The sequence below is a fragment of the Acinetobacter sp. CAU_H_78 genome (assembly GCF_058599365.1).
Genome location: NZ_CM178652.1, coordinates 1,783,148 through 2,013,833 on the forward strand (window position 1 = coordinate 1,783,148; position 230,686 = coordinate 2,013,833).

Sequence of the window (230,686 nt, forward strand, 5' to 3'; positions counted from 1 at the left end):
GTTTGGTGAACCTAAACCAATCACTGTTTTACACATGATGATGGTTGGTTTGTTCGCTTCAGCTTTTGCTTCTACAGTGGCTTGACGGATTGCATCAGCATCATGACCGTCAACTTTAATCACTTGCCAGCCATAAGACTTGAAGCGTTGCTCTGTATCGTCAGAGAACCAGCCTTCAACTTCACCGTCAATCGAAATGCCGTTGTCGTCATAGTAAGCAATCAGCTTGCCCAGACCTAAAGTACCTGCCAAAGAACATGCTTCGTGAGAAACACCTTCCATCAAACAGCCATCGCCCAGGAAGCAGTAAGTGTAGTGATCAACAACTTTAATATCGTCTTTGTTGAATTGCGCTGCTAAAGTTTTTTCAGCCAGTGCGAAACCAACAGCATTTGCGATACCTTGGCCTAAAGGACCAGTAGTTGTTTCAATACCTGGTGCATAGCCCAATTCTGGGTGACCCGGAGTTTTAGAATGAAGTTGACGGAATGCTTTAAGATCTTCAATTGAAAGATCATAGCCCGTTAAATGAAGAAGTGCGTATTGAAGCATAGAGCCATGGCCATTCGACAATACGAAACGGTCACGGTTAGCCCAATTCGGATTTGTTGGGTTATGGTTTAAGAATTCGCGCCAAACCACATCAGCGATATCTGCCATCCCCATTGGAGCACCTGGATGTCCTGAGTTTGCTTTTTGCACAGCATCCATTGCCAATACACGAATTGCGTTTGCAATACGACGTTCATTAAGCGGGGTTGTCATAAATCAGCGTCCAAATAAATTCAGAAGAAATAGGAAATGATGAAAAGACTTTCAAAACTGCCGTCTATTGTCTTAAAAAAACAGCGAGGGGTAAAGACTAGCCTACAATATTTATCAATTTATTGATCTTGTATTTACCTATCGGATAAATATTCTGCACTTTTAAGGTGCATTGATTGACTAGAGTTTAAGTTAGATTCTAATAAGATGATAAATCTGGAATTATTCTTAACTATTTTTTATAAATTAAACTTTCACAATATGTTGAATTCCTTTTCAGGAGACATCCATATAAGGATCAAAACAGAAGATCCAGATTTAAATAAGTGATCTTTTCCAGGCTATAAAAATGTATATGTGAATATCTATTGTCTGCCCAAGATCCTCAGACATAAAAGATAAAGATTAAAGTTAAATCAGGCTAATCGATACCAAGAAAATCATTGTCCTCGGCAATCTTTAGGTAAATAACGCTGACTGATATCGCTCGAAGAACAACTGCCGCTATAGACATCAAAAGCAATGGATTTCCCACGAATAGCCGTATCTACCCCATCCTGCCGTAGCTTAAATTCAATCCGACAAGCGGCATTGATCACGACTTTTTCAATATATTGGGTTCCGCTGCCAATTTGACGGCCTGCATCACAATGGCCATCAGAGGCAATAAATTGAGTTCGATAGCTACCCGCTTGCTCAAAAACCTCCGCTAGTTGGCTTCGCACTACATAACTGTGATAACTCATGCCTGCTACTGTCGCCAGAATGGCAATAATTGTGAGTACAATCATGACTTCAATCAAGGTAAACGCCTTTTGATACATGCTTTTCCATCTCCGTACAGTCTTTTAAACAAGTCCATACCAAAAGATTTCGCCACTTCCTGACAGGCGGTTTCTGAAGACTTGAAACTACTATGCAGAATCGGACTATTTGCAGCAAGGCTGTCTGTCGTACGATCAATACCCCCTTCTTAATTTATTAATAGAATGATCACTTTCCTTGATATTTTAGGCACTTTAATTTTTATATTTTTCTTAGTATTTAGTTATGCAAATTTGTTTAGAAATATCACTGCTTAATAAGCGTCCTTTATCAATTCACAGACTATTTATTAAGTTTATTAAATGAATCCGCCCTGCTGTTTAATTAGGCATATCAGTTTTTTTAATTCCAATAATCAAATAAAAGCACAATAATTTGAAACAATTTCGTGCAATTTTGTCGAGTTGCGCTAGTCCTAGAGCACAAGTCGATGTAACATATCGGGTCTTTAAATTTAACTGTGATAGGACTATGCGCGAGTACGCTGTATTTACTTCGGAATCTGTAAGCGAAGGCCATCCAGATAAAATGGCTGACCAAATCAGTGATGCTATCTTGGATGCAATCTTAAAAGAAGACCCATATGCACGGGTTGCTTGTGAAACGCTTGTAAAAACAGGTGCGGTTGTACTTGCCGGTGAAATCACAACAACTGCGAACATCGATTTTGAAGCGGTTGTCCGCCATACCGTTAACAGTATTGGTTATCATCATTCTGACCTAGGTTTTGATGGTTCGACTTGTGCGATCATCAACATGATCGGTAAGCAGTCTCCTGAAATTGCTCAGGGTGTAGACCGTCAGAAACCTGAAGATCAAGGTGCCGGCGACCAGGGCTTGATGTTTGGTTATGCCAGCCGTGAAACTGATGTACTCATGCCTGCGCCAATTTCTTATGCGCACCGCTTAATGGAAAAACAGGCTGAATTACGCCGTAATGGTACATTGCCTTGGTTACGTCCAGATGCAAAAAGCCAGGTGACTTTCGCTTATGAAAATGGCGTGCCTGTTCGCCTAGATGCTGTTGTGCTTTCGACTCAACACGATCCTGAAATTTCACAAGCTCATTTAAAAGAAGCTGTGATTGAAGAAATTGTGAAGAAAATCATTCCTGCCGACATGTTCCATGCAGATACCAAATTCCACATCAACCCGACCGGGATGTTTGTGATCGGTGGCCCTGTAGGTGACTGTGGTCTGACTGGCCGTAAAATCATTGTAGATACTTACGGCGGTATGGCACGTCACGGTGGTGGTGCATTCTCTGGTAAAGATCCATCAAAAGTTGACCGTTCTGCTGCTTATGCAGGCCGTTATGTTGCGAAAAACATTGTCGCTGCGGGTCTTGCAGACAAATGTGAAATTCAGGTGTCTTATGCGATTGGTGTTGCTGAACCAACTTCAATTTCAATCAATACTTTCAATACAGGCAAAGTGTCTGATGAATTGATCGTTCAATTGGTTCGTGAGCATTTTGACCTGCGTCCATACGGTATTACCCGTATGTTAAACCTGATCCAGCCAATGTATAAACAGACTGCGGCTTATGGTCACTTTGGTCGTGAAGGTTCAGATACTGCATTTACTTGGGAAAAAACTGACAAAGTCGAAGCACTTAAAGCATCTGCTGGTCTATAAGTTTTCAAGTTTTAAAAGCTCGCTTTATGCGGGCTTTTTTTATGGCTTCTACTTTTAGCCTGATAAAAATTGATGATGAAATAGTTGTGTTTTGTTACATCTAAAACTATATCTTAAAGTGAATAACCTCACTCTTTATAAGCAGTGAGAAGCAATCTACATAAGGTTTGTAAGAAAATACATTCAAATAATCAGACGATTTATATTTGGCGAAAATTGTATAAGCCTTTATAAAAATTACATTTAGTGAACAAATTCTGATCTAATTATTAGCATAAATTCAAATAAATACTCGCTAGACTGTTTTCGACCTTACAACTACAAAGGATATGACACGATGAATAAATTACTTGTTGCTTTGGGTTTAGTTGCTACCGTAACACTGGTGGGTTGTAATAAAGAGAAACAGCCTGAAACTGGCGCGACTACAGGTGAGCATTTAGAAAATGCTGCTACTCAAGCCGGCCATGATATGGAAGATGCCACTCATGAGGCTTCTCAAGAAACTGACCAAGCCATGGATAATGCGGCAGCAAATGCTTCCCGTGCCGCTGATGAAGCTGCAGCTGCGACTTCTCGAGCAGCCGATGCCACTGCTGAAGCCGCTAAAAATGCGACTGCTGCAACTGCGGGTGCTATTGAAGAAGGTGCAGGTAAAGTACGCGAGAAAGCTGAAAATTAATTTTTAAAGCTTTCAATCTTTAAAAGCCTGCTTTGCAGGCTTTTAAACTTTTTATACGTTTCACTATTAGACGGGCGATTGTTCTATTTAAGCTGATATCTTCTGAAATAATCATGACCTTATATCATTTAAAGTCATAATTATTATCAGTTATCAGGATGTTTAATTGACTCTTAGAAGCTCTAGATCAACCCATTTTAGTGAGAAATTGCGTAATATACGCGACTTTATTTTTAAAGCTTGATCTCCCATGTCTGTTATTGCTGTGTCTTCCCAGCGATCGAATCTCTCGGTCTGGGTGGCTTTTATTCTGCTTGTATTAGGAACTGTCGGTGCCTATCACATCGTAGGCCTGAACCAGGCTCTATTATTTCTGGTGGGTGGTGCACTGGGTATGACCTTGTATCATGCCTCGTTTGGTTTCACCTCCAGCTGGCGCATCTTTATTAAAGAACGTCGTGGTCGTGGCTTACGTGCCCAAATGATCATGCTGGGTCTTGCTGTATTGCTATTTTTCCCTGCTTTAGGCGCAGGTGAACTGTTTGGTAATCCAGTTCAAGGCTTTGTCAGTCCGGTTTCACTGTCTGTGGTGATCGGGGCATTTATTTTCGGGATTGGCATGCAACTCGGTGGCGGTTGTGCATCAGGCACACTTTATACTGTGGGTGGTGGTAGTGCCCGTATGCTGGTAACCCTGTTCTTCTTCTGTGCTGGCTCACTGATTGCGACTTCGCATATTGACTGGTGGTTTAACCTACCCCATTTCGCACCCATCTCCATTGTAGAAAGTTTTGGTGTTATTCCTGCACTTGTTTTGAGCTTTGTCGTTTTTGCTGTTATTGCTACTGCAACTATCTTTTTTGAAAAGAAACGTCATGGCAATTTAGAAGTTGAACCTCAAAGCCAGCATCAGGGCTGGAAACGCTTTTTGCGTGGTCCATGGCCATTAATCTGGGGCGGAATCATTTTAACCCTGCTTAACTTTGCTACTTTGGCGCTGGCTGGTCGTCCATGGGGGGTTACTTCTGCCCTTGCTGTCTGGGCCGCGAAATCTGCAAGTTTTGTTGGAATTGATGTAGCCTCTTGGGCGTATTGGCAGCAACCAGCAAATGCCAAAGCCTTATCTGAATCGCTCTGGTTCGATATTACGTCTATGATGAACTTTGGCATCATGCTTGGTGCATTATTGGCCGCCAGTCTGGCAGGTAAATTTGCTCCGAACTTCAATATTCCAAAACGTTCATTGGTTGCTGCAGTTATTGGCGGTTTGATGCTTGGCTACGGCGCTCGTCTGGCTTATGGCTGTAATATCGGTGCCTATTTTAGTGGTATTGCTTCAGGCAGCGTACATGGCTGGTTATGGCTGGTCTTCGCATTCCTTGGAAATGGGCTTGGGGTAAAACTTCGTCCAATTTTCTTCCCCGGTGAGAAACCTCAACCAGAAAAACTGACTGGCTGCTAAATAAAAAAGCCCATCTTTGCGATGGGCTTTTTTTATAGCTTAATACTTACAATGCAGCTTTTAAGTTACAGCCATAATTCATGGTCTGTTGCACTTGGCGATAAGTGGTATAACGATCCAGAATAAAAGTATAGAACTGATCGCTAGATGCAAAATTGGATTTCAGGTCTTCATTCTCGGCTTTAGGTAATTGAATCTCGTCGACCAGATTCAGATTATAATGTCCCAAGCGATACATCTCGGTAAAATAACCATTCATCATGTCACAATAGGCTACTTTACTGGATTTTAGCGCAGTCCGGCTAACAGGATGCTGATTCAAGGTTTGCAGGTTATTCACATCCAAAGGCAGCTGATGAGAAAAGGCAATACTTTCTACTTTTTTAAATTGCTGAAAGTCTTGTGCCAACTTACTGTTTAGATCATCAAAACGTTGCTGTAATTCCTGTGCACTTTTAACCTGATATTTACCTGGATCTACTGCTACTTTCTGTTGCTCTGCTGAACATGCGGCCAATCCAGTTACCATAGCTAATGATGCCAGCCATACCTTCATATCTATACACTCGATCTAAATATTAGCTTTCATTATGCCTTAAACTTGGGCGAAGATTTTATTTAAAGTACTTTCTCATTCATATAACGCCAATAGCGTTTAGGTACATACTGGATATGTAGTTTCATATTTTGTCGTGCCTGAATATTCACGCTTTTAAAATAATCTTTCCAAAGCTGATCATAAAGTACTTCTTCATCATCCAGTTCAATACTAAAAGACTGACTATGTCCAATCCGGATTTGTGGATCAACCATTTCTGCATTCATCTCTATGTGGTGCACATCATTTAAATCGTAATAGATGCCGTACTGGCGCTGCTCATCATAAATTAGCCAACGCTGATCTTGGTAACGTTCCTTAAAATGCCGGGAAATAATCGGCAGTACATTAAAATCCGGTTTGACCAGACTGAGAAACAATCCATCTTTGGCTTTTTTGAAGCGGACAAAAGCTTCCATACGATGCTTTTCGCGCCCGACCTGTTTGCACCATTGTGACATTCCGATGACTGCATGATGGCCATAATCTTTATCAACCGGCCGCTGGTTTTGAAATATATAGACTGCAAAATCAAACAGGTTCTGAAATGCCTGTTCTTTTTCAGAAAGAAAAGCATAATAAAAGGCTTTTAAACTGCTGGATGATACTTTCTGTTTTAGGCCTTGCCAGACCCGCTGCCCATGACTTTCATTCGAAGCCACATGAATAAAATCATCGAATAAGCCATTTTGTGCTTGCGGATTGGCAGTCACTTTGACATCAAACTCTTTAAATTCAAAAGCCCGAAATACACAGCTTAATAAACCGGTCATGGTGCCATCAAAACAGTAGTGTGCCATCAGAAACCGAATCCCAGTTGAGGTGACAATTGTTGCTGATATTTGGATTGACCAGCTTGTAAAATCTGCTGGCGAATCTGCTGGGATTGCTGCTCCTTTTTAAATTTTGGTGTATCTGCACAGCGAATAAAATGCTGCGCTCGGTTATACGCCACGCCCATCCTTTTCAGTTGGTCGATATGAATCTGACCAAAACGGCGTGCCTGTACAATCTTTTTGGCAGAACGTACTCCAATGCCCGGCACGCGTAAAATTATTTTGTAGTCGGCTCGGTTAATATCAACCGGGAAGGCCTCAGGATGACGTAAAGCCCAGCTCAGCTTTGGATCAATATCTAGGTCCAGATTTGGATGCTGGTCATCCACAATTTCATCCGCTGAAAATCCATAAAAACGCATCAGCCAGTCAGACTGATATAGACGATTTTCTCTTAATAAGGGTGGCGCTGAGCCGATTGCGGGTAAGGCTTTTTCTTCGGGGTTAATCGGAATATAGCCAGAAAAATACACGCGTTTCAGCTTAAATTCCTTGTAGTGCCGATCAGCCATTAAAATAATATCTTTGTCTGTCTCACTATGCGCACCGACCACCATTTGCGTGGTCTGCCCTGCGGGAACAAATTTGGGAACGGATTTGATGATCTTACGTTCATCTTTCAACTGGATTAGGCGATCCCGCACAATTCCCAGATCTTTTTGCACTTCAGTATGGGTTTTCTCTGGGGCAAACTTTTGCAAGCCTGCTTCGGTCGGCATTTCCAGATTGATACTCATCCGGTCAACGTATAAACCTGCTTCAGTAATGATCTCCTGCGATGCTCCTGGAATGGTTTTGAGATGAATATAACCATTAAAATTTTCTTCAAGACGCAGCTTTTTCACCACCTGCAACATCCGCTCCATGGTGTAATCTGCTGATTTAAAAATTCCCGAACTTAAAAACAGCCCTTCAATATAATTACGGCGATAAAAATTCATGGTCAGATCGACCACTTCCTGTACGGTAAATGCAGCACGTTTTACGTCATTGGAACGACGAGAGATACAATAGGCACAGTCAAAAATACAGACATTAGAAAACAGTATTTTCAGCAATGAGACACAGCGACCATCTTCGGTATAGCTATGACAGATTCCATTTCCGGTATTGCCCAAGCCTTTGTCTTTATTTTTACGGTTACTGCCACTCGATGAACAGGACACATCATATTTGGCGGCATCAGCTAAAATTTGTAGTTTTTCTCGGATACGATCAGACATGATTTCAGCAAGTTGTTGGCTAAAAACCTATTATAAATTTTCCCCGTGATGCACTATAGCTTTCCTGTCTTTGTAGCGACATTTCATGTCGTAAGAAATGTAATTGAACCGTTATCCATACAGCATTATTTCAAAATAAAATAACCAATATGATTTGCTTAATTCTGCGGCTATAGGCAAAGTAGATAGAGTAACAGGGAGCAAATCTATGTCTTTATTAGAAAAACTTGGAATAAAACATCCTATTTTTTTGGCCCCTATGGCAGGCGTTTCGACACCTGAACTGGCAGCGGAAGTTTCAAATCAAGGTGGTCTGGGTTCGCTCGGCTTAGGAGCCAGCAGCGTAGAATCTGCGCGCCAGCAGATTTTAAAAACTCAGGAACTTACAGATTGCCCATTTCAGGTTAACTTTTTCTGTCATGACAGCCAGCCTCTTGATGAAAACGTAGCTCAAGCCTGGATTGACCAGTTTAAAGATAAATTTGCTGAATACGGAATTAATCCACCCACTCAATTGAACTGTATTTACCCAAGTTTTAAAGACAATGATGACTTCCTGAATCTGGTTCTGGAAACCAGACCATGTGCGGTCAGCTTTCATTTTGGCATTCCCCTTCCGCATCAGATTCAGGCTCTAAAAGATGCAGGTATTCTGACGATGGTATCTGCCACCAATTTTGCTGAGGCCAAAGCCATTCAAGAGACAGGGATTGATATCATCATTGCTCAAGGCATTGAGGCTGGAGGTCACCGGGGTATCTTTAGCACCAAGTTTGATGCCTCAGTCAAAACCTCTAATCTGGTCAAGTTGATGAAACAGCATTTTTCACTGCCGGTGGTTGCTGCAGGCGGAATCATGAATGGTGAACAAGCCCGTCAGATGATGGACTTTGGCGCTGAAGCAGTACAATTGGGTACAGCATTTGTTCAATGCAAATCTTCCAATGCCAATGATGCCTATCGTAAAGCGCTACTGTCCAAGCCGCTGACTCAGGTTAGTGCCAGCATTTCCGGCCGTCCAGCGCGTGGCATCATTAATCACTGGCACATAGATATAGACACGCCTAATCGTCTGGATGTTCCTGCCTATCCCTATACTTATGATCTGGCCAAGCAGTTACATGCAGCAGCGTCCAAACATGGTGATCAGGGTTATGGCGCATTTTGGGCAGGCTCAAATGTGGCGCAAATTCGTGAGATGGAAGCCTCTGATTTAATTAACCAGTTAGTACTGGAAATGAAACAGAAATAAAAAAAAATTTATTTTTAAAATAAAAAACCTCTCCAAAGAGAGGTTTTTTATATCGATTCTTTAACGCGTCATACGATGCCAAGCATCTTTGATCGCAAATTTTGCTTCTTCCCAATTCAAACGGGATTCACCTTTTACCTGTTCCCATTTAGTTCGTAGTTCAGGTTCGGCATGTTCAAAGTCAGTCTGACGGTCATATAGTGGACGGTTTTCATAACCCACTCGATAAGCACCACGATAGTCACGATCATAGTCTAGATCGCTGTAAGTAGTACGTGATTCGGTATAATACGGACGGTTGGTATGCTCAGTTCTCCAGTAATCATCCTCCTGCTTAATCGTGTCCGGATGCTGATAATTATCTGCTTCTGGATGATTTTCTGGATGCTCGTAGTTATCCGTCTGTTTTGGATGATCAGGTGAAGCAATATCATTCCCTGCAATACCGCCTACAACACCGCCAATAATACCGCCTACTACTGCCCCTGGAGGGCCACCTACCAGACCGGCAGTTGCTCCAACTGCTGCCCCGCCTAAAGTACCTGCACTGGTAGCAAGTACATTATCCTCGCCTTCATTCATATCTGGCACACGAGGATTATCTTTTTGAGGTGAATTCAAATCTGGTCGAGCACTGGCATCTGTTGCTTCTTGATTTAATGCGTCACTACGTTCCTCTGGTAATTCAGTCGAGGTTTTATTGCCAAAGTCTGTAACTGGACGATTGGTATTTGTCATTATAGATCTCCCTTGATCATGAGAATGAACAAGATTGAATAAACATCTTGCCATGCTAGAAATTCAGCTTAGAGCAATTTCACGTAACCAATGTCCATATCCTGTCCAGTTTCAGTGAACTTAATATGCGGCTATGTTCACTACAGGCTTTAATATAACGGAAGCATATAAAATTTTAGCTACAAGATAAAAAAGGTACTGTATTTACTACAATACCTTTTAGAAGAACTAGGAAATCTCTCTTTTATTTGGTTTCTAACAGATTCACCTGATCTACTTGTACATCGCTCATGATATGGCCATGTTCCAGTAATCCATTAAAATAGTTTTCCACCACTTTATATTGATCGGCGGTGTTTTCTACCTGATACATATTTTGACGGAATTCATTACTCGAACGTAGTCCTTTGGTATACCAGGCAATATGCTTACGCGAAATACGGCAACCTGAATATTCACCATAAAACTCATAAAGTTCGGATAAATGCCCTAGTAGCACATCTTTCACTTCAGCAATACTTGGCGCAGCCAGATGCTCTCCGGTTTTTAAATAATGTGCAATTTCACGAAAAATCCAGGGACGGCCTTGTGCTGCACGGCCGATCATAATGGCATCTGCACCTGTATAGTCCAGTACATATTTGGCTTTCTCAGGACTATCAATATCTCCGTTCGCAATCACGGGAATATTCAACATCCCTTTCACTTCCTTGATTAAGGAGTAACGTGCCGTATTGAGGTACATGTCTTCACGAGTACGGCCATGTAATGCCAGCGCTGCAATCCCCGCGTCTTCAGCACGTTTTGCAACTCGCAGAATATTTTCATGACCGTTGAGATAGCCCAAACGGGTTTTTAAAGTAACAGGAACATCAACTGCAGCAACAACTGCATCTAAAATACGTGCAACCAGATCTTCATCCTTTAACAAGGCAGAACCGGCTAGCTTATTACAGACTTTCTTTGCTGGGCATCCCATATTGATATCAACAATTTGTGCCCCATTTGCAACCTGATAGCGTGCTGCCTCAGCTAAGTCATGTGGATCAGAACCAGCAATCTGCGCTGAGATTGGTGCCAGCTCACCATCAAAATTTGCCCGATATAAGCTCTTTTTGCTCATGCGCAAGGTCTTGTCAGAAGTCATCATTTCACTGACCGCATGACCTGCACCGAAGTACTTGCATAAGGTTCTAAATGGACGATCGGTGACACCTGCCATGGGAGCGACAATCAAATTATTTGACAGTTGATAGGGACCAATATACATATAAATTCATCACTTTTCTGATGGGCATAGTATACTGCATCTGCCTTGTTCACTCATCTTTTCAATTTATTTACGACACCATGAACAAATATTTTGCTCAAGCTTTTTCTCTTAAGTCCGTATCCATACTTGCTTTATCTATTAGCCTTGTAGGGTGTGGCAATGGTTCATGGTGGTCAAATGATGAACCGACTCTTGAAGTTGAACATATTCGCAAGGCCATTCCAAGTCGTGTCAGCCAGCGTGAATCCTGGGCACAAGATATTTATGACATCACTGATCAGCTCGGTATTCCACAAACCAAAGAGAATATCTGTTCAATCGTGGCAGTTGTCGATCAGGAATCTAACTTTAATGCAGACCCGGTAGTTCCTGGTCTTGGTGAAAAAGCAGTTAAAGAAGTTCAGGAACGTCTGGAAGAAAAATTCAAAGATAAACTTGGTGAAAGTATCGGTGCAACAGTTGCAGGATATTTCCAGGATGTACTGAAAAACCATCCAAGTCCAGAAGACAATTATCTCAGTCAGATGCGCCAGGTCAAAACCGAACGTCAATTAGATGAACTTTATCGTGAAATCTTTGATTACATGGCCAAACATTATCATGTAAGTGCACTGACAGGGGCTGCCAAACTGTTTGGACAAAATATTGGCGAAAAAATGAATCCGATTACAACTTTGGGTTCCATGCAGGTACATATCAGCTATGCCAAGGAATATAAACGTCAAGGTGGCAGTATTGCTGATTTGCGTAGTGACCTGTATAGCCAGTACGGCGGACTCTATTACGGGATTCATCGATTGATGATGTACCCTGCGGATTATGAAAAACCAATTTATCGCTTTGCTGATTATAACTCCGGGATGTATTCCAGCCGTAATGCAGCGTTCCAGAGCATGTTAAATAATTTAACCGATGCCGAATTGAGTCTAGATGGCGATTTACTACTTTATACTAAAGATGGCGCGATTCGCTCACAAAAGAGTCAATCTGAACGAGAGCTCATCAGCGTTTTTGCAAAAAATAATTTTATTATTACTGAACGTCAGATTCGGGCGGATCTAAAAAAAGAAAAAGTTAAAGATTTTGAAGATACCATGACTTATCGTGGTATCAGTAAACTTTATCAAGAAAACACCGGTAAAGAGCCAATTTATGCAATGATGCCAGAAGTTGTGATCTCAGGCCCAAAATTGAGTCGTGAGTATAATACTAACTGGTTTGCCAGCCGTGTCGATGGTCGTTATCAAACATGCATGCGCCGCATCAAAAATATAAAACTCTAGCCTTATTTGATTTTGATGGAACCCTGTATCCTTATGACAGTTTTACAGGGTTCATTTTCTATGCCTTAAAGAAAAGGCAGATTTTAAAACGTGGCATTCGTATTCTGCCTTGGATTCAGGCTTACTATCTTAAGCTCTATCCTGCTCATGCAATGCGCCCAAAGCTGTATTACACCATGTTCAAAAATAGTCATGCGCATGAAATTCAGCAGCTTGCCGAAGAATATGCACAGCAGCTTGTTTTAAGATTAAATCCTAAGCTATTAAAGCAACTTAGACAACATCAGCAACTCGGGCATCAAGTCGTTCTCGTTTCTGCTTCACTGGATTTATATTTAAAACCGGTTTGTACTTATTTAGGCATTGACCTGATTTGTAGTGAAGTAGAAATTCTGACAGGCAAAATGACAGGTTTATACAACACACCTGATTGTAGTAAGGATCAGAAGAAAAGTAGAATCCTGGAAAAATATAATTTAGAAGATTATGCTGAAATTTATGCTTATGGAAATAGCGAAGAAGATGAGGCAATGTTAAGCCTTGCACAGTATGCTTATCTGGAAGGTCGAGATAAAGTACTTCCACTACTTGAAATGAATTTATCTGAGTCTGAGCTTAAAATAATTAATTAAACTGAGAATAATAAAAAACCGCTATGAACAGCGGTTTTTTATTGAAATCTATCTTACTTCTTAAACGGAAATGCATATTTCACAATACGTTTAATTACGCTGCCATACTGTTTTACCAAACTGGCATTGTTATAGTTCAGACCATATTTTTTACATACTGCTTCTACTTTTGGCGCCATTTGACGGTAACGGCGTGCAGGCACATCTGGATATAAGTGATGTTCAATCTGATGGCTTAAATGTCCAGTCAAAATATGAAACGCTTCAGAACCAGTCAAGTTTGAAGAACCACGAATCTGGCGCATATACCAGTGACCACGACTTTCATTTTCCATCACAGCTTTCGGAAACACTTCTACATCTTTGGTAAAGTGACCACAGAAAATAATACTAAAAGTCCAGATATTACGAAGGCCATTTGCCACCAGGTTACCTGTCAATACCGGTAATGCTGCAGGACCTGCAATCAATGGAAAGAATACATAATCTTTGAATAATTGCTTGCCAATTTTACGCTGCATTGGCTTCCATTCTTCAAGGGTTTGCTCTTTGGTTTTACGGCCTTTGAAGTATTTACCCAGTTCAAGGTTTTGAATGGCCACGCCCCACTGGAATAACAAGCAAAATGGAATACTGTAAATTGGCTGTAATAAATAGCCTGGTTTCCAGCGTTGCTCAGGGAACAAACGCAACAAGCCATAACCAATATCGTCATCCATGCCTTTAATGTTGGTATAGGTATGATGCTTGAAGTTATGGGTTTGACGCCAGTTGTCTGAAGTTCCGACAATATCCCACTCGTAGGTTTGGCCATTGAGCTTCGGATCATTCATCCAGTCATATTGACCGTGCATGACATTATGACCCAATTCCATATTTTCCATGATTTTGGCAAAGCCTAATAAGCCTGTACCCAACAACCATGCTGGCGGGAACCAGCCTGCGAATAATAAGGCACGACCTGCAATCGATGAATAACGGATACTCGAATATACGCGACGGATATATTTGGCATCTTTTTCACCTAAATCATCCAGCACTTCCTGTTTGATGGCATCAAGCTCACGTGCAAGTTCATCTAGCTCAGACTGGGTCAGTTCACGGTTTTTAGGATTTTTAAAATACTGTAATTTTACTGGCATATTCATAGGATAAAACTCGCTTATAAGTCGATGACAAGGTCAGTCTGCGCTGAGTTAACACAAATTTTTAAAAGATTACCTGGCTCGGTATTTTGTGCGCCATTGACCAGATTCTTGGTTGAACCTTCCGCTTTATTACAGGCACATTTATTACAGATGCCCATACGACAGCCATGGGTCGGTCGGATATTCTGCTGTTCCAGGCTTACCAGAATTGACTGGCCTTTTGGAATCGTGACGATTTTTTTCGATTGAGTCAGGGTTACATTGACAAAACCGGTATCAGCTTCATCACTCAGACTCATGCTGAAAGCTTCACTTTTGAACAGTTTTGCTGAAGCAAACAGCCGTTCTGCAGTCGCAACAAAACCTGATGGTCCACATGCATAGACTGTGCTGTGTTCCAATGCTTGCAATTGATCTAGATAAGATTCATCAAGACGCGGCGCAGCCGGTTGTTCCTGAGTTGCAAATACCTGATAAGAAAAGTTTGAAAACTTTTGTGCCAGCTCTTCAAAACGCGCAATGAAAGCAGCATCCTGGTTTTTCTTAACCCAGTACCATAAAGTTACTGGTGCAACCAGTTCAGCTTTATCTTTTAAAGCTTCCAGCATACTCAGCATTGGGGTGATACCACTACCCGCAGCAAGCAAAAGCAATGGGCTGTCCTGTTCTGGCAAAGTCATGTCACCGAAAGGCTGACCGAATTCAATGATATCGCCGACTTCAGCCTGTTCAGCAAACCAGGTAGTAACTTTACCCGCATTCACTTTTTTAACCGTCAATAAAATATGCTGCTGATCAATACGGGTCAGACTATAGCTACGTTCATAACGAATGCCGTTCACCACCACAAATACAGGATGATGCTGGCCCGCCTGACCGAACTGGAATAAATGATTGACACGAATCGTCAGGCTCAGCATATCCTGCGCAGCATGTTCTTTGCGCACAATCTTGCCTAAGGGCTGATTCATTGACCATAAAGGATTTAATTTCTGCATCCAGAAATTAATCGCATATGGATCAATCACACTCTCTTTCAGCGTATTTAATGGCGTTTTAAGCTTTTCGAGTACAGGCATCGTTTTAGACATCACCTTGGATTTTTAATTATTATACACTTGTATATATATTTGTATATACATTTGTATTGTTTCTAATCATTTCACAAGCTGGACTGCCTTCGTTATAATGTGTTAATGCCTTTTACTAATCACCTCATGAATGAGCCTTCAATGAAAATAAGCAGTGACGCGTCTTTACCATCGAAAAGCATTGATGAGCCCATTATTGTCCGTAGTGTGGGCCGTAAAGCGACCATTACCAAGGAAGAACTGTTCCAGGCTGCTTTAAACCTGATCGGACCACAAAAAAGTATTTCATCTTTAAGCTTGCGTGAAGTTGCTCGTGAGGCTGGAATTGCTCCGAACAGTTTTTATCGTCATTTTAAAGATATCGATGAACTGGCGATTGAGCTGATTGATCGTGCTGGGATTGTGCTGCGTCAGATTCTCAATGAATCCCGCCTAAAAGCATCGAAACAGAACAGTATTATCCGTAGTTCTGTCGAAGTCTTTATTGCCCAGCTGGATGCTGATGAAGGTAATTTAAGTCTGTTATTACGTGAAGGTTATACCGGTTCAAAATCCTATAAACAGGCAGTCGAACGCCAACTGAATTATTTCCAGCAGGAGCTTCAGGAAGACCTGATCCGTCTGGAACGACTAAATAATAAAAAATTATTTCATCCTGAGATTGCGGCCAGAGCGATTACCCAACTGGTATTTAATATGGGTGCCAATGTGATCGATATGGCACCTGAAGACCGTAAGGAAATTGCGGAACAAACCATGATCATGATTCGCATGATTCTGGAAGGTGCCCGTCATCTGGATCAGTCTCAGATCCGTTAAACCAGCTAAAAAAAGACTCTTAGTGAGTCTTTTTTATTACCAAGATTAAAGCTTATTCAATCTGGCTTTAACATGGTTTGCCGTCATTTCCGGATGCTCTAGTGGAAACATATGTCCGCCCTGCACCACCGAATAATGAATTTGGTAAACCTTATGCATGCCTTGTGGTAAACCTTGCTGATAAAACTGGCTGCGCTCTGCTGTGATTAAATGTATCGGAACCTGGGGTGGTTTTCTTGGTGTACGCCACCACCAGGCCGGTACAGTCCGGAAAATTTCTGCCTCAATCTGTTTAGGAATGGCTAGAGTTACTCCTTCACGCTCTTGATCAGGTACAATCCCGCTTTCAATATAATCCTGAAAACATTGTTCATCAAAATGCTTAAACAGACGATTCGATCTCAGCGCTGCAACGGCGTCCTGTTTAGATGGCCAGTAATCCTTACGTTTTAGGGTAATACCTGCTGGAGTGAAGCGGTCAATACTTTTTAAGTTGAACTTTTTCACGACTTCAAACAATGCACTATTTTTCCCAATTACGAAAGGTGGATCCATGATCACCAGTTTGGAAAATAAATCCGGACGTTGATAGGCTGCCATTAAAGTTACCAAACCACCAAATGAATGTCCCAGCCCAATCACCTTTTGATCCGGAGATTGCTGCTGGATATCCTGTATCACTTCATTTACTAGATAACGCCAGTCTTTGGTAATTGGATAGGCTGGATTCATCCCGATCAGCGGAATCGCCTTGACCTGATATTCGTCCTGAAAATAATTTAAAAACTTGCGATAGCTTGCCGATGGAATGCCATTGGCATGAGTAAAATGCAAAACCTGTTTCATTATTTTCTTTGATCATTTCTTTATAAAGCCTGAAAGAAGCTTAATATTGAAATGCAAAATTCTACAGAACCAAATTCACCAATCTATGACCTTTAAGTCACTCCTGGCCTACATCGGCATATGGTTCATTATTTTTTAGAAATAGTCAGGTTTTGCATTGGTAAAAAAGTGGCTCCACAACTGGCTTTATCTCCAGCAATGATTACAGCCCTGCCTTTGATTATTGTAGATAAATCACTAGCAATGGCTGTCACGGTAGTTTGACACTTGGGACAGTAATGCTTCATGCCATTCAGATGCACCGCCATTCCGTTAATTAAAAAAGAGTTCTCACATTCAGAGACCATACCGCCATGGCTGGTTTTCGCGCCAATAGTGATCAATGCTTTGGACATGGTATTTATTTCTTATTCTTAGGTGGGCTGATTCTAAACAATACAGAAAATATCAGCTAGCACGGCCCGACCAAGCACTCCATGAAGCTTTAAATTTCAGCCATAATAAAAGCAGCCCGAAAGCTGCTTTTATAATTCATTAGACTTATGGTTTAACCACGACCATTACCTGAATCGCTTCAGGTGTTACGGATAAACCTTCTAACAAACTCAAACCTTCTTTCTGCAATTTCTGTAAACGTGCGATTTCATCTTCACGGATACTTGGGTTGAACTGTTTCAGGTAAGTTAGACGGTCAATTTCATACTGCCATTTATTTCCATACACTTCTTTAGCCTGCTGCTTGAAGTTTGGCAATGCTGAACGAGCCAGTTCCAATGCTTGTTGATAACGTGCTTCAATTACTTCACGCCGTGCTTTCACTACCTGACGGCAGCTATTGCCATCTAAATGATGTAGATAAGGTTTCAGGATTTCAGGCGCAATCTTCTGAGACAGATCCTGACCTTTTTCACTGAGTAATACACGGATCAGTTGCTGTGGCAAGCTTGACGGTAAGTTCAGTGCTTTTGGTGCAACCACATCAACCTTGAACCACACTTCCATCAATACAGAACCTTGTGGTAATGCTGCAGATTTTAAGACTGCAACATTGGTACTACCAAAGCCTTGAGTATTGATCATTTCCATCACACTTTCAGTGAGTGGATGTTCTAGAGTTAGATATTGAGCATCTTCACGGATCTGAGCCTGATCACGATAGAAGGTGGCTGTCATACCCTCTTCATCCAGGGTTAAACCTTGTACCTGCATCTGATCCGTTGGCTTGATGATCACGGTACCATTGCTTTGTTCATCAAAATCGATATTGGTCGATGCCATGAAACGCTTCATGAACATTGGCAAGGTGGTATTGTCATCATAGTCTTCAAGTGCATTGACAATTTCCTGTGCCACGACGGGGCGGCAAGAATTGTACTCAAGCAGACGGTCACGACCTTCCTGCAATTCAGCTTCAAGCGCTTCACGTTGCACACTGACTTCTTCCAGCAGATCTTCAAATTCCTGACCTTTATCTGCCAGCAAGCAATCTTTCAGGGCAATAATAAAGTTTTCTTGCAGCGTTTGCGCCGTTGGAGAAATGTTGCTGAAAATATTCAACGCTTCGTTATACCAGCGGAACATACGTTCTTGCGCAGTACCCACCAGATAAGGCACATGAATCTGAATACGGTTTTCCTGACCAATACGATCCAGACGACCAATACGCTGTTCCAGTACATCCGGATTGGCTGGCAAGTCAAACAGAATCAAGTCAGATGCAAACTGGAAGTTACGGCCTTCTGAACCGATTTCAGAGCACAATAAAATCTGTGCACCATAAGATTCTTCAGCAAAATAAGCCGCTGCCTGGTCACGTTCCAGCAGGCTCATACCTTCATGGAACATGGCAGTACGGATACCTGCATGCAGACGTAATACATTTTCCAGTGCTTCAACCACTGGACCACTACGTGCAATCAGCAATACTTTTTTATGCTTCAGATCAGTACGTAGCTTTTCCATCAACCACATTACACGCGGATCGGTTTCCATCCACGAGCCATCAAGTTGAGATTCTTCCGGCCACATCTGTTCACGTAGTTTGCCATCTTTAGACCAGTTTTCTGGTGCTGGCAAAGGCGCTGGCTGACAGTCACGGCCAGGGAAGCCCTGAATTGCTTCACGTGTATTACGGAACAGGATACGACCCGTACCATGACGGTCTAGCAATTCATGAATCGCACGGAAACGTTGCTCCGGAGTATCTTCAATCGCATGACCAAGCAGGCTTTCAATCGCAGTAAAATGCTCTGCTTCCAGTGGAAGGTCTGACATCAGTACTTCAGCGATTTTAGCAGTATGCTGATACTGCTCTTCTTCATCCAGGAAACGGTCCAATGAACTGAAACGTTGTGGATCAAGCAGACGCAAACGCGCAAAGTGAGATTCCACACCGAGCTGTTCAGGTGTTGCAGTCAATAACAATACGCCCGGTGTTTTCTCTGCCAGTTCTTCAACCAGATCATAACGGTCATTGCCGCCTTCTTCCTCAGACCACATCAGGTGATGCGCTTCATCGACCACCAACAGGTCAAAGCCCGCCTCAATCGCCTGTTCGCGTAGATCTTCGTGATCCACCATCAAGTCTACAGAAGCGATAATACGCTGTTCAGTCAGGAATGGATTTAGATCAGGATCATGCTCTTTAATCGATGCAGTACGCGCCAGATCAAATAGGGAGAATTCAAGATTGAAACGACGGCGCATCTCAATCATCCACTGATATTGCAGTGAATCCGGAACCAAGATCAGGATACGTTCAGAACGGCCAGTTTTAAGTTGCTGATGAATGATCAGACCAGCTTCAATGGTTTTACCCAAGCCAACTTCATCCGCCAGTAAAACACGCGGTGCAAAACGCTGACCGACTTCATGTGCGATATACAACTGGTGTGGAATCAGACCTACACGCGAACCGACCAAGCCACGCAATGGACTGGTTTGCATATTAGCTTGCATCAGCAAGGCTTCAATACGCAGGTCATACCATTCTTTATAGTCAATCTGGCTGGCCAGTAAACGGTCTAAAGGTTTAGACAACTGAATCGTTGCGCCTACACGGGTTTCATTTAAAGCTTTACGTTCTTCTGTGCCATCTTCAAGAGTACGAACCACGTGATAACGCACCACGCCATTTCGGTCTTCAACTGACTCAACGGTCCAGATCGTACCTTCCTGATCTTGCAGCTCGTCATTTGCATTAAATACGATACGAGATAAGGGTGCGTTACTGCGAGCATAGACGCGAGTTTCATCGCTTTTTGGGAATAAAATGCTGACCGATCGCTCATCAACATCAATGAGAACCCCTAAACCGAGTTCTGTTTCAGTATCTGATAACCAACGTTGACCAATAGCAAATTGCTGCAATTTTTCCACCTTTATCTTAAGTACAAGATTATGAATATCAGGCTCAATCACGAAACGTCATTTGAGCAAAATTTCACACCTTCAAGCAATGTATTTTGACATAAAGCCCACTAAAAAGTGAGCATAATTCACGTCGATTAAACAAGTATTTCCTAGAATTCAGCCGGACAATTAAATTCAACTAACTGTTGTGTTTTAGGATGATAAAAACTTAAACGCTCGGCATGTAAGCATAGACGCTGACTAAGCTGTTGCTGCTCTGGCGTTGCATACAAGGTATCGCCAATAATCGGATGCCCGAGATATTGCATATGTACACGGAGCTGATGTGAACGACCGGTAATCGGAGTCAGTTTCACCCGAGTCACAGCTTGCCCCTGAATTTCAAAATGTTCGATGGCCTGCCATTCTGTAATTGCCGGCTTATTATGATTCGGTTCAGCAATATGCAGTGGTGGACGGCTTGGATCATAAATGACAGGCACATCAACTGTACCCTTGCCTTCTAATGTTCCAGCCACGATGGCTTGATAGGTTTTATCGGTTTGGCGTTCCTGAAACTGGCGAGAAATGTTTTTTTGCCCTTCACGGCTTAAGGCAAATACTAAAATACCGGAAGTGTCTCGATCCAGACGGTGGATCAGCAATGTTTTAGGTTCTAATTTGATGAGGCGATTGATTAGGCAATCTTGTAAATCTTCTGTTTTACCGGGCACTGTGAGTAAGCCTGCAGGCTTATGGATGACCATAAAATCTTCATCACGATGTATCAGATGTTCGGTTAGAAAATTACTCAAAGTTCAATCCCACGCTGATCGCGAAAAACAAGGCGGCCATAATAGAAAGCTTGAGTGATAATTACAATGCGCATTTATGTAAATGGCGATGAAATTTCCGATTATTTTAAGAAAATTACTCAATTACCGATTATTGACGTGCAGATTGCATTACAAAGCTCGCTAGATCATGTAATGACAAGTGTTCCAGCACATCTTCATAACGCAGATCAGCACCATGCGCACGCCATGTGCCAACCAGACTGACTACTGCTACAGAGTCCAGTCCATACTGCTTTAAATCAGCATAAGGATCAATTTCCAGCGCATCTATATTCAGCTGTTCAGCTACTGCCAACATGATGCCTTTAGTTGACAATACATATTCTGACGGCGCACTTAAGTTCCATAATCGGGTCAGACTATAGCTGTTCATATGATGCAAAGCTTGTGCCGATATATTCTCAATCCACTGGATATGCTGTTCCTGACTAGGCATCAAAATTGCATCATTAATTATGCAAATTTGTTCTGTCACACTTTGCAGATGTGGCAAGATCTGTTTCAGCATCGGTGTGATTTGTCCGGCAAAAATCAGTTGTGGATGAGTTGAAGCATATTCTCCAAGTTGCTGCATACCCTGCATTAAATCATCGCCATATAGGTCGACAATGGGAATATCAAGTGCTTTAGCTTTATTGCTGATCTGAATCAGATTATTCATCAGCTCAGTCTCTTGAATCCCGGTCTGCATTCTTAAATTATGCAGCCCAACCAAGACCAAGACTGAATCTGTAGCAGCAAGCTGCCATTTGGCTTGAGATGGAGCAATTTGAATTTTTCTGGGCATTGTATAGAGCATGGGAGTTTTATCTATTTAGCTTATTGCAAAAGTTCATTATGCTAGCTTAGATTAATAGGAATGATAAGTTTCAAATGGCTTTGTTGCATAAATATGTAAGCATCTGATTTAAATAAATTTAATTTTGGATCAAAAAATAATCAAAACTTTTAAAATCATATAGTTATGAAATATTTGTGCAACAAAGCCTTTTCCAATTACTAACACCTAATTTTGTAGTGCCAAAAACTTCTCAATCGCCTGCTGAGCAATCGCAGCATCTTGGAAAGACTTCACGCCAGAAACACCCATCGCACCAACTAACTGCCCTTGATACAGAATCGGCTCACCACCTTCCAACATACCCGAGAAAGTATCCATGGTCAGAAAGCCCATTTGCCCACCTTTGATAATATCTTCAAACAGCTTGGATGGACGGTGACTAATGGCAGAACAACGTGCTTTTTCCAGACACAGGTTTGCTGTCATCGGTGAAGCCCCATCCATACGCTTCATTGCCAGCAAATTACCAGTTTCATCAACGACAGCAATACTGACATTAAAGCCATTTTCTAGCGCATATTCATAGGCCTGATTTAATAAAAACTCAGCATCGCTTAAGGTCAAATAATGTTTAGTTTGCATCCGTCTTTTCCATTTTCAAAATCTGTATAAAAAAGCCCGAACGAATTCGGGCTTATGTTCCCTCTCCTTTTAGGAGAGGGTTAGGAAGGATTTAAAACTTAAGCTTTCATTTCAGCAAAAGTTTCTTTAGCCGCCTGGATCGTGAATTCAATATCTTCATCACTATGCGCAGCTGAAATAAACCCTGCTTCAAATGCAGATGGAGCCAGGTTCACACCACGACTTAACATGCCATGAAAGAATTTTTTGAAGGCTTCAACATCACACTTCAGCATTGAATCAAAGCTAGTGATGTCTTCCTGATCCGTGAAGTACAGGCCAAACATACCGCCCACTTGCTGGGTCTTGAATGGAATACCTGCTTCATCCGCAGCTGCCTGTAAACCTGCAAGAAGTTTTTCAAGTTGTGCAGTCAATTTTTCATAAAAACCTGGTTCACGCAGATGTTTAAACATCTCGATACCAGCACGCATCGCCAGTGGGTTACCAGACAAAGTACCTGCCTGATACACGTTACCTAATGGCGCGATGCATTCCATTACTTCTCGTTTACCACCAAAAGCACCAACTGGCAGACCTGCACCAATGATTTTACCTAAAGTAGTTAAATCAGGAGTCACGCCATAATGTGCCTGAGCACCACCCAGACCGACACGGAAACCGGTCATCACTTCATCAATAATGAATACTGAACCATGTTCATCACAGACATCACGTATCGCTTGCAGGAAACCATCAATCGGTTTCACCAGATTCATATTCCCTGCTACTGGCTCAACAATCACACCCGCAATTTCAGAGCCAAACTTGGCAAAGCATTCTTTTAAAGTGGCAATGTCGTTATAAGGAAGAGTTAATGTATGTTTGGCAAAATCAGCAGGTACACCCGCAGAAGTCGCTTCACCTTCACCTTTAGTTAACAGGCCAGAACCTGCTTTTACCAGCAGCGAGTCAGAGTGCCCATGATAACAACCTTCAAATTTTACGATCTTATCACGGCCAGTATAACCTCGCGCCAAGCGAATCGCAGTCATCGTTGCTTCAGTACCGGAATTGGTCATACGCACCAATTCAATAGATGGCATGATGTCGCAAATGATATCCGCCAAAGTGGTTTCATGCACGGTTGGTGCACCAAAGCTTAAACCATCTACTGCTGCATCTTGCACCGCTTTAATGATCGCAGGATGCGCATGACCCAGAATCATTGGCCCCCATGAACCGACATAGTCCACATAGCGCTTGCCATCGACATCGTACAGATAAGCACCTTGGGCTTTCTCGATAAAGATAGGCGTACCACCCACGCCATTGAAGGCACGTACAGGTGAGTTAACACCACCCGGAATATGTTTATTGGCTTGTTTAAATAGTTGTTCTTGCTTTGGAGATAAACTCATGAGAATCACTCAACTCAAAAATACAATAAGAAATAAAAATTAAGCTTGTTCAGCAAATAGTTCCGACCAGTCATATACACGTTGACCGACAGTCGACATTGAGCGACCTAAGACATCACTAATGACTGCACAAAGATCTGCACCGGCTTCAATAACTTCTCTACCGTTTTCAACCGTCAAACCACCAATGGCACAGATTGGCACATTCAATTTTTCTTTAGCCAGCTTCAATGTTTCTAAACCAATATTACCTGCTTCTGGCTTGGTATCAGTCGCATAGATCGCGCCAAAGGCCACATAATTAGCCCCATCAGCAATGGCTTGTTCAGCAAGCTCAAGTGAATTATTACAACTGCGGCCAATCAATACATTTTTGGGCAAACGTTCAACAGCTTCCTGGATTGAACCATCATCCTGACCCAAATGCACGCCTACACCATATTTTACTGCAGTTCCCAAATCGTCATTAATCACAAATGGAACTTTGTACTGTTCGCACATTTGTTTCATATATTCGATTTCGTAAGCCTGATCTTCTTTCGCTACTTTTTTACGACGATACTGAAGTACCGCAACTTCATAAGTCGCCATTGCACCTTCAAGTTTTGCTAGGAGAAGTTCAATAGGATCATCATTGGTAATTAAATACAAACCGCGCATGACTGCCGCCATTCAAAATACATACGCTATTATAGGCATAAATGGGCGAGTTTCCCCATCCTAAACACTGAATAATACCCGATTCAGGTATTAGATTATTATTTGTACTTTTTATACAGGTGATTGATCAATATCCCTATTTTCAGTGATAGGCGGCTACGAGAATTTACGTTTTAATGGTTTTATAACAATAATGATAAAGTGTTAATGCTTACGCCCTCCGACAAACGCTTTTAGGATTTTGCAGATAACTTAGTGGAGAAGTTGCAAAATTCTGAAAGCGATTTTTTTATGTCCGGATGTTACGATTCCTGTTTATAAAATTGCTGAAATACCATTAATCACAAAACTTAAAGAAAACTTCAAAATACCCAATTTCAGGGATAGGTCTACATGCATTAAAGGATTTAAATAAGTTCGAACACAACAAATAAATAGAAAAGCAAAAGCTGTGTTTTATCTACCAGATCCTTTCTAGCTTTGGGTAAACCGTTTATGGGGAGACGTGTCAAAGCTAGAAAGGATCGACCCATCTAAGCAGAACCGACCATCTCATCTTTCAAACTTGCTTCATTCATCTCGTGAATATTTTCTAAATCATTCAGATAAATTAAAAATAATGCACTGCACATCTTTCTATTTTTTTAAATATAAAAAAAGCCCGGAGAAGGTCGCTCCAGGCTTGGAAAACTGATTTATTCAGTGAATTATACTCTTTGATAAAATACTGAATAAGCAATAAAACAATTAATAGAATAATAACTCTACACTTGCAAGTGTTTTTATCGTTTTTATTGCAATACTTAAGCATAAATCCGATAAAACGTCATAAGCCCTAACTTGGAATTTTGTCGTGCTTACGATCAACTAGACTCAGGTTACCACGTAATACATCGGCAAACATACGCCAGTCTGAAATAAAACTGTATAGCGGCTGTTTAAAGCTGGCCGGTTTATTCTTTTCAAAAATGAAATGACCAATCCAGGCACAGGCATAACCTGAGAGTAGTCCATAGGCTAGATATTTGGCTTTACGCTGATGAAGGGCTTTGCTAAAAAAATATAAACCGATACTGCTGCCTGCGACATGCAAACGGCGGCTCATGATATGGCGATGCTCAGTCAGATAAAACCGGTAAAATTCATGATAGTCACGAATCGGCATTTGTGGAGAAGTCAGTTCTGCAATCTCATTGCTCGGCTGCACCTGTGCATTCATTATCATCATCCTGATCTTTTTTCTTCACCTTAGCGCATAATTTAGGCAATTAAAAGTACCTTTATTTTCATGCAATTCTGTTCCTGAAGTTGGCTTAGATATTGAATTGTCATGATTTCAGTAGAAACCGGCGAATGAAATCAACATTTTAATTTTTCCATTTCCATTTTTTTCAATCGGTCAAGTCTTACATCAGATTGGTTTTTCGTTACAATCAGCCGCTCAAAAGTCTAAAAAATTCTTCCGTTTCATATCGGAATTTCATGCAAGCGAATAAAAATTCAATTTATTTTTTAATATTTTTCAATAAATTGAATAGACAGGATGATTATCATGGTTGAAGTTGAACTCAAGTTCCAGATTCCCGCGGCACGCCGTACTGCCCTGCTTAAGGCACTTGATCCCAAGAAATCTCAACAGATCCAGCTTCAAGCCAAATACTATGATACTGCAGACCGTCAACTGGCCCAACATGGAATTGCCCTACGTCAGCGATTAGAAGGCAGTCGTTGGGTTCAGACGTTAAAAGCGGCAGGCAAAAGCCACATTGAACGTTTCGAGCATAATCATGATCTGGGTGAATTAGAACAGTCGCCTGAGCTGGACCTGAGTATTTACAACCCGTCTACTGAAGCGCAAGCCTTACTTAATCGCGCTTTAGGTGATCAGTTTGACCAGCTGCAATTGCAGTTTGAAACCGATATTGCCCGTACCTTGCGCGTGATTGAATATGAAAACACATCAATCGAAGTCAGCCTGGATATCGGCTGCATTCGCACGCCTCATGCTGAACAGGAAGTGCATGAAGTTGAATTCGAGTTAAAGCATGGCTCAATTCAGGATTTACTCGCCTTTAGTTTTGAATGGGTCAAAAAATATCAGCTGTGGCTGGATGTACGTAGTAAAGCAGAAATAGGGAATCTGTTAGCAACTAATCAGAACGTGAGTCCCGCTACTTTTGCCAAAGAATTCCAGATCAGTAAAAAAGATAGTGCGGGTAAAAACCTGTGTCATCTGGTGGCCCAGCAAATGCAGCATCTATTGCCCAATATTGCGGCAATCTCCGCGCAATTGGCAGAGCAGGAACATATTGATCAGGCACAACAGGCCTTGGATCATCTCTATCTGACCTTACTTTTGTTTAAAGATTGGCATACCCAGGTTTCAGACAAATGGGCTCATCAGCTGCCTGCCTTTAAACAGCAGTTTGAACATCTGCAACATTTACAGCATATGCAGAACACTCTGGCTGGCTTCCTGCAAAATCCTACGACCGCAGAGAACCTGACTAAAGATATCCTTTATGCCAAAGAGAAGCTGGGCAATCTGGTGAAATCCACCCAGAATGTGCATCACTATCTGGAATTGCTGATCTTCAGCTTAAGTACAGATGAAGCTAAGCCGCTGGAATTAAAATCTGCAGCGCAAACTACCCTGCAGCAACAATACAAAGTTTTGCAGGAACAGATGAACCAGACTGATATTACCAATTTTGAGAGTCTGGATCTGCTGTCCATTCGCATTCAGGAATTAAAATTCAGCTTCCCGATTTTGACCACAATTTATGATGTCAAAAACCTGCAAAAATACAGCAAGGCGTTAAATGATGCACAGCAGGCAGCAAATGAATATCAGACACTAGCCTCTTCTGCAGCTTATATTCAACAGACCGAACTGGAAGCCAGCGACTGGTTTGTGCTGGGTTGGTTGACCGCAAAACAGGAAGTTTATGCACAAAAATTACTGGAAGCGACAGAACAGTTTCTGGTCAGCCGCAAATTCCTTAAATAAGTATTTAACTGACTTTCAAAGCACGCTACGGCGTGCTTTTTTGTTGCACAAGCACATCACAATACTTTTGTTGTTTGGTCTATATTGGTTGTTATGAGCTTTATCGAGAAGGAATGGCCCGATGGCAGAAATCGAACTCAAATTCCAGATTCCGCAAAGTATACGTCACCAATTCGAACAAGATTTTCAGCAGTACGGGCCGACTCGACATCATTTATGTGCCAAATACTTTGATACTTCCGATCAGCAGTTACAGCAGCACAAAATTGCACTCCGGCAGCGTCTGGAAGATCAGCAATGGTTTCAGACCTTAAAAGCACCGAGCCAGCATCAGTTTGAACGCTTTGAGCTGGAAGAAAGACTGGATACCGCACCAGACAACTGTGATTTAAAAGCTTATGCCAAGCATAAACAGGCTCGGAAGATTCTAAAACAGGCCCTTCACACCCTAGGTACACCTCTGACTCTACAATTTGAAACTGATGTAGAGCGAGATCTCTGGATTGAAGATTACCGAGGAAGTCAGATTGAAATTGCACTGGATAGAGGTGAGATTCGTTCTAAGGGCCAAACCTTGGATATTTATGAAGTTGAATTTGAGCTCAAAAGTGGCAAACTTGATGACTTAATTGATTTTGTTAAACCCTGGATTCAACGTTATCAGTTATGGTTGGATGTACGCAGCAAATCTGAACGTGGTTATGCTCTGCTGAATAATAAAACTGATCTTCCGGTCCAGCATCAGACAACCTTAGAGCTCGCAGCTAAAGACGATATTCATCATATCTTGCAAAAAATTATCACCAACTGTCTGACTCATCTGTTTCCTAATGCGACAGCGATTGCGCTAGAGAATTACAACAGTGACCATGTGCATCAGGCCCGCGTCGCTATCCGGCGTTTACGCAGTGCCTTAAAAATTTTCCAGCCCTATCATCAGGATTTGCCAGAGGAATGGCAGGATCAGTTACGAAATATTTTCCAGCAATTGGGTTCTACCCGGGATCGCGATGCTTTGGCTGAAAGTCTGCTTCTTCAGCTAGAAGCTGCGGGTTCACCAGTATTGCAGTTACCTCCTGCCCAACAGGATCAGGCAGATATTAGCCAATTATTCAGAGAGCCCGCCACGATGGAGCTAATACTGGAGCTGCTACGTTTTAGTCAGGATCAGAGTAAAAACCAGCAAAAGTCCTCACATAAAATCCTGTGTAAAGGACTCAGCAAACTGCATCAGAAAGTCTGTGCAGATGCAGAAAACTATCAGGAACTGGATATTGAATCGCGCCACCGAACCCGCAAGCGGGTTAAGCGCTTGCGTTATAATGTAGAATTTCTGCAAAGCCTGTTTCCTGAAAAGGAAGTCAAAAGATATCTGAAAGCGCTAAAACCCTTACAGGAAACTTTGGGTCACTATAATGACCTGTTTGTCGCAGAAAGCCTGTATAGACCTTATGCCAAAAAACACTCCAAGGCATGGTTTGTCATCGGATGGCTTACTGCAGAACAGCAGCACCTGTCAGGACAGGCCGCTAAGCAATTACAGAAATTTTCTCACACTAAACCATTCTGGTAAGAGATAAATAGGCAAAATTGCTCTAGCGATATTTGCCGTACACTTTCCAGGTATTGTTATCGGCTAATGGATCACTATAGCTATCGCTGCGCTGCTTACGCGGCTTGTCACGGGCATCGACCAGTTCAAAATGTGGTTCGATACTGAGGACGATGCCATTCACATAGAATCGAGTCCGGGTGTATTCACTTTGACCATGCTGGAACACATAAGTACGCAAATCTACAAATTCACGATGTGCCACCAAGGCCGCCGTCTCATCACTGTCTAGCCAGCGTTGCATGGCCTGAATCTGTTCCGGTTCAAATTGCCCACATTTTTCAATCAGGCTGGCAATGCCTCGAAAAGTTTTGGATTCTTTGGCGCGGGTTTTATTAATCCGGATGCGGTCTACATGAAAATAGAATAAAGGCAAATTCAAATGACTTGGCAAATGAATCGCATCTAGGACTTCATCTTCCATAAAAGGCTGAAACAGATCCTGTGCCCTTTCAATCAGACCCAGCCATTGCTTGTAATATTCTTCGACCTGCGACTTGGTGCCATAATAAATTGGCAATCCTTCAACATTAGCCAGATTTGCCGGTGGCCAGATATTCTGGCGCAATAAGGCAATATCACTTTTCAGACTCTGTACAGCAATTGCATCTTGCATGAGATTCACATTTATATTGCTTAGGCTATTTTTAGATTAAGGCAAAGGTTTAGTTTCTGCAAGGCTTTGCCTATAATTAGTGATTAAGATTTTATTATCAGGAAAAATTCATGGTTCAAAAGATTGAAGCAACCGATGTAACCGAAGAAGAAGCGTTAAATGCTGCATTCTTTGAACGTGCTGATGAATTTATTAAACAGGCCAACGAATTTAGCCGTGTAGAAAAAGGCTCTCAGGAAAACCCGGCAGAAAAACGTGGTCAAGTCAGCGCCGCAATGCTGTTTGGTACTGCCCGCTTTAATACTTGGGTCGCTGCCAACAATTTCAAAGATGGTAACGAGATGCGCGACGCTAAAGATCAGGTCATGTCTTATATCTTGCAGCAATTTCAGATGATGCTGGAAGATAACTATGATGAATACTGTGAGCAGTTTGAAAACTATTTACGTTTCCGTCGTAATGAAGAGTTTCATGCCAACAAGCATCAACACGACCACGATCATTAATAAAAGCCCTACGGGGCTTTTTTTAAATCTTTGATTTTTAATTTGACTTTAATGCTGCATTTATCCTATAAAAAATGAATAAAAATTAAACGACGATCAAAAATATCATGCAGCAACTGCCCTTTCCGATTATAGATCCGCATATTCATCAGTGGGATCCTTATACCACACCGCATGCCGCAGCCTCAGCCGTAAAATTATTTGGCAAACATCCCAAACTGCTGGACAAGATGGTACGGCTGATCAAGCCCAAAGCAGTGATTGATACCATTGGCCTTACCGAACATCTGACCGCGCCTTATCTACCGGAAAACTATAAACGTGACATCGGTCATTATCAGGTGGAGCAGATTGTTCATATAGAAGCAAGCTGGCATGAACATAAAGGCACGGGCGTGGTTAATGAAACCAGGTTTATTGCCGGGCTGCCTTTTGCTGAACAGAATATTCAGCTAGGCGGCATTGTGGCTACAGCTGACCCTCGTCAAAAAAACTTTAAACAGCTACTGCAATTACATCAGGAAGTTTCGCCGAAACTACGCGGTATTCGTAAAATGGCATCGTTCCATGCCGATAAAGGCATTCATGCCTGGACCGATGAACCGCATTTATACTGCAACAAGAAATTTCTGAAAGGATTTGAAGAATTAGCCAAAGCCAATTTAAGTTTTGATGCCTGGGTTTATTCTACCCAAATTTCTGATGTGGCCCATCTGGCCAAAACATTTCCTGAAACGCCGATTGTGCTGGATCACTTGGGCACACCTGCCGGCATCTTTGGTAAAGCCGGTAAAGCGACAGGACAAACAGCACAGCAGCGAGACTATATTTTTCAGACCTGGAAAGAAGACCTAGCTGAACTGGCAAAATGCCCGAATGTGTATAGCAAAATCTCCGGCCTGTTTATGCCTGTACTCGGTCATCGTTTTCATTTAGAGCGAAAACTGGCTAAAAAAGATGAACTAATTCAACTCGCGACTTCGCTAATCCAGCATGCCCTACAATGCTTCGGTAAAGATCGCATCATGTTTGCTTCTAATTTCCCGATGGATCGTGTCAGCACAGATCTGGTCACCATCATTGATACCTTTAGCGATATTGTGCAGAGCTATGACGAACATGCTGTAAAGCCGGTTTTTTATGAAAATGCGAAACGCTTTTATCGTTTATAAAACTCTAATTAAGTAAAACTGAGTCAACAAATCGATTAAAATTTTTCATGCTCATAGATACGCGGAAACGTCATCCGTAACTAGTTGAGGCAGGATCACATCATAAGAGGATTGTTTCTACAATAATTTATTTCGTGAAGGTGGTGGACGAGTTTTGCGGATGACAAATGTTTTTGACTACTTTTGCTGAAACAAAAGTAGCCATATAGATATCTAAACACTTATTCAAAATGAAAAGATACCGTCATAGACTTATAAAAAATTACGGAATTTATTTCACTTCTTTCCCATACTGATCCGCCATGACTTCGACCAATTGATCCGGTTTAACATATTTTTTGATAACGGCATCGACATCTGCCTTGGTCAGCTTGGCAATCGCCTGATCACGTTTTTCCCGATAAATCAGATTGCGATCCTTTTCCAGTTGTGGAATCAGCATGCTATGAATACGGCGATCATCTTCCAGTGCAGTGACGCGCTGTTTCAAAATCGTGGCTTTCGCTGCTTCAACTTCCTGCTCGGTTACCCCTTTGGCCAGAAGCTCATTCAATACCTTATGCACAGCTTGAGACACTTGTGCTGATCGGCCAGGCGTATAATTTGCCTGAATGCCTAATGCGCCTGAGTCAATCCATTCATCATACTGAGCATTGGCACTGAAGCCATAAACCAGCGCATTTTTCTCACGCAGCTCCTGTGCTAAACGTGAAGACAACTGAGAATCACCCAGAATATGCCGGAAGACCAGCATGGCTGGCAAATCTACATGTTCTGCACCGACAGGGAATGTCATGACAGCCTGATAATGACCGAACTCACGCTGTTCAGATAACGCATGGATTTTCTGTGCCGGATAAACTGTATATTGACCACTTAAGCGCTCATAAGGCTGCTTTGCTTTCCAGCTCGCAAAGTTATTTTTAAGTACTTTGCTCACGGACTTCGGATTAAATTCCCCGGTCACTGCGATCTGGGCATGATGCGTATTAAAGAACTGCTGATATAACGCTACGACCTGTTCACGAGTAGCAGCTTGAATTTGTTTTTTCGCCAGTTCAGGTTCAAAATGATAGCGAAGATCACCCGGCTGATAAATCTCAGTCGCGCGAGACATGGTCAGGCCTGCTACCATATTGGGCTCAGTATAAGGACGGTCTAACGCAGACAGGCTTTGGCCTTTAATCAGGTCAAACTGACTCTGCTCAAAGGCCGGTTTATTGAGCACATCCAGCACATACTGGAAAAATTCTTCAAACTTCTCTTTTTTGGCACTGATCTGAATGCTCATGCCATTTTCAGAGGAACTGGCCGTTGCTGAACCACCAGACTCAATAATTTTATCGGCAATCTGTTGCAAGCTCTGAGTTTCAGAAGAACGTAGCAATAAGTAAGCTGTCAGATCCAGAATCTCACCTTTATTGAACAAACTTTGTGCCGTACCAAAATTAAGCGCAATAGTGGCATAAACTTTGTCATCCTGAGTCTGGGTCGGGAATAAAGCGTATTTAATGCCATTCTTCAGTTTGCCACGTTGAATCTGTTTGTCCTTGGCCTGTAAATATTGCTTGGACTGCGCCACATACTGCTTTACTTCTGCCTGATAGACACTGACATTTTTCAGCGGTTCTGCTGCTTCAGCCTGCTGATCCAGAGTTTGAGCCGACACTTCAGTCTGGGTCAACTCCTGTGCTTTTTTCTGATCTTCTGGTGTTGGCAAGATATTGCCAGAAATACGATATTCCGGCTTAAAGAATGCCTTATACACCTGATTGACCTGATTGACATCCAGCTTTTCTATGGCTTGCAGATCTTTAAAATACTGGCTCCAGTCACCTGAATAAGCCACTACATATTCACTCAAACGCGAACCTAAAGCGGTTGCGCTGTTTTTAACATTGTCCGCCTGGTTTCGGGTCAGACTTTTAGCCCGGTTTAATTCGGTTTCGTTAAATGGCTGGCTCTGCTCTACACCCTGAATCAAACCCTGCTCAACCTGCTTGACTTGATGGTTTGGTGCATAGATAGCACCCATAAACACCAGATTAAAATCTTTATCCAGCCAGGTCATAGACTGCACTGTAGTGGTCTTACCCGTCTCGACCAGACTCTGATACAGGTGTCCGCTAGGTTGCAAGGTATATAAAATTGGAGACATGGCCAATGTGGTTTTAATACTTTCTTCTGACTGGTTCAGATAAATATTAAATTTGGCCAGATCACTACCCTTTTGCACGGTAAATTCACGCTGTTTGATCTGTTCAGGTTTTAGCGCAGGCACTTTAACCGCTTCAGGCACTTTGCGGGACTGGATCGGACTGAAATGGGTATCAATCTGCTTCAGCACTTCTGCCTTATTAAATTTGCCTGAAATAATCATGAGGGCATTATTCGGTGCATACCAGTGACGATAAAACTGGTTCAGCTCCTGCATCTTGATCGATTGCAGTTCGTTCAAATCGCCAATCGGTAAGCGTCCCAGATACTGATTGCCATAAGCTGATTTAAACACCTGATCCATCAGTACGGAAAATGGCTGATCCAGACGGATTTCACGCTCACGCTTCACGATATCAATTTCAGTCGGTACATACTTTTCTTGCAGGACCAGCTTGTCCATGCGTTCTGCTTCAAGGAAAATCACTTCATTGACCGCAGTCTGCTCAGGACGAATCACATTGGTATATTTGGTTGAGTAATAGTCAGTACTAGCATTGGTCATTAAGGTATATTGATCCAGACGGCGCTGAAACTCATCTCCCTTCACATTTTCCGTGCCTTTAAACGCCAGATGTTCAAGCAGATGCGCCAGGCCCCCTTTGCCTTGCGGATCATTCAGTGAACCGGTCAGATAAACCGTATTCATAAACACTTTATTTTCTTTCACGTTGGGCGCAAGAATAATTCTTAAGCCATTTTCCAGTCGATATTCTTCGATATTCTGTTCTGTTTTCACCAATACCGGCTGTGCAAAACTGGCCGCTGTCCAGCCAGATAATAAAATCGCCAAGCTTAAACGTTTAAAGCGTATTTGCATTGTTCATCCAAATTTTTAAGTGTGAATTTTTATTTACAGTCACTCTGATCTTAGAGAAAAGTCTTTATTATGAGAAGCCAAATAAAATACCGCGCAATTTCACGGTATTTTATTGAGCATATTAATTAAATATAAAGTTCGGCCAGCATAAACAGTTTGGCATAACCTGAAATCTCAATGCGGCCTTGTTCTTTTAATGCGCAATACAATACACCGCCACGCTGAGAGGCCTGATAAGCCACCAGTTCAGTTTTATTTAATTTCTCCGCCCAGATCGGTGCAATCCCGGTATGAATTGAACCCGTTACCGGATCCTCATTAATCCCGTTACTCGGTGCAAAATAACGTGATATACAATCATATTGGGTATCGCCAGCGGTAATCGCGACATCCAGTAATGGACCCGCCGCTGTAATCGCGGTTCTTTTTCCATTCAGCTGCTTCAGCAATTCAATATTGGGTTGCTCTTCTAATACATCTTGCACTGATTCATATTCAATAATATAACCTTGCGTATTCAGATAAACGTTTTTAAAAGGTTTCGTCAGGGCCTGTCTTAAAGCTTCCGGATAATCTCTGATAAGTTCAGGCTGACGGATCGGGAAATTCATCCGGATTTTGCCATCCTCATCCTGGCGTACTGTAAAAATACCCAGATCTTTGACATGAAAATAAATGGTTTTTGCAGAGCTAAAGTCCTTGAATAATACAAAGCTGCTGGCCAATGTGGCATGTCCACAAAAATCCACTTCCTTGGTCGGTGTAAACCAGCGAATTTCATAATTTTCTGCATCCAGCACTTTGACAAAAGCAGTCTCAGACAGATTATTTTCCAAGGCAATATTCTGCATCAGGTGATCATCCAGCCAAGCATCCTGCACGATGACTGCAGCAGGATTTCCCTTAAATAGAGCCGTCGTAAAAGCATCCACCTGGTACATTTTCATTTTCTTTACTCCTGTATGTAGGTGTTTAGTTTAAAAGCTTTTTTCCAGAAGGGGAATTTTATATGCTGTAAATCAAATGATTTATTTTTCTCCCTTTTCACTCATTAAGGTTCTTTATGAACAATTCACATATTCAAACTGTACCTTTAGAAAAAGCCTATCGCCTGATTACACACGGTCCAACAGTACTGGTGTCTGCCAATGATGGACAAGACACTGATGTCATGGCCGCTGCCTGGGCATGTGCACTCGAATTCAGTCCAGCAAAAGTCACCGTAGTGCTGGATAAAAGCACCAAGACCCGAAAAATAATTGAAAATTCTGGCTACTTTGCCCTGCAGATTCCAACCCTCAAACAGCTGGAAATGGTCTATAGCCTGGGAACATTGAGTCTGTACAATGCCCCAAACAAACTGGAGCAGTCTGGTGTGCAGTTATTCAAATTCGCAGATCAAGAGATTCGGGTTGTAGAGGGTTGTGCCGCATGGATTTTATGTGAGCTGATTTCCGAGCCACATAACCAGCAGACCCATGATCTGTTTATTGGTAAGGTCATTGCCGCTTATGCTGATGACCGGGTGTTCCGTGATGGACACTGGTACTATCATGAAGTCAGCGATGAATGGAAAAGTATTCATCATGTCGCCGGCGGCCACTTCTATACCATTGGCGAAGCTGTCGCAGTCAAAGATGCAGAATAAATAACTGATCTTTTTAAACAAATCATATAAAAAATTCTTGCAAACAGGCAGCTTTGACCACAGTCAGACTGCCTGAATTTATGCTACTTTATCCATAATATCTGTTTGGTCTGATGTCTTATGATGCCGTTTAAAATCCACTGTATTGATGTCAAAAACTCATTACAAAATTATATCTGGTTACTTGAACATACACCGACGCATCAGGTCGCGGTCATTGATCCCACTGAAGCTGTGCTAGTTCAAGATTATTGTACCGAACATGGGCTTGAGCTGAGTCAGATCTGGCTCACCCACTGGCATAAAGACCATATCGGGGGCGTTCCGGATTTAATTCAAAAGCAATCATTACCGGTATATGGCCCAAAAGCTGAGCTGGAAAAAGTTCCGTTTATTAACCATCCACTTGAACATGACGACCAGTTCAGTTTTCATGGTGTTGAGGTACAGATTATTGCCGTACCGGGACATACCCTAGGCCATATCGTGTATTTCCTGGATGCCATTGATGTACTGTTCTGTGGCGATACCCTGTTTGCCATGGGCTGTGGGCGGGTATTTGAAGGCACTTATCAGCAGATGTACCACTCTCTGACTCGTCTGGCTGCCTTACCGCCACGTACCCAGGTTTATTGCACGCATGAATATACGCTGTCGAATGCACAGTTTGCCAAACATGTAGAACCGGATAATCCAGCAATTCTGGAGCGTTTCGAACAGGTTGAGCGTATGCGCATGCTTGGACAATGCACCTTACCCAGTACTATTGCAGCAGAACTGGAAACCAATCCTTTTTTACGCGCAGACAGTGTCGAAGAGTTTCAACATTTACGCGTGATGAAAGACTCGTTTTAAACTATAGCTGCTTAGAGCAGCTGATGCTTCTGAGCATAGTCATCCAGTTCTTGCTGGGTGACCACTCGTACCGCATTCATTTCATCAATCCTGACCAGCAATAATCCACCCAAAGCAGGTTGATAACGGCGCGCACTGCCAAATGGCGTATAAGCCACCTTGGACTGTACCGAAAAATCCAGCCAGTCTTCATGACCCAGCATCACAGCAACAGGCTCCTGCCCTTGCTGCTGCATAAGTTCAATTTGCTGTTTGACGTACTGTTCAATATTTAATTCAGTCATCATTAATCTTATTTAAATTACATCAATTTCAGTATAAAGGATTGAGCCTAACACCATGACCTGAATACTCTGAGACTTTACTGGATTGTATATTTTTAAGCCTTACTCAAACTCTAAAACTTTAAACCACGCTAATTCCTAATTTAAAATGAATAACAAATAAACAATTATTGATTTAAATATTTGAATATTAATAACTATTCAAAAAATTATTTAGGCTTAAAATTAAAATATTTAGTTACAACATCTTGAAAATAATAAAAAACATAGACTTAGATTAAAAACCCTATATTTCGTCTATATTATCTTGTTCATTAAATCCGCAAATTCAATTAAATTAATTTAAATAAGGGTATTTGCCCTTTAAAACGAAAATTCTCACCCTTATCTATGATTTAACTGATGAAGGAGTTATCTCGTGAAAAAAGTGGTTAAAGCAAAAAACGTTCTCGCATTTAGACTTTGGTTAGAAAAATTGGGGTATTCGGTTCGCACCCTGGCAGACAATCGTGGTTTTAGTTTCAGTTTTAAAAAAGAATATGGTCTGGTGACCTGCGATCTTTCAGGTAATGCATTGGCCATGCAGCTGGGTGAGGAGTTTGAAGATCATCTGAAAGCTTAAATTTAATTAATCAATGCATTCATGATTTACCCTTTTATTTGAGTAAAATTCTCTTATTCCTATAATCAGCCCATTTCGATGGGCTTTTTTTCGTTTATAAAATTTCAGGCAAAAAAAAACAAGGCATCAACCTTGTCTCTTTTGATGGTGGGGACGGAGAGACTCGAACTCTCACACCTCGCGGCGCTGGAACCTAAATCCAGTGCGTCTACCAATTTCGCCACGTCCCCATCAGGGTACCAACTTAGTGTTGGACTTTTTCAAACTTTGGCAGAGGATCAAGGATTCGAACCTTGACGAACGGTTTTGGAGACCGTCATGCTACCATTACACCAATCCTCTATTAGCCATTTTACTCAATCTCTTAAGTAAATTGGTGGGGACGGAGAGACTCGAACTCTCACACCTCGCGGCGCTGGAACCTAAATCCAGTGCGTCTACCAATTTCGCCACGTCCCCGATGGCTGTGTATATTATAGAGATAGCAGGTCATTGACAAGTGATTTTACAAGCAATCACTGCCTATTCCGCTATAAATTAAACAGTTAATGCAATTTTTTTATTTTTTATAAGATTTAACAAGAAAACTCGGCCTTATGAGGTTTCTTTGCTACTGCTTTGAACTTAATCTCTAAGCTTGTCTAGCTCAGTCTCAGCAGATCAGACCTCTAGAACCTCACTTATCTTGATCGAGCATGTTGTTTAAACAATAAATGAATCCAATACAAAGAATAAAAAGCCGAGCCAATAAAAATGTCGCACTAAATTTCAGGCAAAAAAAAACAAGGCATTAACCTTGTTTCTTCATATATGGTGGGGATAGAGAGACTCGAACTCTCACGCCCAGAAGGCGCTGCGACCTGAACACAGTGCGTCTACCAATTCCGCCATATCCCCGTGGCTGTGTATATTATAGCGATCGCATCTGCTTGACAAGCGATTCTATGATCAACTCGGCATTTTTATATCAAAAATTAATCAGTTAATTCTTTGATGATTAAATACTGGCTTATTTCTAATGAAACTGCTTAATTTCATTTCTCCAATTTAAAAAATCAAGTTATTTGAAAGAGTGCTGAATATTAATTTTAATGATGTTTGGATTAGCCAATTGATTGGGCATTTTAAAAGACTTCTCTCTTCCCCCTTCACTGATACTTAGTTGGAGTATTTAAAATCTACCCATCGAAAGTAAGCGAATAATAAGGATGGAATTAAAAGATGGCTTAACCTTAAATTTCAGGCAAAAAAAAACAAGGCATCAACCTTGTCTCTTTTGATGGTGGGGACGGAGAGACTCGAACTCTCACACCTCGCGGCGCTGGAACCTAAATCCAGTGCGTCTACCAATTTCGCCACGTCCCCATCAGGGTACCAACTTAGTGTTGGACTTTTTCAAACTTTGGCAGAGGATCAAGGATTCGAACCTTGACGAACGGTTTTGGAGACCGTCATGCTACCATTACACCAATCCTCTATTAGCCATTTTACTCAATCTCTTAAGTAAATTGGTGGGGACGGAGAGACTCGAACTCTCACACCTCGCGGCGCTGGAACCTAAATCCAGTGCGTCTACCAATTTCGCCACGTCCCCGATGGCTGTGTATACTATAGGGATCAATTTCACCTGACAAGCTCTTTTTAAGAAAAAACCACTCGTTTGATTAAATAAAAAACAATATACAATTTATTGTATTTTTCTCATGCAATTTCAGTAAGTAAGGCCTGTTTTACGGCTTTGAAATCAGACAATCTATCCTGTGAGTGCTTTCGAAGCATATTTTGTAACAGGCTTTGCAAAGCTTGATATTGTGCAGGAAGCTCAGGTTTAAAATGCTGACAATGCAATAATGCCCAATCTTGATAATCTGTCGCTTCTAAACGTTGCCCTGTAAGCCACTCATAAAAAATGATACCCAGCGCATAAACTTCGCTCTGTAGCGACTTGGCTTGCCCTTGGAACAATTCGGGCGCCATATAACGAGGCGTTGCGTTCATTGCTTGGCTGGTAGTGTTGAGGGGCTGCACCTGCTCAAAATCAATCAAACAAACCCGATTCTGATAAAGGACAAAATGCTCTCGTTTGAGATCAGCATGCAGATACCCGAGTTCTTGTAAACTTATCAACGGTTCTAATGCTCGTAGCATATGCTGTCGAATTTCTTGAATTGGGAATAATAACTTGGGACATACATCAAAATGTGCTGGCGCATCAGTCAAAATCAAAGCCTGATTAAAAGATTCATTTCCAATCTGAAAAGGCTTTCGAATAATTTGATGCGGAAGCAAGAAAGTCCGCCCTTCTTGCTCACCATAAGCTTCATAAAAATCCAGCTCATGACTTAAGCCAGTCTGGGCATGCTGAGAAATAGCCGTTGAATCCAGATTCTGGGTTTTTAACCAAAGTGCTGACCCGGTCTCAGGATTAACTTGTAAATGATAAAGACGGCGACCAAAACCCAGACTTCGGGCTTTGGTCTTAAGCTGGAAATTAAGCTGATGCAGATTAGCGAGGTTAAGTAACAATGTATTCCTGCTTGGCATCTGGAGCATGCTGGTAATTTAGCAGTTCCAGACAATGCTGAATAGTTTTACCTACCCGCTCCTGAGTTTCGATCAGAGAGATTTTTGGCCAGGTCGCCCGCTCACCTTCACGCTGCAACACCTTGAATAAATGCGGACGAGGATTTTGCAGCATATAGCTATAATGACGCAGGCTATATTTACCGACGATATTGACATCACCATAATAGCGCTGATCCACTACGCCATAACCATGATCCAGCAAACGGCGGACTGGCGGCAAACTGCCCGCATGCTCACGGGCAAAATCCATAATCCCTTTGGTAAATACTACACTCTGACGGCGTACAATGCGTTTCGGCCAGCTTAAAGTCCCTTTACGGAAGCGTGAAATATCATCCTGCATAAAAGGCACAATGTGCGGATTGGCCTGACTGGCAATGGTGTAATTGATATTGTATAGCCGCGCCATTTTCTCCTGCGGGAAATCACTACGGACACTGCCATCTACCCAGCGTGTTGCGCCCATATAAGGCGTATATTGACCATCATGACGTTTACTGGTGAGACGTACTGGCGGGAAGAGAATTGGCACAGCACAAGAAGCCAATACTGCACTCCAGACCAGTACATCTGGAGAGGTATAGGCATTCATGATCCGGGCATCTTGCGCCGCATCATAAGGTGCGACTGCAATATTGATATGCAGACCCGAAGTTTTTAGTGCTTCTTCAAAGGTCATATCTCCCAAGTTTTCGATCAGGAATTTTTTCAGGTATTTGACATCCGCCAGACCACCATTACCCTTCATTAATTCACTCATGGTACGGAAATGAAAAGCTTCATGGAAAAAGTTATGGCCTTTTAAAATATCTACATACTGCGCGGGTTTGGAGACGCCCAACATCGCGGTCATAATTGCACCAGCACTGGAACCCGACATCACTCGAGGTAACAGATCCTGTTCCATTAGCGCCTTACATACACCGGTATGAAATAAGCCGAGTGTTGCACCGCCCGAGAACATTAAAGCTGGCTGACCATAAGCCCGTTGGCAGTGCTCAAAATATTCAATTTTTTCTTCTAGAGTCAGACAGGTACATTGTGCAGAAGCAATATAAGCCAGGCCCAGACTGACTTCTTCCACATAATCTTCAATAATTTTTTTAGTGCCGACATAAGTGACGGTAAACAATAAAGGATGGGCAATATTGGCAATATCGTAACTCAGTCCTTCACGCAGGATATACATCAGGTCACGAGTACGTTTCTGCTGACGGTAACGTCTTAATTTCCCCAGTCGATGCGCAATCACTTCGGCATCAAAATACGGTGAACTATTATCCAGTTTCCATTCTTGTGCCCCAGATTCTTCATCGATCTTTAAGGCAATATATTTCCATTCTTCGTAAGTTTCAGCCTGTTGCAATTGCTGCTTCAGCTTTTTAATACGATAGGCCTGATGTGGATTGATATCCTGAGTAAAATCTTTAAACAGCATCTGCCCTCTTCCCTATATTGTAATTTTCAGACATCCTGCAGCTATGAACAAAAAACAGGCATCTATTTTCTTTGTACTACAATAACGAAAATTCATCACTTTAAGCAAATTATCACACTTTCCAGACTTTGACTGTGAATTTTACAGTGATAGTATTCTAGCCATAATTGTAAATGTACTGCTCAAATCATGGCGAAAATTGATTTACCTGACAATATCTTAAATGCTCTTTCTACTGTTCTTCTCCAGCTCCAGCAAAGCCTGCCTGAATTAAAACAAAGTCCTGATTTTTCTGCTTATGCCTATAAATGGCAGGCTGGAGAACTCAAACCCATTCACCAGCTTAAACAGATTGAACTGGCAGATTTAAAAGGCATTGAGCGACAAAAAGAAAAAGTCATTCAAAATACTTTGCAGTTTCTAAAAGGATTACCTGCCAATGATGTTTTACTGACTGGCTCTCGCGGTACAGGAAAATCTTCGATTGTGCGTGCCTTGTTGACTGAATATGCAGATCAGGGCTTACGTCTGATCGAAATTGAACGTGATGATTTATCAAATCTTCCACAAATTCAGCAACTGATCGCCGGTCGTCCGGAAAAGTTTATTGTCTATTGTGATGACCTGGCCTTCAATGCGGAAGATGAAAACTATCGCAGTCTGAAAAGTGTGCTAGATGGCTCATTACAATCCGGTTCAAGTAATTTTGTGATCTATGCGACCAGTAACCGTCGTCATCTATTACCGGAATTCATGCATGAAAATACCCCGGTGACCAAAGTAGATGTACCGCAATATACCGAGTTGCATCCACAGGAAGCGATTGAAGAGAAAATTTCCCTGTCGGATCGTTTTGGTTTATGGCTGTCGTTCTACCCAATGGATCAAAACCTGTATCTGGAAATCGTTGAGCATTATTTGAAAAAGGCAGATATGCAACTTACAGCTGAAGCCCGTGCTGAAGCATTACGCTGGTGTCAGGCACGTGGCCAACGCTCAGGCCGTGCAGCCTATCAGTTCTCTAAACACTGGATTGGTTCACAGCAATTAAATTCTCTGTAAACTCTTTCCCAAATAAAAAAGCTCCTTGATGGAGCTTTTTTATGAAATCAGTTCTTATTTTTTATTGCCAATAATCGTAGACCACAGTAGGTCATCCAGCTCACTGCCATTGAAATAGACAGTTGCTTTTAAGGATTCAGGCTGATTCTGTTTGACCTCAATCACCTGATCATAACTATCAGTAATTTTAAGCACACCCTCTTTTGGCAGATGCTTATAATTATTCAACACCGTTTCGTCCATCTTGAATGGTGTAGTCGTATTAAAATCAAAACTATAACGGTAATCCGCCAGATTTGGCTGACCAATAATGCTGCCGCTGCTGGTTAAGGTACGAATACCATTACTGCCACTACCATAGTCATCTACAAGGCTATAGTTATAATTACGCACTAACAGATATTCCTTGCTCAGCTCATCATACTCAGCGCCAGATTTACCCGCATTCTTGTCTTCCGCTACACGCTGAAATTCCAGACGGTCAATTTTATAGCTTTCCAATGCACCTAGATTGTTTTTGCTTTTGGTATGAACAATCGTACCTGAAATCAGATAATCATCTTTTAGATTAAAATCAACATTGGAACCATAACGTACATTGCTAAAGGTCAAGGTCGTAGTATCACCGTTGACCGTCTGGGTAATGGTTGAATCTTTGCGATAGGTTTTATCCAGAACAATACAGTTATTTTTATCGGTTTTTAATTTAAAGGTTTTCACTGCACCATTGGTATTCACCTCCGAACAGATCAGATTTGGATATTTGATGCTGTTCACACCCAGATTATAAATCTTGATAATACGGCCCGTGCGTCCATAAGGATAATCCGCAAACACATCACCAATCATATGACCTAACGCAACGTTATAGTCCGTATCATTACTGGTGCTATTGTTAATTTTATCGCGGATTTTATCGATGATATCGCGACCCTCAAAAGGAATAAATTCTTCTGAAAGTTCAGGAGAAATACTCTCCTCTGGAACATTTGGCGGTGTGGTCACTGTAGGATTATCTGAACTACCTCCACTGCCACCACATGCGGTAAGCAAGCCTGAAACCAAAACCAGCCCAAAGAATAATATCTGCTTTTTCATAAAATTTTATTCCCTAGAATTTCTTTGCATTTTTATTCAATGAGAATGAAAGATGGGCGTATTAAAATCACACAATACAAACCCAATAACTGTCGATGATATTTTTTCTGGACAGTATTTCTTACACTCTGATCGTGCTTTATCTTTTAATAAATCAGGGATTAACTCTGTAATTTTAATGTATATTTCAAACAACAATGATCATAAGAAAATAAGATGTTACTTTTAGAGCTAGGTCTTATTAGCTCTCATAACTAACTCTTAGAAATCAACCTATATAACGGTTATTTTCTTTGCAACAATACTTATAAAATTTGTAACCATTCGGTTAAAAAGTCGAAAAGTTATCTTTTGAATAGCTGGGTTTAAAGAAGAACTTAGATTGCTTCTAGACAAGTAAACTTTGAATAAAACCTAAAAAAATAAGAATAAAAGGAAATTAATTACTTCTATTTATTGTGGGAAAAACTTGGCAGCTCATGGCTGAATATTCTCAGGCACCCCCTTAAAAATATTAAAAATCAAAAATATTTAAATAGACTTTTTCCAGCGCTTGTACTCAAACATATTTTTATCTGCTTGCCACTGTGCCTCAACCAGGCCAGTCGTTGGATGACGCATCGCCATACCAAATGCAGCTTCAATTTTTGCTTCGGCAAAGGCTTCAATTAAACGATCAAGTAAACGCTCAGCTCCCGCTTTATCATTTTCTATGCTCAGGATTACGAATTCATCACCACCAATACGCGCCACAATATCATTGCTACGTACATTTTCCTGAAGGACTTGTGCAGTATGTTGAATTAATTGATCGCCTTCCTTGTGTCCCAGACTATCATTCACCTTTTTCAGGTCATTCAAGTCTATAAATAAGATCGCAGCAGGATGACCGTACTGTTTGCAACGTTCTTCTTCTGCCTGTAGCAGTTTCTCCCAGGCACGACGGTTATATAACCCAGTCAATTCATCTTTACTGGCTTGTTGCTGTAGCAGTTCTTGCTGACGGATTTGCTCGTTCTGACGCAACTCAGCTTGTAAGATTGAGCTCAAAAGCTTGCTAAATAACTCGACCATCGCCAGATCCTGAATGATGGCATCTGACTTGGCTTCAGGATCAACTGCACATAATGTTCCAAATAGACTGCCATCTTCTTTAAAAAGGGGTTGACCAATATAAGATTTGATGCAGAAATGCTGGTTAATTGGCGCAGTCGCATATAAAGGAATTTCTTCAGAGCGAGGCGCGATTCTTGGTCCTTTGCCTGTGACCATATGACAGCAGAAAGAATTGGCCCATTCAAATACCTGACCTGGCTGGACAGCATAGCCATGATCTTCGCTTTGCAGCACAATCCAGTCATTGTCTTCTACCCGGGTGATCATCCATAAATTAAAGCCAAAATGCTGATGCAGATATTTTAAAACTGCCTGTCCCGCATCCTGAAAACCTTTAAAACTGATATTATCCATCCAAAATAGTCTCTGCATCATTCCGCATATAATAGAGTGGGATTTCTATATTATTAAACTATTTTACGGTATCTATAAGAAAACACTTACTGTGGCAGAGTTAAAATAATTAATTTATTAATATTATTTGTTGAATATTTCTACTCCACAAAAACAATCCAATAAAAAAAGAGGCTTAAGGCCCCTTTTCTTCATCATGAATCTTTTAATCAAGCTTCGGCTGGATTCGTCAATTCTGTCATTGGCCAACGTGGAGTTGTGGTTACAGCCAAGCCATCTTGCTGTCCGGCTTTTAGACGTTGATAACCCGCAAAGGCAATCATTGCACCATTATCGGTACACAGTGCAGGTTCTGCATAGTACACGGTGGCTTTGATTTTCGCCAAGTCTGCTTCTAGGCGTTCACGTAAACGCTTATTGGCACTTACACCACCAGCAATCACCAAACGTTTTAAGCCAGTCTGCTTCAATGCCTTCACTGATTTTTTCACTAAAGTATCGACAATAGCTTCCTGGAAGCTCGCAGCGATATCAGCATCACGTCTTTCTTCACCGAGTTTCTTCATTTGAACAGAAACTGCAGTTTTTAAACCACTAAATGAAAACTCCAAACCTTGATGTAGCATTGGACGTGGGAAAGCAAAGGCATTCGGGTCGCCCTGCTCGGCCAGTCTGGAAATATTTGGACCGCCCGGATATGGCAAACCCATCATTTTCGCAACTTTGTCAAACGCTTCACCCGCCGCATCATCAATCGACTCACCGAGTAATTCATACTGCCCAATGCCATAAGCAGCCATGAGCTGTGAGTGACCACCAGACACCAGTAATGCCACAAATGGAAATTCCGGTGGCGTTTTAGAAAGTAATGGCGCCAGCATATGACCTTCCATATGGTGCACACCAATTGCCGGTTTATTTAAGGCAAAGGCCAAAGTCCGACCAAACAGTGCACCCGTCATTAATGCGCCCATCAGGCCCGGACCACGGGTATAGGCCACCGCATCAATTTCTGATTTTTTGATACCACTTTGTTCAAGCAGTTCATTCAGTAAGGGAATGAGTTTACGCACATGGTCGCGCGAAGCCAGTTCTGGTACGACGCCGCCATATTCAGCATGCAGTTTAATCTGGCTGTACAGCACCTGTCCGCGCAAACCCAACTCGCTGTCATACAGCGCAAGTCCTGTTTCATCACACGACGTTTCCAAGCCTAAAACGATCATTAAACTGCCTATAACCTGTATCAAATCTATTGCAGCAACTATTATAGACTTGTGATATGAGATGTAAATGAGTAAAATACTGACCTTCACTTGTGATCGAGGGCAATTCGGCCCTGATCTTATCCATAACTTAATGAGGATTCTTCATGCCACAAGTTAAATTGAAAGAAGGCGAACCAGTAGACGTAGCTATCCGTCGTTTCAAACGTTCATGCGAAAAAGCGGGTGTTCTTGCTGACGTTCGTAAACGTGAATTCTACGAAAAACCAACTCAAGAACGTAAACGTAAAAAAGCTGCTGCTGTTAAACGCTACCAAAAGAAATTGGCGCGTGAATCAGTACGTACTACTCGCCTTTACTAAGATTAATTTGTGATTGACTGCTTGGAATAAATAATGACTACTTTAAAAAACCAGATTACTGACGTATTGAAAGCCACCATGCGTGCCAAAGATATGTCAAAGTTGACGGTCATTCGTAGTCTGCAAGCAGCAATTAAGCAAATCGAAGTCGATGAGCGTAAAGAACTTGACGACGCTCAAGTTCTTGCGGTCATTGAAAAGCAAATTAAACAACGTAAAGAATCGATCAAAGCCTTTGAAGGCGCTGGTCGAGATGATTTAGCTAGTAAGGAACAAGCCGAAGTTGAGGTTCTCTCTCAATTTCTACCAGAAGCTATGACTGAGGAAGAACTTGATTCCCTGATTGCGCAAACAATTGAAGCGCAACAAGCTACTAGCATGAAAGATATGGGTAAGGTGATGAATTCTCTGCGTCCGCTCATAGCCGGGCGCGCCGATCCTGCACAAGTTTCAGCAAAAATTAAAGCAAAACTTGCTTAATTCCCCCATTCTATTTCAAATCTAAATCTGCGTTGAACTGCCTCCATTCCGGACAGTTCTCAGCATTTTCTTATTTATTCTTACTGTAAATTACAATCCACATTATAACGTTTCAGCAACTGCATCTCTTTTGAAGATTTTACCTGCAGTATGACATCCTGTTTGCCTACATTTTGATACTGACGATCTAGATAAGCCCGGTTCTGGTCTGCCGCCTTATACAAACGATCCACATAACGCTGCACAATCGCACAAAACTGCTGATTCTGTGATGCGCTAAAACCTTGCTGCTGCGGATTTAAACCTTTTAAAAACTGGCGTGATTCTTTTTGATAATCAGCATTAATCTGCTCAACGGACTGCACGTATTCTGCCGCACTAGCCGCCAATACATTTCCGCCACACCCCAATATCCATAAACCCAATAATATTTTTTTCATAAAATAATTAAAATAGACAACTTAGCTTTGTCCGGATTGTAGCGTGATTTAGTGAACTTCGGCTATATCTACTGAAGCTAAAAATCATTAGAAAAATAGACTTAAATTTTAAACTGTCGCGTTTGCTGCATCTGTTTTAAACGTTGGCCAATGGTTGCTGACAGAGATTGGTTGCTTTTACTAATGCGTTGAGCATGTATTAAGGATTTAATCGCAGTTTCTTCATAGCCTGACCAGTACTCTACTTCTGCACGATAGCGCAAGACATTGGCGGCTTTTATTGATGAATCAGGTGCTGCATTCGCTGCCAGTTGCATTAATCTCCAACCACTAACATCACGGGTATTGCTATTTAAAAAGCGCTGCACAATCGTTCTGGCCTGATCAGGCTGTTTGGCACGAATCAGGGTTTCAGCATATTTATAATTTAAAGCACGGTTTTCCGGCATAATCCGTGCGGCTGAACTAATGCTTTTTAGCGCATTATCCAGCTGATTTTGCCCCAGATAAATATCAGTTTGAAATAACACCTGCAAAGGATGCATTTTATTGTGCTTTTTGGCTTGATCCAGTGCGGTTTGTGCCGCCTGAAAATCTCCCTGCTGAAGTTGATAAGCCGTTAAAGCCAGCTGACCAGGAAAATCATTGCGTTGCACCATTAAGTTGAGCTGCTGTTCAGTGGTCTGACGTGACAGCACCCGCGTATACCATTTAATGATTTCAAAATCCTGATCATTTAAATTACGCTTAACCGCAGGCAACTGATTGGCACGCAAACGCGCTTCACTCATACGCTCAGTAGTTAAGGGATGCGTCAGCCAGAAATCTGGCATAAAGCTTAAACGGCTAGTGGAACGATGCATCACCTCAAAGAAATCCGCCATACTATGTGGACTGTATCCAGCAGCATACATATATTGCATCCCGATTCGGTCCGCCTCACGTTCCTGATTACGGCTATAAGTTAATTGCTGATCCAGTAGTGCTGCCTGAGAACCCATCATCACTGCTGCACCGGCATCACCATCTGCCTGTGAAGCGACTAATGCACCCACCAGAATCCCTGCTAGGGCCAACAGTCCTTGTCCTTTAAAGGTTTCTTGCGAACGACTGTAATGACGTTGTGTGACATGTGCAATTTCATGTGCCATCACCCCCGCCACTTCATCTGTATTTCGGGCAGAATTAATCAGACCCGCATTCAGGGCAAATAACCCACCAGGTACTGCAAAAGCATTAATTTGCGGGTCATTGATTACCATTAAACCAATCGGTTGCTGTAACTTGGTCTGACTGAGAATGTGGGAAAATACGGAAAGTAACTGATCTTCAAGCCATGGATCTTGAATCACAGGCATTTGTTTCTGGACTTGACGATAGACCTTTTCACCGATCATTTGTTCTTTTTGCTGGTCGATCAACCCGACGCCCGCACCAATATCCGGTACAGAAAATTGTGCAGTAGGCTGATTAAAATAATCGCTATCACTATGTCCTGCCGCTGCACACAGACTTAACCCGCACGCCAATAACAAACGTTTCAATGAAAAATCTCTAAAATTCAGTTTCAACCTGTCTCGAATATAGCATCGAAAAATGAGCATAGATGCAGGAAAATGTTATTTAATATTACTTAGATGAACCAATCACTTGAGGATTCACCACATAGCGTGGCACCCGCCCTTCAAGTGCATCGACCAGATTCTGATAAGCCAGCTCAGCCATTTTTCGACGTGTCGCCACTGTGGCCGAACCGACATGGGGCAAGGTAATGACATTATCCAGCTCAAATAATTCTGATTCTTTTAAAGGCTCTTTCTCATAAACATCCAGACCCGCAGCAAAGATTTGGTTGGCTTTTAAGGCTTTGATCAAAGCCTTCTCATCAATCACAGGCCCACGGGAGATATTCACCAGCACCGCATGTGGCTGCATTTGTGCAAGTTGTTCCGCTCCAATCAAAGCTTTTGATTCAGCATTTAAATCCACGGTAACCACTACGAAATCTGAGCGCTGCAAAAGCTCATTCAGTGAGCAATACTGTGCACTGAGCCCTTGAGCCAATTCCGGTTTTTCATGGCGATTATGGTACAGGATATTCATATTGAAACCGTAAAACCCACGGCGTGCAACTGCTGTCCCAATATGCCCTAGCCCGATTATCCCCAGCGTTTTTCCAAAAATATCCATACCAAATTGTGCTTCACGTGTCGTGCGGTGCCATTGTCCCTGTTTGGTCCAGTGATCCAGATAAGCCACTTTGCGTGCAGCTGCCATTAACAGCGTAAATCCCAGATCTGCCGTGGTTTCAGTCAGGACATGTGGAGTATTGGTCAGATAGATATTTTTTTCATTCAGATAATCCACTTCATAGTTGTCATACCCTACACTGACACTAGAAATGATTTTAAGTCGGGTTGCTGGTGCCAGATTATCGCGATTGAGCAGTCGGCCTGCCCCAATCATGCCATCGGCATCGCGCACATGTTCCAACAACTGCTCATGCACATTGCCCAGTTTCGGTTGTAAGGTCACTACGTTAAAATTTTGTTCGAGTTTTTTCTGGACATCCTGATCGATCTGGCTAAATACAATCACCTTTTGTTTCATATGTCCCTATTCCAAATTAAGATTATTCTGAGTTCGCTGGCCTGTTTTGCATAAACTGCCATAAGCGTTTTTTAAGTATGGGCTGATCCAGCATTTCCTGTAAAGATGCCAGTTGAATCATTTTATTAAGTGTCACATGCGGAATAGAGCCAAGGGAAATGATATTTTTTTCCAGGCTCATCATGTCCAGAAAACCCTGAATATAAGCTTCAACACCCCGACCATCTTGCAGGTTCACCCAAGGAAATGGCCAGTTTAGTTCATAAAATTCACTTTGCAGAGCACGCTGGATGTTGGCCCATAAATGCTGGGTTTGCTCGGTCATTTCTGTGGCATCGATGACAATCGTGCAATGTTCCAAGCTTAAAGCCTGCAAGTTGAATGGCGGAATATACAGAATTTCCCGCTGTTCCTGAGATGCAACAACTGCTGGCGCTTCACTTTTAACCTCAGCTTTTGTTTCAACAATGACAGGTTCAGGCGCGACTAAAGGAGCTTTTGCTACGGGAGCAATCTGAGTCGGTTGTGGCAGGATGATTTCGCTATACAATTCTGCTGGGGCTTGATCACGCCAGATCGAAACCTGATGCTGCTGACATACGTCGCCCTTGGGAATCCAGATATCGATTCCTAATGTTGCCAGTATGTCACGCTGATGCCCAATCATCTTTTCTTCATCACCTATTTCAGGTCGAACATTTTAACGGGATTCGCTTTTCTTTGCCGAACTATTTCCAAGCTTTTCACTCTCTATCTTGAGTCATTTTAACTCAGAATAGAAATCAATTTATAAGATTACTTTTTTCTACTGCAAGTTGGCTTATAGATCAGTTCTTGAAAACTGGAGTTAAATACATCTTATTAATTTAAAAATACTAGATAATCATCAAGCTGTTTTTCTTAAGCATTTGCTGGGTAATTTCATTGGATTCAAAACCCAAGCGCCAGTACAGAAGTTCCATTACATCCAGCTCATCCTGGGTCATGATCCGGTCGCTCCAAAGGCAAACCTCTGCAATTCCTAACATGCTCAAACGATCACGCAATAACAATCCGGCAATATCATTTAAAATCTCGGCCAAATCAATCGGCTCATCTGAGATTTCACTATACAGCTCAAGTTCTCGTGGGCTAAGAATACGATTTAAAATCTTTTCCCTAACCTCCAGCTGATTATCACTATTAATCTGCTGCACATGCAGCAAGGCATCAATCAGACGTACAATCTGTGGTTTGACCTCATCTAAAGACGTCGGTGTATGCATCGGCAACAGATTCAGCTCATACTTCACCCGCTCTAGCAATAAGGCATCCAGCAAACCGATTTCACCATCTTCCTGAATAATCCTTGCCAGCTTCATTAAAAACTGTCGCGCTACCGTAGTAGGCATTCCACCAATATTTTTACAGGCTTGCTGGAAAATCGAGATATGTACCCGTCCATCCAGATTTAATAATGAATCAATAATCGCACGACTGACTTCTGCCTCAGTCGGAATAAACTCACGATATTGCCGGATCATCAAAATCGCAATCATGACCTCACGTGAACCGGTCGAGGTTTGCAAAGCACGTTCAATCAACTCCGGACGCGGCATATTAGCACGTAGTTCAGGATTCAATGGCTTGATGGCATCTTTAATGGCGAAGCTAATTGGAGACAAACGCAATAAAGGCAAAGGCTGTGGGGATTCCCAGACTGCTGTGCTTTCAGGCACGACATCTTCGAGTGAACGGAACAGACTAAACAAAGGCTGGTTTTTTAATTTCTTCAGATTTTCAAGCTGCAGATCCTGAATCAAAGCAGGATTTAATTCATAAATACGCTGATTAATATTCGGATGAATATTCAACCAGTTCTGTGGACTTAAAGAATTAGCAAAACACATATGCGAAATGGATTCGGCATATTCACTATAAATCTGTGAACCTGAATGATGCACATGAATGCGCAATAAAGTCTGAATATTGGCATCATTCTGAATCAGACGGCGAGTTTTCTGGTCATTTTTATAGGTACGTCCGCCCAATGAAATATATTTAATAAAACGTGTAATCAAAATACCCAAGCTGCCAATCAACCAGATGACTGCTCCGATTGAGACATAGAAGGTTTCAAACTTGTTTTCTCGAGGCACATCATTGCGATAAAACCCCAACTTTGCAATCTTGCTGCCCCATTGGCTAAAGGTAGTCAGACTACTATATAGAATTTTCAGGCGGGTATTTTTAGCTGTTTCACCAGATAGAATCTTGTTAAATTCATGACTGAGCAAGCCATAAAGTTCAATTTCATCAAGGGTTTGTAATGCACCCCAAGTCAGAATAATAGCAGTATCACGTGGACTAAAACCCGCTGTTAATGCATTGACCCCCACTTCATTCGGCAGGACATACATAGCTGGCGGTTCAATCAGGAACGTATCTGCCAGTTGAGTATTGATCCGTAGTGCAGCACTTTCTTCCGGAATACTTTCCATTTGGTTCAGTCGACGCGCGCCCATTTGCTGGGCTAAAGAATAGCCGCCGGCACGAAACGTATAAAATTCATAGATGACCGAAATAATCATCAAGAACAAAACCAGTGCAACCAGATAAGGACTAAGGACATGCCACCATATCGACTGACTAGGATCAGCATAGAAAACAAACAGGCCAACAACTGTATTGATAATCAGAACTGTTAATAGTATCGCAATCAGACAAAAGCTGGCCGGCAATAGCATATTCTTGTTTTTGACCAAAGCATATCCTACGCTTTTCAATCTACCACCCTAACTGATCTGGTCTTTCCTTGGGCTCATCATAAAACAAAAAAGCGGGAAATTCCCGCTTTTTCATCATGATTTTAATTGCTTAGACTTCGCGCACACCGGTCAGGTCAACTGATGCTGCATCAATATTCACATCAATAAACTTGTCGCCTTTTTTGGCGCCATCACTGCGTTTTTGCTCTAATTGATCAAGGTATTCAGCATTGATTCCACCTGCCACATACACCCCATCGAATACAGAACAGTCAAATTCACGCAAATGAGGAACTTTCTTGGTACGCACTGCATCTTTTAAGTCTTCCAGATCCTGAAAAATCAGACGGTCAGCACCAATGATTTCACGGATTTCTTCTACACTACGTTCAGATGCAATCAGCTCAGATTTGGCTGGCATATCAATACCATACACGTTTGGATATTTCACCATAGGTGCCGCAGAAGCAAAGAACACTTTTTTCGCACCGGCATCACGTGCCATCTGAATAATTTCATTACAGGTTGTACCACGAACAATCGAGTCATCAACCAGTAGAACGTTTTTGCCCTGGAACTCAAGCTCAACCGGGTTCAGTTTTTGACGTACTGATTTTTTACGCAGTTGCTGACCTGGCATAATGAAGGTACGACCGATATAACGGTTTTTCATGAAACCTTCACGGAATTTCACGCCTAGCATATTGGCTAATTCTAATGCCGAAGTACGTGAAGTATCCGGAATTGGAATCACCACATCGATGTCGTGCTCATCACCCCACTCGCGCAGGATTTTTTGTGCCAGTTTCTCACCCATTTTCAGGCGGGCTTTATATACAGAGATCCCATCAATGGTTGCATCTGGACGGGCAAAGTACACATATTCAAAAATACATGGACGGTATTCTGGATTCGCTGCACATTGCTGGGTAAAGAAGTTACCGTCATAATCAATGAAAACTGCTTCACCTGGTTCGATATCACGTTCAACCTTGAAGCCTAGTGCCGTAATCGCTACAGATTCAGAAGCAATGATATATTCCATACCATTTTCTGTTTCGCGCGAACCGTAAATTAATGGACGGATACCATTTGGATCACGGAAGCCTACCAGACCTTGACCGGTAATCATCGCAACAACGGCATAACCACCTTTACAACGCTCATGTACACGCGTTACAGCCTGGAAAATATCTTCAGATGTTGGTACCAGCTTGCCACGTTTTTGTAATTCGTGCGCCAGTACGTTTAGTAGCACTTCTGAATCTGAATCAGTATTCATGTGACGCAGATCAGTTTTGAACAGGTCATCATGAATTTCTTCAGCATTGGTCAGGTTACCGTTATGCGCCAGCGTAATCCCATAAGGTGAGTTTACGTAGAATGGTTGCGCTTCGGCACTGCTTGAAGTACCCGCCGTTGGGTAACGCACATGGCCAATACCATAATTACCCTGTAAAGCACGCATATGACGGGTATGGAATACATCACGTACCATACCGACATCTTTACGCAGGAACAGGCGGCCTTCCTGACAAGTCACAATCCCAGCTGCATCTTGTCCACGATGTTGTAACATCGTTAATGCATCAAACAACATTTGGTTAACAGGTGATTTACCAGCTATACCAACTACTCCACACATAGCAACCTCGCAGACAAGCTAGGATTAATAAAAAGGATTATTCGTTGACGCATCTGAACTCTTGGCTTTGGATGCCGGTTCAGATGAGGAATCTGAAGGTTTCTGTGCCCCTTCAGACTTGATATGTTGCAGGGCGCCATTTGCGGCTTCTTTGGAGAGCTCTGTTGCCCAAGGCGCATATGGCAATAAAACCTGTATAAATTTAGACTGCTTCCAGTGCGGCGAACTTTCAACCCAAGGGCCAATACCCTGCATGGTAATCAGGACAATCAGCAAACCTTTCAGGCTGCCGAAAACACCGCCCGCAAGACGATTCAGCGGACCAAGTTTCAGGGTTTTTAAAATGCGGTTGAGCAGAAAGGTGACAATCCAGGTGAGTACCACAATCATTAGAACGATAAAGGCAAAGGCTGCAATCTTCTGTACCACTGGATCTGTACTGAGAGCAACCATTGAGGGCGCAAGTAGTGTTGAATATTTCGCCGCAATAATCAAGGCAAAAATCCATCCCACTAAGTTCGCAAAGGCTTTAATAAATCCTTGGCGCAAACCGTTGAGCCCTCCAATGAGCAAGATAATCAGTAGAAAGATATCAATGGCATTCATAGGATTTAAAGCGCGGCTACACAGTCTTTAACCAGTTCCGGCCCAGTATATATGAGGCCACTATAGACTTGTACAAGGCTTGCACCAGCTTTTTTCTTGGCCAGCGCATCCGCACCTGAAAGAATACCACCCACACCAATCAATGGAATTTGTCCCTTTAATTCCTCTGCAAATGCAGCCAGACATGCCGTGCTTTTCTCAAAGACTGGCGCACCGGATAAACCGCCCGCTTCTTCTGCATGCTCCAGACCTTCCACACCTTCACGTGACAATGTGGTATTGGTCACGATCAGACCATCAATCTTGTATTGCAATAACTGCTTGGCAATAAAGGCAATATCTTCAGCTTCAAGATCCGGTGCAACTTTTAATACCAGAGGAACGTAATGCTGATGTTCCTGAGCCAGTTCCAGCTGACGATTCTTCAGCGTTTCCAGCAATTCAGTCAGTGCATCGCCACTTTGTAAACTGCGCAGGTTCTTGGTATTTGGAGAAGAAATATTAACGGTGATATAGGAAGCATAATTATAGACTTTTTCTAAACAAATAAGGTAATCATCTACTGCTTTTTCTACCGGAGTATCAGCGTTTTTACCGATATTGATTCCCAGTACACCTTTAAATTTTGCAGCTTTAACGTTTTCAATCAGTTTGTCCACACCATCATTATTAAAACCCATACGGTTAATAATCGCTTTGGCTTTCGGAAGACGGAATAAACGTGGATGAGGATTACCAGGTTGCGGGCGTGGAGTAATAGTACCAATTTCAATAAAACCAAAGCCTTGACTGGCCAAGGCATCAATATAGGCACCATTTTTATCTAACCCTGCTGCAAGACCGACCGGATTAGGAAATTCGATTCCCATACAGGTCACAGGTTTCACAGCAACATTTTGACGCATCATGCCCATTTTATGGGATGATTTTAATAGTGATAGTGTCAGCTCATGTGCACGCTCTGGTGCTAAAGAAAACAACAAAGGACGGGCTAGAGAATACAACATATCTAGAAAAGTCTACTGCTTTTTAAGTCGGCATATTATAGGCATAGGCTGACAAAAAAACCATGCTTTGCAAATCTTTATTTTTACCAGTTATTGCACAGTCGCTGTTAATTTAATCTGCCCTGCTTCATTATTTAGTTCCATTTTCTCGATACTTAGCCCCATCTGCGCCAGCTGCGTCAGGAAGTTGGCCAGCACAGAATAATTTTCGTGAGACAGCATCAACTGAATTTTTCCATCCATTTGCTGTGATGCGACCGACAGCCCTTGTTGCTGGGCAACGCGCTGCACTTTTTCTGCTGCATCTAATTGCAAGTCTCCTGCCGGCTTCATAGTAACCGCATTGCTTTGCATCCAGACCAGCGTATCTTTTAGATCATTTAAACGTTTCTGCTGGGTATCTGCTGCCTGATGCATTGCCCAGAGTGCACTCGAGACAGCGGCAACCAGTACAAAAATCGTGGTAAAGATCACCAGAATGCGTTCACGTGCTGACAAGCGATCCAGATAATCGGTCAATTTTTCAATTTGCAGATCCATGCGGTTCTGTAAGGTTTCAATGGCTTTCATTATTGTATTTTCACCAGTCCTACGGCGCCTGTTCCATTCGCCTGTATATTCCCCAATTCTACTTTAAAGCCCTGCTGCCCCAGCTGCTTGGTCAAAGTATTTAGACTTTCAGATGAATTAGACTGTAACTGCAGACTCAATCCAGACGGATCATAATTGACGCGCTGTGCCACAATCTGGTTTTGCATCAACACCGGCCCGACTCGGCTAATGAGCTGCAAAGCCTGAGTGTCTGCAGTTTGACTTTGACGAAGCTGGGCTTCGAACTGGCTTTTAATATTCTGCTCAGTGACCGGATAATTTTGTCCGAACCAGTATTTAAACTGGTCAATCGCCTGCATCGCAGTGGTATTGGCGACTTTTTTATATTGGTACCAGCGCACCGCATCGTAAGTGAACTGCAATACCAGAATCCCAAGAAAAACCGCCGCACAGGCTTTCCAGTAACCAGAAACAGTATGATCCGATTTACCCTTTGGCAGGATATTAAATGGATGCTGTTGCGGTTTTTTTAGCATTGGCAACGTATATTGGAACGAGTTTAATTGTTCACGTGTTGCCACAGCTTCCAGACTACTCATTTGTTCAGGGCTGAGATTGCTGACCTGATATTCCAGATCTTTGGGCTGAAAATCCAGATAAAGGCTCAAGTCATCCACTGACTGGCCAATATATTCAGCTTCACGTACCAGCAGATGCCCACCAATTTGTGCAATAACGCGCTGCTGTGCATGTTCAGGCACTGGCAAAACCAGAAAGTCTGGCAATAAAGCAGCGACTTTAACAGGAATCAAATTAAGGGCATGTTGCAAAGTTTCAACTGTAGAATTTGCAATCCCCATGATACTGATCTGGTCAGGCTGCTGAAAATGATGCAGCACTTTCATAGTATCGACAGGCAGTACTACATATTCTTCTAACAGATATTTGATGCCATCATTGCCCATTTTCTTATATTGGCTCTTAGGCAAGGTCTGCTGCAAAATCTGCACATGACGACTTGGAAAAAAGACCGTCGCCTCTTCACCATGATAGGCCTGAATATCCTGAATCAACTGCTCGAGTGTCGCAGCAGCGTTCCAGAATTCCCCCTTTGACCATTGCCAAACCCCATTGGCTTCCGGCATCCATAAATACAACATCGATTGTGTTCTACCGTTTTAATTGGTTTTTTATACTGTTGGAATAAAGCTATTAACTTGTGTTGATAGACCTGGTGCAATCACAGCCTGATCATAAATACGTGCTTCTGACAAATGAAACGGATGAAAAGACTCTGTCAGCAGAATAGAGGCAATATGCGCCACAACATTCATATGACAAACCACCGCAATGGACTCATACGGCAACTGCGACAACCATTCAACTGCAACTTTGGCATCATCATCAGGCTTGATCGTATTACAGATCACCACAGGCACATCTTTAAAATAATGCTGTAGGTGCGCCAGAGTTTCCTGCGCACGCAATAAAGGACTGACCACAAATACTTCCGGTTTAATGATGTCCTTTAAATACTGCGCTGTCTGTTCCGCCTGTTGATGCCCGCGCTCCGTTAGGGGACGTTTGCTATCATTCCCATTCACTGGTGGCGCGGCTTCGCCATGTCGCACTAAAGTCAGTTGCATCTTATTTCCCTATTTATTTGGTCGCTACGATCATCAGTCAGCATCATAATCATAGCGCTTCCTGTGTTATAGATCAGACTTGATGATGTGGCAAGACAAATTCGACATCACTGCGATGACCATTTTTCATCAAGGATAAAGCGATCGTCAGCGGCGGTGCTCCTTCAAAGATCACTTCATACAAAGCAGTTGTAATCGGCATATACACATCCAGCTCTTCTGAACGCGCTTTTACCTGCACAATCGTGTTAATCCCTTCCGCAGTCTGCCCCAGTTCAGTCGTTGCCTGTTCTAAGGTTTTACCCTTACCTAATGCATAACCGACCTGATAGTTACGACTCAGCGGACTATTACAAGTCGCAAATAGATCACCTACACCTGAAAGCCCCAGGAAAGTCAGCGGGTTTGCACCCAGCTTGACTGCAAATCGGCTCATTTCAGCTAGCGCACGGGTTAGAATCATACTCTTGGTATTTTCACCGACATTATAGGCAGCCGCCATTCCCATCGCGACCGCATAAATATTTTTCAGTGCACCACCGAGTTCTACACCATGTACATCATCACTGGCAAAGACACGAAATAACGCACTATGGAGTGCCTGTTGCACTGCATAACGTACCAGTTCAGATTTACTGGCAATCACCGTACCTGCCGGCTGACCTGCGACAATTTCCTTGGCCAGGTTTGGACCAGACAGCACACCATAAGGCACTTCCGGTAATTCTTCACGAATGATGTCACTCATAAAGCTGAAGGTATTGGCTTCAATCCCTTTTGTCAGGGAAATCACCGCTTGAGATGTGATAAAAGGCTTGATCTGCTGCAACACATCACGGAAAGAATGGCTTGGAATCGCGACTAGAATAATATCGCGATCACGAACAGCCTTCTCCAGATCGGACACAGCAAGCAGATTTTCTTCCAGCTTAAAATCCGGTAGATAGCGTTTATTGATATGTGTTGCATTAATATCTTCAGCTACTTCCGGATCACGAATCCAGATCATGGTATCGCAGCCATTTCGAACCGCGGTATTGGCCATCGCAGTACCAAAACTACCACCGCCTAAAACTGTAATTCTTAAAGCCGTATTCTGGTTGACCGCCACCGGTTCAATCAAATCGGTAAAATTTAATTCTGACATCTTATTTTCTAATATCCTGTGTCTTGAAATGCCTTAGTTTTGATTCCAATAACTTACATAATTCTGGGTCTGGATTTCAGCACGTGGTGCAATCGCTTTTGCCGCCGTACCGATATAGATAATGCCAGAAACCAGATCATCTTTACCAATACCGAGCGACTGCTTGAAAAATTTTGATTCTACCACTGCGCCACTACGCCACATGGTTGAAAAACCTTGAGCCTGTAAAGACAGCAGGAAGTTTTGGATAGCAGCACCTGAACTCAGAATCTGTTCAAAATGTGGCACTTTAGGATGATCCTGCAAACGGGTTAATGCCAGTACCAGCAAAGGTGCACGAAAGGGATGATTCTTGACCCGTTCAATCTGGGCTGATTCAGTTTGACCCAGATCTATCAGTGCTTGCGATAATAGTTCGCCAAACGCTTCTCGTTGTGCATCCGGGATGATCACAAAAGTGGTAGGTTTTAGCCGGTGATGATCTGGTGCTGTCAAAGCAGCTTTAAATGCCAATTCTAACTGTTCGGCATTCGGCGCAGGTGCCAGCAAATGTCCTATTGATTGACGTTGGTGAATATTTTGATGAACGATGTCGACCACAGATTCCGTCATTGCTTTATAGATCTATAACTTAAAAACTACGGTCAAGATTAGCATATTCCACTAGCAATACTCTAGAAACTTGCAATGACCTTTACCTTGAAAATATTTAAGGAAGATTACAATATTTTCCGTGGAATCAATAAAATGTCTCTTTCATTCACTTTTCTCTCATAGAGCAACATCAAAAATTGCCAAACTTATACAACAGCTCCTAATTCTGTGCTTTTTACTGTGTTTCAATATTCCCAGTTCTGTTTTCAAGCGAGATTTTATGATGAAAAAAACAATTGCGATCAGCGGATTAGCAGCTTCAGCTCTACTTTTAACTGCCTGTGCATCTAACCCGACTTCAGTAGCGGTTCAAAAGGAAAATAATCAGTTTGAAGTAACAGGATTAGGTAAAAACCAGTTGACCTCTAAAAATAATGCAGTAAATGCGGCCAGCAAAACCTGTGGCTCTAAAGCTACTGCGATTATTCTGGATGAAAAAACTTCTTATGATGGCGCACTAAAAGGTGTAGTCGATGAACAGACTGGACAAATGATTCAGGCTGCTGCGACTGTATTAGGCAATATTGCCGGCACCAATACCGGATTGAACCAGAATGATGATTATCAGACTGTTTTAACGTTCCGCTGTGAAGCCAAATAAGTTTCAATATATACAGTAATAAAAAACCGCTCTTTAAGAGCGGTTTTTTTGCGGTTTAGATTAGCAATAGCCTTCTAAACGGGTCAGCGGTAATTTCTGTCCAATCGCTTTTTCAATCTCTGGCAGATAGAAGGCATCATCTTCAGCCAGGAAACTGATACTTACACCACGCGTTCCCGCACGACCAGTACGACCAATACGGTGTACATAATCATCTGACTGTTCAGGCAAAGTAAAGTTAATCACATGAGATACGCCGTCTACATGGATACCACGACCTGCAACGTCTGTCGCAATCATGATGTTATGTTTACCATTTTTGAACTGGTCTAACATTTTCAGGCGTTTGTCTTGGGCAATTTCACCTGACAGCATTACCACCTTATAACCATCACGTTTTAAATGATCATAGAGCTTACGCACCTGATCACGACGGTTAGCGAAAATCATGACCTTTTCAATCGGCTCATCACGCAGAATGTCTTGCAGCAATTTATATTTATCTGCCTTCGCGACCATATACACACGCTGTTCAACGTCGGCATTAGTTTTCTTTTCCGGCTCAATTTCAACAGTCACCGGTTCAAATAACCATTGTTGTGCCAGATTCAACACATCATAGCTAAAGGTTGCAGAGAACATCAGCGTCTGACGCTGCTCTTTGCGTGGCGAGAAACGCACGATACGTTTTACTGATGGAATAAAGCCCATATCCAGTAAACGGTCGGCTTCATCAATCACCAAGAATTCGATCTGATCCAGCCAGACTTCTTTTTGCTCGACAAAATCAATCAGACGCCCTGGAGTAGCCACCATGATATCCACTGGCGCTTTATCCAATTGAGCTTTCTGCTTGTCAAAATCCACTCCACCCAGAAGTGTTACCACACTCAGGTCAGTAAACTTGGTCAGCTCATGTGCATCGCTTTCAATCTGTAATGCCAGCTCACGAGTCGGTGCCAGAATCAAAGCACGCGGTTCACCACGATAACGCTGTTCTTTTACCGGATTATTCAGCAAATCATTAATCACGCTAATCAGGAATGCGGCAGTTTTACCCGTACCCGTTTGTGCACGACCAATAGCATCATGTCCTGCCAAGGTGAATTTTAAAACCTTCTGCTGAATCGGCGTCATGGAAGTAAAGCCTAAAGCATCAATTGCCTTTTTCAGTTGGGGATGTAAATTTAAGGTTTCAAAACCAGATGACATAAAGCGCTGCTCTAATTTGATAATCACTAAGATGGAATAGTATAAACAAAAAACGCCCCAATTTATATTGGGGCGTTTATTAGCTTAATCCGAAGATTAGTCTAATGGTTGAACTTCTTCAGCTTGAAAGCCTTTTTGGCCTTTAACTACACTGAATTCAACACGTTGGCCGTCACGAAGTGAACGGTGGCCTTCGCCTTGAATAGCACGGAAATGAACGAATACGTCATCACCGCCGTTGCGTTGAATAAAGCCGAAGCCTTTAGTGTCGTTGAACCATTTAACTACGCCTTGTTCACGAGCAGCTGTCATAAGTTAATCCTCATTGATACTAAAAAAAGGACCACCCGGTGTTGCAAACAGCAGAGCAAACAAGTTTGAAAATATTATTTTTAAGCTTGTAATCATTCTGTAAAACTATTAACAAAATCCCGGTTACATCCATTGTGTATAGGGCGAAAAACAATCAATTTGTTTATCTAAAATCCTAAATACGCAACGAGCTTAACATGGGTTTATGACAATTAATAGATATTTTTTAGCTTTGTTCCTTTTGATTTAGTTATTTTTTTCACAAAATATATCAGAAAAATTATATATATTATTTCATGTAACTTTTTAGCCAAATAGTTGGGTTTTGGCATCCTATTTGCTAATATTTATAGCCTTTTTTGCGATATGAATAAAAACGGAAATGAGTGATAACCACGGTCAAGCGCATATTATTGATGCCATGGGTAAACCCTGTCCGATGCCGCTCCTGATGTTAAAGCGTGCATTAAAAGCAGATCAGGGCAAAACATTCTTGCTAAAGTCATCAGATCCACATAGTCAAACTGATGTTACACGGTATTGCCAAATGCATCAGTTAAAATGCGAATCTCAACAGATTTCTGCAACTGAGTATCACTACCTGATTGAATCTTAAAAATTTTCAATTAAACTGGATGCTCTCCATACTCGTATAAAAGTTTACATTTCTCTACCCAAATATCCATTATTTGAGGAGAGTTTGGATTAAGATAAAACCTAGTTAAGGGTTAAATCCCCCGCACTTCAAGGAGAACACATGAGTGACAGCCGCAATCAATTGATGCCCCTGTCATTATCGGCGCCAGGTGTCAATCTTGGTGCTTATATTAGCACTGTCAATCAAATTCCTATTTTAACGGCTGAACAAGAAAAAGAGTTAGCTGAACGCTATTACTACGACCAGGACCTGGACGCAGCAAAAATGCTGGTCATGTCTCATTTGCGTTTCGTGGTACATATTGCACGTAGTTATGCAGGTTATGGTCTGCCTCAAGGTGACCTGATTCAGGAAGGCAACCTTGGCTTGATGAAAGCCGTTAAACGTTTTGACCCGAGTATGGGCGTACGTCTGGTGTCATTTGCGGTGCATTGGATCAAAGCTGAAATTCATGAATATGTAATTCGTAACTGGCGTATTGTCAAAATTGCGACCACTAAAGCACAACGTAAACTGTTCTTCAATTTACGAAGCCTGAAAAAGTCTTCTAAAAAGTTAACGCTTGAAGAAGCTCAGTCGATTGCCAATGACCTGAATGTAACACCAGAACAGGTACTGGAAATGGAAGGCCGATTGACGGCTTATGATGCAGCATTTGAAGCATCAGGTGACGATGATGATGAAAATTCAACTCACGTTGCTCCAGCGCTATATCTGGAAGACAACCGTTATGATCCGGCACGTCTGATTGAAAATGAAGACTATGAGGAACAAAGCACCTCTGCCCTACATGAAGCGATGGAACAGCTAGATGACCGTTCCCGTAATATTTTGCAGCGTCGCTGGCTGGATGATGAAAAGTCAACCTTGCATGAACTGGCAGCTGAATATAATGTTTCCGCCGAACGTATTCGTCAGCTTGAAAAGAATGCAATGGAAAAAATCAAAGTAGCAATGTCTTCAAACTGATGAGTTGAATTTACCTCCTGCTCATCTTTGAAAAAGCCTTCATATATGAAGGCTTTTTTGTCTTTTAATGCCGTGTTTCAGCCTGGGCTTTTATGCTAAGGTTAAGTGCAAACTTTATTGGGAAGATCAATTCAAATGTGGGTTGCGATTTCAGCACTGAATCTTGCGCTTGCAGTCATGCTCGGCGCATTTGGTGCCCATGGTTTAAAGACTCGAGCGACTGAAGCACAGTTGACCTGGTGGCAAACGGCCACAGATTATTTCTTTTACCATGCTCTTGGCTTACTTATTCTAGCAGTCATCAGCCGTGTGATTCCTGAATTGCCAATTAAATGGAGTTTTCTCCTAATTCAGGCGGGGATTTTCCTGTTCTGTGGCTCACTCTATGTCATGGCACTGGGTCTGCCGCGCGGTTTAGGTGCAATTACGCCAATTGGTGGTGCCTTAATGATTGCTGGCTGGTTAATTCTGGCTTGGAATGCCGTAAAATACCTCAAATAGGTCTGATGCTTTAATCAATAATCATGGAGGGTTGCCAAGATGTTGGTGTATATCAATGGCGAACAACAAGAAACTCAATGCAAGAATCTGCTGGAACTGGTTCAAAGTCTGGCGCTTGAGGGTAAGCGCTTTGCAGTTGAGGTCAATGAAATGATTATTTCTAAAAGCAGATTGGGTGAAACGCCCATTTGCGAAGCGGACAAAATAGAAATTATTCACGCAGTCGGTGGCGGCTAATAACACTTGGAACAATTATGCAAGATTTATTACAGATCGGTTCACGCCAATTCCAGTCTCGTCTTTTAGTAGGCACAGGCAAATATAAAGATTTAAATGAAACAGATCAGGCCATTCAGGCCAGCGGTGCAGAAATTGTAACGGTTGCTATTCGCCGGGTGAATATTGGCCAGCATCCGGACCAACCGAACCTGCTTTCAGTGGTTCCACCAGAAAAATACACCATTTTGCCAAATACTGCGGGCTGTTTTGATGCCAATAGTGCAGTACGCACCTGTATGCTGGCACGTGAACTCTTGGATGGTCATAACCTGGTAAAACTGGAAGTTCTGGGTGATGAAAAGACCCTTTATCCAAATATTACCGAAACCTTGAAAGCAGCGCGTACCCTGATTGATGACGGTTTTGAAATCATGGTCTATACCTCAGATGATCCGATCGTGGCACAAGAACTGGAAAGTATGGGCTGCGTAGCAATCATGCCTTTGGGCAGCCTGATCGGTTCTGGTCTGGGGATTCTGAATCCGCATACCATTTCGATCATTAAAGAAAATGCCAAAGTGCCTGTGCTGGTTGATGCGGGTGTCGGTACTGCCAGTGATGCAGCAATTGCCATGGAACTGGGCTGTGACGGCGTACTGATGAATACGGCGATTGCAGCAGCACAAAATCCGGTCTTGATGGCCTCTGCGATGCGTAAGGCGGTTGAAGCAGGTCGTGAAGCATTCCTGGCCGGCCGTATGCCACGCAAACGCATGGCGAATGCCAGCTCACCTGAAACCGGTTATTTCTTTAAATAATAATCGAGGCTAGAGGCCCAAAAAATTATTTAAATCATGTCGATCTGTTCAGGAGTTTCCAGCAAACTCCTGAACTTTTAAATTTAGATACCAAAGTTAAATTTGAAGATAATATTAAAAGTTCACGTCTTGGTTTGGATTATTTCAAATAGAAAGTTCATATCTAATAGTTGAATTTATAAAAAAGCTTTAAAGTTCACCATAAATATCTATCCAATATTCAAAGAGATGACTTAACCTATTTTGTTAAACTTATCACTCAGCTTTGATCATCAATAAAATTATAAATAAAAGGAATTTAAGCCGATGCTTCATCAGATCAAACTGTCTTTCCTATTTAGTACCCTGCTGTGTATAGCATTTACACAAAGTGCATGTGCAACACCTCAGACAGGCAGTTCTCTAAAATCAAGCTATCAATCTTTTGTTCCGAAAAACTGGAAAATTTTAGAAAAAGCGCAAGGCGATTTAAATCAGGACGGTCAAGCAGATCTCGCGCTGATTATTGAAGATACTAATCCCGAAAACCTTGTTGCAAATGCAGGTGTAGGCAATCATGTTCTGAATACCAACAAACGAAAACTTTTGATTTTATTCAAGCAAGAAAATGGTTATCAGCTTGTAGCTAGTAATACTACTTTGCCAAGCGAAGGTGATGTTGAATCACCTTGTCTCGCTGATCCACTTGGTGAATCCGAAGCCTTAAGCATTCAAAAAGGTGTACTTCGGGTTCATTTACATTACTGGCTAAGCTGTGGTTCATGGTATGTCACCAATCATACTTATACCTTTCGATACCAAGATAATGCTTTTAAATTGATTGGCTATGACGTAGATGATTTTCACCGTGCCTCGGGTGATAGTACAGCACGGAGTATTAACTTTTTAACAGGTAAGGTAAAAACTACAACAGAGGAAAATGAATTTGCAGAACAGACGCAACCTGCCAAAGTTCAATGGTCCATCTTAAAACACCGCTACGCACTGAAACTTGAACAGGTTCAATTTAATCAGTCACAAGAGTTCAAATAAAATTAAATATTACAAACTCTTTCAAACTGAGAATTACAGCTTAAAGTGCTTCTAAAATTCGAATCTTTACGCTCGCAACCGCACCTTTAGTGGCTTTAGCATGTTGCTGCATATTTACACTATGCATGTGGGTTTCCAGATGCTGAATACTTTCCCATTTTTCAAACATCATGATTGAAAAAGGCACTTTGGTCTGTAATCGGCTCTCAATCTCTGGATGATCAATATAAACATCATAAAGATGACAGCCTGGCTCTTGTAATACCTGTGTGCGGATGTTGTTAAATGAATCCAGCACTGTTTTCATATCTTGTTCCGAATGACAGATGATTTCAGCAATAACGGTTAGCATGGTCATATCTCCTGATTAAGCAAAAATTTGAGTTAAATGTTCACGATACTGTGCGATATACGCTTCAACTTCAGGGGCTTTAATTACATCATTCACAATAAATGTCGGTAAAGCCTGCATCCCCAGGAATTGGTTGGCTTTATGAAAAGGTAGGTAAACGCCATCTACACCCACGCCATGAAAAAACTGCTCGGTATCCGTAAACGCATCCATGGGTGCATTCCAGGTAAGAGATAACATATAGTTTTTATCGTGAATCAGGCCACCTGAGCCATATTTTTTTGAAGCATCTGAACGTGAGCGACCATCATTTGCATACAGGCTGCCATGCCCTTCGGTAAAAACATCATCAATATACTTTTTTACTGGCCACGGCGCACCCATCCACCAGCCTGGCATTTGGTAAATGACCGTATCTGCCCAGAGGTATTTTTCCACTTCTGCTTTTGCATCATATTCACTATCAGCACGAGTCACCTGAACCTGATACCCCAGCTTTGTTAATACTTCTTGTGCCAGTTCGGCCAAAGTATCATTTAACTGACCATTCGAATGGGCAAAAGCTTTAGCACCATTAATTAATAAAATATTTTTCATAGGAAGAACCTGAAACCAAAAATTTATGCAGGCACTATATAGACTCTGCTTATTGCTAAAAAGTAGTAAATCTGCAAATCATTATTGACTAAATATCAATAATCACTTTGAAAGCAATAAAAAAAAGCGCCCTATGGCGCTTTTTCAAAATTTTGAGATTAAGGAATCAAACCTTCATCACGCATTGCAATCTGTACAGACTGACGTTCTGCAACCTTATTGCGGATATGAATAATATTTTTATATGAACTCAGATCATGTTCAATCTGGTTCGACCAGTTGGTCAGAACAAACAGGTAAGCATCTGCCGGACCGAAATTATCATCGACCAGATAATCATTGTCCGATTCACCAATGGCCTTATCGATATAACTCAATAAACGGTCAATTTCTGCATAGGCTTTTTCTTTGGCTTCATCTGATAATTTTCCAGTGAAGAATACAGCATAAGCATCATGCAGTTCTGAGTTGAGATAACCTAACCACTCCAACACTTTGGCACGTCCCATGCCAGAAGGTGGAATCAGATCTTGTTTTGGATCGTGTTGAGCAAGAAACGGTAAAATTGCAACATTTTCTGTAAGAATTAAACCCGGATTAATTTCTAATGCTGGTACATAACCCTTTGGGTTAATTTCGTAATAATCTGCACCTTTTTCTGTTTTATGGGTTTTTAAGTCAACACGTTCCAAATCAAAATCGACATTAATTTCATTTAAAATAATATGAGCTGCCAAAGAGCACGCGCCTGGCGAATAGTAAAGCTTCATTTCTGATCCTTGTTATACACTTCTCAATGTTTTAAATCGCTTCTGACAAACTTTCAAGTGATCAAACCTGTAAATTGCAAAAAAGCGTAACTGTCATTCAGCACAGTTACATATCCAATATTGAGGAATTTACAGGCTTTTGCAAGTCAATCTTGTGTAGATTTTTATCTGTATCTGTTTAAGATACGCAGGTTCTCAAAATTTAGATGATATTTCGTGATTAACCTGAAAAAAGAAGAATGGTTTTCCAATATCCGGACTGATGTACTGGCAGGTCTGGTGGTTGGACTGGCCCTGATTCCTGAATCTATTGCCTTTTCTGCGATTGCAGGTGTCGATCCGCAAGTCGGCTTATATGCCTCTTTCTGTATTGCCGTGTCCATTGCCTTTTTCGGTGGTCGTCCTGCTATGATTTCTGCGGCGACTGGTGCAATGGCACTATTGATGATTACGCTGGTCAAGGATCATGGATTGCAATATCTGCTTGCAGCTACGATTTTGACTGGAATCATTCAGGTGATTGCTGGCTTTTTTAAAGTTGCCAAACTGATGCGTTTTGTGTCGCAGGCTGTGGTGTATGGTTTCTTGAATGCCCTCGCGATCCTGATTTTTGTGGCACAAATCCCGGAAATTAACCGGATGGACAGTACGGGTTATCTATTCATTGCAGTAGGTTTGGTAATCATCTATCTGTTTCCTTATATCCCGAAAATCGGTAAAGCCATTCCATCACCTCTGATCTGTATCATCGTGCTAAGTGCACTTGCGTTATTGCTTGGTGCGGATATACGCACCGTGAGCGATCTGGGACAGTTTCCAGATACCTTACCCGTCTTTCTTCTTCCAGAAATTCCACTAAATCTGGAAACTTTGCAGATTATCCTGCCTTATTCCTTTACTTTAGCCACTGTAGGTCTGCTTGAAAGTATGATGACGACTACAGTGATTGATGAAGTTACTGGAACTGAAGGTGATCGACATCAGGAATGTCGTGGTCAGGGTATGGCCAATATTGTCAGCGGTTTTATGGGCGGAATGGCCGGTTGTGCCATGATTGGTCAGTCGATTATCAATGTCTCTTCAGGTGCACGTACCCGTTTATCCACTCTAGTGGCTGGGGTGTTTTTACTATGTCTGGTGGTCTTCCTGAAAGACTGGCTGGCTTATATTCCTATGGCAGCACTGGTAGCCATTATGATTATGGTATCATTTACCACCTTCCAGTGGGGTGCAATCAAACAGTTTGGCAAGCATCCGCTAGAATTTAATACCGTGATGATTGCTGTGATAATTGTCGTGCTTGCTACTCATAATCTGGCGCTCGGTGTATTTGTCGGTGTATTGCTCTCTGCTCTGTTCTTTATTAATAAGCTGGAAAGAACTGTACATATATCGACTTATTTGCATAAGCCTAATTCACGTAGCTATATAATTTCTGGACAGATCTTTTTCAGCAGTACAGAAAAGTTCTACCAGTTCTTTGATTTTAAAGAAAAACTGGATCATGTTGAGCTGGATCTGACGCATGCACATATCTGGGATGTGACTTCAGTAAATATGCTCAATAACGTCATCCAGAAGTTTAAAGCCCAAGGCATAGACGTGACTGTGATTGGTTTAAATGAAGCCAGTAGCACTTTAATCGACCGTTTTAGTACCTGATCAAGCTTGATCTATAAAAGAGCCAACTGGCTCTTTTATTTTGTCTGAGATATCTGGCTCGATTTTTATGGAGAAATACCGAGAAAAGTTTGACTTGCACCGCTCAGGACTTAAAATACCGCATTCTGAATTTTTAGATTTGCCAAAATTATGTCGAACGATCAATTAGACCAGCAAGTCGTGGAGCTGGACAATTTAAGCGAGCACCGTGAAATTGTGACGTTTATGCGCCGCTCAGCGCCATTAAATACCTCTCAACGTACTGCGCTTGAACAATATGGTCACTTAATTTTGGAATATCCGGTAGGTGATTTGCGTCAGTATTTTGAACATCCTGAACGTCCGCTGACTGTAGAAATCGGTTTTGGTATGGGCCGCTCTCTGGTACTCATGGCTAAAGCGAATCCAGAGCGTAACTTTGTCGGAATCGAAGTGCATGTACCGGGTATTGCGCAGTGCGTGTATGAAGCAGGTATGGCTGGCGTGACGAACTTACGTGTATTGGATGCTGATGCGATTCAGGTACTTCGTGAAATGCCAGACAATAGCATCAACACCGTTCAGCTGTATTTCCCTGATCCATGGCAGAAAAAACGTCACTTTAAACGCCGTTTTGTATCTCATGACCGCATGCCATTGGTTGAGCAAAAACTGGAACTTGGCGGTACTTTCCATGCTGCAACAGACTGGGAACCGTATGCTGAGTGGATGCTGGAAGTTCTAGAAGAACGTCCACGTTTAGAAAACCTGGCAGGTAAAGGCAACAGCTACCCTCGCCCTGAATGGCGCCCACAGACCAAATTTGAACGTCGCGGAATCGAAGCTGGCCACAAGATTAATGACTTTATCTTTAAGAAAATTTCTTAATATCTATAAGTCTAAAAAGCGCTGATTATTCAGCGCTTTTTTTATTAGGTCTGATGGCGTTCTAAAATCTGCTGACTGAATAATTTATATACATCTGCCAAGTCTTGTCGCTGAGACTGCTCTAGCATCTGCTGATGCATATTCAGAATATTCTGATCACCACGCATCGCAGGTCCAGTCTGCCCCTGGCGTGGATCATTTTGCGTCGCTTTATGGGCTGTTTCCAGAATCAATGGATAAAGCAGGCTAAAGTCTACCTGCTGTGCATCTACTACCTGCTTGGCCATGTCATAACAGTAGTTGCTAAAATTGCAGGCAAACACCGCAGCTAGATGCAAGCTCAAACGTTGTTCTGAACTATATTGATAAACTCGTTTACTTAGGCTATTTGCTAAATGAATTAGAATTTTTTGATCTTCTGGATCAGATGCTTCAATAAATAAAGGCGTATTTTCCCAGTCAATTTCACGTTCCAGACTAAAGGTTTGTAATGGATAAAAGACGCCAGACTTTGCATGTACATCTGCTAGAACATTCAGGTGAGTACTGCCCGAAGTATGGACAATCAGTACATCTTGCGAGTAAGGATGGACTTGTTTGATGACATTAGCAATTGATTGATCACTCACGGCAATGATCATCAAATCTATAGACTGATTCAGATTTTCAGGTTGAGCGATGGCTTGCGCTTTAAATTGATCAGCCAGTTGCTGTGCTTTATCCAGAGTCCGGCTGTAGATCTGTACAATCTCATATTGTGCTGACAATGCACGGGCAAGATGATAAGCCACTCGCCCTGCCCCAATGATACTAATCCGCATTCATCAATATTCCTGAACCATTGCGCACAGCATGCCAATAAAAAAAGGATGAATCAATTCATCCTTTTGCTTTTGAATCAGTTTTAGAATTTACGTAAGGTCAGAATCTGTTCACTGCGACCGAAAGGCCCGTGAATATCATGCAGCACACCACTGGTGAGGCCAATCCCATCTTCACCATACTGTTGCACCACTTCCAGCCCCAGCCATTCACCTTGCGGCAGACGGTACATATGAATCTGTAAATCCAGATTTGGAAATCCCCAGCCCGCATTTGGATCCTGACGCGGCACAATGCCATTGGCGGTATCTACCATACCAAGTAAACGACTAAAATCTGTAGTCGGTTGTCCTTCTACCATATCCAATGAATTTCTAAGCCAGACAATGCCTTTGCCTGCACGATGGTCGGCATGTGCACGGGTTTCAATACTTTGAATATAACCACCCGGCCAGCAACTCATACCCTCCCAAACCGGTAAAGAATCAGGGTTTTCAATCGGAAAATCTTCAATACCTGCAATGGTCCGGCTATCCGAAGTCAGCATCCTCCAGGCACGAGCAACGATACAGGTTTTTCCATTGGCACACATTTCCGCCTCAATCAGTTCAATAGTTTTGCCAGGACGGATCATGCGTGTAGTAATAGAAAATTCACCAAATGCAATCAGCCCAAAAATATCCAGTCCAACCCGGCCAATGCGCATTTCTGATCTAAGCTGAAACTGTTCTAGTTCAACACATAGAATACCGGTTGCTGGCGCCATGTGCTGTTCATGAGGATTCCACGCACCCTGAGCATGAATATTGGAACGATAATAGGCAGTAGTACTGCCATCTGTATGCTGCTCGCGCTGGATCAAACTATAATATGCTGACATTCTTCTTAAACTTCCTTGATTATTCTCTTAAACTTTAAAATTCATATAAAGTTTCATGATCTTTATTTTCTAAGTAAAAAACCATAATAATTCATGATTTGACTATAAATTTTGCGCTGTTTAAATCCGACTTTTGTTAAAAGTTCATTTGAATCTTCCGCTGAAATCAGAAAAAAGTCCTGCTGCAATCTGGCCAGCATATTTTCGCTTTGCTGCACACTAAGTCCGGTTTGCTGTGCCATTTTTTGCATCACCTTTAATTCATTCTCACCTTCTGGCTGCATCAGATCATAGGTCAATGCGATCCGGCCAGCTTTAAGGCTCTGATAGATAGCCTGAAAAAAATCAGATTTCTGAGGTTCAGGAATAAAATGGGCGACTAAAATAGCAAGTGCAGCATCGAAAGTATCCTGCTGATCCAGTTCCTGAGTGGTGCACTTTATAAACTGAACTCGTTGTTCAGCTCCAATAGAAGCCAGATGCTTCCTTGCCTGCTCAATCATTGCAGCGGAAGGATCAATCGCAGTAAATGTCCAGTTTGGATGCTGCTGCAATAAATAAGATAGCTCATAACCAGTTCCACAACCGACTACTAAAATATGTGCAGTTTCTTGAAGTTCAATGCTGAGTATTGCTTCAATCTGCTGATGCACCAGTTCATAGCCAGGAATCAGTTTACGGATATGATCATCATAACTTGCGACCACCACTTCACTGTGAAAGTTTTTTGCCATCTGTTTACTCTGATTTATATAGAAATAGATTTTTATCTATTTAAAGAAATTGCTAAATACATGACCTCAATTTGCAAGATGGATTCTTCTTCCATTGTGCAGGTGCTTCGTTACTTTGACTGGGCAAAGTAACCAAACCCCTCTGTTTCATTGATATGGCATCCTTGCCATACAATGAAACGGCGACATCCATGCCGCCAGGTCATCTGATCAAATACTATTTAAACTTAGCTTTAATTAATTTAAGCAATCTCTTTTAAATTTAATTCTTCACGCATAAATTCACGCAACTTGAACTTCTGTGCCTTACCTGAAGCTGTCATCGGGAATTCATGGAAGAAACGCACATAACGCGGCACTTTGTTATGCGAGATATGCTCGGCACAATACTGGCGAATGGCTTCTTCGGTACATGGGTCATTTTCATGCAAGATGATGCAAGCACAAAGCTCTTCACCATATTTATGGTCTGGCACGCCAATCACCTGCACATCCGACACCGCTGGATGGGTATAAAGGAAATCTTCAATTTCTTTCGGGAACAGGTTTTCACCGCCACGAATCACCACATCCTTGATACGACCCTTGATTTTGACAAAGCCTTCATCATCCATTTCAGCAATATCACCGGTATGCATCCAGCGCGCAGCATCAATGACTTCCTGCGTCTTGTCCTGGTCCTCCCAGTAACCCAGCATCACGGAATAACCACGCACACAGAGTTCACCCAATTGACCGCGCGGCACCACCTTGCCATTTTCATCGACAATTTTAACTTCCAGATGCGGATGGACACGGCCAACTGTACTGACACGACGCTCAACACTGTCTTCTGTTGAACTTTGTGCACTTACCGGTGCTGTTTCAGTCATGCCATAACAGATGGTAATTTCGGACATATGCATCCGCTCAATCACGCGCTGCATAATTTCCTGCGGACACGGGCTACCCGCCATAATGCCGGTACGCAGGCTCGTCAGATCAAACTCATCAAACTGTTCATGTTCCAGCACAGCAATAAACATGGTCGGTACGCCATAAGCTGCCGTACATTTTTCTTGTTGAATGGCTTTTAGGGTTTCCAGCGGATTAAATACGGCAGACGGATAAATCATGGCTGAACCATGGGTAATACAGGCCAGATTGCCCATTACCATGCCAAAGCAGTGGAATAGTGGAACAGAAATACAGACACGGTCTTCTGGACTTAAGTGAATCGCCTCACCCACGAAGTAACCATTATTTAAAATATTGTTATGGGTCAGCATCGTACCCTTAGGGTTACCTGTGGTGCCTGACGTAAACTGGATATTGATGGTTTCATCGAACTGCAAATCAGTGGAGATCTGTTGCAGCTGTTCCAGTTCTTGAGCACTTGGTGTAGGCATTAAATCCTGAAAACGATGAATGCCCGTATGCTGCTGCTCATCAATTTTAATGACATGCTTTAAATGTGGGAGACGCTCTGCATTCAGTAATTTATTTTCAGCCTGTTTTAATTCAGGCGCAATTTTGGTCAGGATTTCCTGATAGTCCGTGGTTTTAAACTGCGATGCAATGACCAGTCCCTTACAGGACACTTTATTCAGGACATATTCCAGCTCATTGCTTTTATAGGCCGGATTCAGGTTAACCAGAATAATGCCTGCCTTGAAAGCTGCGAACTGGGTAATAGTCCATTCCACACAGTTCGGCGACCAGATCGCCAGACGGTCACCTTTTTGCATACCCAATTTCAGCAGCTGACAGGCAAAGGCATTGACCTGATCCTGTAGCTGCCGATAACTCAGGCGTATGTTCTGATGCATACTGACAACTGCATCGCGATCTGCATATTGTTCGCAAGCCTGATCAAATTTTTCACCAATCGTCATGCCCAATAAAGGCTGGCTACTGGTTCCATAGGCATAGCTTAACCGTACTTGTGTCATTGAATCGATCTCCTTGATTCTTTGTAATTCTGATTTTCAACTTTACTAATTGTTTTATGACCACGACGACCTTGTCTATGTGCCTGTTTTTGTGCGTCTATGCTGCTGAATTTCCCTCCTGTCGATGTACTGCGTTAACACAAAAATCGGCAATCTGTTTGACAAAGTGATCCTTGTAGTTCTGATCAAACATCACATTACGGGACGGATTCAAAGGTTCAATCACGACAAAGGTCATGGCACCCACCACGCCCAAAGCTGCCGTATTTAAATCTTCAAACTCGAACTCTCCATTCACCTTTCCTTCGGCCAGGATTTCCTTAATGCTTTGTTTAAGCAGCTGTTTACTGCGAAAACGCTCATGTTCCATTTCCGGATCAACCGGTTCAAACATAAGTGAATACGCCAACTGGGGGCTATTCATGGCACGTTTCACAAAAGTTGTAACAGATTTTTGCAATTTCAGTTTTGGCGACAAATCCGACCCGGCAATGGAAACAAGAATTCCAACTTCGTGCTGAATCGCTGCCGACAAAACCTCAATCAAAATCTGGCTTTTGTTTTCAAAATATCGATATACCAGCCCTGTAGAAACGCCTGCGCGTTCTGCAATCGCCTGAATCGACGCCTCTTTAAAGCCCCCTTGAGTAATCAGTTCACGAGCAGACTGTAAAATCGACAAACGATTTTGTTCCATTCGTTCCTGCATCAGTGATGATCTTTTATAACTCATAATCTTATTCTCAACCAGATAAAATGAATTGTAAATCATTTTGTGAATATAGGTTCACTTTTTTAATTTTTCGTTGTATGTTAAAAAAACAAGCACAACAAAAATGCTTTTGGACACAACAAATATAATCTCAGGATGGATGAAGAATGAATTTACAAAGCTTAGATTTCGGTTTGGATGAAACTCTTATTGCGCTTCGTGATTCAGTGGCCGCATTTTGCGCCAAGGAAATTGCCCCAATTGCCCAGCAAGTTGACCGTGACAATGAATTCCCGGCTCACCTCTGGAAAAAATTTGGTGATATGGGCCTACTTGGTTTAACGGTCAGTGAGGAATATGGCGGTACCAATCTGGGGTATCTGGCCCATATTATTGCCATGCAAGAAATTTCCCGTGCTTCAGCATCCATTGGTTTGTCCTATGGCGCCCATTCTAACCTATGTGTAAACCAAATTAAGCGAAATGGTAATGAAGAACAAAAACAGCGTTACCTGCCAAAACTGATTTCTGGCGAATATGTCGGTGCATTAGCAATGTCTGAGCCGAATGCCGGATCAGATGTGGTCAGCATGAAACTGAAAGCTGAAGATAAAGGCGATCATTATCTACTCAACGGCTCCAAGATGTGGATCACTAATGGTGGTGATGCCGATGTACTCGTCGTCTATGCTAAAACCGATTTACAAGCTGGCGCCAAAGGCATGACTGCCTTTTTGGTTGAGAAAAATATGCCAGGTTTTAGCCACGGCACCCATTTGGACAAACTGGGTATGCGCGGTTCCAATACCTATCCCCTGTTTTTTGACAATGTCGAAGTTCCGAAAGAAAACGTGCTTGGCGGTGTCGGCAATGGGACTAAAGTTCTGATGAGCGGTCTGGACTATGAACGTGCGGTTCTCAGTGCTGGTCCATTAGGCATTATGGATGCCTGCATGGATACTGTGATCCCTTATATTCATGACCGTAAACAGTTTGGTCAGGCACTGGGTGAATTCCAGTTAATGCAAGGCAAAATTGCTGACATGTACTCTACCTGGCTGGCATGTAAGGCCCTGGTGTATGCCGTTGGTGCTGAATGTGACAAGGCTGATCATAGCCGTAGCCTGCGTAAAGACGCTGCCAGTGCCATTTTATATGCCGCTGAAAAAGCGACCTGGATGGCAGGCGAAACTATTCAGACCCTAGGTGGTAACGGTTATATCAATGAATTTGCTGCAGGCCGTTTATGGCGCGATGCCAAACTCTATGAAATTGGCGCCGGTACTTCCGAAATCCGCCGCATGCTCATTGGCCGTGAGCTCTTCAACGAAACAGCCTAAACATTAACACTTAGAATAAGACAAGGATGTTCGTCATGAATCAGTTACAGAGCAAAATCAATATACGTAGTGAAGAGTTTAAGACCAACCAGGCTGCCATGCTGCAACTGGTGGATGATCTTAAACAGAAAGTAGAAAAAATTGCCTTGGGTGGCGGAGAAAATGCCCGCCAGAAACATCTGGATCGCGGCAAATTACTGCCGCGTGAACGGATCAATCATTTAATTGATCCAGGCACGGCTTTTCTGGAAATCGGTCAACTGGCTGCCTATCAGGTTTATCAGGATGATGTTCCTGCAGCAGGTGTGGTCGCAGGTGTGGGCCAAGTGAATGGTGTGACCTGCATGATCGTGGCCAATGATGCCACAGTCAAAGGCGGTACTTATTATCCACTTACGGTGAAAAAGCATTTACGTGCCCAGGAAATTGCCGAACAGAATCATTTGCCCTGTATTTATCTGGTCGATTCTGGCGGTGCTTATCTGCCTTTACAGGATGAAGTATTCCCGGATCGTGATCACTTTGGCCGTATCTTTTACAATCAGGCACGTATGTCGAGTCTAGGTATTGCCCAGATTGCTGTAGTGATGGGTAGCTGTACAGCCGGTGGTGCTTATGTGCCAGCGATGTCAGATGAAACCATTATTGTGCGCAATCAGGGTACTATTTTCCTTGGCGGCCCTCCTCTGGTGAAAGCAGCTACTGGTGAAGTAGTTTCCAGTGAAGATCTAGGCGGTGGTGATGTACATACCCGTTTATCTGGGGTTGCCGATCATCTGGCAGAAAATGATGAACACGCAATTGCCATTGCCCGCAACATTGTGGCGAACCTGAACAAAAAGCCAAACAAGACCGCAGATGAAATCGAAGCACCGCGTTTTGACAGTTCAGAACTGTACGGCATTGTGCCAAGCGATGCACGTAAACCGTTTGATATCCGTGAAGTGATTGCGCGTATTGTCGATGGCTCACGTTTTGATGAATTCAAGGCACGTTTCGGTACTACCCTGGTCACTGGCTTTGCCAAGCTCTATGGAATGCCAGTCGGGATTATTGCCAACAATGGAATTTTATTCTCTGAGTCTGCACAAAAAGGCGCGCATTTTATTGAATTATGTACCCAGCGCAATATTCCGCTGATCTTCCTGCAAAACATTACCGGCTTTATGGTGGGTCGTCAGTATGAAAATGAAGGTATTGCCAAAAATGGTGCCAAGCTGGTGATGGCCGTCGCGACAGCCAATGTGCCTAAACTGACTCTGGTGATTGGCGGTTCTTTTGGTGCCGGTAACTATGGCATGTGTGGCCGTGCTTACTCACCACGCTTCATGTGGACCTGGCCAAACTCACGTATTTCGGTGATGGGCGGTGAACAGGCCTCTAGCGTATTGTCGACTTTGAAACGCGATCAGATTGAGCAAAAAGGTGGGGCTTGGTCAGCTGAAGAAGAAGACCAGTTTAAACAGCCGATTCGTGATCAATACGAGCGCCAAGGCCATCCTTATTATGCTTCTGCGCGTCTATGGGATGACGGTGTCATTGACCCAGCGCAATCGCGTGAAGTCCTGGCCCTAAGTCTGGCTGCAGCGATGAATGCACCAATTCAGCCAACCAAATTCGGCGTGTTCCGCATGTAAGAGGCGACAAAAATGGACTATCAATTTTTACAGCTCGAGCAGCAGAATCAGGTGGCAACTGTCTGGATTAATCGTGCTGAACTGCACAATGCGTTTAACACCCAAGTCATTGAAGAGTTACATGCCTGCTTCCAGTCTTTAAATCAGCGTGATGATGTACGTGTAGTGATTCTGGCAGGCCGAGGTAAAAGCTTTTCTGCGGGTGCGGATCTGAACTGGATGAAACAGGCCGGTCAGGCCTCACAGGCAGACAATGAAGCTGATGCCCTAAAACTGGCAAAAATGCTGCAAAGTCTGGCGACATTAAAACAACCGACGATTGCCCGTGTCCATGGAATTGCTTTTGGCGGCGGTATGGGTCTGGCATCCGCTTGTGATATCTGTATCGCCAGCACCGATGCCAAGTTTGCTACATCGGAAGTACGTTTAGGATTGGCTCCTTCAACTATTAGCCCTTATGTGATTCGTGCAATTGGCGCCCGTCAAGCGTCACGCTATTTCCTGACTGCTGAGCGAATCTCAGCTGAACAGGCGAAAACCATTGGTCTGGCACATGAAGTGACTGCACCAGAACAGCTCGACAGTAAAATTGATGAGATTGTGGAAGCACTCTTACTCGGTGGACCAGCAGCGCAAAACGCTTCAAAACAGCTGATTCAACTGGTCGATCAGCAGGTTCTGACTGAAGATTTGCTGCTTAAAACCGCACAGCATATTGCCCATGTTCGCCAGGGAGATGAGGCGAAAAATGGACTGAATGCATTTTTAAACAAACAAAGCCCGGCCTGGATCAAGACCACGGCATAACAACAAGAAGGATCGTAGGATGTTTGAAAAGATTTTAATTGCCAACCGTGGTGAAATTGCCTGTCGTGTAATTCGTACAGCGAAAAAGTTAGGCATCGCTACTGTTGCCGTATATTCCGATGCCGATGCACAGGCACAGCATGTGAAACTGGCAGATGAAGCCATCCATATTGGTGAATCGCCTGCTGCACAAAGTTATTTACAGATTGAACGTATTATTCAGGCAGCTAAAACTACCGGTGCTCAGGCCATTCATCCAGGTTATGGTTTCCTGTCTGAAAATGACCAGTTTGCTCTGGCCTGTCAGGATAACAACATTGTCTTTATTGGTCCGCCAGTGGATGCAATCTTAGCAATGGGTCTGAAAGCGACCTCTAAAGCCTTAATGGAAAAAGCCGGTGTACCGTTAACCCCAGGCTATCATGGTACCAATCAGGATGCCGATTTCCTGAAACAACAAGCCGATAGTATCGGCTATCCAGTACTGATCAAGGCTAGTGCCGGCGGTGGCGGTAAAGGCATGCGTCTGGTTGAACGTAGTGAAGATTTCCTCAGTTCACTCGCTTCCTGTAAAAGCGAAGCACGTTCCAGCTTCGGCAATGAAGATGTGCTGATTGAACGTTATGTGGTGCAACCACGTCATATTGAAGTTCAGGTCTTTGGTGATACACATAGCAATTATGTGCATCTGTTTGAACGTGATTGCTCCGTGCAGCGTCGTCACCAGAAAGTTCTGGAAGAAGCACCTGCACCAAAAATGCCTGAAGATAAACTTGAGGCGATGCGCCAAGCCGCAATTGATGCTGCACGTGCAGTAAATTATGTTGGTGCCGGTACAGTCGAGTTCATCGTTGAACAAGACGGTACTGCTTACTTCATGGAAATGAATACCCGTCTACAGGTTGAGCATCCGGTCACTGAAATGATCACCGGTCAGGATCTGGTGGAATGGCAGTTACGTGTCGCATTTGGTGAGCCTTTACCGAAACAGCAACATGAATTACAGATACACGGTCATGCACTCGAAGCCCGTGTTTATGCCGAAGAACCAGAAAAAGGCTTTATTCCTGCTATTGGTCAGATCAGCTACCTGCATTATCCGGAGCAAAATGACCATGTGCGCGTTGATAGTGGCATTGTCGAAGGCGATGAAATCAGCACCTATTATGATCCGATGATTGCCAAACTGATTGTTTGGGGCAAAAACCGTGAAGCTGCTTTAACCCAGATGCATCATGCCTTGGGTCAGTTTCATGTCGATGGTCTTGGCAATAACATCGCTTTTCTTGATCGCTTAGTATTATGTGATTCATTTAAAAATGCCCATCTCGATACTGGCCTGATTCAACGTGAAGAAGAGTTTCTACTCAAACCATCTGCTGATATCAGTGCAGAATTAGTGGTCACTGCAGCCTTGGTTGAGCTGTTATCTCGTATGGCTCAAAACCCGACTAGCAATAATCCAGTTTGGCAACAAAAGGCATTTTGGCGTCTGAATCAGCAAAATAGCTACACAATTAAATTGCAATGTAATGACATTTTACGTGTGGTGAGCTTTAAAGCGCTAGAAAATAGCTTCCTGGCAAATTATGAAGGCCAGACACTCACCATCCAGGGTGAACTGCTCGATCAACACCTACTCCAGTTAAATCTTGCAGGTCAGCAGCAGAAACTCGCATTTAGCCAGACTGAGCATGGCATTACCCTGTTCCAGAATGGTCAAAGCTACAAGTTCAATTATTTGAAAAATGACTTTAATAGCCAGGATGAACAAGCCACTGAAAACAATCTGACTGCGCCAATGCCTGGCGTGATTACTCAGGTTCTAGTCACGGCAAATGACAAAGTAAAAAAAGACGATGTACTGCTGACTTTGGAAGCAATGAAGATCGAATATACCATTCGCGCTCCGCATGATGGCATTATCGCAAACTCATACTTCCAGAAAGGTGATCAGGTTAAAGCGGGTGATGAACTGGTAGAGTTTCAGCCGCTAACGGAGGAAGTTGCATGACAGATTTCGTTAAAATCGTAGAAGTCGGGCCACGTGATGGCCTGCAAAATGAAAAAACACCTTTAACGCTAGACGACCGTAAAAACCTGATTCTCGACCTGATGAAAACAGGTTTGCAAGCGATTGAGGTCGGTTCCTGTGTTTCAGCCAAATGGGTCCCACAGATGGCAGATAGCGACGCGCTATTTGCCAGCTTGCCTAAAGATCCGAATATTCAGTTCAGTTTGCTGACGCCAAACATGAAAGGTTTTGAATCAGCGCTGGCTGTGGGTTGTAAAGAAGTTGCGGTATTTACCGCAGCTTCTGAAAGCTTTACTCGTAAGAACATCAACTGCTCGATTGATGAAAGCTTTGAGAAGTTTGCAGATGTGATGGCCGCTGCCAAAGCTAATGATGTAAGGGTTCGTGGCTATGTCTCTTGTATGGTGGACTGCCCTTATGAAGGTGCAATTGATCCGAAGCAGGTCGTAAAAGTTACGCAGCGTCTACTAGATATGGGCTGCTATGAAGTGTCATTAGGTGAAACCATTGGTACGGCAACTCCGGATCGCGTGAAGAACGTCTGGGATGCTTGTCTTTCAGAAATTGATAATAAAGTGCTGGCTGGCCATTTTCATAATACCTATGGTATGGCCATCGCTAATATTTACCAGTCATTGTTGCAAGGGATTCGGGTATTTGACTCCTCTATTGCCGGTCTCGGTGGCTGTCCTTATGCCAAAGGCGCTTCCGGCAATGTTTCAACTGAAGACCTGTATTACCTGCTTTCCAAGATGGGCTTTGAAACCGGTATTCAGCTGGATGCCCTGATGCAGGCCAGCCGTAATATCAGTGAGGTTCTACAACGCAATAATCCCTCCAATTATGCCAATGCCTATTGGCAAAAAGCCTGTGCTTAAAAACTTGAAATAGCCGGACACTCTATAAGTCCTCATGGATAGAAATCAGCAGATCTTTAGATAACAGAGATCTGCAAGAGAAGAATAAATCGAGGTAAAAATGTCAAATAAAGTGTATGACAGTGCAAAAGCCGCTTTAGACGGTGTGGTCCAGGATGGACATACCCTTGCGGTAGGCGGTTTTGGTCTATGTGGTATCCCAGAAGCCCTCATTGCAGCTTTAAAAGAAACCGGTGCCAAAAATCTGACCTGTATTTCTAATAATGCCGGTGTCGATGGCTTTGGCTTGGGTCTATTGCTGCAGACCAAACAGATCAAAAAAATGATTTCTTCTTATGTCGGTGAGAACAAGGAATTTGAACGCCAATACTTAAGCGGTGAACTCGAAGTAGAATTGACTCCACAAGGCACGTTAGCGGAAAAATTACGTGCCGGTGGTGCAGGTATTCCCGCTTTCTATACCGCGACTGGTGTCGGTACCGTCATTGCTGAAGGTAAAGATGTCCGCGAATTCAATGGCAAGTCTTATATTCTGGAAGAATCCTTAACTGCTGATGTGGCTTTAGTCAAAGCCTACAAGGCCGATAAAGCCGGTAACCTGATTTTCCGTAAAACTGCCCAGAACTTCAATCCGGTCTGTGCCATGGCTGGCAAAGTGACCGTTGCTGAAGTCGAAGAAATTGTCGAGATCGGTGCCCTTGATCCAGATGAAATTCACCTTCCAGGCATTTATGTGAACCGGATTGTACTCAATACCCAACCGGAAAAACGGATTGAACAGATGACTTTAAAGGCGGAGGCTTGATCATGGCTTGGACACGTAATGAAATGGCGCAGCGCGCCGCACAGGAACTTGAAGATGGTTTCTATGTCAATCTGGGTATTGGTCTGCCAACCTTAGTCGCCAACTATATTCCAGAGAATATTAATGTCTGGCTACAGTCTGAGAATGGTCTGTTGGGTATTGGAGAATTTCCAACAGCCGATACTGTGGATGCAGACCTGATCAATGCTGGCAAACAGACGGTAACTGCCCGCAAAGGTGCTTCTTTCTTTTCCAGTGCTGACTCCTTTGCCATGATCCGTGGCGGTCATGTCAATATCGCCATTCTGGGGGCTATGGAAGTCTCAGAAAATGGTGATCTAGCCAACTGGATGATTCCAGGCAAGAAAGTCAAAGGCATGGGTGGTGCCATGGATCTGGTCGCAGGTGTGCAAAAAGTTGTGGTGCTGATGGAACACTGCGCTAAAGATGGTACGCCTAAAATTGTCTCACAATGTAGTCTTCCGCTTACTGGCCAGGCCGTAGTGAACCGGATTATTACTGACTTAGGTGTATTGGATGTCACACCTGAAGGTATTCAACTTGTAGAACTGGCACCCGATGTCAGTTTTGATGAAATTCAGAAAGTCACCGGCGTACCTTTACTCCGTAAAGCAGCCTGATTTTTCCCAACCCTTAAAATGAAAATTTTTAAGGGTTTCTTTTTGGCTGAAGAAAGCCACTTCTTAATAACAAATGCAGAATAAATGGATTTTAATCATGCAAACTCAACAAAATATCTTGCAGCGCTTTGCCATGCGCGTCAGCGACTGGTCTGAAAAATGGTTTCCGGACTCTTATATCTTTGCCCTACTCGGTGTCATCATCGTTGCGATTGCCGCGATTGGCATTGGTGCGCCGGCACAAGACGTCGCGATTTCATTTGGTGACGGATTCTGGAGTCTGATTCCCTTTACCTTACAGATGTGTATGCTGATCGTGGTGGGTTATGTAGTTTCGGTTTCCAAACCGATGCAATTATTGATTCAGAAAATGGCGCGCATTCCTCATTCTGGACGTGGAGCCATCGTTCTCGTCGCCACTGTTAGTCTACTGATTTCCCTGATTAACTGGGCGATGAGTACAGTGCTAACTGCACTTCTGGTGATCGCACTGGCACAGCGTAAAGAACTGAACATGGATTACCGTGCGGCTGCCGCAGCAGCGATTATCGGGATGGGTGCAACCTGGGCACTCGGCATCAGTTCTTCAGCAGCGCAATTACAGGCCAACAAATCCAGCCTGCCAGAACCTCTGTATAATCTGACCGGTGTGATTCCATTTACTGAAACGATTTTCCTGCCGCAATCCATGATCATGACAGCAGTCTTGATCATCGCTTCGATTGCCATTGCCTACTGGTCTGCGCCCAAAGGCAATCATATTAAAACCATTGATCACTTCCCGATCCAGATTGAAGAAGAAAAGACTGAAACCGTGACCCATAAACGTCCGGGTGACTGGCTTGAAAACTCGCCAATCTTAAGTATTCTGATTGTGATTCTGGGTCTGGTCTGGATGTTTAACGAGTTTTCCAAAAGCAATCCTATTCTGGCAATCTCCAGCTTAAACACCTATAACTTTATCTTTCTGATTTTGGGTGTAGCCCTGCATGGTACACCGCGTAATTTTCTCAATGCTGTGTCCAAAGCTGTGCCGGCTATTTCAGGGGTGCTGATCCAGTTCCCGCTTTATGGCAGTATTGCCTTTATGATGACCAATGCCCTGAATTCTGCTGATCTTTCCCTGTCGCACTATATCGCCGAGTTTTTCGTGTCAATTGCATCCCAGGAAACCTTTGCCATCGTTATGGGAATTTATTCAGCGATTTTAGGCTTTTTCATTCCTTCTGGTGGAGGAAAATGGATTATTGAAGCACCTTATGTGATGCAGGCCGCACATGATCTGAAAGTACATCTGGGCTGGTCTGTCCAGATATATAATGCAGCCGAAGCCTTACCCAATCTGATTAATCCTTTCTTTATGCTCCCTATGCTAGGAATCTTGAAATTAAAGGCCAAAGATGTAATTGGCTTTACAGTGACACAACTGGTCTTTCATCTTCCGTTGGTACTGTTCTTGCTCTGGTTCCTGGGAAGAACCCTGACTTATACCCCACCTGTCTTCTCTTAATTCAGGACAAATAAAAAAAGGACGAATCATTCGTCCTTTTTTTATGATAAAAGATGATTTAGCTGGCTTTCTTCTCAACCACGCCTTCATTATCTACAGTATGGATACGACCGTCTTCGGTACTCATAACTTCAAAAGTTACACGGCGGTTTTGATACTGCCCGTTCGAAGTCGCATTTGGTTGAGCAGGCTGATTCGCCGCCATACCTACAGGTTGTAATTGTGCCGGATTCACCCCTTTCTGTACCAGATAATTTACAATGGCTTGGGCACGTTTTAAAGACAGTTCCTGATTTTGAGTGCTGCTGCCTTCCGTATCAGTATGGCCCATCACGGTTAGACGTACATCTTTGGCATATTGTAATAAAGCTGCGGTCTGATCCAACAAGCTTTTATTCACTTCAGGAATTTCGGTAGAACCTGTCGCGAAATGAATAATTTGCAGGTTTAAGGCAGTTGCAACATCTAGCGCCTCAATATTCTCCATCTGAAGTTCATCTAAAGCTTTTTTAGCCTCAGTATTGGCTGTATTGATCGCCTCATCCATATCAACCGGTTTTTGGGTCACGACTTCTACATTTTTAGCCAGACCACGAATCTGACCTGCCAAACGCTGTGCATCTGCACTGTTCGCTGCCTGCACAGATACCTGATTACCTGCCCAAGTCAAAGTCACATTCGACATGCCTTGCAGTAATTTCAATACGGATGGAATCGTATCCTGATCAATAAATTCAGAATGGTAATTCTCATTGGCTACTGCACCACAGCCAATACTGTAATTAAAGATCTGCTTAATTTCATTTTGCAGAATTTGCATATATTTTGGATCATTCATCTGTACCTGACAGTTGACGATTTCACCCTGACTACCGGTACTGATTTTGAGAATTGCAGGGTTCGTTGCAGCAGCTTCACTCACCGCCTGAGCATTTCGCAATTCATCCGGATCATCATCACGCAGGCATCCACGGAAGAAGAATAAGATAATCGCCGCAATAATCACGAGGAGAATAAATGGCCAGAACACCACTGCTTTTTTCTCTTCAGTCAGTACCGGCTCTGCCTCCGGTTCAGAAGCCAGACCTGATGCGCGGTTCAGGTTTTGTCCTGCAAGCGGAGATACGCCTAAAGATGCCAGTATAGGACCAGCCCAGACTGGAAGTGACCGTTGAATCGAGTCTGCATGGGTATCTAACAAATGGCCTACTGCTTCAGCAGTGGGTGCACCCGCTTCTGCCTGCAAGAAATTCATGGTTGGAACAATTGCCCGGTTCAGGGTCTGTTCAATTTCATCTTGAGGCGCAGTTGAATCTAACTGAGTCAAGAATTGTTGTTTTAGGGTCGGATTATTATTAAATAATTCATCAATCTTGGGATTAAGTTGCTGACCTAAACTTTCAATCCAGGCCGGTCTTGCACGAAGAATACTTAACAATACAGGATAGAATTGGGCTAAGGCCTGATCCTTGGCAAATAGATGTTCAGTTTCACCTTGCAGCACAATGGCGGTCACATCACTCTTTAAACGTTCAATTAAATCTGTATTCATCAAGATCACCATTATTCTGATTTATAATGTTTAATATTTAATCAGTGTAGCGATCCACCCTCTTTGGAATGTTAATAATTGTACTGATATCATAAAGTTTCACTGTTTATGTAGGGCTAACTTTTCTAGTATTTTATTTAAGATATAAAAAAGTCAGCCGAAGCTGACTTTTTGTAAACGCGAAATGTAAGTGTTATGCGGCAATAAAAGTTTGCAGCACTTTACCTTTCACTTTTTGATTGAGTAGTGGTGTATTTTTACCTTGAGAAACGATCGTTTCTTTGCTTAATGTCCATTCTTGTTCTGGATCAACCAGTACCCAGCCTGCTTCCGCTTTCCAACGCTCAAACATACTGGCGACTTTCGCAGGAGCAACTGTGACTTTCTCCACCCATTCCAACGGCGTAAAGAAGCCTTCATTCACCAGCTGGATACCGAACGGTACATAGGTGTCAAACGCGGTAAAGCCAGGCTGTGTTTCCGCAAAGGGTGCCATTTTGGCAGAGCTGCTCAGGGGTTCATGATGGGTACAGATCGCATCAATCACACCAGATTTCACACCTTGACGCAGTAATTCTTTGTCAGATTCAGAACGTAATGGTGGACGTACGTGTGCAAGAGAGTTAAAGCCATCAATCAGATGGTCAGTCAGATGCAATTGGTGCATAGCGACATCACAAGTTACTGGCAAGCCTTTTTCTTTAGCAATACGGATCAGTTCTACTGATGCACCACAAGATAACAAGCCAAAATGAGCGCGTACTTTAGTCGCTTCAATCATGAGCAGGTATTTGGCAATTGCTACAGTTTCAGCTAGTGCCGGAATCATTGGCAAGCCCTGACGTGAAGCAATAAAGCCTTCATGCACACAACCATCTTTGGCAATTTGCGGCTCTTCTGCATAGAACACTACAGTCAGATCCAAACCCGCTGCATATTCAAGTGTACGTAATACCACATCATCATTGGCAAACGGCGCACTGGCATTAGAAACCGCAGTACAACCGCCTTTTTTTAAACCAGCCATATTGGCCGGTTGCTGACCTTGCAAACCTTGGGTTTGCGCACCGATCACCTGTAAATAAATACCGCCATCCAGCATGGCTTTTTCAACCAGACCATGAATCAGCGCACCATTATCCTGCACAATCGGTTTGGAATCTGGCGGGGTAAAGACATGCAGAATCCCGTTTTCACGTGCAGCCTTACCTTCAGACTTTAAAGTTCCGTGTTGCTGCTGGCCCGGTTCTCGTAAACGTGCACACAGGTCCACCATGGTTGGCATCAGCCATTTGCCCTGTCCATCAATGGTCTCAGATACGTTAGCAGTCTCTGCAACACGTTTACCATTTTCCAGATAAACCGTTTCGACTGAATCAGTGTTTTGGATTGGGTCAAGAACACGGACATTTTCAATTTTTACAATAGTCATGACTTATTCCTTATACCGCAATCGCTTCAATCAAACCCTGTTCCTGTAACTGCCCCTGCATCGCCAGTGCCAGTACCGCCATACGTACAGCAATCCCGTTAGTGACCTGTTTCAGAATCACGGATTGTGGACCGTCTGCAATGCTGGAATCAATTTCCACACCGCGGTTCATTGGTCCTGGATGCATCACGATACAATCCGGCTTGGCTAGGGCAAGACGTTCTTTATTCAGGCCATACATTTTGTAGAATTCAGCCTGAGAAGACAGCGCTGGCGAATCAATACGCTCGTTTTGAATACGCAAGGTAATGATCACATCACAGTCTTTGATGCCATCTTCCATATTATTGAACAGGCGTACATCTTCACTGTAGTCATCAAAACCGTATGGCAACAACGTATTCGGTGCAATCACGCGAATATCTTTACAACCTAAGGTTTGCAGTGCCGCCACATCTGAACGTGCTACACGCGAATGCTTGATATCACCAATTATGGCAATCGACATATCTTCAAATTTTTTGTTAGTCTCGCGGCGAATAGTCAGCATATCCAGCATCGCTTGAGTTGGATGGGCATGACGACCATCCCCTGCATTAATAATAGCGACATTCGGACAAACATCTTTGGCAATAAAGTGTGCTGCACCTGAAGATGAATGACGTACTACGAAGATATCTGCCGCCATGGCTTCAAGATTCCACAAGGTATCACGTAAAGTTTCACCTTTAGAGGTACTTGAACGGGCAATATCGATATTCAGGACGTTGGCAGACAGACGTTTGGCCGCTGCTTCAAATGTAGTACGCGTTCGGGTAGAATTTTCAAAAAATAGGTTCATCACCGTTTTGCCTTCGAGCAAATTATTGGTGATCAGCTGATTTTGGTCATTAAAAAAGGACAACGCAGTGTCCAGTATTTTTGTAAGAGTTTCTTTAGAAAGACCTTCGATGGTCAGGAAATGTTTAAGATTACCTGCTTTGTTGAGTTGAATCTGGCTCGGTGTATGCAATGCCGCCAAGTGCATGAGAGATTCCTTATACGTTAAGTCAACGTATTATACAGAGATTAGCGAATCTTTATAGTTGATAAAGAGCTCGGTTGTACAAAAACCATCTCGGTAATAAGAATGGAAATTTAAATTCCCATGTATTTTTTCAATAAGATAATTTAACCTGTTTATCTACATGCTTGTTTTTTCATTTAAACATGAGTGCTTCAGTCTGGAGCATCCACACCCAATCCCCCAATTAGCGCAATGCGCCAATATAATGATGTGAAACCTGTGCGCGGTAGATATCTTCTTCGCTTGGTTCCACAGAAATCAGTTCCTTTTCCGCCTGTTCTTCAGCCTGCAGTTCTGAAAATGACGATAAATCTAGAGTGGTTTTTAAGCGGTTGACCAGATGTAAAAGCTCAGGATCTTCAGTCTGCTCTGCCAGCCCAATCACATGCTTTGCATAGTGGATATTTTCTGCAAGATACATGGCATCAATTACTCGCCCAGTTACTCGTCTTAAACGTGCATAAATCAAGGTAGCGATTGAAAATGCCTCATTCCTGCGTAATTGAAGATCCAACATCTAAGCCCCTCCGAAATAATAATTAAGAATAAAGATGAAGCTGTAATGATTCCCCTCAGCATTACAGCTTCATTGATATTAGATAGAGCAATAAACGTACCAAAATTAATAAATAAGTTATGTGAGTTATAAATTGATATGAATGAAAACTGATCTACCCCTGAGCAATATTAGGTCAGCGTCTTTTTTGTTTTAGATTCGATCTTCGTCTGGCTAATCAATTCTTAGTCTCGATCACTTGACATAAGTGACCCAATTTTAGCTTTTACTTTTAGAGTAATGCTGATGCCATGAGGTGCATATGAACAACCCTGCATCAGATCCATCACATCAATAACCCGATTATTTATTTTTTTAAATCACACATACAACATGGTCGCACTTGAAGAGCTAGCATTGTGAATTAGTTTAATATTCATCAGATATCCATCTGTAAAATAAAAGATTTAATCAAAAATCCCCCCTATTGGTATTGTGTAATCTTAGCTATTTCATAAATTTTCAGTTTGCTTTTTAAGTTAATATTTAGCACTTTTTAGGATGAGTAAAACTAGGCTGTATATGCTCGATTTTAAAAAATTTCCAAAGCTTTAACAGGCAAAATACGCTAAACTGAACGCAGTTTTTTATTTATTCTTTTCCGGTCTCTCTATTTTATGAATACCTCTTCACGTTTAAGCAATTATTGGGTCACCTGTGCCGATGGTCTGGAAACCTTATTAGAAGAAGAAATCAAAGGTTTAGGTGTTCAGGATATTGAACGTTTCCCAGGTCGTCTGACCTTCAAAGGCACGCTTGAAAATGCTTACCGCATCTGTATGTGGTCTCGTCTGGCTTCTCGTGTCCTGATGCCAATTCATACGCATGAAATCGAATTCTCCCACGATGCGCGTGATGTTGCAGAAGAGCTTTATGAAGGTGCGATGAGCTTCGACTGGTCACTGATTTTTGCACCACAAAGCACCTTTGCAATTCGTCTGCACGTTGAACGTGATATTAAGGTCAACACCCAGTTTGCGACTCTACGTGCCAAAGATGGCGTCGTCGATTCCTTTATGGAAGCTGTGGGCAAGCGCCCAAGTATTGATACCAAACAGCCAGAAATTACTATGTACATTCTGGCTGGTAAAAAAGAACACACTTATTGTTTAGATTTATCCGGTGATTCTCTGCATAAACGTGGCTATCGCCGCTTTATGACTGAAGCACCAATCAAGGAAAACCTAGCGGCTGCGATCCTGCAAAAAGGCGGCCTGAAAGACATCAACCCAGATATTGTAGTTGACCCAATGTGTGGTTCAGGGACGTTTATTATTGAATCACTAATGATTCTGACTGACCGTGCCCCAGGTCTAGTGCGTCGTTTCGGATTTAATGGCTGGAATGGTCATGATCATGAATTATGGATGGGTATTAAAGCTGAAGCGGCTGAACGTCATAAAGCTGCGCTAGAAAACCCATTACCCAAATTCTATGCCTTTGATGCCGACTGGGAAGCGGTGAAAGCCACTAAACAGAACATTATTGCGGCAGGTTTTGAATCAGCCCTCGATCAGATCAAGATCGAAGAGCGTACTTTGAATGACTGGCCAGATTTCCAGGCTGAAGGCAAGAAAGTGTTCTTCGTCACCAACCCACCGTACGGTGAGCGCCTTGGTGATAAGGCATCTAACCGTGCCTTGTATCTGGGTCTGTCTAATCTGCTGCAAAAGAATTTCCCGAATCAGAAAGCGGCAGTCATTGCTGCTCAGGTGGAACAGGCCGATGTCTTGGCGTTCAATGATCCACAAATTCTGCGTTTGATGAACGGTAAACTGCCGATCTATATCCGTTTTGGTACAGTAAAACCGGCAGCAGTCACACGTCCTTTCCTGGAAAGCTGGCAGCCGCAACAATTCGAGCCGATCGAAGGTGCAATGGAATTTGCCAACCGTCTGACCAAGAATATGCAAACCCTGAAAAAATGGGCGGTAAAAGAAAATATTCACTGCCTGCGTTTGTATGATGCTGACCTACCAGACTTTAACGTAGCAGTCGACCTGTACGGCGAACGTCTGCATGTTCAGGAATATGCACCACCGAAAAAAATCGATCCTGAAAAAGCCAAAAAACGTTTCAATTTGGCTCTACAGGCGATTCGTGCCGTGACCGGTTTGGGCCGTGATGCGATCTTTATCAAGACCCGTGCCCGTCAGGAAGGTAAAAACCAGTACACCAAACAAAGTACCGCGTCTAAGCGTTTTATCGTGCAGGAAGGTCAAGCCAAGATTCTGGTGAACTTAACGGATTATCTAGATACCGGGTTGTTCCTGGATCACCGTCAGATGCGTCTGCGTATTGCCAAAGAAGCCAAAGGTAAACACTTCCTGAATCTGTACAGCTATACCTCTACTGCTAGCCTGCATGCAGCTTTAGGTGGTGCTGCGAGTACCACCAGCGTGGATTTGTCTAATACTTATTTGAACTGGTCAAAAGAGAACTTTGTTCTAAATGGCCTGACTGTAGACCATGCCGATCAGCAACATCAGTTCTTCGCCTCTGACTGTTTTGAATGGCTGAAAGAAGGTCATGAACAATATGACCTGATCTTTATCGATCCGCCGACATTCTCTAACTCGAAAAAATTCTACGGGACTTTCGACGTTCAGCGTGACCATGTGTCTTTGCTGAAGCGTGCCATGAACCGTTTAACCACTGACGGCACTTTGTATTTTTCGAACAACTATCGTGGTTTCGAAATGGATGAAATGATTGAAGGTTTATATGACGTAGAAGAAATCACGCATGAAACCATTGGTCCAGACTTCAAGCGTAATCAAAAAATTCACCGTGCCTGGAAAATTACCCATCCAAAAATGTAAGGTGTGAATATAAGATAACAAAAAACCCAGCCTAGGCTGGGTTTTTTGTTGCGAGGAGAACTTGTATTAGCTGAGTTTCATTTTTTCAAAGACCAGTTCGCTGCTTTCACCACGAACGACGATGGTATCACCAGGACCAAACTCACCTGCTAGGATGCTTTGTGCCAAGCCATTTTCAATACGTTGCTGGATCGCACGTTTTAATGGACGCGCACCATACAACGGATCAAAGCCAGCTTCGATTAACTGATCGAAAGCACTGTCATCCACAGACAGACGCATATCGCGTTCTGCCAGACGTTGACGCAAGCGGTTCAACTGAATATCGGCAATACCACGGATCTGGTCTTTTTCCAGTGCATGGAACACCACCAGCTCGTCAATACGGTTGATAAACTCTGGACGGAAATGTTCCGATACCGCATTCATCACCACTGTACGGACTTCTTCACGAGTTGCTTTATCACCCAGCTCACGGACATCTTGTGAACCCAGGTTCGAAGTCATCACAATCACGGTATTTTTAAAATCCACCACACGGCCTTGTGAGTCGGTCAGACGACCATCGTCCAGCACTTGCAGCAGAATGTTAAATACATCCGGATGCGCTTTTTCGACCTCATCAAATAACACTACGCTATATGGTTTACGGCGCACCGCTTCAGTCAGCACACCACCTTCTTCATAACCGACATAGCCCGGAGGCGCACCGACCAAGCGGCTCACCGAATGTTTTTCCATAAATTCGGACATGTCGATTCGGATCATGGCATCGTCACTATCGAATAGGAAGTTCGCCAAGGCTTTGGTCAATTCTGTTTTACCCACACCTGTTGGACCTAAGAACAGGAATGAACCACTTGGACGGTTTGGATCTGACAAGCCAGCACGTGAACGACGTACAGCATTAGATACAGCCACTACGGCTTCTTCCTGACCAACAACACGGTTATGCAGGAAGTCTTCCATATGCAGCAGTTTGTCACGCTCACCTTGCAGCATTTTCGCTACAGGAATACCGGTCGCAGCACTGACTACTTCAGCGATCTCGTTGTCAGTGACTTTGTCACGTAGCAGTTTTGGTGCTTCACTTTCTTCAGCCGCTTCAATACGTTCCAACTGTTTTTGCAGTTCAGGAATCACACCGTATTGATAACGTGCTGCTTCAGCTAGATCACCTTCACGCTGGGCTTTTTCCAGCGCAATGCGAGCCTGATCCAGTTTCACCTGAATATCTTTGTTGCCTGCTACCAGCGCTTTATCGGCACGCCAGATTTCTTCCAATTCGCTGTACTCTTTCTCTACAGTGGCAATCTGCTCTTCCAGGTGTTTCACTTCACCTTGTGCACCAGAGTCTGCATCTTTTTTCACAGCTTCAAGCTGCATCTTCAGCTGAATCAGACGACGTTCGAGTTTATCCAGCGCTTCAGGTTTAGAATCCAGCTCCATTTTGATACGAGATGCTGCTTCATCAATCAGGTCAATGGCTTTATCCGGCAATTGACGATCTGTGATGTAACGATGCGACATTTTCGCCGCAGCAATGATTGCAGAATCCAGAATCTGCACACCATGGTGAGTCGCATAACGGTCTTTCAGACCACGCAGAATCGCAATGGTATCTTCCACGCTTGGCTCATCCACCAGCACTTTCTGGAAACGACGCTCTAAAGCTGCATCTTTTTCAATGTATTGACGATATTCATCCAGAGTCGTTGCACCGACACAGCGTAGTTCACCACGTGCCAATGCTGGTTTCAGCATGTTACCCGCATCCATGGCACCATCGCCTTTACCGGCACCCACCAGTGTATGCAGCTCGTCAATGAACAGGATAATTTCGCCTTCATGTTTAGCCAGATCTTTCAGAACGGCTTTTAGACGTTCCTCGAACTCACCACGATATTTAGCGCCTGCTAGCAAAGAACCAAGGTCCAGAGATAAGACACGTTTGCCTTTCAGTCCTTCTGGAACTTCACCATTGACAATACGTTGTGCTAGACCTTCGACAATCGCAGTTTTACCGACACCCGGTTCACCGATCAGTACCGGGTTGTTTTTGGTACGGCGTGACAGCACCTGAATCGTACGACGGATTTCATCATCACGACCAATCACCGGGTCCAGTTTGCCTGCCATGGCACGTTCAGTTAAATCAATCGTATATTTATTCAGTGAGTCCCGTTGATCTTCATGATTATTGCTCATGACTTTTTCATCGCCTCGAATTTGATTAATAACCTGTCGTAAATTTTCAGTTTTTACGCCAATACTATTTAATAAGGTTTTGGTGGCACCCGTTTCTGCAAGTGCCAGTAATACCCAGTCAGTGGACAGGAACTCATCTCCTGCTTTCTGTGCATAACTGTCCGCAAGATGCAGGGCTTTGGCTGCTTCCTGACTGATATTGATATCGGCAGAGGGATTGCCGAGCGTAGCTACATTATTTAGCACAGTTTGTACTTTGCTTTGCAGTTCACGCAGGTTCGCTCCAGCCTGTTGCAGCAAGCTCACATTCGATGCTTCTTCCATCAAGGTGGACAAGATGTGAATCCCTTCAATGGCAGCATGATCTTTGCTCATTGCCAGAGATTGCGCATCGGAAAGGGTTTGCTGTAAGCGATTGGTAAATTTCTCAAAACGCATTCTTGTTATTCCTCACAACAAATTTTCTACTTGATGGATATATGGGTGCTGTAAATAAAATTTCAAATAATTTTTTATATATTTTTCAAAACTTTAATTAAATAAAAGACAGAGTTATCAGTATTAATATTGGTATTCAATGAAAATATTTCAAGTGAGCGAAAGTAGAATTTTTAAAGTGAAGATCAATAATGAATATCTGATTTAATTTACTCTGCTATTTTTCGGATGGGTAGAAAATAGAGAAAGACCTTTAGTGCGGTTGCAAGCGTCCTAGTAATCGCAATACTGCACTCAAACCATGTTCTGTTTGTATCAAGGATCTTGGCGTTTGCTCATCCAAAAGCTTGTTAGGCGAATTGATAAACTGGCGCATCCAGCTCAAGTCTCCACCATTCAGACCAAATAATGCTTGATAGATATTGATTAAAGTTATTGCTCTTTTACCTGCGGTAGTATCTGGTTCTAATTCTTTTTGATTTATGATTGACGATAATTCTGCTTCAGATAGATCCAGAACTAATGCAAGCTCAGATTCTTGCAATTGCAAATGCTCAGCTAAGTTGAATATTGCTATAGCTAATACTTGGGATTTAGAAATATCCGTTTCATTATTCATTTTTGTCAAATTCTATTGATGAATCTTGTTTTGATTATGCTGCCTTTATCCTTTTCTTGCTATGTTGTTTATCATTAAATTTGATCCTTTATTGATACAAAAATGCCCTCACTTGAAGGGCATTTAAAGAGAACACTTGAACAATTATGGTGCCGGATTGGGTTGCTGACGGTGAATGGCTTCAATGCCCTGCAGGACTTCTTCAGAAAGATTCACGTCAAACGCCTGAATGTTTTCCTTGAGCTGATCCAAGTTGGTCGCACCAATAATAGTACTGGTCACGAAGAACTGCTGTTTAATGAAAGCCAGTGACAACTGGGTTAAGGTCAGGCCATGCTGCTCAGCCAGTTGTGCATACTGCTCGACGGCCCACTCGCTTTCCGGATTGCTATAACGGCTAAAACGTGAAAATAAAGTCACACGTGCATTGGCTGGACGTGCACCATTTCGGAACTTACCAGTCAGATAACCAAATGCCAATGGAGAATAAGCCAGCAAACCTACACCTTCATATTTGGCAATTTCCGACATACCAATTTCATAAGTGCGATTCAGCAAGCTATACGGATTTTGTACACTAACAAATTTAGACAATCCCAGTTTCTCTGCCAGATGCAGGAACTTCATGGTGCCCCAAGGTGTTTCATTGGACAGGCCAATATAACGAATACGACCTTTCTTAATTTCGTCATGCAAAGCAGTCAGGGTTTCTTCCAGATTCGTGACAGCACGATCATCTGCAGCTTCTGCATTGCCATAACCCAGCTTGCCAAAGAAATTGGTCGCACGCTGTGGCCAATGCAATTGGTACAGATCGATATAATCAGTTTGCAAACGTGACAATGAATTATCAATTGCTGATGCAATCTCATCTGCCACAAATCGGGTCTGACCATCACGGATATGGCTACCACCTTGTGACGGACCGGCAATTTTCGAAGCTAAAAACAGTTTGTCACGACCACCACGTGAAGCAATCCAGTTACCAATAATGCGTTCAGTTGCACCTTGAGTTTCCGGCTTGGGTGGCACCGGATACATTTCTGCGGTATCCCAGAAATATAAACCTTGATCCAGGGCATAGTCTAATTGCTGAAAAGCCTCTTCCTGAGTATTCTGCTCACCAAAAGTCATGGTGCCCAAACAGATTTCTGGCAATAAGATTCCCGTATCCGCCAATGGTCTGAATTGCATAAAAATATCCTTTAAGTTTATCTGTTATTTATCAAGAGCAAGTCTGCTATAGCCTATCGGAATTATAAGGCGGACTTAAATCATCTTTTCTAACAAGCTTGTGCCAATTTGTTATGTTCTGAATCAGGCTGAAATTTTTAAACAGGAATAAAAAAAGCAAACCCGAAGATTTGCTTTTTATCACGCTTTTGACTTATTCGTCCTCGAACTCGCCAGCAGCTACTACTTCAGGTTCTTCCAGCGATGCATCAAAAATCAGAATCGCCTTACCATCGGTTTCAATCATACCCTGTTCTTCTAGCGTTTTTAGAACACGACCGACCATTTCACGTGAACACCCAACAATACGGCCAATTTCCTGACGGGTAATACGGATTTGACGACCATTTGGCAAGATCATCGCTTCTGGCTGAGATGACAGGTCAATCAGACAACGTGCAATACGACCAGACACATCGATAAATGCCAGGTCAGTCACTTTACGTGTGGTATTTTTCAGACGGCGAACCAGCTGGGCAAAAACTGCATAGCTAAGGTCTGGATATTGTTTGCTAATTTCATGAAAGTTTTCATAGGTAATTTCAGCAATTTCACAGACATCACGAGTACGCACTTCTGCAGTACGCTGTGGATTTGCTTCGAAAAGACCCATTTCCCCAAAGAAGTCTCCCGCATTTAAATAAGCTACCACAATCTCACGTTCATCATCTTCACGAAGAATGATAGATACAGACCCCTTCAGAATTAAATACAGCGATTTAGATTCTGATCCTGCATCCACGATCGTGGTACGTTTTGGATAGCGATTGATATATGCACGTTTTAATAACGCTTTCACTGATTCAGGTAGTTGCCCCGGCGAAAGTGCGTCTGTGCTTAATTGTGAAAAGTTTGAAGTCATGCTTACAGTTCCGAATATGGATAATTTATAGATCGCACAAGACCTAATGTGAACTTGTCACACAGTGGGATTGAAATTCCTTATCAACCCAATTTATGTTAGTGTACAGTTACTTCGTAAATTTATAGCTTTTTTTAGGTAGTTGCAATGCAAACGAGTGTTCATTGGCTAGAGAATGTTGCTTTTGAAGCAAAAACTCAAAGTGGTCACAGTATCATCATGGATGGTTCACCTGAATATGGCGGTGAAAACCGTGGTCCTCGCCCAATGGAACTGATTTTAACCGGTCTGGGTGGTTGTGCTTCTTTTGACATTGTGACGATTTTAAAGAAAGCACGTCAGGAAATTACTGATGTTCACTGTGAATTAAAAGCAGAACGCGCCGATACAATTCCTGCGGTATTTACCAAAATCCATCTACACTTTGTGGTCAGCGGTAAAGGCATCAAAGAGAAACAAGTCGCTAAAGCGGTAGAGCTTTCTGCTGAGAAATACTGCTCTGCCAGCAAAATGCTGTCCGACGGTGGTGTCGAGATTACTCACGATTTTGAAATTATAGAAGTAGAATGATCCGCTAATTTCATTAAAAAAGCAGTCTTCGTGGCTGCTTTTTTTATGTCATTTTTTGAGTGAAATACTGCTGACCATCTTCAAAAATCACCAGATTTTCAGGCCATCTTAAAGCCCCGAGATGATGGGCAAACTCAGCCTGTTGCTGACGATCGCGATAACGCCTACCCACTGAATAGTCGACACAAAATACATTCTGCTGCTGACCAAACCATTGCAGGGCATCAATGTGCTTAAACAGACCGGATTTTTCTTCGGTGGTTTTAAAGTTTCGCCAATAATGGCCAATCACCACAGGTATCGTATCTGTATAACACTCCCACCATGGTAAACGGTCAATCATGCGCCAGCGCCCCCCTGCATAGACTGGTCGTCGCGCAATTTTTTCTGCGCCTGAGCTTAAGGTACGAATCGGATTTTGCATCTGGTCGCGTAACTCTTTCTCAGCGATATATTTTAATAAGGGAATGCTAGCTGTTGGATCCTTGAACTGCCCCTGATATTGCTGCTGTTCACTCTGAATATATTCATCAAAGCCCAAGGTCTGCAACTCAAGCTCATTTTTCAGGACAAAATGATCATAAGCCTGTCTGATTGAATTAAAAGGAACAGATTTCAATTGTTGAATTGCCTGCGTATCCCAACAGGCATGCACAATTCTTAAATGAGGTGCATCTAGTGCCAAAGGCAGGCTGTTTAGAAATTCCAGAATCCATGCACGATCCTGACTTGAAGCCTGAACTGAATCAAAAGTTTTGAGATCATCCTGATGCGGTGAACCAAAAAACCAGCCATTGCCTTCCCGTAGCGTATCGGTTAACAAGTTGATTTCATGATTACCCACAATGCATTGCGCATTGCCATTTTCTATTAAATTTTTGACCTGTCTAATGACAGCGATACTGTCTGGTCCACGATCACACAGATCTCCGACAAAAATCAGTTTACGCTGTTCAGGATGACGACCTTGCAGATCGTAGCCCAATACTTCTAATAATTGTTGTAGCGCATCAATCTCACCATGAATATCGCCAACAATATCCACCGGACCATCGAAAGTCTGTCGTATGAATATCTGATTACTCATGGCTCTACCCTACCCAGGTCAACAAAACCTTTTTTTAATATAGCGTTTATACTTTAAATCAATATAACAATTTCAGAATTATTTTTTAATCATTTCGATTATTCAATCAAATAACGATAGATCAGAAACTTAACTGAAATCTCATTTCTTCATTTCTTATCTAAATGTATATCTAAAAACAATAAAAAACCGGCGCCTAAGCACCGGTTTTATTCACTTTACGAGCTTTAAAGCTAGTACAGCCTGATTAAGCGTTTAGTGATTCAATGATTTGGTTCAATGTAGCACTTGGACGCATTACAGCATTTACTTTTGCAGGATCAACTGCATAGTAACCACCGATATCTACAGATTGGCCTTGAACTGCATTCAATTCGCTCACGATCTTCTCTTCATTTTCAGCAAGAGATTGAGCGATCGGTGCAAATTTCGCTTTCAATTCTGCATCTTCGTCTTGCGCTACAAGTTCTTCAGCCCAGAATTTAGCCAGGTAGAAGTGGCTGCCACGGTTGTCTAGCTCGCCAGTACGACGTGATGGAGACTTGTCATTGTCAAGCAATTTACCAGTCGCAGCATCCAGTGTTTTCGCAAGCAGTTTCGCACGTGCATTGTTTTCTTTAATGCCCATTTCTTCCAGAGAAACAGCCAATGCCAAGAACTCACCTAGAGAATCCCAACGTAAGTGGTTTTCTTCTACCAATTGTTGTACGTGTTTAGGTGCAGAACCACCCGCACCAGTTTCGTACATACCGCCACCTGCCATTAAAGGCACGATAGACAACATTTTCGCAGAAGTACCAAGCTCCATAATTGGGAACAAGTCTGTGAGGTAGTCACGTAAGATGTTACCTGTTACAGAAATGGTATCTAGACCGCGAGCAACACGTTCAAGTGTGTAACGCATTGCACGTACTTGAGACATGATTTGGATGTCTAAGCCGTCAGTGTCATGATCTTTCAAGTATTTTTCAACTTTCTTGATCAATTCATTTTCGTGTGGACGGTATGGGTCTAACCAGAAGATTGCTGGCATGCCAGAGTTACGTGCACGAGTCACAGCCAGTTTCACCCAGTCGCGGATCGGTGCGTCTTTCACCTGGCACATACGCCAGATATCGCCTTCTTCCACATTTTGAGACATCAACACTTCACCTGTTTCAAGGTCAGTGATGTTCGCAACACCCGCTTCTGGAATTTCGAAAGTCTTGTCGTGAGAACCGTATTCTTCAGCTTTTTGAGCCATCAGACCAACGTTAGGAACTGTACCCATAGTACGTGGATCGAAGTTACCATTCCATTTACAGAAGTTGATCATTTCCTGATAAATACGTGCGAATGTAGATTCAGGCATAACTGCTTTACAGTCGTAAGGTTTACCATCAGCACCCCACATTTTACCGCCAGTACGGATCATTGCAGGCATAGAAGCATCTACAATCACGTCGTTTGGAGAATGGAAGTTAGTAATACCTTTTGCAGAATCAACCATCGCAAGTGCTGGACGGTGTTCTTGGCATGCATGAAGATCTTCAATGATTTCTTCACGTAAAGAAGTCGGTAAAGATTCGATTTTTTCGTAAAGACCAGCCATACCGTTGTTTACGTTAATGCCGAGCTCGTCGAATAATTTACCGTGTTTCTCAAACGCATCTTTGTAGTAAATACGCACACAGTGACCGAATACGATCGGGTGTGATACTTTCATCATGGTCGCTTTAACGTGTAAAGAGAACAGGATGCCAGCTTCTTTACAATCTTCTAATTCTTTTTCATAGAAGTCGCAAAGTGCCTTTTTGCTCATGAACATTGAGTCGATGATTTCGCCGTCTTGAAGCGCAACTTTTGGCTTAAGAACGATAGTTTCACCAGACTTAGTGATCAGTTCCATTTTCACATTACGTGCACGGTCTAAAGTCATAGACTTTTCGCCATGGTAGAAGTCGCCTTCTTGCATGTGAGAAACGTGAGTTTGTGACCAAGGTTTCCATTCACCCATAGAATGTGGGTGTTTTTTCGCGTAGTTTTTCACTGCTGTCGGCGCACGACGGTCAGAGTTACCTTCACGAAGTACTGGGTTCACTGCTGAACCTAGGCACTTGCTATAACGCGCTTTAATTGCTTTTTCTTCTTCAGTAGTCGGGTTTTCTGGATAGTCAGGCAGTGCATAGCCCTTAGACTGAAGTTCTTTAATACATGACGTCAACTGAGCAACAGATGCACTAATATTAGGGAGTTTAATGATATTAGTATCTGGATCTTGGGTAAGACGACCTAATTCTGCCAGGTTATCTGAAACTTTCTGCTCATCGCTTAGATAGTCTGCGAATTCTGCAAGTACGCGTGCGGCTACAGAGATGTCTGTCTTAACAATCTCAACGCCCGCCGGCTTAGTAAAGGTCTCAATGATCGGCAGTAGAGAGTAAGTCGCCAATAATGGCGCCTCGTCGGTCAGTGTGTAAATAATTGTTGACTTTCCACCAGCCATATATAGCCCCTTGCTTTGGATTGAGTTTCTGATCATCAGGCTTTTGGCCTAATTTCAGCGAACCGGTTACTTAAATAAACTTTGAAAGTAGTGGTGCTGGTTGCACCTCAGTCAAAGGAATATCAATACATATTCAACTTTGCCTGAAAAATTCGTAAAAATTGTCAGCGTGATTCACCGACAGCAGTATTCTACGTGAAAATGAACCTTTTTTCGAATCGGCACATTGCCAAACCATGCGATTTGTGCATTAGAGGGTTAATTCTCAGATTTTGCTTAATTTTACCAAAAATTATAATTTAAGCATTATAATTCAATTACTTAAATTAAAAATCAGACAAATTTACCTATAAACTTAATGTGTGCTTAATTCGGTTTTTAGCCATCAATTTTTATCTACATGTTGGGTATCATGAAAATAAATTATCAATGGCCGTAATTTCCATAAGTATGGGTTAAAAAGCGAATTGAAACAGATCTGCTCTTTCCTATCGAAATTTATGATCTGCACCTGATAAATTGATAGTTGATCCTAAAGGCTTAAGACAACCTAAATAATAATCACCTTTCTACTCTTTCTTCAGTTTAAATTATGTGCATTTTTTTAATCGAACTAATAAGGCGCAAGAAGAGACTTGAGGTAATTTAAACCTTGGATGGCTTAAATAGCCTATAAACAATGTAAATTATTTTTTAATTCAAAATAGTTTCAGGATGACTCATAAAGAATCATCCTAGAACAATTTACTCTACTCAAATTTAAAAATGAAAATATTTAAGAGTTTTGAGTCATTTAAAATGAAAAAGGATATTCAATAATAACCCGAAGCTCATCAATATCATTATATCGATAGCCTTTAGTCGCTCGGTGGGTAGCTTGTCGCAATTTAATATCCATACCTTTAGCAAAACCCGAAGCAACCTTATAAGCTAATTGAATGTTACGTTCCCAATGCTTATTGTCTTTGCTAGGGTCGTAAATAAATCTTCGAGTATAAAAAGTATTGTCACTATTACTATTGTCTACATCCCAACCATAAATATACCGCCCCATTAGGCTTAGGCCGGGCAATCCATAAGTGCTCAGATCTGTTTCATATTTAAGCTGGAGTGATTTTTCATTTGCTTCAGAAAAACTGGCAAACTGCGCTGCATTTAAAATTGAAATATTACCGCCAATTGTGGAGTATCCTACCCAGTCAAAAGGTTCATTGCCAAATACCTGTTGATATCCCAGAGAAATAGTATGTTGATCTATCTGATATCCCACTAATCCAGACACAATATTTGCTTCAATATTACCTGCAACTTTTTTGCCCGTATCTTTATTACTATATCCGGCAAAGGCTGCTTTAAATTTATGGTTATTCTCAAGAGCATGCTGGAAATTTGCACCTAGAAAGAATTGTGTCCAAACATCTTCTAATTCAGAAGCATAAGCAGTTACGGAGGTGTTTGGTAATTTATAGGTTCCACCAGCAAAACTAACACTATCAGCTTTAATACCTGCAGCTGGGCCATAATCTGTGGTAAAAAAGTTTAAATCCTTTGTGGAATCTACCGGATTCATACTATAAAAATAACCGGCATTTAATTCTAAATGATCTATAGATGTATTCTGTAAAGTTACACCTGTACTCACAGATGGGAGTAATCGAGATGTATTGGTCGCTAATACTGGTACATTGGGAAATTGATTACCATAGGTCAATACAGTGTCTTTATATTTGACTTTTAAGGCACCTCCAACTTCTCCATTAAAGCTTTTAGTCTTACCAGTTACAGGATCAAATTCTATTAAATTCGTACCAGTCTTAAGTTCATCACTGTATAGTTTTATAGCTGCCATGCCATACGCATCAAATCCTATTTGCAAGGCGGTATCAGTATAACCAGACGTATACCTTGCCATGACACCATGCGCCCATTCACTACGATAGCCTTCTCTATCTTCTTCTGCTAACTGTGTGTTTGCGCCCGAAGGATTTGAAGCTCCATTTCTAAAATCACGATAAAAATAAAAATTGCGGTTGACTACATCAAATTGACCGTCTTCAAATAGTTCATTTGCCAATAACTCAGGTGATAAAGGCATAAGTGTCCCTACCACTAGTGAAAATTTCACAAGAGTATTCATTACATTCATCCTTAAATGTTTCTTAATTTATTATTGAGATTATGGTTATCTAGGCTAAGCAGATAAATTCATACTTAACTCATTCCAAGCATTTGTCTATATAGACCTCTATGGGTTTTAGAAGCGGGCAACCTAGTTAAATAAAGTTCCCCGCCTTCTGATTATGTATGTCTTATCTTTCAGATACGATCCCGGGTCATTTCACCATTGACCAGTCTTAACAGATTTAGTGGATTCTCATCTCTCAATGCCTCCGGCAACAAACTTTGCGGATAGTTCTGGTAGCAGACCGGACGAAGATAACGATCAATGGCCAAAGTTCCTACAGAGGTACCACGTGAATCGGAAGTGGCTGGATAAGGCCCACCATGTACCATGGCATCACAGACTTCTACCCCAGTCGGATACCCATTTAACAACAAACGGCCAGCCTTTTCTTCTAATACCGGTACTACTTCCGCGAATTCTTCCAGATCCTGATCTTCTGCAATCAGTGAGGCTGTTAACTGTCCATTCATACTGCTGAGTGCCTGAAGTAACTGTGCCTTGTCTTCCACTTCAATTACGATGGTGGTTGGGCCAAAGATTTCTTCCTGCAGTAACTGATTTCCTGCAAGTAGTAGCTCCACATCCGCTTTGAACAGCTGAGGTAATGCCTGGTTTCCTTGCTGTTCCTGACCTGCCAAATGTTGAATCCCTGCATGCTCGGCTAAATGAGACAGACCTGATGTATAGCTTTTTAAAGTACCTGCATTGAGCATGGTCTGAGCTGGCTTGTTCGCCATGATTACACTGAGCTGCTCGATCAGTTGGGTATATTCAGGCGATTTAATTCCGAGAATCAATCCAGGATTGGTACAGAACTGACCACAACCGAGGACTACTGAATCCGCTAACTCCTGAGCAATCTGATCACCACGGTTTTTTAAGGCTTCTGGTAACATCAGCATTGGATTGATACTGCTCATTTCTGCAAAGACTGGAATAGGCTGCGGACGGGCTGCTGCCATATCGCATAGTGCACGGCCACCTTTCAGAGAACCGGTAAATCCTACAGCCTGAATCAGGGGATGTTTGACCAGTAAGGCACCGACTGCATTGCCATAGATCATATTAAATACACCCTTAGGCATGCCAGTCTTTTCAACGGCACGTTCAATGGCTTGAGCCACATAGTCTGCTGTGGCCATATGACCGCTATGCGCTTTAACTACTACTGAACAACCTGCTGCTAATGCAGAAGCGGTATCACCTCCGGCAGTGGAGAAAGCTAAAGGAAAGTTACTTGCCCCAAAAACGGCAACAGGACCTACACCAATTTTGACCTGACGTAAGTCTGGTCGTGGTAAAGGTTGACGGTCTGGCAGTGCGGTATCAATTCTTGCACCCAGGAAATCACCGCGACGTAATACTTTCGCGAACAGGCGCATTTGCCCGCTGGTACGGCCGCGTTCACCTTGCAGACGAGCAATAGGTAAAGCTGTTTCCAGGGAAATGGTATTTAAAAACTCTTCACCGAGTGCATCCAGTTCATCTGCGATGGTTTCTAGAAAAACAGCACGCTGTTCAGGAGAAGTATGGCGATAGGTTTTAAATGCAGCATGGGCAGCTTCTACTGCACGGTTGACTTCCTGTTCGGTGGCCTGATGGAAATCGAAATCCAGTGCCTCACCTGTGGTGGCATTCAGGCTTTTAAGGATTTTATCACCTTCTGCACTACGACTACCTGCTATAAAGTTGTGTCCAAAATTCATATCTAAGATCCTTAAAGAGTTATAACTGAGCCAATTGGTAATTCAGGTTGAGTTGGTGCCAATCTATTAACTAAGGGTTGTCCAAATTCTTTCATTTCAATTTCAAATTCATCACCAATTTCAGCTTTCATACCGTCTGCAAAAGACAGTGTGGCTGTTCCGAAATAATGAATATGAACATCCCCTGGTTTGAGGAACTGTTGGTATTTAAAATGGTGATATTCAAGATTACTCAGGCTATGACACATATTGTCTTCACCTGAAAGAAACTCTTTTTCCCAAATCACTTCCCCATTACGTTTTAAACGACTCTTACCTACCAGGTGCTTAGGCAGATCGCCTGTTCTTAATTCCGGACCATAACTGCAGAACCGTAATTTTGAATGCGCAAGATATAAATAGTTACGGCGCTCCATAATATGGTCTGAGTATTCATTGCCTAGTGCAAAACCGAGACGGTACGGTTTTAAATCTGGACCGATTACATATAAACCGGCTATTTCTGGCTCTTCACCCCCATCCTCGGCAAAAGGAGGCAGTGGTAATTCTGTACCAGGACGTACAACGATTGAGCCATCTCCTTTATAGAACCATTCTGGTTGTGCACCTACCTGACCTGCTTCAGGTTTACCTTTTTCTACTCCCCACTGGAACATGCGCATGGTATCCGTCATAGACGCTGGATCATTCAGATTCTGTTGATGCATTTTGTCGCGCGTAGATGCTGATCCTAAATGTGTTAAACCTGTTCCTGATATAAAACAGTGCGCAGCATCAGGATGATCTAAAGGAGGCAATACTTTGTGATTATTTAATAGCTCGACATAGTCATAACGTTGTTCTGCAAAACCCAATGCTTCAACTTGTTTTTCGAGTGACAGACCTTTTTCAATAGCTAAGAGTGCAAGCTCACGAACTGTAGTTATTTCCTTAACCTTTAGTACCTGATTGTTTTCTACGATACCTATCGCACGTTGATTAGAATGATCTTCAAACTGAATAATATTCATGCTGCTATCCTTTAGCATTTTCATTAATGTTCATTGTTTTAGATTTCTTGGTTTCAAATTTTGCATAGACGAAATATGTCAAAATCAAACCAAAAATCATGACTATTGTTAGAAAGTACAAACCTGAAGCCATATTGCCGGTATATTGTTTTAATAAACCGATACCAAACGGGCCGATATAACCACCTAGGTTTCCAACAGAGTTAATAAGAGCAATCCCTGCTGCTGCACTGGCACCTGTCAAGAAGCGCCCAGGAAGTGTCCAGAACACAGCCGTGGTTGAAAATAGAGCGAACGCTACAACAGAAAGTGCAATGAGCTGCATTACAGGCGAAGTCAACCAAGCGCTAAAGAACATGCCACAGGCGCCTAAGGCATATAGGAAGCTAAGATGTCCATAACGGTCATTTAATTTATCTGTACTGCGAGGGATAATAAGCAGACCAATGATCCCGAAGATATAAGGGATACTAGAGAGAAAGCCAACTTGTAGATCTGAACCACCACTAAATTGCTTAATAATGGTAGGTAACCAGAGGTTTAGACCATAAATACTTAAAGTGACCGGTAAATAATATAAAGCCAGAGTTAGTACACGTTTATCTTTTAAAGCATGAAGCGGATTTCCATGACGTGTTTGATCATATTCAGCTTCATCTTTAACTAATTCATTTTTAAGCCAGTTCTTTTGTTCATTACTCAGCCATTTTACAGCACTGATATTGTCTGGAAGATAAAGTAAGGTAGGTAAAGACAGTAATACTGCTGGTAAACCGACCATCACAAACAACCACTGCCAGCCATGCATATTGGCGATCCCGTCCATCCCCAATAATGCACCTGCTAAAGGCCCTGCTACCATCATGGCAATCGGTTGTGACAGGATAAACATCCCCATAATTTTTCCACGATGACGCACCGGATACCATTGGGTAATCAGATACAATACTCCTGGGAAGAAACCTGCTTCAGCCACACCCAGTAAAAATCTGAGAATATAAAAACTGTGTGGCCCTTGAATAAGTGCCATGGCCATGGTGATTAAACCCCATGTAAGCAGAATTCGTGCGAACCACTTTCTGGCACCAAATTTGTCTAATAATAAATTACTCGGCACCTCGAATAGAAAATAACCAATAAAGAATAAGCCTGCACCTAATCCATAAGCCGCATCACCTATTCCTACATCAGCACCCATATGTAAATGGGCAAAACCGACTGCAGCACGATCAATATAAGCAACTAAATATAAGATCACTAAAGCGGGTATTAACTTAAATGTTACCTTCCTAATGACATCCTTCTCGAAATCCATCTTCGACTCCATATTTCCATTTTTAGTTTTAGCTTCATGCTTAGGGAGAAATCTGTAAGGACAAAATATAGTATTACTATTTAAGTTGTAAACCCTTTTAAAACTATTTTTTTTGTTGTATTTTAATTTTAATATTTTAAATAGTAATACTATATAGGGATATAGCGATGTCTAACAAAAAGCCTTTTCGTTCGGCAGCATGGTTTGGGACCACTGATAAAAATGGATTTATGTATCGTAGCTGGATGAAAAATCAAGGAATTCCTGATCACGAGTTTGATGGCCGACCAATCATTGGCATCTGTAATACCTGGTCAGAACTGACTCCTTGTAATGCCCATTTTCGTAAAATAGCTGAACATGTAAAAAAAGGTATTTTAGAGGCTGGAGGCTATCCGGTTGAGTTTCCAGTTTTCTCAAATGGGGAATCAAATTTGCGTCCAACTGCCATGTTAACTCGCAATCTGGCGAGTATGGATGTTGAAGAGGCAATTCGCGGTAATCCTATCGACGGCGTTGTCCTGCTAACAGGTTGTGATAAAACGACTCCAGCATTGCTTATGGGTGCTGCTAGTTGTGATGTTCCTGCAATTGTAGTGACCGGTGGCCCCATGTTAAATGGCAAGCATAAAGGTAAAGACATTGGCGCCGGTACGATTGTCTGGCAAATGCATGAAGAATTAAAAGCCGGAAAAATTGATCTAAATGAGTTTTTATCTGCGGAAGCTGGTATGTCACGTTCCGCAGGAACCTGTAATACCATGGGTACTGCTTCTACTATGGCCTGTATGGCAGAGGCATTAGGCACGTCTTTACCACATAATGCTGCAATCCCAGCAGTGGATTCTCGTCGTTATGTATTAGCGCATTTGTCTGGCATGCGCATTGTAGATATGGTGAAAGAAGACCTTCGTCTTTCTAAAATTTTAACTAAAGAAGCCTTTGAGAATGCTATTAAGGTTAATGCGGCAATTGGTGGTTCAACCAATGCTGTTATTCACTTGAAAGCGATTGCTGGCCGTATCGGGGTTGATCTGGAGCTGGATGACTGGAATCGTGTAGGTCGTGGTATGCCAACAATTGTTGATTTACAGCCCTCAGGCCGCTTCCTGATGGAAGAATTTTATTATAGTGGTGGCCTACCAGCAGTATTACGTCGTATGGGCGAAAGTAATCTGCTCCCACATCCAGATGCATTAACTGTTAATGGTCAGAGTATTTGGGAAAACTGTGAAAACTCGCCTATCTATAATGATGAAGTGATCCGTCAAATTGATAATCCACTTCGTAATGATGGTGGCATGTGTATTCTTAAAGGCAATTTGGCGCCAAAAGGTGCTGTATTAAAACCCTCTGCGGCCTCTCCTGAATTAATGAAACATCGTGGACGTGCAGTAGTCTTTGAAAACTTTGATGACTATAAAGCACGTATCGTTGATCCAGACCTGGATGTAGATGAAACTTGTGTCCTTGTACTGAAGAATGCTGGCCCAAAAGGTTATCCAGGCATGGCTGAAGTCGGCAATATGGGATTACCTCCAAAAATTCTGGCAAAAGGAATTACCGACATGGTGCGGATTTCTGATGCGCGAATGAGTGGGACTGCATATGGTACTGTAGTCTTACATGTAGCACCGGAAGCTATGGCCGGCGGCCCTTTGGCTGCTGTCCAAAATGGTGATTACATTGAACTCGACGCTTATGCTGGAAAACTACATCTGGACATTTCAGATGAAGAATTGCAGCAACGTTTGGCCAATTTACCGGAACCACCAAGACCAAGTTTTATCGGGGGCTACCGTCAGCTCTACGTAGACCATGTACTTCAAGCAGATGAAGGCTGTGACTTTGACTTTTTGGTAGGTTGCCGAGGCTCTGAAGTACCCCGACATTCACATTAAGTGCCTCAAATATAGATGATCTTGTGAAATCATGAGGTCATCTATACCATAATGAGGTCATCAATGATCAATTGTTAAATATGAGTAATGCCGACTATAAAAATCCTGTTCCAAGTAAAAGCCAACATGCTCTTATTGTTCAGCAATTAGGTCTAAAAATCGTATCTGGTGAAATACCAGAAAATACCAAGCTGCCATCAGAGGCAGAACTGTGTGAAGAATATCAAGTCAGTCGTCCGGTATTTCGTGAAGCTATTCGTGTGCTGAATGCTAAAGGCCTGACCTATTCTCGACCTAAAATTGGTACAGTTGTGCGACCTAAAGAAGAATGGCATTTGCTTGATCCGGATATTTTATATTGGCTCATTCAATCCACCCCTGAAAATGAATTTTTTAAAACTTTATCTACTGTACGTCGTGTATTAGAACCAGAACTGGCTTATATCGCAGCAAGTACAGCCACAGAAGAAGATATTGCTCATATTAAAAAAGCATATGCAGGAATGGAACAGGCCTCAACAATTGAAGAATTTATCCAGCCGGATATTGATTTCCATCTTTCCATTGCCAAAGCCACTCATAATGATTTACTTGCTTATATGTCAAAAATGCTGGTTTTACCTTTACAGCAGTCTATCCAGGTTACGAGTTTAAGACCGAATTTACAAAACCACTCATTGCCTCGGCATAAAGCGATTTTAACTGCAATTGAAAATAAAGACCCTCTTTCTGCACGCCATGCATCGCTGGTGCAGTTAGAGGATACCAAAATGGCGTATGACTTGATTAAGAAATAAGTCATGACCATACATCTCTGTTTAGATATTTATATTTATGAATACTGTAAAAGTTACTTGTGTTGAAAAAGGCGTATTACTAAATAAAGCATTTCAATTTAATTTTCCCGTTGAATACACTGAATATGAGCAATTAAGTCAGCAACAGTTTTATGATCAGGTTCATGATCAAGACGTACTTATCATCAGTGACCTGAAAGTAGATGAAAAGATTCTCGATCATAATCCTAACTTAAAGTTATTAGCACTTTGTTCGACAGGTTACGATCATGTGGATATTGAATTATTAAAATCCAGAAATATCAAAATTTGCAATATACGCGGCTATGCTGGCGATGCAGTGGCTGAACATGCATTTGTCCTAATGATGAACCTGATCAAAAATTTCAGCTCCCAAGTTAAGGCTGTCCAAGATGGAACCTGGTCAGATAGTCCGGTATCTTTCTATCTTGCAGCGCCCATTCGTGAACTAAAAAATAAAAATCTGGTCATTGTGGGCAAAGGAGAAATTGGTCAATCGCTTGCAGAAAAAGCACAAGCATTTGGAATGAAGGTTATCTTTAGTGAGCGTAAGCATGCCACGACCTGTCGTGAAGGATATGTTCCATTTACACAGGCAATTCAGCTTGCTGACGTACTGTCCTTGCACTGTGAATTGAATGACGAAACACGATATATGATTGATCGTACTGTGCTCAGTCAAATGAAAAAAGACAGTATCTTGATTAATGTAGGCCGTGGCGGTTTGATTCATAGTGAAGATGTGGCAGAAGCATTAACGAATCAACAAATTGCAGGTTTTGGCGCGGATGTACTGGATCAGGAACCTCCTGCAGCAGATCATCCTTTGTTAAAACTCAAGCATCCAAATGTTATGATCACAGCGCACATTGCTTGGGCCACGGATGAAGCCCAAGAGCGACTGTTTTCTATTTTAGAGAATAATGTAAACCAGAATATTCTAGGTCATGATCAGAATCTAGTTTAGTCCAGAGATTAGCCAAGAAAATAAATTATTCTTCAAAAAAGGCTGTTCATCCCAATGAACAGCCCTCTAAATATCATTAATGATACATCTCTTCTTTAATTTTCTTATATTCCACAGTTGAAATTTATAATAATTAAACAGGTTTTAAATGATCTTTCTTATCCAAATAACCCAAGATAACTTGCAGCAACACACCAATCAGTGCACAGACTGACATTAAGATGAAGCACAAGGTATAACCGGTTGCATTATGCCAACCACCAAAACTTGTCAGCAATGAACCCATTAGAATCGGTGCAATAGCCCCACCTACATACAGTGCAAAAGTAATAATACTATTAGCCGTCCCCATAGCATCCTGCTCCGCATAATCTGATGCCGTAGCATAATAAATTGGCCAGATTGCATTAGCAGAAAAACCAAAAATTAATTGAATAATAATGACGGAAACCACTCCTTGGGTTAAACAGAAACTGGCGATACCAACGGCCATCCAGATACCACAAAGAATTAGAGTTTTACGACGCCCGATTTTATCAGACAAAGATGGCCAGAAAATTTGCCCCATAATCCCTGTAATCGTAAATACAGCACTTAAACCTGCTGCTTTGGCGAGATCCATTCCTACAATATTGTAGAGATAGGCTGGAAAAATAGTCAGGAAGCCCAAATAAACCACATGAGTAATCAATGTACTACCAGCAGTAAATAAAATACCGCGTGACTTCAATGTCTTTTTTAAAGCCCCTTTCTTCACTTCAGTTGGATTTTTAGCTTTAGTTTCTAAACATGTATTTTCTGTAGGAGGAGTAAAACCTTGATCTATACATGCATCATGAAATTCATCATAGCGTTTCTTGTTTGAGTAAATAGCCCAGAATGTTAATACTGGCACTGAAATCATGATGCCGAGATAAAATGCATAACGCCAGTTTTCAGGACCGAAATAATAAATAATTGATGCCATCACTACCCCACTCAGCATTGCGCCAACGGGATAACCGGCATGATGGGCACCGATTGCAAAACCTCGGTGCTCTTTAGGCCACCATTCTGCGGTATTACTCACCCCAATTGGTTCAGCTACACCACAACCAATAGATACCAGAATCCGTAAAAGAACAAACTTATAAAAAGTATTACTGAATGACATGATGCCAGAGAGTAAGGAAAGAAAAGTAAATCCGACAATCAAAGGCCACTGGAATATTGCACGTTTCCAGCCTGGTGCTTTTAAATCACAATAGGCACTTACGGGAATACTAAGTAAAGCTAGAGACACTGTAATAGCAGCAATGGTATAGCCCCACTCTGTGGGTGTAAGAGAGAACTCTTCACAAATCATATTAGCTGCACGAAAAATCAATTCACGGTCATAGGCAATCACCAACCAGATTAGCCAACAGACTACAAGCGATACCCATGAATGCCGATGAACTTTTTTTAAACTCATTCTATTTCCCTATTTATTAACCATTTAAATATGGTTAATTCCATCCATTTTTATTCTGAATAATTTTATTTATTAGAAAGTCCCTCTATTAAATAAAATATAGAAAAATATAGTTCTATAGATTTTTAAAATCCAATTACATTTTGCCAGTACGTGATAACCCTGCACTATCACTATTATTATTTCTCATCAAACCAATGATTTAGAAATAGATATAAAATATGGAATATATTTTTTATAGTTAAAATAAAGAGATTTAAAATAAAAAACTGGCTATTTAAGAGCCAGTTTTTTATTTTATAAAAGTATAACTATATCTCTATATTATTAAGCCTTTTTATTTCACGAATTAACCCTGAATGGTCTAAGGCTCCATCACCATTATGGACCATATCTGAAAAGAGCTGATTTACCAATTCTGCTACTGGCAATTTTAGGTTTAATTCCTTCGCATAATTTACAGCGGTATGAGTATCTTTTAACTGCGTTGTCGCAGCCCCTCCTGGTTCAAAGTTTTGCCTTAATATACGATCACCATGCTGTTGCAAAATAGGAGAATCAGCAAATCCCCCAGTCAATGCTTGTTTGACTTTATGTGGATTTGCTCCTCCTTGCTGAGCGAAAAGCAATCCTTCTGCAACGGTGGCTATCGTACTCGCAACAATCATCTGGTTAACCAGTTTAGCTAGCTCTCCACATCCGGCAGCGCCCACCAACACTGCTCTACCCATACAATTGAGAACTGCTTGAGCTTCAGTAAAAGTATCTTCTTCGCCCCCCACCATAATGGCAAGAGTTGCATCTTTTGCACCTTTTTCTCCTCCTGAAACCGGAGCATCCAGATACCTTAATCCTAAAGATAAACATCGTTCATTCTGATGTTTTGCAGTTTCTACCGGGATTGAACTCATGACAATCACAATACTATTTTTCTTTAGTTCAGAAACTGCTCCAGCTTGTTGAAACAGAACTTCATCACAGGTTTTTCCATCACTCAGCATTACAATCAGAAGCTCAACATCTTTACCTACTTCCGATAGCTGATGACAGGCTTTTGCACCTGCCTCTTCTAATCCTTTCAATTTAGAGAGGGTCCTGTTCCATACCTGAACCTGGTGACCACCCTTGATTAAATTCATAACCATAGGTGTGCCCATAATACCGGTTCCCACGAATCCAATCCTTGCCATGTTTTATACTCCTTGATTGGGTTGGGCTTTGAGGTTTAATTTTTCTTTTGCTACCTGCTTGCCATTTAAATGGGCAAGCACCAGTAATCCGATCCCACCAATAGCAACAAACCCAGCGATAACTAGAAATGCAATGGTATAAGTACCCGTAGTGGTATATAGATAGCCAGTTAAATATGGGCCTGTAAATCCACTTAAATTACCTACAGAGTTAATTAGTCCAATACCAGCAGCAGCACCTACGCCTGTTAATGTTTGGCCTGGGAGCGTCCAGAAAATATTGATTGCACTAAATACTCCAATTGCCAGGAAAATAAATCCGACGATAATGGCCCATGGCTGGTTCACAAGTAGTGCGATTGCAATAGCACTCGCTGCCATAAGTGCTGCACATGCACCATGCTTATGTCGCTCCTGTTTACGATCCGAGCGACGGCTCCATAAAATCATGCCTACAGCAGCAAATGCATAAGGAATTGCAGTTAAAAGACCATTCTGAATTAAGCTGATTTCCATCCCAAACGTATTCCGGAATGACTCCAGCACACTTGGCAAGAAGAAGAACATTGCATTCGATCCAGACGTAATCCCAAAGTAAACAATTGCCATAACCCATACCAACGGATTTTTAAAGACTTGTTTGATAACGGTTGATTTACTTAGATGGGCATCTGCATGTTCAGTTTTTTCACGCTCTTCTTTTTCTAATGTATTCATTAACCATTGACGTTGATCAGCAGTGAGCCATTGAGCTTCTTTGGGTGTATTGGTTAAGTATTTAAGGCAAATGATACCTAGAATGATGGATGGAATACCCTCAAGCACATACATCATGCGCCAGCCTTCATAACCGATAGTATCACCCCATTGCATGAGTCCAACTGAAATAGGTGCACCAACAATCTGGGCTATCGGCAACCCTAAATAAAATGTAGCAAATACACGCGCACGATACCGTGCTGGAAACCATAAAGTAAGATAGAAAATTACGCCCGGAAAAAAGCCAGCTTCAGCAATACCGAGTAAAAAACGAAGAACGATAAACTGGGTTCCATTCTGAATCAGGCCCATTAAAGCAGCAATGATTCCCCATGTAATCATGATACGTGCGATCCAGATTCTGGCACCGAACCGATGCAGAAGTACATTACTCGGAACTTCTGCAATAAAATAACCAAGGAAAAAAATTCCAGCGCCTAAACCGAAGATAGTTTGAGTGATTCCAATTGCATCATTCATATGCAAGGCGGCAAAGCCGATATTTGTTCTATCTAAAAATGCCATTACAAATAGAATAATAAGAAAAGGAATAATTCTTTTTGAAATACGTTTAATGGTTTGCTCTTCCAGAGCAGATTTAGCTTGAATATCTTCCATAATACTGTCTCACTTTAATTAGCTATCTCAGCTATTAATTCTTGGGTATCTTCAATATGTGCCTGGATGATGCTTTCAAAATTCTTATCAGCTTTGAACCCAAGTGATTCAGCGTATTCAGCTTTAACCTGTACTGGCCAACTTTGCACAATGCGTTGGATCGTTTTATCTTCTTGCCATTGCACTAGATCTACTGCAGATTTTCCTGCAACTTTTTCTAGAGCTGCCAGCATTTGCTGAACAGTAACCGTTAAACCGGGTAATGGAATAATGCGCTGATCGGATAACCGGTCGGGAGAAATGACTGCTGCATGAATCATTGAGTCAACACAGCGACGCGGAGAGGTAATAAAAACTGGCGTATCCGCCTGAACAGGACAAATCGCAGTTTCACCTTTAAGCGGTTCACGGATAATTGAACTAAAAAATGTTGAAGCAGCTTTATTGGGTTTACCGGGACGAACAACAATTGTTGGTAGACGTAATACTCGTCCATCAATAAAGCCTTTACGTGAATAATCTGAAACAAGTAATTCGCCTACCGCCTTTTGCATGCCATAGGATGATTTAGGCGTGACAACAGTGTCATCTGTGACTACTTCTGGCAGGGCACCTCCAAATACAGCACAACCGCTGGCAAAAATAAATCGGGGTTTGGATCCGTGTTGTCTTACTGATTCAAGCAAGGTCAACAAACCGTATAAATTGACTTCCATACCTAAGTCAAAATCAGCTTCTGCCGCTGAACTGACTACTGCAGCCAGATGCCAAATGACATCTACATTTTTGGTAATTTTAGATACTTGTTCTTTGTCAGTAATATCACCAATCACGACTTGAATTTTCGGGTCTTCAGGAATGTCCTCTCCTGTAAAAGCATCAAATAATATGATTTTTTCTACTGATTGAGCAGCTTGTCCATCTAGTGTGATAGTACCTAATTCCAAGATTTTTCTAGCTATCTGTTTTCCAATAAAGCCCGTACCACCAGTAATGAGTATATTCATAGGTAATCCTTCCCTAATTTTTGAATTAGACGACTCAAATCGTGTATTCATCAAATTAAGTAGGATGATTAATAATTACCAATGAATTATTCCTCAATATTGATAACTTTTTAATATCGATATTGAAAAGTTATTCGATATAAGTTTTTGGCAAAAGACTTATATACCTAATTCTTATTATTTTTTATTTCAAAATATGGCTACTTTAGTATTAATAACTTCTGTTTATCAAAGATTGATATTTAATCATTAGTTATTTTTTTAAATAAATTATAATTTACTTAGAAACTATATGATTTTTCAATAAATTGAATGCCTATAAAATAGAGATAATCTTTCAGGATAATGTAAATGGAAATTAAAGTATTTATTGATGTTAAGACACGTTTAGGTGAAGTGCCGACATGGGATCCTGTTCGTCAACGATTATTCTGGGTAGATATATTTGACGGTCGATTATTTTCCTGTGATGAGCAAGGTAAAGGCCTGAAAGCTTGGGAAACCCTTCAAAAGATTGGATCTTATGCACTACGAGAAAATCATAATGGAGCAATTGTTGCCTTAGAAAATGGGCTGCATAGTCTAGATTTTGATACCGGCGATTTAGATTTTATTTATCATCCTGAACCAGATATGCCTTTTAATCGTTTAAACGATGGAGGTGTAGATCGACAAGGCCGTTTCGTTTTTGGATCAATGAACCGTATGGAGGAGGATAAAACTGCCTCTTTATATCGTTTAAATACAGATATGACGGTTCAGAAACTTGAAGAAAATATCAATACTTCAAATGGAATATGCTGGAACCCCAAAGGCGATAAGTTCTATTTTACTGATACCTGGCAAGGTGAAATCTGGTCATATGATTATGCCAGTTCAGATACTGCTTTAACCAATAAACAGGTTTTTAGCAAAATCGATACGCAGGATGGTGGATCAGCAGATGGATCAACTGTAGATAGTGAAGGTTATGTCTGGAGTGCAAAAGTATATTCAGGCCAATTGGTACGTTATGCACCTGATGGCACTATAGATCGAATTATTGAAATGCCAGTTAAAAAAGTGACCAGTCTGGCTTTTGGAGGAAAAAATTTAGACGTGCTATTTGTTACCTCTATGTCTCAGCCTCCTTTACCACGTTTTCCCGGAGACAATCAGTTGCGCGGTAGTGTATTTGCAATTTATGGATTAGGTATCCAAGGTGTCGCCGAAACATATTTCAAAGGTTAAATGCCATTAAAGCACTTAGCTGATTCACCCAGCTAAGTGCTATTTTATTTAATTCTATTTAGTATTCTCTAATAAAATTTCTATAAAAGTCTGCGCAATTTCTGAAACTGGTTCATCTTTTCTTGTGAGGATTCCATAATCCTGAGCATCCAGGATTAATTCAGTTTCTAAAATGCAAAGCTTCCCCTCTTTAACCTGTTGAGTGACCATTGCTTCAGGCAACATAGCCACCATGGGAGCAGTTTGTATAATCTGCAAAAAGGTTTGCATGGACATGGTGTTGACCGTATTCAAGGGAACTTTAACATTTGCGCGCATAAATGCCGCTTCCATACGTTCCCGAATCGGTGTGCCTTTAGGGTAAACAACCCAAGGCCAATCTAGCAGTTCGTTTAATTGACAAAACTTCTTTTGCGCATAGGGATGCTCATGATTGACTACAATGCAGAAAGGTTCTGGTCCTAAGGGTTTGAAATCGAAAAATTGCTGTTGGGTTGCTTGGGTAAATCGGCCTACTGCTAAATCTAATGTATGTTCACTGAGCATTTCCATCAAATGATCACTAGTCTGTTCAACAACATCAATAGAAAGTAAGGGCCATTTCTTTTTAATCTCAATCACAGAATTTGGAATTACAGAAGCTGTTGCTGCAAAAATCCCACCTACTTTGAGAAATCCATGACCACCTAACCTGAGCATTTCAATATCTTCAACAAAATGTTTGGCATCGTTCAGTACACGCTGTGCGTAACGAATGACGTGCTGCCCTAATGCAGTAACCGGCATACTTCTAGGTAAGCGTTCAAAAATAGTAAAACCTAAAATGCTTTCAATTTCTTTTAACATCTTACTTATCGCAGGCTGGCTTAGATTCATTTGTTCAGCTGCTAAATGCATATTTTTAGTTCTTGCTAAAGTCTCTAATAGAACCAAATGCCTATATTTAAACCAATTATTAAAACTTGAATAATTTAAGTCTGCCATTCAGAAGTCCTTTTCCAATAACTACAGGTTATTAATTATTAAATTATTACCATTGGTGTTTATTAGAAAGGAATTTTATGATGATTTCAATTATAAATAGAGTTGCTTTACATGAAATTTACATTAAATTCAGCTAATTCATTGCCAATGGATGGCACACAAGGGTGCTTAATTGGACGGGCATGGGTACCGCATAAAATTGCTGGGCCATCACCAGTTATTCTGAGAGGTAATCAGGTTTTTGATATTTCTAGTCATTTCAATACGATCTCTGAACTGTTAGAAACTGATTCCCCGATCTCGGCTCTCTCTAAAATTGAAGGTCAATTGATTGGGAATATTGATGAAATTTTTGCAAATACTTTGCCTGAGCCAGATCTAAGTAAAGCTTATTTTTTAGCACCTATTGATCTGCAAGTGATTAAAGCTGCAGGAGTAACTTTTGCTGCAAGTATGCTGGAGCGGGTAATTGAAGAACAGGCTGCAGGTGATGCGGATAAAGCGCAACACATTCGGGAAATCGTACAGGGAGTGATTGGAGACAGTCTTAAATCTATTCAGCCTGGCTCTGTAAAAGCACTTGAATTAAAAAAATACTTAATTGAACAAAATATGTGGTCTCAATATCTTGAAGTTGGGATTGGCAGTGATGCAGAAATATTCACTAAAGCTCCTGTTCTAGCAGCCGTAGGAACAGGTCAAAATATTGGTATTCATCCAAAATCAGAGTGGAATAATCCTGAACCTGAAGTGGTTCTAGTGGCAAATAGCCAAGGTGAAATTTTAGGTGCGACTTTAGGTAATGATGTCAATCTGCGTGATTTCGAGGGACGTAGTGCTCTTTTATTGAGCAAAGCTAAGGATAACAATGCCTCATGCGCAATTGGTCCTTTCATCCGCTTATTTGATCAAACTTTTAGTTTGGATGATATCCGCTCATGTGAGGTAGAACTCAAAATTGAAGGAACTGATCATTTTGTTTTGAATGGTTTGAGTTCCATGTCTCAAATTAGTCGTGATCCAGAAGATTTAATTCAACAGACTTTAAATGAAAATCATCAGTATCCGGACGGATTTGTACTATTTTTAGGAACATTATTTGCCCCTACCCAAGATCGAGAAAAACCTGGAGCGGGCTTTACCCACAAAGTTGATGATGTCGTACGGATTCATACTCCTAAACTAGGCACTCTTTACAATACTGTAACGACTAGCGACAGAGCATCACCTTGGAATTTCGGCATCAACTCATTGATGCAAAATTTAAAGCAGCGTGAATTACTATAGTTTTCACATATTATTCCTAGGTTGAATGGTATTCCTAAATGATTAGCTTTAGGTTTGGTTCTACCCTTCAAATAAATAACTGCCTCCCATATTGCTCATTTGCATAATATTAAAGTTAAGGATCTGGAAATGAATAATCAAAGTAAACGGATTTTTTTACGTAGCCAGGAATGGTTTGATGATCCAAAACATGCAGATATGACAGCTTTGTATGTTGAACGATATATGAATTATGGTTTGACACGTGATGAGCTTCAGTCCGGTCGACCAATTATTGGTATTGCCCAGACAGGCAGTGATTTAACTCCTTGTAATCGTCACCACAAAGAATTAGCAGAACGCGTTAAGGCCGGCATTCGTGATGCCGGTGGCATTCCTATGGAATTTCCAGTTCATCCAATTGCAGAACAATCACGCCGCCCTACTGCCGCGCTTGACCGCAATTTAGCCTATTTAGGTTTAGTAGAAATTCTCCATGGCTACCCGCTTGATGGCGTGGTCCTGACCACGGGTTGCGACAAAACCACACCTGCCTGTCTCATGGCAGCAGCAACTACCGATTTACCGGCTATTGTGCTCTCAGGTGGACCTATGCTGGATGGCCACTATAAAGGTGATTTAATCGGGTCAGGTACAGTGATCTGGCATGCACGAAATTTATTGGCTTCTGGTGAAATTGATTATGAAGGGTTTATGGAAATGACCACTTCAGCCTCACCATCAGTGGGTCACTGCAATACCATGGGCACTGCACTTTCCATGAATGCCTTAGCAGAAGCTTTAGGTATGTCTTTACCGACGTGTGCCAGCATTCCTGCTCCTTATCGTGAGCGTGGTCAAATGGCTTATGCGACTGGAAAACGCATCTGTGAGATGGTTCAAGAGGATTTAAGACCATCAAAAATCATGACCAAAAAATCCTTTGAAAATGCGATTGCTGTTGCATCTGCTTTAGGTGCTTCAAGTAACTGTCCTCCTCATTTGATTGCTATTGCGCGCCATATGGGGATTGAACTGACTCTAGATGATTGGCAGCGTGTAGGCGAATCGATCCCCCTGATTGTTAATTGTATGCCTGCAGGTAAATATCTGGGTGAAGGCTTTCACAGAGCTGGGGGTGTTCCTTCCGTATTACATGAACTGCAACAGGCTGGTGTCATTCATGAAGATTGTGCAACAGTAAGCGGCAAGACTATAGGTGAAATTGCCAAGCGGTCTAGAACTTCAAATGCCGATGTAATTTATCCATATCAAGAGCCACTTAAGCATGGTGCTGGCTTTATTGTATTAAGTGGTAATTTCTTTGACAGTGCCATTATGAAAATGTCTGTTGTGGGAGAGGCATTCAGAAAAACCTATTTGTCTAATCCACAGGATGAAAACAGTTTTGAAGCACGAGCTATTGTCTTTGAAGGGCCAGAAGATTATCACGCACGAATTAATGATCCGGAACTCAACATCGATGAAAACTGCATCTTAGTTATTCGTGGTGCAGGTACGGTCGGTTATCCGGGCAGTGCTGAAGTCGTGAACATGGCACCGCCTACAGAGTTGATCAAAAAAGGCATCGACTCTCTCCCTTGCTTAGGGGATGGTCGTCAGAGTGGGACTTCAGCTAGCCCTTCTATTTTAAATATGTCACCTGAAGCAGCAGTTGGTGGTGGGATTGCATTGCTTAAGACCAATGACCTTTTAAGAATTGATTTAAATAAGCGTTCTGTCAATGTACTCGTTTCAGATGAAGAGCTAGAAAACCGACGTAATCAATGGGCACCAAGTTATCCTGCATCGCAAACACCATGGCAAGAAATGTATCGCAAGTTAGTGGGTCAACTATCCACAGGTGGATGTCTGGAACCAGCAACCTTATATATGCGTGTCATCAATGACAAGAACTTGCCACGACATTCTCATTAAATAATTCAGGATTAAGCAGATGAATACTATTGGACACAACTTTATAGCAGGTAGTCGTAGTGCAGAAGGTGATAAAATCCTTAAAAGCCTGAATGCCACCACAGGTGAGGCACTGGATTTCGATTTCCATCAGGCCACCGAACAGGAAGTCAACCGTGCAGTAGAAGCTGCCCATGCTGCATTTAAAACCTATCGCCATACTTCTCCTGAACAGCGTGCTGTTTTTCTAGAAACCATCGCAGATGAACTGGATGCACTCGGTGAAGAGTTTTTAAATACCATTTCCCTGGAAACAGCTTTACCTATTGCTCGTCTGCAAGGTGAACGCGGCCGTACCAGCGGGCAAATGCGCCTGTTCGCGAAAGTATTACGTCGCGGTGATTTCCTGGGTGCAAGAATTGATACCGCACTGCCAGACCGTCAACCTTTACCACGACCAGACTTACGTCAGGTCAAAATTGGTGTAGGTCCTGTTGCCGTTTTTGGGGCAAGTAACTTTCCTTTAGCTTTCTCCACTGCCGGAGGTGATACCGCTTCTGCATTAGCAGCAGGTTGTTCAGTAGTAGTTAAAGCGCATAGCGGTCATATGGCCACAGCAGACTATGTGGCTCAAGCCATTGAACGTGCCGTTGAAAAGACTGGCATGCCTAAGGGTGTATTTAATATGATCTATGGCAATGCAGTCGGTGCCTTACTGGTCAAACATCCCCTGATTCAGGCTGTAGGATTTACCGGTTCTCTGAAAGGTGGCCGTGCACTATGCGATATGGCAGCAGCCCGTCCGCAGCCTATTCCAGTCTTTGCAGAAATGAGCAGTATCAATCCAATGCTGATGTTACCAGAAGCCTTAAAAAACCGTGGTGATCAGATTGCTCAGGAGTTAGCGGATTCAGTAGTCCTCGGTTGTGGTCAGTTCTGTACCAATCCTGGATTGATTCTCGGAATTAAATCGCCTGAATATACCCAACTGATCGAGCAGCTCAGTGTAATCATGGCGAACAAGCCAGCTCAGACCATGCTCAATGCAGGTACTTTAAAAAGCTATACATCAGGTCTGTCTCATTTAGCCGAGCATGCAGGGATTCAACATTTGGCAGGTCAGGAACAGCAAGGAAACCAGGCATTACCTCAGCTGTTCAAAGCGGATGTGGAGCTACTACTTGCAGGAAATCAGTTACTGCAGGAAGAAATCTTTGGCCCAACCACCATCGTAATTGAAGTGGAAGACAAGGCACAGTTACTTCAGGCACTCAGCAGTATGAATGGACAGTTAACAGCCTCACTGATTGCAGAAGATCAGGATCTGGAAGAATTCGCGGAAGTAGTACCGGTATTAGAAGAAAAGGCTGGCCGTTTGTTGTTAAATGGGTATCCGACTGGGGTAGAAGTCTGTGATGCCATGGTACATGGTGGGCCTTATCCAGCCACTTCCGATTCACGTGGTACCTCTGTAGGAACTTTGGCCATTGATCGTTATCTTCGTCCGGTCTGCTACCAGAACTATCCGCAAAGTTTGTTGCCGGAGGCATTGAGAGATGAGAATCCACTAAATCTGTTAAGACTGGTCAATGGTGAAATGACCCGGGATCGTATCTGAAAGATAAGACATACATAATCAGAAGGCGGGGAACTCTATTCATTTGAGTGACCCGCTTCTAAAAAACATAGAGGTCCAAATGTATTATCAAATTTTTGTTATAAAGACTATTGATTAAGCATAAAAAAACCGTAACTATCATAAATAGTTACGGTTTTTAAAATCTTGGTAGGTATATCCAGATTCGAACTGGAGACCTCTACGATGTCAACGTAGCGCTCTAACCAACTGAGCTATACACCTAGAATGCTTGGCATATTATAAATTTTTCGATCTTAAGACAAGTCTTTTCATTTAATTTTCAATATATGCGCACAAGTTTTAAGCGAATCTTTGAATTGTTTCAAATCTTGGTCTGAGAATTCCCTGCCAGAATAAATTGATTTTTCAAATAGTCTAATTGCTTCAAAAAATACAGACTGATCTTTATCCTGAACTTGCTGAGATAGCCTTAACATCCATTGATGAAAAGTCTCCGCGGATTGTCTTTTTAAATCTTTGTTCAAAGACTGATTAAACTGCTGAATAGAATAATCAAAAGGCGATTTTAACTGCCGGTTTTTAAGATAGATTTTTAAAATATAAAGCAATATAAGTATGCCAATACCGGATATGAGAATGATCACACTGGAATAAACTGAACTTAGACCTAGCTTCGCTAAACAGCCTTGTTGAGATTCGGCATTATAGCCCACGACCTTACTTTGCCATTGGTAACTTGCATAATCACTCCAGACTCTTAGTTTGGTCAGCCATACATTACGCTGTGATGTCCAGCCAGAATTACTTGCCCATACTCGCTCATCTTGCGAGATTAAATTTTGCATCCCATCATCAATACGTTGCGGGGCTACCATTGCGGTAGGATCAAAACGCTGCCATCTTTGGTCAATCCAGACTTCTGTCCAGGCATGAGCATCCAACTGACGAACCTCCCAACTTTTCCCATCGGGTGCCAATTGTCCACCTTGATAACCTGTAACCACACGTGCCGGAATTCCCACATATCGCATCAGCATCACAAAACTGGAAGCATAGTGTTCACAAAAACCCTGCCGGGATTTAAACAGAAATTCATCAATCCGGTTTTTACCGAGTACGCCTGGTTTCAGGGTATATACAAAATGATTTTGCTGATACCAGTTCAAGACTGTTCGGATATAACGTCGCGGATCCTCCCCACTTCGTAGATATAAACGCTGTGCCAGCTGTTGTGCCTGAGAGTCTAAATGGACTTGAGTCTGGGTATTCAGGCGCTGAACAAATTGTTCTGGTAGAGCTCTTTCAGCATTGTGATTACCCAGCCATTGCAGATGAATCGGTTCTACTCGTTGGGTTAAACGCCTTGGTACGATACTCCAATCCTGACGGTTATAATAACGGCGTTCCAAAGGCATCGATTTTTCCAGGCCCATCACCCAGAACACAGAAGGATCAGCAGCCAGATATTGGTAATTCCACCTTGATGTGGATACTGGAACAACTTCTCCAGGCTGACGGATTAAAGGCTGCTGATTAATAAAGCTACTGGTCCAGCGCTGTCCATCATATTCATCTAAAACTAATGCCCGCCAATATAACTCTGAACGTGGCGGTAGTTTACTCACATCACCAATAATCCGGAAAGCTAGAGCATTGGATTGAGATAATTCAGCAATATCTCCCGGTGACATACTGTCTGCGATCCCGGTCACGCCTTTATTTTCTGGAATCGGGATATGCCAAAGCGGTGGCAAACGCGGAAAGAAGATGAATAACAAAATAAAAAATGGCAGAGTATAAAGCACAAATCTGCCGACATATTTAGCATCTTGCTGTAAGGCTATACGTGGTGATTGCTGACTCTGCTGAAACTCACTGGTCTGAATCCGGTATAAGCCAATTAGACAGCTTAATAAGCATAGAATAATCACAACAGCCATACCAAAAGACTGACTATATAGAAATGAACTGGCCGCAACAAAAAGCGCAAAATTAAACAGGATAATCAGATCCCGCCGGTTTTTTGTTTCTAATGATTTGGCAAATAAAAAAGTGGAAAGAACTGCGACGCCTGCCTCCACGCCAATAAAACTTTGGTGGCTGAGATAAATACTGCCTAATGCCAAAGCCGTAAGTAGAAAAGTTCCAATTTTAGGAAATGGCTTTTGCCGTTTAAGAAAAATCCAGATACACAGTAAGCTAATGACAAAGATAATGCTAAGCAGCACCGGGATGAAAGCTACTTGGGCAAGGATGATCAAGCCTAGGGTCAAGACGATCGAAATTCGGATTTTTCCATCAATCATAGATTCACCCGTTATGCCTGAGCCAATAATTGTTTGGCCTTACGCAATTGTTCTTCACCTGCTCCCTGCGGCAATTCTGCCTGTGGTAAATGTAACGCATATGCACATTGCTGCTGCTCACATTGCTCAATCAGTCCCATCATTAAGCCCAGTTTCTCCTCATGCGACTGGCTAGGCATATGTTCATAATGAATCTCAATGCTATGTTCATCCTGATACTGTTCAAAGACTTTGACATATAAACCTTGTCCACGTGCAAACTGCTTCCAGGAAACCGCCTGTAATGAGTCTCCAGATTGATAGTTACGTAATTCACGGAACTCATCCATATCCGGTTCAAAGCTATTTTGATAAATCTTGTTTGCTGAAGTATTGCTTTGAGCTTTGGGTGCCACCCAGGCAAACTGATGATGATAAAGATAGGTCCAGGCTCGAACCAGACCAAAGGGATAAACCGAATAGATCTGAATCACCGGATACTCAAATTTACCGCGACGTTCCGCATAAAAAGGCAGCACCCAATGCTGCTTTTGTTCAGTCAGATAAACTTTCTCCAGCTGATTGCCGGCCTTGATATACAGATAACGCGGCCGAGCTGTTGCTTGCTGAAAATAAAAATGCAGGTTAAGTGCATGACCCACCTGTCCGACGTCTTCAGCAACCATTTCGATATCCAGATCATGCAACTGTTTAAAGGTTAGATAGAAGCTGACACATAGCACTGCACTAATCAGAAAGCAGAAACCTAAAATCAGGTTATTGGCATAATTCACGCCAGCAATAAAGGTGATAAAAATCAAAACCAGATACAGATAACCCTGCTGATAAATAAAGACCAGCACATCCTTTTGGGAAAGTCGTTTTTGCTGTGAAAATTGAAAGCGTTTCGCCAGCCAGTTTTGCCAGGTTTTATCCAAGAGTGGACTCCTTTAACTGACTGCAACCTGTTGCATCACATTTAATGTTTCTGCATCGCTCAGCCCCAGACGATGGGCGGCAACTGCCACAAAAACGGCTTGCACATCATCCGGAGTTACAAAGCTACGTTGCTGAATGATGGCATTCGCCTGTGCTGCACGCTTGAGTGCCAGCAAACCTCGTGTTGATAAACCTTGGCGTTTCTTACGGGTTTCTTCCGCAAGATCCAGCATATATTCCTGAACCGCTTCACTAATGAAAATCTGCTGGGTCAATTGCTGTAATTCCAGTACTTCATTTTCGCTAAACACATGTGCCAAGCTGGCGATCAAGGCAAAACGGGATTCCTGCTGTAATAACAGTTTTTCAGCATGACGGGATGGATAACCCAGAGATAGACGCATTAAAAAACGGTCTAGTTGAGATTCAGGTAAGGCATAAGTACCACTTTGAAATAACGGATTCTGGGTCGCGATTACCCAAAATGGCTTAGGCAATGCATAGCGTATCCCATCGACAGTGGCATAGCCTTCTTCCATCGCTTCCAGCAAGGCACTCTGAGTTTTGGGACTGGAACGGTTAATTTCATCTGCCAGCAAAATCTGAGTAAAAATAGGACCCTGTTTAAACTCGAACTGATGTTCTTTCTGGTTAAACATATTGATACCGATGACATCACTGGCCAGCATGTCATTGGTAAACTGAATCCGCTGAAATTTCAGTCCTACGAGATGGGCTAGACTACTTGCCAAAGTGGTCTTCCCTAAACCGGGTAAATCTTCAAACAAGACATGCCCGCCTGCAATCAGACAGCATAGTGCTAATCTGGTCTGTGCATGTTTGTCCAGGACAATGGCATTAATTTCTTGGAAAAACTTTTGAATCTTGGGTGCGTAATCAGCCAGCTTCTGTTCCAGCTCCTCATTGTTGTGCGCAATATTCAGCTTTTCTTTTTGTTTCATGCCCCAGATCACAATATTTTCCCTAATAAAACATGCTGTAGGATTAACATACACTGATTTTTAAAATTCCCCAAAGATCAGTCATCTGCCGACTTTATTTCTGCAGAATAAATTAGGAATTTTAGAAATTTTATATGATTAAATTTCCTATAAGAACCAATTGAAGCTTTAAGATTAAAGTTTAGAAAAGTTGCATTTTGATTGGCATATTTATTAGAAATAACAAGCTATTAAAAACCTTTGAGATTTGAACTTATACCTAAGAGATAAAGACTTTGAAAAATTTAAATTCCCAATGTCAAAATAAATCATAATTTTGTTTTATCTTGTTTGAATCCTAAAATTTGCCCATAAAAAAAGCGCCCCGAAAGGCGCTCATTTTACTCATCCATTAGCATGGACACTTCTTCATATCTCCACCGGCAGATGGATAACGCGAATCTACACAGTGGCGATAAAATGTTTTAGGGTCCATCGCTTCCAGATCAGGATGGTGCTTTTTCATATGCGCCAAATAGGTCTGATAATCAGGCACACCTACCATCAGGCGGAAACTCTGCTGTAAACGCTGCCACAATGTCGCAATCCGTGACCAGTTTTTCGGGTTCAGGATCAGGTCTTTTTGTGACATCACAGTCATCTTGATGATCTTATAAATGACCGCTTTTCCACCTTTAGCAAACTTCAAGTTCATGCGCTGCTCCTTAATGTCCTTTTGCAGGCTGAATTTCTTCAGGATCGCGATACACTGCTTCTGCTTCATTTACGGTTGGTACAGGGCTCGCCAGGGCACGACGGATCACGCCAATTGCAGCAAATAGCATTACAAACGCTACGATCATAAAGAAACCACAAAGTGCTGCGTTGATCTGGTTCGACATTGCGACAGTCTGCATTTCAGCCAGGGTTTTCGCTGGTGCCAGAATTTCATTATTCGCAATTGCCGTATTGAAACGCTCTGCCTGTGCCAAGAAACCGATTTTCGGATTTTCATGGAAAATCTTCTGCCAACCGGCTGTCATTGAAGTAATAAACAGGAATACGGTTGGAACAATTGTTACCCACACATATTTCTCTTTCTTCATCTTGAACAGGATGACTGTACCCAGAATCAATGCCATTGCAGCCAGAATCTGGTTACCAATACCAAACAGTGGCCACAAGCTGTTAATACCGCCTAATGGATCAACAACGCCCTGATAAACGAAGAAACCCCAACCCGCAACAGCAACGGCTGTACCCAGCATATTACCGAAGAAATTATGAGATTGTTTTACCGCAGGAATCACGATACCGACTGTATCCTGAACCATGAAGCGACAAGCACGAGTACCCGCATCTACCGCTGTCAGAATGAATAAGGCTTCAAACAGAATCGCAAAATGGTACCAGAAAGCCATCATTTCACGGCTGTTAAAGATTTCGGTAATGATATGCGCCATACCAATCGCGAAAGTCGGTGCACCACCCGTACGTGACAGAATCGAGTTCTCACCCACTTCCTGAGCCAAGAGAGTCAGCGCTTCAGGCGTTACCACAAAACCAAGATTACGTACTGCTTCAGCCGCAGTATCTACGGTTGTCCCTAGTAGTGCCGCTGGTGAGTTAATCGCGAAGTACACACCTGGATCAAGAATCGCGGCACAGATCAAAGCCATAATCGCAACAAATGATTCCATCAACATACCGCCATAACCGATTATCCGGATATCGCGTTCGTTGTTAACCAGTTTCGGTGTTGTCCCTGAAGAAACCAGTGCGTGGAAACCAGAAATCGCACCGCAGGCAATGGTAATAAACAGGAATGGGAACATTGAACCAGCGAATACTGGGCCTGTACCATCGACAAATTTGGTAATCGCTGGCAATTTCATTTCCGGCATCGCGAACAGAATACCAATCGCCAGACCGGCAATCACACCAATTTTCAGGAAGGTAGATAAATAGTCACGCGGTGCAAGCAATAACCAGACTGGCAAAACCGATGCAATGAAACCGTAAATGATCAGTGCCCAAGTCAGTTCAGTACCTGTTAAGGTAAATAGCTGTCCCCAGTATGGATGCTGTGCAACGTTTTCACCATAGATAATGCCAAGCATCATCAATACGAAACCAATGATCGAAACTTCTGCAATTTTACCCGGACGGATAAATCGCATGTAGATCCCCATGAAGATGGCGATCGGAATCGTAGCTGCAATACTGAATACGCCCCATGGACTGTTAGTCAGTGCTTTAACAACGACTAGCGCCAATACTGCAAGGATGATGATCATTACGCCCAGCGCACCAAGCATCACGATAATGCCAGCAAAGGTACCCAGTTCCTGTTTTGCCATTTCACCCAGTGAACGACCGTCACGACGAGTAGAAATAAACAGTACCAGGAAGTCCTGTACCGCACCTGCCAGTACCACACCGACCAGTAGCCAGATCGTGCCTGGCAGATAACCCATCTGCGCTGCAAGGATTGGACCGACTAAAGGACCCGCACCGGCAATCGCGGCAAAATGGTGACCGAATAACACACTTTTATTGGTCGGCACATAATCCAGACCATCACCCAGACGATGGGCGGGTGTTAAACGGCGTGCATTCAGTTCAAAAACTTTATTGGCAATAAATAAACTGTAGAAACGGTAAGCGATGCTGTACACACAGGCTGCGGCCAGTACCAGCCAGACTGCATTCACATGCTCACCACGACTGAGTGCAAGTATCCCGAAGGAGACTGCCCCGACTATGGCTACCAGGAGCCAGATGATTTTCGAAGTCATGGTTGACTTCTGTTGTAAAGTTTCCATTCAATCCCTCATTTTGTGAAGCATATAAATCAGCGTGATTTTTTTATTCGAGGTACTGCTGTTTTCCCTTGCGACTTTACGCTTGTTCCTTTCGAATTCCTCTAAGACTTTGGCATAAAAAAAGGGATGATTTTAGTCATCCCCTTTGATAATAGTCTATTTTCCAACCATTATGCACGTTCTAAATAGTCACCAGTACGAGTGTCTACACGAACGCTTTCTTCTTGCTGAACGAATAATGGAACACGTACTACTGCACCTGTTTCAAGTTTCGCTGGTTTACCGCCACCACCAGAAGTATCGCCACGAACGCCTGGATCAGTTTCAACAATTTTTAATACTACGAAGTTTGGTGGGCTTACTGTTAAAGGTACGCCATTCCATAACATGATAGTACATTTTTCATTTGAATCGTCTTTTAACCATTTTGCAGCATCGCCCATTGCTGTTTTATCAGCAGCGATCTGTTCGAAGGTTACAGGATCCATAAAGTTCCACATTTCGCCATCGTTGTACAAGTATTCCATTTCTACTTCTACGATGTCTGCAGCTTCTAGAGAATCACCAGATTTAAAAGTTTTTTCCAAAACTTTACCACTGCGAAGGTTACGTAATTTAACGCGGTTGAACGCCTGGCCTTTACCTGGTTTAACGTATTCGTTTTCCATGATTGAACATGGGTTACCATCAAGCATAACCTTCAGGCCAGACTTGAAATCGTTCGTAGAATAATAGGCCATGATTGGCTCACTCCAAACTTACTAACTTTAAGCTATTGATGCTATGGGCTGTTGCAATGTCATTTAGCAAGTCTGACACGAACATGAGTTGCCACATGCACATTCATTTAATGTTGCGTATTCTAAATGAGCAATACACCAAGCCGCAACGAAAAAATCGGTTTTAACTTGCTGACACTGCTTAACTTAGCATCAGCTATTCCAATACTGGTGCACAACCAGTCTTCTAAGCACATAAATGTCTCTATGCTTTTGCATACCATAGCAAACTGATCGTGTTTAGAGAAATTTTAGCCAGCTTTCACATTCCCATCTGTAGACAAACTGCTAAACTGCGCACTTCTGGCTATCGCCTTCATCTTTTTTTGATCTTCCGGCATGACACAGTATTTATATCAAGAAGCAAATTGGCAATCGCAACTGAGTGATCTGATCACTGATCCACAAGAACTACTACAGATTTTACAGCTTTCTCCAGATCAGCTGTTATCTGGTGCTCTGCTGGCCTCTCAAGCCTTTAAATTACGTGTGCCGCGAGCTTTTGTTTCCAGAATGCAGCCAGGCAATCCTCTAGATCCACTTTTATTACAAGTGTTACCGCATCATCTGGAACTGGAAGATCATCCGGGATTTGTCACCGATCCCCTAGGTGAAGAACAGGCCAACCAGCAGCCTGGTGTTCTACATAAATATAAGTCACGTTTTCTACTGACCTTGACTGGTGCCTGTGCAGTCCACTGTCGTTACTGTTTCCGACGCCATTTCCCCTATCAGGAAAACCTGCCTAAAAATGAGGACTGGATCAATATCAAAAATTACTTGGAAAGCCAGCCGAATATTAATGAAGTAATTCTAAGCGGCGGCGATCCACTGACCTTATCTAACCGAAAATTAAAAACCTGGATTGAACGACTAGAATCGGTACCACATCTCAAATTTTTAAGAATACATTCACGAGTTCCTATTGTGATCCCAAATCGGATCGACGAAGAGCTACTAAGCATGTTAAAAAACAGTAGGCTACGTATTATTCTAGTGGTACACTCGAACCATGCATCAGAGCTGGATGACCTGACCTGTAAGCAGCTTAATCAGCTGGTTCAGCATCAGATCACGGTACTCAATCAGGCAGTTTTATTAAAAGGGGTTAATGATTCTGCTCAAGTTTTGATTGATTTAAGCTATCGCTTGTTTGATGCTGGCGTGATGCCCTATTATTTACATGTACTTGATAAAGTAAAAGGTGCGCATCATTTTGATTTACTTGCTGAGCACATCAATGAGATTTATACAGAAGTTTTAGCGAACCTACCGGGGTATCTGGTTCCTAAACTAGTTCGAGAAATAGCGGGCGAGAAGAATAAGACACCGCTTTTTGGGGTTTCAACATTTTTGAGTTAAATAATAAAGATGAGTAAGCATACTGCAGACATTTTTCAGACAACGGCTGAACTCACCATAGAACAGCTAAGTTTTTGTCCCACAAATGCCAAAGCATTGCAGGAATGGGTCGCAGGAATTTCAATCCTGCAATTGGGGAATTCATCCAAGTCTCTGTTCAGTGCTTTACTGGAAATTTCCGAACTGAAATGTGCGGAAACCTTGCGTTTTGACCTGATTCAGGTATTGCACCCTACCCTTGAAAATGTTTTGGCCAGTCTTGAGAAACATTTCGTCAATCAGGGTCTGATCACGACGGATCGCAATGACCAGATTATTGAACTGGCCATGCTGTTACGCAGCTATTTTGCCAAGATCTATATAGATATTGCCAAACGCTGTAATCATCAGCTGAATCATCAAAAGTTTTCACTATTTTCCCTGGGCAAAAAGAAAAGCCTGCAAAGTGCCCGGATGGTGTCCATCTACTATGGCCTGCAACAGTTAAGCCTGCTGCTCTATCAACAGCATATGCTGTATAGCACACCTGGCGCCGGTCAGTGGTTGGCAGCACATCAGTTGCTTGAATGTGCGATGGAAAATAATTTCTATCAGACCAACATCAATCAGGTTCTTGGCACCCAGCACGAAATCCAGAATATTGCCCAAGCCTATGCACGACTGATTTTGCTGGATATTTTCAATACCCATCAGATCCGTCCAGCTGAAATTCAGGGTTTATATTTATGCAGTGCGGACTGGGCAAAACTGGTTCAGATTCTGCCAAAAGAAACCACACTGTCACGTTATGTGGTCGATGCCAGCAAAGATCATCCGCCTTTACTAAATTCTCATCAGGGTCAGCATTTCCAGCCGAGCTTCTATATTTCGACACAAAACCTGATGGAACACCTGACCGGTACGCAAAGCAAAAATGCCCAGTATCTGTCACGTAATGAAAAACTGTTCCTGACACCTGCTCTGCATTTTCATATCTATAACCTGCTTTCGAATAATGTCGAACGCCGTCATGAACGTTATGAATATTCCGCACAGATCAATATCTGCTTTGGCTTAACGGTGGCGCATTTTTATCTGTCTAAGGGTAAAAACTTTAATGAAACGCTGGAACTGGAAGGTAATTATGGTTTCCAGAGCGAAAGCAGTTTTGTCAGCTCAATGCATAATGCCGTTCCAAGCGGATTCAGCAGTATCAAGGCGCTCGATCGCGAAGCCAAACAGATTCATACCGCTGAAGTTCTCGATATCAGTGTCAATGGTTACCGGATTAAATGGTCAGGTATCACGCCTGCCAATCTGAAAACTGGTGAATTTATTCTGGTTCAGGAAAAATCTCAAAGCCAGTGGCGTGGCGGAGTCATTCGCTGGATCAAACAGTCAGCAGATAAAAGCCTGGAAATTGGCCTGGAAATTCTGGCACAGGAACTGTTCCCTTGCGCAGTTTATGCCCGTACCGACAAACACAGTATCAATTATCAGCCAGCTATTCTGGTACAGATGACCCAGCTCGATCAGGTCTCAACCAGTATTATTGTCTCTGGCTCACAAATGTTTAGGGAAAAACAAACCATTCATTTACGACTTGGCCAAAAAGAACTCAGAATCTACCTGACCAAGGCACAGCTCATTACACAAAGTTTTATCCGTTTCGACTATGAATTATTAAATGATCAAGAAGAAGATGTCATCGAAAACTTTATACATAAGCAATTGAATGAAACTAGAAATCACGATTTATGGGAAGCATTGAAGTGAGAAATCCATTATTGTCTAAAAAGTTAAAACGTACTGAAATACGTTTACTGATCATTGATGATAATCAAATTAGATATAACCAAATCCGTGATCTCTTAACCAGCAATGAATATCAGGTCGATGCCGTTCTGCTTGATGATCTGCAATCTTTTGAAAAACAGTTAAACTTTAACTGGGACCTGATTATTTTTGGTCGTGCTTATGATCTGAAATATGAACAGGCCTTAAGTCTGGTTCAACTTTCGCAGCAACCTGATCTTCCTATTCTTTTGTTAAAGCCGGAAGATTATCAGGCTGAACAATATGCCCAATATATCCGTAAAGGCATTTTTGACATTCTGAATCTGGATTATCCAGACCGCTTCTTCCTGAATCTGGTACGTGCCCTTTCCTTTAGCCGTACCATACAAGCCCAGCGCCATTTAATGGAAGAACTGGAAACTGCACAAAGCCAGGCACAGTCACTGGTAGAAGACAGTAACCGTGCAGTCGCAACCATTCAGGAAGGCATCCATATTCAGGCTAATGCCGATTATCTCAAACTGTTTGGGCTCAAAAGTGAGGACGAGATTATCGGTCTGCCGCTTTTAGACCTGTTACAGCCCCAAGATTTAAATGATTTTAAATCCCGCTTTAAAAAGATTTCTCAGGGTCAGTTTGATTTAGGCCGTTTTGATATTACTTCTTCGAATCCAAATGTTGCTGCTGGCAATCCATTAAAACTGGAATTTCTGGCCTCTAGTGCTGAAGAAGATGCACTACAAATTACGATTGATACAGCGACTAATCAGGCGAGTGCCTCTTCTGAAAAAGTTGCAAACAAGCCAAGTACCTTACAGTCACTTAAGCGTGAACTCAATCGTGAACCGGCGAAAGCCAATGCATTGATCACCTTCTCCTTTGCTGCGTATGAGCCGCAAGTCCTGAATGGTGATTGGGCGACCTATATAGGTTACTTCCATGAAATTGAGAAATTCCTGAAAGAGCAGGTTCGTATTCCGCTCTTCAAACTGGAACATGATGTTCTGGTGGGGATCATTCAGGCAGATGCGCAAGACATTCTGGAATCCAAACTGGTCGGACTAGGTTCATTGACCAAACCACAGCTTATTACAGTGAATCAGCAAACTTATCCGCTCAATCTACGCATCGGTTATACCCTGCTTGACGGTGAGTTGCGTGATGAAAGCCATTGTAATGAATTAGTCGGTCGGGCCTTCTCTACTCCTTTACCACAAGCACAAAAAACGTCTGAATTTGTTCTGGATATTCCTGCAACGACTCAGGAATCGATTTCAATGCCGAGCATTGACTTCACGGTTTCAGAACCCGTTATTCCAGCGTCTGAGTCCATACCGGTCAGTCCGGCAGTCAGCACTGTACCACTCACAACCTCTCCAGTATTAAAAGCACTGCGTGAATGTCTGGAACGTGGTGAAATTCATCTGAAATATCAACAGCTCTATGATAAAGAAGATACCAACCTCTACATGTATGAGGTGACTAGTGGCTTTATCTTTGAAAATAAATGGCAGGATATTTCTTCCTTGATGGAACTCAATGAAGATGATGAATTGTCTATTAAACTCGATCGCTGGATTCTGGTTGAATCAAGCAAGCAGTTGCATAACTTCATTACCCAGTATCCGGATGCCCGTTTAATCGTCAATCTGAACCGTGCGGTACTATTCAAAGACCGTACTTTCCCTGAGTTTATATCCAAACTGATTACGATTATTCGCAGTAAAGTCGAGCATCCTTTAACTTTACAGTTCTCTGAAGAAGATATCCTGATGAACCAGCAGGATGCACAGAAATATCTACGTACTTTACGTGAACATGGCGCGCGGATTGCGATTCGTAACTTTGGTCACTCAATGTATAGTGAAACCCTGCTACGTGAGTTCGATATCAATGGTCTGAGCCTGGATAGCAAACTGACCAAGATGCTGAACAATGATGCTGAAATTGAACAGTTACAGGAAAAAATCACGACGTACAATGAAATCAAACCAGTGAATATCATGATTCGTGAACTGAATGACATGACCTTATTTGCGAATGCCTGGAACGTGGATGCCCGCTTTATTCAGGGTGATTATTTCCAGAAAAAACTGGATCATCTGATTGATGTACAAGACCACTAAGGTCTTGTACTCGCCTTTCAATCTAGAAACGTGAAATGATTTTCTAAATTGCAGGCACAAAAAAACGGGCATAAAGCCCGTTTTTTCATTTTGGGTATTAACGTTTAACAGAACGTGACATACCAGCAAAACGTTGTTTGAACTTGTCGATACGGCCGCCAGTGTCAACGTTCTTTTGCTTACCAGTGTAGAATGGGTGGCAAGCTGAGCATACGTCTAGGTAAAGAGTTTCTTTACCAACAGCTGAACGAGTTTCGATTACGTTACCACATGAACAAGTAGCAACTAGTTTTTCGTATTTTGGGTGAATATCGGCGCGCATCGTCGATTACTCCATTAAGATGAAAGAAGGTTTTGCTGTCATCGCAATTGATCACTCTCAAGTATTGAGGAAGGGCCAGAATCAGGATTCAGGCAGATCAACACCACAACAGACCATTCTTTTGGCCCACCGAGACGGATACCGTCAGAGCTAAGCACAACAAGTTGGGCGGTATTATACGGCAAACAAATACAATAAGCGAATTATTCTTCTGTATGTACCGCCTGTTTGGCCCAGAGATTCGCAATCACACCACAGGCCATGAGCTGGATTTGATGGAAAATCATAATCGGTAAAACGATCATGCCAAGTGGCTGACCAATAAACAGAATCTGTGCCATCGGTACACCACTGGCGAGTGTTTTTTTGGAACCACAAAAGAATACCGTTTTCTGGTCGGCACGATTAAAGCCCAGCCAGCGTGGAATAAATAGCGACAACAGCATCACAATGGTCAATAAAACCGAACATGCCAGCAGCAGCAAGAGCAAAGTACTTAAGCTGACTTCACGCCAAAGCCCAGCCACCACCGCGCTGCTAAATGCTCCATAAACCACCATCAGAATTGAGCCCTGATCGAATACCTTGACGATCTTGGGCATTTTCTGCATTTTTGGGAAAATCCAGGGACGCAGTAACTGACCTAAAATAAAAGGCACCAATAACAGCAGCGTAATCTGTAGAATCGATGCTGTCGGATCAAAGCCATGCTGAGATTTCCCAAGGATAAAGAATGCCACCAGCATCGGTGTAATAAACATCCCGATAATATTGGAAAATGAAGCACTACAGATCGCACCGGCAATATTCCCTTGAGCCACTGAGGTAAAGGCGATCGAAGACTGTACGGTTGATGGCAGGAAGCACATAAACAGGAATCCCCAATATAATTCCTGCCCCAACATTGGCAATAATATTGGTTTTGCCAGCAAGCCTAAAATTGGAAAGAGTGCAAAGGTCAAGGCAAAGACCAAAGTGTGTAATTTCCAGTGCATCAAGCCTTCAATTACGGCTTCACGCGAAAGCTTGGCACCATGCAGGAAAAACAGGATCGCAATGGCTGCTGTCGTAATCCAGCTAAAGACTTCAGCTGCCTGCCCTGACACTGGCAATACACTGGCCAGTAACACCATAACAAAGAGCAAGATCGTAAAGCGGTCCAATGCCAGCAGTTTAAGCATCTGATGTCCTTCCCTCAAAATTTTATTATTCGATAAAAAAATACCCGGCTATCTTAACAGATGCCGGGTCCATGTTATGCATTCAGATTGATGTAATATTTTCATCCATACATGAATACATTTCACATATATCGCTCTATAACACTTAGTTATTACGTGCGTTGTTGTCTTGCTGGATTAGCTCGATTTTGTAGCCGTCTGGATCTTCTACAAATGCAATGACAGTCACACCGCCTTTCATTGGGCCAGCTTCACGAACAACATTGCCACCACGTGCCTTGATTTCTTCACATGCTTTATAAGCATCATCTACCGCAATCGCAATATGACCGTAGCCATTGCCTAGGTCATATCTTTCTGTATCCCAGTTATGGGTCAGTTCAAGCACAGTGTGATTTTCCTCATCGCCATAACCCACAAAAGCCAAGGTAAAACGACCTTCTTCATAATCACGCTTACGAAGTAAAGTCATACCAAGAACTTCAGTATAGAACTTGAGTGATTGTTCCAGATTGCCTACACGTAACATGGTATGCAGCATGCGCATATTAATCATCCTTATTTACAGATTGTTTTTGGTGTTCACCGAGCAATTTTGCCACCCAAACGACCAGAATCAGGATTGGAATCCCGATTAAAGTGGTCATCAGGAAGAAATTCGGATAACCGATATTGGTCACTATAGTACCCGAATATCCACCTAAAATCTTAGGAGTCAAGGTCATGAGTGAGCTAAAAATAGCATACTGAACAGCGGTAAAGGACACACTGGTCAGACTGGACAGGAAGGCAATAAAAGCAGCGCCTGCGAGACCTGCGGCCAGATTATCGACAATAATTGCAAAATATAGCCACCATGAACTATACGGTTTAATCACCTTACCTTGAATTTCAACATTCTCGCCTGTTCCAATTGTAATCGGCTGAATATCAATATCCATCGGATTGGCCTGAGTCTGCGACAAGTCCACAGCATATGAGTGCTGCTGGGTAACCATCGGTTGCTCCTGTTGCATTAAGCTTGCATTGATTTGCTTCATAGGTGCCGTAATCAGTTTCTCGGCAGGAATAGCAGCACTAAAGACACGCCCTTCATCCAGCTTGGCATCGAATTTATCGCCATTCAGCTCTAATACAATTTTTTGCTCTGCAGTTAAATCCGGCCCTAGATACTGACCGCGAACCACGATGCTATTTTCCTGTTCATTGGCACTGATCAGGTTATCTGTGGTAACAGGCAAAAGCTGTAATTGTGCTGCTTTCGAAGCATTCTGTTGCAAATAAGGCAGGTTAACTTGTACTGCATCTGCCGGATGATTCAGATAATGTGCACGGACCTGAATCTGTTCGGCCTCTTTGAAGGCGGTAGTGGGTACATTCAGTTTCCAGTAACCGACTTCATCTGTATCTGCCTGAAAGGTTTGCTGGCCTACCTGAACTTCGACCTGTCCCAGCTTTTCACCAGACTTTACTAAGCCAATAAAAATCAGATTGGTTGAACAGGCCAAAATCGCGCCTACAAACATCAGTTTCATGATGTTCATTTTCTGAGCCAGCAAGCCACCTAAAAAACCACCAAGCAGGGAGAAAATTACCCCATACACTTTCACGGCTTCAGCAATCTGCTCCTTGCTGAAATTCAGATCCTGATAGAACACATTGGAAATCACACCGGCAATAATATCGGAGACCCGATAAAAACCGATCAACAATAACAACACTAAAGCCAGCTTTAAGCCATAGCGATCAAAGAAATCTGCTACGGGATTCACCCAGGTCTCGAATGCCATCTGTTTATTCACAGCACCCATTTTGACCAGAATCGTACCCACACCGAAAGCGACAGCACCTGAACCGATAAAGCGTAAAGCCTCAAAACAGAACAAGGCAAAAGTATCCTGAATCGCCCATTGTTCAGTGATACTCGATACCAAGTCACCGGAATAGACATAACTCAGAACAAAGCTGATAATTGCCACAAAAAACACGCCGACGAGACGGAAATAATCACTGCGCTGATAATCTTTACGTACTCGATCCACTTGAGGCTCACGGATGACCAATGTGGTGATAATCCCAACCAGCATAACCGCCGCCATCGCCAGATAAGTCCATTTCCAGGCATCATAGATATAGTTGCCTTTGGCTGTACCTAAATATGCCGCCAGAAACAGAGCTCCAGCGCCAGCCACAATCATCCCGATCCGGTAACCCGCATTATAGGTCGATGCCAGTACGGTCTGCATCTGGGTTTCGGCCAGCTCAATACGGTAAGCGTCAATGACAATATCCTGCGTTGCCGCCGAAAACCCAAGCAAGACTGCACCCAATGCCATCTGCTGTAAATGTGCCTGCCCCAATGCCGGATCTGAAAAAGCCATAATTGAAATTGCAGTCACGATTAGAATCTGGGCAATCAGCAGCCAGGCGCGCCGGCGACCCAAAGCTTTGGTCAGAAACGGGACAGGTAATTCATCGATCAGTGGCGCCCAGACGAACTTGAATGAATAGCCCAGTGCAGCCCAGCTGAAAAAAGTCACCGCACTTTTACTGATTCCGGCTTCACCGAGCCATAAAGACAAACTGGAAAAGATCAAAAGAATCGGGACACCGGCTGAAAATCCGAGAAACAGCATGATCAGGGCACGTCGATCCAGAAATGCTGTAAATGCGGATTTCCAACCCGTCGTTTGTGTTGTCATTGCCTTGTTATTTTCCACGAAAACCAATTGCTGCTATTCAATCCTTTAATAACGTATCTTTCAACAAAATTTATATATTTCTCGCATGCCCGATTTTTTATTTTGTGGCAAAACTGACATGTTGGCTTGAATTTTTCAAGTAAATCTGTATACCTTAAACCTTATCCACGTCATATTTCGTTTTGGACTTTCAACAGTGACTCAGAGACTCGATCAAATTCATTCTTCAATTTCAAGTAATACAACTATATCTCAACAAAACATCAGCTCCGACCTACTTATCTCAGCCTTTGAACAAAGCGAAATTACACCAACCCTTGAAAAGACATGCCTGAAACCGGCACAACTGACGCGTATTGCCGATCCGGATAAAATCCCGGCATCGACCAAGCGAATCAAGCCTTTAAATAATTTTCTAGGCCAGGATCGTGCCCGTGCTTCGGTTGAAGCCGGTATTGCCCTGCCATATTCAGGCTATAACATCTTTGCCGTGGGTACTGCCGGACTCGGCAAACGCACCATGGTGAAGCGTTTGCTACAGCAACATGCCAAAACCATGCAAACACCAAATGACTGGGTTTATGTCAATAATTTTCAGAATCCTCGTCAGCCTATCGCACTGGAATTTCCAGCCGGTCAGGGGCCTAAGTTTCAGGCGATGCTGCACCAAAGCTGGCAATCCATTCTAAAACAGCTGGAGCGCCGTTTCACTGCGGAAAGCTATCACAACCGAATTGAAATGATTCGCCAGGAAACGGGTGATGAACAGCAACTCGCTCTGATCGAACTGACCCGTGAAGGTGAAGAACTCGACCTGAAACTGATTTCTCGTAATGATGAACATTGTTTTGTGCCAATTCATCTAAAAGATGACAAAGTACAGGAAATGTCTCAGGAAGATCTGAATGCTTTAAGCAATAAAGATCGTGCCGAAATCGCCTCTAACATGCGTTACATGGACAAGAAACTGGAACGCCTGGGACTTCATTTGGGTGATCTGGAAGACGATGCGCGTGACCGTGTTCAAGTATTGAATCGTGATATTGCCAAACAGGTAGTCATGCCACGCGTTGAGCAGATGCTGACTAAATTCAAGCATGTCGATGGTCTGGAACACTATCTGAAGCAATATGCCGAAGACATTATTAATAATGTCGAAATTGTACTGGAACAGGAAGAAGATGATTTTACCCCTGCCCAGTTTAGCCGCGTACCAGCGCGCTTCCAGGCCAATGTAATTGTCACCCATAAGCCAAATAGCGGTGCACCCGTTATTTTTGAAGATTTCCCGACGCATTACAATCTATTGGGTCATGTGGAACAGTTGACCCAAAATGGTACGATTACCACAGATTTCACGCTGATCCGTCCCGGCTCCTTACATAATGCCAATGGCGGTTTCCTGATGCTTGAAGCAGAGCAGCTATTGGAACAGCCATATGCATGGCAAGGTCTGAAACGTGCCTTGAAATCTGGGCATCTAAAGCTTTCTTCTCTGGAACATATGCTGACTCTCACCGGTAGTATTTCCATTGAACCGGCTTCTATTCCGCTGAATATCAAAGTGGTGCTGCTGGCAGAGCCAGAAATTTATTATGAAATTCTGGAACTTGAACCAGAACTAGGCAGTATCTTTAAAATCCGTGCCGATTTTACCGACACCCTGCAACGTAATGATGAAAATGAGCAAGCCTATATGCAGCTGATTGCTGACTATGTGCAATCAGATAAATTATTACCTTTTGACCGTTCTGCATTATCTGCCCTGCTGACCGACTCAAGCCGTCAGGCTGAAGATCAGAGTTCCTTGTCACTACATGCATTAACGCTAGGCGACCTGATTCGTGAAGCGCATCATCATGCATTCGAAGCGGGTGATAAAATGGTGTCAGAGAAGCATATCAATACCGCACTGGATCATCGTAAATACCGCTTAGGCTATTTACGTGAGCTATTCTGGCAGGATCTGACGCGTGGTACTCAACTGATTGAAACTCGCGGTCATCGTCTAGGCCAAATCAATGCGCTGTCTGTGATTCATTATGCAGATGTTGAATTTGGTCTGCCTTCACGCTTAACTGCTTCTGTATATCAGGGTGGTGGCGATATTCTGGATATTGAACGTAGCGTAGAACTTGGCGGCTCTTTACATGCCAAAGGCGTGTTACTGATGGCCTCTTTCCTGAAAGCCCATTTTGGTCGTGAACAGACTCTGCACTTCTCTGCCGCTTTGGCTTTCGAACAAAGTTATGGTCAGGTGGATGGTGACAGCGCGACAGTGGCTGAACTTTCAGCGCTTATTTCTGCGATTAGCCAGTTACCGATCGACCAGTCCTGGGCAATTACTGGTTCCATGAACCAACTCGGTCAGGTACAACCGATTGGTGGAGTTAATGCGAAAATTGAAGGTTTCTTCGATGCCTGTAAGTTGCAAGGCCTGACAGGTAAACAGGGTGTGATTATTCCACGACAAAACATGCAGCATCTGATGTTACGCAAAGATGTCATTGCTGCAGTCGAAGAAGGTCAGTTCCATATTCATGCCATTGATAATATCGCGCAGGCTTTGGAAATCCTGATGGCACGTCCGGTCGGGACTATGGACAAGAAAGGCCGTTATAGCAAAAACTCGATCTTTGCTGCTGTGATGGAACAACTCGAGTACTGGCAAGCCATTGAAGATGGTGCCGAGTTTGAGGAAGAACCTAAGAAAAAGAAGAAAAAGAAGAAAAAGAAGAAAGATAAGGCGCCTATAAAGGAAGTTCAGACCGATCCAGATACCTTAGCTGAGGCCTTGGTTGCTGAATCAAAAGAACTGGAAAAATCTGAGGATCAGGCAGAAGATTAATTCTGCCCCCCTATCTCACTATTCACCCATAAAAAAAGCGCTTCTTTCGGAAGCGCTTTTTTACATCTATCAGTTTAATCTAAAGATTAAGCTTCAGGTGCTGGGCTGTATTGTTCTACTAAAGGCTGTAACTCACCTTTTTGGAACATTTCTAGCATGATGTCACTACCACCGATCAATTCACCATTGATCCAAAGTTGTGGGAATGTCGGCCAGTTCGCAATTTGTGGCAGAGTTGCACGAATATCTGGGTTTTCCAGAATATTAACATAAGCAAATGGACGACCAATTTGACTGAGTGCTTCTACCGCACGTGCAGAAAAACCACATTGTGGAAATTGTGGTGTGCCTTTCATATAAAGAAGTACTGCGTGCTTGGCAATTTGGTCACGAATTAACGCTTCGGTATCGCGTGCTTGTTCAGTCATTGATAAATCCTCAACTAATCTGTCTCGCATTATACCCAAAACAGAGAAAAACAGTACGTCTAAAGTAATAAATCCATTTTTATTTACAATTACCCTTTAAATCTGACCAAGTTTTTGCTTATATAAGTTTTTCTTTCCACCTAACAGTAAAGAGTTAGTCATGAATAATATTACCCTCGCTCCGGTACAAACTGATCAACCTTCACATTTGATGCCAGTCTTTGGTCGTCAACCGATCAGCTTTGTCCGAGGACGAGGTGCATATCTGTATACCGAAGATGGTACAGAGTATTTAGATGCCTTAACAGGGATCGCCGTTTGCGGTTTGGGTCATGCTCATCCAGTGATTGCTGAAGCAATTGCGGAACAGGCTGCAACCCTGATTCATACCAGCAACCTGTTTGAAGTGCCTTGGCAAACTGCTGCAGCACAGAAACTGGCTGAAGTCGCTGGCATGGAAGAAGTTTTCTTCTCCAACAGTGGTGCAGAATCGAATGAAGGTGCGATCAAAATTGCGCGTAAATTCGGTCATATGCAAGGCATTGCAACACCAAAAATTATTGTAGCCGACAAGTCTTTCCATGGCCGTACGCTGGCAACCCTGTCTGCAACGGGTAACAAAAAAGTTCAACAAGGCTTTGGCCCATTGGTTGAAGGCTTTATTCGTGTACCTTTTGGCGATATTGAAGCTATCGAAGAAGCAGCAATTAACCATCCGGATATCGTGGCTATTCTGGTTGAACCGATCCAGGGTGAAGGTGGTGTCAATACAGCACCGCAAGGCTTTAGTTACCTGGAAGAAATCCGTCAGATCTGTAATCAGCACAACTGGTTGATGATGCTGGATGAAGTACAAACAGGTAATGGCCGTACCGGTAAATATTTTGCTTATCAGCACACCAATATTGTGCCCGACGTATTGACGACTGCTAAAGGTCTAGGCAATGGCTTCCCGATTGGTGCCGTGATGACTCAAGGTCGTGGTGTCGGTGTTTTAACTGCGGGGAACCACGGTTCGACTTATAGCGGTACTGCACTGGGTTCACGCGTGGTTTATACCATCATCGATATTATGCAAAAAGAAAATATCGTGGCTAATGCCGCTGAAAAAGGTGCATATATTGTTGAGCAGTTACGTAGCCAGCTTGCAGATCATCAAGTGACTGTACGTGGTTTCGGCCTGATGATCGGGATTGAGTTGCCTAAAGACTGTGGTGAGCTGGTGGATATTGCACGCGATGAGTACAAAACCATTATCAACGTGACTGCAGGTAATGTTGTTCGTCTGTTGCCTACCCTGAACATTACTCAGGAACAGGCTGATCAACTGATCGAACGTTTAGTGAAAATGATCAAAGCTTATCTTGCTTAAACCTATCTTGAAAAACAAAAAAGCCGCTTTAAAGCGGCTTTTTTGTTTATAGGGAATTTACGATGCGACTTGTAACAAACGTCCACCAGAGATCTGGCTAAAATATTGTTTCAATGTATCCAGACAGCGCAGGACTTTAGTCGGTTGCTGTTCTCGATTAAACATAACTGCATAAAGGGTGACTGGCGGAAGTTTCCATTCAGGCAAGACTTCAATCAGTGAACCATTTAATAAATCTTTTTTAACATCAAGATATAAAATCTTGGCAACCCCATTGCCTTGCAGGCACATGGCTTTTGCAACCAGGCTGTTATTGGTACTAAAGCGTGAGCTTAGTTCAAAGTCGACCTTTTCTGCGCTATGCACATGTTGAAAACTGAAATTCTGATGATTTTTAATATGCGTTAAAGGCAAAACATCATGGTGTTTCAGGTCTTCAGGACGCGAGATAATTGCGGTCTGGTTAATATAGCTTGGCGCAGCAACAAGAATCTGTTCAATCTGCATTAATGGCACAACCTGAAGGTTGTGGTCATCATCGTTCTGGTCAAATCGCAGGGCAATATCAATACGCCCTTCCAACAAATCAACCTCATGATTGTTTGTTTCCAGGTGGACTGTCAGGCCACGGTGTGCGGACATCCAGTGAGAAAGTGCAGGAATCACATGATTCGCACACACTTCCGGTAAGGATACAATACGAAGTTCACCAACAAGATCGTCACGTAACTCGTTAATGCGAACCTTTCCACGCTCAGCAGCAGATAACATTTCCTGGCAGCTGTGAAAAAAAGCTTGTCCCGCTTCGGTCAGACTTAATTTTCTCGTAGAACGATTTAGAAGTACAACTTCCATATCCTGTTCTAAAGAGCGAATTTGTTGACTCACGGCGCTGGTTGTAATCCCTAGCTCACGTGCAGCACCGCTAAACGAGTTCTTTTCCACAACACAAGCAAAGACACCCATTGCTCGAAGTTGATCTAACATAAATTCCCCTCTAAACTTATGAGATGCTTCATCTTTTGATAAAAGCAACTCATTGTATTATACGGTGAAATTTACGTTTTGCATTATTTATTTAATTATTTGGTAAAACTGCTGTTGGATTAATCGGTTTTCCGTCTAAGCGAACCTGAAACTCAAGCATAGTGCGGGTTGTACCAGTCGCCCCCATCTCGGCAATTTTTTGACCAGCCGTTACATTTTGGCCACTTTTCACGCTTAATTTACTGTTATGCGCATAAGCCGTGATATAGCCATTAATATGTTTAACTAGTACCAGATTACCGTATTCCTTCAGACCATCTGCTGCATATACCACCTGCCCATCTGCTGCAGCAAAGACCGGATCTCCGACATTACCGCCATAACGGGTACCTTTGATATTTGCAGCCAGATCATAGTTTTGTAATACCGGACCATTTGATGGCTTGACCCAACGTAATCCCGCTGCTGTCGATACTGGGGTAATCGGTGCAGAAGTAGTAGTGGCAGGTTTTGGTGTAGTCTTAACAGTTGTTGGAGCGGGAGTGGTTGGCGCTGGAATCGCAATCGTTTGACGCTGAATCGGCGCAGCTTGGGTAACAGGTTGAGTCGCTGTAGTACGGCGAGCAGTAGTGTTATTTTTCAGGCGAATCGACTGACCCACATAAATACGATACGGTGGAGCAATATCATTCATCTCTGCCACACTGATATAGCTCAGACCATAACGTGCAGCAATGCCACTCAAAGTATCCCCAGAGCGTACCGTATAGAAGTCAGGCGCTGCGGCATAGCGGGTCATATTATTGACCTGAGGTTTAGTGGCACAACCAGTAATAATCAATGTGGAAACAACCACAGTGGACAAAACCAGAGTTTTGATGAAGCTGGATGGTGAAGCATGAATGAAGTATTTCGGTGACACCAAGGACATTATCTTCCTCTCTAACATCTATACGGTTGCAAAAACCCAGTAAGATTAGCAAAGTTTTACTACAATATACTTGTAAGCTTTCATTTTTCACAAACTTATAACATTCATTAGATTTTATTTAGAATCTGGGCTTGCAAAGTGTGAAGTGTGTCATAGTTTGTAGCATCCATCTGAATTGGCGTCACGCTTACATAGCCATTGGCAATTGCAAAAAAGTCTGACTCGATTTCAGTTCCTTTATGTTTTGGCATTGCGACTGCTTCACCCGATAGCCCAATCCAGTAAACCTGGCGACCACGTGGATCTACATGACTGGTAATCGGCTTGGACTGGCTACGGCGTCCCTGAAAGGTCACTTTAGCTCCTTTCAGCTCAGCCACATCAGGAATATTCACATTAAAAATATGACGCTCAGGCAAAGTTGGCAAACCTGCCGCAATAAAATCATGCACCCATTGCGCTGCGATGCGATACTCTTCTGGTGAGGTATAAGATCGAACGTTTTGCCCACATAGAGAAACTGCTAATGCAGGTTGTTTGGCCAGCCGACCTTCAAATGCGGCACCCACCGTCCCTGAGTACAGCACATCATCTCCCAGATTGGCGCCACTGTTAATGCCGCTGACCACCAGATCGAATTCAACATCAAATAAGCCATTCATGGCCAGATAGACACAGTCAGCCGGCGTACCATTCACTGCCCATACATCGGGAGAAATCTGGATCGGTCTTAATGGTCGGTCTAAAGTCAGTGCACTGGAAAATCCGCTACGTTCACTTTCTGGAGCTACAACCACAACGCGTCCTAAAGGTCTCAAGGCCTGCGCCAGTGCCTGTATACCCGGTGCAAAAACGCCATCATCATTGGAAATTAATATATTCACTGCAAAATCTCGTTGAGCTAAAAAATGACTCGCTAGGACATTTCATTGTATTAGTTCAGGAATTATATATATTTGTAGCACGATATCCATTAATACATATGGCTTAAGATGATGAAAAAATTCTCTCTTTGGGGTGCTTTGGCTTTAAGTTTGGCAACTTTTGTTTCTCCTGCAGTTATTGCCAATGATTTGACAGCTGAAGAAAATGACATGATCGTGAAAGAAGATGTTGCGTCTGCACAGGTAATGATTGAAGTATGCCCAGGCATTATTGGTCAGAATGCAAAATTCGATACAACGATTCAGCAGCTGATTCAATCTTATCTAAAAGAATACTCAGACAAATCGATGACCTATCAAAAACTTCAGGCAGACAGTGAATATAAGACTGTGCTTGAAGAAGCGCGTCAAGGTGCAAAACAGACTGCAAAAGACGAACAAAAAACAGCGTGTGAAGACGTTTTAGCCTATCAGGAATAAAGTCTTTCTCACTGAAATGAGACGATGCCAGCATCGTCTTTTTTCTCTTACACATTTCTTCATAATTCTACAGCTTCACTACATTTCCCCTCTTTTCAATTTTAAAAATATCTTTAAGCTAACAAATTATTGTTCTACATGTAATTTTTGAGTTTTTTGATGAAACATACATTAATTAAAAGTTTAAGTTTATCTGTTGTTGCTGGTATGACACTTTGGGGCAGCTCGGTTTATGCAGCAAATGAAAATATTGAAGTCACCCCGAGTCAGGAAATCACCAAGCAAGAATTGGCTGCAATTTATGTCCTTTCTGAAATTTGCCCAAGCATGGTCAAAGACAAAGCAAAATTCAATCAGGGTTATAATCAGTTGGTGACTGAATATCTACCGGGCCAAAAAAATCCGGTAGAACGCCTGAACCAGATGGTAAAACAGTCAGATTTCCGTAACATTCTGGCTGAAGCACAGAGCGATGCCAAAAAGGCTGGCAAGAAAAAGAATCAGGCCATTTGCAATGAGTTGGTGAGCTACAGTAAATAATCCACTTTTTGAGTGATTGCTTACAATACTTTTGAAATAACCCCGGGTTTCCCATAGAAGTCAGCCTAGCTTTGTCCTAAAATGCTAGGCTCTTCGTGCTTACATCAAGATATTGGAACCCACTAGAAATGACCCAAAAAACTGCCCTTGCTGCATTATTATTAATTCCTAGTTTTAGCTTTGCAGCAACTGTCTTATCTGCACCACCAGAATTGAATAATAAATCTTATGTGCTAATGGACTACGAGACAGGGCAAATTCTCGCATCAAAAAATGAAAATGAAAAATTAGCCCCTGCTTCAATGACCAAGATGATGACCAGTTACATCATCGAGCAGAAGTTATTAAGTGGTGAGCTGACTGAAGATGAACAGGTTCGCATGAATGAATCTGCATGGTGCCGTGGTAGCAGTGCAGAATCATGTATGTATGTGCCTTTAAACGGTACGGCGACTGCACTAGAAATGTTGCGCGGAATTATTATCCAGTCTGGTAATGATGCGTCTAAAGCGATGGCTGAACATATTGCAGGGAACGAGGGTACCTTTGCACATATGATGAACCAGGAAGCGAAACGGATCGGCATGACCAATACCAGCTTCATCAACTCGACTGGTATGCCAGCTGAAGGCCATTATTCGACTGCGAAAGATATGGCAACTTTGGCTCAGCACATCATCAAAGACAGTTCAAAATACTATCCAATTTACTCTGAAAAAGAATTTACTTTTAACGGGATTAAGCAAGGCAACCGTAATGCCCTGCTCTATACTGATCCAAGTGTAGATGGTTTGAAAACTGGTCATACTGATGAAGCCGGTTACTGCTTAACGACTTCTTCAAAACGTGGTCCGACTCGTCTGATTTCAGTAATTTTTGGTGCACCAACCATGAATGAACGTGCGTCGCAAACACGTGAACTTCTGGCTTGGGGTTATGCGAACTTTGAAACCAAAAATGTTCAGCCTGCTAAACAGGTTCTAGCCAAATCTAAAGTCTGGTTTGGTAAGGAAAATGAAGTTCAGATCGGTCTTGCAGAAAACTTTAACGTGACTATGCCTAAAGGTCAGGCCAATGCCATCAAGACTCAATTGGTCGTTCAGCCTAAACTGACTGCGCCTTTACAACCAGGTCAAGTCGTAGGTAAATATGTGGCGACTTTAAACGGTAAAGTAATTGCTGAGAAACCACTTGTTGCACTGAAAGCAGTTGAAGAAGCTGGTTTCTTTGCCCGTATGCTGGATCATATCAAACAATTCTTTAGCAACCTGTTCTAATATTTATTATCAATATTAGCTCCGACTAAAGCCAAAGCACACATTCATCGAATGTGTGCTTTTTTATTTTATAATGCTTATAAACTTTCAGGATGATACTGACATGAGCCAAAACATTCGCCCTTATCTGGATACTCGCCCGCAAGTCGCTGACTCCTGTTATATCGATCCGATGGCGGTGATCGTAGGTGATGTTGTTTTAGGCGAAAATGTATCTGTGTGGCCTTTTGCTGTCATTCGTGGTGATGTGAATCATATTCGTATTGGCAAGAACTCGAATGTACAGGATCATTCCATGTTGCATGTGAGTCATAAAAAAGCGGATAAACCTGAAGGTTCACCACTGATCATTGGTGAAGATGTCACGATTGGTCATCATGTAAAATTACATGGCTGTACCATCGGTAATCGTGTTTTAGTGGGTATCGGTACAATTATTCTCGATGATGTAGTTGTTGAAGATGATGTGATGATTGGAGCAGGTTCACTGGTACCACCGAATAAGGTATTAGAAAGTGGGTACTTGTATGTAGGCAGTCCAGTCAAAAAAGTGCGTCCACTGACTGAAAAGGAAATAGCTTTCTTGCCTTATTCAGCACAAAACTATGTGAAAGTCTCAGGCCATTACAAATAAATCGACAAACTAAGGCTACTTTACGTAGCCTTATCTTAATTAAGGAATAACCACATAATCATTCTTAAAACTATTGGCTTCAAAGTCTCCCTCTACCAGACGCACAAATTTTTGGTTGATTTCGTTTAGTTCCAAACAATCATCTACATCAATCACGGCATCGGTATGAGGTTTAAACCAGGTCTTTTCAATGGCCAGCTTGCCTTGTGCTTTAGCTTCAGTTTTATTTTTAGCAGCAACTACCAGATATTTATGGATTTCACCAAACTGATCTGGCACATAAGCACCCAGATTGATCAGGAATAATTTTAAATCCTGTTTTACAGGTGTGTCCGTCACCTGAACCTGATAATTCAGATCCTGATAGCTAACACCATTGATCATCATCCAGCCATCAACATGCAGGCCTTTTTGCACACCAAACCATTGCTGCTTCAAATATGGGAAAGCTGTCTTAATATCTGAACTAATGACCGGAATTACATCATGTACTTCTACATTGGCTTTTTCATGCTTGCCACCCAATAAAGCAATATAGAGCTTGAGTTCAGACATAAAAAAATCCTTTAAAAGTAAAATAGAGAAAACTTTATCCGCATAGTGTAAATGAAACTTACTCGTTCAACTTCAAGTCAATCATCTCATATTTTAAAATCCTGAAATTTACTTAAATCAGCCTCAATACAAGGGATGAAAAAATCCTAATTTGATCTATTTTTAAGCAAGCTTATTTGTATTAAAATAAGGTCCAAATTCCCCTTCTCTTATAAGTGAGTCACGCCAATGAAGTAAGTCTATTTTTCTCATCAACGATTATTTTTAGATTGATGTGCAAAATAGATCGTCTGGCTTGATCTTTTCTAGAAAAAATCCCTTTTTTATTTTGTGCATCCTGTATTTATGAGGTTATTTATGACTCAGCAGGCATGTGTAATATCCACTCTGACTTTAGAATTCCCGTCCAAAGTCATGTTTCAGAATTTAAATTTTACCCTTCCTAAAGTTCAGGTCAGCGCTTTAATTGGCCGTAATGGACAAGGTAAGTCTTTGCTCATGCAGCTTTTGCATCAGGCTCAGCATTCTTCTCCACATTTCTCAGGCCAAGTTTCCTGGCAAATGCATCATGCCTATCTACCACAATTGCATCGGTTAAAGGCAGCCACAATTGCTGAAGCACTCGAAGTAAGTCAATTACATCGTGCTTTTAAAAATGTGGAACATGGTACAGCCAGTTTCGAGGATTATGAGCTACTTGAGGATAGTTGGCACTTGCCGCATGAATGGCAGCAACTGTTGAGTTCAGCACAATTACCCACAGATCTGGACTTTCCCGTGCAATATTTGAGTGAGGGCCAAAAGACCAAACTTGCTTTATGTAGCTTGTTCTTAAAGCCTGAATATTATTTATTGCTGGATGAGCCAAGCAACCATCTGGATCGTGAAGCACGAACATGGTTAATAGAGCATTTAAAATTACATCCTGCTGGTGCATTGATCATTAGTCATGACCGGACTTTACTAGATCAGGTTAATCATATTTATTATTTAAATGAGCATGGATTACAGCACTTTACTGGAAACTATGCGGAGTTTTTTGAACAGTATCAGAAAAATGTCACTTCACTCGAACAGTCAATTCAGCAGAGTCAGCGTGATATTAAACAGATGAAGCACAAGCAGCATGACGTTTTAATGAAAGCACAAAAGCGGGAACGTGCCGGAAACAAATTACGTGATTCGAATTCCCAAGCCAAAGTGCTTTTAGACTTTAAAAAGGAACAAGCTGGTCAAAGTATAGGTAAAGTTCAGGCACAGCACCAACGGCAAATTTTGAATGAACAATCTGAGTTAAAAGTTCAAAAGCAGCAACTTGAAAAGATAAAACCTCAGCTATTTCAATTTCCAGATTTTAAACCACAGTCTGGTGAAATTCTGCGGGTTAAAGAGTTACAGCTTCCTTTTGGTACTCCACAGCCTGTGAATCTTGCTTTAAGTGCAGCTGAAAAAATCCATATTGTAGGCCGAAACGGAATTGGTAAATCCACTTTACTGAAACTGGTCGCCCAACAAAAGCAGCAACCTCTAGATCAAATCTTTCTGGCACGAAGCTGTTTTTATCTGGATCAAAATTTTAGTTTTCTCAATGAGGCACTAAGTGCGATTGAAAATTTAAGGCAGATGAATCCCGATATTCCGGAAGTGGAATGGCGTAATTTATTGGGCCAACTCAGAATTCGTGGTGATAAAGGTACTTATCCTTTGCCTCAGTTAAGTGGTGGTGAAAAGCTGAAAGTGGCGTTATTAGGTCTTAGCCAGGTCTCTCCTCAACCCGAACTTTTATTATTGGATGAGCCAGAAAATCATCTGGATATTGAGTCTAAAGCTTTGTTGGCAAGTGCAATTCAATCTTATACAGGCGCTGTGATTTTAGTTTCACACGATGAACAGTTTGTGCGTGATTGCGGGATCACTGAAGTATTCAATATAAATGAATAATTTTCATTAAACTTATATATGTAAAAGCCACCTCAAGGGGTGGCTGATCAATCACGGGAAATAAGCTTATTGTTTTGTAGTCACACCCTGAGAATATAAATTTAATAAGTATTTTGACAATATGGTATTCCCTACAAATAAAGAACCTGATTCACTTAAGTGACCATAATCTACCTGAAGCAGGTCTTCTCCTTGAGCTGCACGAATCCGACATTTGTATTGCTGCTGAACATCATCTTTTTTACATAGATGATCAATGAGAGAGACATAGGTAATTCCCTGAGGATATTGTAATTTTTTCATTTTCTCGTCTACCTGAACTGCTCTTAAGTCCAGTCCGGCATCAAATATAAAATCTTCAGCACTATTCCAGTTTTTCGGTTTCACCATCACTTTCGGAAGCGAAGGTTTCCATTGTGAAATTGGCCCCACAATGACGATATTGGATACGCCAAGCTGAAGCAAACTTTTCCCGATATTTTCCCAATTGGTTTCGTCGTGTTTCAGGGCTTGAGTGATAACCACAATTTTGGGTTTCAGCTCTGCGATGCTCTTTAGTGCCAGTTTATTGGAATAATCACAGGCTTCTTTATAAGCTCCTTTATGATAGTTGATCTCGGTTAGCGATGCCCGGCAAATGGAGGAGGTTTTCTGATAAAAAGGGATATCATTGGATTTCAGTAATGTCCTCAGCCCTAAAGAAAGTGCCTCAGCATGAGAATCTCCCCATAAGAACACCCCGCCTTCCTTTTGTTTCGTGATACAGACCGGGTCAGGATCATAACTATTATGCTCAGTCAGGCTCACGTAAGTATCACATTTCAGCCAGTATGCATCCCTTAAATTTTTGAATTTCTCATTATAATAATCTAAGAATTTTGCCTGTTCTGAAGCTGCACCTTGGCGTAGATCTGTATTAAAACCATTAAATATATTTAAAGTAACTCCTAAGTTCATGAGCACTAGAGAAAAATAAAGCGGTTTTATACGGTAAATATCTTTCCACTGGTGATATGAAGGTAATTTAATCTGCTCAATATACTTGTAGCTTAGAAAACCCAACACTATAGAAAGTGCTATTCCTGCATATACATAATACTCAGGCAATGAGTAGATATAGATCAGAACCACCAAAGGCCAGTGCCAGAGGTAAATAGAATAAGACCAGGTTCCCAACTTTTGAAAAAAAATATTATTGGTAATAACGCTGCCATTTCGATGCGCCTGAATCATCAGGAAGGTACCGATAACAGGAAAAAATGCCAGATAACCAGGCCATAAATCTTCTGCTGAAATGAAGAAATAAGAACCCAGTATAAGTGCCAATCCCGTTCCTTCCAGCAACCTTTTCTTATTTTCCTGCAGGGCCAAAGGGTAAAGATAAGCAATTCCCCCGATCATCATTTCCCAGGCTCTGGTAGGTAACAGGAAATAAGCCGGATTTGGCCATTTGTAGGTAGCGATCACAGATAGAATGAATCCTAAAATCGTTCCCGCTAACAATACAAATTTCATGGTGTGGATGGACATAAACTTGCGCATGGCAATGAGAACGAGCGGATAAATCATATAGAATTGCCATTCGACGGAAAGTGACCAGGTATGTAATAACCACTTTTCGTGAGTGCCTGCCTCAAAATAACCGGATTCCTTCCAGTAACTGATATTGGATAAAAAGGTCATGCTACTCGCGGCATGCTTACCCAATAACTTGTAATCAAAAGGCGTCAAATAAAACCAGCCAAAAATCATTAATACCAGACACAGCACGGCCAAAGCTGGAATAATCCGATTCGCACGAGCCACATAAAATTTCAGAATAGAAAATTTTTCATGTTCTAAATCTTTAAATATGATTCCAGTCATTAAAAAGCCTGAAATCACAAAGAAGACATCTACCCCAACAAAACCGCCAGGCAGCCAGGCCGCATTAAAATGAAATAGCATGACTGCAATCACTGCAATTGCTCTAAGGCCATTGATGTCTGTTCTGAATTTCATTGGAGTCCTGTCCTATAAAGCGTGTTATTTATTTTAATTGTTATGAAATACTGCTAGTTTTTATTAAATTATATTTTAAATCAAATTCTTATATTAAAGCGTAGAATACAGATATTACTGTTTTAGTATTTTATGCACCCATTATATTCTACGCTTTCTTTTTCGCCAAATGCCTTTATTGTTAATCATCTAAATTAAAATCCCGAGTATCGACATAGCCACCGCCGCCTAAATTTTGTAGAATACAGTTTTTATTCCATGGTGCTCCTCTATGACCGCTTGGACTGCTCACGTCACTGTCGCAACTGTCGTCGAAAATAATGGAAAATTCCTCTTCGTTGAAGAACATACTGAAGGTGTCACTCATACCGTATTTAATCAGCCAGCAGGCCATGTTGAGGCAGGTGAAACCATTGTCGAAGCAGCCATTCGTGAAACCATGGAAGAAACCGGCTATCAGGTTAATGTCACTGATCTGATCGGCATCTATACCTATACCCCACCGATGTTCCCGGATCGTACCTATTTCCGTTTCTGCCTGAGAGCAGAAGCCATCAGCCATGATGAAAATGCTGAACTGGATACCGGTATTGTCGGTGCAGTCTGGATGACGCTGGATGAACTGGTTGAAACCGCACGTGCCCGTAGCCCATTGGTGATTAAAGCCGTGCAGGATGCCCAAGCTGGCAAACGCTATCCTTTATCGCTCATTTACGAGCACCAAAATTCTCCCTTAATTTCAAATTTGGATGCCTAATCCTATGCAACAACGTGTCATCGTCGGTATGTCTGGTGGTGTAGATTCATCTGTGTCTGCAGCTCTCCTCCTTCAACAGGGTTATCAGGTTGAAGGTCTTTTCATGAAAAACTGGGAAGAAGATGACGGCACAGAATACTGTACGGCAATGGAAGATCTTGCCGATGCACAAGCCGTTTGCGACAAGATCGGGATCAAACTGCATACTGCTAACTTCGCAATGGAATACTGGGATCGCGTGTTCGAGCATTTCCTGGCGGAATATGCTGCTGGCCGCACCCCAAACCCGGATATTTTGTGTAATAAGGAAATCAAATTCCGCGCCTTCCTGGATCATGCGATCAATCTCGGCGCTGACTTTATTGCCACCGGTCACTACTGTCGTCGCGGCGAAACCATGACCAATTCACGCGGTGAGCAATATGCTCAATTACTACGTGGTTATGACAATAATAAAGACCAGACTTACTTCCTGCATGCAGTTCATGGTCGTGAAATTAATAAGACCCTGTTCCCTGTTGGTGAAATTGAAAAACCGCAAGTCCGTAAAATTGCAGAAGAATTAGGTCTGGCAACTGCCAAGAAAAAAGATTCTACAGGTATCTGTTTTATTGGTGAACGTCGCTTCAATGACTTCTTAAAGCAATATTTGCCGGCGCAACCTGGAAAAATCGTGCTGGAAGATGGCAAAGAGGTTGGTGATCATCACGGCTTAATGTACTATACGCTCGGTCAACGCGGCGGGATCGGTATTGGTGGTATGAAAGGTGCTGAAGAAGGTGCCTGGTTTGTACTGCATAAAGATATTGAAGGTAACCGTCTGGTGGTGGGTCAAGGCCATGAGCATCCACTGATGCAAAGTACCATATTGTGGTCTGAAGCGATTGACTGGGTAGCCGGTGAACAGGATATTCCTGAATCAGGTTTCCGCTGTACGGCAAAAACCCGCTACCGTCAGCCTGACCAAGCGTGTACTATTTTCAAAGATCCAGAAACACCAAATGGTGTTCGTGTTGAATTTGATGAGTCGCAACGTGCAGTGACTCCGGGTCAAAGCGTTGTATTCTACTCAGGTGAAGTTTGTTTAGGTGGTGGCGTGATTCATCACACCAATGCGCCTAAACCTGATTTTATTAAAGGATGATTTCGGCATGACGGAGTTACCGTTTCAACAAGCCACAACGTTGAATGTTCGTCAAAATCGTGCGTTGGCGCTAGCGGGGGTTTTTCAGGCCACCCAGCTGACGCATATGACTGCATTGACGGGACAGCAAAGCATTGGTGAAAGCGGTAATTTCTATTTTGAACAGTTGATTAAAGCCAGTTTAAATATCCGTCCAAGTGGCAAGTTAAATGCCCAGACCTTAGACTTCTTTAATCAGCTGTCCGATATTTCCCTCGGTTTAAAAACCCTGGAGAGCAGCATTACCCAACCTTTTAATACTTCCCCAAAATCCCGACTTCCAAAACTTTCATCGACCAAACTGCCAATGTCTTATGCCATGGCACTTCTTCAGTTAGAAAAGAAGGTCTATAGCAATCCCAAGTTTGTTGAAATCATCGAACAATCCCAGCAAAAAATCCTCAGACAGCTCTCCTTCTTCGATAACAATTACATGCACCCCAGCATCATTGCCAATCTCGCTCAAACCTATGTCGATACCGCCGGCCAGATCAATCCGCGGATCATGGTGCGTGGCAATGCTGAAGCCTTTAAAGATTCCGGTCATACTAACCGCATCCGTGCTTCACTCTTTACTGGACTGCAGATGGCGCACTTATGGCGTCAGCTTGGCGGCAGTTCATGGGGCATGATTTTTGGCAAGCGCAAGCTGCTACAGGATATCCAAAATCTCGCGCGCTTACAGTTTCAGGTGATCTAAACCATGTTGTTGTACGCGCACCGTTTTTCGTTTAATTCCAAAATCTAGGGAATCGATATGAACGCTTTAACTGCACTTTCTCCATTAGATGGACGCTACGCTAGCAAATGTGATGCGCTGCGCCCTTTTCTTTCTGAGTTTGGTCTGATCCATGCTCGTGTGACTGTTGAAGTGCGTTGGTTACAAGCGCTTGCCAACCGTCCTGAAATCACTGAAGTGCCAGCTTTCTCATCTGAAACCAATGCTGCACTTGATGCCATCGTTGCCAACTTCTCTGAAGAAGATGCCAACCGCATTAAAGAGATCGAACGTACTACAAACCACGACGTGAAAGCGGTTGAGTATTTCCTGAAAGAAAAAATTGCAGGGATTGAAGAGCTAAAAAATGCGGGTGAATTCATTCACTTTGCATGTACCTCTGAAGACATCAATAACCTGTCTCATGCGTTAATGCTGAAAAATGGCCGTGATGTTTTAATCGCATCTATGCAACAAATTATCGATTCAATCGTGGCTTTGGCTGAGACTCACGCTGAACAGCCGATGCTGTCTCGTACCCACGGTCAAACTGCCAGCCCAACCACTTTGGGTAAAGAAATGGCGAACGTGGCTTACCGTCTGGCTCGTCAAATCAAACAGTTCAAAAATGTTGAACTGCTAGGTAAAATCAACGGTGCTGTAGGTAACTACAATGCGCACTACTCTGCTTATCCAGAAATCAACTGGCCTGCTCATTCTCAAGCTTTCGTGGAATCTTTAGGTCTGACTTTCAACCCATATACGACTCAGATCGAACCACATGACTACATGGCGGAACTGTTTGATGCGCTTCGTCGTTTCAACACGATTCTGATCGACTTTAACCGTGACGTTTGGGGCTATATCTCTCTTGGCTTCTTCAAACAAAAACTGAAAGAAGGCGAAGTGGGTTCTTCAACCATGCCGCATAAAGTGAATCCAATCGACTTCGAAAACTCTGAAGGTAACTTGGGTATTGCCAATGCTGTATTGGCTCACTTGGGCGAAAAACTGCCTGTATCTCGCTGGCAGCGTGACCTGACTGACTCTACTGTTCTGCGTAACATGGGCGTTGGTTTTGCACAAAGCTTAATCGCGTTTGAAGCATGCTTAAAAGGTATCGGTAAACTTGAACTGAATGCTGCTCGTATTCTTGAAGATCTTGACCACGCGCAAGAAGTTCTGGCTGAACCTATTCAAACGGTAATGCGTCGTTACAACGTTGAAAAGCCATACGAAAAACTTAAAGCCCTTACTCGTGGTCAAGCCATGACTCGTGACATGATGGTGAGCTTCGTGAATGGTAATGAGCTGGAAGCTGTTCCTGCTGCAGACCGTGCGCGTCTGGCTGAAATGACACCTGCAACTTATACAGGTAATGCTGCTGACCAAGCAAAACAAATTAAAGACTTAATTTCTAAAATCTAATTTAGACAATTAAGACCAAAAGCGAGGCTCCGGCTTCGCTTTTTTTATTTATAATTATTTTCAACTTTAAAACAAAATGATAGATAACAAGATGATGGATCATCGATTAAGCGGCAAACATTTTATCAGCCTGGGAATTTTGGTAGCTGCGATCATTGTTGCCAGTATTCAACCTTTAGAAATGCAATCCTATTTACTGCATCAGACCGGTACTATATTTATGATCGGTATGCTGATTTTCTGCCTGTATAAAATTGGATTGAGTTTCCTTAGTTTTAATCTGTATATGCTGTTTTTATTCATCCATATCGTTGCAGCACATTATCTGTATTCTTATGTACCTTATAATGACTGGATTCAGACACTGTTTGGCTTTGACCTAAATACTCTCATGGGCTGGTCTCGCAACATGTTTGACCGTTTTGTACATCTGGTTTTTGGCCTGTTGCTCTATCCTGTTTTTTATCGACTGTTTCAGGTCTGGTTACCCCAGCAAAAGCCATTCACTATTTTTCTTTTAGTCATTCAATTCGTGATGGCGACTAGTCTGATTTATGAATGGATTGAATGGCTGATCGCCATTGGCTTATCACCCGAACAGGCTGAAAGCTATAATGGCCAGCAAGGCGATATGTGGGATGCCCATAAGGACATATTATTAGCGACAGTTGGAGCTATGTTTACGGGTGGATTCATGTTGTTTGTATCACATCAAAAAAGCTCATCCAAGTGAGCTTTAATTCTGGAAAACAAGTGAATTAATTTTTCAGATGATGAACCGGAAGATATTTATCGCATGACATTATGCAGGCGGACAATAGCGCACAAAATCATCTTTCATTTTTTGCAATTCATTACCCGTCAATATTTCGCTGTAATAAATAAAATAGGTGGCATCAGGATATTGAATCTCATGTCTGTACATGATTCCACGTAGAGAAACAGGCAACTCTTTAGGAAAATCATCCGCTAAATTCAGTTCTTCAAATTCATAGTTAAAGTAACAATTTTGGATTGCTAAAAATGCTTTAGCCACGGCCATCTTTCTGCTCTTAATGGAAATATGCTGCATTTTAGCTGATGAGCAGTAACCATGGCTGATATTTATGAAGGTTCAATCCACTTAACCAGCTTAGATTCTGCCAAATGCCGATATTTGAACTTATCTAAATATTCAAAGCAGACTTTATGACCTTCAGGAATTTTCTTTAGATGCTTATCAAAAAATAGATGACGATTATATTGAGTACCATCAAAGCGGATGCTGACACGCTCAAAGTAACCACTCCGACGAGCATTGAATTGGTAAAATTGAATCACGCCACAGTCCTCTGATGGAATCACAGGTGGAGCATCTGGCTTTAAAAATGCGTAGAGTAAAAAGATTGAAGTGCCGGGAAGAAAGCTGAGCCAAAATAACATCTTCTTTGATTCATCAGTGGTTAATTTCGCTTCAGAATAGATCATACATAGCATCAGAATGAAAATGATACTGAAGAAGCCGAATAGTAAAAGAAAGGTGAGCATATAAAGGAGAAACCACTATAAGTCAGTTACTTATAGCATAATTGTTTAATTTTAAATCATAAAAAAGCCCACCGAAGTGAGCTTTTAGATTCATAACTGAATAATAAATTAAAGTTTAGGATCGCGCATCTGAACCAGATTTGAATTGGCTTTGGTTAGCGTATCTACCACTTTATTCATCACCGCAGGGATAAAAGAATCTGCAATTTGTGCTGCTTGCAAACCTAGTTTTTCACCCAGCGTTGGTTTTTTACGGGTCTGGATTAAATACACATCATGTTGTGGTAATAGGCCTAGCAGATATTCATCGGAAGTTTGCAGTTTATCTACCAGATTCAGGTCTAGGGCATCCTGACCATACCAGTGTTCACCCGTTGCCACTTTTTCAACATTTAACTGTGGACGATATTTTTCCACGAAGTGTTTAAACAAGGCATGTGTCTGTTGCAATTCTTCTTCAAACTTGGCTTTGCCTTCTTCGGTATTTTCACCAAACATGGTCACTGTACGTTTGTATTGACCCGCAGTATAAAGCTCAAAATCGATCTTGTTTTCTTTCAGCAGACGATTAAAGTTGGGTACCTGTGCTACTACCCCAATTGAACCCACAATTGCAAACGGCGCAGAAATCACTTCATTTGCAATACACGCCATCATATAACCGCCACTGGCTGCCACTTTATCGACACAGATGGTCACATGGAAACCCGCTTCACGTAAGCGCACCAGTTGCGCAGCTGCAAGACCATAACCATGTACCATACCACCCGGACTTTCTAAACGTACAATGATACGATCACGACCAGCTTTTGCTGTAGATAGAATCAGGGTAATTTCTTCACGCAGGTTTTCTACTGCAGACGCAGCCATATCACCTTTAAAATCGAGCACATAGATTTTCTGGTTAGTTTTCTTACGCGCACGCGCTTCTTTTGACAATTGCTGGCTCAATTGTAAAAGTTCCAGTTTAGATGAAGTTGTTTGCGCTATTTTTTTTCGTTGCTCGTTAATGCGCGCATTCAAATGACTAATACGGATTTCAGCGGGTAATTTGGGGGTATGAAATAACATAAAAATCGGGTCTCAATTATTTATATAGGTTTCATTTTAAGATAAGGTCAAATGATTTTTTTTCAATAGAATATTGTTGTTTAATTGCTGAAACGGAGCAGTATCCATATGGTCTTAGTAAGGCAAAAATAATTCGCACTATAGAAAATTGATGCCATGCTGATAAGATGCCCAGACAATAACACCGAACAATACAGCAGAATTCGCATATAAGGCTTTTTCCTGCTTTTTGAGATAGAAATTCAAACTGAGTCCATACAGCAATCCGATCAGTGTGTAAAACATGCTGCCGCCTTGTAATTGATGCCACAAACCACCAATGCTTAAAATTAAGGCAATCAGCAGCATCAGAAAAACTGACATCTTTTTGAGTATTTCCATAGCGGGTGCAACCTTTTCTTAGCATCTATCTTTTGACAGCTCTGCCATGTCAAAGACGGCATATTCTATAAGAATTTAGGGTACAATAGGATTCAGTTTATTTTTCCACATTTCACTGATTCAATTGATATATCTCCTATTCTTTGATTATTTTTAGATATAAAAAAAGAGCTTTTTAGCCCTTCTTTCATTAGATCAAACTTCTTAACCAAAACGCCCGGTAATATAGGCTTCAGTAAGCTGATGGTCAGGCTGGGTAAAGACTTTCTCGGTTGAGTTGACTTCGATCAGATCACCTAAATGGAAATAAGCAGTCCGATCAGAGACTCGTGCCGCCTGCTGCATGGAGTGAGTCACAATAGCAATGGTGTATTGGGTAGAAAGCTCAGAGATCAGTTCTTCAACTTTGGCTGTTGCAATTGGATCGAGTGCTGAACAGGGTTCATCCATCAGAATCACTTCAGGAGAAACGGCAATCGTCCGTGCAATACATAAACGCTGCTGCTGACCACCTGACAATCCCGTACCCGGCTGATTTAAACGATCTTTGACTTCTTCCCAAAGTCCTGCTTTACGCAAACTATTCTCAACAATTTCTTCCAGATCATATTTGTCCCGGGCCAGTCCATGGAGTTTTGGACCATAGGCCACGTTATCAAAAATAGATTTCGGGAATGGATTTGGTTTCTGGAAGACCATGCCAACTTGGGCACGCAGTAAAACCACGTCCAGGTTAGGGTCATAAATATCCTGATGGTCCAGCATTACTTTACCCGTCACCCGGCAGCTATCAATGGTGTCATTCATGCGGTTTAAGGTCCGCAGGAATGTTGACTTACCACAACCTGATGGCCCAATAAAAGCGATCACTTCATTTTCATAGATGTTCAGGTCAATGCCTTTAATCGCCTCTGATTCACCATAATACACATGGACATCGGAGGTGCTGAGTTTGACATTGCTAGACTTGGGTGCCTGTGCTGCTTCTGCCTGCTGACCCAATTGAGAGATAAATGAAGTCGCTGGTTTCTGTGCAGCATCATCGGCTGTAAATTGTATTTGCTGTGGATTCACTGATGGATCCTTTTCTAAGGAATTTAAAATTTCAGTTGTATTCATGATTTTGCCCCTCTTACCAACGGACTTCAAATTTCTTACGTAACCAGATAGCCAGACTGTTCAGGCTCAGCATCATCGCAAGAAGAACAATAATGGCTGCAGCAGTACGCCCTTCAAAGAAGTTACGCAGTTCATTGCCCTGCCACAGGAAGATTTGCACTGGCAATGCAGTTGATTGATCAAACGGCGTTGCAGGCACGCTGGCAACAAAGGCACTCATACCAATTAACAGCAGCGGTGCTGTTTCACCCAAGGCTTGGGCAACACCAATAATGGCACCGGTGAGAATCCCCGGTAATGCGAGTGGTAATACATGATGGAATACAGTCTGGATACGCGAAGCACCTAAGCCCAAAGCTGCCTGACGAATCGACGGCGGAACCGCTTTCAGCGAGGCTCGAGTGGTAATGATGACGGTAGGTAAAGTCATTAAGCTCAGTACCAGCCCCCCCACCAACGGTGCAGAAAGAGGTAAATGCATCCAGCCAATAAAGATCGCTGCACCTAGCAAACCAAACACAATCGAAGGAACTGCAGCCAGGTTATTGATGTTGACTTCTACAATATCGGTAATCCAGTTTTTTGGTGCAAACTCTTCCAGATAAATGGCTGAGGCTACGCCAATCGGGATCGAGATAAAGATCACGATTAGCATCATGAACAGCGAGCCCATAAATGCACCTGCCAGACCAGAGGTGGCTGGGGAGCTACGTGAGTCCGGACTGACAAATATGTTGGTATTAAAGCTATTTTCAATCACGCCAGAAGCTTTCATTTTATCTGCCAGTTGGCGGACTTCAGGACTGAGCTGCTGTTGTTCTGCGGGTAAATCACGGTCGATGTTTCCTGCCAGCCAGACATCGACATTGGCATCAGCCAGAATTTTAACTTGCTTTGTCTGTCCAACCAAAGCCGGATCATTCAGGACCATATCACGCAGGCGATAAGCTTCTGAACTGGTGTATAACGTACTAAGCTCATCACGCTGTGCTGCCAGTTTTGCATCACGGGCTATCATGCCATTCACGATCAGCGCTTCCCAGTCCACCATGCCGACATCCATTTGCCAGCTGATCATACGCTCTTCAAACTGCGCCGGAGATTCGCTTTCTCTTTGTACCGGTTTTGCTCCGATATCAACAATGGCCGGATCAAAATGAATCGGCAGGCTCATGCTGCTTTGCCAGAATGCCGGTAGACCTTTGGCCAGAATGCTGCCAAACAGCAAAACGACAAAGAATAAACCAGCCAGTACCGCTGAAAAACCAAACCACTTAAAAACCTTTTCCCGGCGATGGCGTTTTGCCAGCGAGTTCTGAATGGTCTGTTTGCGCTGCTCACGTTGTTCAGCTGCCACAGCAGGATCAATGGACTGATCTAGGGGTGTGGTGTTTGAAGTCGTCATTAGTCGTATTGCTCACGATATTTACGCACAATTATCAGTGCAATAATGTTCAGTCCCAGCGTAATTACAAACAGGGTTAAACCTAAGGCAAATGCCACCAGAGCTTGCGGGCTGGCAAAGTCAGTATCACCCGTTAGCTGATTGACAATGGTAATGGTAACGGTAGACACAGCTTCGAGTGGATTACCATGTAGCTGCGGGCTGTTTCCTGCCGCAAGTACCACAATCATGGTTTCGCCAATAGCTCGGGAGGCTGCTAGCAGGAAGGCGCCAATGATGCCCGGTAAAGCTGCAGGAATAACGACCTGGCGAATGGTTTCTGATTTGGTTGCGCCCAGACCGAGTGATCCGTCACGCAGGGCACGCGGCACCTGGGTAATAATGTCATCAGACAATGAAGACACAAAAGGAATGATCATGATGCCCATCACAAAGCCCGCAGTCAGTGCACTGGTGGCATTAATATGAATACCGACCATTGCGCCCAGTGACTTGATAAATGGGCCAATGATCATCAGGGCAAAAACCCCATAAACAATGGTCGGAATACCGGCCAGAACCTCAATGGTCGGTTTGGCCCAGGAACGGAATTTTGGCGAGGCATATTCAGCCAGATAAATTGCAATCATCAGGCCGACCGGAACTGCAACCAGCAAGGCAATACCACTGACCATCAGTGTGCCCCAGAGCAGTGGCAGCAAACCATAACTGCCCTCCGCATTACCCGAAGTACTAAAACCCGGGTCCCATACTGTGCCAAAGAAAAAGTCGATTGGACTGACAAAGCTAAAGAAACGCATGGCTTCGCCAAACATTGACATCACGATGCCGAGCGTAGTCAGAATCGCGACACCCGAGCAAAGTGCCAGGCCAATATTAATGGTTTTCTCAACCTGATTACGTGCTCTTAACTGGGAACTGATGCGCTGCTTGGCCCAGACCAGTCCTGCCAATGCAGCTGAAATGACCACGGCCAATTTGGCATAGGTGCCAATAACAGCAACTCGCGCCAACTGCTCTGCCGCTGCCAGTTCATACGGCTGTGGGGTATCACTGACACCAAAACCTGATGCAATAGCCTGCACCCGATCTACCACTACACCCAGGCTGGCCGGATCAAGTCCTGCAGAGATTTGCTCAGGTAAATGATTGAGTACCACCTGTTCCAAAATACTGGGTTCCACCAGATTCCAAACCATCAAAATTAAAAATGCAGGGATGCCACACCAGAGTGCTACCATCGCCCCGTAGTAACCTGGACGTGAATGCAGTGCTGCGGAATTATTGCCCTTACCTGCTAGATGACGACTTTTAGTCAGTCCGATTTGATAGGCGATGGCAATAATCGCCAGAAGTACGCCTATGAGTAGCAGATTCATGTATTCTCCACTGGTTTCTCAATTTTCATGGTTCGAAAAAACCTGTTTATCACGAAACGCCGATGACAGGTCACCCCATCATCAGCGATTGAAGCAAGGTGAATTACTTCACCACTACCGCTTTACCTGCTTTAAAGTTAGCCAGTACTGCTGCGCGCTCTTTGTCTGACATTGAAATCAGGCCAGCTCTCTCAAGCTTGGAACCTTTACCAGAAACTTTCTTGTTCAGGAAATATTCAGTAAATTGTTGCAGGCCTTTGATTGATTTCAGGTGCTCGCCTTTCACATAGAAGAACAATGGACGAGATACCGGATAAGAACCATTCAGAATCGTATTTTCAGAAGGAGCAACGTTGTTGACGGTTGCTACACGTAGCTTATCGCGGTTTTGATCGTAAAAGCCCAAGCCGAATACGCCAACAGCGCTCGGTGAGGTTTTTAAGCGTGCCAAGGTTTCAGTATAGTCACCTGAAATTTCAACAACACGGCCATCTTTACGGAAGCTGGTACATGCTTTTTTCTGTGCATCTTTCGCTAGAGCCTTAATAGCAGCATACGATTTACAACCTGCATCCACCATCTTCTCCTGGAAGACTTCGCGCGTTCCATGATTCGAAGCCGGAATTACCAGCGTGATCGGCTCATTCGGTAATGATGAATCGATTTGGTTCCAGCGAGTATATGGGTTAGGTACCATTTTACCCTTAGCCGGCAACTCTGCCGCTAATGCAGCATAAACATGCTGTGGACGTAATTTGTATGCCGCTTTTTTGGCATTTGAAGCAAAGACGATGCCGTCATAACCAATCTTGATTTCGAGAACCTGGTTCACACCATTTTTCTTACATTCTGCCAATTCAGAGCTTTTGATCTGACGTGAAGCATTGGCGATATCAATGGTGTTATCCCCTACACCATTACAAAACTGTTTTAAACCACCTGAAGAACCGCCAGAACCGACAACCGGAGTTTTGAACTGAGGGAAAATATTGCCAAATTCTTCAGCGACAATACTGGCATAAGGCAGAACGGTTGAAGACCCTGCAATCTGAATTGTATCTCGTGCAGCATTTGCTGTAGTTGCTGCAGCCCCGGTTAAAGCTAAAGCTAAGGCAATATTGGTAAAGCGCATTCTGGATCTCTCTCATTTATTAAAATTTCGAGTACACCACTTTTGATTCAGTTGAGTACCTGTTTTCGATACTCACATTTTGATTTTGGAATATGACAGACAGGTTACAGCTTTATGACGTTTTAATGATAATTAAATAGACAGTTAGCACCTTATGGACATAAAAAAAGACCCTGTTCAGGGTCTTTAAGTTTAGTGACTTGATTCGGGCAATAATACTGGTTTTCGACGATATTTCATCACATAGAGCACACTGAGAAACAGCAACCAGACCGGCACCAGCGCAACAGCAATCTGCATCTCTTTCGTCAAGCTCATGATCATTAAAATCATGATGATAAATGAAATCGTCAGGTAATTACTCCAGCGGCCAAACAGACTTGGGAATGCGGTCGTCTGCTGCTGTTCCTGCATGGCTTTTCTGAATTTCAGATGGGTCAGTGAAATCATCAACCAGTTAATGACCAGCACAGAAACCACTAGCAGCATCAATATTCCAAAGGCTTCACCGGGCATGAGGTAGTTCATCAATACACAGATTCCAGATACTGCCGCTGAGAATAGAACTGCATTGACCGGAATACCACGATGATTGATTTTTTTTAAGAATGCAGGAGCATTTCCCTGTTGAGCCAACCCTAATAACATACGGGTATTACAATAAATACAGCTGTTATAGACTGAAAGAGCCGCAATCAGAACCACAAAATTCAATACATTGGCCACCCCCTGACTGTTCAGCGACTGGAAGATCAGTACAAATGGACTGCCACCCTGCGCCACCATGTTCCAGGGATAAAGACACAGTAAAACACCAATCGCACCGATATAGAAAATCAGCACCCGATACACAATCTGATTGACCGCTTTAGGAATTGTCACTTGCGGATTTTTGGTTTCACTCGCCGCAATCCCGATCAGTTCCAGACCGCCAAATGCAAACATGATGACCGCAAGAGCCATCAAAAAGCCGCTTCCCCCTTCAGGAAAAAAGCCGCCATATTGCCACAGATTGGCCACACTGGCCTGCTCACCCGCTGAACCACTAAAGAGCAGATAGAGGCCAAAGCCAATCATGCTCAGAATGGCAACAATCTTGATCATGGAAAACAGGAACTCACTTTCACCAAAGAATTTGACATTGACCAGATTGATGCCGTTCATGAGCAGGAAAAATGCCAGTGCCGTGAGCCAGGTCGGAATCTCCGGCCACCAGAACTGAACAAAAGTACCAATTGCACTCAACTCAGCCATACTGACTAATACATAGAGAACCCAATAGTTCCAGCCTGAAATAAAGCCTGCTTTTTTTCCCCAGTATTTATTGGCAAAATAACTGAATGAACCACTGACCGGTTCATGCACTACCATTTCACCCAATTGGCGCATGATCAGAAATGCAATGATGCCAGCGATGGCATAGCCCAAAAGCACTGATGGGCCTGCCAGCTGAATCGTATGTGATAAACCTAAAAATAATCCTGTACCGATCGCTCCGCCTAAGGCGATTAACTGGATATGCCGGTTGGAAAGCTGTTTTTTTAATTGATGATCTTCAACATCCATATTGTCACTCCTTGTGAACAATTTTTTTTAATTTCTACATTTTGCTAGATTGCCTTTTTTGTAGGGAGGTGTATTCTGCTCGACTAGCTGCTTATAACCATATTCACCATAGTCATAGCGTGCCACGACTTCAGCAAACTGTTTTAAGCGTTGTGGAGCATCCATACGTGGAAGTTGCAGTTCAATCAGACATAATTCCTCAGCCTGATGAACTTGTGCGAGTGTACGCTTTAATTCTGCCGGGGTTTTCACTATATGAGCCTGATGCGGAGTATCAGCAGAAAAGACTTGAGCAAACTGGCTGTATTTCCAGTTCTGAATATCGTTGTACTTGGCATTTTCACCCATGATCAAACGTTCAATGGTATAGCCGCCATTATTCAAAATAAAAATTACAGGTTTTAAGCCTTCTCTTAATAAGGTAGAAAGCTCCTGAATGGTCAGCTGAATCGAACCATCTCCAATAAAGAGCAGATGACGGCGCTGAGGTGCAGCAAGCATACTGCCAAGCAAGGCAGGCAAGGTATAGCCGATTGAACCCCAGATCGGTTGAACCAGATACTTGGCGGTCACCGGCAAGGTCAATCCTGATAAACCTGCATTGGCAGTGCCCACTTCTGCCACAATCACATCATCTTCCTGCAAGAATTCAGAAATCTGCTGCCAGAGTGCAGTTTGGCTCAGCGCAGTATTTTCTTCGAGCTGTTGAGTTTGTAACAATGGTTTCGGTGCAGGATTAAAAGTACGTGGTTGATCATCTAAAGTCTGTTTTGAGATGGCTTGAATCAACTGAGCTAAATCCAGTCCACTGATCATCTGTCCATCTAGACAAAGACAGGAATCCGCCAGATACAGCATATTTTGTGCGGATACACGATGTGAGAAAAATGCGGTGGCCACATCGGTAAAACGTGGTCCAATAGCGATCAGGCAGTCCGACTGTTCCACCAACTGACAAGTCGATGCTGCGCTTGCTGCACCTGCATAAACGCCCGCATATAAGGGGTGACTTTCATTCATGATATTTTTGGCAGTAGACAGGCAGGTATAGGGAATCTGCATGCGCTCAGCCCAATTTTGCAGCATATCGGTGAGCTGGAAAATTTCTGCTTCATTGTCAATGAGCAGGACTGGCTGACGTGCCTGTTTGATGCGTTTGGCTATTCGTGCCGCAGTGTCTTGCAGAAGTTTTGGATCACTCTGTGGACGGCTCAGATCCAGAGGCTGCTTGGGCACTTTAATCTGAAGATGGGTAATATCCGATGGAAGCTGAATATGAACCGGTCGACGCATCAATATACATTGCTTCAATACCCGGTCAATTTCACTCACTGCATTGGCTGGAGTCAAACGTGTCTGTGCCACGGTAAATTCGCGCATGCAGTTCATGATATTGTCATAATCGCCATCAATCAGGGTATGGTGTAACAAAGCACCCTGTTCTACGGCATGCAAAGGCGGAATACCGGAAATATGCACCATGGCAACCTGCTCGGCATATGCACCTGCAATGCCGTTAATCGCGCTCAGGTCACCCACACCATAAGTGGTGAGTAAAGCACCGACACCATGTAGACGTGCATAGCCATCTGCTGCATACGCCGCATTGAGCTCATTACAGTTACCGATAAATTCCAGTTTTGGATCAATTTCGATCTGTTCTAAATAGGAGAGATTAAAGTCACCTGGTACACCAAAAATATGCTGAATTCCTAGCTCTTGCAGGCGCTGATTAAGGTACTGACCAATTTCCATAAACATTATTATTTTCCCTATCACTTATCATGCTTCAATTACAGAATATTGCATTTCATTTTCTGATTTCGTGCATAATGCAAGTCACAATGATTCAAAAACACATAAAACGTGTATCGGATAAGGATTCAATGCAATGGATGCAATGGATAAATTTGACTGGAAAATCATCCAGGCTTTGCAAAAAAATGGGCGCCTGACGAATCAGGAAATCGGAGATTTAATCGGTTTGTCAGCCTCTCAATGTTCTAGACGGCGTCAGCTGCTGGAACAAAAAGGAATTATTTTAGGTTATAGTGCCTGCATTCATCCTGAAGCTTTGGGAATTGCAGTTTTGGCTATGGTTCAGGTCAATCTCAAAACACATGACGCAGCAGCGAAGATCGCTTTTCAACAATTGATTGAAGAAGAAGAAGAAGCTATTCAGGAAGCTTTTTCTTTAAGTGGTGATGCAGATTTCATGTTAAAAGTAGGTGCCAAAAATCTGGAAATGCTGGCAAATTTTGTGACTGAAAAATTGCTGAGCTGTAATTTTATTGGTCATATCAAATCTTATATTGTCTTAAATAAATTCAAGCAGTTACATTTTGATTTTCAGGCTGCCCGCCTTTTATTACGTTAATATGTCTTAAGGTAAAAGAAAAAAGCTCAAGTTAAACTTGAGCTTTTTTTGATTTAATTTTTATTGATATGAACAACCTGCTGAATCGTATTTTCGAGCAGACCACTTAATCCGAACTGGGCACCGATGCCTGAATGCTTCCATCCCCCAAAAGGTACATGCGGGAAAATCTCACCATGCGTATTGATCCACGCTGTACCACAACTCAGTCGCTGTGCAAACTGCTGCGCCTGCTCCAGATCTGATGACCAAATCGAACCACCTAAACCAAAATCCGTATTGTTGGCTTCAGTCAGTACTTCTTCAATATCATGATAACGGATCAAAGGTAATACCGGACCAAACTGCTCTTCCTGCACCAGACGGCTATCTGGGCTCACATTGGTCACGATTGTCGGTGCAATAAAATAGCCTGTATCCGGTAGATTCTGACCAGATGTCATTACCACTGCCCCTTCATCCTGGGCTTCCTGAATCATGGCCTGAACTTTTTGGTATTGTTTAATATTTTGTACCGGACCAAAAGTAGTCGTTTCAGCTAAACCATAGCCCAGAGACTGTTGCTGTGCGACTTTCACTAATTCCTGTGCCAGTGCATCATACTGGCTGTCATGCACATAAAGACGCTTCAACGCTGCACAGGTCTGGCCCATGTTGATAAAAGCTCCATCAAAGATTCGGACTGCCATTGCCTGAATGTCGGTATCTGGCAAAACAATACCTGCATCATTGCCACCAAGTTCCAGTGTCAGATGTTTGAAAGTCGCGGCTGCATTTTGCATGATTCTTTGCCCAGTCGCAGTTGAACCGGTAAATACCACTTTGGCAATTGCAGGGTGACTGGTCAGCTTGGCACCAACTTCGCCGCCACCTGTAAGTATAGATACGACTCCAGGTGCAACTTCTTGCTGAATCAGCTCACCGAGTCGAAGGGTCGACAATGGGGTAAATTCTGAAGGCTTATTGATCACCACGTTGCCAGCGCGAATTGCCGGCATGATATGCCAGACAGCAATCATCAAAGGCCAGTTCCATGGAGTGACCGATGCCACAATCCCTAAAGGCCGATGATGCAGTTCGATCCGTTTATTGGCATCATCCTGTAAGATTTCAGTTTCAATCTTGAGTTCTGCCTGATAGCGGGTCCAGGCAATGGCCCCACCGACTTCAAATTCAGCCAGCGCATAAGGTTTGCCCTGCTCCTGCACCACTAAACGCGCTAATTCTTCCCGGTGTTCTTCAATACGATCCGCAATACGATGCAGAATTGACTGTCGCGTTGCATCATCCGTATTTTTCCATTGGTGAAAAGCCTGCTCGGCACTACGGATGATGTCTTCAACTTGTGCTTCTGAGGGAGAGGAACACAGTGCCAATACCTGCTCATCAGCAGGATTGATCACCACAAAACTTTCGCCACCGCCTTGTACCATTTTTCCTTGAATAATACAGCCAACGGGTTGGGATACATGCAAATTAGTCATCTCTTCATCCTGAATCAGATATTTTTGTTGTTCCCTGACATTAGCTGATTTTATCTGAACGGAGCTTGCATATCACATTAGGCATAAAGCCCTAAATACACATTTTGTGCATGAAAAATAAAAGAAGCATTTTTCGGAACTTTAAATATTGCTTCCTTTAATTTTTTTGCCTATAGCTCATTCCTCCTTACATCCTGTTCGAATTTATGCAACAGGATGTCCTGATCTTTGAAATTTCGTAGAACATCACATTGGCCTATATTGAAATAAAGAATCACAGTGATAGCGCCATGAACAGCACAACCATTCCAGTTTTCAATCCCGATTTACCCATTCACATGACATTTGAAGAACATGACTGGCATCTCCTAGCTCAATATTGGTATCCAGTGGCCTTAGCCCGTGATATTTCCGAACAGCCGTTAGGGACAATGTTGCTAGATATGCCACTGGTCATTTACAAGATGCAGGATGAACTAGTTGTGGCCAAAGATGCCTGTCCGCATCGTGGTGTGCCTTTAAGTCTGGGGAAAAATGATGGTCAAGGCATCGTCTGTCCTTATCATGGCTTGCGTTTTGGTACACAAGGTAAATGCAACCGTATCCCTGCCCATCCACAGCATAAAATTTCAGATCGGTTTCATTTACGGACCTATGCGGCTGTAGAACGCTATGGTCTGATCTGGTGTTCACTGACAGCTGACAAAGATGCTGAACCGAATATTCCAGTGATGCCTTATTGGAATGATGCAGATTATCAGCAACTGGTTTGCCCACAAGTCGACATCAAATGTTTTGCTGGCAGACAGCTAGAAGGCTTTATTGATGTCGCCCATTTTGCCTGGGTACATCCGGATACCTTTGGTGATCCAGATGATGTCGAAGTCCCGAATTACATCACAACAGAAACTGAATATGGTTTCAGTGCCGACTATATCAGCAGTGTCGGCCGTTATCCGATTGGGTTAGATCAGCGTGGTCAGGAAGATTTTAAATGGTTGAGACATTTTGAAATTAGCCTACCCTTTACCGCGACCCTGACCATCCATTTCCCTAATGATGCTAAACAGGTGATTATGAATGCTGCTTCACCGATGACCGCCCGTCAGACCCGACTGTTTGCTCCTATCTGTCGTAACTATGATAAAGACTTACCCGTCGAAGAAGCCTATGATTTTAATCTGAAGATTTTTGAAGAAGATCGCCTGATTGTCGAAAACCAGAAGCCCGAATTTCTACCGCTTGACCTATCTCTGGAAGCACATTTCCCGGCAGATCGCAGCTCCAGCATGTACCGTAAACTATTAAGAAAAAAAGGCTTTAGTCCTTTATTTGCAGCTTAATTTTATTTGAAGCTGATAATGATCTATTTACATATCGAAACCCAATAAAAAAGGAGATCTTAACGATCTCCTTTTTTCCACCTGCAACCGCTTATGCGATTGGCGGCGTATAAGTACCATCAGCAATTGAATCCTTGATACGGTCCGCTTCTGCAAGCACAAGTGCCAACAGGTTCTTCACATTTTCAAGCGTTGCAACCGGGCTTAAAGTCGTCATTTTCAGAGATTGCACCTGACCAACTTTAGTGACGCCAATATTCGCTTCACCACGTGCAAACAGTTCATCTGCCACGTTCTGGTTCAACGTATCGATAAACTCAGCCGGATAGCCTTCTGGTACCACACGGAACAGTACGGATGCAAACTGAGGTTCAACCAGCAGCTCCAGCCCTGACGTTGCCTTGATGTAATCTGCCACCTCACGGGTCAGATCCACACCGTGGTCGATCATCGAACCATACAGTTCTTCACCGAGTGCTTCTACGGTCATCCACAATTTCAACGCGTCAAAACGACGGGTCGTTTGCAGAGATTTCGATACCAGGTTCGGTACGCCATGTTCTTCGTCATATGCCGAATTCAGGTATTCTGCTTCATAGTGCATGAAACGATAGTTCGCTTCATCTTTCAGCAAGAACGCACCACATGAAATGGTCTGGAAGTAATGCTTATGGAAATCCAGTGTCACAGAATCAGACAGCTCAATACCATCCAGCATAGAACGATAGTCATTCGACAGAATCAGTGCACCACCCCATGCTGCGTCGATGTGCATCCACGCGCCATACTTATTGGTGATTTCACGAATCTGTTTCAGTGGATCAATCGCACCAGCATCCGTTGTACCCGCTGTTGCAACCACACATGCCACGATTTTGCCTTCAGATTGAAGATGCGCCATGGTTTTTTCCAGCGCATCAACATCCATCTGCGCATTTTCGTTCACAGGTACAGTCACCACAGACTGGAAGCCCATGCCCATCATCGCCATGTTCTTTTGCACAGAGAAGTGTGCATTTTCAGAACAGATGACTTTGACATTACGCATTGCATCCGCAGGGATACCATCACGCTGAACAGACCATGGATTGCCGTTTTCGTCTTTCCAGTTTTTCGCGATGCAGGCATCACGTGCAAGTAACACGCCCATCAGGTTGGATTGCGTACCACCAGAAGTGAAAACACCTGCCTGACCTGAGCCATAGCCGACTTTTTGGCGTAACCAGTCAATTAGCTGCACTTCCATCAAAGAACCCGCTGGGCTTTGATCCCAAGAATCCATGGACTGGTTAGTGGCATTAATCAACACTTCCGCGATCTGGCTAGTGACCATCGTCGGGCAATGCAAATGCGCTAAAGAATGCGGATGATGTACTTTCAAGCTCTTGTTGAGGAATAGCTCAACCATACGCTCTAAAGATTTTTGTACACCCAGGCCTTCTTTAGAAGGATTGAACGCAATTGCGCTACGCAATTCCTTGATGCTACCGCCAGTATACATTTTGTCGTTTTGCAACCATGCTGCAACCGCTTTGGTCGCCTGATCCATCGCCGACTCATAGTCAGCGATAGATGCAGCATCATTGCAGAGTAACGCTTTACGGTGTTCTGCAAAATCTACCATGAATTACGCGCCTCGAACTGCGACTAGAGCTTCAGCAACCGCTTTCTTGAAGCGAACCAGAACTTCTTCACACTCAGCTTGAGTGATGATTAATGGGCAAAGTAAACGGATTACTGTACCGTTACGACCACCTTTTTCCAGCAACAGTTTGTTGTTGAAACAAGCGGTTTGAATTGCTGCAGCCAATTGGCCATCAGCAGGGAAAGAACCCATATGATCCGCTGGTTTACGCTCGTCGACGATTTCAACACCGATCATCAGACCGCGACCACGTACGTTACCGATACATGGGAATTCAGCCGCCAGCTTTTTCAGTTCAGCTTGTAGGAAATCACCACGTTCTTGTGCATTTTGCGCAAGATTTTGTTCTTTAATGGTTTGTAGAGTCGCAAGACCTGTACCCATTGCCAACTGGTTACCACGGAAAGTACCGGTGTGGCCAGCAGGCTGCCATGCATCGAACTTACGTTTGATACCCAGTACTGCAAGTGGCAAGCTACCGCCAACAGCTTTAGACATGACAACCACATCAGGTTCGATCCCTGCGTGTTCGAATGCAAACATTTTGCCTGAACGCGCAAAGCCTGCTTGAACTTCGTCAAGAATCAACACAATATTGTGTTTTTCAGTCACTTCACGGATTTTCTGCAACCATTTTACAGGTGCTGTTACCACACCGCCTTCACCTTGAATTGCTTCAAGAATCACAGCTGCTGGCTTGGTTACACCGCTTTCGACATCTTCAATGAAGTTTTCGAAATAATAAGTCAAAGCATCAACACCCGCTTCACCGCCTAGACCCAATGGGCAACGGTATTCATGCGGATATGGCATGAATTGAACGCCTGGCATTAAACCATTCACCGAGTTCTTCGCAGACAGGTTACCTGTCATTGCCAAAGAACCGTGAGTCATACCGTGATAGCCACCAGAGAAGCTGATCACTGAACTACGGCCAGTAAAGGTTTTGGCTAGTTTAATCGCTGCTTCTGTTGCATCTGCACCAGATGGACCACAGAACTGTAAGCAATATTCTTCTTTGCCACCTGGCAGGTAAGCAAGAAGTGCTTCAGTAAAAGCATCTTTTAAAGGAGTTGTGAGATCCAGCGTATGCAATGGAAGACCGCTTGCAAGTGTGTCCTGGATACTTTGAATGACCGCAGGGTGATTATGGCCTAATGCCAATGTCCCTGCCCCAGCTAAACAATCAAGGTACTCCGTACCTTCAACATCGGTAACCCAGCAACCTTGTGCTTTCGCTATCGCTAACGGTAATTTACGTGGATAACTACGCACATTCGATTCCATCTGACTTTGGCGAGTCAAGTAGTATTCGTTTGTGGAATTGGTGGCAGGATTTACAGAAGAAACGCTCATATCGAATTACCATCTCTGATATGGGTTGAAAGAAATAAGTCTGGTGACTTGCGGTCGTTTGACTCGGTGCTTTATATAATCTAGTTAGACAATTTTCTATTCAGTAACTAGGAGAGGCGGATGATACAGTTTTTTTCAGGAAAATAAACAACTTTTAGTATCAATTTGCCTCGACTGTTATTGAAAAAATATATCAAAAAATGTTGCTGTCTAAATTATCAACTTTATGCATAGTAATGACAAGGAAGCCTAAACATTTTATGCAATTTTGTTGTCATGAATACAACAGTGTAATTATTAAACAATTATCTCAATAAGTATATAATTTTCATCACATTTGGTTCCGATATATCTACAATAAATAAAATATATTTTTAACAATCCAACGACAATAATTTCGGAATATCAACACATTTCCACCTTAGTATTTTATGATCAGCACAAGGCCAACAATTCCACTAAAACAGGACAACAAAATGCGTCTTTCTTCTTTTTCAGCGCTTGCTTTGCTCGGCGCATTATCTTCTGCCGCTTTCGCAGCTCCTGAAGAAACCTTGAATTATAATGTGGTGAATATCTCGGCAGAAGCCAGTCGCGATATTTCCAATGACCTGATGAATGCCAATTTATTTGTTGAAAAATCCAATAAACAGCCCGCTGAGCTTGCAGCACAAATCAATCAGTTGATGACGCAGGCCATTAATACTGCTAAAAAATATCCTACGGTAAAAATTGAAACCGGTTCACAGCATACCTATCCAGTCTATGACAACGACAACCGCAAGTTAAGAGAATGGCGTGCTCGTGCGCAGGTACGGATTGAATCGACTGACTTTAAAGCCGCCTCGCAACTGATTGCTGAGCTACAACAGAACTTCCAGACTGAATCGATTAACTTCACAGTATCTGAAGCAAAACGTAAAAAAGTAGAAAATGAGCTGATGCTTGAAGCTTCGAAAAACTTCCAGCAACGTGCGCAAAGTCTGGCGCAAGCCTGGAACAAACCGGGCTATCAACTGGTGAATCTGAATATCAACACCAATAATTCGGGTTATCCACCTGTGCCACGCATGGCGATGGCCAAATCTGCTTATGCCGAAGCAGTTCCAGAACAGGAAATGGCAGCAGGTGAATCCAAAATGACCGTCAGTGCTAATGGTTCTATTCAGTTTAAATAAGTCTTAATGAAATTATTCAGACGCTTAAAAACCACCCTTTTGGGTGGTTTTTTATCACTTGAATATTCTGTGAAAAATCAATGCTACAAATTCATACAAACTCAGATATGAATTGAGCTTTGATCGATTTAGAGTAACGGACATTTGTGTCAGCCCTCTCTCCTCATGTCACTCGATCAACTGAACCTATATCTGTTTCATCTTCTCAATGTACCTGACCAAGCCTCGATCTGGATGATTAACTATGCCAGTCTGATAGCGCATGATCTAGTGTATTTATTTCTGCTGATTTTTGCTGTTGCCTGGCTGCGTGGCAGTCGTGAAATCAAAACAGGGATTATTAAAGCTGTGATCTTCACAGCGATTACTTTGACTATTAGCGAAGTATTATCTGCCATTCTAAACACACCCCGCCCTTTTGTCACGGAAGTTGGCCGAACCCTGATTGAGCATGCACCTACAGGTTCATTCCCAAGCAATCACATGAGTATTTTTAGCGGAATTGCCCTTGCTTATTATTTCTCAGCGCAACGTGATTTGGGACGAATTCTAGTGTGGACAGCCTGGTTAGTAGCCTGGTCACGGATTTATGTCGGAGTGCATTTCCCGATTGATATGGCCGGTGCTTTTATCATTGCATTGGTCGTGAATCTGGCTGGCTTACCAATCTGGTGGAAGTACCAAGACAAATTAATGAATTTTATTTTGATGATTCACAAATTTCTGTTTGCACCGTTTATTCGAAGGGGTTGGGTTAAATAAATATTTATAGCCATAAAAAATCCCGCTCGAAGCGGGATTTTTTTATATTTTGATAGCTTAGTAAATCGCCATATGATTGCGATGAATCATCTCCAAAGAACGTGCTTCACCTAAGACCTGATGGACTTTATCCGATGCTAGACCTTTCACGATTTCTGCTGAACGTGAACTGAAGTTGACACGTCCTACAGCAATACGGTGACCTTGTCGATCGACACATTCCACTACATCACCACGATCAAAATGTCCTTCTACGGCTTTGACACCGACCGGCAACAGGCTACGGTGATTCTCTTTGATAGCCTTAACCGCACCATCATCAATCACCAGACGACCTGCAGTTTGCAGATGCGCTGCTAACCATTGCTGATGTGCTGTCATACGGTCATCATCAGTGATAAATAATGTACCCAACATTTCACCCGCCATCAGACGCGATAAAACATTGTCACTATCACCACTAGCGATCAAAGTTGGACAACCAGATTTTGCAGCCAGACGTGCCGCACGGACTTTAGTCAGCATACCGCCACGACCAAATTTTCCGCCGCCGCCTGCCATATCAAACAGGCTTTCATCCATGGCACGCACGGTATGAAACAGTTTGGCATCCGGATTAGAACGTGGATCCGAGTCAAACATGCCTTCCTGATCAGTCAGGATAATCAGCAGATCAGCATGCACCTGACCTGCCACCATCGCAGCTAAGGTATCGTTATCACCGAAACGGATTTCATCAGTAGAAACCGTGTCATTTTCATTAATAACCGGAATTACATGCCAGTCAATCAGGTGCTGCAAGGCATCACAAGAATTCAGATAACGACGACGGTCTGCCAGGTCATCATGAGTCAATAATACCTGAGCGGTTTGAATACTGTGTTTTTCCAGCACACTTGACCAGGTCTGGATTAAACCCATTTGACCAATGGCAGCACAAGCCTGAAGACTGGGTAGATCGGTGGGTCGATTCTCAAGTTTCATTCGAACCATACCTTCAGCCACAGCTCCGGAAGAAACGAGAATAATCTCATGTCCGGCATTGTGTAGATCCGCGATTTGTCCCGCCCAATGCGAGATGGCATCTAAATCTAAACCTTGCCCGTTTGCTGTGAGTAAAGATGATCCGATTTTAACAACGATTCGTTTACAACCCTTGAGCTGACGTTGCCCATCTACCACTTCTATCATCTTGTCCTCAGACTTATCTTTAAAAGATTAACGTACGTAATATACTTCTACGTCGCTGTCGTCATCATCTTCATCATCAAAGTCATCGCCGCCCAGACGTTGAGCGCGACGCATTTCACGATAAGCTTCTTTCGCAGCAATCGTTTGTTCACGTGTTTCAGCTTCAAGCTGATCACGGAATTCTTTCATCTCTGCTGCGTATTCAGGATCTTCAACTTCGCGTTCGCGTTGCTGCTCGATTTGATCCATCAGGTAATACACCACATCCTTAGTGCCTTCAGCCGTTAAGCCTGAAGTTTTAAAGACAGGACCTTCCCACTGCAATTCTTCAAGAATGTGATTACACCATTCATCGCGAGTATCTACAGCAAGCTGATCGACCTTGTTCAGAACCAATACCACTGGTAATTTTGAAAGTGTTGGGGAGAATTTTTGCAACTCATTCAAAATCGCTTTGGCATTGTAAGCTGGATCTGAACCGTCAATCGGTTGAACATCGACAATGTGAAGCAGAATACGGGTACGTGCCAAATGTTTCAGGAAGCGAATCCCGAGACCTGCACCTTCTGCCGCACCTTCGATCAGACCTGGAATATCCGCCATCACGAATGAACGGTGACGATCCGCATCCACTACGCCCAGGTTAGGTACCATGGTCGTAAACGGATAATCTGCAACTTTTGGTTTTGCTGCAGAGACTGCACGGATAAAGGTTGATTTACCTGCATTTGGCATGCCGAGCAAGCCAACATCAGCCAGTACTTTCAGCTCAAGGCGGATTTCACGGAATTCACCTTTGGTACCATGTGTACATTTACGCGGAGAACGGTTGGTTGATGATTTGAAGTGGGTATTACCCAAACCACCTTGGCCGCCATGTGCCACTAATACTTTCTGGCCGTCTTCAACCAGATCTCCAATAATGTCGCCAGATTCACTATCTACAATGGTTGTTCCCACAGGAACTTTTAAAATAACTGATTCGCCACCACGACCAGCACAGTTTGCGCCAGCACCGTTTTTACCACGTTCAGCGCGAAATTTACGGGTATAACGATAATCTACAAGGGTACTCGTGTCGTCGTCAGCCTGAATATAAATGCTGCCGCCACGACCACCATCACCACCATCTGGACCACCAAATGGTACGAACTTTTCACGGCGAAAACTGGCTACGCCATTGCCACCGTCGCCAGCCTCTACGGTAATGACTGCTTCATCAACAAAGCGCATAATGCCAATCCTCTAAAAACTTTAAAAACCGCCTATTCTGCCATATTTTAAAGCATTTCTCGACTATATTTATTGGGCTTTCCATGAAGAAGACCCAATTTAAGATTATTTTATATTATTCAAGCAAAAAGCTGATACAGATTGACGATTTATCAAGAAATTATTGTGAGGAACTTATACAAAATAAGAATTATAAAAATGTTTTCACTTATTTCAGAATTGCGGTAATTCTTCTTATAGTTTAAGCATCTTTATTTTTATAGTTTTACTTTTTTCAATTGAATTGCTTTAACTGATCAACAGATATTCAGAAAACCATGAGTAAACTAAGAGGTTTCTTTATATTATTTTTCATAAAGCGCATATTTCATTAGCTCTTCGCATAAATCAACAAAAATATCTCCTAACTCCCTTTTCAACATGGGTATATGAGAATAAATATTTGTAATATTCTCCGGCTTAAGAAGACCTGAATAGTGTGAATAAAACCCTAAAGTTTTCTGTTCAAACAGCTGGATCTTTTTTTCTAATTCCTGATCTTTAGTTGCCTCTTTTAAAAACTTGAATGAACTTAGCATATTTATTCTTAAGCTATAGAACTCATCTATAAGATTTTTAGCTTTCTTAAAATCTATATTTTTGACCCAAAATCCTGTTAAAATTTTATTATTTATTCCTTCTATTTCAATCGTTAAAATTGCAAGCTATTTAGCTTGTTCTGCTATAACCTCACTACCTTTTTGTTTTCTCCAACTCGTATAAGTCATCAATACTGCTATTGGAGCAAGGATTGAAGCTGACCAAAGCAAAAGATTAGTCGCTAAAGTGAGATCAACTTCTAAAAGCTGAAAGATCGCATAAATAGCGATGCATAAAGTTAGGATAATTGCGTACACTGCCAATAATCGAGCAACTAGATTTTCTGACTTATCCATTTATTGCTTCCCCAAAAGCAATTTAATTTTTATTTAGTAACACGCTCTTTATTTTCCAAAATCTCTGGCAAACTCCGCTCTACCCAGCCAATCAAATAGTTTATTTTTTCTGCTGCTTGCGAACCGGTAATGGTCAATTGATATTCAACTTTGGGCGGCACAACGGGATAAACCGTTCTTAAAATAAAACCATCTTGCTCCAGCATTTTTAAGGTTTGCGCCAGCATTTTTTCACTGACCCCTTCAATTCGCTGCTTCACCTCACTAAAGCGATGTACACCCTCACTTAAACAGCGCAATACCAGCACTGACCATTTATTGGTGAGATGTTCCAGTATTTCACGGGATGGACATTCATTCGATAGCACCTGTCCCAGTAATGGACTGATTGCATATTTGGTCATTGAAGAGTTCCTTTCTTGATCACAATTTTTAGTTCTTACTTACTATTTTTAATGTACTTACCATTTGTAAGCTAACAGATTCAAATAGGCACATCAAGGTGAATTTTCCATCAATTAATGCAATAGTTTTATAAAGCTGATTTGCCACCTTTATCTTCCACAATAAAAAAGAGCCTCAAAAGAGGCTCTTTTTTAGATCACTTCTACAAATTATGCATTTGTTTCAGCAGGAACTTTTGGATAGCTTACGCCGCCCATTTGTTCAGCAATGCGAAGTACCTGGCAGCTATAACCCACTTCGTTATCATACCAAACGTAGCAAGTTAAACGATTGCCTGAAGTGATTGTCGCTTGAGCGTCGAATACACCTGCAGTACGAGAACCGATAAAGTCAGAAGATACAACTTCAGTAGAGTTTGTATAACCGATTTGACCTTGAAGGTTAGAATTGATTGAGATTTGGCGAATGTATTCATTCACTTCATCACGATCAACTTCTTTATCTAAAGTCAGGTTCAGGATCGCAAGAGATACGTTTGGTGTAGGAACACGTACAGAGTTACCAGTCAACTTGCCTTTCAGCGCAGGAAGTGCTTTCGCAACTGCTTTAGCAGCACCAGTCTCAGTGATAACCATGTTTAATGTTGCAGCACGGCCACGACGGTCAGCTTTATGGTAGTTGTCGATCAGGTTTTGGTCGTTTGTGAACGAGTGAACTGTTTCAACGTGACCATTGATCACTGTGTATTTGTCGTTTAACACTTTCAATGTTGGAGTGATCGCATTGGTTGTACAGCTTGCAGCAGAGATGATTTGATCTTCATCAAGGATGTCAGCCTGGTTCACACCAAATACAACGTTCTTCATGTCACCTTTACCAGGTGCAGTCAGAATTACGCGAGCAGCGCCTGGGCATTTCAGGTGTTGAGCAAGACCTTCAGCATCACGCCATTTACCAGTGTTGTCGATCACTAATGCATTTTCGATACCGTATGCAGTGTAATCCACTTCAGATGGATTAGATGCATAGATCACTTTGATGAACTGACCGTTTGCAATAATTGCTTCGTTTTCTTCATCTACAGAAATCGTACCCGCGAATGGACCGTGGATTGAGTCACGACGCAATAAAGACGCACGTTTTTCAAGGTCACCGTCAGATGATTTACGAACTACGATTGCTTTCAGGTTCAAGCCACGGCCTAGACCTGACTGGCTGATCATCAAACGGGCAAGGATACGACCGATACGACCGAAACCGTAAAGTACAACGTCTTTACCTTCAACAGACGTTGCATTGCCTTCAAGTGATTTCACAGCATCAGCAACGAATGCGTTAACATCACCACCTTTTGCTTTGAATTCAACAGCAAGTTTGCCTAGATCAATTTCAGCAGTACCGATGTTTTCTACTTTTGCCAATGCTTCAAGAATTGGGAAAGTGTCTACAACAGAAAGCTCAACGTCCAGTACACGAGTACGACGATGCGCTTTAAGGATCTGGATTACAGAACGGTTAATTAAAGAGCGACCGTAAACTGTAGCTACGATATTTTTTTCACGATATAACTGACCTACTAGGGCAATCATACGTTCCGCAAGTTCTTCACGGTTTTTCCAACGACCTTGGTGCTCTGCATGGAGGGCAACGATAGTGTCTTTGCTCACAGATACGTCCTCTAATTAATTGTAAATCTAAGCATAAATTTCAAAACCCGATAATTGTAATGGAATTGGCCGCAAGTTTGAATCAAAAGCTGATTAACTCTGGCCGAAAATCCGATATATTCACTATAAATTTTGAAAATAATTGTAATTAGTCAGATGATTTTGCATTTAAAATTTGAAAAATCATCTATTAACTATAAAAACCAGATTTTTGTTAAATGTTGTTTATTCAGCCAAAACTAGAGTTCATAGCTGATGGCATTTTCCTGATTAAGCTGCACTTTGGTTCCTGCTGAAAAATTCATGTCCAGACTCATGGATGCATTGAAGTTTTCTACATCAAAATCGTCATAGGTTTCTGGCAAATGAATCAGGATTGGTAAGCGGGTCAAACCGTTATCTCCACATGGGAAAGCATAGTGGCGTTCGACCTGCTGTAGATTCTGTAAACTTTCAAATTCCAGAAAAACACTGCTGTTTTCATAGGTACGTGGAACCTGAATAATTTCCAGGAACATGCTGCGCTTTAACTGCTGCAATCTGTTCAGTGCGATTTCAATATCCTGATCTGAAGTGTCCTTAGTCCATAGTTTCTTGAAAATTGACTTCTTCTCATGCTCTCTCTTTTGACGATGCAGCGTATTGATATATTTTTTCAAATCCCGATATTGCTGCACATTATCTGCAATTGTAGACTGAATATCCTTGACCGGCTGCTCGGAACGCTGGTGCATCACCTGCCATTCATGCGAGTTGGTCGGAATAAAGGTTTCACCTTTGCGTTTTTCCAGCAGGCGAATAAATCCCAGTAATTTATATTCAAAATTCTGGATATATTGATTAAACATAAATGCTGGCTGCGATTTGAAATCGCGGTAATAGGCCAGAATTTCAGAAAAGATTTTATGGACGTGCAAATATAGATAAGAAAATTCTTCAATATGAGAAAGATGATCACGGATCGCATCACGCATGGGTAATAACAATTCCCGAGTCAGAATTTCTTCAAAGTTTTTCAAATGTCGCTGTGCCACCACATCGGCATTTTTTTCTACCACCTGAATGGGTTCAACTAGTAAAGGCAGTAGCTTCTGTTCTGAGATCTGTTCCAGATCATGCACAATATCAATCACGTCCAGATGAATCTGGCTTTGCAAGGTTACCATACGTTGCATCTGTGATTTCAGCGTTTCGACCACTTCCTCATCCATATCCTCTTTCAAATCCAGGACAAGAACATTCAGGTAAACCTGATCTTCAAGTGCACCCTTTTCTTCAATCAGGAAACGGCGAATAGAATATGGATTCTGTTGTACATCCATCACTGGCGCAACAATGAATAAAAATTGCGAAGTACGGACAATATCAAAATGACGGATTTCTTGTTCTTTGATCAGGAAATAGCGAAACAGCGGATGTTTTATTTCCACGGTTTGTTTTTTTTAATAGAGGTTTGTACCAATAACCAAGGAGTTGCTGCTTAATAAACACTTCAGTAATAAAGCATTTCACATGCTCTTCAGTCAGCTGGCGCACCCCTTCTAGAGGTTGCAACTTCAGTTCACGGATAATTTCAGCAGCATTTAGCAAAAAGGTTCGGCGCAGTTCCAGTTTTTCACGCTGCATCTGAAAGTTTTCATCGACTTCGATTTTATCAATTTGCTCAAGTGCATTTTCCAGATAATCCGCAATCTGCAAACTGTCATTTAAACCTTTCAGGCTTTGCAAGGATAAGGCAAAGGTGCTGGCATAATAACGCATCCGGTCATTTAAAAACTTTTGACTGAGCAACTCGACCGAATGTTGAGCCTGGTATCGATATTGATTGGCATCACGATCCCAGAGAATTTTTTTGGGTTTTAAAATCTGAAAATCGATACTTTCTTTAAGCTCGGCAGATACATCAGCCAGAACTGTTCTGATTTCACGTTGCCATTCCAGATCCAGACTTGGCTCTAGCTGTGACAGGCGTGCACGTAACTGATATGGAATAGCGATTTCCGACATACAATTCCCCAAATAAATCGTGATATCTTGTTATTTTGTGATGTATGTCTCGAATTTTACATTATCTAGACTGACAATCTACAAATATTGTCTAATTAAAGCTGCACGATCTGGAATTTAATATTTTATAAAATCATTTTTCTTTATATTGTTCCAGCTTCTCGACTTTTTGCATAAGTTCGCGTTGTTTCAGCTTTTGCTGACGTAAATGCAAAATACCTTCAATTACCAACAATACGACGGCCAGCCAGATCGGGAGATAAGTCAGCCATTCGCCGGCTTCAACCCGCTCCCCTAATGCCATAGACGCAAAAGCCAAAAGTACTGGCTCTAAATAGCTCAATAGCCCAAAGATGACAAAAGGCAAATAGCGGCTTGCCAGAATATAACTTCCCAATCCTAACGCACTTAGAAAGCCTAGACCTAATACCGCAAAAATCAGATGCTGCGCATTAAGGATCAGTTGCATGGAATCGCTATGAATAAAGCCTAGATAGATCGCGACAGGCAGAATGATGAAGAGGTCCCACCAGAAACCGCCTAAATGATCCGTCTGAAATTTACGGCGCATAAAGAAATACAGCGGATATGCCAGTGCCACATACACCGTTTCCCAGGCAATGAAACCGATCCGCCAGATTTCATGTCCTACACCTAATATGGCCAGTGCGACTGCTGCCATCTGCCAGCGCGACAGCTTTTCCTTATAAAGTACACATCCGACTAGAACCATAACTAGCGGCAACAGGAAATATCCTAGGGATACCTGTAAACCGCGACCATTAATTGGTCCCCATAAAAAGAGCCACAGTTGGGTCGTACATAACAAGGAACTGATGATCAACCAGATCAGAAAAGCAGGTTGTTTGAGAATGCGTTTTAAAATTTGAGTGATATGGCTGAGGTCACCTGACCACCACATAAAGGCAGTCAAAAATGGAATTGTTGCCAGCATCCGCCACGCAAAGGTTTGTTCACTATCTAGAGGCTGCAAAAATGGCGTGAATATATAAAGAACACCAAATACCACTGATGCCAATACCGATAATGCAATGCCTTTGTACATGCTTCAAACCCAAGATCATTCCAGCGCATTATAACGATTAGTCTAAAATAAAGCTTGACGATTCATCTGTCCAAAGGTGATAGCAAGGCAAAATATATAATTCAAAAAAGAGAAGCATTAAAAAACCATGCCGAAGCATGGTTTTTATACATAACCTGATTGGCCTTTTATTTTCTTGCCTGTTGGGTCTGTTTGGTATGAATCACATCACTCAAATCATAACCCACAGATTGCGCATATTGCAGGTATTCATTCACCACATTCTGATCCAGTTGAGGATCACGTGACAATACCCACATATATTTACGTTTAGGCTCACCGACCAGTACGGTTTGATAATTATCATCCAGTTTTAATACCCAATAATCGCCACGGCCCACTGGCAACCAGCGAATAAACTCTGGCAAGAAACTTACTTTGAGCTTGGTATTATAAGGTGCATTCTGAATGTATGCCTCACCCACTGATTGGGTCACCTGACCATTTTTCTGGATACAGCGGTTATCTACATTAACGTTACCATTTTCATTTAATGTATACGTCGCCGTAACGTCACGATCACACTTGTTCTGGAATGTAAGTGGTTTACGAGCCACTTCATACCAGGTGCCCAAATAGCGGTCCAGTTCAACTTTCTCTACAGTGGGTAAAGAATCGTTCTTGGCATAAGCCATGGTTGCAGCCCCGAGTCCAAGTAGAACTGCACCACCCACTGCAATTTTTGCAAGTTTCAACCCCGCATGAGGGAGATTATTTTTAGTTGTCATACGATACCTATTTGATCAGGACAAAATTTTCAACATGAATATTTCGTACTTACAATAGCGGCATCAGCAGACATACTTTGTAGCATTATGTTAGGTTTGTGATTGATTTTACGTAATTTAAATCTGTAATTTACACACAGACCTAACTTAACATCTGTGCTTTTAAACGTAAAATTTCATCCCGTATACGTGCAGCCTGCTCAAACTGTAGTTCTTTTGAAGCCTTGAGCATTTCTTTTTCCAGTTTATTGATATGCTTCGCGAACATCTTTGGATCGGCCATGATATGGCGTTCATCTGCACTGATCGCACGGGCCTGATCGGAAGCTTTCAGCTCAATAGTTTCATCATCCAGCACTTCGCCTGTATCAATTTCCTTAATCACCTGACGTACTGCACTACGTGGTGTAATACCATGCTCTTCATTGAACTGAATCTGCTTGGCACGACGGCGTTCAGTCTCATCAATGGCTTTTTGCATAGAATCGGTGATGCGATCCGCATATAAAATCGCTTTACCTTTCAAGTTACGCGCAGCACGACCAATAGTCTGAATCAGTGAACGCTCTGAACGCAAAAATCCTTCTTTATCTGCATCCAGAATCGCCACTAATGATACTTCCGGCATATCAAGGCCTTCACGCAGCAGGTTAATCCCGACCAGCACGTCATGAACCCCAGTACGCAGCTCATGAATGATTTTTACCCGTTCAACAGTATCGATATCCGAGTGTAAATAGGCGACCTTAATCCCATACTCTTTCAAATAGGAAGTCAAATCTTCGGCCATGCGCTTGGTCAATGTCGTTACCAGCACACGTTCATTCATTTCCTTACGGATATTGATTTCAGACAATACATCATCGACCTGCGTCAAGACTGGACGGATTTCAATTTCCGGATCGATCAGACCGGTCGGACGCACCACCTGTTCGACAATCTGCTGGGATTTTTCCAGCTCGTAACGTGCGGGCGTTGCGCTAACATAAACAGTCGTCGGCACAATACGTTCCCACTCCTCAAACTTCATCGGCCGGTTATCCAGCGCACTCGGTAAACGGAATCCGTAATTTACCAGATTTTCTTTACGCGAACGGTCGCCCTTATACATGGCGCCAATCTGCGGCACCGTCACATGTGACTCATCAATAATCAGCAAGGCATCATCAGGAATATAATCGAACAAGGTCGGTGGCGCTTCACCCGCAGGACGACCCGACAAATGCCGTGAATAGTTTTCAATGCCGTTGGTATAACCCAGTTGCTGCATCATTTCCAGATCATAGCGTGTGCGCTGCTCGATGCGCTGGGCTTCCAGCAGTTTGTCATTTTCCCGGAAGAACACCAGACGCTCTTTAAGTTCTTCCCGAATGGTTTCGATGGCACGGGACAAATTGTCTTTCGGCGTAACATAATGGCTTTTAGGATAAATGGTTACGCGAGGCACTTTACGAACCATTTTCCCGGTTAAAGGATCAAACCAGCGAATGGAGTCGACTTCATCATCAAACAGCTCAATCCGGATAGCATCCTGATCCGATTCGGCAGGGAAAATATCAATAATCTCACCACGAATACGATACGTACCGCGCAGGAATTCCAGTTCGTTACGCGAATACTGCATTTCGACCAAACGACGGATAATATCATCACGGCCAATCCGGTCACCTTCCACCACATGCAGCAACATGCTCATATAGGCATTCGGATCACCCAGACCGTAAATCGCAGAAACAGAAGCGACAATAATCGCGTCGCGACGTTCTAAAAGTGCACGGGTTGCCGAAAGACGCATCTGGTCAATGTGATCATTAATTGCCGCATCTTTCTCGATAAAGGTATCTGAAGATGGCACATAGGCTTCTGGCTGATAGTAATCATAATAACTGACGAAATATTCAACCGCATTATTCGGGAAAAATGCTTTAAATTCGCCGTAGAGCTGTGCAGCCAGCGTTTTGTTATGAGCCATGACAATAGTCGGACGCTGGGTACGGGCGATGACATTGGCCATAGTATAGGTTTTACCTGAACCGGTAACCCCCAGCAAAAGCTGATCGTGATAGCCTTTTTCTATACCCTTGACCAGCTTTTCAATGGCCTGTGGCTGATCGCCAGCAGGTTGATAATTGGTCACCAGTTCAAAGGGTTGTTTATCACTCATAGCTTTAATCATTTCACTGCGGATATCGACTCAATTTATTATGGGGGTAAAACTGAATTACTCAATCCCTATCCAGGTTTCTGTTTAGTAAAATAAATCCAGTGAAATATTATGCTTTCGTAGTCTTAAGTCGTTTTAGATCTAAACTTTTCTATCAAAATTGAATCAATATAAATTTCGAGCCGGCTCATTACTTCATTCTAGCTTATTCGCTATTGAGGCAAAATTTCTGTATAAAGTTCTGCTTTATCTGATGATGTAATAAAGATTAATTTCACCTTGACCCTTATAGCGTTCAAAGGCAACATGAAGCTAATCAGGACATCGAATAAAAAAGCCATGACTTACCATTATCACGATGAAAGTATTGTTAAATCTCTGCCAGAAAATACGGTATTTGTTTTCGGAAGCAACTTGGCTGGACAACATGCCGGAGGCGCAGCTCGAACAGCTTATGAGCATTTTGGGGCGGTCATGGGGGTTGGTCGTGGCTGGGCAGGTCAAAGTTATGCCATTCCGACTATGAATGAGCATTTGCAACAGATGCCTCTCTCACAGATCCAGCACTATATTGATGACTTCAAGATTTACACCAAGAACCATCCTAAAATTAAATATTTTATTACTTCAGTTGGTTGTGGCATTGCAGGCTATAAAGTTGAAGAAATTGCTCCTATGTTCAAAGGCATTTCCCACAATGTCATTTTTCCGCAATCTTTCCGGCCTTTTGTAGAAAAAGCGCTTCCGAAAATTACGTCGCAATTCCTGCATACCATCTTCCGGGATTCAGTGATTTTTACTCCGGCGACAGATGAGCTGATTGATGTTCTGGCACTGACCGATAATGAAAAGAGTCTGGCCAAGATTCTGCTCAATACTCAGATTTATCCGGTCGACAGCAATGGTCGTGATCGTGTATTCGAAATTGAAGATATTCTGCATAACCTGAATGGCAAGATTTTTGACTTTCAGAATAATTCTGAAGGTTCCATGCTGTTTGGTGCCGTAATTCTGGCGCTACTGGAACTTTATAATATCAATGAAAAAGACTTTATTGATGTCTGGAAAGGCGATCGTGAGATTGCCCCGCCAAAACCTGAAAATAAGGCGCGTAAAACAGTTCGCTAAGAAAATCTCAAATTTTACTCATAAAAAAGCCATGAACTTCATGGCTTTTTTATTTATTAACGTTTGCCCATTGAACGGCGTGTACCACGAGGTGGCATCCAGGTCCGATCAGCATAACGCTGCGGTTTAGGTCGCAGATCTTCCAGAACTTCATCTGAAGCAGATTGTTCTGCCTGTTTTAATGGAAAAGGTAAATTAACCAGTGGCTTTTTCTTGGGAGAATTTTGGGAGCTCATGCGCAATACTCAATAATTTATGCGGCTATTGTACAAAAAAACTCTATCTGCTGTGTACCATCGGTTAGCTAAATTTATTCAAGCTTTTTCTAGTGAGTTTAAAGCAGAAAATTTCCTGATTTCTTGTACAAATCACGTCCAGGATAGAAAGCTTAAATCATTATTTAAAACTTAGATTAATGAGAAAAATGTTACCCACTTATTATTCTATTACTTCGATAAAACTGAAAATTTTATAAAAATTAATATCCTATTTATCTTCACTATTCATAATAATTTTTACATAAATATATATTTTATTAATACAATTTATACAAACTTTGGCATTTTTTACTTTCTGTTAACTTTTCACTACTCGTTCTGTAACTGTGTAAATTGGTGAGATTTAACTAAATTGTTCAATAGAAAAACAAATAACTACCACGGACAAGGAGTCCTCTGAACAATGAAGACAATCATGGTATGCATGGCAGGTCTAGCCACATTACCCCTGCTTGCACATGCAGAATCCCCATATTTCAGCCTACAGGATGGCGATGGCTTTAAACGATTTTCCGTTTCAGTCGGTGCACTGCATGTCATGCCACAAGGAAAAGCTCAGCCCTTTCAAGTTAATACTGCTGTAAAAAATGGTGAAGTTGCCAGAAATGGTGCTATTCAAGTCGATACCGTATTGAATAACTTGAATTCTAATGTTGACCAAGAGGGTCTTGCAGCAGCATTAGAATTTCTGGGTTTTTTTACCGGTGGTGAATTAGGTAGTGGACTCAGCGGTAGTTCACGAATTCAAGGGTTGGAGGAGTGGAATAATCCAGGCACAGGTCTGGAAGCAGATGATGTCACTACCCTTGGGATTTTAAGTAATTACTTTTTTACCGATCACGTATCACTTGAAATGAAAGCCGGCATTCCACCCAAAGTGGACTTACAGGGCAAAGGAAAAATTTATGCTCCTTTCGCTGCGATCGCTACACCTCAAATCGGTAGTTTGCCTTTAGAATTCCTGAATATCGATCTGCAAAATGATATTTTTATTACTGATTTAGAAGCTCATGGTCCTGCAGCGTCAGCACGTGCTTGGACGCCTGCCTTTGAATTACAATATCATTTTGGAAAAACCGGAGTTAATAAGTTTCGCCCTTATGTCGGCTTAGGGGTAATGTACGCTTACTTTAATGAATTGGAGATTAACCCGCGTACTGAACAGGATTTGATTGCAGCCGGTCATATGATTGCCAATATCAAAGAAGGCAATGCCGGAGCTTCACTGGAAGGTAAACCGAGCAATGCCAATCCTACAGTAGATCTGGAAGCGTCTGATGCCTTTGCTCCTGTCGCGACTGTCGGCTTCACTTATGACTTTAATGATACCTGGTTCGCGGTAGGTTCTGTATCTTATGCTCATCTGAAAAATGACACCACGATTACGGTAACAGATGCAAATCTAGGTGAACTGATTCGCTCCAAAGCCGATATTGAAGTTAATCCAATTCTGGCCTATGCCGGATTCGGGATGCGTTTCTAATCAATTAATTCTTTCATTAAAAAAACTGAATACTTCAGAACAACGGCTACGGCCGTTGTTCTGTTTTCTGACGTTATATACAGCTATAAAAAAAATTTATCGTTTGATTAATTTTTATTTTATCGCCTCTCTAGGTTGAATCGAATACTATACCTATCAACTTTATATGCATGAATGACTTATGGCTGACAGTCAATTTTCCAGAACCCTGATTTTTATGCTGATTGGCGCTGCCATTATTCTGGCTTTATCTTTGGGGATTCGTCATGCATTTGGCCTATATCTGGTGCCAATGAGTGAAGAATTTGGCTGGGGTCATAATGTCTTTAGTTTAGCCATTGCCATGCAAAACCTGATCTGGGGTGCTGTTCAGCCCATTACTGGTGCCTTCGCTGATAAATATGGCAGCAAGATTGTCGTTGCCATTGGCGGTGCTTTATATGCGCTTGGCCTGTTATTGATGGCTGTCAGTTCAACCGGATTATTATTGAATCTCAGCGTCGGACTGATTTTAGGTCTGGCCTTGTCTGCCACCTCTTTCCCGGTTTTATTGTCTGCGGTTGGACGAGCTGCACCACCTGAAAAACGCAGTCTGGCAATGGGGATTGCCAGTGCAGCAGGCTCCTTCGGCCAGTTTATTATGCTGCCCTCAACGCTGTTACTTTTACAGAATGTCGGCTGGTCAGCAGCACTTGTCGTCAGCGCAATTTTAATCGCTTTGATTGTACCTTTGGCCTGGATGCTAAAAGCCCCGATGTATGTCGATCCAAATACTGTATCTACGCCGAATAAGGTATCTCTCAGCTTTAAACAGATTTTAGTGGTAGTCAAAAACCATAAGCCGTTCTGGTTTCTGGCGATGGGCTTTTTTGTCTGTGGCTTTCAGGTGGTCTTTATCGGGATTCACCTGCCGGGTTATCTGATTGATCATGGATTCAATGCTACAACTGGCACCATTTTCCTGGCGCTGGTGGGCCTGTTTAATGTTGTCGGTACCTATACGGCTGGCTGGCTCGGTGGAAAGTATTCCAAACCACGTCTGCTAATGGGCTTATACGGTCTGCGCGGGATTGCGATTATCGCCTTTTTGATGCTGCCTTTAAGCACCTGGACGGTCTATGCGTTTGGTGTCATCATGGGATTATTATGGCTTTCCACCGTACCACTGACCAACGGTATTGTTGCCAATATGTTTGGCGTGAAATATCTAACTATGCTCAGCGGGATTGTATTCTTTACCCATCAGGTCGGTTCATTCTTTGGCGGCTGGCTCGGTGGTGTAAACCATGACATGAGTGGTAACTATAATGCGGTATGGATGTTGTCGATTGCCTTAAGTATTTTTGGCGTACTGGTGCACTTATGGGTAAATGAGGAGCAAATCGTACATGACTGATTCGACCTTTCTGCTCAAGCTTTCCATTGCGGTAGCGATGGTACTTCTCCTCTCTATTTCTTTATGGCTCTGGAGCCAGACTCCAGAACTGTTTGAGTACTTTAATCAGGCGTTTTGTGCACATTAATTGTCAAATATTTGACATTTTTCAGCAGCTTTAGGACTTTGTTTTGCCATTTTAATTAAAAGATAACAAATCAATCATTTAGATATTTTTATTCGGTTTTTCATAAGTTTAGCAATTCTTATGATTTTATTTTTACTCTGGATTTTTTTAGATTTTCTGCAACAAGAAAATTCAGAGACTTTCCAATGACAAGTTTGACCCAACTTTCACAAGCCATTCACGATGCACCACGCTGGCATCAGCAAGATCAGTTCCAGAATACTGATGAAATCAAAATTGTCCCGCAGGCAGATCAAGCCCTAGGCGCAGTGGTTTATGGCCTCGATGCCCATAAAGCCCAATCTGGCGAAACCATCCTGCGTCTGAAGCAGGCTCTGGCTGAACATTTGATCCTGATCTTTAAGAATCAAAGTCTGGATGATCTACAGTATCTGGCATTTGCCACCTATTTCGGTTCAATCTTCCGTCCAGATGCTGACACGCCAGTACTGGCTTCTAAAACAGATACCGGCACTCCACCTGATGTCGTACCAGTTTCCAATGCAGTCGGTCAAGGGGATTACACCGGCCATGGTGAACTTGCCCCGCATGCCGATCACCAGTGGACACCGCTACCATCTTTTGGCTCTTTACTTTATGCCATTGAACTGCCAAAAGACGGTGGCCAGACGTCCTGGATTAATACCATCAAGGCTTATGAAGCATTAGATGAAGAAACCAAAGCACAAATCGATCAGTTACAACTCATTACCTATAATCCATTTGTACGCTTCCAGAGCAATAAAGGTGGTAATACGTATGCGGGAAATATACCAAAATATCGCTTTAAAGATCAGCCAATTTTAGGTCATGCCTATCCGCACCCACTGGTACGCACCCATCCTGAATCTGGCCGTAAAGCACTTTGGTTAAATACCCATACTGAAGTTGAATTAGTGAATTATGACGATCAGGCAGGTAGTGAACTGATTGCAAAATTACGTGAGCATGTCTTAAAACCTGAATTCGCTTATGAGCACAATTGGGAAGCAGGCGATATCGTGTTCTGGGACAATCAGGTTACTCTACATTCACGCCGTCCTTTCCCTGCTGATCAGCGCCGTTTATTAAAACGTATCAGCCTGGCAGGTAGTCGTCCATTTTAATCACCATAAAAATATAATAAAGAGAAAGGTCATTTAAGCCTTCGACAATAACGACTCATCATGTAGATTTTCCGCCATTGAGGAATGACCGCCTCAATGGTTTTATTTTTAAATTTTTAGTCATCCTATTTTGGGAATATCAGGATAGAGGTTTTAAATTAAATTTTTTAAAAATACAGCTTTTAACAAAATCGGCAATCGGATTACTTTTTCTCACTCAAACTGCCTAGTGTATTTTTCCTTTTCTGCTTAGCGTATTAAAAAAACAAGCCATTGCTATAGCTGCAAAAAGGAGAAGAAAATGAATGAGATTCAGTTTTCAGATTGTGTTCGCGCATGTATGACCTGCTCTCTGGCCTGTACTAACTGTGCCAGTGCCTGCCTGAAAGAAGAACATTTAGAAATGATGCGGGAATGTATCCAGCGCTGTCTGGACTGTGCTGATCTGTGTCAGCTCTGCGCCCGCATGCAACAAAAGCAATCTCCATTTATCAAAGAGATTTGCGAGCTATGTGCTAAAGCTTGCGATTATTGTGTAGAAGAATGTGGCCATCATGAGGATGATCATTGCCAGCAATGTGCCGAAGCTTGCCGTCGCTGTGCTGAAGAATGCCGCAAAATGGCAGCTTAATCACTAGACTTACTGACCAGATTGAACTTTTTCAATCTATAAAATAAAAAACCCGCAAATCGAACTTGCGGGTTTTTGATCTAACCTGAATAAATCAAATTAGAATAAACGGTTCATACCATTCAATGTTGCCACACGATAAGCTTCTGCCATCGTTGGATAGTTGAATGTAGTTTCCACAAAATACTTGATCGTATTGTTCGGGCTGTTCATGACTGCCTGACCAATATGGATAATCTCTGATGCATTATTACCAAAGCAATGCACACCCAGAACTTCCAGCGTATCGCGGTGGAACAGGATTTTTAATTCACCAACCGTATCACCAGTAATCTGTGCACGCGCCAGATGACGGAAAGAAGCCTGACCCACTTCATACGGGATTTTTTCTTCAGTCAACTGCTGCTCAGTTTTACCGATCGAAGAAATTTCCGGAATGGTATAAATACCAGTCGGAATATCAGTCACCGGTGCAACGTCTTGTTCACCGCTCATGTTGGCACCTGCGCAACGACCTTGGTCATAGGCAGCAGAAGCCAATGATGGCCAGCCAATCACGTCACCTGCAGCATAGATATTTTCGACTTCAGTCTGATACTGCTCATTCACGGTTAATTGACCGCGGCTGTTTGGTTTCAATCCAATATTTTCAAGGCCTAAACCGTCAGTATTCCCCGAACGGCCATTACACCACAGAATCGCATCTGCCTTAATTTTCTTGCCGCTTTGTGTATGCAGAACCACATAATCATCAGAAGTTTCAAGGAAGTCGATCTGTTCATTATGACGGATCAATACACCCTGTTCACGTAAGTGATAAGACAGCGCATCAGAGATTTCATCATCCAAATAGCTCAGCAGTTTTGGTTGGGTATTAATCAGGTCAACCTTATGTCCCAGACCAATAAAGATCGATGCATATTCACAGCCAATCACACCTGCACCATAAATAATGATTTTTTGGATCGAGAAATCCAGATCCAGAATTTTGTCTGAATCAAATACACGTGGATGATTGAAATCCAGAATCTCTGGACGATATGGACGCGAACCAGTCGCAATCACCAGTTGCTGGAACATAATGGTTTCTTTTATGCCATCTGGTGTGAATACAAAGATCGTATTTTCGTCTTGAATATAAGCACGACCATGATAGATATCAATCTTGTTACGGTCATAAAAACGTGAGTGAGTATCCACTTGCTGCTGAATCACTTTATGTGCATTGCGCAGTACTTGTTTCATGGTGAATTGTTTCCATTCACCTACTTTTTGAAACATTGGATCACGTTGATAACGGATAATGCTGGATACCGTTTGACGCAATGCCTTACTTGGAATCGTACCTACGTGAGTACAGTTACCACCCAGCTGTTCACGCATATCCACAATTGCAACACGCTTACCAGATTTGGCAAGTTTCATTGCCGCGCCTTCGCCCGCAGGGCCTGAACCTAGAACTACCGCATCGTACTTAACGAAAGTCCCACTAACGACCTCTTTTTTACGTGGCATTCAACGCTCCTTAAAATTAAAAAATTTTGCTTTAATCTACGCTATATTATGACGTAATTGCTGCCAATTTGGTGTATTTAACTTACATATATTGTGTGATAAGAACATTTTTTAAATGAATAATCCATTTCGCCCTATTTCACCCGAGTTTCGTTATAATTAAAAAAGTGTTAACTTTGATTTATCTCCCTCCTTCAAAACAGTGGAAAAGTTATATATGTCTGAAAACCGTAAACCTGAACAGGGTATCAAACTTCGCGGCGCAGAAAAGGTCGCCCGTATTCCTGTAAAAGTTGTTCCTACGGTTGAAACGCCACGTAAGCCGGACTGGATCCGCGTGAAAATGGCCGCTCCCGAGGAAGTTCAGCGTATTAAAACTACACTTCGTCAGCAAAAACTGCATACCGTATGTGAAGAAGCCGCCTGTCCGAACCTGCCTGAATGTTTTGGTGGGGGTACAGCAACCTTTATGATTATGGGTGATATTTGTACGCGTCGCTGTCCGTTCTGTGATGTAGCACATGGTCGCCCAAATGCACTCGATCCAGACGAGCCGCGTCATATGGCAGAAACGATTGCCAACCTGGGTCTGAAATATGCAGTCATCACTTCAGTTGACCGTGATGACCTGCTGGATGGTGGTGCACAGCATTTTGTAGATTGTATTAAAGAAGCCCGTGCTTTGAGCCCAAAGACTTTGCTGGAAATTCTGGTACCTGATTTCCGTGGTCGTATGGACATCGCTTTACGCATCATGACTGAATGTCCACCAGACGTGTTTAACCACAACATCGAAACTGTGCCACGTCTGTATAAAGCCATGCGTCCAGGTTCTGATTATCAGCACTCTTTAAATCTGTTGAAAATGTTTAAAGATTATTGCCCAGAAATTCCAACCAAATGTGGTTTGATGGTGGGTATTGGTGAAACTGAAGAAGAAGTTCTCGCTCTGTTAGACGACCTGAAAGCGCATGACGTGGATTATGTAACGATTGGCCAGTATCTACAGCCATCTAAACAGCATGCCCCAATCGACCGTTTTGTAACGCCAGAAGAATTCGAACGTTATGCAGAACATGGCCGTAAGCTTGGCTTTAAGAATATCTGGTCAGCACCGATGGTACGTTCAAGTTACTTTGCAGATCGTCAATACTATGGTGAACCGGTTCCGGAAGTACGCCGTAAAGTTGATCCTGCAAAAAAAATCGCTGTACAGGCGATTGAAGCTTAAAATGACTTAGATCAAAGCCCTCTCAAGTAGAGGGCTTTTTTATGCCTAACTAAATTTATATTTGTTCACTTTTTAATTATTTCACCTACCCTCTCTTAGAGATTAAGTTATTACTTATCTTCACATTTCTTTGCGTGTTCTCACTTGAAGACTGCGCATTTTTCAAACAATCTCAAAAACAGATAAAACACTTCAATATATCGTTGAAATATTTAATAACGATCGTTCTCACAAGAACAATTGTGAATTTGCCAGTTGCTTAAGCGATGTAAAAAAATTGATCAAGTCTTAAGAAGACACCTTAGGGAGATCGGCAGCATCACAATTGTATGACCCTGGAGAAATATAACAATGCTATTTATTTTCGCCGTACTTCTTCTCATTGCCAGTTTATGGGCGATTTTCTTTTTTCAACTCTCCCGTACCCCTGGTGCAATTACCCTGATTGTCATGTCAGTGGTTTGTGCCTTTATCAGTCCTTGGTCACTGATTCTGGGTATTCCCCTGATCCTGATCAGTCTGGTCGTCATGATCGAACCTTTGCGTATATCTTTCATTTCCAGGCCAGCCTATAAGGCTTTAGCGGATGCCATGCCAAGCATTAGCCCGACAGAACGTGAAGCTTTGGATTCTGGTACCAGCTGGTGGGAAAAAGAACTCTTTATGGGTGCACCGAACTGGGAAACCTTTAATAGCTATCCTTATCCAAAACTTTCCATTGAGGAACAGGCATTCTTGGATAACGAAGTCGAAACGCTGTGTAGCATGCTGGATGAATGGGAAATTCATGAGAAGAAAATGCTGCCTGAACATATCTGGCAATATATTAAAGATAATGGTTTCTTGGGACTAATTATTCCCAAAGAATACGGCGGTCGTGCCTTTAGTTCCTTTGCTCAAAGCCGGGTGATGAGCAAAATTTCTTCACGCTCTCTCACTGCTGCTGTGAGCTGTATGGTGCCTAACTCTCTCGGGCCGGGTGAGCTACTGCTGCATTACGGTACTGATGAACAGAAAGATCGTTATTTACCCGGTCTGGCCAAAGGTGAAGAAATCCCATGTTTTGGTCTGACCAGTCCTGAGGCCGGTTCAGATGCCGGTGCGATTCCAGATACTGGTGTCGTGTGTTATGGACAGTTTGAAGGTCAGGAAGTCTTGGGATTGAGAATGAATTTCTCCAAACGCTGGATTACTTTGGCACCGATAGCCACTGTAGTTGGACTGGCTTTTAAAATGTATGACCCTGATCATTTACTCGGTGATAAAACAGATTATGGGATTACTTGTGCCTTGCTACCGGCCAATCATGAAGGGGTAAAAGTCGGTCCACGACATAATCCTGGCTCCCCTTTTATGAATGGCACTGTTGAAGGTAAGGATGTATTTATTCCTTTAGACTGGATCATTGGTGGTGTGAAAAATGCCGGTAAAGGCTGGCGTATGCTGATGGAATGTCTAGCGGTTGGTCGTGGTATCTCCCTACCGGCTTTGTCTACCTCCAGTGCTGAAATGACTTATCTGAATGTCAGCGCGTTTTCGCGAATCCGTCAGCAATTCAAGATTTCGGTGGGTAAATTTGAAGGGGTTCAGGAAGCCAATAGTGAAATTGCCAGTGATGCCTATATGCTGGAAGCATTCCGCTATTTAGTGACTTGTGGTCTGAATCAAGGTGGTAAACCGGCAGTCATGACCGCGATTGCCAAATACTACGCCACTGAGACCATGCGTAAAATTGTTAACCATGGTATGGATGTCGTGGGTGGTCGTGCGATTCAGATGGGGCCTCGTAACTTCCTGGCTCTCAACTATCAGGCCATTCCAGTATCGATTACAGTTGAAGGCGCCAATATTCTGAGCCGTTCATTAATGATCTTTGGTCAAGGTTCGATGCGTTGCCATCCTTATCTGTATGAAGAATTACAGCTTCTGCAAGCTGAAGACCCGAAAGCCGCTCTGAATCCATTCGATACTATGTTGTTTAAACATCTGGGTTATACCTTTAACCGGACTGCCCGCTCTTTTGCCTATGCTTTTAGCGGGGGTTCAAGTGCTGCGCCACAAAGTGCGGTTGATTTTACCCGTCCTTATTACAAGATTATTAACCGGCTCAGTGCTAACTTTGCCCTGACTGCAGATATGTGTCTGGGTTTACTTGCCGGTGATATTAAACGCAAGGAAATGCTTTCTGGCCGTCTGGCTGATATCCATGCCCATTTGTTTATTGCGACGGCAATCCTGAAATTCTTTGAACATAGCAAAAAAACCGAAGCTGAACGTCTGCATGCACAATTGGCAATTGAGAAATCTTTATATACAGCTCAGGAAGCCTTTTATGACCTGTTTGCCAATTTCCCGGTCGGGGTTGCTGCTGGCATGGTCAAACTCATCTGTTTCCCATTTGGCCGCCCTGTCGCGAAACCATCTGACCGACTTAAACAGGAAGTCGCAAATGTCATGATGGAAGATAACGCTTTCCGGAAGGTACTGAAAAAGCATGTTTTCTATAGCACAGCGGAAGATGATGTGAATGGTCGTATGGAATCAACCTTCACCATGTTACTGGAAATTGAGCAGCTTTGGGATCGCTTTAAGAAAGCCGAAAACAAAGGTCAATTTAAAGGACTCAGTTTTGCTGATCATGTGGCTGATGCGCATGAACAAGGCTTTATTAATGAAGAAGAAGCCAATAAGTTACTGCACTATAATGCGCGTCGTTATGACAGTATGTTGACCGATGTCTTCGATCTGCATTTACAGGAAGTATTGGAGCTGGAAAATCCTCATATTTCAAAAGCAGATGCAACAGGTACCGATACTTCAGTTCAAAGTGCACCTTCACATTCAACCAGTCCTTGATAGATCTCTTATCTAAATCGGATCTTGCTTTCCAAAGTGAGGTTATTTCTTGACTTCACTTTGGATATCTCAAGTGGCTATTCAGCCACTTTTTTACGACTATTGCACGATGGTATTTACGGTATAAAACGTTAAGCTAGGACCCATAATAAAATTGAGGGTCAATGATGTCACAACAAGATTATGAAAATGGCTTGAAAGTCCGTACTGAAGTGATGGGTGCAAGCTTTGTAAAGCGCGCTCAAGACAATACAGTTCCTTTTACCCAACCTTTACAGGACTGGATTAATGAACATGCTTGGGGTTCGACCTGGCAACGTGAAGGGGTTTTACCACGTAAATACCGTTCTTTAATTACCATTGCTTTTCTGACTGCGCAAAAAAGCCCGACTGAATTGAAAGGCCATGTTCGTGGCGCTTTGAATAATGGGGCAACAGTAGAAGAAATTCAGGAAGTGCTACTCCATAGCCTGCCTTACTGCGGTGCCCCTGCTACTCAGGAAGCCTTCCGTGCAGCGCTTGAAGTGATTCAGGAATATCAGACAAATCAGCAGAATTAAGAACTGCCTAGGCTATTTAACTGGCTTATCAATAATAAAGCCGGGAATTAAAATTCCCGGCTTTTTAAATTTTAAACTGATATATCTATAGCTATAACGTCTTTAACACTGTCTTTAATATTGTTTGAAAAGATTATCCTCTTAATTCAATTTGAGTACGTTGCTCCAAGCCTTGCACCGCCGCGGAGAAATCCAGCTGGCTGGCCTGTGGCTTGGAAATCTGCTGAAACTCCTGCTGAACCAAAGACATCACCGTTAAATCCAGTTGCTGTTGCTGCACCAGTTCCAAGGCAATACCAATATCTTTCTGCAATAAATCCAGCGCAAAGGTCTTGTGAAACTCACGGCTCAGTACACGCTGCGCCATGATATTTTCCGACATGCTGCTTTTACCGCTAGAATGATTAATACAGTTTAGTGCACTGCTTAAATCAACTCCCTGTCCTTTCAGTACAGTCAGCCCTTCAGCCAGGGCCCACAAGTGAGTCGCCATTAGGGTATTATTCACGGCTTTTACCGCAAAACCAGAACCACTTTCTCCCACATATTCAATCAGACCAGCAAAGGCTTCAATAATCGGTTTGGCTTGTTCAAAGGCTTGTTCATTGCCTCCGACCATAACAGTTAAAGTACCGCGTTCCGCTCCAATGGTTTGGCCAGAAACCGGTGCATCCAGATAAAAACTGCCTTGTTGCTCCAAGTGTTTCGCCAGTTTCTCTGCAGATTCTGGCACCCCACTGGTACAGTCAATCCAGATTGCACCTTGTTTGGGTGGATAGGCTGCAATTAATGCTTCCACATCCTGACTGGTCGGCAAACAGGAAAAGATAAAATCTGCCTGAACTGCCTGCTCAATACTCACCGCCTGTGTTGCAAAAGTTTCAGCATGCGCTATAGCTTTCTGTTCAGTTCGATTCCAGACCCAAACCTGATGTCCAAGTTTTGGCAGATGGGAGGCCATATGCCAGCCCATTGCCCCGAGTCCTAAAAATGCAATTGTATGACTCAAAAAATGCTCCTCATTTTAAGCGACTGGCTTAGCCTCAACTTCAGTTACGGTTTTAGTTGGTTCAGATGCTGGCAATTCTTTATCTTCACCACGGTTCAGGAATAGATTCAATAGAATTGCAGCTAAAGTTGCGGTACCAATACCACCCAGATCAAAACCACCAATCTGCAAGCTATAGTTGCCTGTGCCCATGATCAGACAGACTGCACCAATAATCAGCGTACTGTTCTTGGTGAAATCAACACGGTTATCTACCCAGATTTTCGCACCAGCCACAGTAATCAGACCAAATACGACAATCGATGCACCACCCAACAAGGCCACTGGAATGGTACTGATCACTGCACCGAATTTAGGTGAAAGTCCGAGCAAAATAGCGAAGATACCAGCAAAGACAAATACAGTCGTTGCATAAACTTTGGTGACTGCCATTACACCGATATTTTCGGCATAAGTGGTCATGCCTGTACCACCGACAGAAGCTGACAATGAAGTACAAACACCATCAGCAAAGAAACCACGACCCATGTATGGAGACAGGTTTTTATCGGTCATAGCAGAGACTGCCTTAAAGTGCCCCAGATTTTCTGCCACTAAAATAATCGCCACTGGTGCAATCATCAGCATGGCATTCATTTCAAAGACCGGACTCTGGAAATTCGGCAAACCGAACCATGCTGCTTCACTGACTTTGGTAAAATCAATCGCAGATCCGAAGCCCATGACGTTTGTGAAAAGGAAGTAAATCAGATAGGAAAATAACAAGCCCAATAACAGCAACAGACGGCGTACCATTCCTCGGGTAAACACAGCAATCACACTGATACAGATAATGGTGATTAATGCCATCCACGAATCAAACTGGTTCGCTGAAACGCTTTTAATCGCGACTGGAGCCAGGTTCAAACCGATGATCATCACGATCACGCCTGTCACTACAGGTGGCATCAGTTTTTCAATCCAGTTGGTACCGGTTTTCATCACCAGCAGCCCAATCAAGGCATAGACAATACCGCAAGCAATGGTGCCGCCAAGGGCCAGTCCGATATTAGGATTCGCTCCAACCCCAGAATAACCCGTCACTGCGACTACCGCACCAATAAAGGCAAAGCTGGATCCCAGATAACTTGGCAATCGGCCGCCCGTGATCAGGAAAAATAAAATGGTGCCAATCCCGGTAATGAAAATCGTGAGATTGGGGTCAAACCCCATTAGTAAGGGTGCCAGCACGGTTGCACCAAACATGGCAAACACATGCTGTAACCCGAGAATAATACTTTTTCCAGCAGGCAGATATTCATCTGTTTGCACGGGTGTGGTATCGAGATTGCCTTGGTAAGACTTAAATTTTGGAAACCACATTTCTTTTTCTTGCATCGGCTTCCCCTCCTTGATTAGGATTGAATTGAATTAGCACATTTTGTGTGGCTCACAGTAAGAACGGTTGAAGTACATCAGCGCATTGCCTTGACTCTGGCACATGGCTTTCACCTCACAGAACAGCACGTCATGACTGCCTACGGATAAACATTGGACCACCTCGCAGTCAAAACTGACTAAGGCATCCTCAAGTACAGGCGACTGGGTCACCAGGGTTTTCCAGTTCCCCTGACTGAAACGCTCTGCCATTGGTGTTTTTCCACCAAACAGATTGGAAAGATGTTGTTGATGTGATGCCAAAGTATTCACACACAACACCTGATTCTTTTTAAAGGTTTCATAAACTGACGCAGAACGGTTCAGGCACACCAGCAACGTTGGTGGTGTATCTGTCACACTGCATACGGCCGAAGCGGTAAATCCAGCCATTCCTGCATCGCCTTGCGTGGTAATCACATTCACCGCAGCACCCAGATTGGACATGCCCTGACGGAAAATCTGTTGATCGACTTGGGTAAAGATGTCGCCAGATGCGTTAGTCGCCAAGACCTTATTTAATGCGTTATTTTCTGCAACTGTCTCTGTGATGATTTTAGATAGTTTGGCATTCATGCTGTTCTCCCGACCCCAAGTCGATGTTCAGTTTCAGACCTAGGGCATCTAGTAATGAGATTGAATCAGGTGGATCGGCTTATACATGGGCAATCGAAGCAATTTCGACCAGCGCATCAGGCTTGACCAAACCTGTCTGTACGCAATACCGTGCCGGCTTATCTCCCGGGAAATACTCTGCATAAACTGCATTAATCGCAGCATAATCTGCCCAGTCTTTGACAAAGACATGGTTAAACGTTACGTCATCCATGCTGCCACCGGCTTCCTCAATCACACGCTTGATGGTTTCCAGAATATGACGGGTCTGTGCTGCGGCATCACCGACATGCACCACATTATTATTTTCGTCAAAAGCCAATGTACCGGATACATACACAATATTGTCTGCCTTGGTTGCCGGTACATACGGTGCTAATGGTTTCGATGTTCCTGCTGGAATAATAATTTCTTTAGGCATACTATTTTTTCCTTAATCCTGATCTTTAATTCTTTATGCACTTACAGCTAATTTAGTTTCTTTTAGTGACTCACTTTCTTTTTGAAAGGTCTCGACAAAATTTGCAGTATCTGACACCCAGCCAAAGAAGGTCTTGATGTTATACAGACTGGCTTCATGCGCTTCGACTGGACCTGCCTGATGGCAGGCATCAGCAAGTGCGACACCGAAATACTCTAGGAAGAAGCCATCACGTAGCGTCGATTCCACACAAACGTTGGTGGCAATCCCGACAAAGACCAGATTACGAATACCACGCACACGTAACATGCTGTCCAGCGCGGTATTAAAGAAACCGCTATAACGTGGCTTTTCGATCACCAGGTCTTGTGGCAGTGGCTTTAACTCATCAATCAGCTCAAAATCCCAACCGCCTTTAGCCAGCAATTTCCCCTGTAATTCAGGACGTTTACGCATGGTTTTTAAGGCATTGGATTTATGGAAATTCGGAGAATCCGTACCGCCCGCTTCCTTATATTCCGCATCCCAGCCATTTTTGAAATAAATCACCTGAATACCAGCTGCATGTGCAGCATCAACAGCCTTTTTAATATTTTCCACTACTGGCTTGGTCTTTGAGACATCAAAGCCCGCCAGATCCAGATAGCCGCCTTGCGAGGTATAAGCATTCTGCATATCAATCACAATCAAGGCTGTTTGCTCTGGTGCAAGACAGATCGCTTCGGGTTCAGCTTTAAGGGTTTTTCCTGTGCCGAGTTTTTCAGTAAAATCGGCTGTCACGACTGATTTACTCATGCGCTTTTCTCCAGAACTGATGCTGCATCTTCAATGACAATATGGTCACGGCATTTCATTAATGGCTGGATTTTCTGACCGAAATCTTCAACCCCTTGAATAAAATCATCAAAAGTCAGTAGCACACCTTCGGTACCCTTGATCTCGCCAATTTCATCCAACATTCGTGCCACATTTTCATAAGAACCCACCAGCGTACCCATATTGATATTCACTGGAGATACACTCGAAGCCATTTGACGGATATTGGTATCTGTACCAGAAGTCGTATCTTTACCGCCTTGATTCATCAGCCAGTTAATCGCTTCCATATCAGCACCATCGTTATAGTGCTGCCATTTTGCTTGCGCTTCTTCATCGGTTTCAGCAGCAATCACCATAAACAGCACATAAGTCTGTACATCACGGCCAGTCACATCTGTTTTTTCTTTTAGGCGGTCATTAATTTCTGCATAAGCTGTTGGAGTATTCAGGCCTTTACCAAATACGAAGTTGTAGTCGGCATATTGTGCAGAAAACTCTAAACCTGCATCAGACTGACCTGCACAGATAATTTTCATATCCGCTTGTGGACGTGGGCTCACACGGCAGTCTTCCATCTGGAAATGTTCGCCTTTAAAGTCTGATTTACCAGTCGCCCAAAGTTCACGAAGAATCTGTACATACTCAGACAGATATTCATAGCGTTTGCCAAAATAGTCATTACCTGGCCACATGCCCATTTGGGTATATTCAGGTGGCTGCCAGCCGGTCACGACATTCAGACCAAAACGGCCATTTGAAATCGAATCAATGGTTGATGCCATCCGCGCGACAATTGCAGGTGGCATTACCAGAGTTGCGGCAGTTGCGAAAATTTTAATTTTGCTGGTGACAGCTGCAAGACCTGCCATCAAGGTAAACGTTTCCAGGTTATGTTCCCAAAATTCAGTCTTGCCACCAAAGCCACGCAGCTTGATCATGGAAAGTGCGAAATCGAAACCATAGTGCTCAGCGCGCTGTACGATTTGTTTGTTTAACTCAAAAGTCGGCATGTACTGCGGTGCATTTTCAGAGAGTAACCAGCCATTATTTCCGATTGGACAGAAGACACCTATTTTCATTTTCACACCTCATTATTTTTAACACTTATTCAAAATTCTGATTCCACTTCGGGAATTTTATTTACAAGATAAACATTGCAAAGCGTGTGCCAACTATATTTAATTTTTAATTATTAATTACTTAATATTTTATTTTTTGAATTTTTAGTAAAATAACCATTTTCACCTATGAGTCAATTTTGCACATACTGTTTCATTCAAGTGCACTCGTAGCAATTTGTGCATTTGCAGTTCATGCATCAATTCGAAGTAAAAACCATGCTGATGCTACAAAAATAATTGATTAGAACAAATAAAAAACCAGACACGAGGTCTGGCTTTAAAAAAAATCTTCAAACTAAGGGGAAATCAGGAATGACAGGATCAGTTGATTCACCTGATCTGTCTGGGTCACAGTAGATGCATGTGCACCTGTATCAAGCAAACTGAGGTGACTATGCGGCAGGCATTGTTGTAATTGTTGTGATCGCTGATAAGGCACCAGAAAATCATCTTGGTTAGCAAGCAAATGCACAGGAATATCCTTGAGTGCCTGACGATGTTCTGCGTTCAGTTTAAAAGCCTGCACGGCTTGTAGGCGTGCCAGAACATTTTGGATCGGTGGAAAGTCAAGGAGCTGCTTATTTTCTGCTTCGGTTAACTGATCAATATGGGTTGAAATCCACTGCGGCGGATAAAGAAATAAAGCCTGTGCTCTCACATATGCCTCTGCCCCGCTATTGAGCAATAACGAAGTCCGGGCTTCGAAACACTTCTGAGTATGAGCATCCAGCTCTCCCCAAGCATTTAACATGGTCAGACTGAGTAGCTTAAACTTTCTTTCAGCCTGATAGGTCGCTAGTTGCATGCCGATATGTCCGCCCAATGCATGCCCAATGAAATGAAACTCTCGAATGCCATCATTGATCAATAAATCCAGAATCTGGCCGGCCATATAATCGATTGAATAAGGCGTGGGCAAGAGTTCAGAATCTGAATGACAGCCTTCCTGGTCATAAGTAACCACATGAAAATGCTGCTGTAAAACTCTAATTTGAGGATTCCAGAAACTGGCATGTCCGCCCAGTCCGGACGAAAGCACCACATAAGGTGCATCTGCCTGTGCTGCAAGATGAATAGATAAAGACATATTTCTCTCATATTTTAACTATGAGATGAATGCAGCAAGATATATGCCTGAACAGAAGTATTTTTGAACAATTAATAAAATTATAGCCAGTAGACATTAAAGCTATAATAAAATTCCTGTACCTCAAAACGCACGTTATAACCGAGCTCAGTCAGCTCTGCCGAAAGACCCCGAATTTCTTCCAAGGGTAAATGTTTGGGAAATACCGTTAGCACAGCGGTATTGCCTAGTCGGGCATTGTCTTCAATCAGTTGAGCCAAACGTGGCTTGTACATTTCAATATTTAAATTAGCCACGTTCGATAAAATTTTGGCCTGATCTGCAGTCATAAAACTCATTTTTCTTTACTCTTTTTGATTTTTATTCAATGAAGTTAAATGATTTAATTCACATAAAATATTTTCGTTTTGTATCTAATTAAATAAATCGTGCATAAAAAATCCCTCACATGGAGGGATTTTTCTTAGAAAAAATTACTGACCTGGTAAAGGAATATATTGTGAAGAACTGCTTTGCGTTTTACGTTCACTAATCACCACATCCAGTGTCATGGTTTTTCCAGCGCGTTCTACTTCAATCTGAACGGTACTGTTTGGTGCCTGTAAAGCGACAAAATTAATCAGATGTGAGGCAGAAGTAATCACTTCATTATTCACTTTGATAATTTTATCACCACGCTGGATGCCAGCTTTTGCTGCTGGTCCATTTTCCAGCACTTCAGCGACCACTACACCTGATTCTTTAGGTTGCAGTACATCATTACGTTCTGTCGGCAACAAACTAATACCCAGCCAGCCACGAACGACACGGCCATCTTTCAGGATCGCATTCATGACCTGTTGACAGATTTTAGCCGGAATCGCAAAACCAATCCCCAGTGAGCCACCTGTTTGCGAGAAGATTGCTGTATTGACCCCGATCAGGTTTCCGGCAACATCAATCAAGGCACCACCCGAGTTGCCCGGGTTAATTGCAGCATCTGTCTGAATAAAGTCTTCATAGGTATTGATGCCCAGATCAGAACGGCCTGTCGCAGAAATAATCCCCTGAGTCACGGTTTGACCGACACCGAACGGGTTACCAATTGCCAGAACGACATCACCGACTTCATTGCCACTGAGTTTGAATGGCAAAACTGGTAATTGTTCAAGTTCGATCTTGATTACAGCCAAATCCGTATCCGGGTCTGTACCCACGACCTTGGCTTCAGCACGACGTCCATCATGCAAGGCCACTACAATCTGGTCTGCCTGTGCAATCACGTGGTTATTGGTCAGGATATAACCATCAGGGCGGACAATCACACCTGAACCTAAACTGTTTTCATTTGGACTTTGACCAAACTGGTCTGGTAACTGATCACCGAAAAATTCACGGAATACAGGATCTGTCAGTAAAGGATGCGCCTGCTGTTTTACTTTTTGTGTGGTAAAGATATTCACCACCGCAGGTGCTGCGACTTTCACTGCGGCACTATAGGAGACAACGCCTCCAGAACGCGAAGTATCGATCAACGGTTCTACTTTTTCAGCAGGCATTTTTACGCCATCCGGCGCAATCGGTGATTTAGGTTTCTGCAGCTGCTGCCACCCCAAAAAACCGATAATGACTAAAATCAGTAACACCCAAGGTAACCATGTAAAGGTGCGGCGCACTTTGCTATCCTCTAAAATATTTTAATTCGTTGATGACTAAGTAATTTGTATCCTATTGTAATGCCAAATACATAACTAAACACAAAAAAATCCACAGAGATTTGTGCTGCTTTAGTTACAATTGGACATATGAATAAGAATTGGCAAGTTCATCAACTGACAGGAATTTTATGGCGAATTTAAACGATATTATCCGCTGGTGCGATCAGACTTTGGCATCTTCCGAATTTAAGGACTATGCACCGAATGGCTTACAGATCGAAGGCCGCGCTGAAGTCAATAAAATTTTATGTGCCGTTACTGCCTCACAAACCGCGATCGAAGCTGCGATTAAACAGGGTGCTGATTTGTTACTGGTTCACCATGGTTATTTCTGGAAAGGCGAAGCCTACCCGATTACTGGGATGCGTGGTAAAAGAATTAAAAGCCTGATCCAAAATGATATTTCCCTTGTCGGTTATCATCTGCCTTTAGACAGCCATCCAACTCTGGGAAATAATGCTGCGATTGCAGACCTGCTGGAACTGGAAAACCTAGAACAGCTTGATCCGAGTGAGCGCCGTCCAATTGGGAATATTGGTTATTTAAAGCAGGCCATGACGCCAGAAGGATTCAAGGCCTATGTATCAGAAAGACTTGGCTATGATGCGCTGCATTTACCTGCTGAAAAAAGCCTGATTCAAAAAGTCGGTTTCTGTACTGGTGGTGCACAGGATTATATTCATAAAGCGGCGGCACAAGACTGTGATGCTTATATTTCTGGCGAAGTTAGTGAGCGTACTTTTTATGATGCTCAGGAACTGGATGTGCATTATTATGCCTGCGGCCACCACGCCACTGAAAAATATGGTGTACAACGTCTGGCTAAAGCTATTTCAGAACAATTTAATATTGAGTATAGTTATTTCGAATTAAACAATCCGATTTAATTACGATTGGCAAGTAGTTGAGTGGCTTTATCTTTAAATTTTCAGGCTTTATTCTGTATTGTTATTTATACACAGTGCCCATTTTTGCCTAAGAATCTATTACAATAACGCCACTTATTGTCAAAACCCAGCAAAATGCAAGGAATTGAAAACATGACAACCATTACTTTACCACCATTACCATACGACTACGACGCTCTTGCTCCACACATCAGCAAAGAAACTTTAGAATACCACCACGACAAACACCACAATACTTATGTGGTTAACCTGAACAACCTGATCGCTGGTACTGAGCTTGAAGGCAAAACTCTAGAAGAAATCATCAAAGCAACTGCTGGTGACTCATCTAAAGCAGGTGTATTTAACAACGCTGCGCAAGTATGGAACCACACATTCTACTGGAACTGCTTGACTAAAAACGGTGGCGGTAAAGCAACTGGCGCTTTGGCTGCAAAAATTGACGAAGCTTTTGGTTCTTACGAAAAATTCGCTGAAGAGTTCGCAACTGCTGCTGCAACTCAGTTCGGTTCAGGTTGGGCTTGGTTAGTTGCTGACGAAGTAAACGGTAACCTGTCTATCCTTAAAACTTCAAATGCCGACACTCCAATGGCGCACGGTAAAATTGCTGTGTTGACAATCGATGTTTGGGAACACGCTTACTACATCGACTACCGTAACGCTCGTCCTAAATACATCTCTACTTTCCTAGAAAGCTTGGTGAACTGGGATTACGCAAACGCGAAATATGCAGGTCAAGCTGCTGGTGTTGAGAAATAATTTTTTATTTCCAGCTTAAAAAATCACCCTTTATGGGTGATTTTTTTATTTTTAGGCGTGAGGTGCATATTAAAAAAGCAAATGATTCATTTCTTTACAGGAATTGATTGACGGTCTTTGTTTTCCTGCCTAAAATGCGCATCAGATTCTCCAATAGCTCAGTCGGTAGAGCGACGGACTGTTAATCCGCAGGTCCCTGGTTCGAGCCCAGGTTGGAGAGCCAATCTATTCTCCCATAGCTCAGTCGGTAGAGCGACGGACTGTTAATCCGCAGGTCCCTGGTTCGAGCCCAGGTGGGAGAGCCAAGATTCCAAAAGAACCCACTCATTGCGAAGTGGGTTTTTTTATGTCTGCATTTTGGATTAAATATCTATATGAGTCCTGTTTCCAGTTTTAGCGACTTGCAACCATGGCAGAGAATAATCACGAAACCCCTTTACCTTTAATCTGGGTTTACATAAACATAACATTTTGAACTACAATCATTTTTGATTATTTTTAAAACACTTGATTCAGTTTTTTTAGCTTTTTTATAAAAGTGCCTTGACCCCTTTTTAAATCTCTCTATAATCGCTTTCAGATTCTCCAATAGCTCAGTCGGTAGAGCGACGGACTGTTAATCCGCAGGTCCCTGGTTCGAGCCCAGGTTGGAGAGCCAATCTATTCTCCCATAGCTCAGTCGGTAGAGCGACGGACTGTTAATCCGCAGGTCCCTGGTTCGAGCCCAGGTGGGAGAGCCAAGATTCTGAAAAAACCCACTCATTATGAAGTGGGTTTTTTTATTCTTTTTTCTTTTATGATCCGTGTTTGATTTGAGTCAGTTTATATTCTTTGTGATTGGCTGTCTGGCAAGCTTTGCCTTAATTTGCCTGCTCTTCCCTCATCTGTTTACCCGCCAGAAGAAATTCTATCCCAAGCGTGTCATTACAGCTTTCGAAAGCAAGATGTTTACTCGCCTGAAAGATGCTTTTCCACACCATCACATTCTGGCACAGGTCGCATTTAGTGCTTTGATTACGCATGATAATATGAAAATGCGCAGTAAGTTTAACCGCAAAGTGACCGATTTTGTGGTGATGGACCGGGAATATAATGTGGTGGCGATTATAGAATTGGATGATCCAACCCATATTGGAAAGGAACAGGAAGATGCAGAACGCGATGCGATGCTGATTACTGCCGGCTACACAGTCATCCGCTACACTGAAATTCCAACGATCCGACAGCTTCAAAGAGATTTGAGATAAATAGTTTAATGAAAGGAATTTGTTTCAGCTTCGGAAGCAGCTTGAGTTGCTTGAGTCTCCTGCTCTGCCTTTGATTTTTCAGCCGCTTCGCGTGCTTCAATCCGGGCAATCATGTCAGCTTGTTGCTGTTTATATTTTTCCTGATTTTTTGCATCACTATTAACAGCTAAAAATGCCATGGTCACCAAAAAAATCGGAACACATAAAGCCAGGGTTCCAAAGATAAGCAGTTTTTTGATACTGCGGGGTTTTGTCTGTTCCGACATAACAAGCCTATACTGATAACCTATAATCCTGAGTCACTATAACAAACTTAAATAATTGCTCAAGGCCTAGCCTTACAAGGAATAGAAAAGGAGCCGAAGCTCCTTTTAGGATTAAGGATTGACAGAAATACCTGAAGGCATATAGGTATTGATGAAGGTCAGCAGCTGGGTTCTGCTTTGTACAATAGCCTCGGTATGTGATGCGTCTTGTACCGGTACAAAAGTCACTGTGGTTCCCATATCTTTCAAGCCTTGTTGTAAAGTATTTGTCACTGGATATGGAACAGCCATATCTGCAGTACCTTGAATGATCATCACAGGAACATTAATTTTTTCAGTTGCAGGCTGATTATTCTGAAGGAACTTTTCAACCGACGAATTATTCTGGAAGTTTTCTACTAATCCTGGATAGTCCACGACCGTTTTTTCTAGATTATTCACCAGATAATCATCAATATCTTGCATATATTCAGTAATCAGTGGCCCTAAACAAAGTCCATTTTCTCCAGTCGTGCCTTCCGCCTTTTCAGCTACAATCCCTGCACGGCTTGAAAATATATTGCGATAGTTAAAGCCTGGTTCATAAGCTTTAATCCCTACAGCCACATAAGCCGCATATGCCAGTAATTCTGCATAGACCGCTTTCGCAGCATTATCTTGTCCAGCCTCAACCAAAGCACTAAGCGCTTGCGGTGCTACTTCACTGATAATATAACCCAGACTTGAGGCCGGAGCTGCTGCCACTGCTGCCTTATAATTTGGATCTTCATCGGCAAACTGGGCTGTGGCAAGTGATGCGTGTCCTCCCTGGGATTGCCCCACTGAGACCCATGCACCATTAAATCGATTTCCTTGTTGTTCTTTAAAGGCTCTTACTGCATAGATAGCCGATTGTGCAGCACTCTTTAAATTTAAATAAGGATGAATCCCCCGAGTACCTAATCCTTCATAATCGGGTGCAACAATCACATATCCCTGTGCAAGCAAGCTGCTGGCCAGTCCTCTAAAATTATTATTCAGCTGGTTATTACTTGGTGCACAAGAATCACCACTACCCACCGTGCCATGTTCCCAAACCACCACTCTCCATCCATCTTGAGGTTGAGGTGTATTTGGATAAAACACCATGGCTGTCGCTTCAGCCCGTTCACCATTTACGTTTGGCATGTTATAGCGTATGACTTGAATATCTGACGCTTCAGGCAAGGTATCCTCATCATAAGATTGTTGACTTAAAAATACCCTTTCCTGTGGTCGGAACGAATCATTATCATCGTCATTACACGCAGTCATGAACAATGACATGGAACATACCAGTGCCAGACAGGTTTTTTTGAAACCGTTTTTCACTACATTATTCATATTCTAATCCCTTATTGTTGTTTATGATTTTCATGAAGAATCTTGAATTAAGCATAAAAAAAAGCACCCTTATAGGATGCTTTTGTTATGAATCGACAAGGTGCAGTTACAGAAGCGCGGCAAAGATTCCAAGGAAAATCATCAGTCCCACCCAACGGTTATGACGGAAGGCCCAGAAACAGCGTTGCGGGTCTTTATCTCGAGTTTTTGACCATTGATAAATAAAATCAATTGCGACGGCTAGAAGCCCCATCAGGCCAAATGGAACAAGCAAATCTTCAATCCATAATGCCGTGCCAATCAAGACCAGACTTAGAGCCTGTAAGGTACTAATGATCTGAATATCATGCTGACCAAATAAAATGGCTGTGGATTTTACCCCAATCTTCAAATCATACTCACGATCGGTAATCGCATATTGCGTGTCATAGGCTACAGTCCAGGCCAGATTGCCAAAATAGAGAAGCCAGCAGGTTAAGTCAGGTGTCTGCCCGACTGCGGTATAAGCCATCGGAATTGACCATGAAAATGCAGCTCCCAGAAATACTTGCGGCAAATGGGTATAACGCTTCATAAAAGGATAAATAAAGGCTAAAAATAGCGCCCCAAATGACCAATAGAACGTTTCAATGGGCAGAAAGAAAAGCAAGAAGGCACTGGCCATTACCAGCACCGAAAACACCGCTACCGCTTCTTTGGCACTAATCACCCCGGTAGCTAAAGGCCGGTCTTTGGTACGTTCAACATGTGCATCTACTTTACGGTCAGCAAAGTCATTAATGGCACAACCTGCCGCACGCATAAAGATCACACCAAGAATCATCAGCACCAGGATACTTAGATCAGGAATTCCTTTTCCGGCGACCCACAAGGCCCACATGGTCGGCCAAAATACCAGTTCTGTGCCAATCGGCTTATCAAAACGACAAAGATAATAATAGGCGCTGAGACGTTCACGCCAGGTAATTGCTTGTGCAGTTGCCATATCAAATTAAGCCTGTTGATTTTGTATAAAGTGTTCAAATGCTGGTAAAAATGTTTCTTGTACGATAAATTTACACCCACGCCAAGTATAGCAGCTCTGCCGCGTCCAGCCTTCTTCCAGATAAACTACACGACGTTCACAATGCGGATTGGTACGCTGAAATAACAGCCAGCCAATGGGTTTTGTACCGATATGCTGAAAGATTCGGGCACGCTTTTGTAAACTCAAAACTGGGAAAATACTTTTGGCTTTGACCCAAGGTTGCTCTTCACAGCCATATAAATTACTTTCCCGCACCCAAGAGGTATGTTGGTAAGGCATTTTCATCCAGTTCGCATCTACAAGGCTTAAACGCTGAAAATGTTCCTGTACTGGCTCCACCCGAAACTTTCCACCTGCCAGATCTGTTAACTGCTGGGTAAGCGATCCTGAAGCATAGAGCCATTTCCGAAGCGCGGCAGGCATCTGCTGTCCCTGCTTGTTTTTAACTGTCGAATTCAAACTCTTTTCCACTTTTTAATCAGGCATTATCTGTCTTGGCAATGACAGTATATTTTCCATTGGGTAATTTTTTTAAAATTAATCCATCGCTGCTGAGGTAAAAACTGGCGGGATAGTCATAATCCAAGGCTAATTCAGGGTTTTTCAGCGCAACAAATTCAGCCTGCTTATAGCCTTCAGGTGTACGCCCTACTTCGATGTAAGTCACTTCAGAAAAATTCAGCTTAAAGCCTTTGCTTTGATCTTGAGGATCAATCCAGGGAAAGAAACCGGTATGCTTTTTACGTGCTGCCATAAAATCTGATCTTTATTTAATATCTACATCATACAAAAAAACCCGCACGAAGGCGGGTCTTTTTTTACAGTGAAATTCTTATCAGAATTACAGGCTGTAGTACATGTCGAATTCAACTGGGTGAGTAGTCGTATTCAGACGACGTACTTCTTCAGTTTTCAGCTCGATATAAGCATTCAACATCTCTTCTGTGAACACGCCACCTTTTAACAGGTAGTCATGATCTTCTTTAAGAGCATCAAGTGCCATATCAAGGCTGTGCGCCACTGTAGGGATTTTAGCTTCTTCTTCAGGAGGAAGATCGTACAAGTTCTTGTCAGCAGCTTCGCCTGGATGAATCTTGTTTTGGATACCATCAAGACCAGCCATTAATAATGCCGCGAAACCGAGGTACGGGTTCATCATTGGATCTGGGAAACGTGCTTCGATACGTTTGCCTTTCGGGCTAGATACGTAAGGAATACGGATAGACGCTGAACGGTTACGCGCAGAGTAAGCCAGCATAATCGGCGCTTCAAAATGCGGAACCAGACGCTTGTAAGAGTTTGTAGAAGGGTTGGTTAATGCATTTAATGAACGCGCATGCTTGATGATACCGCCGATGAAATACAGTGCGGTTTCAGATAGGCCTGCATATTCATCACCAGCAAACAGGTTCTTGCCGTCTTTAGAGATCGACATGTGAACATGCATACCCGAACCGTTGTCACCTACCATTGGCTTAGGCATGAAGGTTGCAGTTTTCGCATATTGATGTGCCACATTCCAAACTGCGTATTTGAACTGTTGTACTTCATCTGCTTTACGAACCATGGTATTAAAGCTTACACCGATTTCAAGCTGACAAGATGCAACTTCGTGGTGATGTACTTCTACACGGCCAGGACCCATGATTTCTTCAATTTTTGCACACATGTCTGCACGCATATCATGTGAAGAGTCAACTGGAGGAACCGGGAAGTAACCGCCTTTAACACGTGGACGGTGACCTGAGTTACCAGCTTCATAGTCTTTAGCAGTTGACCAGGCAGCTTCTTCAGCGATTAATGTATGGCGCGCGCCAGACATATCCACTTCCCATTTTACTTCGTCAAACACGAAGAATTCTGGTTCTGGACCGAAGAATGCAGTATCACCAATACCTGTAGATTTCAGGTATTCTTCTGCACGGCGAGCAATCGAACGTGGGTCACGTTCATAACCTTGACCAGTTGATGGTTCGATAACGTCACAAGTCACAACAACAGTTGGCTCTGCAAAGAACGGGTCGATGAAACCTGTTTCTGCATCTGGACGTAAGATCATGTCCGATGCTTCGATGCCTTTCCAACCTGCGATTGAAGAACCGTCAAACATTTTGCCGTCTTCAAACGTATCTTCATCAATACTGTCTGCTGGATAAGTAACGTGCTGTTCTTTACCCTTGGTATCAGTAAAGCGAAAATCGACCCATTTCGCGCCACTTTCTTGTATGAGTTGAAGGACCTTGTTCGCCATGCTCATTTTGCTCCGATGTTTTTTGTTGCACTCGCAAAGTGCGTGTTAGAAGTTGGTATCTATTAAGCAATTAGCGTACCAACTTTTAAAAGTATATCTAAAATCTTGAAATCTTTATAAGAAAACATAGGAAGATAAAAATACCTTGTCGCTATTATACTGTGACTTAAACTAAATGCACTATATTCAAGCATTCTTCCTGAGATTTGTTGCAGGTATTTTTTTAGCGCACCTAAATAGTGCGACGTTTTCATATTAGGTAAGAATAGGAGCACTTTTCAGTGAGGATTTGCGTTTTTATGCTAATTTAGTTTAAAAAATATTCAATTTCGTTTAATTCTGGTTAATTTTTATCAGTTACAAAGTGGTATCTGTAGGTTTATGTACTTAAAAAGATCACTATTTTGAGTCACTTTTATTCAAATTGTCGATCTTATTGTTTGATTTATCCCATGCATTATTATTCAAATGATGTTTTTTTCAGCATAATGATTTTAATCATTTAAAACCTATTTATTTTTAATTTAAAAAAATAATAACTGCAATATTTATTTAAACTTACTTTTCGTCAGTCAATTACTTATACGCACATTTAAAATATTTAAAAGGCTGTGAGCTACTCACCCGGCTGAAAATTGAAAAATTATTGCGCCCGATGTGGCTATTTTTTGCTATGATGAGGCGTGCTTTATTTTCACACAATGAAATCAACGATTTAGTCGTGTATTCCCTAGACTTGCAACAAGTCCCGATAAAGCTCAATCTGGATCACTTTAGCACAGTTAAGTGCGATAATTTCAATAGGTTAAGCTCATGCTTCTAATGATCGACAACTATGACTCCTTTACTTATAACATCGTCCAGTATTTTGGCGAACTGAATCAAGAAGTAAAAGTAGTCCGCAATGATGCCGTGACATTGGAGGATATTGAGCGATGGCAACCCAAGTATCTGGTGATTGGTCCTGGTCCATGTTCGCCAAGTGAAGCTGGAATTTCGATTCCTGCCATTCAGCATTTTGGCGGCAAGATTCCCCTGCTCGGTGTTTGTCTGGGGCATCAAAGTATTGGTCAGGCTTTTGGCGGCGATATTATTCGTGCCAAACGCGTCATGCATGGTCGCTTGTCTGATATGTATCACAGCGATGAAGGCATTTTCAGCAATCTGCCAAATCCTTTCTCTGCGACGCGTTACCACTCGCTGGTGATTGATCAGGCCACTTTACCAGAATGTCTGGAAGTGACCTGCTGGACCAATGAACAAGATGGTTCTATGGAAGAAATCATGGGGATTAAACATAAGACACTACCTATTGAAGGTGTGCAGTTTCATCCGGAATCAATCCTGAGCCAGCATGGTCATCAGATCTTTAAAAACTTTCTTGAAATTAACGCATAATGGGCAAAACGCAAGTCATGAATATTCAACAAGCTTTAAGCAATATTACTAAAAACATTCACCTGACTCAGGAACAAATGGAAGACGTGATGCGCACCATCATGTCTGGCGAAGCAACCGATGCCCAGATCGGTGCTCTGCTCATGGGTCTACGCCTCAAAGGCGAAAGTATTGACGAGATTACTGCTGCAGCACGTGTCATGCGTGAACTAGCAATCAAAATCGATGTCAGTGATGTCCCTCATCTGGTGGATATCGTCGGTACAGGCGGTGATGGACAAAACCTGTTTAACGTATCTACCGCTTCAGCTTTTGTAATTGCAGCAGCTGGTGCGACCATTGCCAAACATGGTAACCGCGGTGTTTCCACCAAATCAGGCTCTTCAGATTTACTGGAACAGGCAGGTATTAATCTAGACTTAAATATGCAGCAAACCGAACGCTGTATCCGTGATATCGGTGTAGGCTTCCTGTTCGCACCGAATCATCACAAAGCCATGAAATATGCGATTGGTCCACGCAAGGAACTGGGTATTCGCAGTATTTTCAACCTGCTTGGCCCGCTTACGAATCCGGCCGGTGTAAAACGCTTGGTCATCGGGGTATTTTCCAATGAACTTTGCCGTCCAATTGCAGAAGTCATGAAACAGCTCGGTGCTGAACATGTCATGGTCGTACATTCACGTGATGGTTTAGATGAAATCAGTCTGGCTTCTTCAACTCATGTGGCTGAGCTAAAAAATGGTGAAATCACTGAATGGGAAATTATCCCTGAACAGGTCGATATTGAATCGCAAACCTTAACTGGTTTAATTATTGAAAGCTCAGCAGAAAGTCTGGCTTTGATTAAAGATGCCTTAGGCAAGAAGAAATCTGAGATCGGTCATAAGGCTGCCAATATGATTGCTCTAAATGCTGGTGCTGGAATTTATGTATCAGGCCTGACTTCAAGCTATAAACAAGGTGTGGCACTGGCACACGATATTATTTATGGTGGTCAGGCACTGGAAAAAATGAGCGTGCTGTCAGAATTCACCAAAACCATCAAACAATACGAAGCTTAATACGGTCAGGAATTTGAATCATGGTTGATATTGCAAATACAATTTTGGGTAAAATTGTTGATCGTAAGAAAGAAGAGTTCGCTCTTCGTCTTAAGCAGAAAAGCTATAAGGATATAGAAGAGTTAGCTCAAGGCGCGACACCTGTACGTGGTTTTGCTCAATCTTTAATGTCTAAACGCCCGGGTGTAATCGCTGAAATTAAAAAGGCTTCTCCGTCCAAAGGCGTGATTCGTGATAACTTCAATCCTGCAGAAATTGCGGCGCAATATCAGGATGCCGGCGCTGCCTGTTTATCTGTACTGACAGATGTGGATTTTTTCCAGGGTGCTGATGAAAATATTCAGATCGCCCGTTCGCACTGTGACTTGCCTGCGCTGCGTAAAGACTTCCTGATCGATCCTTATGGTGTGATTGAAGCACGTGCCTTAAATGCGGACTGTATTTTGCTGATCGTGGCCTGTCTGTCTGATCAGCAGTTAGAGGAAATGTCTAAAACCGCATTTGAGCATAATCTGGATGTACTGGTTGAAGTGCATGATGAAGAAGAATTAGGGCGTGCTTTAAAACTTTCTGATCGTTGTCTACTGGGTGTAAACAACCGTAATTTAAAAACTTTTGATGTCGACCTGAATACATCACTACGTCTGAAAAAATTACTGGATCCTTCACGCCTGCTGGTCACTGAAAGCGGTATTGCGACCCCTGCTGATGTTGCGATGATGCAGGAACATGATATTCATGCTTTCCTGGTCGGTGAAAGTTTCATGAAACAGCCACGCCCAGATCACGCTTTCCGTGATTTATTCGGTGAGCCTGAATCGGTTTAAAATATTAAGTATAAAAAAGCTCCATCTCAGCATGGGGCTTTTTTATTTCTAATAACGAAATTTAATACTGAGTTGAATGATCAAAATAAGAGATTAATTTTTCAAATTCTGGCAGTTCAGAATAGTACTCATCCGCCTTGATTTCATCTGCCCAATCTACTTTAGAGTTCAGACAAAAATTCAGTCTGTGCTGAATTTTGGGTGCTTGATCCAAAATTCCTAAAGGAATCCAGATCAATACAGTTGTACCTACCTGATTCGGTACAGGCGAGCCACAGTGTTGACAAAAATGAGAACAAAATCCGGTCTCTTTTTGATAACAGGAAATTGAAGCGTGTCCTGAGGTCCATTCAAAATATTGCTGATGAACTAAAGTTGCTGCATTCGCGGCCGTACCACTCTGTTTACGACATAAACTGCAGTGACAATGATACATGGTCTGAATATTCGTATTTACTTTGAACTGGACATTGCCACACAAACAACTGCCTGAATAACTCATTTTTAATTTTCCAGGTTTGATTGATTTATATTTAAAGAGAGATGTTCCATCGAGGCAACTGTTAAAATGATAAAAGGAGAAAATTCATGAATTATTTTCTATTTAAATTTCAACTAGCTCTTCAATAATAGAAAACCATCCAGAAATTAAAGCTAGGTTTGGGATATGTTGTATTTAGTGCAATTCATTTCTCCTTTCAGTGATTTAAGACTATAATTTACCAAATTCAGTATCTCCCCCGTTTCCAGATTATGAGCAAACACGATTCTTCGCTTTCTAAAGATCAGTATAATTTACTCAAAGATCTTAAAAAGCAAATTAGTCATCCTCAGCCTAAGGCTGAACCTGTTGCCCCTGTCGTGAAAACAGCGGAGCAGGAACAGGCGGAAGACCTCGATCTATTTCGCAAGCAGATGCAAGGCGTACAAAAAATTGATGCCGGTAATATTGCGAAAATTGAAAAATCTCCCAAGAAAAAGGTCGATGCGCAAACATTGGCCAAGCGTGCTGCTGCCGAAGGTCCCATGCATACCGATGAAACCGTTCTGTCTGATACTCAGGCCGTGCTCAATCCGGTTGGCAGTCAGGCAAGCTTAAGCTACCGCATTGCGACGTTGCAGCATAAGGTTTTTGAAGATCTGAAAGCGGGAAATCTGCGCTGGTTTGAAGCTGTCGACCTGCATGGTTGTACGGTCGAAGAAGCTCGTCAGGCTGTACTTCAGATTATCCAGATCGCTAAAGATGAAAACCAGAACGTGATCAAGATCGTACATGGCAAAGGGCCGGAAGCGATCTTAAAAACTTATGTCAACGGCTGGCTACGTCAGCACCGTGATGTTCTGGCCTTTGTCAGTGCGCCTGAAAAACAGGGTGGCACTGGTGCAGTTTTAGTTTTGCTAAAACGTGCAGAAAAAAATCCAAAGTTTAAACAGTAAGCGGATTTACCCTCAAAACAAGGCATTGTAAAAGATTTCTGCTACAATGCCGTCCTTGTTCATTCTCAGTTTAAGTGAATACGTCATATGACTATGCAGCAATCTTACGCAAACATTCTTACTGCCGTTGGTGAAGATCTCAATCGCCCTGGTCTCAAAGATACGCCCGTGCGTGCTGCGAAAGCGTTTTCGTATTTAACCTCAGGTTATAGCCAGACTCTGGAAGAAGTGACCAATAGTGCGGTTTTCCCATCAGATAACCGTGAAATGGTTTTAGTGAAAAATATCGAATTTTATTCCCTGTGCGAACACCATTTATTGCCATTTTATGGCCGTGTACATATTGCCTATTTACCTGAAGGCAAAGTATTGGGGCTGTCTAAATTTGCACGTATTACTGAAATGTTTGCCCGTCGTTTGCAGATTCAGGAAAATCTGACCCAGCAAATCGCAGAAGCAGTTGCTGAAGTCACCAATGCACGTGGTGTGGCTGTGATGATTGATTCAGCACATATGTGTATGATGATGCGTGGTGTTGGCAAACAGGAATCAACGACGCGTACGGTGTCATTTATCGGTGACTTTAAAACCGATAAAGAAGTCCGCCGTGAGTTTTTAGGTGCTGTACCTGAAAGTTATTAATATAGATTCATAAATGAAAGCCTCAATTGATATTGGGGCTTTTTTACACGATGAGGTTATGAAAATGTCATCTACTTGGATTGCGGGTCGAGGTTTAGGTCAGGCTGAAGAAAGTATCGATTATCCACGTCCAGACCGACTGGTTAAAGGCAATCCTAAACGCCTGACCCAGAGTGCCTATCAACATCCCAATATGGATTGCGGAACCTGGCAATGTGAAGTGGGTGCCTGGAATATTGTATTCGCTGAAAATAAACAGGAATTCTTTCAGGTAATCGAAGGGATCGTCCGTTTACATGATGCTCAGGGACAATCCTTTGTTGAAATCAAGGCAGGTGAAGCCGGCATTATTCCACCCGGTTTTATTGGCACTTTTGAAGTGGTTGAAGCCGTTAAAAAATATTATGTCGTGGTAGAAAGTTAAAAGATAAGTACGAATTCAATATCTTCATCAGTTAAGGAATTTTGCAATCAATTCCTTAACTTTTCTACTTATTCATTCAATTTCTTAAAATTTTATCCCTACATTCTTTTCAAAAAGTTGTCTTAATTAACCTGCTCCCCTTCTTCCAAATAAACAAATTGATGCTGCATAATTAATTTTCTAACTACATTTCCTGCCATGTTTAAATACAGACCTTTTGTTTGGAAGGCTGCATGATCCAAGTGTATAAATTCTGGAAACAGCCATGAGTAGAAAGCAGCCTGATCCGCCTAAACGCCCTTCACGTATTCATTCAAATAGTTTTGACTATAGTCTAGATTTTAAGAAAATTGATTTCCGTAAACGTCCGGACTTATACCGGATCGGACGCGGTGAGCAAGGCGTGCTTTTAGTGGAACCTTATAAGTCAGAAATTTTGCCCCACTGGCGTTTTGCAGATGCGGAAAAAGCCCGAGCCAGTAGTGAAAAAATTTATGCCCTGTTTCTGGAATATTTAAAACAGGAAGATTTTGTCGGGGCCGATATGGCACGCAAGTTTTTACAAATGGGTTATACTCGCGCCCGGCGTTATGCCAATCATAAAGGTGGCAAAAAATACGATGGGCCAGTTCCAGATGATAAAAATGGTTTAAGTGGTGCGCATGGGCGTGAAGAATTGCCGCGCAGTTCTGAAGATCCGGTTAAAGCTGCTGCAGCGAAAATATTTAAACAAAAATGGGATGAAGCCAAAGTCCATCCCGAATATGTGCGGCAAAAACAGCAATTTCAGGCTGCAATTCAGCAGCAAGCTTTAAATTAAACAGATGCTTTTTGTGCACCCTGAATTTGAGAAGGTTGCGCCAGATAGACCCTGTTACGCCCTGTATTTTTAGCCATATATAGTGCAGCATCTGCGGCATCCAGGAATCTTTGGTAATCTGGATGACCATCAAATAACGCACAGCCAATACTAACCGTGAGTCTGAATTGCTGCCCTTGAGCCGTATTGATCAAGCCATGCTCTACATATTTACGGATATTTTCAGCAATGTTCAGTGCACGTCTTTCATCGGAATCGACCAGCAGCAGCAGGAATTCTTCCCCACCGACACGGAAGGCATAGTCACTACCCTGAATGTATTTCTGTAGAGTATCAGCAATAAATTTTAAGGCTAGATCACCAGCTGCATGACCATATTTATCATTAATGGCTTTGAAGAAATCGGCATCAATCGCTAGCAAGGATAATGGTGTCTGGTTATCACGAGAAAAGTTAATTTCACGTGAAATAATGGTATTTAAATAACGGCGATTCAATAACTGGGTTAACGAGTCATTTCCAGATTCGATGTAATCTGCAACCTGAAATAATTGATCGACCAAGTGCTGTATTTCACGGTTTAAGTCACGAATACTTTGAATCAGATTCAGCATCTGATCTTTTTCAGTACATTCCAGCACTGCCTGATTCAGCGTATCGATCTGATAAATTCGCTCGATAATTAAATCGACCTGATCAGAATCGGTAAAGGCATAAGACGCCTTATGAATAAACCATAAGCCAAATTCTGACTTGGACAGCATTTGATGTCTAATGCCTGTAGTGCCAGAAAAGACCTTGAACATCAGCTCATTTTCCCAATCCAGCAATGAACTGCGCTGTTTATCTTTTTGTACCGCAACATCCTGCATTGCAGAAAATACCCGGTAACTGTGCTTCATTTCCTGATTCTGGACGGATTTCGCCTCATAGGAACGACACATAATTTCTGTGGCAAATCCCATGATTTGTACAATATAGCTACAGGTAGTAAGCATGTTCGGCTGCGGATTTAAACTCAGCAATTCAAACATTTTGCGCTGAATTTCCCGTACACCGCGCATAATCAGCCAAGATGGAATCCCGACCCGCGCATGCACATGTCCAACGATATTCTGTTTTTGCACGGCTTCTGCATAACGCTTATTCAGCGCTACACTAAAACTTTCTGAAAGCCACTGATGTAAAGTATCGCGTAAACGCTGCTGAATCAGCTCATCAGTAAAATACTGAGATGCTTCTTCTTCCAGAAGCATATTTTTATAGAATTCTTCTACCAGTACCAAAGAGTGGTCTTGAATAAACTGAAATGCGTGTAGCAAATCATCCGATGAATAATTTTGACAGATCTGCTCCCACTGCTCCGCCAGCATAGCCATACACTCATTATTCATATAACTTTTCCCGATACTTTGCGATTCGCAGTGATATTATGTGAAAAATACAACAATATTCAGGCATTTTAACCCAATTACTGAATACAATCTTTGATAATATCGGTAGAAGTCTCCGAACATGAATTTATTTTAAACATTCAAATATAAGTCATTTGATCTATAAACTTCATTTACTCAATATTCGAGGGTATGTTAGCCAAATTAAAAATAATGGACTAAGCCCAGACTCCATTTTTCCCAGTCTTTCGAGTCCTGTTGCTGATATTCCCAGCTCGCCCGAATGGCATTTTGTGTATTCCATGCATATTGCAGCTGGCTTTTTAATTTCAGCTGCCACTGATGGGAGTCTTCCCAATACGGTAATTCCACCTGTACCAGACTATTGATCTGATCCGTCCAGATATTCTGGCAACCCACCGTTGGCCCCATACCGATACGCCATCCTTTGTCTAGCGCTTTTCCGGCCTGCACATGATTTTGTAGTTGCACATAGCAGAGATGTTCACGTGCTTCATTTGCCCAGCTATAGCCACCCTGAACCTGAAAATTGGCTACACCATGCTGCTGCTCGGTACTAAACTGGCCATGCTGATCCAGTGCTTCCTGTTTCCAGCCTAGATTAAAGCCCCAAGATAACGGCGCTTTAAATGCATTGATCGGGTTATAGGAATTCACTGTAAGTAGATCCAGGTGTTCCAGCTTCACGCGGTCATCACGGTATTGCAATGCACCATCCAGGAATAATAATTGGGTTCCTGTACGCAGCCCGCCTTGCGGATCCATAAGGTCATGATAAGCTTGACGATGACCGAGCTGCACAAAAGTCTCATCTTGCACCTGCCCAGTTTCAAGAATGATATTTCGGGCATGATGGCTTTGAACCGGATCTATCTTTGGACGTTCTGGCTGCTGACGCTGTTTGTCTATTGCCAACTGACTTCTTAGGCCCAATAATTTGCGAAAGCGCGGCTGGGCAAAAGATTCATCTATTTCCTGACGAAGAAAGTTCAGATATAAATGGTCGTAGGCCATTTCCAGAATCTTGGCCTGATCTTCAGCCGGATAATGTTGCAGCATGGCTTCCATTTCAGAGGTTTCTGCATACGCTACCTGATGCGCAGTTTTTGCCAAGGATTTGCCATGTTGCCGGGCTTGAGCCAGCAATTGAGTTTCCAGTGCCGGACGGTAAATCTTTTTTCTGATCAGTCCCTGCTGTTCCACAACTTTTAAAGTTTCGACCGGAATCGCGGCGGTATCGAATTGCTGCTGCAAGTTCAGTTCAGGACGCACCAGATCAAAAAGCCCTAATAGACGATAGGCACAGTTATCATTAATGAAATAATAAGGGAAACTTACCTGTTGCATTTCCCAGAGATGCTTCACCAGCAATCCGGTTTCTTCAGGCATCAGATTTAGTTCATATTCCCATAAATCACGGCTTTCAAAGTCACCATATTCCTTGACTTTGCGGTAATACGGCATCAAGGAATATTCACCCGGATATTGGCCGGTCAGCCCTTTCCAAGCAAAGGACCAGTTATCATTGCTGTCAACTGTGGCAGCATAATTGACTGCATAAGAAACCAGATTCAGTTGCTGTTGGTCTTTGGGATCCAGACGAAGCAAAGTATGACCAAACATGGAACTGGGATTACCCATATAATCGGTGGCATAAATCAGGGTTGCCTGATAAGGCTTGACTTCATTCATCCAGCGATCAAAATCCGGGCAACTCGCTTCAGGCAATTGCTGTTCAGAAATATTCAGCTGTTGCATTAACCACTGGCTACGTGCTGGGAATTTACACTGCACAGACTGATTGGGTTCTGCTGGCTCAAACAATGCCTGTATCTTTTGCTCCA

Annotated in this window: 210 protein-coding genes and 12 tRNA genes (2 of these 222 cut by a window edge); 85 read left to right on the forward strand and 137 right to left on the reverse strand. The window is 42.5% G+C overall.

The window, feature by feature from the left end; all coding sequences use genetic code 11:
• Positions 1-765, reverse strand: the beginning of a protein-coding gene (gene tkt, locus AC4MCD_RS08605; RefSeq protein ID WP_419374948.1) for a transketolase. Its footprint begins 1,224 nt before the window's first position; only the first 765 of its 1,989 coding nucleotides appear in the window; it begins with the start codon at positions 763-765; its stop codon lies off the left edge, out of view.
• A 440-nt stretch (positions 766-1,205) separates the two neighbouring features.
• Entirely contained in the window at positions 1,206-1,589 is a 384-nt protein-coding gene (locus AC4MCD_RS08610) for a pilin (RefSeq protein ID WP_180003925.1), read from the reverse strand.
• 472 nt (positions 1,590-2,061) lie between these two features.
• Between AC4MCD_RS08610 and metK the strand changes: the two genes are divergently transcribed.
• The 3 genes from metK to AC4MCD_RS08625 all read left to right on the forward strand — a co-directional run bounded on the left by metK (position 2,062) and on the right by AC4MCD_RS08625 (position 5,372).
• Positions 2,062-3,228: a methionine adenosyltransferase gene (metK, locus tag AC4MCD_RS08615; protein WP_004786281.1), complete on the forward strand. Its 1,167-nt coding sequence runs from the start codon at positions 2,062-2,064 to the stop codon at positions 3,226-3,228.
• A gap of 337 nt (positions 3,229-3,565) precedes the next feature.
• On the forward strand, positions 3,566-3,910 hold the full coding sequence (locus AC4MCD_RS08620; RefSeq protein ID WP_180003928.1) for a hypothetical protein: 345 nt from the start codon (positions 3,566-3,568) through the stop codon (positions 3,908-3,910).
• 250 nt (positions 3,911-4,160) lie between these two features.
• Positions 4,161-5,372, forward strand: a complete 1,212-nt coding sequence (locus tag AC4MCD_RS08625; RefSeq protein ID WP_395525918.1) for a YeeE/YedE family protein — start codon at positions 4,161-4,163, stop codon at positions 5,370-5,372.
• Between the two features lie 46 nt (positions 5,373-5,418).
• Here AC4MCD_RS08625 and AC4MCD_RS08630 read toward each other — a convergent pair whose 3' ends face one another.
• From AC4MCD_RS08630 to AC4MCD_RS08640, 3 genes are all read right to left on the reverse strand, one after another.
• Entirely contained in the window at positions 5,419-5,928 is a 510-nt protein-coding gene (locus AC4MCD_RS08630; RefSeq protein ID WP_419365619.1) for a hypothetical protein, read from the reverse strand.
• A 62-nt stretch (positions 5,929-5,990) separates the two neighbouring features.
• The gene (locus tag AC4MCD_RS08635) at positions 5,991-6,770 is read right to left on the reverse strand and encodes a TIGR03915 family putative DNA repair protein (RefSeq protein WP_419374947.1); all 780 of its coding nucleotides are present in this window, start codon (positions 6,768-6,770) and stop codon (positions 5,991-5,993) included.
• Positions 6,770-8,029 carry a putative DNA modification/repair radical SAM protein gene (locus AC4MCD_RS08640; protein WP_419374946.1) on the reverse strand — a complete coding sequence of 420 codons (1,260 nt, stop codon included), beginning with the start codon at positions 8,027-8,029 and terminating at the stop codon, positions 6,770-6,772. The genes AC4MCD_RS08635 and AC4MCD_RS08640 overlap by 1 nt, the downstream gene beginning before the upstream one ends.
• Before the next feature lie 208 nt (positions 8,030-8,237).
• On the opposite strand from AC4MCD_RS08640, the gene AC4MCD_RS08645 reads away from it, so the two are divergent.
• Positions 8,238-9,281, forward strand: a complete 1,044-nt coding sequence (locus AC4MCD_RS08645; RefSeq protein WP_419374945.1) for an NAD(P)H-dependent flavin oxidoreductase — start codon at positions 8,238-8,240, stop codon at positions 9,279-9,281.
• 60 nt (positions 9,282-9,341) lie between these two features.
• Here the strand turns inward: AC4MCD_RS08645 and AC4MCD_RS08650 are convergent, their stop codons facing one another.
• Together AC4MCD_RS08650 and dusB are read right to left on the reverse strand one after the other, a co-directional pair.
• On the reverse strand, positions 9,342-10,019 hold the full coding sequence (locus tag AC4MCD_RS08650) for a hypothetical protein (protein ID WP_419374944.1): 678 nt from the start codon (positions 10,017-10,019) through the stop codon (positions 9,342-9,344).
• Positions 10,020-10,263: 244 nt separating this feature from the next.
• Positions 10,264-11,289, reverse strand: a complete 1,026-nt coding sequence (dusB, locus tag AC4MCD_RS08655) for a tRNA dihydrouridine synthase DusB (protein ID WP_419365616.1) — start codon at positions 11,287-11,289, stop codon at positions 10,264-10,266.
• An 80-nt stretch (positions 11,290-11,369) separates the two neighbouring features.
• Here dusB and AC4MCD_RS08660 point away from each other — a divergent pair, with 80 nt between their 5' ends.
• Both AC4MCD_RS08660 and AC4MCD_RS08665 read left to right on the forward strand, forming a co-directional pair.
• The gene (locus AC4MCD_RS08660) at positions 11,370-12,575 is read left to right on the forward strand and encodes a DUF1615 domain-containing protein (protein ID WP_419374943.1); all 1,206 of its coding nucleotides are present in this window, start codon (positions 11,370-11,372) and stop codon (positions 12,573-12,575) included.
• Entirely contained in the window at positions 12,542-13,207 is a 666-nt protein-coding gene (locus tag AC4MCD_RS08665) for an HAD-IB family phosphatase (RefSeq protein WP_419374942.1), read from the forward strand. Before AC4MCD_RS08660 ends, AC4MCD_RS08665 begins: the two co-directional genes overlap by 34 nt.
• A gap of 53 nt (positions 13,208-13,260) precedes the next feature.
• Here AC4MCD_RS08665 and AC4MCD_RS08670 read toward each other — a convergent pair whose 3' ends face one another.
• Complete coding sequence (locus tag AC4MCD_RS08670) at positions 13,261-14,355, reverse strand: fatty acid desaturase family protein (RefSeq protein ID WP_004786314.1); 1,095 nt, start codon at positions 14,353-14,355, stop codon at positions 13,261-13,263.
• A 14-nt stretch (positions 14,356-14,369) separates the two neighbouring features.
• Positions 14,370-15,434, reverse strand: a complete 1,065-nt coding sequence (locus tag AC4MCD_RS08675) for a ferredoxin reductase (RefSeq protein ID WP_491875908.1) — start codon at positions 15,432-15,434, stop codon at positions 14,370-14,372.
• Positions 15,435-15,587: 153 nt separating this feature from the next.
• On the opposite strand from AC4MCD_RS08675, the gene fabR reads away from it, so the two are divergent.
• Positions 15,588-16,265: an HTH-type transcriptional repressor FabR gene (gene fabR / locus AC4MCD_RS08680; RefSeq protein WP_004786319.1), complete on the forward strand. Its 678-nt coding sequence runs from the start codon at positions 15,588-15,590 to the stop codon at positions 16,263-16,265.
• 45 nt (positions 16,266-16,310) lie between these two features.
• Here fabR and AC4MCD_RS08685 read toward each other — a convergent pair whose 3' ends face one another.
• The 9 genes from AC4MCD_RS08685 to AC4MCD_RS08725 form a co-directional block, all read right to left on the reverse strand.
• Positions 16,311-17,111: an alpha/beta fold hydrolase gene (locus AC4MCD_RS08685; RefSeq protein WP_491875909.1), complete on the reverse strand. Its 801-nt coding sequence runs from the start codon at positions 17,109-17,111 to the stop codon at positions 16,311-16,313.
• Positions 17,112-17,239: 128 nt separating this feature from the next.
• Complete coding sequence (locus tag AC4MCD_RS08690; RefSeq protein WP_419365611.1) at positions 17,240-17,506, reverse strand: PAAR domain-containing protein; 267 nt, start codon at positions 17,504-17,506, stop codon at positions 17,240-17,242.
• Positions 17,507-17,651: 145 nt separating this feature from the next.
• Positions 17,652-20,489, reverse strand: a complete 2,838-nt coding sequence (gene rapA, locus AC4MCD_RS08695; RefSeq protein ID WP_419374939.1) for an RNA polymerase-associated protein RapA — start codon at positions 20,487-20,489, stop codon at positions 17,652-17,654.
• A 143-nt stretch (positions 20,490-20,632) separates the two neighbouring features.
• Complete coding sequence (locus AC4MCD_RS08700) at positions 20,633-21,277, reverse strand: RluA family pseudouridine synthase (protein ID WP_491875910.1); 645 nt, start codon at positions 21,275-21,277, stop codon at positions 20,633-20,635.
• A 130-nt stretch (positions 21,278-21,407) separates the two neighbouring features.
• The gene (locus AC4MCD_RS08705; RefSeq protein ID WP_491875911.1) at positions 21,408-22,118 is read right to left on the reverse strand and encodes a phosphopantetheine-binding protein; all 711 of its coding nucleotides are present in this window, start codon (positions 22,116-22,118) and stop codon (positions 21,408-21,410) included.
• Between the two features lie 207 nt (positions 22,119-22,325).
• Positions 22,326-22,742: a GlcG/HbpS family heme-binding protein gene (locus AC4MCD_RS08710; RefSeq protein ID WP_491875912.1), complete on the reverse strand. Its 417-nt coding sequence runs from the start codon at positions 22,740-22,742 to the stop codon at positions 22,326-22,328.
• 98 nt (positions 22,743-22,840) lie between these two features.
• Positions 22,841-24,142 carry a glutamate-1-semialdehyde 2,1-aminomutase gene (gene hemL, locus AC4MCD_RS08715; RefSeq protein WP_125279557.1) on the reverse strand — a complete coding sequence of 434 codons (1,302 nt, stop codon included), beginning with the start codon at positions 24,140-24,142 and terminating at the stop codon, positions 22,841-22,843.
• Positions 24,143-24,181: 39 nt separating this feature from the next.
• Complete coding sequence (gene thiE / locus AC4MCD_RS08720; protein WP_419365623.1) at positions 24,182-24,802, reverse strand: thiamine phosphate synthase; 621 nt, start codon at positions 24,800-24,802, stop codon at positions 24,182-24,184.
• A gap of 835 nt (positions 24,803-25,637) precedes the next feature.
• Complete coding sequence (locus AC4MCD_RS08725; protein ID WP_034705228.1) at positions 25,638-26,021, reverse strand: Mpo1-like protein; 384 nt, start codon at positions 26,019-26,021, stop codon at positions 25,638-25,640.
• A 333-nt stretch (positions 26,022-26,354) separates the two neighbouring features.
• Between AC4MCD_RS08725 and AC4MCD_RS08730 the strand changes: the two genes are divergently transcribed.
• A complete protein-coding gene (locus AC4MCD_RS08730; RefSeq protein ID WP_491875913.1) occupies positions 26,355-27,812 on the forward strand; it encodes a CYTH domain-containing protein in 1,458 nt (485 codons plus the stop codon).
• Positions 27,813-27,933: 121 nt separating this feature from the next.
• Positions 27,934-29,385, forward strand: a complete 1,452-nt coding sequence (locus tag AC4MCD_RS08735) for a CYTH and CHAD domain-containing protein (protein WP_491875914.1) — start codon at positions 27,934-27,936, stop codon at positions 29,383-29,385.
• Between the two features lie 22 nt (positions 29,386-29,407).
• On the opposite strand, the gene AC4MCD_RS08740 is transcribed toward AC4MCD_RS08735, so the two are convergent.
• The gene (locus tag AC4MCD_RS08740; RefSeq protein ID WP_419365603.1) at positions 29,408-30,040 is read right to left on the reverse strand and encodes a hypothetical protein; all 633 of its coding nucleotides are present in this window, start codon (positions 30,038-30,040) and stop codon (positions 29,408-29,410) included.
• Positions 30,041-30,150: 110 nt separating this feature from the next.
• On the opposite strand from AC4MCD_RS08740, the gene AC4MCD_RS08745 reads away from it, so the two are divergent.
• Together AC4MCD_RS08745 and AC4MCD_RS08750 are read left to right on the forward strand one after the other, a co-directional pair.
• Positions 30,151-30,546, forward strand: a complete 396-nt coding sequence (locus AC4MCD_RS08745; protein ID WP_004786347.1) for a DUF3144 domain-containing protein — start codon at positions 30,151-30,153, stop codon at positions 30,544-30,546.
• 107 nt (positions 30,547-30,653) lie between these two features.
• On the forward strand, positions 30,654-31,718 hold the full coding sequence (locus AC4MCD_RS08750) for an amidohydrolase family protein (RefSeq protein WP_491875915.1): 1,065 nt from the start codon (positions 30,654-30,656) through the stop codon (positions 31,716-31,718).
• A gap of 271 nt (positions 31,719-31,989) precedes the next feature.
• Here AC4MCD_RS08750 and AC4MCD_RS08755 read toward each other — a convergent pair whose 3' ends face one another.
• Together AC4MCD_RS08755 and AC4MCD_RS08760 are read right to left on the reverse strand one after the other, a co-directional pair.
• Positions 31,990-34,755: a M16 family metallopeptidase gene (locus tag AC4MCD_RS08755; protein WP_491875916.1), complete on the reverse strand. Its 2,766-nt coding sequence runs from the start codon at positions 34,753-34,755 to the stop codon at positions 31,990-31,992.
• 125 nt (positions 34,756-34,880) lie between these two features.
• Positions 34,881-35,702 carry a PhzF family phenazine biosynthesis protein gene (locus tag AC4MCD_RS08760; RefSeq protein WP_419365601.1) on the reverse strand — a complete coding sequence of 274 codons (822 nt, stop codon included), beginning with the start codon at positions 35,700-35,702 and terminating at the stop codon, positions 34,881-34,883.
• Between the two features lie 116 nt (positions 35,703-35,818).
• On the opposite strand from AC4MCD_RS08760, the gene AC4MCD_RS08765 reads away from it, so the two are divergent.
• Both AC4MCD_RS08765 and gloB read left to right on the forward strand, forming a co-directional pair.
• On the forward strand, positions 35,819-36,403 hold the full coding sequence (locus AC4MCD_RS08765; protein ID WP_491875917.1) for a flavin reductase family protein: 585 nt from the start codon (positions 35,819-35,821) through the stop codon (positions 36,401-36,403).
• A gap of 120 nt (positions 36,404-36,523) precedes the next feature.
• Complete coding sequence (gene gloB / locus AC4MCD_RS08770) at positions 36,524-37,258, forward strand: hydroxyacylglutathione hydrolase (RefSeq protein ID WP_200230476.1); 735 nt, start codon at positions 36,524-36,526, stop codon at positions 37,256-37,258.
• 11 nt (positions 37,259-37,269) lie between these two features.
• Here the strand turns inward: gloB and AC4MCD_RS08775 are convergent, their stop codons facing one another.
• The gene (locus AC4MCD_RS08775) at positions 37,270-37,542 is read right to left on the reverse strand and encodes a hypothetical protein (protein WP_004786360.1); all 273 of its coding nucleotides are present in this window, start codon (positions 37,540-37,542) and stop codon (positions 37,270-37,272) included.
• 418 nt (positions 37,543-37,960) lie between these two features.
• On the opposite strand from AC4MCD_RS08775, the gene AC4MCD_RS08780 reads away from it, so the two are divergent.
• Positions 37,961-38,164 carry a hypothetical protein gene (locus AC4MCD_RS08780; RefSeq protein WP_004786362.1) on the forward strand — a complete coding sequence of 68 codons (204 nt, stop codon included), beginning with the start codon at positions 37,961-37,963 and terminating at the stop codon, positions 38,162-38,164.
• Between the two features lie 145 nt (positions 38,165-38,309).
• Here the strand turns inward: AC4MCD_RS08780 and AC4MCD_RS08785 are convergent.
• The 9 genes from AC4MCD_RS08785 to AC4MCD_RS08825 all read right to left on the reverse strand — a co-directional run bounded on the left by AC4MCD_RS08785 (position 38,310) and on the right by AC4MCD_RS08825 (position 42,188).
• Positions 38,310-38,394, reverse strand: a tRNA-Leu gene (locus tag AC4MCD_RS08785).
• A gap of 38 nt (positions 38,395-38,432) precedes the next feature.
• A tRNA-Trp gene (locus AC4MCD_RS08790) sits at positions 38,433-38,506 on the reverse strand.
• Between the two features lie 32 nt (positions 38,507-38,538).
• Positions 38,539-38,623: transfer RNA gene (locus AC4MCD_RS08795), tRNA-Leu, on the reverse strand.
• Between the two features lie 352 nt (positions 38,624-38,975).
• Positions 38,976-39,061 (reverse strand) — tRNA-Leu (locus AC4MCD_RS08800).
• 383 nt (positions 39,062-39,444) lie between these two features.
• Positions 39,445-39,529: transfer RNA gene (locus AC4MCD_RS08805), tRNA-Leu, on the reverse strand.
• Between the two features lie 38 nt (positions 39,530-39,567).
• Positions 39,568-39,641 (reverse strand) — tRNA-Trp (locus AC4MCD_RS08810).
• A gap of 32 nt (positions 39,642-39,673) precedes the next feature.
• Positions 39,674-39,758, reverse strand: a tRNA-Leu gene (locus tag AC4MCD_RS08815).
• 107 nt (positions 39,759-39,865) lie between these two features.
• The gene (locus tag AC4MCD_RS08820; RefSeq protein WP_491875918.1) at positions 39,866-40,708 is read right to left on the reverse strand and encodes a protein kinase domain-containing protein; all 843 of its coding nucleotides are present in this window, start codon (positions 40,706-40,708) and stop codon (positions 39,866-39,868) included.
• Positions 40,680-42,188: a DUF3336 domain-containing protein gene (locus tag AC4MCD_RS08825; protein ID WP_180053617.1), complete on the reverse strand. Its 1,509-nt coding sequence runs from the start codon at positions 42,186-42,188 to the stop codon at positions 40,680-40,682. Before AC4MCD_RS08825 ends, AC4MCD_RS08820 begins: the two co-directional genes overlap by 29 nt.
• A 189-nt stretch (positions 42,189-42,377) precedes the next feature.
• Here AC4MCD_RS08825 and AC4MCD_RS08830 point away from each other — a divergent pair, with 189 nt between their 5' ends.
• Positions 42,378-43,250: an ATP-binding protein gene (locus tag AC4MCD_RS08830; RefSeq protein ID WP_419365597.1), complete on the forward strand. Its 873-nt coding sequence runs from the start codon at positions 42,378-42,380 to the stop codon at positions 43,248-43,250.
• 54 nt (positions 43,251-43,304) lie between these two features.
• Here the strand turns inward: AC4MCD_RS08830 and AC4MCD_RS08835 are convergent, their stop codons facing one another.
• The 3 genes from AC4MCD_RS08835 to tsaD all read right to left on the reverse strand — a co-directional run bounded on the left by AC4MCD_RS08835 (position 43,305) and on the right by tsaD (position 47,044).
• Positions 43,305-44,348: a hypothetical protein gene (locus AC4MCD_RS08835; protein WP_491875919.1), complete on the reverse strand. Its 1,044-nt coding sequence runs from the start codon at positions 44,346-44,348 to the stop codon at positions 43,305-43,307.
• A 531-nt stretch (positions 44,349-44,879) separates the two neighbouring features.
• The gene (locus tag AC4MCD_RS08840; RefSeq protein ID WP_166138407.1) at positions 44,880-45,818 is read right to left on the reverse strand and encodes a sensor domain-containing diguanylate cyclase; all 939 of its coding nucleotides are present in this window, start codon (positions 45,816-45,818) and stop codon (positions 44,880-44,882) included.
• A gap of 209 nt (positions 45,819-46,027) precedes the next feature.
• The gene (tsaD, locus tag AC4MCD_RS08845) at positions 46,028-47,044 is read right to left on the reverse strand and encodes a tRNA (adenosine(37)-N6)-threonylcarbamoyltransferase complex transferase subunit TsaD (RefSeq protein WP_004782431.1); all 1,017 of its coding nucleotides are present in this window, start codon (positions 47,042-47,044) and stop codon (positions 46,028-46,030) included.
• 146 nt (positions 47,045-47,190) lie between these two features.
• Between tsaD and rpsU the strand changes: the two genes are divergently transcribed.
• Complete coding sequence (gene rpsU, locus AC4MCD_RS08850; protein ID WP_001136722.1) at positions 47,191-47,406, forward strand: 30S ribosomal protein S21; 216 nt, start codon at positions 47,191-47,193, stop codon at positions 47,404-47,406.
• A 33-nt stretch (positions 47,407-47,439) separates the two neighbouring features.
• On the forward strand, positions 47,440-47,886 hold the full coding sequence (locus AC4MCD_RS08855) for a GatB/YqeY domain-containing protein (RefSeq protein WP_005235099.1): 447 nt from the start codon (positions 47,440-47,442) through the stop codon (positions 47,884-47,886).
• Between the two features lie 80 nt (positions 47,887-47,966).
• Here AC4MCD_RS08855 and AC4MCD_RS08860 read toward each other — a convergent pair whose 3' ends face one another.
• From AC4MCD_RS08860 to AC4MCD_RS08920, 13 genes are all read right to left on the reverse strand, one after another.
• A complete protein-coding gene (locus AC4MCD_RS08860; RefSeq protein ID WP_104426261.1) occupies positions 47,967-48,326 on the reverse strand; it encodes a hypothetical protein in 360 nt (119 codons plus the stop codon).
• 101 nt (positions 48,327-48,427) lie between these two features.
• Positions 48,428-49,870 (reverse strand): M48 family metalloprotease, encoded by a 1,443-nt coding sequence (locus tag AC4MCD_RS08865; protein WP_419374926.1) that lies wholly within the window; start codon positions 49,868-49,870, stop codon positions 48,428-48,430.
• Positions 49,871-49,955: 85 nt separating this feature from the next.
• A complete protein-coding gene (locus AC4MCD_RS08870; RefSeq protein ID WP_491875920.1) occupies positions 49,956-50,936 on the reverse strand; it encodes a 2-hydroxyacid dehydrogenase in 981 nt (326 codons plus the stop codon).
• Between the two features lie 22 nt (positions 50,937-50,958).
• The gene (locus AC4MCD_RS08875; protein ID WP_491875921.1) at positions 50,959-51,603 is read right to left on the reverse strand and encodes a hypothetical protein; all 645 of its coding nucleotides are present in this window, start codon (positions 51,601-51,603) and stop codon (positions 50,959-50,961) included.
• A 208-nt stretch (positions 51,604-51,811) separates the two neighbouring features.
• Positions 51,812-53,701, reverse strand: a complete 1,890-nt coding sequence (locus tag AC4MCD_RS08880) for a M48 family metalloprotease (RefSeq protein WP_419374925.1) — start codon at positions 53,699-53,701, stop codon at positions 51,812-51,814.
• A gap of 91 nt (positions 53,702-53,792) precedes the next feature.
• Positions 53,793-55,328, reverse strand: a complete 1,536-nt coding sequence (gene purF / locus AC4MCD_RS08885; RefSeq protein WP_419365590.1) for an amidophosphoribosyltransferase — start codon at positions 55,326-55,328, stop codon at positions 53,793-53,795.
• Between the two features lie 24 nt (positions 55,329-55,352).
• On the reverse strand, positions 55,353-55,934 hold the full coding sequence (locus AC4MCD_RS08890) for a CvpA family protein (protein WP_005235088.1): 582 nt from the start codon (positions 55,932-55,934) through the stop codon (positions 55,353-55,355).
• A gap of 5 nt (positions 55,935-55,939) precedes the next feature.
• Complete coding sequence (locus AC4MCD_RS08895) at positions 55,940-56,941, reverse strand: quinone-dependent dihydroorotate dehydrogenase (RefSeq protein WP_005235085.1); 1,002 nt, start codon at positions 56,939-56,941, stop codon at positions 55,940-55,942.
• A 90-nt stretch (positions 56,942-57,031) separates the two neighbouring features.
• Positions 57,032-57,511, reverse strand: coding sequence for a type II secretion system protein M (locus AC4MCD_RS08900; RefSeq protein WP_419374924.1), 480 nt, complete (start codon positions 57,509-57,511; stop codon positions 57,032-57,034).
• Positions 57,511-58,653, reverse strand: coding sequence for a type II secretion system protein GspL (gspL, locus tag AC4MCD_RS08905; protein ID WP_491875922.1), 1,143 nt, complete (start codon positions 58,651-58,653; stop codon positions 57,511-57,513). Before gspL ends, AC4MCD_RS08900 begins: the two co-directional genes overlap by 1 nt.
• A 30-nt stretch (positions 58,654-58,683) precedes the next feature.
• A complete protein-coding gene (gene sixA / locus AC4MCD_RS08910) occupies positions 58,684-59,139 on the reverse strand; it encodes a phosphohistidine phosphatase SixA (protein ID WP_419365588.1) in 456 nt (151 codons plus the stop codon).
• Positions 59,140-59,212: 73 nt separating this feature from the next.
• Positions 59,213-60,286: an NAD(P)H-dependent glycerol-3-phosphate dehydrogenase gene (locus AC4MCD_RS08915; RefSeq protein WP_419365587.1), complete on the reverse strand. Its 1,074-nt coding sequence runs from the start codon at positions 60,284-60,286 to the stop codon at positions 59,213-59,215.
• Between the two features lie 33 nt (positions 60,287-60,319).
• Positions 60,320-60,898, reverse strand: a complete 579-nt coding sequence (locus tag AC4MCD_RS08920) for a nitroreductase family protein (protein ID WP_004782456.1) — start codon at positions 60,896-60,898, stop codon at positions 60,320-60,322.
• Between the two features lie 265 nt (positions 60,899-61,163).
• Between AC4MCD_RS08920 and AC4MCD_RS08925 the strand changes: the two genes are divergently transcribed.
• Complete coding sequence (locus AC4MCD_RS08925) at positions 61,164-61,541, forward strand: hypothetical protein (protein WP_034170065.1); 378 nt, start codon at positions 61,164-61,166, stop codon at positions 61,539-61,541.
• Positions 61,542-61,601: 60 nt separating this feature from the next.
• Here AC4MCD_RS08925 and rhlB read toward each other — a convergent pair whose 3' ends face one another.
• Entirely contained in the window at positions 61,602-62,753 is a 1,152-nt protein-coding gene (gene rhlB / locus AC4MCD_RS08930) for an ATP-dependent RNA helicase RhlB (RefSeq protein WP_004782458.1), read from the reverse strand.
• Between the two features lie 96 nt (positions 62,754-62,849).
• Positions 62,850-63,065, reverse strand: a complete 216-nt coding sequence (locus tag AC4MCD_RS08935; RefSeq protein ID WP_004782461.1) for a cold-shock protein — start codon at positions 63,063-63,065, stop codon at positions 62,850-62,852.
• A gap of 382 nt (positions 63,066-63,447) precedes the next feature.
• Here AC4MCD_RS08935 and AC4MCD_RS08940 point away from each other — a divergent pair, with 382 nt between their 5' ends.
• The 6 genes from AC4MCD_RS08940 to AC4MCD_RS08965 all read left to right on the forward strand — a co-directional run bounded on the left by AC4MCD_RS08940 (position 63,448) and on the right by AC4MCD_RS08965 (position 67,262).
• Entirely contained in the window at positions 63,448-63,681 is a 234-nt protein-coding gene (locus tag AC4MCD_RS08940; RefSeq protein WP_175968201.1) for a sulfurtransferase TusA family protein, read from the forward strand.
• 141 nt (positions 63,682-63,822) lie between these two features.
• Complete coding sequence (gene rpoH / locus AC4MCD_RS08945; RefSeq protein WP_004782464.1) at positions 63,823-64,692, forward strand: RNA polymerase sigma factor RpoH; 870 nt, start codon at positions 63,823-63,825, stop codon at positions 64,690-64,692.
• Between the two features lie 135 nt (positions 64,693-64,827).
• A complete protein-coding gene (locus AC4MCD_RS08950; protein WP_284879274.1) occupies positions 64,828-65,193 on the forward strand; it encodes a DUF423 domain-containing protein in 366 nt (121 codons plus the stop codon).
• Positions 65,194-65,232: 39 nt separating this feature from the next.
• Positions 65,233-65,430 (forward strand): sulfur carrier protein ThiS, encoded by a 198-nt coding sequence (gene thiS / locus AC4MCD_RS08955; protein ID WP_005235073.1) that lies wholly within the window; start codon positions 65,233-65,235, stop codon positions 65,428-65,430.
• 17 nt (positions 65,431-65,447) lie between these two features.
• Positions 65,448-66,230, forward strand: a complete 783-nt coding sequence (locus tag AC4MCD_RS08960) for a thiazole synthase (protein WP_034702140.1) — start codon at positions 65,448-65,450, stop codon at positions 66,228-66,230.
• Between the two features lie 306 nt (positions 66,231-66,536).
• Positions 66,537-67,262 (forward strand): hypothetical protein, encoded by a 726-nt coding sequence (locus tag AC4MCD_RS08965; RefSeq protein WP_491875923.1) that lies wholly within the window; start codon positions 66,537-66,539, stop codon positions 67,260-67,262.
• A gap of 40 nt (positions 67,263-67,302) precedes the next feature.
• Here AC4MCD_RS08965 and AC4MCD_RS08970 read toward each other — a convergent pair whose 3' ends face one another.
• The 3 genes from AC4MCD_RS08970 to gstA form a co-directional block, all read right to left on the reverse strand.
• On the reverse strand, positions 67,303-67,614 hold the full coding sequence (locus AC4MCD_RS08970; protein WP_484459647.1) for a putative quinol monooxygenase: 312 nt from the start codon (positions 67,612-67,614) through the stop codon (positions 67,303-67,305).
• 15 nt (positions 67,615-67,629) lie between these two features.
• A complete protein-coding gene (locus AC4MCD_RS08975; protein WP_491875924.1) occupies positions 67,630-68,211 on the reverse strand; it encodes an NAD(P)H-dependent oxidoreductase in 582 nt (193 codons plus the stop codon).
• 158 nt (positions 68,212-68,369) lie between these two features.
• On the reverse strand, positions 68,370-68,981 hold the full coding sequence (gene gstA / locus AC4MCD_RS08980; protein ID WP_323713997.1) for a glutathione transferase GstA: 612 nt from the start codon (positions 68,979-68,981) through the stop codon (positions 68,370-68,372).
• A 216-nt stretch (positions 68,982-69,197) separates the two neighbouring features.
• On the opposite strand from gstA, the gene AC4MCD_RS08985 reads away from it, so the two are divergent.
• Together AC4MCD_RS08985 and trmB are read left to right on the forward strand one after the other, a co-directional pair.
• Positions 69,198-70,643 carry a SulP family inorganic anion transporter gene (locus AC4MCD_RS08985; protein WP_419374918.1) on the forward strand — a complete coding sequence of 482 codons (1,446 nt, stop codon included), beginning with the start codon at positions 69,198-69,200 and terminating at the stop codon, positions 70,641-70,643.
• Positions 70,644-70,793: 150 nt separating this feature from the next.
• On the forward strand, positions 70,794-71,510 hold the full coding sequence (gene trmB / locus AC4MCD_RS08990) for a tRNA (guanosine(46)-N7)-methyltransferase TrmB (RefSeq protein ID WP_125279238.1): 717 nt from the start codon (positions 70,794-70,796) through the stop codon (positions 71,508-71,510).
• A 44-nt stretch (positions 71,511-71,554) separates the two neighbouring features.
• Here trmB and AC4MCD_RS08995 read toward each other — a convergent pair whose 3' ends face one another.
• The 5 genes from AC4MCD_RS08995 to AC4MCD_RS09015 all read right to left on the reverse strand — a co-directional run bounded on the left by AC4MCD_RS08995 (position 71,555) and on the right by AC4MCD_RS09015 (position 76,610).
• Complete coding sequence (locus AC4MCD_RS08995; protein WP_491875925.1) at positions 71,555-72,331, reverse strand: Rossmann-like and DUF2520 domain-containing protein; 777 nt, start codon at positions 72,329-72,331, stop codon at positions 71,555-71,557.
• An 83-nt stretch (positions 72,332-72,414) separates the two neighbouring features.
• Complete coding sequence (locus AC4MCD_RS09000; RefSeq protein WP_491875926.1) at positions 72,415-73,212, reverse strand: thioesterase family protein; 798 nt, start codon at positions 73,210-73,212, stop codon at positions 72,415-72,417.
• A 62-nt stretch (positions 73,213-73,274) separates the two neighbouring features.
• Positions 73,275-73,946: a class I SAM-dependent methyltransferase gene (locus AC4MCD_RS09005; protein ID WP_491875927.1), complete on the reverse strand. Its 672-nt coding sequence runs from the start codon at positions 73,944-73,946 to the stop codon at positions 73,275-73,277.
• Between the two features lie 242 nt (positions 73,947-74,188).
• Positions 74,189-75,877: an AMP-binding protein gene (locus AC4MCD_RS09010; protein WP_491875928.1), complete on the reverse strand. Its 1,689-nt coding sequence runs from the start codon at positions 75,875-75,877 to the stop codon at positions 74,189-74,191.
• Between the two features lie 97 nt (positions 75,878-75,974).
• The gene (locus AC4MCD_RS09015) at positions 75,975-76,610 is read right to left on the reverse strand and encodes a TetR/AcrR family transcriptional regulator (protein ID WP_004782481.1); all 636 of its coding nucleotides are present in this window, start codon (positions 76,608-76,610) and stop codon (positions 75,975-75,977) included.
• A 146-nt stretch (positions 76,611-76,756) separates the two neighbouring features.
• Between AC4MCD_RS09015 and AC4MCD_RS09020 the strand changes: the two genes are divergently transcribed.
• The 8 genes from AC4MCD_RS09020 to AC4MCD_RS09055 all read left to right on the forward strand — a co-directional run bounded on the left by AC4MCD_RS09020 (position 76,757) and on the right by AC4MCD_RS09055 (position 86,242).
• A complete protein-coding gene (locus AC4MCD_RS09020) occupies positions 76,757-77,929 on the forward strand; it encodes an isovaleryl-CoA dehydrogenase (protein WP_004782484.1) in 1,173 nt (390 codons plus the stop codon).
• A 35-nt stretch (positions 77,930-77,964) separates the two neighbouring features.
• Positions 77,965-79,566 carry a carboxyl transferase domain-containing protein gene (locus AC4MCD_RS09025; protein WP_313398439.1) on the forward strand — a complete coding sequence of 534 codons (1,602 nt, stop codon included), beginning with the start codon at positions 77,965-77,967 and terminating at the stop codon, positions 79,564-79,566.
• Between the two features lie 12 nt (positions 79,567-79,578).
• Entirely contained in the window at positions 79,579-80,373 is a 795-nt protein-coding gene (locus tag AC4MCD_RS09030; protein WP_180139268.1) for an enoyl-CoA hydratase/isomerase family protein, read from the forward strand.
• A gap of 19 nt (positions 80,374-80,392) precedes the next feature.
• Positions 80,393-82,387, forward strand: coding sequence for an acetyl/propionyl/methylcrotonyl-CoA carboxylase subunit alpha (locus AC4MCD_RS09035; protein WP_491875929.1), 1,995 nt, complete (start codon positions 80,393-80,395; stop codon positions 82,385-82,387).
• Positions 82,384-83,286 carry a hydroxymethylglutaryl-CoA lyase gene (locus AC4MCD_RS09040; RefSeq protein ID WP_491875930.1) on the forward strand — a complete coding sequence of 301 codons (903 nt, stop codon included), beginning with the start codon at positions 82,384-82,386 and terminating at the stop codon, positions 83,284-83,286. The genes AC4MCD_RS09035 and AC4MCD_RS09040 overlap by 4 nt, the downstream gene beginning before the upstream one ends.
• Positions 83,287-83,386: 100 nt before the next feature.
• Entirely contained in the window at positions 83,387-84,091 is a 705-nt protein-coding gene (locus AC4MCD_RS09045; protein WP_491875931.1) for a CoA transferase subunit A, read from the forward strand.
• Positions 84,092-84,093: 2 nt separating this feature from the next.
• Positions 84,094-84,732, forward strand: a complete 639-nt coding sequence (locus AC4MCD_RS09050) for a CoA transferase subunit B (RefSeq protein ID WP_004782495.1) — start codon at positions 84,094-84,096, stop codon at positions 84,730-84,732.
• A gap of 97 nt (positions 84,733-84,829) precedes the next feature.
• Positions 84,830-86,242, forward strand: coding sequence for a short-chain fatty acid transporter (locus AC4MCD_RS09055; protein ID WP_491875932.1), 1,413 nt, complete (start codon positions 84,830-84,832; stop codon positions 86,240-86,242).
• Positions 86,243-86,300: 58 nt separating this feature from the next.
• Here AC4MCD_RS09055 and AC4MCD_RS09060 read toward each other — a convergent pair whose 3' ends face one another.
• The 4 genes from AC4MCD_RS09060 to AC4MCD_RS09075 form a co-directional block, all read right to left on the reverse strand.
• Positions 86,301-87,794, reverse strand: coding sequence for an OmpA family protein (locus tag AC4MCD_RS09060; protein ID WP_491875933.1), 1,494 nt, complete (start codon positions 87,792-87,794; stop codon positions 86,301-86,303).
• Between the two features lie 193 nt (positions 87,795-87,987).
• Complete coding sequence (locus tag AC4MCD_RS09065) at positions 87,988-89,226, reverse strand: dihydroorotase (RefSeq protein WP_491875934.1); 1,239 nt, start codon at positions 89,224-89,226, stop codon at positions 87,988-87,990.
• A gap of 10 nt (positions 89,227-89,236) precedes the next feature.
• Positions 89,237-90,253 carry an aspartate carbamoyltransferase catalytic subunit gene (locus AC4MCD_RS09070; protein WP_034702102.1) on the reverse strand — a complete coding sequence of 339 codons (1,017 nt, stop codon included), beginning with the start codon at positions 90,251-90,253 and terminating at the stop codon, positions 89,237-89,239.
• 223 nt (positions 90,254-90,476) lie between these two features.
• Positions 90,477-90,809, reverse strand: coding sequence for a hypothetical protein (locus AC4MCD_RS09075; RefSeq protein ID WP_034170006.1), 333 nt, complete (start codon positions 90,807-90,809; stop codon positions 90,477-90,479).
• Between the two features lie 656 nt (positions 90,810-91,465).
• Here AC4MCD_RS09075 and rlmKL point away from each other — a divergent pair.
• Positions 91,466-93,670 (forward strand): bifunctional 23S rRNA (guanine(2069)-N(7))-methyltransferase RlmK/23S rRNA (guanine(2445)-N(2))-methyltransferase RlmL, encoded by a 2,205-nt coding sequence (rlmKL, locus tag AC4MCD_RS09080; protein WP_005235042.1) that lies wholly within the window; start codon positions 91,466-91,468, stop codon positions 93,668-93,670.
• A 66-nt stretch (positions 93,671-93,736) separates the two neighbouring features.
• Here rlmKL and clpB read toward each other — a convergent pair whose 3' ends face one another.
• The 4 genes from clpB to crp all read right to left on the reverse strand — a co-directional run bounded on the left by clpB (position 93,737) and on the right by crp (position 99,030).
• Entirely contained in the window at positions 93,737-96,316 is a 2,580-nt protein-coding gene (clpB, locus tag AC4MCD_RS09085) for an ATP-dependent chaperone ClpB (RefSeq protein WP_491875935.1), read from the reverse strand.
• Positions 96,317-96,569: 253 nt separating this feature from the next.
• On the reverse strand, positions 96,570-96,935 hold the full coding sequence (locus AC4MCD_RS09090; protein WP_491875936.1) for an antitoxin Xre/MbcA/ParS toxin-binding domain-containing protein: 366 nt from the start codon (positions 96,933-96,935) through the stop codon (positions 96,570-96,572).
• 144 nt (positions 96,936-97,079) lie between these two features.
• Positions 97,080-98,129 (reverse strand): NADP(H)-dependent aldo-keto reductase, encoded by a 1,050-nt coding sequence (locus AC4MCD_RS09095; protein ID WP_159123982.1) that lies wholly within the window; start codon positions 98,127-98,129, stop codon positions 97,080-97,082.
• A 193-nt stretch (positions 98,130-98,322) separates the two neighbouring features.
• On the reverse strand, positions 98,323-99,030 hold the full coding sequence (crp, locus tag AC4MCD_RS09100; RefSeq protein WP_419365567.1) for a cAMP-activated global transcriptional regulator CRP: 708 nt from the start codon (positions 99,028-99,030) through the stop codon (positions 98,323-98,325).
• A gap of 147 nt (positions 99,031-99,177) precedes the next feature.
• Between crp and AC4MCD_RS09105 the strand changes: the two genes are divergently transcribed.
• Entirely contained in the window at positions 99,178-99,600 is a 423-nt protein-coding gene (locus AC4MCD_RS09105) for an OsmC family protein (RefSeq protein ID WP_419365566.1), read from the forward strand.
• 43 nt (positions 99,601-99,643) lie between these two features.
• Here AC4MCD_RS09105 and AC4MCD_RS09110 read toward each other — a convergent pair whose 3' ends face one another.
• From AC4MCD_RS09110 to AC4MCD_RS09135, 6 genes are all read right to left on the reverse strand, one after another.
• On the reverse strand, positions 99,644-100,687 hold the full coding sequence (locus AC4MCD_RS09110; protein ID WP_491875937.1) for a metallophosphoesterase: 1,044 nt from the start codon (positions 100,685-100,687) through the stop codon (positions 99,644-99,646).
• A 247-nt stretch (positions 100,688-100,934) separates the two neighbouring features.
• On the reverse strand, positions 100,935-103,172 hold the full coding sequence (locus tag AC4MCD_RS09115) for an NADP-dependent isocitrate dehydrogenase (RefSeq protein WP_419374907.1): 2,238 nt from the start codon (positions 103,170-103,172) through the stop codon (positions 100,935-100,937).
• Positions 103,173-103,965: 793 nt separating this feature from the next.
• Positions 103,966-105,309 carry an OprD family outer membrane porin gene (locus AC4MCD_RS09120; RefSeq protein ID WP_491875938.1) on the reverse strand — a complete coding sequence of 448 codons (1,344 nt, stop codon included), beginning with the start codon at positions 105,307-105,309 and terminating at the stop codon, positions 103,966-103,968.
• Between the two features lie 179 nt (positions 105,310-105,488).
• Positions 105,489-107,063, reverse strand: coding sequence for an aldehyde dehydrogenase (NADP(+)) (locus AC4MCD_RS09125; protein WP_491875939.1), 1,575 nt, complete (start codon positions 107,061-107,063; stop codon positions 105,489-105,491).
• 11 nt (positions 107,064-107,074) lie between these two features.
• Positions 107,075-108,073, reverse strand: a complete 999-nt coding sequence (gene araD1 / locus AC4MCD_RS09130) for an AraD1 family protein (RefSeq protein ID WP_419365881.1) — start codon at positions 108,071-108,073, stop codon at positions 107,075-107,077.
• Between the two features lie 4 nt (positions 108,074-108,077).
• Complete coding sequence (locus AC4MCD_RS09135) at positions 108,078-109,388, reverse strand: MFS transporter (protein ID WP_216073597.1); 1,311 nt, start codon at positions 109,386-109,388, stop codon at positions 108,078-108,080.
• A 167-nt stretch (positions 109,389-109,555) separates the two neighbouring features.
• Here AC4MCD_RS09135 and AC4MCD_RS09140 point away from each other — a divergent pair, with 167 nt between their 5' ends.
• From AC4MCD_RS09140 to AC4MCD_RS09150, 3 genes are all read left to right on the forward strand, one after another.
• A complete protein-coding gene (locus tag AC4MCD_RS09140; protein WP_419365882.1) occupies positions 109,556-111,289 on the forward strand; it encodes an IlvD/Edd family dehydratase in 1,734 nt (577 codons plus the stop codon).
• An 80-nt stretch (positions 111,290-111,369) separates the two neighbouring features.
• On the forward strand, positions 111,370-112,086 hold the full coding sequence (locus tag AC4MCD_RS09145) for a FadR/GntR family transcriptional regulator (RefSeq protein ID WP_491875940.1): 717 nt from the start codon (positions 111,370-111,372) through the stop codon (positions 112,084-112,086).
• Between the two features lie 37 nt (positions 112,087-112,123).
• Entirely contained in the window at positions 112,124-113,074 is a 951-nt protein-coding gene (locus tag AC4MCD_RS09150) for a D-2-hydroxyacid dehydrogenase (RefSeq protein ID WP_491875941.1), read from the forward strand.
• A 133-nt stretch (positions 113,075-113,207) separates the two neighbouring features.
• Here AC4MCD_RS09150 and AC4MCD_RS09155 read toward each other — a convergent pair whose 3' ends face one another.
• From AC4MCD_RS09155 to denD, 4 genes are all read right to left on the reverse strand, one after another.
• A complete protein-coding gene (locus AC4MCD_RS09155) occupies positions 113,208-114,527 on the reverse strand; it encodes an MFS transporter (RefSeq protein ID WP_491875942.1) in 1,320 nt (439 codons plus the stop codon).
• A gap of 311 nt (positions 114,528-114,838) precedes the next feature.
• The gene (locus tag AC4MCD_RS09160) at positions 114,839-115,717 is read right to left on the reverse strand and encodes an NAD(P)-dependent oxidoreductase (RefSeq protein WP_419375298.1); all 879 of its coding nucleotides are present in this window, start codon (positions 115,715-115,717) and stop codon (positions 114,839-114,841) included.
• Positions 115,718-115,720: 3 nt separating this feature from the next.
• On the reverse strand, positions 115,721-117,094 hold the full coding sequence (locus AC4MCD_RS09165) for an MFS transporter (protein WP_067763279.1): 1,374 nt from the start codon (positions 117,092-117,094) through the stop codon (positions 115,721-115,723).
• A 14-nt stretch (positions 117,095-117,108) separates the two neighbouring features.
• Positions 117,109-118,101 (reverse strand): D-erythronate dehydrogenase, encoded by a 993-nt coding sequence (gene denD, locus AC4MCD_RS09170; protein WP_491875943.1) that lies wholly within the window; start codon positions 118,099-118,101, stop codon positions 117,109-117,111.
• A gap of 351 nt (positions 118,102-118,452) precedes the next feature.
• Between denD and AC4MCD_RS09175 the strand changes: the two genes are divergently transcribed.
• A complete protein-coding gene (locus tag AC4MCD_RS09175) occupies positions 118,453-119,331 on the forward strand; it encodes an SMP-30/gluconolactonase/LRE family protein (protein ID WP_419365888.1) in 879 nt (292 codons plus the stop codon).
• Between the two features lie 54 nt (positions 119,332-119,385).
• Here the strand turns inward: AC4MCD_RS09175 and AC4MCD_RS09180 are convergent, their stop codons facing one another.
• On the reverse strand, positions 119,386-120,315 hold the full coding sequence (locus AC4MCD_RS09180; RefSeq protein ID WP_491875944.1) for a LysR family transcriptional regulator: 930 nt from the start codon (positions 120,313-120,315) through the stop codon (positions 119,386-119,388).
• A gap of 111 nt (positions 120,316-120,426) precedes the next feature.
• Here AC4MCD_RS09180 and AC4MCD_RS09185 point away from each other — a divergent pair, with 111 nt between their 5' ends.
• The 3 genes from AC4MCD_RS09185 (at position 120,427) to AC4MCD_RS09195 (ending at position 125,116) form a co-directional block, all read left to right on the forward strand.
• Entirely contained in the window at positions 120,427-121,602 is a 1,176-nt protein-coding gene (locus AC4MCD_RS09185) for a fumarylacetoacetate hydrolase family protein (RefSeq protein ID WP_419375295.1), read from the forward strand.
• A gap of 129 nt (positions 121,603-121,731) precedes the next feature.
• Positions 121,732-123,519, forward strand: coding sequence for an IlvD/Edd family dehydratase (locus AC4MCD_RS09190; RefSeq protein WP_491875945.1), 1,788 nt, complete (start codon positions 121,732-121,734; stop codon positions 123,517-123,519).
• A 19-nt stretch (positions 123,520-123,538) separates the two neighbouring features.
• Entirely contained in the window at positions 123,539-125,116 is a 1,578-nt protein-coding gene (locus AC4MCD_RS09195) for an aldehyde dehydrogenase (NADP(+)) (protein WP_491875946.1), read from the forward strand.
• A 166-nt stretch (positions 125,117-125,282) separates the two neighbouring features.
• Here the strand turns inward: AC4MCD_RS09195 and AC4MCD_RS09200 are convergent.
• The 7 genes from AC4MCD_RS09200 to efp form a co-directional block, all read right to left on the reverse strand.
• Positions 125,283-125,359 (reverse strand) — tRNA-Val (locus AC4MCD_RS09200).
• Positions 125,360-125,406: 47 nt separating this feature from the next.
• Complete coding sequence (locus AC4MCD_RS09205; RefSeq protein WP_491875947.1) at positions 125,407-127,404, reverse strand: transglutaminase TgpA family protein; 1,998 nt, start codon at positions 127,402-127,404, stop codon at positions 125,407-125,409.
• An 11-nt stretch (positions 127,405-127,415) separates the two neighbouring features.
• On the reverse strand, positions 127,416-128,321 hold the full coding sequence (locus AC4MCD_RS09210; RefSeq protein WP_419375312.1) for a DUF58 domain-containing protein: 906 nt from the start codon (positions 128,319-128,321) through the stop codon (positions 127,416-127,418).
• 12 nt (positions 128,322-128,333) lie between these two features.
• Positions 128,334-129,284: an AAA family ATPase gene (locus AC4MCD_RS09215; RefSeq protein WP_491875948.1), complete on the reverse strand. Its 951-nt coding sequence runs from the start codon at positions 129,282-129,284 to the stop codon at positions 128,334-128,336.
• Between the two features lie 391 nt (positions 129,285-129,675).
• Positions 129,676-129,978 carry a YbdD/YjiX family protein gene (locus AC4MCD_RS09220; protein ID WP_004782606.1) on the reverse strand — a complete coding sequence of 101 codons (303 nt, stop codon included), beginning with the start codon at positions 129,976-129,978 and terminating at the stop codon, positions 129,676-129,678.
• 10 nt (positions 129,979-129,988) lie between these two features.
• A complete protein-coding gene (locus tag AC4MCD_RS09225; protein ID WP_034702078.1) occupies positions 129,989-132,088 on the reverse strand; it encodes a carbon starvation CstA family protein in 2,100 nt (699 codons plus the stop codon).
• Positions 132,089-132,258: 170 nt separating this feature from the next.
• Complete coding sequence (efp, locus tag AC4MCD_RS09230; RefSeq protein WP_004782608.1) at positions 132,259-132,828, reverse strand: elongation factor P; 570 nt, start codon at positions 132,826-132,828, stop codon at positions 132,259-132,261.
• A gap of 378 nt (positions 132,829-133,206) precedes the next feature.
• Here efp and epmB point away from each other — a divergent pair, with 378 nt between their 5' ends.
• The 3 genes from epmB to AC4MCD_RS09245 are packed head-to-tail and all read left to right on the forward strand — an operon-like array spanning position 133,207 to position 138,131.
• Positions 133,207-134,229 carry an EF-P beta-lysylation protein EpmB gene (gene epmB / locus AC4MCD_RS09235; protein WP_491875949.1) on the forward strand — a complete coding sequence of 341 codons (1,023 nt, stop codon included), beginning with the start codon at positions 133,207-133,209 and terminating at the stop codon, positions 134,227-134,229.
• A gap of 9 nt (positions 134,230-134,238) precedes the next feature.
• Complete coding sequence (locus AC4MCD_RS09240; protein WP_323713972.1) at positions 134,239-135,984, forward strand: cyclic-di-GMP receptor FimW-related protein; 1,746 nt, start codon at positions 134,239-134,241, stop codon at positions 135,982-135,984.
• On the forward strand, positions 135,966-138,131 hold the full coding sequence (locus tag AC4MCD_RS09245; RefSeq protein WP_491875950.1) for an EAL domain-containing protein: 2,166 nt from the start codon (positions 135,966-135,968) through the stop codon (positions 138,129-138,131). The genes AC4MCD_RS09240 and AC4MCD_RS09245 overlap by 19 nt, the downstream gene beginning before the upstream one ends.
• 97 nt (positions 138,132-138,228) lie before the next feature.
• Here AC4MCD_RS09245 and rpmE read toward each other — a convergent pair whose 3' ends face one another.
• From rpmE to AC4MCD_RS09265, 4 genes are all read right to left on the reverse strand, one after another.
• Positions 138,229-138,453 carry a 50S ribosomal protein L31 gene (gene rpmE, locus AC4MCD_RS09250; protein ID WP_004782616.1) on the reverse strand — a complete coding sequence of 75 codons (225 nt, stop codon included), beginning with the start codon at positions 138,451-138,453 and terminating at the stop codon, positions 138,229-138,231.
• Between the two features lie 203 nt (positions 138,454-138,656).
• Positions 138,657-139,634, reverse strand: a complete 978-nt coding sequence (locus AC4MCD_RS09255; RefSeq protein ID WP_166138904.1) for a bile acid:sodium symporter family protein — start codon at positions 139,632-139,634, stop codon at positions 138,657-138,659.
• Positions 139,635-139,779: 145 nt separating this feature from the next.
• Positions 139,780-140,181, reverse strand: coding sequence for a lactoylglutathione lyase (gene gloA / locus AC4MCD_RS09260; protein ID WP_491875951.1), 402 nt, complete (start codon positions 140,179-140,181; stop codon positions 139,780-139,782).
• Position 140,182: 1 nt separating this feature from the next.
• Positions 140,183-142,354 carry an AmpG family muropeptide MFS transporter gene (locus AC4MCD_RS09265; RefSeq protein WP_491875952.1) on the reverse strand — a complete coding sequence of 724 codons (2,172 nt, stop codon included), beginning with the start codon at positions 142,352-142,354 and terminating at the stop codon, positions 140,183-140,185.
• A 178-nt stretch (positions 142,355-142,532) separates the two neighbouring features.
• Between AC4MCD_RS09265 and AC4MCD_RS09270 the strand changes: the two genes are divergently transcribed.
• Positions 142,533-145,184 (forward strand): Lon protease family protein, encoded by a 2,652-nt coding sequence (locus tag AC4MCD_RS09270; protein ID WP_491875953.1) that lies wholly within the window; start codon positions 142,533-142,535, stop codon positions 145,182-145,184.
• 86 nt (positions 145,185-145,270) lie between these two features.
• On the opposite strand, the gene grxD is transcribed toward AC4MCD_RS09270, so the two are convergent.
• Positions 145,271-145,612, reverse strand: coding sequence for a Grx4 family monothiol glutaredoxin (grxD, locus tag AC4MCD_RS09275; RefSeq protein WP_034702064.1), 342 nt, complete (start codon positions 145,610-145,612; stop codon positions 145,271-145,273).
• Positions 145,613-145,772: 160 nt separating this feature from the next.
• Between grxD and AC4MCD_RS09280 the strand changes: the two genes are divergently transcribed.
• Positions 145,773-146,984: an aspartate aminotransferase family protein gene (locus AC4MCD_RS09280; RefSeq protein ID WP_166138891.1), complete on the forward strand. Its 1,212-nt coding sequence runs from the start codon at positions 145,773-145,775 to the stop codon at positions 146,982-146,984.
• Positions 146,985-147,041: 57 nt separating this feature from the next.
• Here AC4MCD_RS09280 and AC4MCD_RS09285 read toward each other — a convergent pair whose 3' ends face one another.
• The 3 genes from AC4MCD_RS09285 to surE form a co-directional block, all read right to left on the reverse strand.
• Positions 147,042-147,971, reverse strand: a complete 930-nt coding sequence (locus tag AC4MCD_RS09285; protein WP_419363502.1) for a LysR family transcriptional regulator — start codon at positions 147,969-147,971, stop codon at positions 147,042-147,044.
• A 91-nt stretch (positions 147,972-148,062) separates the two neighbouring features.
• Positions 148,063-148,902, reverse strand: a complete 840-nt coding sequence (locus AC4MCD_RS09290) for a peptidoglycan DD-metalloendopeptidase family protein (protein WP_166138886.1) — start codon at positions 148,900-148,902, stop codon at positions 148,063-148,065.
• 107 nt (positions 148,903-149,009) lie between these two features.
• Positions 149,010-149,786, reverse strand: coding sequence for a 5'/3'-nucleotidase SurE (gene surE, locus AC4MCD_RS09295; protein ID WP_166138883.1), 777 nt, complete (start codon positions 149,784-149,786; stop codon positions 149,010-149,012).
• Between the two features lie 108 nt (positions 149,787-149,894).
• Here surE and AC4MCD_RS09300 point away from each other — a divergent pair, with 108 nt between their 5' ends.
• From AC4MCD_RS09300 to AC4MCD_RS09315, 4 genes are all read left to right on the forward strand, one after another.
• Positions 149,895-150,266 carry an MCR_0457 family protein gene (locus AC4MCD_RS09300; protein ID WP_166138880.1) on the forward strand — a complete coding sequence of 124 codons (372 nt, stop codon included), beginning with the start codon at positions 149,895-149,897 and terminating at the stop codon, positions 150,264-150,266.
• A 159-nt stretch (positions 150,267-150,425) separates the two neighbouring features.
• A complete protein-coding gene (locus tag AC4MCD_RS09305) occupies positions 150,426-150,806 on the forward strand; it encodes an MCR_0457 family protein (protein ID WP_004782633.1) in 381 nt (126 codons plus the stop codon).
• Positions 150,807-150,934: 128 nt separating this feature from the next.
• A complete protein-coding gene (gene dacC / locus AC4MCD_RS09310; RefSeq protein WP_004782636.1) occupies positions 150,935-152,083 on the forward strand; it encodes a D-alanyl-D-alanine carboxypeptidase PBP5/6 in 1,149 nt (382 codons plus the stop codon).
• A gap of 103 nt (positions 152,084-152,186) precedes the next feature.
• Positions 152,187-152,717 carry a gamma carbonic anhydrase family protein gene (locus tag AC4MCD_RS09315; protein WP_104426311.1) on the forward strand — a complete coding sequence of 177 codons (531 nt, stop codon included), beginning with the start codon at positions 152,187-152,189 and terminating at the stop codon, positions 152,715-152,717.
• 39 nt (positions 152,718-152,756) lie between these two features.
• On the opposite strand, the gene AC4MCD_RS09320 is transcribed toward AC4MCD_RS09315, so the two are convergent.
• A complete protein-coding gene (locus AC4MCD_RS09320) occupies positions 152,757-153,272 on the reverse strand; it encodes a DUF1543 domain-containing protein (RefSeq protein ID WP_419374448.1) in 516 nt (171 codons plus the stop codon).
• A gap of 357 nt (positions 153,273-153,629) precedes the next feature.
• Here AC4MCD_RS09320 and AC4MCD_RS09325 point away from each other — a divergent pair, with 357 nt between their 5' ends.
• The gene (locus tag AC4MCD_RS09325) at positions 153,630-155,213 is read left to right on the forward strand and encodes an ATP-binding cassette domain-containing protein (protein WP_491875954.1); all 1,584 of its coding nucleotides are present in this window, start codon (positions 153,630-153,632) and stop codon (positions 155,211-155,213) included.
• Between the two features lie 66 nt (positions 155,214-155,279).
• On the opposite strand, the gene AC4MCD_RS09330 is transcribed toward AC4MCD_RS09325, so the two are convergent.
• A complete protein-coding gene (locus AC4MCD_RS09330; protein WP_491875955.1) occupies positions 155,280-157,214 on the reverse strand; it encodes an acyltransferase family protein in 1,935 nt (644 codons plus the stop codon).
• A gap of 271 nt (positions 157,215-157,485) precedes the next feature.
• On the opposite strand from AC4MCD_RS09330, the gene AC4MCD_RS09335 reads away from it, so the two are divergent.
• From AC4MCD_RS09335 to AC4MCD_RS09355, 5 genes are all read left to right on the forward strand, one after another.
• Positions 157,486-157,971, forward strand: a complete 486-nt coding sequence (locus AC4MCD_RS09335; protein ID WP_166138863.1) for an NUDIX hydrolase — start codon at positions 157,486-157,488, stop codon at positions 157,969-157,971.
• A 4-nt stretch (positions 157,972-157,975) separates the two neighbouring features.
• Complete coding sequence (gene mnmA / locus AC4MCD_RS09340) at positions 157,976-159,115, forward strand: tRNA 2-thiouridine(34) synthase MnmA (protein ID WP_034703632.1); 1,140 nt, start codon at positions 157,976-157,978, stop codon at positions 159,113-159,115.
• Between the two features lie 7 nt (positions 159,116-159,122).
• The gene (gene hflD / locus AC4MCD_RS09345) at positions 159,123-159,854 is read left to right on the forward strand and encodes a high frequency lysogenization protein HflD (protein ID WP_491875956.1); all 732 of its coding nucleotides are present in this window, start codon (positions 159,123-159,125) and stop codon (positions 159,852-159,854) included.
• A gap of 57 nt (positions 159,855-159,911) precedes the next feature.
• Positions 159,912-161,300, forward strand: coding sequence for an adenylosuccinate lyase (gene purB, locus AC4MCD_RS09350; protein ID WP_034703634.1), 1,389 nt, complete (start codon positions 159,912-159,914; stop codon positions 161,298-161,300).
• Positions 161,301-161,391: 91 nt separating this feature from the next.
• On the forward strand, positions 161,392-162,033 hold the full coding sequence (locus AC4MCD_RS09355; RefSeq protein WP_491875957.1) for a DUF2238 domain-containing protein: 642 nt from the start codon (positions 161,392-161,394) through the stop codon (positions 162,031-162,033).
• 69 nt (positions 162,034-162,102) lie between these two features.
• On the opposite strand, the gene AC4MCD_RS09360 is transcribed toward AC4MCD_RS09355, so the two are convergent.
• From AC4MCD_RS09360 to AC4MCD_RS09405, 10 genes are all read right to left on the reverse strand, one after another.
• Positions 162,103-162,342, reverse strand: a complete 240-nt coding sequence (locus tag AC4MCD_RS09360) for a hypothetical protein (RefSeq protein ID WP_419363485.1) — start codon at positions 162,340-162,342, stop codon at positions 162,103-162,105.
• A gap of 62 nt (positions 162,343-162,404) precedes the next feature.
• Positions 162,405-162,827, reverse strand: a complete 423-nt coding sequence (locus AC4MCD_RS09365) for a hypothetical protein (protein ID WP_262737852.1) — start codon at positions 162,825-162,827, stop codon at positions 162,405-162,407.
• 108 nt (positions 162,828-162,935) lie between these two features.
• Positions 162,936-163,898 (reverse strand): protease SohB, encoded by a 963-nt coding sequence (sohB, locus tag AC4MCD_RS09370; protein ID WP_125278402.1) that lies wholly within the window; start codon positions 163,896-163,898, stop codon positions 162,936-162,938.
• Positions 163,899-164,036: 138 nt separating this feature from the next.
• Complete coding sequence (locus AC4MCD_RS09375; RefSeq protein ID WP_004782654.1) at positions 164,037-164,279, reverse strand: hypothetical protein; 243 nt, start codon at positions 164,277-164,279, stop codon at positions 164,037-164,039.
• Positions 164,280-164,483: 204 nt separating this feature from the next.
• Positions 164,484-165,398 (reverse strand): phosphate ABC transporter ATP-binding protein PstB, encoded by a 915-nt coding sequence (gene pstB / locus AC4MCD_RS09380; RefSeq protein ID WP_166137188.1) that lies wholly within the window; start codon positions 165,396-165,398, stop codon positions 164,484-164,486.
• 13 nt (positions 165,399-165,411) lie between these two features.
• Complete coding sequence (pstA, locus tag AC4MCD_RS09385) at positions 165,412-166,803, reverse strand: phosphate ABC transporter permease PstA (RefSeq protein ID WP_166137185.1); 1,392 nt, start codon at positions 166,801-166,803, stop codon at positions 165,412-165,414.
• Positions 166,803-168,182: a phosphate ABC transporter permease subunit PstC gene (pstC, locus tag AC4MCD_RS09390; protein WP_166137181.1), complete on the reverse strand. Its 1,380-nt coding sequence runs from the start codon at positions 168,180-168,182 to the stop codon at positions 166,803-166,805. The genes pstA and pstC overlap by 1 nt, the downstream gene beginning before the upstream one ends.
• A gap of 103 nt (positions 168,183-168,285) precedes the next feature.
• On the reverse strand, positions 168,286-169,314 hold the full coding sequence (locus tag AC4MCD_RS09395; protein WP_491875958.1) for a substrate-binding domain-containing protein: 1,029 nt from the start codon (positions 169,312-169,314) through the stop codon (positions 168,286-168,288).
• Between the two features lie 192 nt (positions 169,315-169,506).
• Positions 169,507-170,880, reverse strand: a complete 1,374-nt coding sequence (locus AC4MCD_RS09400) for an amino acid permease (RefSeq protein WP_491875959.1) — start codon at positions 170,878-170,880, stop codon at positions 169,507-169,509.
• Between the two features lie 27 nt (positions 170,881-170,907).
• Positions 170,908-172,641 (reverse strand): alpha-keto acid decarboxylase family protein, encoded by a 1,734-nt coding sequence (locus AC4MCD_RS09405; protein WP_491875960.1) that lies wholly within the window; start codon positions 172,639-172,641, stop codon positions 170,908-170,910.
• 139 nt (positions 172,642-172,780) lie between these two features.
• Here AC4MCD_RS09405 and AC4MCD_RS09410 point away from each other — a divergent pair, with 139 nt between their 5' ends.
• Positions 172,781-173,257 (forward strand): Lrp/AsnC family transcriptional regulator, encoded by a 477-nt coding sequence (locus AC4MCD_RS09410; protein WP_491876854.1) that lies wholly within the window; start codon positions 172,781-172,783, stop codon positions 173,255-173,257.
• A gap of 53 nt (positions 173,258-173,310) precedes the next feature.
• On the opposite strand, the gene AC4MCD_RS09415 is transcribed toward AC4MCD_RS09410, so the two are convergent.
• A complete protein-coding gene (locus AC4MCD_RS09415; RefSeq protein ID WP_491875961.1) occupies positions 173,311-174,741 on the reverse strand; it encodes an aldehyde dehydrogenase family protein in 1,431 nt (476 codons plus the stop codon).
• A gap of 290 nt (positions 174,742-175,031) precedes the next feature.
• Between AC4MCD_RS09415 and AC4MCD_RS09420 the strand changes: the two genes are divergently transcribed.
• Positions 175,032-176,084 (forward strand): Rieske 2Fe-2S domain-containing protein, encoded by a 1,053-nt coding sequence (locus tag AC4MCD_RS09420; protein WP_491875962.1) that lies wholly within the window; start codon positions 175,032-175,034, stop codon positions 176,082-176,084.
• Positions 176,085-176,175: 91 nt separating this feature from the next.
• Here AC4MCD_RS09420 and AC4MCD_RS09425 read toward each other — a convergent pair whose 3' ends face one another.
• On the reverse strand, positions 176,176-177,708 hold the full coding sequence (locus tag AC4MCD_RS09425) for a pyridoxal phosphate-dependent decarboxylase family protein (RefSeq protein ID WP_491875963.1): 1,533 nt from the start codon (positions 177,706-177,708) through the stop codon (positions 176,176-176,178).
• Between the two features lie 3 nt (positions 177,709-177,711).
• Positions 177,712-179,085 (reverse strand): diaminobutyrate--2-oxoglutarate transaminase, encoded by a 1,374-nt coding sequence (locus tag AC4MCD_RS09430; RefSeq protein WP_159123116.1) that lies wholly within the window; start codon positions 179,083-179,085, stop codon positions 177,712-177,714.
• Between the two features lie 476 nt (positions 179,086-179,561).
• Here AC4MCD_RS09430 and AC4MCD_RS09435 point away from each other — a divergent pair, with 476 nt between their 5' ends.
• The gene (locus tag AC4MCD_RS09435; protein ID WP_004782671.1) at positions 179,562-180,263 is read left to right on the forward strand and encodes an SIMPL domain-containing protein; all 702 of its coding nucleotides are present in this window, start codon (positions 179,562-179,564) and stop codon (positions 180,261-180,263) included.
• Between the two features lie 165 nt (positions 180,264-180,428).
• On the forward strand, positions 180,429-181,025 hold the full coding sequence (locus tag AC4MCD_RS09440; protein WP_491875964.1) for a phosphatase PAP2 family protein: 597 nt from the start codon (positions 180,429-180,431) through the stop codon (positions 181,023-181,025).
• A gap of 57 nt (positions 181,026-181,082) precedes the next feature.
• Here AC4MCD_RS09440 and proB read toward each other — a convergent pair whose 3' ends face one another.
• The 11 genes from proB to uvrB form a co-directional block, all read right to left on the reverse strand.
• Positions 181,083-182,216, reverse strand: coding sequence for a glutamate 5-kinase (proB, locus tag AC4MCD_RS09445; RefSeq protein WP_005234922.1), 1,134 nt, complete (start codon positions 182,214-182,216; stop codon positions 181,083-181,085).
• Between the two features lie 27 nt (positions 182,217-182,243).
• Complete coding sequence (gene cgtA / locus AC4MCD_RS09450) at positions 182,244-183,449, reverse strand: Obg family GTPase CgtA (protein ID WP_004782712.1); 1,206 nt, start codon at positions 183,447-183,449, stop codon at positions 182,244-182,246.
• 344 nt (positions 183,450-183,793) lie between these two features.
• Positions 183,794-184,027 carry an SPX domain-containing protein gene (locus tag AC4MCD_RS09455; protein ID WP_419374437.1) on the reverse strand — a complete coding sequence of 78 codons (234 nt, stop codon included), beginning with the start codon at positions 184,025-184,027 and terminating at the stop codon, positions 183,794-183,796.
• 126 nt (positions 184,028-184,153) lie between these two features.
• Positions 184,154-184,384: a hypothetical protein gene (locus AC4MCD_RS09460; protein ID WP_205683241.1), complete on the reverse strand. Its 231-nt coding sequence runs from the start codon at positions 184,382-184,384 to the stop codon at positions 184,154-184,156.
• Between the two features lie 29 nt (positions 184,385-184,413).
• Positions 184,414-184,788 (reverse strand): winged helix-turn-helix transcriptional regulator, encoded by a 375-nt coding sequence (locus AC4MCD_RS09465; protein WP_491875965.1) that lies wholly within the window; start codon positions 184,786-184,788, stop codon positions 184,414-184,416.
• Between the two features lie 210 nt (positions 184,789-184,998).
• Positions 184,999-186,456, reverse strand: coding sequence for a glyceraldehyde-3-phosphate dehydrogenase (locus AC4MCD_RS09470; protein ID WP_004782721.1), 1,458 nt, complete (start codon positions 186,454-186,456; stop codon positions 184,999-185,001).
• Between the two features lie 239 nt (positions 186,457-186,695).
• Positions 186,696-187,886 (reverse strand): hypothetical protein, encoded by a 1,191-nt coding sequence (locus tag AC4MCD_RS09475; RefSeq protein WP_491875966.1) that lies wholly within the window; start codon positions 187,884-187,886, stop codon positions 186,696-186,698.
• Positions 187,822-188,463, reverse strand: a complete 642-nt coding sequence (locus tag AC4MCD_RS09480; RefSeq protein ID WP_491875967.1) for a hypothetical protein — start codon at positions 188,461-188,463, stop codon at positions 187,822-187,824. The genes AC4MCD_RS09475 and AC4MCD_RS09480 overlap by 65 nt, the downstream gene beginning before the upstream one ends.
• Before the next feature lie 133 nt (positions 188,464-188,596).
• On the reverse strand, positions 188,597-189,529 hold the full coding sequence (gene rarD / locus AC4MCD_RS09485) for an EamA family transporter RarD (protein WP_491875968.1): 933 nt from the start codon (positions 189,527-189,529) through the stop codon (positions 188,597-188,599).
• A 167-nt stretch (positions 189,530-189,696) separates the two neighbouring features.
• The gene (locus tag AC4MCD_RS09490) at positions 189,697-190,296 is read right to left on the reverse strand and encodes a lipocalin family protein (RefSeq protein ID WP_004782725.1); all 600 of its coding nucleotides are present in this window, start codon (positions 190,294-190,296) and stop codon (positions 189,697-189,699) included.
• Positions 190,297-190,438: 142 nt separating this feature from the next.
• The gene (uvrB, locus tag AC4MCD_RS09495) at positions 190,439-192,460 is read right to left on the reverse strand and encodes an excinuclease ABC subunit UvrB (protein WP_491875969.1); all 2,022 of its coding nucleotides are present in this window, start codon (positions 192,458-192,460) and stop codon (positions 190,439-190,441) included.
• 339 nt (positions 192,461-192,799) lie between these two features.
• Between uvrB and AC4MCD_RS09500 the strand changes: the two genes are divergently transcribed.
• Entirely contained in the window at positions 192,800-193,588 is a 789-nt protein-coding gene (locus AC4MCD_RS09500; RefSeq protein WP_034580895.1) for an A1S_2505 family phage non-structural protein, read from the forward strand.
• 56 nt (positions 193,589-193,644) lie between these two features.
• Here AC4MCD_RS09500 and AC4MCD_RS09505 read toward each other — a convergent pair whose 3' ends face one another.
• Positions 193,645-193,824, reverse strand: a complete 180-nt coding sequence (locus AC4MCD_RS09505) for a hypothetical protein (protein WP_004782731.1) — start codon at positions 193,822-193,824, stop codon at positions 193,645-193,647.
• A gap of 445 nt (positions 193,825-194,269) precedes the next feature.
• On the opposite strand from AC4MCD_RS09505, the gene AC4MCD_RS09510 reads away from it, so the two are divergent.
• The 5 genes from AC4MCD_RS09510 to AC4MCD_RS09530 all read left to right on the forward strand — a co-directional run bounded on the left by AC4MCD_RS09510 (position 194,270) and on the right by AC4MCD_RS09530 (position 198,648).
• Entirely contained in the window at positions 194,270-195,349 is a 1,080-nt protein-coding gene (locus AC4MCD_RS09510; protein ID WP_166137148.1) for an OmpW/AlkL family protein, read from the forward strand.
• A gap of 181 nt (positions 195,350-195,530) precedes the next feature.
• The gene (locus AC4MCD_RS09515) at positions 195,531-196,745 is read left to right on the forward strand and encodes an MFS transporter (RefSeq protein ID WP_491875970.1); all 1,215 of its coding nucleotides are present in this window, start codon (positions 195,531-195,533) and stop codon (positions 196,743-196,745) included.
• Entirely contained in the window at positions 196,738-196,872 is a 135-nt protein-coding gene (locus AC4MCD_RS09520) for a hypothetical protein (RefSeq protein WP_277343749.1), read from the forward strand. The genes AC4MCD_RS09515 and AC4MCD_RS09520 overlap by 8 nt, the downstream gene beginning before the upstream one ends.
• 185 nt (positions 196,873-197,057) lie before the next feature.
• A complete protein-coding gene (locus tag AC4MCD_RS09525; protein WP_491875971.1) occupies positions 197,058-198,017 on the forward strand; it encodes a TauD/TfdA dioxygenase family protein in 960 nt (319 codons plus the stop codon).
• 301 nt (positions 198,018-198,318) lie between these two features.
• Complete coding sequence (locus AC4MCD_RS09530) at positions 198,319-198,648, forward strand: four-helix bundle copper-binding protein (RefSeq protein ID WP_004782738.1); 330 nt, start codon at positions 198,319-198,321, stop codon at positions 198,646-198,648.
• A gap of 99 nt (positions 198,649-198,747) precedes the next feature.
• Here the strand turns inward: AC4MCD_RS09530 and sthA are convergent, their stop codons facing one another.
• The gene (gene sthA / locus AC4MCD_RS09535) at positions 198,748-200,163 is read right to left on the reverse strand and encodes a Si-specific NAD(P)(+) transhydrogenase (RefSeq protein WP_005234884.1); all 1,416 of its coding nucleotides are present in this window, start codon (positions 200,161-200,163) and stop codon (positions 198,748-198,750) included.
• 217 nt (positions 200,164-200,380) lie between these two features.
• Between sthA and lipA the strand changes: the two genes are divergently transcribed.
• The 3 genes from lipA (at position 200,381) to AC4MCD_RS09550 (ending at position 204,810) form a co-directional block, all read left to right on the forward strand.
• Positions 200,381-201,394 (forward strand): lipoyl synthase, encoded by a 1,014-nt coding sequence (gene lipA, locus AC4MCD_RS09540; RefSeq protein ID WP_004782741.1) that lies wholly within the window; start codon positions 200,381-200,383, stop codon positions 201,392-201,394.
• A gap of 351 nt (positions 201,395-201,745) precedes the next feature.
• Positions 201,746-204,250 (forward strand): acyl-CoA dehydrogenase, encoded by a 2,505-nt coding sequence (locus AC4MCD_RS09545; RefSeq protein ID WP_491875972.1) that lies wholly within the window; start codon positions 201,746-201,748, stop codon positions 204,248-204,250.
• A gap of 167 nt (positions 204,251-204,417) precedes the next feature.
• A complete protein-coding gene (locus AC4MCD_RS09550; protein WP_166137136.1) occupies positions 204,418-204,810 on the forward strand; it encodes a carboxymuconolactone decarboxylase family protein in 393 nt (130 codons plus the stop codon).
• A 133-nt stretch (positions 204,811-204,943) separates the two neighbouring features.
• On the opposite strand, the gene AC4MCD_RS09555 is transcribed toward AC4MCD_RS09550, so the two are convergent.
• From AC4MCD_RS09555 to AC4MCD_RS09595, 9 genes are all read right to left on the reverse strand, one after another.
• Entirely contained in the window at positions 204,944-205,783 is an 840-nt protein-coding gene (locus AC4MCD_RS09555) for an NAD(P)-dependent oxidoreductase (protein WP_491876855.1), read from the reverse strand.
• 51 nt (positions 205,784-205,834) lie between these two features.
• Positions 205,835-207,196: a pyrimidine utilization transport protein G gene (gene rutG, locus AC4MCD_RS09560; RefSeq protein WP_491875973.1), complete on the reverse strand. Its 1,362-nt coding sequence runs from the start codon at positions 207,194-207,196 to the stop codon at positions 205,835-205,837.
• A 33-nt stretch (positions 207,197-207,229) separates the two neighbouring features.
• Positions 207,230-207,745, reverse strand: a complete 516-nt coding sequence (gene rutF, locus AC4MCD_RS09565) for an NADH-dependent FMN reductase RutF (protein WP_419363536.1) — start codon at positions 207,743-207,745, stop codon at positions 207,230-207,232.
• 145 nt (positions 207,746-207,890) lie between these two features.
• The gene (gene rutC, locus AC4MCD_RS09570) at positions 207,891-208,271 is read right to left on the reverse strand and encodes a pyrimidine utilization protein C (RefSeq protein ID WP_004646493.1); all 381 of its coding nucleotides are present in this window, start codon (positions 208,269-208,271) and stop codon (positions 207,891-207,893) included.
• A gap of 33 nt (positions 208,272-208,304) precedes the next feature.
• Positions 208,305-209,066 (reverse strand): pyrimidine utilization protein B, encoded by a 762-nt coding sequence (gene rutB, locus AC4MCD_RS09575; RefSeq protein ID WP_491875974.1) that lies wholly within the window; start codon positions 209,064-209,066, stop codon positions 208,305-208,307.
• The gene (rutA, locus tag AC4MCD_RS09580) at positions 209,063-210,169 is read right to left on the reverse strand and encodes a pyrimidine utilization protein A (RefSeq protein WP_334134664.1); all 1,107 of its coding nucleotides are present in this window, start codon (positions 210,167-210,169) and stop codon (positions 209,063-209,065) included. The genes rutB and rutA overlap by 4 nt, the downstream gene beginning before the upstream one ends.
• A gap of 337 nt (positions 210,170-210,506) precedes the next feature.
• Entirely contained in the window at positions 210,507-211,298 is a 792-nt protein-coding gene (rutD, locus tag AC4MCD_RS09585) for a pyrimidine utilization protein D (RefSeq protein WP_491875975.1), read from the reverse strand.
• An 80-nt stretch (positions 211,299-211,378) separates the two neighbouring features.
• A complete protein-coding gene (locus tag AC4MCD_RS09590; RefSeq protein ID WP_004782755.1) occupies positions 211,379-211,636 on the reverse strand; it encodes a hypothetical protein in 258 nt (85 codons plus the stop codon).
• 135 nt (positions 211,637-211,771) lie between these two features.
• A complete protein-coding gene (locus AC4MCD_RS09595; protein WP_004782756.1) occupies positions 211,772-212,953 on the reverse strand; it encodes a S1C family serine protease in 1,182 nt (393 codons plus the stop codon).
• 170 nt (positions 212,954-213,123) lie between these two features.
• Between AC4MCD_RS09595 and AC4MCD_RS09600 the strand changes: the two genes are divergently transcribed.
• The 7 genes from AC4MCD_RS09600 (at position 213,124) to AC4MCD_RS09630 (ending at position 215,909) form a co-directional block, all read left to right on the forward strand.
• Complete coding sequence (locus tag AC4MCD_RS09600) at positions 213,124-213,882, forward strand: Nif3-like dinuclear metal center hexameric protein (RefSeq protein ID WP_419374426.1); 759 nt, start codon at positions 213,124-213,126, stop codon at positions 213,880-213,882.
• Positions 213,883-214,035: 153 nt separating this feature from the next.
• On the forward strand, positions 214,036-214,662 hold the full coding sequence (gene sodB, locus AC4MCD_RS09605) for a superoxide dismutase SodB (RefSeq protein ID WP_333617030.1): 627 nt from the start codon (positions 214,036-214,038) through the stop codon (positions 214,660-214,662).
• Positions 214,663-214,809: 147 nt separating this feature from the next.
• A tRNA-Asn gene (locus tag AC4MCD_RS09610) sits at positions 214,810-214,885 on the forward strand.
• Between the two features lie 6 nt (positions 214,886-214,891).
• Positions 214,892-214,967: transfer RNA gene (locus AC4MCD_RS09615), tRNA-Asn, on the forward strand.
• A 277-nt stretch (positions 214,968-215,244) separates the two neighbouring features.
• A tRNA-Asn gene (locus tag AC4MCD_RS09620) sits at positions 215,245-215,320 on the forward strand.
• 6 nt (positions 215,321-215,326) lie between these two features.
• A tRNA-Asn gene (locus AC4MCD_RS09625) sits at positions 215,327-215,402 on the forward strand.
• Between the two features lie 63 nt (positions 215,403-215,465).
• Positions 215,466-215,909, forward strand: coding sequence for a DUF2726 domain-containing protein (locus AC4MCD_RS09630; RefSeq protein WP_491875976.1), 444 nt, complete (start codon positions 215,466-215,468; stop codon positions 215,907-215,909).
• A gap of 5 nt (positions 215,910-215,914) precedes the next feature.
• Here AC4MCD_RS09630 and AC4MCD_RS09635 read toward each other — a convergent pair whose 3' ends face one another.
• The 6 genes from AC4MCD_RS09635 to glnA all read right to left on the reverse strand — a co-directional run bounded on the left by AC4MCD_RS09635 (position 215,915) and on the right by glnA (position 220,821).
• Positions 215,915-216,175 (reverse strand): hypothetical protein, encoded by a 261-nt coding sequence (locus AC4MCD_RS09635; protein WP_491875977.1) that lies wholly within the window; start codon positions 216,173-216,175, stop codon positions 215,915-215,917.
• Positions 216,176-216,286: 111 nt separating this feature from the next.
• Positions 216,287-217,537, reverse strand: a complete 1,251-nt coding sequence (locus tag AC4MCD_RS09640; protein WP_491875978.1) for an alpha/beta hydrolase family protein — start codon at positions 217,535-217,537, stop codon at positions 216,287-216,289.
• 106 nt (positions 217,538-217,643) lie between these two features.
• Positions 217,644-218,522 carry a 4-hydroxybenzoate octaprenyltransferase gene (gene ubiA / locus AC4MCD_RS09645; RefSeq protein ID WP_491875979.1) on the reverse strand — a complete coding sequence of 293 codons (879 nt, stop codon included), beginning with the start codon at positions 218,520-218,522 and terminating at the stop codon, positions 217,644-217,646.
• Positions 218,523-218,528: 6 nt separating this feature from the next.
• A complete protein-coding gene (locus AC4MCD_RS09650; protein ID WP_419363534.1) occupies positions 218,529-218,987 on the reverse strand; it encodes a chorismate--pyruvate lyase family protein in 459 nt (152 codons plus the stop codon).
• 55 nt (positions 218,988-219,042) lie between these two features.
• Positions 219,043-219,318, reverse strand: coding sequence for a hypothetical protein (locus tag AC4MCD_RS09655; protein ID WP_419363433.1), 276 nt, complete (start codon positions 219,316-219,318; stop codon positions 219,043-219,045).
• Between the two features lie 87 nt (positions 219,319-219,405).
• Positions 219,406-220,821 (reverse strand): type I glutamate--ammonia ligase, encoded by a 1,416-nt coding sequence (gene glnA / locus AC4MCD_RS09660; protein WP_419363431.1) that lies wholly within the window; start codon positions 220,819-220,821, stop codon positions 219,406-219,408.
• Between the two features lie 807 nt (positions 220,822-221,628).
• Here glnA and AC4MCD_RS09665 point away from each other — a divergent pair.
• Genes AC4MCD_RS09665 through trpC form a run of 3 tightly spaced genes read left to right on the forward strand, consistent with a single transcriptional unit; the run spans position 221,629 to position 224,104 of the window.
• Complete coding sequence (locus AC4MCD_RS09665) at positions 221,629-222,213, forward strand: anthranilate synthase component II (RefSeq protein WP_491875980.1); 585 nt, start codon at positions 221,629-221,631, stop codon at positions 222,211-222,213.
• A gap of 17 nt (positions 222,214-222,230) precedes the next feature.
• Positions 222,231-223,277 (forward strand): anthranilate phosphoribosyltransferase, encoded by a 1,047-nt coding sequence (gene trpD, locus AC4MCD_RS09670; protein WP_491875981.1) that lies wholly within the window; start codon positions 222,231-222,233, stop codon positions 223,275-223,277.
• A gap of 20 nt (positions 223,278-223,297) precedes the next feature.
• A complete protein-coding gene (gene trpC, locus AC4MCD_RS09675) occupies positions 223,298-224,104 on the forward strand; it encodes an indole-3-glycerol phosphate synthase TrpC (protein WP_491875982.1) in 807 nt (268 codons plus the stop codon).
• A gap of 61 nt (positions 224,105-224,165) precedes the next feature.
• On the opposite strand, the gene AC4MCD_RS09680 is transcribed toward trpC, so the two are convergent.
• The gene (locus tag AC4MCD_RS09680; RefSeq protein WP_491875983.1) at positions 224,166-224,606 is read right to left on the reverse strand and encodes a GFA family protein; all 441 of its coding nucleotides are present in this window, start codon (positions 224,604-224,606) and stop codon (positions 224,166-224,168) included.
• 251 nt (positions 224,607-224,857) lie between these two features.
• On the opposite strand from AC4MCD_RS09680, the gene AC4MCD_RS09685 reads away from it, so the two are divergent.
• The 4 genes from AC4MCD_RS09685 to AC4MCD_RS09700 all read left to right on the forward strand — a co-directional run bounded on the left by AC4MCD_RS09685 (position 224,858) and on the right by AC4MCD_RS09700 (position 227,427).
• A complete protein-coding gene (locus tag AC4MCD_RS09685) occupies positions 224,858-225,541 on the forward strand; it encodes a Smr/MutS family protein (protein ID WP_491875984.1) in 684 nt (227 codons plus the stop codon).
• 93 nt (positions 225,542-225,634) lie between these two features.
• Positions 225,635-226,183: a GTP cyclohydrolase I FolE gene (gene folE, locus AC4MCD_RS09690; RefSeq protein WP_171064799.1), complete on the forward strand. Its 549-nt coding sequence runs from the start codon at positions 225,635-225,637 to the stop codon at positions 226,181-226,183.
• Between the two features lie 64 nt (positions 226,184-226,247).
• Complete coding sequence (locus AC4MCD_RS09695) at positions 226,248-226,607, forward strand: cupin domain-containing protein (RefSeq protein ID WP_491875985.1); 360 nt, start codon at positions 226,248-226,250, stop codon at positions 226,605-226,607.
• A 265-nt stretch (positions 226,608-226,872) separates the two neighbouring features.
• Positions 226,873-227,427: a DUF4385 domain-containing protein gene (locus AC4MCD_RS09700; RefSeq protein ID WP_419363422.1), complete on the forward strand. Its 555-nt coding sequence runs from the start codon at positions 226,873-226,875 to the stop codon at positions 227,425-227,427.
• Here AC4MCD_RS09700 and AC4MCD_RS09705 read toward each other — a convergent pair.
• Positions 227,424-228,821, reverse strand: a complete 1,398-nt coding sequence (locus tag AC4MCD_RS09705; RefSeq protein WP_491875986.1) for a diguanylate cyclase — start codon at positions 228,819-228,821, stop codon at positions 227,424-227,426. The two genes, AC4MCD_RS09700 and AC4MCD_RS09705, sit on opposite strands and share 4 nt — an antisense overlap.
• Positions 228,822-229,025: 204 nt before the next feature.
• Positions 229,026-230,686, reverse strand: partial view of an Lnb N-terminal periplasmic domain-containing protein gene (locus AC4MCD_RS09710; RefSeq protein WP_491875987.1) — the 3' portion only. It continues 226 nt past the right edge of the window; only the last 1,661 of its 1,887 coding nucleotides appear in the window; the start codon falls outside the window, past its right edge — the gene reads right to left on this strand; it ends in the stop codon at positions 229,026-229,028.

Excerpts from the sequence above, each read along its gene's own strand:
- thiE (WP_419365623.1), bottom strand. The coding sequence starts at position 24,802 with ATGCGCGGTTTGTATTTAATTACCAATGATGATCCTATTGAACTTCTC.
- AC4MCD_RS09005 (WP_491875927.1), bottom strand. The coding sequence starts at position 73,946 with ATGGCAAAAAACTTTCACAGTGAAGTGGTGGTCGCAAGTTATGATGAT.
- AC4MCD_RS09430 (WP_159123116.1), bottom strand. The coding sequence starts at position 179,085 with ATGAGCGTTTCTTCTGTAAATCCTGCCACCAATTCCACAAACGAATAC.
- AC4MCD_RS09115 (WP_419374907.1), bottom strand. The coding sequence starts at position 103,172 with ATGGCTGGTGGAAAGTCAACAATTATTTACACACTGACCGACGAGGCG.
- purB (WP_034703634.1), top strand. The coding sequence starts at position 159,912 with ATGAACGCTTTAACTGCACTTTCTCCATTAGATGGACGCTACGCTAGC.
- AC4MCD_RS09090 (WP_491875936.1), bottom strand. The coding sequence starts at position 96,935 with ATGAATAATGAAACGGATATTTCTAAATCCCAAGTATTAGCTATAGCA.
- AC4MCD_RS09050 (WP_004782495.1), top strand. The coding sequence starts at position 84,094 with ATGGCTTGGACACGTAATGAAATGGCGCAGCGCGCCGCACAGGAACTT.
- AC4MCD_RS09010 (WP_491875928.1), bottom strand. The coding sequence starts at position 75,877 with ATGACACAAGTACGGTTAAGCTATGCCTATGGAACCAGTAGCCAGCCT.
- AC4MCD_RS09665 (WP_491875980.1), top strand. The coding sequence starts at position 221,629 with ATGCTTCTAATGATCGACAACTATGACTCCTTTACTTATAACATCGTC.
- AC4MCD_RS09330 (WP_491875955.1), bottom strand. The coding sequence starts at position 157,214 with ATGAAATTCAGAACAGACATCAATGGCCTTAGAGCAATTGCAGTGATT.
- rutG (WP_491875973.1), bottom strand. The coding sequence starts at position 207,196 with ATGCAAGAAAAAGAAATGTGGTTTCCAAAATTTAAGTCTTACCAAGGC.
- gstA (WP_323713997.1), bottom strand. The coding sequence starts at position 68,981 with ATGAAGCTTTACTATTCGCCAGGCGCGTGCTCTTTGGCAGCTCATATT.
- AC4MCD_RS09545 (WP_491875972.1), top strand. The coding sequence starts at position 201,746 with ATGCTATTTATTTTCGCCGTACTTCTTCTCATTGCCAGTTTATGGGCG.
- AC4MCD_RS09600 (WP_419374426.1), top strand. The coding sequence starts at position 213,124 with ATGGCGAATTTAAACGATATTATCCGCTGGTGCGATCAGACTTTGGCA.
- AC4MCD_RS09190 (WP_491875945.1), top strand. The coding sequence starts at position 121,732 with ATGAATAATCAAAGTAAACGGATTTTTTTACGTAGCCAGGAATGGTTT.
- AC4MCD_RS08965 (WP_491875923.1), top strand. The coding sequence starts at position 66,537 with ATGCTTCATCAGATCAAACTGTCTTTCCTATTTAGTACCCTGCTGTGT.
- AC4MCD_RS09700 (WP_419363422.1), top strand. The coding sequence starts at position 226,873 with ATGAGTAGAAAGCAGCCTGATCCGCCTAAACGCCCTTCACGTATTCAT.
- AC4MCD_RS09205 (WP_491875947.1), bottom strand. The coding sequence starts at position 127,404 with ATGATTGATGGAAAAATCCGAATTTCGATCGTCTTGACCCTAGGCTTG.
- AC4MCD_RS09315 (WP_104426311.1), top strand. The coding sequence starts at position 152,187 with ATGAGCCAAAACATTCGCCCTTATCTGGATACTCGCCCGCAAGTCGCT.
- folE (WP_171064799.1), top strand. The coding sequence starts at position 225,635 with ATGCAGCAATCTTACGCAAACATTCTTACTGCCGTTGGTGAAGATCTC.
- AC4MCD_RS09145 (WP_491875940.1), top strand. The coding sequence starts at position 111,370 with ATGAGTAATGCCGACTATAAAAATCCTGTTCCAAGTAAAAGCCAACAT.
- crp (WP_419365567.1), bottom strand. The coding sequence starts at position 99,030 with ATGACTTCAAACTTTTCACAATTAAGCACAGACGCACTTTCGCCGGGG.
- AC4MCD_RS08625 (WP_395525918.1), top strand. The coding sequence starts at position 4,161 with ATGTCTGTTATTGCTGTGTCTTCCCAGCGATCGAATCTCTCGGTCTGG.
- AC4MCD_RS09300 (WP_166138880.1), top strand. The coding sequence starts at position 149,895 with ATGATGAAAAAATTCTCTCTTTGGGGTGCTTTGGCTTTAAGTTTGGCA.
- proB (WP_005234922.1), bottom strand. The coding sequence starts at position 182,216 with ATGATAGAAGTGGTAGATGGGCAACGTCAGCTCAAGGGTTGTAAACGA.
- hemL (WP_125279557.1), bottom strand. The coding sequence starts at position 24,142 with ATGAGTTTATCTCCAAAGCAAGAACAACTATTTAAACAAGCCAATAAA.
- AC4MCD_RS09515 (WP_491875970.1), top strand. The coding sequence starts at position 195,531 with ATGGCTGACAGTCAATTTTCCAGAACCCTGATTTTTATGCTGATTGGC.
- AC4MCD_RS09550 (WP_166137136.1), top strand. The coding sequence starts at position 204,418 with ATGTCACAACAAGATTATGAAAATGGCTTGAAAGTCCGTACTGAAGTG.
- AC4MCD_RS08660 (WP_419374943.1), top strand. The coding sequence starts at position 11,370 with ATGAACAAATATTTTGCTCAAGCTTTTTCTCTTAAGTCCGTATCCATA.
- AC4MCD_RS08840 (WP_166138407.1), bottom strand. The coding sequence starts at position 45,818 with ATGGATAATATCAGTTTTAAAGGTTTTCAGGATGCGGGACAGGCAGTT.
- AC4MCD_RS09040 (WP_491875930.1), top strand. The coding sequence starts at position 82,384 with ATGACAGATTTCGTTAAAATCGTAGAAGTCGGGCCACGTGATGGCCTG.
- AC4MCD_RS09140 (WP_419365882.1), top strand. The coding sequence starts at position 109,556 with ATGTCTAACAAAAAGCCTTTTCGTTCGGCAGCATGGTTTGGGACCACT.
- AC4MCD_RS08825 (WP_180053617.1), bottom strand. The coding sequence starts at position 42,188 with ATGCTGTTTAAAGATTTTACTCAGGATATCAATCCACATCAGGCCTAT.
- AC4MCD_RS09695 (WP_491875985.1), top strand. The coding sequence starts at position 226,248 with ATGTCATCTACTTGGATTGCGGGTCGAGGTTTAGGTCAGGCTGAAGAA.
- AC4MCD_RS09165 (WP_067763279.1), bottom strand. The coding sequence starts at position 117,094 with ATGGAAGATATTCAAGCTAAATCTGCTCTGGAAGAGCAAACCATTAAA.
- rutB (WP_491875974.1), bottom strand. The coding sequence starts at position 209,066 with ATGAGTAAATCAGTCGTGACAGCCGATTTTACTGAAAAACTCGGCACA.
- AC4MCD_RS09525 (WP_491875971.1), top strand. The coding sequence starts at position 197,058 with ATGACAAGTTTGACCCAACTTTCACAAGCCATTCACGATGCACCACGC.
- AC4MCD_RS08995 (WP_491875925.1), bottom strand. The coding sequence starts at position 72,331 with ATGCGGATTAGTATCATTGGGGCAGGGCGAGTGGCTTATCATCTTGCC.
- AC4MCD_RS08820 (WP_491875918.1), bottom strand. The coding sequence starts at position 40,708 with ATGCCAAGCAGGAATACATTGTTACTTAACCTCGCTAATCTGCATCAG.
- clpB (WP_491875935.1), bottom strand. The coding sequence starts at position 96,316 with ATGCGTTTTGAGAAATTTACCAATCGCTTACAGCAAACCCTTTCCGAT.
- AC4MCD_RS08915 (WP_419365587.1), bottom strand. The coding sequence starts at position 60,286 with ATGTCAGAATTAAATTTTACCGATTTGATTGAACCGGTGGCGGTCAAC.
- AC4MCD_RS08730 (WP_491875913.1), top strand. The coding sequence starts at position 26,355 with ATGGTTGAAGTTGAACTCAAGTTCCAGATTCCCGCGGCACGCCGTACT.
- gspL (WP_491875922.1), bottom strand. The coding sequence starts at position 58,653 with ATGTTGTATTTATGGATGCCGGAAGCCAATGGGGTTTGGCAATGGTCA.
- AC4MCD_RS08940 (WP_175968201.1), top strand. The coding sequence starts at position 63,448 with ATGAGTGATAACCACGGTCAAGCGCATATTATTGATGCCATGGGTAAA.
- grxD (WP_034702064.1), bottom strand. The coding sequence starts at position 145,612 with ATGACTGAACAAGCACGCGATACCGAAGCGTTAATTCGTGACCAAATT.
- metK (WP_004786281.1), top strand. The coding sequence starts at position 2,062 with ATGCGCGAGTACGCTGTATTTACTTCGGAATCTGTAAGCGAAGGCCAT.
- AC4MCD_RS09035 (WP_491875929.1), top strand. The coding sequence starts at position 80,393 with ATGTTTGAAAAGATTTTAATTGCCAACCGTGGTGAAATTGCCTGTCGT.
- AC4MCD_RS08685 (WP_491875909.1), bottom strand. The coding sequence starts at position 17,111 with ATGAAACAGGTTTTGCATTTTACTCATGCCAATGGCATTCCATCGGCA.
- epmB (WP_491875949.1), top strand. The coding sequence starts at position 133,207 with ATGACACAGTATTTATATCAAGAAGCAAATTGGCAATCGCAACTGAGT.
- AC4MCD_RS08835 (WP_491875919.1), bottom strand. The coding sequence starts at position 44,348 with ATGAAAAAGCAGATATTATTCTTTGGGCTGGTTTTGGTTTCAGGCTTG.
- sthA (WP_005234884.1), bottom strand. The coding sequence starts at position 200,163 with ATGCCACGTAAAAAAGAGGTCGTTAGTGGGACTTTCGTTAAGTACGAT.
- AC4MCD_RS09655 (WP_419363433.1), bottom strand. The coding sequence starts at position 219,318 with ATGGCAGCACGTAAAAAGCATACCGGTTTCTTTCCCTGGATTGATCCT.
- AC4MCD_RS08635 (WP_419374947.1), bottom strand. The coding sequence starts at position 6,770 with ATGGCACACTACTGTTTTGATGGCACCATGACCGGTTTATTAAGCTGT.
- AC4MCD_RS09120 (WP_491875938.1), bottom strand. The coding sequence starts at position 105,309 with ATGAATACTCTTGTGAAATTTTCACTAGTGGTAGGGACACTTATGCCT.
- AC4MCD_RS09095 (WP_159123982.1), bottom strand. The coding sequence starts at position 98,129 with ATGCAATTCAGACCATTGGCGGATACGGGAATCTTATTGCCAGAAATC.
- AC4MCD_RS09465 (WP_491875965.1), bottom strand. The coding sequence starts at position 184,788 with ATGACCAAATATGCAATCAGTCCATTACTGGGACAGGTGCTATCGAAT.
- rutC (WP_004646493.1), bottom strand. The coding sequence starts at position 208,271 with ATGCCTAAAGAAATTATTATTCCAGCAGGAACATCGAAACCATTAGCA.
- AC4MCD_RS09635 (WP_491875977.1), bottom strand. The coding sequence starts at position 216,175 with ATGTCGGAACAGACAAAACCCCGCAGTATCAAAAAACTGCTTATCTTT.
- AC4MCD_RS09520 (WP_277343749.1), top strand. The coding sequence starts at position 196,738 with ATGACTGATTCGACCTTTCTGCTCAAGCTTTCCATTGCGGTAGCGATG.
- rutD (WP_491875975.1), bottom strand. The coding sequence starts at position 211,298 with ATGTCTTTATCTATTCATCTTGCAGCACAGGCAGATGCACCTTATGTG.
- AC4MCD_RS09220 (WP_004782606.1), bottom strand. The coding sequence starts at position 129,978 with ATGAACTTGAAGTTTGCTAAAGGTGGAAAAGCGGTCATTTATAAGATC.
- AC4MCD_RS08650 (WP_419374944.1), bottom strand. The coding sequence starts at position 10,019 with ATGACAAATACCAATCGTCCAGTTACAGACTTTGGCAATAAAACCTCG.
- AC4MCD_RS08740 (WP_419365603.1), bottom strand. The coding sequence starts at position 30,040 with ATGCAAGATGCAATTGCTGTACAGAGTCTGAAAAGTGATATTGCCTTA.
- AC4MCD_RS09180 (WP_491875944.1), bottom strand. The coding sequence starts at position 120,315 with ATGGCAGACTTAAATTATTCAAGTTTTAATAATTGGTTTAAATATAGG.
- rpoH (WP_004782464.1), top strand. The coding sequence starts at position 63,823 with ATGAGTGACAGCCGCAATCAATTGATGCCCCTGTCATTATCGGCGCCA.
- AC4MCD_RS09155 (WP_491875942.1), bottom strand. The coding sequence starts at position 114,527 with ATGAGTTTAAAAAAAGTTCATCGGCATTCATGGGTATCGCTTGTAGTC.
- AC4MCD_RS08895 (WP_005235085.1), bottom strand. The coding sequence starts at position 56,941 with ATGTTGTATTCTCTAGCCCGTCCTTTGTTGTTTTCTTTAGCACCAGAG.
- AC4MCD_RS09480 (WP_491875967.1), bottom strand. The coding sequence starts at position 188,463 with ATGTCGGAAATCGCTATTCCATATCAGTTACGTGCACGCCTGTCACAG.
- uvrB (WP_491875969.1), bottom strand. The coding sequence starts at position 192,460 with ATGAGTGATAAACAACCCTTTGAACTGGTGACCAATTATCAACCTGCT.
- sixA (WP_419365588.1), bottom strand. The coding sequence starts at position 59,139 with ATGCAACTGACTTTAGTGCGACATGGCGAAGCCGCGCCACCAGTGAAT.
- AC4MCD_RS09285 (WP_419363502.1), bottom strand. The coding sequence starts at position 147,971 with ATGTTAGATCAACTTCGAGCAATGGGTGTCTTTGCTTGTGTTGTGGAA.
- hflD (WP_491875956.1), top strand. The coding sequence starts at position 159,123 with ATGACGGAGTTACCGTTTCAACAAGCCACAACGTTGAATGTTCGTCAA.
- AC4MCD_RS09505 (WP_004782731.1), bottom strand. The coding sequence starts at position 193,824 with ATGAGCTCCCAAAATTCTCCCAAGAAAAAGCCACTGGTTAATTTACCT.
- AC4MCD_RS09065 (WP_491875934.1), bottom strand. The coding sequence starts at position 89,226 with ATGACTATTGTAAAAATTGAAAATGTCCGTGTTCTTGACCCAATCCAA.
- AC4MCD_RS09045 (WP_491875931.1), top strand. The coding sequence starts at position 83,387 with ATGTCAAATAAAGTGTATGACAGTGCAAAAGCCGCTTTAGACGGTGTG.
- AC4MCD_RS09150 (WP_491875941.1), top strand. The coding sequence starts at position 112,124 with ATGAATACTGTAAAAGTTACTTGTGTTGAAAAAGGCGTATTACTAAAT.
- AC4MCD_RS09440 (WP_491875964.1), top strand. The coding sequence starts at position 180,429 with ATGTCACTCGATCAACTGAACCTATATCTGTTTCATCTTCTCAATGTA.
- AC4MCD_RS08765 (WP_491875917.1), top strand. The coding sequence starts at position 35,819 with ATGAACAATTCACATATTCAAACTGTACCTTTAGAAAAAGCCTATCGC.
- AC4MCD_RS08710 (WP_491875912.1), bottom strand. The coding sequence starts at position 22,742 with ATGCAAACTAAACATTATTTGACCTTAAGCGATGCTGAGTTTTTATTA.
- denD (WP_491875943.1), bottom strand. The coding sequence starts at position 118,101 with ATGAATATACTCATTACTGGTGGTACGGGCTTTATTGGAAAACAGATA.
- AC4MCD_RS09460 (WP_205683241.1), bottom strand. The coding sequence starts at position 184,384 with ATGGATAAGTCAGAAAATCTAGTTGCTCGATTATTGGCAGTGTACGCA.
- rhlB (WP_004782458.1), bottom strand. The coding sequence starts at position 62,753 with ATGTCATCTGGTTTTGAAACCTTAAATTTACATCCCCAACTGAAAAAG.
- AC4MCD_RS09360 (WP_419363485.1), bottom strand. The coding sequence starts at position 162,342 with ATGGCCGTGGCTAAAGCATTTTTAGCAATCCAAAATTGTTACTTTAAC.
- AC4MCD_RS08975 (WP_491875924.1), bottom strand. The coding sequence starts at position 68,211 with ATGAAAAATATTTTATTAATTAATGGTGCTAAAGCTTTTGCCCATTCG.
- AC4MCD_RS09135 (WP_216073597.1), bottom strand. The coding sequence starts at position 109,388 with ATGGATTTCGAGAAGGATGTCATTAGGAAGGTAACATTTAAGTTAATA.
- AC4MCD_RS09020 (WP_004782484.1), top strand. The coding sequence starts at position 76,757 with ATGAATTTACAAAGCTTAGATTTCGGTTTGGATGAAACTCTTATTGCG.
- AC4MCD_RS08750 (WP_491875915.1), top strand. The coding sequence starts at position 30,654 with ATGCAGCAACTGCCCTTTCCGATTATAGATCCGCATATTCATCAGTGG.
- AC4MCD_RS08755 (WP_491875916.1), bottom strand. The coding sequence starts at position 34,755 with ATGCAAATACGCTTTAAACGTTTAAGCTTGGCGATTTTATTATCTGGC.
- AC4MCD_RS09075 (WP_034170006.1), bottom strand. The coding sequence starts at position 90,809 with ATGTTGGATCTTCAATTACGCAGGAATGAGGCATTTTCAATCGCTACC.
- AC4MCD_RS08960 (WP_034702140.1), top strand. The coding sequence starts at position 65,448 with ATGCAAGATTTATTACAGATCGGTTCACGCCAATTCCAGTCTCGTCTT.
- efp (WP_004782608.1), bottom strand. The coding sequence starts at position 132,828 with ATGGCCTATTATTCTACGAACGATTTCAAGTCTGGCCTGAAGGTTATG.
- AC4MCD_RS09420 (WP_491875962.1), top strand. The coding sequence starts at position 175,032 with ATGAACAGCACAACCATTCCAGTTTTCAATCCCGATTTACCCATTCAC.
- AC4MCD_RS09320 (WP_419374448.1), bottom strand. The coding sequence starts at position 153,272 with ATGTCTGAACTCAAGCTCTATATTGCTTTATTGGGTGGCAAGCATGAA.
- AC4MCD_RS09185 (WP_419375295.1), top strand. The coding sequence starts at position 120,427 with ATGAAATTTACATTAAATTCAGCTAATTCATTGCCAATGGATGGCACA.
- AC4MCD_RS08970 (WP_484459647.1), bottom strand. The coding sequence starts at position 67,614 with ATGCTAACCGTTATTGCTGAAATCATCTGTCATTCGGAACAAGATATG.
- AC4MCD_RS09590 (WP_004782755.1), bottom strand. The coding sequence starts at position 211,636 with ATGAGTTTTATGACTGCAGATCAGGCCAAAATTTTATCGAACGTGGCT.
- AC4MCD_RS09290 (WP_166138886.1), bottom strand. The coding sequence starts at position 148,902 with ATGTCCTTGGTGTCACCGAAATACTTCATTCATGCTTCACCATCCAGC.
- AC4MCD_RS08855 (WP_005235099.1), top strand. The coding sequence starts at position 47,440 with ATGACTACTTTAAAAAACCAGATTACTGACGTATTGAAAGCCACCATG.
- AC4MCD_RS09500 (WP_034580895.1), top strand. The coding sequence starts at position 192,800 with ATGACTTACCATTATCACGATGAAAGTATTGTTAAATCTCTGCCAGAA.
- trpC (WP_491875982.1), top strand. The coding sequence starts at position 223,298 with ATGGTTGATATTGCAAATACAATTTTGGGTAAAATTGTTGATCGTAAG.
- AC4MCD_RS09240 (WP_323713972.1), top strand. The coding sequence starts at position 134,239 with ATGAGTAAGCATACTGCAGACATTTTTCAGACAACGGCTGAACTCACC.
- AC4MCD_RS09455 (WP_419374437.1), bottom strand. The coding sequence starts at position 184,027 with ATGCTAAGTTCATTCAAGTTTTTAAAAGAGGCAACTAAAGATCAGGAA.
- AC4MCD_RS09355 (WP_491875957.1), top strand. The coding sequence starts at position 161,392 with ATGATGGATCATCGATTAAGCGGCAAACATTTTATCAGCCTGGGAATT.
- purF (WP_419365590.1), bottom strand. The coding sequence starts at position 55,328 with ATGTGTGGAGTAGTTGGTATAGCTGGTAAATCACCTGTTAACCAAATG.
- AC4MCD_RS09530 (WP_004782738.1), top strand. The coding sequence starts at position 198,319 with ATGAATGAGATTCAGTTTTCAGATTGTGTTCGCGCATGTATGACCTGC.
- AC4MCD_RS08890 (WP_005235088.1), bottom strand. The coding sequence starts at position 55,934 with ATGAATGCCATTGATATCTTTCTACTGATTATCTTGCTCATTGGAGGG.
- trmB (WP_125279238.1), top strand. The coding sequence starts at position 70,794 with ATGTCGAACGATCAATTAGACCAGCAAGTCGTGGAGCTGGACAATTTA.
- AC4MCD_RS09305 (WP_004782633.1), top strand. The coding sequence starts at position 150,426 with ATGAAACATACATTAATTAAAAGTTTAAGTTTATCTGTTGTTGCTGGT.
- rarD (WP_491875968.1), bottom strand. The coding sequence starts at position 189,529 with ATGTACAAAGGCATTGCATTATCGGTATTGGCATCAGTGGTATTTGGT.
- pstC (WP_166137181.1), bottom strand. The coding sequence starts at position 168,182 with ATGAATCTGCTACTCATAGGCGTACTTCTGGCGATTATTGCCATCGCC.
- tsaD (WP_004782431.1), bottom strand. The coding sequence starts at position 47,044 with ATGATCGTTTTAGGCTTGGAAACGTCGTGTGATGAAACAGGACTTGCG.
- cgtA (WP_004782712.1), bottom strand. The coding sequence starts at position 183,449 with ATGCGCTTTGTTGATGAAGCAGTCATTACCGTAGAGGCTGGCGACGGT.
- AC4MCD_RS08925 (WP_034170065.1), top strand. The coding sequence starts at position 61,164 with ATGAAAAAAACAATTGCGATCAGCGGATTAGCAGCTTCAGCTCTACTT.
- AC4MCD_RS09375 (WP_004782654.1), bottom strand. The coding sequence starts at position 164,279 with ATGGAAATACTCAAAAAGATGTCAGTTTTTCTGATGCTGCTGATTGCC.
- AC4MCD_RS09325 (WP_491875954.1), top strand. The coding sequence starts at position 153,630 with ATGACTCAGCAGGCATGTGTAATATCCACTCTGACTTTAGAATTCCCG.
- AC4MCD_RS08705 (WP_491875911.1), bottom strand. The coding sequence starts at position 22,118 with ATGCTCTATACAATGCCCAGAAAAATTCAAATTGCTCCATCTCAAGCC.
- AC4MCD_RS08640 (WP_419374946.1), bottom strand. The coding sequence starts at position 8,029 with ATGTCTGATCGTATCCGAGAAAAACTACAAATTTTAGCTGATGCCGCC.
- AC4MCD_RS08950 (WP_284879274.1), top strand. The coding sequence starts at position 64,828 with ATGTGGGTTGCGATTTCAGCACTGAATCTTGCGCTTGCAGTCATGCTC.
- ubiA (WP_491875979.1), bottom strand. The coding sequence starts at position 218,522 with ATGGCAACTGCACAAGCAATTACCTGGCGTGAACGTCTCAGCGCCTAT.
- AC4MCD_RS09400 (WP_491875959.1), bottom strand. The coding sequence starts at position 170,880 with ATGGATGTTGAAGATCATCAATTAAAAAAACAGCTTTCCAACCGGCAT.
- trpD (WP_491875981.1), top strand. The coding sequence starts at position 222,231 with ATGAATATTCAACAAGCTTTAAGCAATATTACTAAAAACATTCACCTG.
- AC4MCD_RS08665 (WP_419374942.1), top strand. The coding sequence starts at position 12,542 with ATGCATGCGCCGCATCAAAAATATAAAACTCTAGCCTTATTTGATTTT.
- AC4MCD_RS09365 (WP_262737852.1), bottom strand. The coding sequence starts at position 162,827 with ATGCTCACCTTTCTTTTACTATTCGGCTTCTTCAGTATCATTTTCATT.
- AC4MCD_RS08860 (WP_104426261.1), bottom strand. The coding sequence starts at position 48,326 with ATGAAAAAAATATTATTGGGTTTATGGATATTGGGGTGTGGCGGAAAT.
- AC4MCD_RS08725 (WP_034705228.1), bottom strand. The coding sequence starts at position 26,021 with ATGAATGCACAGGTGCAGCCGAGCAATGAGATTGCAGAACTGACTTCT.
- AC4MCD_RS09125 (WP_491875939.1), bottom strand. The coding sequence starts at position 107,063 with ATGAATTTTGGACACAACTTTATAGCAGGTAGTCGTAGTGCAGAAGGT.
- thiS (WP_005235073.1), top strand. The coding sequence starts at position 65,233 with ATGTTGGTGTATATCAATGGCGAACAACAAGAAACTCAATGCAAGAAT.
- AC4MCD_RS09175 (WP_419365888.1), top strand. The coding sequence starts at position 118,453 with ATGGAAATTAAAGTATTTATTGATGTTAAGACACGTTTAGGTGAAGTG.
- AC4MCD_RS09685 (WP_491875984.1), top strand. The coding sequence starts at position 224,858 with ATGAGCAAACACGATTCTTCGCTTTCTAAAGATCAGTATAATTTACTC.
- AC4MCD_RS08920 (WP_004782456.1), bottom strand. The coding sequence starts at position 60,898 with ATGACGGAATCTGTGGTCGACATCGTTCATCAAAATATTCACCAACGT.
- AC4MCD_RS08675 (WP_491875908.1), bottom strand. The coding sequence starts at position 15,434 with ATGCCTGTACTCGAAAAGCTTAAAACGCCATTAAATACGCTGAAAGAG.
- AC4MCD_RS08875 (WP_491875921.1), bottom strand. The coding sequence starts at position 51,603 with ATGATTGGGCATCAGCGTGACATACTGGCAACATTAGGAATCGATATC.
- AC4MCD_RS08670 (WP_004786314.1), bottom strand. The coding sequence starts at position 14,355 with ATGAATATGCCAGTAAAATTACAGTATTTTAAAAATCCTAAAAACCGT.
- AC4MCD_RS09000 (WP_491875926.1), bottom strand. The coding sequence starts at position 73,212 with ATGTCAGCATATTATAGTTTGATCCAGCGCGAGCAGCATACAGATGGC.
- AC4MCD_RS08620 (WP_180003928.1), top strand. The coding sequence starts at position 3,566 with ATGAATAAATTACTTGTTGCTTTGGGTTTAGTTGCTACCGTAACACTG.
- AC4MCD_RS09335 (WP_166138863.1), top strand. The coding sequence starts at position 157,486 with ATGACCGCTTGGACTGCTCACGTCACTGTCGCAACTGTCGTCGAAAAT.
- AC4MCD_RS09705 (WP_491875986.1), bottom strand. The coding sequence starts at position 228,821 with ATGAATAATGAGTGTATGGCTATGCTGGCGGAGCAGTGGGAGCAGATC.
- pstB (WP_166137188.1), bottom strand. The coding sequence starts at position 165,398 with ATGAATACAACTGAAATTTTAAATTCCTTAGAAAAGGATCCATCAGTG.
- AC4MCD_RS08870 (WP_491875920.1), bottom strand. The coding sequence starts at position 50,936 with ATGAAACAAAAGGTGATTGTATTTAGCCAGATCGATCAGGATGTCCAG.
- gloB (WP_200230476.1), top strand. The coding sequence starts at position 36,524 with ATGATGCCGTTTAAAATCCACTGTATTGATGTCAAAAACTCATTACAA.
- dacC (WP_004782636.1), top strand. The coding sequence starts at position 150,935 with ATGACCCAAAAAACTGCCCTTGCTGCATTATTATTAATTCCTAGTTTT.
- AC4MCD_RS09510 (WP_166137148.1), top strand. The coding sequence starts at position 194,270 with ATGAAGACAATCATGGTATGCATGGCAGGTCTAGCCACATTACCCCTG.
- AC4MCD_RS08935 (WP_004782461.1), bottom strand. The coding sequence starts at position 63,065 with ATGACAGCTGCTCGTGAACAAGGCGTAGTTAAATGGTTCAACGACACT.
- AC4MCD_RS09105 (WP_419365566.1), top strand. The coding sequence starts at position 99,178 with ATGCAAACGAGTGTTCATTGGCTAGAGAATGTTGCTTTTGAAGCAAAA.
- AC4MCD_RS09015 (WP_004782481.1), bottom strand. The coding sequence starts at position 76,610 with ATGAGTTATAAAAGATCATCACTGATGCAGGAACGAATGGAACAAAAT.
- AC4MCD_RS09555 (WP_491876855.1), bottom strand. The coding sequence starts at position 205,783 with ATGGGCTGGCATATGGCCTCCCATCTGCCAAAACTTGGACATCAGGTT.
- dusB (WP_419365616.1), bottom strand. The coding sequence starts at position 11,289 with ATGTATATTGGTCCCTATCAACTGTCAAATAATTTGATTGTCGCTCCC.
- AC4MCD_RS09435 (WP_004782671.1), top strand. The coding sequence starts at position 179,562 with ATGCGTCTTTCTTCTTTTTCAGCGCTTGCTTTGCTCGGCGCATTATCT.
- glnA (WP_419363431.1), bottom strand. The coding sequence starts at position 220,821 with ATGAGCATGGCGAACAAGGTCCTTCAACTCATACAAGAAAGTGGCGCG.
- AC4MCD_RS09650 (WP_419363534.1), bottom strand. The coding sequence starts at position 218,987 with ATGCCTGCCGCGCTTCGGAAATGGCTCTATGCTTCAGGATCGCTTACC.
- AC4MCD_RS09680 (WP_491875983.1), bottom strand. The coding sequence starts at position 224,606 with ATGAGTTATTCAGGCAGTTGTTTGTGTGGCAATGTCCAGTTCAAAGTA.
- AC4MCD_RS08610 (WP_180003925.1), bottom strand. The coding sequence starts at position 1,589 with ATGTATCAAAAGGCGTTTACCTTGATTGAAGTCATGATTGTACTCACA.
- AC4MCD_RS08760 (WP_419365601.1), bottom strand. The coding sequence starts at position 35,702 with ATGAAAATGTACCAGGTGGATGCTTTTACGACGGCTCTATTTAAGGGA.
- AC4MCD_RS09070 (WP_034702102.1), bottom strand. The coding sequence starts at position 90,253 with ATGCACTTGGCGGCATTGCATACACCGAGCCAGATTCAACTCAACAAA.
- rpsU (WP_001136722.1), top strand. The coding sequence starts at position 47,191 with ATGCCACAAGTTAAATTGAAAGAAGGCGAACCAGTAGACGTAGCTATC.
- mnmA (WP_034703632.1), top strand. The coding sequence starts at position 157,976 with ATGCAACAACGTGTCATCGTCGGTATGTCTGGTGGTGTAGATTCATCT.
- AC4MCD_RS09055 (WP_491875932.1), top strand. The coding sequence starts at position 84,830 with ATGCAAACTCAACAAAATATCTTGCAGCGCTTTGCCATGCGCGTCAGC.
- araD1 (WP_419365881.1), bottom strand. The coding sequence starts at position 108,073 with ATGAATATTATTCAGTTTGAAGATCATTCTAATCAACGTGCGATAGGT.
- AC4MCD_RS09415 (WP_491875961.1), bottom strand. The coding sequence starts at position 174,741 with ATGACTAATTTGCATGTATCCCAACCCGTTGGCTGTATTATTCAAGGA.
- rutA (WP_334134664.1), bottom strand. The coding sequence starts at position 210,169 with ATGAAAATAGGTGTCTTCTGTCCAATCGGAAATAATGGCTGGTTACTC.
- AC4MCD_RS09425 (WP_491875963.1), bottom strand. The coding sequence starts at position 177,708 with ATGGTAGATTTTGCAGAACACCGTAAAGCGTTACTCTGCAATGATGCT.
- AC4MCD_RS09225 (WP_034702078.1), bottom strand. The coding sequence starts at position 132,088 with ATGGAAACTTTACAACAGAAGTCAACCATGACTTCGAAAATCATCTGG.
- fabR (WP_004786319.1), top strand. The coding sequence starts at position 15,588 with ATGAAAATAAGCAGTGACGCGTCTTTACCATCGAAAAGCATTGATGAG.
- AC4MCD_RS09160 (WP_419375298.1), bottom strand. The coding sequence starts at position 115,717 with ATGGCAAGGATTGGATTCGTGGGAACCGGTATTATGGGCACACCTATG.
- rpmE (WP_004782616.1), bottom strand. The coding sequence starts at position 138,453 with ATGCGCGCCGATATTCACCCAAAATACGAAAAACTAGTTGCTACTTGT.
- AC4MCD_RS09025 (WP_313398439.1), top strand. The coding sequence starts at position 77,965 with ATGAATCAGTTACAGAGCAAAATCAATATACGTAGTGAAGAGTTTAAG.
- AC4MCD_RS08775 (WP_004786360.1), bottom strand. The coding sequence starts at position 37,542 with ATGACTGAATTAAATATTGAACAGTACGTCAAACAGCAAATTGAACTT.
- AC4MCD_RS09245 (WP_491875950.1), top strand. The coding sequence starts at position 135,966 with ATGGGAAGCATTGAAGTGAGAAATCCATTATTGTCTAAAAAGTTAAAA.
- sodB (WP_333617030.1), top strand. The coding sequence starts at position 214,036 with ATGACAACCATTACTTTACCACCATTACCATACGACTACGACGCTCTT.
- AC4MCD_RS09060 (WP_491875933.1), bottom strand. The coding sequence starts at position 87,794 with ATGAATACAGATTTAATTGAACGTTTAAAGAGTGATGTGACCGCCATT.
- AC4MCD_RS09395 (WP_491875958.1), bottom strand. The coding sequence starts at position 169,314 with ATGCGCTTTACCAATATTGCCTTAGCTTTAGCTTTAACCGGGGCTGCA.
- gloA (WP_491875951.1), bottom strand. The coding sequence starts at position 140,181 with ATGCGCATGCTGCATACCATGTTACGTGTAGGCAATCTGGAACAATCA.
- AC4MCD_RS09410 (WP_491876854.1), top strand. The coding sequence starts at position 172,781 with ATGGATAAATTTGACTGGAAAATCATCCAGGCTTTGCAAAAAAATGGG.
- lipA (WP_004782741.1), top strand. The coding sequence starts at position 200,381 with ATGTCTGAAAACCGTAAACCTGAACAGGGTATCAAACTTCGCGGCGCA.
- AC4MCD_RS09490 (WP_004782725.1), bottom strand. The coding sequence starts at position 190,296 with ATGACAACTAAAAATAATCTCCCTCATGCGGGGTTGAAACTTGCAAAA.
- AC4MCD_RS09280 (WP_166138891.1), top strand. The coding sequence starts at position 145,773 with ATGAATAATATTACCCTCGCTCCGGTACAAACTGATCAACCTTCACAT.
- AC4MCD_RS08745 (WP_004786347.1), top strand. The coding sequence starts at position 30,151 with ATGGTTCAAAAGATTGAAGCAACCGATGTAACCGAAGAAGAAGCGTTA.
- AC4MCD_RS09255 (WP_166138904.1), bottom strand. The coding sequence starts at position 139,634 with ATGCTTAAACTGCTGGCATTGGACCGCTTTACGATCTTGCTCTTTGTT.
- rlmKL (WP_005235042.1), top strand. The coding sequence starts at position 91,466 with ATGAATACCTCTTCACGTTTAAGCAATTATTGGGTCACCTGTGCCGAT.
- pstA (WP_166137185.1), bottom strand. The coding sequence starts at position 166,803 with ATGACGACTTCAAACACCACACCCCTAGATCAGTCCATTGATCCTGCT.
- AC4MCD_RS09110 (WP_491875937.1), bottom strand. The coding sequence starts at position 100,687 with ATGAGTAATCAGATATTCATACGACAGACTTTCGATGGTCCGGTGGAT.
- AC4MCD_RS09030 (WP_180139268.1), top strand. The coding sequence starts at position 79,579 with ATGGACTATCAATTTTTACAGCTCGAGCAGCAGAATCAGGTGGCAACT.
- AC4MCD_RS08645 (WP_419374945.1), top strand. The coding sequence starts at position 8,238 with ATGTCTTTATTAGAAAAACTTGGAATAAAACATCCTATTTTTTTGGCC.
- AC4MCD_RS08690 (WP_419365611.1), bottom strand. The coding sequence starts at position 17,506 with ATGTCCAAAGCATTGATCACTATTGGCGCGAAAACCAGCCATGGCGGT.
- AC4MCD_RS08900 (WP_419374924.1), bottom strand. The coding sequence starts at position 57,511 with ATGAAAGCCATTGAAACCTTACAGAACCGCATGGATCTGCAAATTGAA.
- AC4MCD_RS08735 (WP_491875914.1), top strand. The coding sequence starts at position 27,934 with ATGGCAGAAATCGAACTCAAATTCCAGATTCCGCAAAGTATACGTCAC.
- AC4MCD_RS08830 (WP_419365597.1), top strand. The coding sequence starts at position 42,378 with ATGGCGAAAATTGATTTACCTGACAATATCTTAAATGCTCTTTCTACT.
- sohB (WP_125278402.1), bottom strand. The coding sequence starts at position 163,898 with ATGTTATTTCATACCCCCAAATTACCCGCTGAAATCCGTATTAGTCAT.
- AC4MCD_RS09215 (WP_491875948.1), bottom strand. The coding sequence starts at position 129,284 with ATGAAACAAAAAGAAAAGCTGAATATTGCGCACAACAATGAGGAGCTG.
- AC4MCD_RS09405 (WP_491875960.1), bottom strand. The coding sequence starts at position 172,641 with ATGTTTATGGAAATTGGTCAGTACCTTAATCAGCGCCTGCAAGAGCTA.
- AC4MCD_RS08630 (WP_419365619.1), bottom strand. The coding sequence starts at position 5,928 with ATGAAGGTATGGCTGGCATCATTAGCTATGGTAACTGGATTGGCCGCA.
- AC4MCD_RS09195 (WP_491875946.1), top strand. The coding sequence starts at position 123,539 with ATGAATACTATTGGACACAACTTTATAGCAGGTAGTCGTAGTGCAGAA.
- AC4MCD_RS09640 (WP_491875978.1), bottom strand. The coding sequence starts at position 217,537 with ATGAATAATGTAGTGAAAAACGGTTTCAAAAAAACCTGTCTGGCACTG.